Origin of the sequence: Paraburkholderia silviterrae (genome assembly GCF_004353915.1) — a bacterium.
Taxonomy (GTDB): domain Bacteria; phylum Pseudomonadota; class Gammaproteobacteria; order Burkholderiales; family Burkholderiaceae; genus Paraburkholderia; species Paraburkholderia silviterrae.
The window spans coordinates 144,284-326,336 of the sequence record NZ_SMRP01000007.1; the positions used below are offsets into that span (position 1 = coordinate 144,284).

The window sequence follows — 182,053 nt, forward strand, 5'->3', positions numbered from 1 at the left end:
TGCCCCGGAGCCACTTCGATATAAGGTTAGTGGTCCACGGCGTCACACTAGCGGTTTGAGCGGCTTTCTTTTGCCTACTTTTCTTTGCCGCTGCAAAGAAAAGTAGGTGCCGCCCCGCACAGGGGTAACGCTAATAGACCGACATGAAAACAAGGAAACGCGCAAACCGCAATAACCCACCCCAAATCCCAGAACTCAAAACACCAAAATAACCCCTTAGCGCTTAGACGCGCCATAAAGCCTCGAATCAGCAAACCCCTCGGCACCAAGCACGTGCCCTACGAGAATCAGCGCCGTGCGCTCGATATCAGTAGCCCGAACCTTCACCACGATATCCGCGAGCGTACCGGTCACGCGCTCCTCATCCGGCCAGCTCGCGCGATAAATCACGGCCACCGGACAATCATCCCCATAATGCGGCCGCAATTCCTCCACAATACGCGCGATATGACGCACACCCAGGTGCACAGCCATCGTCGCTCGATGGCGCGCCAGGTCACCTAGCGCTTCACCCTCGGGCATCGACGTCTTCGTCGCGTAGCGCGTAAGAATCAGCGTCTGCGAAATACCGGGCAACGTGAGCTCGCTGCCGAGCGCCGCGGCGCACGCGGCTGTCGCCGTCACACCGGGCACGACTTCATAAGGAATCCCAAGCTCACGCAAGCGGCGAATCTGCTCGCCAATCGCGCCATAAAGCGACGGATCACCCGAATGCACGCGTGCGACGTCATAGCCCAACGCATGCGCGTTTTCAAGCAGTGCGACGATCTCATCGAGTGTCAGCGGCGCGGTGTCCACCACCTGGTGCGCGCAATGGCCTTCGAGCACGGCGGGCGGCACAAGCGAGCCCGCATAGAGAATCACGCGACAGCTGCGCACGAGGCGCTGCCCTTTCACGGTGATCAGCTCGGGGTCGCCCGGCCCCGCGCCGATAAAGAAAACGGTCATGCGTTGAAACTCCGCTAAATAGGTCAGGTGTGCTGTACAAGCGTGGCGAGCGCATCGATCGCGTCTTGCGTCGAAACGAACGCCCGATGCGCGTGCGGCAGTGCGGGCCGCCGCATCATCACCACGGGCAAGCCCAGCTCGCGCGCGACGGCGAGCTTCGCCTCGGTGGCGTCGCCGCCGCTGTTCTTGCTCACGACGACGCCGAAGCGCCCTGCTTCGATAAACATGCGCTCGCCCTCGAGCGTAAACGGCCCGCGCGCGTCAATCACGCGCGCCCGCGCGTGGCCCGCGTGCGCGTCCAGGCAGCGCACCGTCCAGTGCTGATGCGCGGGAACCTCGTCGAGATGCGCAAGCGGCTCGCGGCCGAGCGTGAAAAGCACGCGCGAAAACGGCGCGATGGTTTCTATCGCGCCCGCCCAGCCGTCCACCATGCGCCAGTCGTCGCCATGCTGCGGCTGCCACGGCGCGCGGCGCAGCGCCCAGTACGGCACCTGTGCCGCCGCGCATGCGCGCGCCGCGTTCGCGCTGATCCGCGCCGCGTAGGGATGCGTGGCGTCGAGCACCAGCGCGATGCGCTCATCGGCGAGATAGCGCGCGAGGCCCTCGGCGCCGCCGAAGCCGCCCACGCGCACAGCACAGGCCAGATCGGCGGGCACGCGGCCGAGGCCCGCAAGGCTGTAGACATGCTCGGGCCCAAGTGCGCGGGCAATGCGCAATGCGTCGCCGGTGCCGCCGAGCAGCAGAATGCGCGCCGTCATGGCTTCACGGTTTCGTAGAGCGTGACGGGCAGCGCCTGGCGCCACGTATCGAAGCGTCCGAGCGGCTCGGCAACGCCCAAGCCGATGCGCGTGAGCGTGCCTCCATGTTGCGCACGCCATGCCACGAGCGCCGCCTCGCTCTGCACGGTCACGGCGTTCGCCACGAGGCGGCCACCGGATTCAAGACGCGCCCAGCAGGTTTCGAGCACGCCAGGCACGGTCACGCCGCCGCCGATGAACACGGCGTCTGGCGCGGCAAGACCGGCGAGTGCGTCGGGCGCGCGGCCCGCCACGAGTTGCAGCGCCGGCACGCCGAGCGCGTTGCGATTGTGTTCGATGAAGCGCTGACGCTCGCCATTCGATTCGATGGCGATCGCGCGGCATGCCGCATGAGCGCGCATCCACTCGATGCCGATCGAGCCGCTGCCCGCGCCCACGTCCCAGAGCAACGCACCGGGCGTGGGCGCGAGGCGCGCGAGCGTGAGCGCGCGCACGTCGCGCTTGGTCAGTTGGCCATCGTGCAGGTAAGCGTCGTCGGGTAAGCCGGGCGTAAGCGTCCATGCGCGCGCTGGTGCTTCGCCATCGGCTTCGCATTCGAACGCGACGAGGTTGAGCGCGGCAACCTCATCGCCATGCCATGCATCGGCGCGGCCTTCGATGCGCCGCTCGAGTGGGCCGCCCAGGTGCTCGAACACCGTGAGCCGCGTCGCGCCGTAGCCTTGTGCCAAGAGCAGCGCTGCGAGCGCCGCGGGCGTGCGCCCATCGGCGCTCAGCGCGAGCACGCGCGAGCCCGCGTAGAGATGACGCCGGAGCCCGTCGAGCGGCCTGCCGACCAGCGAAACCACGGCCGTCTCCTGGAGCGCCCAGCCGAGGCGCGCCGCCGCGAGCGAGAGCGACGAAGGCGCGGGCAGCACGTCCATCTCGCCCGGCGCCACGTGACGCGCGAGCGTCGCGCCCACGCCGTAAAACATGGGGTCGCCGCTCGCGAGCACGCACACGCGCTCGTGCGCGGCGCGCAGCGCGAGCAGCGGCTCGACGCTGAACGGCTGCGGCCAGGGCTCGCGGCGCGCCTGCACGCGCGCGGGCAGCATTGCCAGATGGCGCGCGCCGCCGGCCACCGCCGCCGCCGCGAAGAGCGCGCGCCGCGCCTCGCGCCCGAGCCCAGCGTATCCATCCTCGCCTATGCCGATCACCGTCAGCCACGCCCGCCTGCCCTGCATCCGCTCTCCGTTTCGCATTGCGCGCGGGCCGCACTGATTCGCGGAAACGCGCTGGAAAACGGGCATAATACCGCTTCCGCCGGCGCCTGAAGGGCGAAAGCCCGAAGGCATGCAAGGGAACACAGCGAAGCTGTGGCCGCCCCCGCGACTGTGAGCAGCGAGACCGCATCCATCCGAGCCACTGGTTTTACCGGGAAGGCCGATGCGGTTGACGACCTGCGAGCCAGGAGACCTGCCGGCCGAACGTTTGTTCGCGCGCGTCCAAAGCCTGGCGGGGTGTACCGGCTGCGATCGCAGCGCGCGGACGTTTTCGCGTTTTTGCGTTTTTTTCGCGCTCCCGCATGGCGCACCGCGTTCGCACTTTCGCAGCGCGCTCGCGGCGGCGTGCCTGAGCGCGCGATGCATGCACGGTGTCCCTTGAATCACGACTCGAAGCCCGCTTTGTCTCCTGCTGCGCTGGCCGCGGCCCGCCGTTCGGCGTGCCCGGGTCTCGTGCGCGTGGTCGCGGCGCGCGATGGCGGACTGTGCCGCATCCGCCTCGCGGGCGGCGCGCTCACGGCCGCGCAGGCGCATGCGATCGCCCAGGCCGCGCTCACCCATGCGAGCGGCACGCTCGAGTTGACCAACCGCGCGAACGTGCAGGTGCGCGGCGTGCGCGCGGGCAGCGAGGCGGCACTCACCGAGGCGCTAGTTGCGGCGGGCCTGGGGCCAAAGACAGCGGTGCATGCGCGCGGCGATCTCTGCACCGCCGACGAATTGCGCAATCTGATGCTGAGCCCGCTGGCCGGACTCGATCCCGATGCGCTCATCGACACCACCACGCTCACCGCGCCCATCGTCGCGATGCTGCACAGCGAGCCGCGATTCGCGGCGCTCTCGCCCAAGTTCGCGCTGCTGCTCGACGGCGGCGAGCGTCTCGCGGCGCTCGATCATCCGCATGACATCTGGCTCGCGGCCGCGCGCGGCGCAAACGGCGTGCGCTTCGTATTCGGCCTCGCCGGCTGCGTTGGCGACGGCGCGCTCGGCGCAGTCGCATCCGCGCACGCGCCCGCGCTCATTCGCGCGCTGCTGCATGCGTTCCTCGACCTCGCGCAGCCCGGGCAGACGCGCATGCGCGAAGCACTCGCATCGCACGATGCCGATACGGTGCTCCAACGCGCACTTCATCACGCGGATTTCCCCATCGCGTGCCACGGCGCGTGCAATGAAACGGCATTGCACACATGGCGACGTCAGCCAGTCGACCTCTCGTTGCGCCTCGGTGCACATGCACTGGATGGACGCAACATCGATCATGCGGACACCAGGGGCTACGCGGGCTGCCAGCCACCGCTCGCACGGCTCGATGCCGCGACGCTGCACGCGCTCGCCACGCTTGCAGAAGCACACGGCGACGCGACGCTGCGCATCACGCCCTGGCAAGGCGCGATCTTGCCGAACGTGGCGCAATGCGCCTGGCCGGAAGTGCTCGGCCGCCTGCGCGCGCTCGGCCTCGTATGCGATAGCGCCGATCCGCTCGCGCGCACGATCGCCTGCACGGGCTCGGCGGGCTGTGCGAAGAGCCGTGCCGATACCAAGACCGACGCGCTGCGTCTCGCCGCGCAGCTGCCGCCCAATGTGCATGTGCACTTGAGCGGCTGCGAGCGCTCCTGCGCGGCGGCGCATCAGGCACCTTTCACGCTGCTTGCCGCGGCACACGGCCACTATGACCTTTACGAGCGCGACACAGCCGCAGCCCCATTCGGGCGCCTGGTCGCGCGCAACCTGACAATCGAAGCCGCCGCGAACGCCCTCGCGCAGCGGCCCCGGAGCACCACCGATGTCTGACTACATTCGCGACGGCCAGGCGATCTATCGCGAGTCGTTCGCGACGATACGCGCCGAAGCCGATCTCACGCACATTCCCACCGACCTCGAAAAGCTTGCCGTGCGCGTGATCCACGCCTGCGGCATGGTCGACGTGGCCGCCGAGCTGGCGTTCTCGCCCGGCGCGGGCCACGCCGGCCGCACGGCGCTGGCGAACGGCGCGCCCATTCTCTGCGACGCGAAGATGGTCGCCTTCGGCATCACGCGCGCACGCCTGCCTGCCAGCAATGCCGTGATCTGCACGCTCGACGACCCCGCCGTGCCCGGCCTCGCGCGCGAACTCGGCAACACGCGCTCGGCCGCCGCGCTCGAGTTGTGGCGCGAACACCTCGAAGGCAGCGTGGTCGCCATCGGCAACGCGCCCACCGCGCTCTTTCACCTGCTCGACATGATCGCCGCCGGCGCGCCGCGCCCCGCGCTGATCCTCGGCATGCCGGTGGGCTTCGTCGGCGCCGCCGAGTCCAAGGCCCTGCTCGCCACCGCCGCGCACGGCGTGCCGTTCGTGGCCGTGCACGGGCGGCGCGGCGGCAGCGCCATGGCCGCCGCCGCCGTCAACGCACTTGCTTCGGAGATCGAATAAATGTCCATCAAAGGCCGTCTGCACGGCATCGGCGTTGGCCCCGGCGACCCCGAGCTGCTCACGCTCAAGGCCCTGCGCCTCCTGAAGGCCGCGCCCGTGGTCGCGTACTTCGTCGCCAAAGGCAAAAAAGGCAATGCGTTCGGGATCGTGGAAGACCATCTGGGCGCGCAACAGGAACGCCTGCCGCTCGTCTATCCCGTGACGACCGAAGCGCTCGAGCCGCCGCTCTCGTACGAGGCGATCATCGCCGACTTCTACAACGGCGCCGCGCAGATCGTCGCCGGCCATCTCGACGCGGGCCGCGACGTGGCCGTGATCTGCGAAGGCGATCCGTTCTTCTACGGCTCGTACATGTACCTGCACGACCGCCTCTCCGAGCGCTACGAAGCCGAAGTGGTGCCGGGCGTGTGCTCGATGCTCGGCGGCGCGGCCGTGCTGGGCGTGCCGCTCGTCTACCGCAACCAGAGCCTCGCGGTGCTCTCGGGCGTGCTGCCCGAGGACGAACTGCGCCGCCGCCTCGCCGATGCGGACGCCGCCGTCATCATGAAACTGGGCCGCAACTTCGAGAAGGTGCGCCGCGTGCTCGCGGAGCTCGGCCTCGCGCAGCGCGCGCTTTATGTCGAGCGCGCGACCATGGCGAACCAGCGCATCGTGCCGCTCGACGAGGTCGATCCGATGGCCTCGCCGTACTTCTCGCTGCTCGTCGTGCCGGGGGAAAAATGGCAGGCCTGATGCCGCCCGCGATCGTCGTGCTCGGCCCCGGCGCGCTCGCAACCGCGCAGCGCGTGAAGGCGCTCTATGCAGGCGCACAGATCCACGCCTTGCAGGAACGCGCACAAGGCGATGTCGCGTTCAGCGCATTGAGCGAGCACTTGCGCGAGCTGTATCGGCGCGGCACGCCCATCGTCGCGCTGTGCGCGGCCGGCATCGTGATTCGCTGCCTCGCGCCGCTGCTCGCCAGCAAGGGCGTGGAGCCGCCCGTGCTCGCGCTCGCCGAGGACGGCAGCGCCGTCGTGCCGCTGCTCGGCGGCCTCACCGGCGTGAACGTCATGGCGCGCGAGATTGGCGCGGCGCTCGAGACCGCGCCCGCCATCACCACGAGCGGCGAGCTGCGCTTCGGCACGTGCCTGCTCAATCCGCCCGAAGGCTACGCGCTTGCGAGCCTCGCGCAGGGCAAGCGCTTCGTCTCCGATCTGCTCGCGGGCGAGGCCACGCGCATCGACGGCGCCGCGCCCTGGCTCGAGACCGTGAACCTGCCGCGCGACCCGGCGGCGCGCCACGCAATCCGCGTGAGCCCGCACGCCTGGGACGGCAATCCCGAGCATCTCGTGATTCATCCGCGCAGCGTGGTCGCGACGGCCAGCGTCGCGCATGCGCTGCTCGCCGAGCACGTGCGAGAGGCACTGAGCGCAAACGGCATCGCGCAAGAGGCGCTCGCGGCGCTCGTCGCGCCGGCCGCGCGAATGGGCGATGCCGGGTTCGAGCAGGCGGCGCGCGCATTGGGCGTGCCGCTGCGATTCGCCGATGCCGGCGATCCGGCCAATGCTGCTGAGATGGCGGGTCCCGCCCAAGCTGCCGACTCGGCCGATGCGCTTCGCGATCAAGCCAGCGATCAAGCTAGCAATCGTGCGAGCGCTAGCGCCGGCGCCCTGCTCGACGCACTCGCGCTGTCTGCATCCGCGCAACGCCTCGCCGCCGGGCACGGCATCGCGCTGAGCGTCGCGCATGAGCCCATCGACGCGCACACGCTCGGCAAGGCACGCGGCAAGCTCACGGTGCTGGGCCTCGGACCGGGTCGCGCCGACTTGCTCACGCCCATGGCGCGCGCCGCGCTCGACGAGGCCACCGATATCGTCGGCTACGCCACTTACGTGGAGATGGCGGGACCGTTGCGCCCGGGGCAGGTGCGCCACGCCACCGACAACCGCGAAGAGCTCCAGCGTGCGCGCCATGCGTTCGAGCTCGCGAGCGCGGGGCGGCGCGTGGCGGTGGTGTCGTCGGGCGACCCCGGCGTGTTCGCGATGGCCGCCGCCGTGCTGGAAGCGCTCGAAGCCTCGGACGAGCCGCGCTGGCACCGTGTGGAGCTCGAGATCGTGCCCGGCGTCTCGGCGGCGCTCGCCACGGCGGCGCGCGTTGGCGCGCCGCTCGGCCACGACTTCTGCATGCTCTCGCTCTCGGACAACCTCAAGCCGTGGAGCGTGATCGAGAAACGCCTGCGCCACGCCGCGCTCGCCGACCTCGCGATGGCCTTCTACAACCCGATTTCGCGCGCGCGGCCCTGGCAACTCGACCGCGCACTGGAAATCGTGCGCGAAGTGCGCGCGCCCGGCACGCGCGTCGTGCTCGGCCGCGACGTGGGCCGCCCGGGAGAAACACTGCGGACGACCACGCTGGGCGAGCTGGAGTCGTCGCAGGTGGACATGCGCACGATGGTCATCGTCGGGTCGTCGGCCACGCGTGGCTTCGCGCGCGGCGACAGCATCGGCGAAAAGGGCGGCGAATGGATCTACACGCCGCGCTGGTATGCGCAGGATGGAGGCGCGAAAGGTTGAGCGCGCATCGAGGGGTGCGAAGCTCGCGTTTCCCCTCACTCAACTTTTTGCGCGGCGTGCCGTATACGCAGTGATCTTGTTAGTTCGCGATCCTGCCTCGCTTCCGCCTCACTTCTGCCCCGCTTCTGCCTCATTACGTGCGCCGATGACCGACACTCCCCTCGAAGCCGCCCACGACGCTGCACCCGGCGACGCCCCCGACACCACGCCCGATGCCGCGCCCGGCGCCGCATCGCTCACGCCCGCTGACCTCCCGCTCGGCCAGCCGCTCGAATGGCCCCTCGCGGACCACGACGGCACGCTGCTGCTCGAGCGCGGCGCAATACTGGTGGGCGAGATCGAGCGCGACTTCCTGTTCCGCCACTTCACCCCGCAACGCGGCGACTGCGAAACGCCCGATGAGGCGCTCGCGCGCGCCAGGCCGCAGGAGCCGGAAACCGCGCCGGGCGTGCGCGACCTGCATCTGACCATTGGCGCATCGATGGGGTTGCGCCCGCTACAAGGCGCAAGTGGCGCGCCGATGCATCCGTGCAAGCTGATTGGCATTGCGCCGAACGAGTCGATCCTCGTGACGCTGCCCTACGCGAAGGGCCGCCCGATCGAGATCACGCCCGGTGAAAACGTGGAAATCGTGGCGATCGCGAGCCAGGCCGTTTATCGCTTCGTCTGCACGATCCACGCGATGTACCAGGCGCCGTTCGGCTATCTCGTGCTATCGAAGCCGGCCAATATACGCATGCTGCGCGAGCGCAAGTCGGTCCGCGTGAACGCGCGCTTTCCGGTGCGCTTCGGCATCGGCGACGAAGGCTATCAGGGCGTCGCGCTCGCGCGCGGCATCAGCGCGCTGGGGCTCTCGCTCACGGCGCCCTGGGCGCTCGGCCAGATCGGCGAGCGGCTGCGCATCGCCTTCAGCCTGCGCTGCGGCGATATCGACACGGCCATCGAAACAAGCGCCGTCATTCGCAACGTGCAGCAGGAAGACGACGCGCAGATGCAATGCACGCTCGGCCTCGAACTCGACAGCCTCACGAGCGCCGAGCAAATGGCGATGAAGGTCTACGTGTTCGATCGTCAGGACGACGTGGTTTATTGGAGCAACGGCCCGCGCTGATGACGGCGCGGCACACGTTTGCCGTGCACGCACACGCTCAGGCGAGCAGCGCTGCGGCGTCGAAGCATTCCCCCTGCCACGCCTGCGCGAGCGCGCGGCAGCGCCCCACGCGCACGGCCGCGCCTTCGCAGTCGACCACGCTGACGTGGTCGGCATGGCGCGGGCGCGCCGGCCATTGCGTGGTGCGGCCGTCGCTGAAGAGCCAGAGATGACGCTCGCGCGCCGGGTCGCGGCGCGCCGCGCTTTCAAGCAGTTGCGCCGCGCGGCTCATCCCGGCTTCAAGCGGCGTAGCGCCCCCGCCGCCAATCGGCTCGAGCCAGCGCTCGTTCCACCAGCGCGGCACGGCCGGCCCGAAACGCAGCTCGGCGCGCACGCCGCCAAAGCAGATCAGCGCCACTTCCACGCGCTCGCTGCGCGCGCGGTCGAACAGCGCGATCAGCAGGCCCTTCGCCAGCGCAAGCTGTCCATGCGCGAGCATCGAGGCCGAGCAATCGAGCACGAAGCAATGGAGCGCACCGGTGCCGGCCTTATGTCGCACAAAACGCAGATGCGCGGCGCTCAGCGCGCCGCCGCGCTTCGCGGCGAGCGTGGGCAGCCAGGCGATGCGCGCGCCCGGCACTGCGTCGCGGACGGTGCGCGTGCGTGCGCGCCCCGGGCCTTCACGCCGCCGTGCACCGCCCTGAACCTGAGCGGCAGCCCTTGCCCGGCGGGTCAGCGTTTTTTTGCGGGCAGTGGAATCACGCCCTTCACTTGCCGTGCCGCAACCGGCTCGGGTGGCAGCTCGCCCCAATCCGGATTTGCTTCGGACTGCAAGCTTTCCGCCGAGGTTTCTTGCGACTTCGACCCCGACCCCGGCCCCGGTTCGTTTGGCGCACCGCCCTCGCCGCGTTCGCTGCTTGATGGCCGCTGATCCGGCATGACGCGGCGCCGATGCGCAAGCACCGCCTCGGCGACCTCGTCGACGTGCTCGGGCGCCACCTGCGCCGCGCCTTCGAACGCAGCCAGCGCGCGCGCCGCGCGCAGCATCACCAGATCGGCGCGCATGCCGTCGACGGCGGCCTGAACGCACAGCCGCGCCGCCCGCTCGTGCACCGCGTCGCTCAGATCGAGTGCGTCGAGCGCGCCTCGCGCGGCGGCAATGCGCTCAGCAAGCGCTCGCTGCGCCGCCTCGTGCGCCGCGCAAAACGCCAGCGGGTCGGCATCGAACGCGAGCCGCGCCTTGACAATGCGCTGACGCTCGTCCACATCGAAGCTGTTGTTCAGTTCGACCGTCAACCCGAAGCGATCCAGTAACTGCGGGCGCAGTTCGCCTTCCTCGGGATTCATCGTCCCCACCAGCACGAAGCGCGCCTCGTGCGTGTGCGAGACGCCGTCGCGCTCGACCGTATTGACGCCGCTCGCGGCCGCGTCGAGCAACGCGTCGACGAGCGCGTCGGGCAGCAGGTTCACTTCGTCCACGTAGAGCACGCCGCCGTGCGCGCGCGCGAGCAGGCCCGGCGAAAAGCGCACCGCGCTCTCGCGCAGCGCCGCTTCGAGGTCGAGCGTGCCGATCAGCTTCTCTTCGCTCGCGCCGAGCGGCAGCGTGACGAACGCGCCGTCGGGCAACAGCGTGGAGAGCGCGCGCGCCGCCGTCGATTTGGCCGTGCCGCGCGGCCCGCTCACGAGCACGCCGCCAATCGCCGGATCGACGGCCGCCAGCAGCAGCGCGCGCTGCAACGGCGCCTGGCCGACCAGCGCCGTAAAGGGAAATGCGGCACGCATGCGCGCTTCGCTCATGTTCAGGATGCCTCCAGATGCTGCCCGGCTTCAATCAGGCGGTGTTCGAGTTGCGCGCGCTGCTCGCCGGGCTGTTGCCACAGGCCGCGCTGCATCGCTTCGACCAGCCGCTCGCAAATCGCGTGCAGGGCGTGCGGGTTGTGGCGCTGCAAGAAGGCGCGCGTGTCGTCGTCGTGCACATAGGCGTTCGCGACCAGCGCATATTGATGGTCGCCCACCACGCGCGCGGTCGCGTCATAGCCGAACAGGTAATCGACGGTGGCCGCCATTTCCGCCGCGCCCTTGTAGCCGTGGCGCTTCACGCCTTCGAGCCACTTCGGGTTCACCACGCGCGAGCGGACCACGCGCGCAATTTCCTCGTGCAGCGGCCGGATGCGCGGCGCGGCGGGATTGCTGTGATCGGCGTGATAGAGGCTCGGCTGCGCCTGCGAGAAGTGCCGCGCCGCCGCGGCCATGCCGCCCTGGAACTGGTAGTAGTCGTTCGAGTCGAGCAGGTCGTGCTCGCGGTTGTCCTGGTTCTGCAACACGACATCGATGGTGGCAAGGCGTGTGCGGAAGGCGTCGCGAGCCTCGTCGCCGGCGCTCTTCTGTGCATACGCATAGCCGCCCCAGGCCTGGTACGCGTGCGCGAGATCGGCATCGGTCTGCCATTGGCGATGATCGATCATCGATTGCAGCCCCGCGCCATACGCACCCGGGCGCGCGCTGAACACGCGCCAGCCCGCGCGGCGGCGCGCCTCGTCCGCGTCCATGCCTTTGGCCACGAGCGCGTCGCGCTCGCGCAGGATACGCGCGCGCAGCGGATTCAGATGCTCGGGCTCGTCGAGCTCGGCCACGGCCTGCACGGCGGCATCGAACAGATGCATCACGTTGGGAAAGGCGTCGCGAAAGAAGCCCGAGACGCGCAAGGTGACGTCGATGCGCGGACGGTCCAGCGCCTCTACCGGCATGATCTCGAAGTCGATCACGCGCTGGCTGCCCGCCGCCCATTTCGGGCGCACACCGATCAGCGCGAGCGCCTGGGCGATGTCGTCGCCGCCGGTGCGCATCGTCGCCGTGCCCCATACGGAAAGGCCCACCGCGCGCGGATAGTCGCCGTGTTCCTGCAGATGGCGCTCGATGAGCTGCTGCGCCGACTTCATGCCGAGCGACCACGCCGCTTGCGTGGGCACCGCTCGCGTGTCGACCGAATAGAAGTTGCGTCCCGTGGGCAGCACGTCGGGGCGGCCGCGCGAGGGCGAGCCGCTCGGGCCGGGCGGCACGAAGCGGCCCTCGAGGCCACGGCGAAACTGGCGCAATTCCTCCGGCCCGCAGGCGTCGAGGCGCGGCAGCACGTCGTCGCGCAGACGCGCGACGACGCGGGCCGCGTGCGGCAAGTCTTGCGTCGCGCTTTCCGGTGCACCCGGCTTGCCCTCGCAAACGCCGGCAAGCCATGACGCCGCCAGCGCTTCGAGCCGCTCGCGCGTGTCGCCCGCATGGCGCCACCGCGCGTCGCTCGCCTGCGCGAGCAGCGCGGGCTTCGGCCCGGTCCACGGCGCGGCCCAGTCGACGCTCGCGGGATCGAGCAGATGATCGATCCCGAGATCGCGCGCGAGCGCGTCGATCAGGCCCGCGTTCGCGCCCTGCCCGTCGCCGCATGGATAGCGGCCCAGCGCAAGCAGCGTGTCGCGCCGCTGCGTGCCTTGCGGCGAAATGCCGAAGGTGTGCAGGCCGTCGCGGATCTGCGCTTCTTTCAGCTCGCAAAGATACGCGTCGGCGCGCGTGAGCAATTCGTCCTCGGCCTGCTGGTCCTGCGGCGCTGCGATGCTCAGCTCCTCGTGCAGGCGATGCTCGATGATCGTCGCGAGTATCGTCTTGCGCAGCAGCCTGGCCCGGCGCGGGTCGACCATGATTGCTTCGTAATACTCATCGACCTGGCGTTCGAGATCCTGCAACGGGCCGTAGTTCTCCGCGCGCGTGAGCGGCGGCATCAAGTGATCGATGATCACGGCCTGTGCGCGGCGCTTCGCTTGGCTGCCCTCGCCCGGGTCGTTGACGATGAACGGGTACAGATGCGGCAGCGGCCCGAGCGCCATGTCGGGCCAGCAGGTCTCGGCGAGCGCCACGCTCTTGCCCGGCAGCCATTCGAGATTGCCATGCTTGCCGACGTGCGCGATCGCGTCGATGCCGAAAGTATCGCGCAGCCAGAAGTAGAACGCGAGATACGCATGGGGCGGCACGAGCTCGGCGTCGTGATAGTTCGCGTAGCTGTCGTCGCCACGCGAGCGCGAGGGCTGGATGCCGACGAACACCAGGCCGCAGCGCCAGCCCGCGATCATGAAGCGGCCGCGGCGCACCGTGGGGTCCTGCTCGGGCGTGCCCCAGCGCGCGATGAGCGCGTTCTGCGCCTCCACGGGCAATTGCGCAAAGCGCTTGCGGTAGTCGTCGAGCGCAAGGCTTTGCCACGCGGGACGCAGCGCGCGCGTATCGGGATCGTTGGTCACGCCCTGCGTGAGCGTGTGCATGAGCGCCTCGCCGTCCTCGGGCAAATCGGAAACGCCATAGCCTTCGTCGCGCAGCATGCGCAAGATGCCCACGACCGATGCTGGCGTATCGAGCCCCACGCCGTTGCCGATGCGCCCTTCGCTCATCGGATAGTTCGCGAGCACGAGCGCGAGCTTCTTCTGCGCGTTCGGCAACTGGCGCAGCCTGCACCAGCGCCGCGCGAGTTCCGCGACGAACGCCACGCGCTCCGCATCGGGCTGATAGCGGACCACGTCCACCTGGGTCACCTTGCAGTGATACGCGAGGCCCTTGAAGCTGATCGCGCGCGTGATCACGCGGCCATCGACTTCGGGCAGCGCGATATGCATGGCGATGTCGCGCGAGTTGAGGCCGTGATTGTCCTTGAGCCAGTCGTCGCGATTGCCGCCGCTCAGGATCACCTGGAGCACGGGGGCGTCGCCCGCGATCGCGAGCGGTTCGGGGTCGTCAAGCGACGAGGCCGCGAACGCCGTGGTATTGAGCACGAGCGAGACATCGTGCTCGAGCGCGAGGCGGTCGAGCACGTCGCGGCTCAGCGCGTCCTTGAGCGACGTAATGGCGAGCGGCAGCGGATTGATGCTGCGTTCGGCGAGCGCGTCGATGAGCGCATCGAATGCGGCCGTGTTGGCAGCCTGCAAATGCGCCTTGTAGAACAGGATCGCCACCACGGGCGCGCCCGGCAGCCAGCGCGCGCGCCAGTCGTCGATGGTCGCGATATCGCGCTGCGGGTGATACAGCGCGGCGGCGGGCAACGCCACGGGCGGCGCGGGCTCCGCGCCCCACTTGAACGCCTGCCACGCGAGCGCGCGCAAAAAGCCTTCGGCGTTGGCCGCGCCGCCTTCGCGCAGATAGCGCCACAACAGCCGGCAAAATTCGGGCTCAGCGCGGCTCTTTGCGATCAGGTTCGGATCTTCCTGCAGGTCGCCGGAGAACATCGCGAGCAATTGCCCGCGCTTTTGCGCGAGCGTGACGACCTGTTCAATGCCGTAAGGCCAGTACGTCTCGCCGCCCAGATGATCGACCACGACCACGCGCGCATGCTGCAGGACATCGTCGACATAGAAGTCCACCGAGGCGGGCTGGCGCAGATACGTGACGTTCGCGAGCCGCACGCTCGGAAAGCCTGCGGGCAGGCGCGGCACGACGCTCGCGAGCAAGGCGAGCGTCGTGTCGGCGGAGCTGAGCACGACGATCTCGGCAGGCTGCTGGTCGATGCGGACGACGCCCTGCGTGTCGTCGACGAAGCCGCCCGGCGTGGTGCGCAGCAAATGCATGGCGTTCTCGTGTGCTTCTGTGAATCAGTGGGTCAGTGGTCGCGCATGTGTATGTGCATACGCACGCTCATTGCGCCGGCGCGGTCTGCGCGCAAGAAGCGAGCGCGGCGTCGAACGCGCGTTGCAGCACGGCCACATCGAGATCCTCGCCAATCAGCACGAAGCGGCTCGCGAGCGGCTGCGCCGCGTTTTCCTGCGCACTCCAGCGGCGGTCGAAGTAGCTGTCGAAGCGGCGGCCCACGCCTTGAATCACGAGGCGCATCGGCGCGCCCGGCAGCGCGGCGAAACCCTTCACGCGATAGATCGTGTGCGCGTCCACGAGCTTTTGCAGCGCCTCGATCGCGGCCTCGCGCGAGCTCGCGCTGCCCTGCACGACGACCGAATCGAACTCGTCGTGATGATGGTCGGCGTCGTCGGCGGAACCGTGGTGGTCGTGGCGCAGATGAATGCTCTCCTCCGAAGCTGCTTCGAGGCCGAGCAGCGTGTGCAGATCGAGCTGGCCATGCTGTGCGCGCACGATCTTCACTTGCGGCGGCAGCTCCGCGCGCAAGTCTTCGATGAGCGCTTCCTGCGCCGCGGCATCGATGAGATCGGTCTTGTTGAGGATGACGAGGTCGGCCGCCGAGAGCTGATCTTCGAACAGCTCGTGCAGCGGCGACTCGTGATCGAGATTCGGATCGGCCTTGCGCTGCGCATCGACGGCCTGCGGGTTCTCCGCGAACTGGCCGCTCGCGGCGGCGGGACCGTCGACCACGGTCACGACCGCATCGACGGTGAACGCATTGCGGATCGACGGCCAGTTGAAGGCCTGCACGAGTGGCTTGGGCAGCGCGAGGCCCGAGGTCTCGATCAGCACGTGGTCGATCTCGCCGCGGCGCTCGAGCAGTTGCTCCATCACCGGGAAGAACTCTTCCTGCACGGTGCAGCACAGGCAGCCATTGGCGAGCTCGTAGAGCGCGCCGGCCTTCTCGTTGCCGTTCTCATCGCAGCCGATGCCGCAGCCGCGCAGGATCTCGCCGTCGATGCCGAGCTCGCCGAACTCGTTGACGATCACGGCGACGCGCAGGCCGCCCGCGTGCTTGAGGATATGGCGCAGCAGCGTGGTCTTGCCGCTGCCGAGAAAGCCCGTGACGATGGTGACGGGGATCTTGCGCATGTGCTGCGTTTGCATGAAGTGCTCCTTCGGCACGCGGCCGCAGGTGGGATGCGCCGCGTGCTGCTCGCGCGCACGTCTTTGCGTGGTGCCGTCACACACCGCGCGGCCTGCACCGCGCGCGCCTGCTGGTCCACGCACAACGCACCGGCAGCATGAGCTGCGCGAGGGCGTTGCGTGGCGCGCCGCGAGGCTGGCACAACGGTGAAACGCAAAGACGCGCCACGGACAAAGCCCGGCTGACGCATGGAAATCATGGACCCGGCGCCGCAACCCCGCAGCGCGCGTCCCTCGTATCTGGCCGGTATCCGGACTGACGAAGCGCCGCTTCACCTTCCCGCGCGGCCGGCCTTGCGGCCCACCTGCGCAGTGGCATCGCGCATGCCATGCATGCTTTGAAGCGGCTTGCATCGACCTTGCGGCCGACGCGCTCGTTGTACCGTTGCGGGTGCAGTTCAGGTTGGCCATGCCCGTGGCGGGATGGCTCCCTGATTCCCGTTTAACTGCGTGCAGAACGTAAGCGCACGCGAGCACCAGAGTGCGTGCGAGTGTAGGCGCGGGCCGCGCGCGCGTCAACCAGCGAGTGCGCTGCATGAGGCGCGCGGCGGCCGCTCGCAAGGCCCGCGCTGGGCTCGCGTTGGGCCCGCGTTGGACCGATTGCGCGCGCTCCGGTTTTACCCTTGGCGCGGCCCAGCCCATGCACGAAGGCCGGAATGCGTGTGCTATCGTATGCGCGCATCCGGAGTGCATCGCATGCACGCCCTGGCGTCCACACCATGCAATGCGTCCCGCTCTGCGCACGCCACGCCCTCGAACTCGCGCATTCACGTGAACCGCTCCCTGCCTGCCGACGCCTTGCCCACCGCCCCCGCATCAGTGCACAATCCAGCGCCGCTCGCGCTGGGTCTCGGCTGCCGCAGTGGCGTGACGCTCGCGCAGGTGGAGGCGACCGTGCATGCGGCGCTCGGCGCCTGGCCGCTCGCACGCGTGAAGACCGTTGCCACGCTCGACGCGAAAGCAGCAGAACCCGCCCTGCTCGCGTTCTGCGCCAGGCATGCGCTGCCGTTGCAGGCCTTCGCACGCGAAAACGTGAACGCCATGGGCATGCAGTCCGGGGCAAGCGTTGCGGCACATGCGCGCTTTGGCGTGCAGGGCGTATGCGAGCCGTGTGCACAGCTCGCCGCACTTGGAGGCCCGCTCGTGCGCGGCAAGCTCGCGCTCGACGGCGTGACTGTCGCGATCGCGGCTTTCGCCGAGGCGTCACAGGCAGACGCGCAAACCGCCGCACAAGCCCCCACATAAATCAAACACGCGGCAGGCGCGCACAGTAACGCACCCCAGCGCGCCGCAATCGAAACAACATTCCCGGCCCTGCCCGCAAGAAGAACCGCGACGAAGGCCGCAACACAGGACACACCCGCAACGATGAAAACCGATCCCGAGTCCCACCAACGCATGACCGAGCGCCGCCGCGAAGGCCACGAAAAGAAGCAGGCCGCCGCGACGCACGAAAAGGGTCTGCTCATCGTCAACACCGGTAACGGCAAGGGCAAGAGCACGGCCGCGTTCGGCATGGCCGTGCGCGTGCTGGGTCACGGCATGAAGCTCGGTGTGGTGCAGTTCATCAAGGGTGCGCTGCATACGTCCGAGCGCGACTTTCTCGGCAGCGTCGCGCACTGCGACTTCATCACGATGGGCGATGGCTACACCTGGAACACACAGGACCGCGACGCCGACATCGCCACGGCGCGCAAGGGCTGGAACGCCGCGAAGCGCATGATCGAGAGCGGCGAATACGGCATGGTGATCCTCGACGAGCTCAACACGGTGCTCAAGTACGAGTATCTGCCGCTCGACGAAGTGCTCGGCGTGCTCACCGCGCGCGGCGCCATGCAGCACGTCGTGGTCACGGGCCGTCACGCCCCCGATGCGCTGATCGAAGCCGCCGACCTCGTCACCGAAATGCGGATCGTGAAGCATCCGTACCGCGAGCAAGGCGTGAAGGCGCAAAAGGGCGTGGAGTTCTGACGCGATGGCAGCGATCGCAGCAACGGCAGCCGCGCTCGCCTGCCCCGCGCTGTTCATCAGCGCGCCGGCATCGGGCCAGGGCAAGACCACGCTGACCGCCGGCCTCGCGCGCCTGCACCGGCGCATGGGGCGGCGCGTGCGCGTGTTCAAGACCGGCCCGGACTTTCTCGATCCGATGATTCTCGAGCGCGCGAGCGGCGCACCCGTGATGTCGCTCGACTTGTGGATGGTGGGCGAAGCGGGCTGCCGCGCATTGCTCGCGCAGGCCGCGGCGCAAGCGGATCTCATCCTGATCGAAGGCGTCATGGGCCTGTTCGACGGCACGCCCAGCAGCGCCGATCTCGCCGCGAAATTCGGCGTGCCGGTGGCGGCCGCGATTGGCGCGAACTCGATGGCGCAGACCTTTGGCGCGATCGCGTTCGGGCTCGCGCGCTATCGCGCCGACGTGCCGTTTCATGGCGTGCTCGCCAACCGCGTGGGCTCGCCGCGCCATGCGCAAATGTTGCAGGAAGGGCTGCCCGCCGATATCCGCTGGCTCGGCCACGTCGCGAGCGACGCGGCGTTTTCGCTGCCGGACCGGCATCTCGGCCTGCATCAGGCCAGCGAGATCGACGATCTCGATGCGCGCATCGAACGCGCCGCCGACGCCCTCGCGCAAACCGCGCTCGCGCAATTGCCGCCAGCGGTCGAGTTTCAGGCGAGCGATGCGGATGCCCTCGCGAGCGTGCCTCGCCTGCTCGACGGCATGCACATCGCAATCGCGCGCGATGCCGCGTTCTCGTTCATCTACCCGGCGAATCTCGCGCTGCTCGAAGCGCTGGGCGCGCGCGTGAGCTTTTTCTCGCCGCTTGCCGACGAACCCGCGCCCACAGCGGCGCACGCCATCTACCTGCCCGGCGGCTATCCCGAGCTACACGCGGCCACGCTCGCGCGCAACACGCGCAGCGCAGGTTCGTTGCGCGCGCACGCAATTGCGGGGCGCTCACTCGTGGCCGAATGCGGCGGCATGCTGTATCTGCTCGATGCGCTCACCGGCGTCGAGGGCACGCGCACGCCGATGCTCGGCCTCTTGCCCGGCGAGGCCGTCATGCAAAAGCGCTTTGCGGCGCTCGGCATGCAGCGGCTCGACGGCACGCACGGCATGCTCACCGGCCACACGTTCCATTATTCGCGCATGAGCACGCCGCTCGCGCCCGCGCTGCGCGCGCGCCATGCGCAAACGGGCGCGGACGGCGAGCCGCTCTATCGGCACGGCTCGATTGTCGCGACCTACATGCACGCCTACTGGCCTTCCAACCCGGCCTTCACGGCCGCACTCTTCCATGGCACAGCCTTTTGACGAAGCCGACCGCGCCGCGGTCTACCGCGCGATCCACGAACGGCGCGACATGCGGCACTTCACGCCCGGCCCTGTCGATGCCGCGGTGATGGCGCGCCTGCTGGACGCCGCCCATCACGCGCCGAGCGTGGGCTACATGCAGCCGTGGCGCATCGTGCGCATCACCGACACGGCGCTGCGCGAGCAGTTGCACGAGACCGTCGAGCGCGAACGCCTTGCCACCGCCGACGCGCTCGGCAAGCGCCGCGACGAGTTCATGAAGCTCAAGGTGGAAGGCATGCGCGAATGCGGCGAGTTGCTCGTCGTCGCGCTGATGGACCGCCGCGAGAAACACCTCTTCGGCCGCCGCACCTTGCCGGAGATGGACCTTGCCTCGGTGGCGTGCGCGATCCAGAACATGTGGCTCGCGGCGCGCGCAGAAGGGCTCGGCATGGGCTGGGTGTCGATCTTCGACGTGGATGACGTGCGCACGCTGCTGCGCATGCCGGCCGGCGCGAAGCCCGTGGCGATCCTCTGCGTGGGCCATGTCGCCGAGTTCTATCCGAAGCCGATGCTCGAGATCGAGCATTGGGCAGAGCGCCGGGCACTCGGCGAATGCGTGTACGAAAATCGTTGGCCGGACCTGCAGGCCGAAGACGCGCCGCAAGGCGGGAACGCGGGCACGGATGGCCAATAGCCCGGCATGCCTGACCAGGCCATGCCGGGCGCGCCTCGAGGTCAGGCGCCGAAAGTGACCGCCTCGATATTGTTGCCGTCGGGGTCGATGAGAAAGGCGCCGTAATAGTCGGGACTGTAATCGAGCCGCAGGCCAGGGGCGCCGTTATCCACACCGCCCGCCTCGATGCCGGCAGCGTAAAAGCGATCGACCTCGGCGCGGCTCGCCGCAGCGAACGCCACGTGCGCGCCGCGCGGCTTGTCGGTGTTGCTGACCGGCACGGTGTGAAGCCAGAATTTCGGTGTGCCAGGCTTGCCGATGCCGACGTCGTCGCCATAACGCACGCAGACGCCATAACCGAGCGGCGCCAGAGCCGCCTCGTAAAACCGTAAGCTGCGTGCAAGATCGTGCACGCGCAGACCCACGTGGTCGTACATGTCTGTCTCCCGTCCCATGCAAAGGGCGTCGCCTGCGGGCAACCGTTGCCGCAGCACGTGGAGATCAGCTTAGTACACGACGCCGGCACCCGGCTTGGGGAAAATTGCCCACACCCGCCCATAGCCAAGCCGGCCAGGGCGTCATTGCGCGAGCGGCGTAACGGAGATCACGTCGGGCATGGCGGGCGCGCCGGCCTGGCCGGCAGCGGGCGCCGCCTCCTTCAGCTTCACGCGCCATTGCGGTGCGCCCGCGTACGGCAGCCGCGCGAGCGCGCCGGCTACGAGGTACGGGAGGGCCTGCTGTGCGTCGGCGTTGCGGTCGCGTTTCTCGGCGCTCACCTTGTAGGCTTCGTGGCCGTCCGGCAGCGCGAAGAAGCGCAACGTGAGCGTATGCACATAGCGCTGGCCGAACCACGGAAACGCCGGCCCTTCGGACGGCACGCAGCCGCCCGCGCAATTGGCCGAATTGCCGGTTGCGACCGTGACGTCGGCGGGCCGCGAGGCCCACGATGCGGAAACGAGGTAGCGCGCCTTCGCGGACGTGTCTTCCTGGAAGCCGCGCTGCGCGAGGCCGGCGCGCAGCAGCCGCTCGTAAGGCAGCGGCTCGGCAGCGTCGGCCTGCGCGGGCGTGCGCGCGAGCTGATACGTCGCGCCTGCCGCGTCCGTTGCGCTCAGCTCGCCGCTGGCCCGCACGTCGGCGCTCGCGCCTGCGCAGCCGGCGAGCGCGCCCAGCATCGACAAGGTGCAGATCGTCATCAGGACTTTCACGGGGAACTCCATCGGAATCATTGCCAGCCACTTCTGGCGCCATTTGACAGGATCAGACAGGATCAAGCGGAGTCCAGCGGGCTCCAGCGACGGCCAGTGCAATCGATGCGCCGCGAAGTGGCGGCGCGCACGCTAACGGTGCCCTCAGGCCGCGGCATCGAGCGCCGGCAACGACATCGTCACCGTCGTGCCCTGGTCCGGCGCGCTCTCCACATGGACTTCGCCGCCGTGACGCGTCACGACCGTCTTCACGAACGCCATGCCGAGCCCCGCGCCGCTCACTTCAGGCCGCTGGCCCGCATGAAAGCGGCGGAACGGCTGGAACAGCTTGTTTTGATCTTCGAGCGGAATACCATAGCCCTCGTCGCGAATCGAGCAGATCACGCGCGGCGTCCGGTCATCCGCGACTGCGATACTACAGACAATTCTCGTTTCCGGTGGACTGTATTTCACGGCGTTGTTCAGAATATTGACCAGCGCGCGCGTCATGAGCGAGCGGTCGGCGTTGATCCACCCCATCTGCTCGCCCTCGAAGGCGGTCTCGATCTGGATGTGCTTGGCGCTCGCCTGCGGCCAGACTTCGTCGCTGGCGTCGATGGCAAGCTCCGTGAGGCTGGTCGGCTCCAGCGCGTACACCTGCGATTCCGCGCGTGCAAGCTGCACGAAGTCGTCGGCGAGCGTGAGCGAACGGCGCGCGTAGCGTTCGATGCGGTCCATCACCTCGCGCACCGGGGCGGCTTCGAGCGTGCCGCGCTCGCGCTCGGTCTCGACGAGCGCCACGATCGAAGCCTGCGGCGAGCGCATGTCGTGCGACAACAGACGCAACGCGTGCTCGCGCTGGCGCTCGGCATCGTGCAGCGCGGTCACGTCGACGAGGCCCGCGATCCAGCCCACCGCCTGCCCTTGCGCGTTCGTGCAACTCGCGTAGCGCAGCAGGTAGTCGCTGCCGTCGCGCGCGCGCACTTCCACGCCCCGCTCCATGAGCTGCGCGTACTCGCCGCGCCCGGGATCGAGCGGCGCGGGCCAATGCGCGGATGCGAAAGCCAGCGTCTCGGGATTGGGGTCGATCGGCTTGACGAGCGCGAGATCGCCGAACACCTCCTGCATCGCGCGGCCCTCGGCGGCGCTCACGTTCAGGTGTGCGAAGTATGCGCGCGCCGCGTGGTTGGCGATCAGCACCACGCCGCGCAGGTCGGCCACGACGAGTGGCTCCGGCACGGAGTCGAGGCTGTCCCACACGAAGCGCCGCATGTCCTGCAGGCGCTGCGCGGCCTGTGCCATCAGCGCCATCTGCTGGGCCAGCACGTCGCCGCCGAACTCGCGCGGCGGCGTGGGCGCTTCGGGCAGCAGGTAGGGCTCGTCGGCGAGCTGGCGCAGCTCCTTGCGCAGATACGCCATCGTCATTTCGAGGCGCCGCCAGCTCCAGAGCGGATAGACGAGCCCGAGCGCGACGATCGCCGGCACCGGCGCGAGCCAGATCCGCGCGTAATAGAGCAGCGCGGCGCTGCCGGCCAGCGAGAGCAGCGCGAGCAGCGGCAGCAGGAGCAGCGTGCGCAACGGCGAGAGCACGAGAAAGCCGGCCAGCAGCAGCGCGAGCGGCACCAGCGAGGCGAGCACCACGGTAAGCGGCGAGGCCGGCTGTATGGCCGTGCCCGCCAGCAGCGTATCGAGCACGAGCGCGTGGATGTAGACGCCGGGCATCGGTCCGAGCGTGCCTGAGAGCGGCGTGGCGAAACGGTCGAACAACCCCGACGCCGTCACGCCCACCAGCGCAACGCGACCCCGCAGCAGATCCGGCGGCACGCGCCCTTCGAGCACTTGTGCGAACGACACCTTGCGCCAGGTCTGCGTATTGGAGCCGAACGGCAGCAGGAAACGCGCTTCGCTATCGGGGCCATCCGCGTGCATGAGTTTCGCGTCGGCGGCAGCGGCCGTGGCGTTGCGCGCGCCAGCGAGATCGGGCAGCGCGACCTTGCCGTCGCGCACCGCGCGCCAGAGCGGCACCATCAACTGAGGCCAGCGTTGCTGCGCATCGCCTTCGAACATCGCCACGCTGCGCACGATGCCGTCACTGTCGACTTCGAGGTTGATGTGGCCGAGACCGGTGGCGGCCTGGGCCAGCGGCGCGACGGGCTCCACGACCTCGCGGCGGCCGTAGTCGGCTTCGTTGGCGGGCGAAAGCAGCACCGGCAAATACGAGGGACGCTCGCGCAGGGCCTCGCCAAAGCGCGTGTCGTCAGGCGAGGGCTCGGTGAAGAGCACGTCGTAGACCACCGCTGCCACACCCGCCTTCGCGAGGCGATCGACGAGCTGCGCGTGCAGGCTGCGCGGCCAGGGCCAGCGCCCCAGCGCGGCAACGCTCGCGTTGTCGATTTCGACGATCACGATGTCGGGCGAGACCGGCCGCTCGCGGGCGGCGAGAAAGCGGTCGTAGACCAGATGATCGGCGCTGAGCGTCCACTGCCACACCACGCTCAACAGGACGAGGGCGACACCCGCGCACGCGACGCCCACCCACTCGAACAGAAAGCGCCGCCCGACCGGGCGGCCGAGGCGGGAGCGGGGTCGCGCGCTCACGCTCATGCGCGGCGGCCTCACCAGTCGAGACGGAACGACTGTACGGGGCTCGCCTTCTGGAAGTAGCGGCCCCCTTCGAACTGCTCGGCAATCACCGTCCAGTAGTAGACGCCCTTGGGCAGATCGCTGACGACGGCCTCGCCGTCCGCGATGTCGGTGCGGTCCACGAGCGGCGCGCGCAGGTCCGACGACGTGGCGAGCACGAAGCGAAAACGCGTGCTGCCGGCACGGCGCTGGTCGACGAACCAGCGGAAGGCATAGTCGCGCGTGCCCTCGACGCGCCCGGCCGAGGCGCCCAGCGAAACGCGCCGGCGCTGGAACGCATAGGTCGACGGCATGCCTTCGAGGCCGTTCTCGTCGATAGCGGAAAAGCGCGCGAAATACGTGCCGTCCTCTAGCGCGCCCAACTCGATATGCGGCCCGTCCGAGCGCGCCTCGCCGATCAGATCGAGCAGGCCCGCGTCGCGGCCGACCTGCACGCGATAGCGGTGCGCACCCGTCACGGGCGCGAGATCGAATGCGACGGCTTCGTCGTCCTGAACCTTCGAAGGATTGCGCAGATCGGGCGCGTCGAGCAGCGCGACCGGGCCGCCCACCGCGCCGCCTGCCAGCGTGAGGCTGCCGTGGCGCGCCGCGACGAGCTGCGTGGAAGCGGCCAGCGGCATGCCCGGCGCGGGTGCGACCGACGCGACGGGGCCGTGCGGCGCCGCGTCCACGCCCACCGCGCCCTCGAGCACTTCGACGGCCGTCGAGCCCTTGTCGCCGTCGTAATTCACGCGAAAGCTCGTGCCGCGCACGCCCGCCACCACCGAAGGCGAGCGGATCTGAAAGCGGTCGTCCTTGCGGGTGGCGTGCGTGACCTCGGTGTTCACCTGGCCGCTGTGCAGATTGACCACGCGGTCGGTCGCGCCGGTGAGCGCGGTCTGGCGCAGCGTGGCGAGATCGAGCGAGGCACCCGGCGGGATGACGAGATGCGAGCCGTCGGCGAGCTCGAGCGTGGCGAAGCCGTTCTGGCCGGTCTGCACGCGATCGCCCTCGACGAGCGTCCCGCCGACGACGAGCGGCAGCAACGGCCCGTTGCCGAAGGCATGGCCCGCGGGGCCCGAAGTAGCGATCACGCGGGCGCTCAGGTGGTCCTGGCGCAGCAACGCGACCGGCACGCGCAGCGAGGTGCCCGGCTGCAGACGGCGCGGCGCGCTCACGCGGTTGACGCGCGCGAGCTGCGCCCAGTCCGCGGGATTGCGCAGATAGCGCGTGGCGATGTCGTAGAGCGAGTCGCCCGGACGCGTGACGTAAATGGCCATTTCGGCCGCCGGGCGATGCGGCTTGCGGGCTTCGGCGCGGCCGGCGGCAGGCAGCAGCCCCAATGCCAGCGCACAGGCAACCGCGCTGGCAAGCGGTGAACGCGCACGCGGCGCGCGCGGCAGGGTTGCCGGGCCGGCGTGACGAGCGGGGCCGGGCCAGGACAGCGCAACGGCAAGCGTCACGCGCCCGGGTGCGCCCGGGCGCGCCTGAGCCGGCCGCACCTGAGCCGGCCGCGCCGAATAAGCACCACTCACGCCGCGTCCCCCTCGATACGTTCGAGGCGATAGCCGTAGCCGTAGATCGGCGTGAGGCGATAGCCGTTCTCCGGGCGCAGGCCGAGCTTCGAGCGCAGCATGGAGACGTGCGTGTCCATGGTGCGCGACGGAATATCGTCGGACTGCTTCCAGATCACGTCGAGGATGTGCGCGCGCGAGAGCGGCCGGCTCAGGTGCTGGAACAGCAGCAGCGCAAGCTCGAACTCCTTTTGCGTGAGCGCCACCTGCTTGCCGCTGACCGACGCCTGACGCGACTTCAGATCGAACTCGTACTCGCCGAAGACTTCCTTTTGCGACGGCGCGTGCAGCTGATAGGCACGGCGCAGCAGCGAGCCCACGCGCGCGAGCAGGACCGGTGCGGAGACCGGCTTGACCACGTAGTCGTCGGCGCCGCTGTTGAGCATCAGCGCGATGTCGACTTCGCGGCTGCGGCTCGTCATGAACAGGACGGGCAAGCGCGTGGACAGGCTTTGGCGGACCCAGTGCAGGACTTCGTCGCCGGCCATGTCGGGCACGTTCCAGTCGAGCACGAGCAAGTCGAACGTCTGCCGCCGGAGCTGCTTGACGAGCTCGCCTCCCTTGGCGAACGCGTGACAGACGTGGCCAGCCGCCATCAGCGTCTGGCAGACGAAATCGGTCTGTGCCGGATCGTCATCGAGTACTGCAATTCTCATAATGTCCTGCACCCAGTGTCGTTATTCATCTTCCCGGGATGAGCCGGCCCTGCAACACCCGGCCTCCATCCCCAATCCCTTGCCGCGCGGCCCCTGCCACGCAACCAGGGCGCCACTCTCGCCGCGTCTTGAAATGAATGGGAGCACGCGGCGCAACGATGCGCCTGAAGAGATCGGGAACCAGTTTTCGCACATGGTAGTCGAAAATGCCCCCGACCGACCGTAGCCCGACCGACCGCAGCCCCACCGACTGCGAGCCCCACCGACCGCGAGCCGACCGAAACCGCCGCCCCCCAGCCGCCGGACCTCATCCGCGGCGGCGGATCTGCAAGTCGCCCCCTACGCCGTTCATGTCAGTCGTGACCACCGCACGTAAGTCCTCTACCGTGCCGTCCGCGTGCATCGCGTCGCCGGGCGCCGCCGGGTTGGCCTCGTGCCGCACGTCATGCGCCGCTGGCTCGACCCCTGGCTCCCCGGCGAGCAGAGCGGCCAGTTGAGCGCGTACGTGCTCCCACGCGGCGTGCGCGTAATCGGGCTGCGCCGCGGCGCGCGCCTGGGCGAGCACGAAGGTACGCAAGACTGTCGACGAGCACTGCGTCAACTTATCCGAACGGCCGAAGCGCGACTGGCGCAACGCCTCGCTCAGCCACGGCAGTTCGGCTTCGCACGAATCCGCGTACGCTTGCATGGCCGCGCGCGCGTGCCGGTCGCGGGCGAGATCGAGTTCGATGCGCTCGAGATCGCGGCTGCGGCCCGAACCGTTCAGCCGTGAGCCTGGCGGAAACCGCATGCTGCCGAAACGAAAAAACATGAAACCCCTCGTATAGCAGACAAGCTCCAGATCCGCCGGACTTGCACCGTGTGCGCCCGGCGGCGCGGCCCTGCTTGCGGCGCGAACGGCGCATGCATGAAGGCGTGGCCCAAGCCTGTTCTCACAACGACAGGCTCTGGTATGAAAAACGAGTGGCGATAGCCGCGGACTGCGCATCGCGTGGTCTCCGGCGTCCCTCCCCCCGGACTCGGACCGCCGGCGCAGGCGCCGCCGTACCGGCGCGTCACGCGCAGGCGGGCATCACCGCCCGACACCCGCCCGCAGACCGCAGCCGATCTCACACTATGGCGTTTCCCGCTGCCATCGCCACTCCTGGTACTTCCAGGCGCTGTTTGCCAGCGTTATCTGGCGGACTCGAGTCCGCTCTGACTTCCTCACTGCCGGCGCGTCGCCGTGTCCCGACTGCGCCGGCCCCCGTAGCCCAATCTCGTTGCCTGGCGTGCATGTGCCGCACGCCAGGTTCGATGCGGTCCATCCATCGACAGGCCGCGCCAACCTATTGTCGCTGCAAGCTCGCAAAGCTACTGTCAGGGATTGTTAAATTCATCGAGTGCGGCAGGCCCTCGCCGGATTTGGCCGCTCGCGGGCCTGCGCCGCGGGTGAGCACCCCGGCCGCGGGCGGCTCGAGGCCACCCGGAAACCGTGCGCTACGCCATCTGGGACGGGCTCTGATATTTGCAATGCACTCCTGATTAACTAGCCGATAAGCAGGAAAATTGGCATTGCGCGCGTGAACAAGGAGTAGCCGCACCCTGCTTCCCCCTGAAAAGGAGGAAGCAGGGGGACGCCCGTTGCAGGCGTCCTCGGCGTCACACGGAGGCGTCGCGCCTCAGTTCTGCTGCCGCTGGTCGCCGCGGCCGCCGCCCTGGCCAGACGAATGGCCGCCTTGTGGCGGCGCCTCGGGGCGGCCGCGCTCGGCAGGCGCCTCCGGCGGACGGCCTCCGCCAGGCGGCGGGCCGGGCGGACGATTGTACGTGGGCGCGGGTTGCTGTGCGGGCGGCCGGCTCATGTTGGGTTGCGGCATGGGCGGGCGCTGCATTTGCGCTGGCGGATGCGGCATCTCGGCCGGGGGGCGCTGGATCTGGGCGGGCGGGCCGCCGTTGTTCATTGGCGGACGGCCGGGTGGCGCTTCGTTGCCAGGCATTCGCCCGGGCTCAGGCGGACGGCCGGGTGGCGCTTCGTTGCCGGGCATGCGCCCGGGCTCAGGCGGACGGCCGGCGCCCGGCGGCGGAGCGCCGTTGATCGGCGGGCGTGGGCCGCCCATCTGGGGCGGCGGAGGCCGTCCCGGCCCTCCCGGCGGCCCGCCCTCATACCGTGGCGGCTCCGGCGGACGGCCGCGGCCCGGCGGCGGAACGTGCGCCCAACGATCGCGGTCGCCGTACCAGGGCCGATCGCGATAGAAGCTGCCCCAGTACGCGCCGACCGCAAACGTGACGATCGGCAGGCCGATGGCCGCGCCATAGCCGGTCAGCGGCACGTAGTCGCCTTGATACGGGTACACGAGATAGCCCGCATAGATCCAGCCACGCAGGCCGGGCAGCGCGACGTCACACCAGGAGTAGTCGCCCACGCAGCCCATCACCTCGACCGGCACGTTGGGTCCGAGCTCGGTCACGACCGGATAGGCGTCGGATGGCCCAGCAAACAGATCGACAGGCTCGCTCGTGTAAGCCTCGGTTTGCGCGTGCACGCCGGACGCCGCAAACGCCATCCCCGCAGCCACGCAGACCGTCGCAATCGGCAGGGCCAGCCCGCGCGGCGGCTTCGTTTGTCGGTTTGTCATGCTCCCCTCGATTCTTCTGTGATCGTGCAGAAGCATCCAGCATATTCCATTCCTGGATGCCGGAGCGTGCTGAAAACGATCGCCGAATCCCTGCGCAGGCGTCACGCGGCGCGCGTCTTGCGGCGCGCGGGCGCGCCGTGCTCCGGCGTTTCGACGGAGCGGATGGCGTTGTCGCGCGACGTGCTCATGCGCGTCTCGACGCATTTGAGCACGCGCGGCAGATCCTGCGCCGCGATCGCGCGGCGCAGCTCACGCCAGCCGCGAATCGACTGCGCAATGGCATCCGGATGCGCGGCGAACGCCATCCGGTTGTAGCGCAGCACGCGTAACGAAATGGATTTCAACATGTCCGAGAGCACCAGGTTGCTGCTCAGGTCGAAGACCGCGAAGTTCAGCAGGAAACCCTCGAGAACGTACGCATCGAGCGATTCGTTCATCGCCTGCTCGAGCGCCTTCACGTGCTCGTCGAACACCTTGCCGAGCTGCGCCGGCGATTCGGCCAGCAACTCCTCGATGAGCGCCGAGTACAGCAGCGTGCGCACCGCGAAGATATCGCGCAGCTCGCGCGCGTCCGGTTGCGTCACGATTGCGCCGCGCCGCGCTTCGACCGCGACCAGCCGGTCGCGCTCGAGAATGCGCAACGCCTCGCGCACCGGCGCACGGCTCACGTGCAGGATCTCGCCGATGTCGCTTTCCAGAAGACGCTTGCCCGCCTCGATGTGATTGAGCGTGATGGCTCCCGCGATGCGGGCGGCGATCTGCGCCGCCACGGGCATGGACGCACTCTCCCACTCCTTCCCCCGCAAGACAGCATCCTCCACCGCCAGCATCAGTTGGCCCCTCGGTTTGAGCAAGATACCGAGATCCGGGAGTTCCTGCGTTCGTTGTCTCGCCATGTCGGTGTTACCTGGTCGGGAAGGTTGCGCTCCAAGCCGTTCACTGCCTCGCGACGCATCGCAGCGGCGAGGCAAGAAGTATACCATTCGCTGCGCACTTCCCTATTTTTGTCGACATTATACGAGCCAAACAAAAGCGGCCCTCGCGAGGGCCGCTTCGTGCTGCGCAGTCTACGACTGCGTATCGCTGTACTCGACGTCATACAGTTGGCGCTTCGGCGCACGGGTGCGCTGCCGCGTCTCCCAGCCTTCGGCAAGCCCCACCTTCGCATTCGACGGGGGCAGCATCGCCTTGCCGCGCACGAGATCGGATGCGCGTTCCGCGAGCATGATGGTCGGCGCATTGAGGTTGCCGTTGGGCTCGGTCGGAAACACCGACGAGTCGATCACGCGCAAGCCCGTCATGCCGCGCACGCGCAATTCGGAATCGACCACGGCCATGTCGTCTTCGCCCATCCGGCACGAGCCGCACGGATGCATGGTGCTCTCCAGATTCGCGCGCACGAATGCGTCGATCTCGTCGTCGGTCTGCACGTCGGGGCCGGGTGCGAGCTCGGCGCCGCGGAAGCGGTCCATCGCCGGCTGCCCGATGATCTCGCGCGTGAGCCGCACGCAGCGCCGGAAACCCTCGCGGTCCTCTTCGCGGTCCAGATAGTTGAAGCGAATCTCGGGATGCACGTAAGGGTCCGCCGCCGTGAGCCGCACGTGGCCCCGGCTCTTGGGTTTGTTCGGCCCGGTCAGCACCATGAAGCCGTGCCCCTTGAACGGCTTGTCGCCGTCGTAGCGCATCGCGGCCGGCAGGAAATGGAACTGAATGTCGGGCCAGCGCAACCCCGCCTCGGAGCGGATGAAACCGCCCGCCTCGAAATGATTGCTCGCGCCGAGACCATCCTTGAACAGCAGCCAGCGCAAGCCGATCAGGAACTTGTGCCACGGATCCATGCGGCCGTTGAGCGTGACCGGCTCCTTGCAGCCGTACTGGATGTAGATCTCGGCGTGATCTTGCAGATTCATGCCGACGCCCGGCAGCGCGTGCTTGACCTCCACGCCCGCCTGACGCAATACCTCGGCAGGCCCGATGCCGGAGCGCTGCAGCAAATGCGGCGAGCCGATCGGCCCCGATGAAATCAGCACTTCGGCGCGGCAGCGCGCCGTGTGCGTGACGCCGCCCCGGTCGTAGACCACGCCGACCGCGCGCTTGCCCTCGACGATCACCTGCCGCGTCATCGCATTCGTGACCACATGCAGGTTGGGCCGGTTCATCGCCGGGCGCAGGTACGCGTTCGCGGTGGACCAGCGCACGCCGTCCTTCACCGTCATGTGCATTGCGCCGAAGCCTTCCTGCATGTGCCCGTTGCAGTCGTCCGTATGAATGTAGCCGGCCTGCACGCCCGCTTCGATCCATGCCCCGTACAACGGGTTCTTCATGTTGTTGCCGTTGTTCGTCGAGAGCGGCCCGTTCGATCCGCGATACTGGTCGCCGCCGAACTTGTAGTTTTCGGCGCGGCGGAAGTACGGCAGGCAGTTGCGGTAGCCCCAGCCGCGCGCACCCAGCTCCTCCCATTCGTCGAAGTCGTAAGCGTGGCCGCGAATGTAGACGAGCCCGTTGATCGACGACGATCCGCCCAGCACCTTGCCGCGCGGGCAGTGGAGCTGGCGTCCGTTCAGATGCGGCTCCGGCGCGGTCTGATACTTCCAGTTGAACTTGCGCGTGTTCATCGGCATCGAGAACGCGCTCGGCATCTGGATGATGATGCTGCGGTCGCTGCCGCCGTACTCGAGCACCAGCACGCTGACCGATGGATCCTCCGTGAGCCGGTTGGCCAGCACGCAGCCCGCCGATCCCGCGCCCACAATGATGTAGTCGTATTGCCCGCTTTCCATGATGAATTCCTGATTCGTTATCCTGACGATATGGCGTTCAGAAGCGCTGGTCGCCCGTGGTGTACTGAGGCATGGTCCTTTCGATCTGCGCGATGAGCGCCTCCTCGCGGCGAAGATCGAGCGAGCGGCTCAGCAGGTAATACGCGATGCCCGAGACGAACAGCCCGACGAGCCATGCGAGGTCCACGCTGCCCATCGCCCGCGCAAACGGGCCGACATAGACTTCGTTGGCGCCGTCGAAGATGCAGAAGAACGGGATCATCGCGGCAAACCCGATCGCGTACGACATCAGGCCGCGCGCGCCCCATGTGCCGTAGATGTTGTTGTGCGGCAGGAAGAAGTGCGGAATCGCATAACGGCCCTTGCGCACGAAGAAGTAGTCCGTGAGATTCACGGCGGTCCAGGGCACGAGGAAGTAGAGCATCACCACGAGATAGATGTTCAGGACCGAGAGCCCCTTGCCGGACGAATAAATGCTCAGTGCGATCCCAAGCTGAAGCAGCACGACGAAGAGGATCGCCAGCACGCGCACGCGGGCGGTGGGCTCGATCTTCCTGAACGAGTCGACGCCCGTGATGGCCGTGAGCTTGGCGCTGTAGATGTTCATCGCAATCACGGGCAGGAAGGCCACGATCGTGACGGCCACCACCACGCTCCCGAGGCGCGGCGACAAATCGCTGCCGACCTGGTTGAGTGCCACGAGCACGTCGGTGGCGTGCAGGTGATCGCCGAGCCAGCCGCCCACGGCGATCATCCAGGCGCCCGAGAGCGACGCCCCGAGGAACACCGCGGCGATCAGCCGGCCGCTCGGCGTATTCTTCGGCAGATAGCGCGAATAGTCCGACACATAGGGCGCGTAAGCGATGTTGTAGCTTGCGGCAGCGGCGAACTGCGTGATGAACCCGGTCCAGCAGAAGCCGAGCGGCGCGGGCGGCGGCGTGCCGGGGGCGGCCGCCGGCAGCGGCAGATCGGGCACCCAGTGCATGAGCACCGCCAGCGTGACGATGCCGTACAGCGGCAGCGACAGATACAACGCCCACTTGAAGCTGCGGTGCATCCAGTCGTGGCCGAGAATGGCGAGCACCGCAGCGGGCACGGTCACAACCAGCGCCACCTTGAGCGGGTCCCAGCCAAACAGCGCCTTGAGGCCCTGCATCATCAGCACGAGATTGACGATATTGAAACCCGCGAACACGAACAGCGTCGCAAGCAGCACGAGCACCACGCCGCGATAGCCGAACTGCGCGCGCGACTGGATCATCTGCGGCAGGCCCAGATGCGGGCCCTGCGAGCCGTGAAACGCCATGAACAAGGTGCCGAACATGATGCCGAGCGTGCCGGCTATCGTCGTCCAGAGCGCGTTCAGCCCTACGCTCGGCCCAACGAAGCCGATGGTCATCGTGAAGAACGTGAAGTTGCCGAGAAACCAGAATGGCCCTTGATGCGAGAGCCGGTCGGTGCGCTCGCTCTCCGGAATGAAGTCGATCGAATGTCCCTCGATCGCGCCGTGCTCGCCTATGGCGGCGCTGGGTGCTGCAATCCGTGCCGCGACTCTTTCGTTTGCTTCCATCGTGTGCCCCATGTCGTAATGGACGATGCTGTGTAAAGACAGGACGCCCGGAGCGCGGCCCGCGAGAGCAGGCCGGTCCGCCGCGTATCGAAGACTTGATGCCGACGCGGTGCTACGCGTCGTTCAGCGTGATCCAGACGGCTTTGGTCTCCATCAGGGAATCGAGTTGCTCCGCGCCGAGGTCCTTGCCGAAGCCCGATGCCTTGAAGCCGCCGAACGGCATGGCCGGATCGATCGTGCTGTGTGCGTTCACGTAGACGCTGCCGGCGCGCAGCTTCGGCACCAGTGCATGCACGCGGTTCAGGTCGCGCGAATAGATCGCGGCGGCGAGGCCATAGGGCGTGTCGTTGGCGAGCGCGACGGCCTCGCCCAGGTCGTCGAATGGCGCGCTCACGAGCACGGGGCCGAAGATCTCCTCCTTCACGATGCGCATGTCCGGGCGGCAATGCGCGAAGATCGTCGGTTGAACGAAGTATCCCGATCCTTCCACGTTGCGGCCGCCATACACCAGCTCCGCGCCTTCGCGGCGGCCCGCCTCGATGTACGACGTGACGCGCGCCTTCTGCTGCGCCGAGACGAGCGGGCTGATGAAGCAGTCGCGATCGAGGCCAGGCGCGATCTTCAGCGTGCGGGTGTAGTCGATCAGCGCGGCGAGGAAGCGCTCGTGCACGCAGCGCTGCACGTAGAGGCGGCTGCCTGCGTCGCACACCTGCCCCGAGTTGAAGAACATGCCGTTCGCGACCGCGCGCGCGGCGGCCTCGATGTCCGCATCATCGAGCACGAGCACCGGCGACTTGCCGCCCAGCTCGAGCGTGACGCGCTTGACGCCGTCGACCGCCGCGCTGCCGACCTCGCGCCCCACTGCCGTGGAGCCCGTGAACGTCACTTTGTCGAGGCCTGGGTGGCGCGCCATGGCTGCGCCGATCACGTTGCCTCGCCCGGTCACGACGTTCACCACGCCGTCGGGAATGCCGGCCTCCTGCACGAGCTGGGCAAAGCGCAGCGTCGACAGCGAAGTCAGCTCCGCGGGCTTGATCACCGTCGTGCAGCCCACCGCGAGCGCGGCGGCCAGCTTCCACGCCATCGTCTGCAGCGGGAAATTCCACGGCACGATGATCCCGACCACGCCCACCGGCTCCTTGCGCGTATAGGCGAGATAGTTGCCGGGTAACGAAGGCTCCACGGTGCGCCCATGCAGCTTGGAAGCCCAGCCCGCGAAATAGCGGAACGTATCGACGGTTCCCTGGATATCCACGTCGCGCGCATTCGCCACCGATTTGCCGACGTCGATCGACTCGATCTCGGCGAGTTCGTCCGCGTGCGTTTCGATCAGATCGGCGAGTCGGTGCAGCAGGCGCTCGCGCTCGAGTGGCTTCAGGCGCCGCCACGCGCCGCCGTCGAACTGCGCGCGCGCCGCCGCGACCGCACGATCGAGGTCGCCGGCCGTGGCGAGCGGAATCTGCGTGATGACGCCCTCCGTGGACGGCTCGACCACGTCGAGCATCTCGCCCTCGCCGCCCGGCACGAACGCGCCAGCGATGAACATGCGTTGCGGCTGATCGAGAAAGCGCCGCGTTGCTTCGCGCACGCCGAACTGCTCCAGATAGTTTCGTACGATGGAATCCAACGTTGTCTCCTGATCGCGCGCGGCGTAGTGCGTCCACACCGCGCGTGTTGATGTTGTGTGCCGTTGTCTGCGGCGATGCCTCAAAGCATCAGCGCATCAATGCATCAGCGCCGATGCTGGCTGCGTGCGTGAAAGATGAAGCCGATCGAGTTCAACAGCAGTTGTGCCGCGAGAATGGGCGTGACTCCCGCCGGATCGTATGCCGGGGCCACCTCCACGAGGTCCATGCCCACGACGTTGCCGTGGCTGCGGCGCGCGAGTCCCTGGATGATTTCGAGCACCTCGTAGTAAGTAAAGCCGCCATGGCTCGGCGTGCCCGTGCCCGGCGCGATGGACGGATCGAAGCCGTCGATGTCGATCGTGATGTAGTAAGCACGGCCTTCGGGAATCCTTGCGAGCACGCCCTCGGCACCGAGCCGGCGCACGTCGCGCACGGAGAGAATGTCGGAGCCCGCCGCGCGCGCGGCGTCGTAGTCGCTGCGGTTCGATGACGAGACGTTGCGGATCCCGAGCTGCGTCATGCCGGTGATGTGCTCCATTTCCGAAGCGCGGCGCAGCGGATTGCCGTGCCCATAGCGCACGCCATGGCGTTCGTCGACGAAATCCAGATGCGCGTCGAAGTGCACGATGTGAATGGGCCCACGACCCTCGAACGCCTGGATCACAGGGGCGTGAATCGAATGATCGCCGCCGAGCGTCACGGGCATCGCGCCATTCGCGAGGATCTTGCGCACCGCGCTTTCGATGTTGGCGTTGCTCGCCGCCATGTCGGTGTGAACGATGTCAGCGTCGCCCACGTCCACCATGCGCACCTGGTCGCGCGTCAGATAGAGCGCGTCGTCTTCGTGATCGTAGGCGCCTGCGTGGCCGAACGAAAACAGCGTGGACGCTTCGCGGATGCTGCGCGGCCCGAAGCGCGCGCCCGAGCGCCATTGCGTGCCCATGTCGTTGGGCGCGCCGAGGATCGCCACATCGGCGTCGATGCGATCCCAGTCGAGGCAGACCGGCGATTTCGCGAACGTGCAATGTCCCACGAACGGCAAATCCAGCCGCCCGCTTTCGTATGTGTTGCCCGGCATGAGTGTCTCCGTGTGTGATCCGCTGGGTCATCCAGTCAGGAATCGGTGAACGACCCGGTTTATGTCGGGCCGCCGCTTTGAGACACTATGTGGGTATTATTTTTGACCAAAAATCCCGGGATTCAGATATTCATATCGGAATTCCCGAAGCAAGCGATCATGGAGAACGCGGGCAATGATGCAACTGCAGGACGTGGATCTCAAGCTACTCAGGGTTTTCATGCATGTCGTGCGATGCGGCGGCTTTTCAGCGGCCCAGGCAACCCTGAACGTGAGCCAGTCGACCATCAGCGAGCAGATGACCACGCTCGAAACACGCCTTGGCCTCAAGCTGTGCGAGCGCGGCCGCGGCGGCTTCCGCCTGACCGAGCACGGCCTCGCGACGTACGAGGCCGCCCAGCGCCTGCAAGTCGCCGTGGAGGCGTTCTGCATGGACACGGACGCGCTGAAGCAACATATCGCCGGCAGACTCTATCTGGGCATCATCGATAACACGGTGACGGACACCGCTTCGCCGCTGCCGCGCGCCTTGCAAAAGTTCGTTTCGCGCGGCGACGACGTGCATGTCGATGTCTACATCGGCACGCCGGCGGAGCTCGAGGAGCGCGTGCTGGACGGCAGGCTCCATGTGGCGATGGGGCACTTCCCGATCCACGTGCCGGGCCTCACCTACACCGAGCTTTATCTCGAGCCCGACGGTCTCTATTGCGGCAAAGGAAACCCCCTGTTCGTGGGGGCACGGGAAGGCGGCGTTCAGACCGAAGCCATCGCCGCGAGCCGCATCGCGGCGCGCGGCTACCTGCAGCAGCACGATCTGAAGATGCTCAGTGCGAGCAAGGCCGCGGCGACGGTCGACAACGTCGAGGCGCAGGCGATCCTGATCCTCTCAGGCGCGTACATCGGATTCCTGCCCAACCACTATGCGGCGCGTTGGGTGGAACGCGACGACATGCGGCGGATCGGCCCCGAGCAGTTCGGCATGCACTCGCCCTTTTGCGCCGTGACGCGTCGGGCCTCCGCTGTGCCGTCGATCCTGCAGGCGTTCATGGTCGACCTGCAGGAGGTCTGGCTCAATGACCGTTCGAGCCAACACGAGGGCGTGACCAAGCCCGTGCGCCGCAAGTAGCCGCGGCGCGCCGCATGCTCAGGCTGTCGCGAGGCGAACGCCCTGAGCACTGCCGGCCATGCCCTCGATCAGCGCGGCGACGTTCTCCGCCGTTGCGGCCGACAAGGTCCAGCCCAGATGCCCGTGCCCCGTGTTGTAGAACACGCCCGGCATGCGCCCCCTGCCGACTTTCGGCAACATGCTCGGCAACATGGGCCGCAGGCCCGCCCACGGAATCACGCGCGACGTGTCGACCTCCGGGAACAGGCGGCGGGTCCATTCGACGAGCGGCGCGACGCGGTCCGCGCGAATGTCGCGGTTGAAGCCGTTGATCTCGGCCGTGCCGGCCACGCGGAACCGGTCGGCACCGAGCCGGCTCGTGACGATCTTGGCGCTCTCGTCGAGCAAGCTGACCCATGGCGCCGCACGCTGGCTCTTTTCGTCGTCGAGACATACGGTGATCGAATAGCCCTTCACCGGATAGACGTTCACGTGGTCGCCGAGCATCGACGCGAATGCGCGGCTGCCTACGCCGGCACAGACGACGATACGATCAAACGTTTCGTCATGCGAAACATCCTGATTCGACGTGGAGAGCGTGAAAGTCCCGCTTGGGTCGCGCCGGATTGCGGCGATCTGCGTGTCGTAGTGGAATTCGACGCCGTGCCGCACGCAGGCTTGCGCGAGGCCGCGCGTGAACTTGTGGATGTCGCCGGTCGAATCGGAGGGCGTGAAAAAGCCGCCGTAAAACGCGCCCTCGAGGGTCGGCTCGATTTCCCGGATCTCGGCCAATGTCACGGCCCGCCGGTCGAGCCCGCCTTCGGTCAAGATGGCATTGACCTTCGAGGCCGTGTCGAAGCTCTTGCGGTCCTTGTAGATGTGCAGGATGCCGCGCCGCTCCAGATCGAACTCGATGCCCTCGTTGCGCGCCGTCTCGAACAGGTGCTCGCGGGCCGCGATCGCGAGGCGCACGGTTTCGAGCGTGTTCGCGCGATAGTTCGGAATCTGCCGCAGGAACTCGGCCATCCACGAATATTTGTGCCAGCCGGGCAGCGGATTCACGAGCAGCGGCGCGTCGCGCGTGAGCATCCAGCGCAGGCCTTTGAGGACGGTGGCGGTGTTGTTCCAGACTTCGGCGTTGCACGCAGAGAGCTGGCCGCCGTTCGCAAACGACGTCTCCATCGCGCTATAGCGATGGCGTTCGAATACGGTAACGCGAAAACCGCGCTTTGCAAGGGCGTAAGCGGTCGTGACGCCGGTGATCCCGGCGCCAATGATGGCGATTCGTGACATGACATGGTCCAGATTAGATTGAGCACTGTCGTTTCCGACATCCGTGCCCCATCTGTCCATGTACCTGAGAGTTTCTTTCCGCGCCGGCGTCGAACGCGCCGGACGGAAATCTCCTTCGGTGGGCGCCTTCGCGCCGCTCTCCAGATGTGTTCTCGCTGCAGGGTCCTTGTGCCTGAGAGTTTCCGGGGCGGTTGCTCCGTCGGCGCCGTCACATGCATTCGCGGTGACAGTCTCTCCCGCTGCAGTTCATCGAACACTGCAAAGATAGCGGGCCGTTAATTTGGCTGCAAGCGATTTTTTCACCGTCGATGCATTCCCGGCGGCGGTGCCAGCGTGTGCAATCCGCGCGCGGCTTAGCGACCGCGCCGCCGGGCAGCCCCCGCACGGGTTGCCCGCGGACGCCGCCAGCAGGCTTTGCCAGCTTACTCGCGCGATTCACTGGCCTGCGGCGCGTACGACACGAAGACCTTGCGGCATGGCTCCACGACTTCCCAGGTGCCCTGAAAGCCCGGCGGGATGACGAACCGGTCGCCCGCGCGCAGCACCTTCTCCCCGCCATTCGCATCGCGCACCACGCAGACGCCGCTCAGCATTTCGCAGTACTCGGCTTCGTCGTATTCGACCGTCCACTGGCCGGGCGTGCTCTCCCAGAAGCCGCAGCTGAATTGCCCGCATGGGCTGAGGTACTGGTGCTTGAGCGTCTGCACGGGATTGCCTGCCAGCAGGAGTCCGCGTGGAACGCGGTATTGGGTGAGTTCCCCCTCATCCTTCATCAGGTCGACGATATGCGCAACGTTGAGCATCTTCATTCTCCAGTCTTGACCACATTCGAAATCTCGCGGCACGAGCACACGCCCTGCCGTTGCCGCACTCATAGTGCGTCCTGCATCGCGTGCCAGGTCATCGCCAGCGCGAGCATGGGCTTGCGCAGCAGCATCCCGCCCGGGAAGTCGCGATGCTGGATCTTGCCGAACAGATCGAAACGCGCCGCCTGCGCGTCGATCGCCTCGGCAATCAGCTTGCCTGCCAGCGCCGTGATGTTCACGCCGTGCCCGGAAAAGCCCTGGGCGAAATACACTTGCGGCTCGACGCGGCCGAAATGCGGTGCACGGTTCATCGTCGCGTCGATGAGCCCTCCCCATGCATAGTCGATCTTCACGTCCGCAAGCTGCGGGAACGTCCTCAGCATGTCGCGCCGCATGGACTCGCCGAGACTCGCCGGCACGCGCGTCGAACTGCTGGCCCTGCCGCCCCACAGCAGCCGCCCGTCGTGGGACAGCCGAAAGTATTCGAGAGCGTGATTGCAGTCGCAAATCGCGGCGTTGGCCGGCATCAACGCGCGCGAGCGCGCCTCCCCGAGCGGCTCGGTCGCAATCACGTAGGTCGCCACCGGCATGATCTTGCGCGCCACGGCGGGCGCGAGACGCCCGAGCCAGGCATTGCAGGCGAGCACGACGTAGCGCGCTTCGACCTGTCCGTTGCCGCATTGCACCTCGTGCCCCGCCGCGGTCTTGCGCATCGACAGCGCGCAGGTGTCCTCATAGATCGCGACGCCCGCCTCGCTCGCCGCGCGCGCGAGGCCCAAGGCGTAGTTCAGCGGATGCAGGTGGCCGCTGTCCTCGTGATAGAGGCCGCCCACGTAGCGTTGCGAATCGACATAGTCGCGCAGCTGCGCGGCCTCGACATACCGGTAGCCGCGATAGCCGAAGCGCGACGCCGCCTCGTCGCGCCAGGCCTGCAGCGCGTCGGCGTGGCGTGGCTTGTTGGCCGCGCTCAGATAGCCGAATGTGAGGTCGCAGTCGATGCGGTGCTTCTCGATCTGCTTGCGGACGATATCGACGGATTCGAGCCCCATGTCCCAGATCCGTCGTACGTCTTCAGGGGGCATGTATTGGGCGAAGGTGTCGATATCGCACGAATAGCCCCCAATCAACTGCCCGCCGTTGCGCCCGCTCGCGCCCCAGCCCAACTTCGACGCTTCGATCAGCGCGACCGAATAGCCACGCGCGGCCAGATTGAGCGCCGTGGAGAGGCCCGTGAACCCGCCGCCGACCACGCAAACATCGGCGCGCACATGGCCGGCAAGCGGCGCGTGATGCCTTACGTCATTGGCGCTGGCCGCGTAATACGAGGGCACGTGTGTTTGATTCGTGAATTTGAGCATAAGCCGTCGATTGCGGCGGACAGCTTCATGCCCCGGAAGCGGGCACGAACCCATCCGCACAGAATTAGAACGAGTAGATGAATTGCGTGGCCAGCAGGTCGTTCGACTTCGCATACGAGCCGTCGTTGCGCAGGAACACCCGGTTGTTCGACCAGTCGTGCCGGTATTCGACCTTGACGGTGATTTTCTGCGTCGGGAAGAACAGCAGGTCCAGCGCGATATCCTGGCGAACCGCGCCCTTGCACTCGAAGCCGAACCCGCCGTTCGCTTTCGAGTTCGCCAGGCAGTCGGCGTCGATGCCGAAGCCGTTATACGGATCCATGCCGTTGCCGTTGAGCGCCAGGCCGCCACCACCGCCGCCGTTCTTGCTGTCCACGAGCAGGTCGTAGCGCGCCGTCACGCCCATGTGGCCGATGAGCGGCACGTTGAACTTGCGGTGCGCGAGCAGCGAGAGTCCGTACCATTGCGCGAGGCCGCCATTGAATGCCGCGTGCTCCTGCTGGCCGTAGTCGAATTCGGCGTTGTACTGCACGTCGGCGAGCGTGTAGGTGGCATCGGCTTCGGTGAAGAAGAACGTGCCGTACGCGCTCGGCGCCTGACCGCCCCACCCGTAGGCCGTCGTGCCCGTTGCGGGATCGAAGCCGCCCGGCAGGGTCTGGCGGCCGATCGTGAACGAGCCGCCTACGTCGAGCGCACTGCCGTGCAGATAATCGACGCGCGCGCTGAACGCCGGCACCTTGTTGCTGGTCGTGATGGGGTCTCCCAGCGCGTTGACGCCGGTCTGCGTGACTGATCCCGCCGTGCGGAACTGCTCGTTGGCGAGCAGGAACTTCCACGCCCACTGGTCGCCCGTGTAGTTGATGCCCGCGCCGATGGAGCTGCCCGGATCGGAGAAGTCGAACAGCATGTTGTGCGTGAGCGTCAGCATCAGATTGGACTGCTGCACTTCATAGCCTGCCAGACCCGGCATCAGGCCAGCCACCACCGCCACCTTGGTGTTCAGGGGGACGGTCGCAAAAGCCGTATTGAGAATATTGAGTCCGCTGTCGCTGTGCTCGTTCATCATGAAGATGCCCGCCCCGCGGTTGGGCATCAGCGACACCTCCGCCGAGGGCGCCGTCGGGCCAACCCCGAAGGTCTTCTTGATGTCGAGGTACAGGTCGCCGATCGTGCTGTTGTAGTACTGGTACGCATCCTCGTGATTGGCGAACAGAAATGAGGACGTGCCCGCCGCCCGGTTAAAGACATAGGCGGGGTCGATATAGCCCGTGATGGACAGACCCGCAATGGGCCCGGTGCTGGCAGCCTCGGTCAGCGAATCGACCTTCAGTTGCTGACTCGCGATCTGCTGCTTCATGGCGTCCACATCGTCGTTGGTCAGCTTCGCGGGTTGCGTGCCATAGTCCGGCGACGAAACATTGACAGCCGGCGCGGCAGCAGGCGCAGGCTGCACCTTTGCCTGCTGCCCCTTTGCTTGCTGCCCCTTCGCTTGCTGCGTCTCTAGCGCCTGCTTGAGCGAGCTGACCTCCTTTTGCAACGCGTCCAGCTGGCTTTGCAACGCTTGCATCCGGTCGCTGGTCGGGCTCGCCATCGCGAGCCCAGGCAATACCCCGGCCACCAGCGCGCATATCAGTTTCTTCCTCATTTTTCACGTCCCCTTATTGTTCGCGAGCTTGCGAACGTTTTTCGTCAAACGATTCGTTGCGCGTCCTGCTGTCGGGCCGCACCCGGTCTCGCGGACGGCACGGCGACGCCCGTTCGCGCACCGCCCGCATCGAGCCGCTCGTCGGGCATCCGCGCCAGCGCCGTATTGCGGCGCTCGCGAGCGAGCATCACCCGGTTCACGACGATCACCCCGGCGGTCACGAGCACGATGAACAGCGTTGCGAGCGCATTCATTTCCGGATTCAGCCCAAGCCGTACGCGTGAGAACACGACGAGCGGCAGCGTGGTGTAACCGGGCCCGGAGAGGAAGGCGGAGAGAATGACGTCGTCCACCGATACCGTGAAGGACAGCAGCCATCCGGAGACAAGCGCCTGCGCGATGAGCGGCAGCGTAATCACACAGAACACCTTGAAAGGCTTCGCGCCCAGATCCTGCGCCGCCTCCTCGAGCGACTTGTCGAGCTCCCTCACACGCGACTGCACGATGACGGCCACGAAAGAAAGACAGAGCATCACGTGACCGATCCAGATCGTGAGCAGCCCGCGCCTGGCCGGCCAGCCGAACATCTGCTGCAAGGCGACAAAGAGCAGCAGCAACGAGATGCCCTGGATGACCTCGGGGATGACGAGCGGCGCGCTGATCATCCCGGCGTAAAGCGTGTAGCCGCGAAAGCGCCCCATGCGCGCGAGCACGAATCCCGCCCATGTGCCGATCACAACCGAGGCGCTCGCGCTCAGAAACGCAATCTTTAGCGAGAGCACTGCGGCGTTGAGCAGTTCGTCATCCTGAAGAAGTGCGCCGTACCACTTCGTCGAGAAGCCGCCCCAGACGGTCACGAGCTTCGACGCGTTGAACGAATACACGACGAGGCTGATGATCGGGATATAGAGAAACAGAAAGCCGATTGTGAGTACGGCCGTGGAAAGGAAACGACTGGATCTGATCATTGGCTGTCCTCCAGCTCCTTGACCTGGTGGTACTGGAGCACGGCCATCGGCACGAGCAGCAGCACCATGGTGACCGTCACGGCCAACGCCATCGGCCAGTCCATATTGCTGAAGAACTCGTCCCACATCACGTGGCCGATCATGAGCGTATTGGCGCCGCCATGACGACGTTTTCGATACGCACGAATGCGTCGTGCGGGGCGCACGCACCATGCCGCTGTTCGCCCTTGATGGGCCATTCGACAATGTTCTCTTGCATGGCTGTCTCTGCCGGATAGAACCGCAATCCACGGTTTTCGGAAAACACGCTCCCCCCGCCGCATGCATGGGCATGCGGGTCTGGTGCGCCGAAGCGCCATATATCGGGGGGAAAGGCGTTCAGGCCGGCGCCACAGCGAATGACGGCTCGCTGGACACCGTAAGCAACAAGCGTCGCGCTAGCCGCCAGACTTCAGTTGCAGCCACAGCCGGTTCTGCAGCCGTGCGATATCCGCGTTGCGGGGCATCGCCAGCGTCATCTTGTTCAAGGCGCTGTCCGGCACGTACACGTCCGGGTCCTGCGCGATGGCGGGCGTCACAAGACCTCGCGCGGGTTGATTGGCCGTCGGATAGAAAATCTCGTTTGTGATGGCCGCGTTGACTTTCGGATCCTCAATGTAGTTGATCCATTTCATGGCGGCTTCCGGATGCGGCGCATCCTTTGGCACCGCCATCACGTCGAACCAGACGAGACCGCCCTCCTTCGGGTTGACGTACTTGATTTCATAGGACTTCTTGGCATCCACGGCGTTGCGCCGCGCAATACCCACGTCGCCCGACCAGCCGAGTGCGACGCAGACGTCGTTATTGGTGAGGTCGTCGGGATAGCCAGCCGAGCTGAATTGCGTCACGTACGGGCGCATTTTCTTGAGCACTTCGTAGGCTGCCTGGTAGTCGCCCGGATTGTTGCTGTTGGGGTTGCGGCCCATGTACTGCAGGACCGCGGCGAACACGGCGTCCGGCGCGTCGAGCAGCGACACGCCGCAGCCTTTGAGCTTCGAGACATTCTCCGGTTCGAACAGCAACGCCCAGCTGTCGACCGGCGCGGTCTCGCCGAGCCGTTTGCGGATCGCCTGCACGTTGTAGGCGATGCCCGTCGTGCCCCACGCCCAGGGCACGCCATACTGATTGCCCGGGTCGACTTTTGCCATCATCTTCATGAGCGCGGGATCGAGATTGACGAGGTTCGGGATCTTCGACTTGTCAAGCTTCTGGTAGACGCCCGCCTGAATCTGCTGGGCGAGGTAGTTCGACGTCGGGACCACGATGTCGTAGGCCGAGCTGCCGGCGAGCAGCTTGGTCTGGAGCGTGTCGTCGCTGTCGTAGCTGTCGTACCGGACATGGATGCCGGTCTGCTTCTGGAAATTCGGGACGGTGTCCTTGGCGATGTACTCCGACCAGTTGTAGACATTGAGCTCGGTGTCGCCCGCACGAGCGGGCTGTGCCGCGGCAATGAGCACGCTCGTTAACACGGCCGGCGCGAAGGCGGCAACGGTACGGCGAGGAAAGCGGACACGCATGAGAAGTCTCCTGTTTGTAGTGATCGACGGCGCCGCGCGCGGCGCCCCTGGCGTTCAATCGAGATCGCCGTATACCGCCTCTGTTTCGAACAACGTCAATTCCATGCCGGCACCCGCCAACTCATGCGCAAGCAAGGCGCGGTTCGCGCAACCTGCGGATTTGCGTGCGGGATCTGCATTCGGGTACATGGAAGCGCCCTCGTCGCCGTTCAGTTCGTCAACCACTTTATCGACGCTGGCGGCATCCGTCTGTCCAGCAAAAGCGGGACAAGCGCGAACACGAGTGCAGGGCTTTTGCGGAGATTTCCGCGTAGGCAAGCAATATTGTTCGTGGTATCTGTACCGCCAACTCATTACAGAAGCGAGCGGATTGTGTTGAACGCGGCGAACCCTGTCCCCGACTTGCAGCTTGGCCAGTTTGCGCTCGTGACCGAGGTGCTCGGCGACGTCGCGCAGGCGGTGGGCTCGTCCCGGTTCATTCAGGTGCTATACGAAAGCGTGGTGCGGTTTGTCGATTGCGACGCCGTGCATCTGGATTACGAACGGGTTGCATCGGGGCAGCGCAGTGTGGGCTGGATCGGCAGCTTCGGCCGGGAGCGCGAGCTGGTCGCGCAGACGATGCGGCTCTATTACCAGAGCTATGCGAACGACGATGCAACGTACGACGGCATCGTCGCCGACGATGAAGTCCGGGTCCTGCAGATTTCCGCCCAGAAGGTCACGACCGAGCTCAGGCATCTCTTCTACGATATCGCGGACATTCACGACGAGTGCGTCGTAGGCGGGCTCGTAAACGGCACGAAATATTCGATGTCGATGGCCCGCGGGCGGCATCTGCCGTCGTTCTCGCTGAAGGAACTCAGCCTGTTCAAGCACCTCGCCCTCGTGATGCTGCCGCTCGCCGCCGCGCACCGCCGGCTCGCAGGTGCGCTGGCGCCCGACGACGCCGCAGCGGACACGACGGACAGAAATCTGCTGGCACAGTGGCTTCCACAGCTTCACGGCAAGCTCACGCCACGCGAAGCCCACGTATGCTCGTCGTTCATCAACGGCATGACGACACAGGCCATCGCGCAGTCGATGGGCGTGAAGGCATCGACGGTCAACACCTACGCGAAGCGCGCGTTCGAAAAGCTGGGCGTCGACACCCGGCGCCAACTGGTTGCGCTCGTGCTCAAGAGCGCGCCGCTCGACGCCGGCGATCCCGGCAGGTGTTGAACCCCACACCGCACGCATGACGCCGCCCGGGCCGGGCCATCAGGTCGTCAGGCAAGCAGGCGGCGAAGCCCGGGCGCGTGTTAGCGCCGCCCGGGCCACCAGCCTGACCACGCTCGCGCGGTCTAGCGCAGGCGCAGAATCGTCGATTTCAGCTCGGTGTATTTGTCAAGCGCGTGCAAGGACTTGTCTCGACCATTGCCGGACTGGCGGTAGCCGCCGAACGGGAAGTTCAGGTCGTCGCTGCCGTCGCTGTAGCAGTTGACCCAGACCGTGCCGGCACGCAAGCGCCTTGCCGCCTCGTGAGCCGTGGTGAGGTCCGCGGTCCAGACGGCAGCCGCGAGACCGTATTCCGTATCGTTGGCAATGCTTATGGCCTCGTCGAGGCTGTCGAACGCAATGACCGACAGCACTGGGCCAAAGATTTCCTCGCGCGCGATCCGCGCGTCCGGTTTCACTTCGAAGATGGTCGGCTCCACGTAAAAGCCACCAGTCTCTTCCCTGACCCGCGCCCCGCCGGCAACGAGCCGCCCTTCGCGGCGGCCCGCGTCGATATAGCCGAGCACGCGTTCGAGCTGAATGCGGTCGACAATCGCGCCCATCGTCACCGCAGGGTCGAGCGGATGGCCGGGCACATAGCGCCGCGCTGCCGCGATCACTTTCTCGACGAATGCGTCCTTGATATCGCGGTGCACGAGCAGGCGCGAGCCCGCCGTGCAGACTTCGCCCATGTTGAAGAAGATGGCATCGGCGGCCGCCTGGGCGGCACGTTCGAGATCGGGACAATCGGGCAGGACGATATTCGGCGATTTGCCGCCCAGTTCGAGCCACACGCGCTTGAGGTTGGACTGCGCGGCGCATTCCATGATCGCCCTGCCCGTTCGCGCCGAGCCCGTGAACGCAATGCAATCGACGTCACGATGGAGCGCGAGCAGCCTGCCCGGCTCGCCGCCGCCCGGCACGACGTTGAACACGCCGCGCGGCAAGCCGGCTTCATGGGCCAGTTGCGCCACGCGGATGGCCGTGAGCGGCGACTTCTCCGAAGGCTTGAGCACGACGCTGTTGCCCGCGGCGAGTGCCGGACCGAATTTCCACGCCGCCATGAGCAGCGGGAAATTCCACGGCACCACCGCTGCCACGACGCCAACCGGTTCGCGCGTCACGAGCCCGACCAGGTGATGATCGACCGGCGCAACCTCACCGCCGGTTTTGTCGATCGCCTCGGCATACCAATCGACACAGTGAGCGGCGGCCGGGATGTCGATCGCGGTCGTGTCGCCGATCGGCTTGCCCGAGTCGAGCGTTTCGAGCAGCGCGAGCTCCTCGAGATGCTCGCGCATGAGCGTGGCCCAGCGCAGCAGGATCGCCTTGCGTTGGCGGGGGCTCATCGCCGCCCAGCTTTGCGCCTCGAAAGCACGGCGCGCGGCGGCGACGGCGGCGTCAACGTCGGCCGCGCCGCAATCGGCCACCCGTGCCAACACGCGGCCGTCGATCGGGCTCTCGCAGGCAAACGTCTTGCCGTCATGGGCGTGGCGTAGCTCGCCATCGATGAAAGCGCGCCCTTCTATGGCGAGCGTAGCGGCTTTGTCTTGCCACCAGGCGAATGTCTTGCTCATCTATTGCTCCTCGGTGATTGCGCAGCATGCCGCTCGTCGCATCAGCCTCGTCGCGGCGGCAAAACGCGTTGCGCTCGGTTAGTTCCGCGAAGCGTACCTGGCGGAACTGGGAGCCGTAAGACGATATTTTTGGGGGGGAGACACCCAAGGGTTGTCTCCCTGTGTGGGCAGGCTCACCAGCGGTAGCCGATACCGGTCAAGATGACATCGGTGTCGCGGTCAAAACGCGTCACGACGCGGTTCCATTCGAGAACTCCTGAGCTTGCACCCGCGACGTGACGGCCAGCACTAGCATGACGCCCAATGTGGCCACGATGGCCCTTGCGGGCGCCCCGGCAGCATCGCGCTTCATCGCTCAAGTGCCCGTGCGCTGCCAGTCGCCGCCCAGTGCGAGCAGCAGGTCGATGCGCTGCGCAAGCTGGTCGCCGCGCACCTCGACGAGATCCATCTCTGCCGAGAGCAACGCTTGCCGGTCCTGCAGCACGCTGCGCTCGTCCGTCGATCCAATCTTCGCCCGCGCTTCTTCTTTATTGAGCAGCGACTGGCTCTCGTCCACGCGTGCCTGCAGTTGCGCGACCCGTTCGGCGTAACGCGTTTCGGCCTGAAGACCCGCCTCGACTTCGCTCAGCGCCTGAAGCGCACTGTCGTCGTATGCGACCATCGCCTCCTTCTGCGCCTCGGTGTAGTAATCCGCCTGGGCCTTGAGCTTGCCTCCCGTGAAAATCGGCGCCAGGAACGAGGCGCTCACGCCCTTGACCGGGCTGCTGGAGTCCATGATCGTCAGCACGTTGCTGCGGATGCCCGTAATGGCCGCGTCGATCGAGACACTGGGCAGGCGCGCGGCCTGCGCCGATTGCCGCTGGTCGAACGCCGCCGCGACGCGTTGCGAGGCGGCGACCATATCGGGCCTGCGCTCGATGAGGTTCGCGGGCAAGCCCGCGGGAGGCGCCTCGGGCAACGCTGGCATGTCCGGCTCGGCCAGCATTTCTCCAGCCGGATAGCGGCCCAACAGCAACTCCAGGGCCTGCGCGGCGCGGTTCCTGGCGAGCGTGGCCTTGACGAGGGCATCCTGATTCACCCTTAGCGTGTTGCGCGCCTGCTGAGCCTCCGTTTGTGGCGCGGCCCCGATCGCTACCCGGCGATCCTCGATCCTGACGATTTCCGCCTGCACGTCGACGATTTGCTGCAGCCTGCTTTCGAGCTGCGTGCATTTGATGAGCGCAAACCAGGCCTTCGCCGTTGCAGCGGCCACCACGCGTTGGGCCCAAGCGTAATCGGCCTCGGAGGCAAGGTGCTGCGACTGCGCCGCACGAGACTGCGCGCGGATGCGCCCCCACAGGTCGAGCTCCCAGCTGACGCCCACCGAAAGTATCTGCGACTCGGCTTCGCCCGCGCGGCCCTTGGCACCCGCGGACGGAAGGAGCCCGCTGCTCGCTTCGGTCACCATGGCTTCGGCCTGCTGGACGCGGATGGCGGCAATCGCCAGGTCGCCGTTATGGGTCATGGCCTCGCGCACGAGCCGGGCCAGCTCGGCATCGTTGAAGCTGGCCAGCCAGCCGTCGGCAGGATCGCCTGGCGTGCCGCCATTGGCCCACTGCCGATGGTCGTCGGGCGCGGGGATGGCATGGCTGGCCAGCTCGGCCGCCGTGGGCGGCTTGTCGAGCGCACAGCCATGCAGGAGTCCAAACGGTATCGCAAGCAGCAAAGGCAGTGTTCTTTTACGAATCGACAACGTCACGATGATTCCTTCAATGCAGCTTGAGAACGAGATAGTTCAATCGGGAACTGACGCGCAGGAACACCATGCGAATGATCTGAATTGCCTCCATATGCTCCGTATAGATGGCGCCCGCCCCGACTGCACCGACCGGCAGCACGCGTCCTTTGGAAACTCCGCACAGCGCCAGCTTGACCGCGAAGCGGTTCGCGCTCACGGCGGCCGCGCCGGTATTGGGCAACATGCCGCTCTGCGCGAATTGGCCTTGCGACTGCGCCCAGACGATCGAGTCGACCTTCGCTTCCAGAATCGCCCCCGGACTGGTCGGCAGATAGACTTCCGCTGAATCGCCCTCGCGCACGTTGTACAGCTCGTTCTGGTCGTAGAACGCCACCAGCTCCTGGTCATCCTCGACAAAACTGAACGCCGGAGTCAGCGGCAACGGAACCAGCATCGTGCCGACGCGAACCTGCAGGTTCACGACCTGGCCATCGGCCGGCGCGCGGTAGACGGTCTGGGACAACTGCCACTTCGCGTTTTCGAGCATGCTTTCGGTTTCCGCGCGATGCGCGCGTGCAGCGGCCACGGCGGCGAACTCGCCCTGGCTTTTCGCCGAAAGCTTTGCCTTCGCCGCGTCTTCCTCTGCTCTCGCGCTCACGAGTTCGCCCTCGAGCTCGCGCTGCCGCGCAATGGCATCGTCGCGGTCGAACTTCGAACCGGCGCCCGCCGCGAACAGGGCGTCTTGTTCCATCAGCCGCTGCCGGGCCAGTGCCAATGAAGCCTGCACGGTGCTGACCTTCCCCGCTTCGCGACGTACCGAGTCCCCGAGCTGACGGGCCGACGCCTCGGCCTCGGCAACGGCTGCATCGTCGGCGCGCAGCCGTCCCTCGAGTTGCTCGACCGATAGCGCATACGGTGTGGGATCGATGCGCAGCAAGACATCGCCCTTCTTGTAGCGTCGGTTGCCGTCCACCGGAATCTCGACGATGCGCCCCTTGACCTGTGGCACCACCTGAAGCACTTTGCCGACGACCCTGACCTCGTGCGTGGAAGGCGCCACGACATTGAGCGTGAGGATGACCGTCGCGAGCGCGACAATGGGAATCGTGAACGAGATCACCATGGAGATGGTGTTCCATGGAACCCATTTGAACTTGAAGAAGACCAGCCATACGCAGAATGCGTAGACACCTAGAATCAGAATTTCCATCTATACGACGTCCTTCTCGTGAGCGAGGCCATTCGCGACGGCATGCGAGCTGCGTGCAAGAATTTGAGGCTCGTCTTGCTCCGGCGGGGCTTTGTCGGTGCCGTACGCCGCGCGGTAAAACACTGGCTTGGTGTGCGCCCACAACCACGCCAGCGGCCACAGGAGCCCGCCGAAAAACAGCGACAACAGGCACAGGGCATGGATGGCCTCCTTCTGCGGATGCTGCTTCTTTCGGGCGACCTTTTCCGGCAGAACGTGCAGCATCCAGAAGACGTAAATGCCTCCGACTGGCACGACGGCCAGCACGACCCAGGAGATCCAGTCCGCCACGTGCTCGAGCGTGCCGCGCGACACGGCGGCGAAGGACGGCGTACTGATTGCCAGAAGCGCGGCGCCGGCCGCGAGATAGCGGCTCGACTTGATCAATGCATCGGCGATGCGTGAAGAATCATTCATGGTTTCCGGTCTGAAAACGGGGGCGGTCCGTTTGCGGACGCGCCACCCGGCACTAAGGCGTCTGCAGGTTCGAGACGGGTTCATAGGTGAAGCGGTTCCGGTCGCAAATGGCATAGCGCGCAACGCAGCGATTCGACAGGGAAGCCGTGAAGACCATCACCGGCACCGCACCGTTCAAGCCGGGCGCCAACGCTGCCAGGCCTTCGCTCCCGTCACGGTCTGCCAACGTGTGGACCTTCGGGTCCCCTTGCGGCCCCGCCGTCGGGCCAGCGACGCCTTTGAACCGCGACGCGGCGCCCTGTCTACCTTGCGACCCGTCCGTATAGAGCAGGTCGTACTTGCTGTGCCCGACACTATCCGGGTTCGCCTTCAATACGGACTCCATATAGAATTCGAATCCGTAACCGGCGTTTGGCGACATGCGCGCCCATCCGTCGTCACGAATCGCTTGTGCCTGGACCTGACCGGCACACGCCATCAGGGCAGTCAACACAAGCCAGCGCGCCACCGTGCGGGGCGCGGCGAACAAGCCAGCGGACCCTCCCGGGGCTACGGCGTGGTGGTTCCCGTTCATGTGTGCAGCTCCCTTCCAATCGAGCGCACACCGCGAATGGCGATGTGCGCGTATCAAACGTTGCGTCAGGTTGGGAAACTTACGCGTGGCGGGCGCGGGTCTGCTATCACAGGAATCAGAAAGTGCGGGCAAGCGCACTTCTGTTGCGCTGCCGGCGCATTTCTAACTTCTACGATAGCTTTCGCGCACTAGCTGCCCTATCTTCGGAACACGATGGAATCCACAACGGGGAGACGGGCATGGTGAGCTGGCTGCGGCGCAACACGAAGCGTGACAATGCTACGGATACCCAATCGATTGGCCCGGATATACCTGTGCCCGCCCGTCACGCTTTACCCGGCCACTGGTGGGTTGCCTACCAGCCGATCGTCTGCGCACGGTCCGGCGCACTTACCGGCGCCGAAGCCTTCGCCCGATGGAAGCCCCAAGCCAATGCCCTGTTGCCTCAGGCAAACGGTGCGCCAATCGCCCCTCATGCGGGCCCGCCGCCCCTTGAATTCGAGGCCGCGTTCGAAGTCGGCTGTGCCGAGCTCGCTCGATGGCAGCGCCGTACCCCCCATTGCGTCGCGCTGTCGATCGACATCGCGCTCGATCAGATGCTCGGGAACGACTTCAGTCCCATGGTCGAGCGCTGCATCCATCGCCATGCGATACGGCCCCAGCGCGTGAAGTTCGAAATGCGCGAGCCAGGCGAGCGCGACATCACCCGAACGCTCATCGAGCGCATGTCCGGCCTGCGCCGCATGGGCATCGCCATCGTGCTCGACGACTTCGGCATGGAACATTCGACGCTGTCGAGCCTTATCGCACTGCCGGTCAGCGGGCTGAAATTTGGCAGCCGATTCACGAGGAATCTTCCACACGACACCACTTCCACCGGGATCATGGCGAGCGTGGTGAGTCTTGCGCGCAACCTCGGTATCAGCGTGGCTGTCGACGGCGTGCAGACCGACAGCCAGCTCGCGTGGCTGCGCCAGTTTGCCGACCTCGACGTTCAAGGCAGCCTGATTTCGGAGCCCGTCTCGGGCGAGACCTTGCTGGCCCGAATGCTCTGCTCGCCCGGCAGCGAAGCCATCACTCGCAACGAAGCGCAGCATTGGGCGCCCTCGCCCAATGCCCGCACGGAAAAGCTATCGGCGTGAACGAAGGCGCATACGTGCCATTGCGCAGAACTGCATTCGACCCTCAAAAAGCAAGGTAAACGAAAGCGCGAGAGGAGGCCCATGTCGGGTAAACTCGCTTCCTCTCGCAAAAATACGCTCGACTGCCATAGCACCCCTGGCCGCTCTCTGCGGATTGCGGGCCCGAGCCTCTATCCGCGTATGAAACCACCCGCCGTGACCCTAATCATTCGAAATATCTTCCACGACGCGCAGCCTCGAGCGCCACGCGTCGCCTGCGCATGGGAAACATGCCGATGACACATGCGCCCCTTTCCCAAGCCTTGACGGTCGCGATTGCAGACGACCATCCGATGATGCGGCTCGCGATCCAGGACGTCCTGAGTCCGCTAAGGTTTCAGGAGATCGTGATGTGCCAGTCGGGCAACGAGCTCCTCGAAGCGCTGGAGCGGCAACGCTTCGACCTCGTGGTCACCGACTTTTCGATGGAGCGCGAGCAAGGCGACGAGGATGGGCTGCGCATGATCCGGCGCATCAGGAGCCGCTTTCCCGATACGCCCATCGTCGTGTTCACGATGCTCACCAATCCCGGGCTGCTCACCTGCATCCAGGCCGAGGGGGTCGCAGGAATCGTCGGGAAAGCTGAGGACCCCGAAATCCTGAGGCGAATCTGCCTCGACGCCGTTTCGGGCCCCGGCACCCAGTCGCTTTCGGAGGCCATCGCCAACCGGATCGCGAGCGCGGGCGGGCGCCCCGGCGCCAGCGCGCGCCTGCTCTCCCCCAAGGAACTGGAGGTCGTGCGCATGTTTGCGAACGGCGAATCGCTCACGAAGATCGCCGCGAGCTTTCATCGATCGCTCGCGACCGTCGCGGCTCAGAAGCGCTCCGCCATGCAGAAGCTCAATATCGCCAACAACGCGGACCTCATCACCTACGCCCGAGACAACGGTCTCGCATGAAGCAGCCGGCCACGCCCCGAGATCAAGACGATTCGCCGTTACGCACTTTCGATTCGGTCGAGAAAAACCTGCAACGCGAGCGGCGCGTGTTCTCCATCGTGGTGGTGCTGCTGGCGCTGGTCACGCTCGCGGGCGCGTGCGCGATCGCCCTCGTGCGGCTGAGCGACTCGCTGCGAGCCCAGGAACAACTCGCGCGCCTCTACGAGCAAGGTGTCGTCGACGCGGTCCTCGAGCGGCGCAGCGCGCTGACTGCCGCCAACCTGATACTCGGGCTGCGCGCCAACGACGCCTACCACGCCGAACACGGCGCCCCGAACGACAGCCTGTGCACGAGCGTGTCCGCTACGGGCCCGCGCAACGCGGTCCTTCAGCAAAGCTGCAACGAGGCCGTCCGCACGCTGCTCGCGGCCGGCCAGAAGCCATCGATCGAGATGATCTCGGTCGCCAACGGCGCCGCATACTGGTACATCGCCCCATTTGCGGCGCCAACGCCCGGCGAGGCGCAGCGTCCGCTGATGCCTGCATCGATGATCGTGGACGCCGTGCTCAACCGCTATCGCGCCGCCCGGCTCGATCTGCTGGATGCCGCGAGAGAGAAGCGCGTGGTCTGGCTGCCAGTGCCCTCCACGCGCAAGGGCGAAAGCCCATACATGGTGGGCGCCTCGCTGGTCGCGAAGGGCAACCAGATCTACGCGATTGCCCTCACGCGCATTGCGCTGAGCGATCTGCTTCAGCCGGCCAAGCAGGACCTCTCGATTCCGGACGCCATCTTCCTCGACAGTTTCGACGTGCCGCTGGCCACGTCGGGCAAATACGTCGAGGCGCAACAGATCGAGCACCAACTGCCGGAGCGTCAGGACGGCGTCTTCCACTGGATTTCCGGTTCTGGCTGGGTACTGGGCCTTGCACCGCTCGCCGCGGATTTAGGCCGGCTCGTGTTCGTGCTCCCGCCCGGACAGCAGTTGCACAGGATGGCCGGCGAATTGCTGCTGGTTGGTGCAATCGCCGCTGCCATCCTCGGTCTGCTATTCGCCATGTACCGGCACTGGAACTACCGGTTCCTCGTGGTGACCTACGAAGAGGCCTCGCGAGCGCTCGAGAGCGAAATGCTCAATCACCTCCTCGTTCACGCGACGCCGGTCGGCCTGTGCATCGTGCGCCGTGCGACGCTGGAGATCGTCGTTTCGAATCAGATCGCGCGCGAGGTCCTCGGTCTCGCGCCGCAGGAGACGAGGCTGCCTCACAGCCTTCGCGCGGCGCTCGACGCGCGCCTTGGCGGGCAGGACGCCCACGCGGGGGAAAGCGGCCTGTTCCAGATTCCGCTTACCCTGAGCCGCGCCGGAAGCAGCCCGGTGTCGCTCGAAATCACCTACGCTCCCGCGAAGGTCAGGCACGAAGAGGTGCTGTTTTGCGCCATCGTGAACGTGACCGAGCACCACCACTCGAACCAGTTGCTGCGCCAGGCCAAGCTCGCGAGCGATGCTGCCGCGAAGGCCAAACTCGCGTTCTTCGCGTCCATGAGCCACGAGATCCGCACGCCGCTTTCCTCGCTCATCGGCAACATCGAGCTCGTGGCCATGGGGCCGCTGGCAGCCGAGCAACGCGAACGCGTGCGCGCAATGCAGGTCTCGGCCGATGGGCTCCTGCAGGTGGTCAACGACGTACTCGATTTTTCGAAGATCGATATCGGCGCGTTGAGCATCGCGCCAGAGCCGGGATCGCTCGTCGAACTGCTGGAACGTCTTGCCCTGTCGCACGCGCGCGAGGCCAGCAAGCGAGGGCTGACCTTGCACGCGGTGCTCGACCGGCGCCTGCCTGCCGAGCTTGACTTCGACCCGGTCCGCGTGTCGCAGATCGTCAATAACCTGCTGAACAACGCCCTGAAATTCACCCATTCCGGCAAGGTGGTGCTGCGCGCGCGTTGGGGTGGCGAGGGTCTGGAACTCGACGTGTCCGACACGGGCATCGGGATACCCGAGGACCAACGGCATCGCCTGTTCCAGCCGTTTTCGCAGGCCTCCACGAACCGCCTGGCCCATGCGCGCGGGACCGGCCTCGGGCTGTCGATCTGCGCGAAGCTGTGCGAGCTCATGGGAGGCCGCATCGCGCTCGACAGCATCGTTGGCATGGGCACTCGCGTCACCGTCCATTTGCCGCTCGAGGCCGGTGGACCCGGTAAAGAGACGCCGGCGCTCAGTGCCTTGCCGCCGAACCGGACCGCCGTGCTATGCCGCGCGTCCGAGCACCATGAAACGTTGATCAATCAGTTCGACTGGAGTGCATCCGCGCCCATCGCGATATCGGACCTGAGCGAGACAGTCGAAAGCGATGCGTTCGACTGTCTGGTGGTCACCGAAGAATTCGATCCCGCGGAGGTGCTCGCGTGGTGGCCCACGCCTGCCTCGATCATCTGGCTGCAGCAACAGGGCCCGCTGCTCGCCGCCACGCGTGCGGACGGCAGCCAGGAGGTCTCGATCTATAGCCGCGCGGGCATTCACTGCGCGTTGCTGGCGGCGATCTCCGGAGCGCCCCGGCTCGCGGGCGACGCCGGACAATCCACGCACAGCCTTGCAGACGCAGTGCCGGCAAGGCCGTTGAAGGGTCTGCGCGTCCTGATCGCCGAAGACAACCGCTTGAACCGCAACCTGCTTCGCGATCAGCTATCCATCCTGGGCGCGAAGGTCGTCGAGGCCGGCAACGGCAACGAGGCGCTCTCGATGCTGACCCAGGCACGTGTCGATGTGGTTCTGACCGATATCGACATGCCCGATATGAACGGCTTCGATCTGCTGCGCGAGATGCGCAGCCGTGGCTTGCCGATGCCGGTCTACGCCGTGAGCGCAAGCACGCGGCCCGAGGACGTTGCCAAGGGGCGGGCAATGGGCTTCGCGGGCTATTTCACGAAGCCGGTCCCGCTCGCCGTGCTCGCTTCGGCGCTGGGCGCAGGCGCTTCCACAAGCGCGGAGACCGCGTATCGGGACGAGGACTTTCCTGTGCCGGATCTGGATTCCGGGTCCGGCGCACATGAAAACCCGGAGATTCCGCACGTGCCCGCTGAATACGCCCGCGCGTTTCTCGATCAGACCGAAGCCGATATTCAGGCGTATGGCAGCGCAATGGCCCAGCGCGATCTCGCTCGCCTCGAACGATTGCTGCACCGTACCGCAGGCACGCTCGCCGTGCTCGAACCCTCCCAACTGCTCGCATTGTGCGAGGACTTGCGCCACTCGCTCACGGAACTCGAGGGCTGGGATAGCGAAATTGGACTGCAGTGCGAATTCATTCTGCAAAAGCTGGCACAGATGTGCCAGCTTGCAAGGGCCGATGCGCAGCGCACCGATTTGCCGCGCCCCTCTATCCCTTGAGGCGCAAGTCTGGCTCATCGCAAGCCTTGATTTGCGAAGCGAATAGCGAGGCGTGGTCCGCCATTTCCAAGTTCTATGATTGCCGGCGATATCCGCAAGCCGCAAACTGGTCCTGACAGCTGCAGCGATCAACTAGCAGATCTGTCCGTTTCTGCATGTGAAACCTCCTTTCGCGCCCGCTTCGTGCGGGCGCCTTTTTCAGGACCATCGCAGGGAGTCCGTTGCACCCGCGCACGATACGCATTCGCTTCGTAGCCGATGCGGCCGCGCCGACTTCCGGAGACGATTAATTAGAAAGGATAACGAATGATCAAACGCCGACGTCTTATGCAAGTCATGCAGGCCGCGTTCGCGCTGGCTACAGTGACTGCGGCCTGTGTGACGCACAATGCCCATGCACAGGTCATCTACTCGAAACCCGTGGTGTATCCCGCACGCGGCCAAACGCCGTATCAGCAATCCACCGACGACGGCGCCTGCTATAGCTGGGCCAGGCAACAGACGGGCTTCGATCCGGCATGGGCGGCAACGGCGCCCGCCCCGGCATGGGCACCGGGCGGCCAGCGCGTGGTGGGCGCGGCCCGAGGTGCTGCAACCGGCGCCGTAGCGGGAGCCATCGCCGGAGACGCAGGCAAAGGCGCCGCGGCGGGAGCCGCGATTGGGACCATGGTCGGCGGTATCGAGCATCGTCAGGCGCGGCGCGCGGCCGGCGCCTATAACGCGCAAGCGCAGATGAATAGCGAGGCGGGGGCATCGTCGTATTCGCGCGCATGGAGCGCCTGCATGGCTGGGCGCGGATATACGGTCAACTAAGCGTCATGCGCGTCCGCCACGCATCAGAAGCGCTGAATGATCCCCACGCGAGCGGCGAACTGATGACTCATGCTCGAAGGCATGACTATCCATGACAGTCGACGGCAACACGGTCGCTGCCCGACGCGGCGCGCGATAGCACGCGCTCATCGGGCAACCCGAGTCCAATCCGGATCTTGAGCGTCAGCTCAGCCCGCGCTACGCGCAGCTACGGTGAGCGGATCGATCGGCGTGAAGACGCCCGCGCGCGCCTCGATCGCTTCGCCCGCCGCGAGGCACAGCGCCTCGCCAAAGCGGCCAGCCACGAGTTGCACGCCCGAGGGCATTCCGTTGCTCACGGGTGCCGGCACGCCAAGCGGCACGCTCAGGCCCGGCAAGCCGAGCACCGCCGTCGCGAGCAGCGGGCCCTGCGCCTGCAGGATGCGGCGCATCGCGTCGTCGCCGTGCTGGTCGGCATCGACAGCGAACGGGTTCTGGCACGACACCGGCATCAGCAGCAGCGGATAGCGCGCGAAGAAGGCCTGCCATTCGCGCAACAGGCCCGTGCGTTGCGACAGGCCATCCATGTAGCCGACCAGGTCGAGCGTCGGCGCAATGCGGCGCTGGCTGCCGAACGCCGTGCGGATGGCGCGGTCGCCGTATTCTTCGATGGTCTTGTCGAGTCCGGTGAGCGCCTCGTTGGTCACGAGCTTCAACCAGAGCTCACAGGCTTCGTCAAAACGCGGCGGTACCGCCTCCTCCACGACGCAGCCGGCCTCCTCGAGCCAGCGCGCGGCCTGCTGGACGGCGTCGATCACCGCCGGGTCGGTAGGAATGCCCGGCAGTTGCGCGCACACCGCCACACGCGTGGGGAACGGCGCCAAGGCGCCCTTCGGCGCATTCGATACATCCCGTTGCGTCGGCGCCACCGGCATCCACCAGGCGTCGCGCGAATCGCCGCCCTCCATCGCCGCGAGCGCCAGCCGCAGGTCGCCCACCGTGCGCGCGAGCGGCCCTTGCACCGAGGCGAGCTGCACCGCAAGCGTGCGGTCGCGGCTTTGCGTCGGGTTCCAGGCCGGCACGCGCCCCGTCGTCGGACGCAGCCCGGCCACGCCGCATGCATATGCAGGATAACGAATCGATCCACCGAGGTCGTTGCCGTGCGCAATTGCGCCGATCCCGGCCGCCACCGCTGCCGACGCGCCGCCACTGGAGCCGCCCGGCGTCAGGCCCGCATCCCAGGGATTCAGCGTTCTGCCGTAAAGATCGTTGTCGGTGAACCACCGGTACGAAAACGCGGGTGCGTTGGTGCGGCCGATGATGACCGCCCCCGCCTTGCGCAGATTCGCCACGACCGGGCTGTCCTCGCGCGCGATCAGGTCCTTGTAGGCCACCACGCCATTGGACGTCGCGTACCCCGCCATATCGACGTTCACCTTGACCGTCACCGGCACACCATGCAGCGGGCCAGGCGCTTCGCGCCGGGCAACGGCGGCATCGGCCGCTGCGGCGGCTTCGAGCGCGCTATCCGCGAGCACATCCACGACCGCGTTCAGATGCGGATTGACTTCTTCGAGCCGCGCGAGACTGCTCTCTACGAGCTCCTTCGACGACACATCGCGCCGAGCGACGAGCGCGGCCATTTCCGTTGCGCTCAGGCGCCACCATGCTTGACTCACTTGTGCTCCTCCTGGATTCCCGGTTTGCTCTCGCTTTCGATGCCTGTTGGACTGGCAGGGCGTCGTCAGGCACTGTGAAGAGGCTAACCGGCACAGCCCGCTCGCAAAAGACGATATATTCTTCACGGTGACCACCACAGGTTGTCGCGCAGCGCCTGGGCGCTGCGGCGAAGCTGAGGCAATGTGGGCAGGTCCTGCGAGCCTGCGCCGGCCTTCTTGGGCCGCATCCCTCGCTAGAATGTAGCGGCCATGCCACTCGCGCGACGCGCGCGCGTTGCTGGACGGCGTGGCAAGCGCGGAATCCACGACGGCCTGCCGAGGCAGCATCGGCCTCAAAACACGATAAATTCACGACGGAGACAACGCGGCGTCGTCATAGGCCTGAGGGTCGCGACGCGGCGGACGAGACATGAAGGACCATCATCTGAAGGCCTGGCTTGCCCTGGTCGAAACCGGCAGCATTCGCGGTGCATCGCGCCATCTGCATCTGAGCCAGGCCGCGGTCACGAAAGCCGTGCGCGAACTGGAGCAGGATCTCGACGCGCCGCTCATCGTGCGCAGCTCGCGCGGCGTACAGCTGACCGAATGCGGCCATCAACTCACCTCGCGCGCGCGCCTCGCCCAGGCTCAACTCGCGCTGGCGCGTCAGGACATTGCGCAGATCCTCGGCGGCAAACGCGGACGTGTCGCCGCAGCGGTGACGCCAATGGTGTTCCTCGGCGTGCTGCCCGCGGTCATCGAGCGCTACAACAAAATCATGCCGTTGGCAGAGCTGACTTTTGAGGAAGGCCTGATGCCTCATGTGCTGCATGCGCTGCGCGAGGGCTCGATCGACTTCGCGCTCGCCGCGCCGGCTGCGGAGGAAATCGGCGGCGAGTTCGACTTCGAGCCGCTCCAGACGCTCGAAACGATCGTGGTCTGCCGACGCGGGCATCCCATGGCAAGCGCCACCGAATGGAGTCAACTGGCCGAGTGCACCTGGGCCATGACCCTCTCGCCCGGCAGTCACCATAGCAACCTGCTCGACTACCTGGGCCGCGCGCAGCTGCCGCTGCCCACGCGCATGATCCGCGTGAACACATTCGGCGTGGGCTGGAATCTGATGGCCCGCAGCGACGCGCTGCTCGCGGTTCCCGTGGGCATGCTCGACGTGGAGCCCTATGCGCAGCAAGCGATGCGCGTGCCGTTGCGCCTCGAACTCCCGCCGCTGCGGCTTGGCATCATGAAGCTGCGCGACGCGCCGCTCTCGCTCGCCGCCGAAAAGCTCGCCGACCTGTTCCGGCAGGAAATCGCTTCCAGCCAACGCCGGCGCGCCGCGTGAGGCCGCCTGCGCCCCGGGCGGCGAAGCGGCCCGAGCGGAGAAACGGCCCGCGCCGCCTTGCCTCGCACAGTCAAGACGCCGGGTCCACGACTGCACGAACAGCGGCGTCCCGGGCCTCGTCCAGACGCGAAGTGGCAAGAGCAAGCAGACGCTGGCCGTCCCGCTTCATGGCGGCTTGCTGCATCGCACGCCAGACTTTCAGGGATGTGCGGATCGTTTGCGGCGCAGCCACCATTCCCAGCCGGACATAGCGCAACGTTCGCAATGAAATCGAGTGCAGGATATCGACCAGAAGCCGGTTATGACACAGACCGATCGTGGCGAAATTCAGGAGGAAGCTCTCCACGGCATAGGCGTCTATCGACTCCTCCGCAGCCTGCTCCAACCTCGGAATATGCGCCGTCAATAACGCTTCGAACTCCGGCAAATTTTCGCGTGTCGCCTGCTCCAGCATCGTGACATAAAGCACACTGCGCACCCGGAAAATGTCCTTGAGCTCGTTCTCGTCGGGTGCCGTCACAATCGCTCCGCGTCGTGCCTGAAATTCCACCAACCGGTCCCGCTCCAGAATGCGCAAGGCTTCGCGGACAGGAGCGCGGCTGACGTGCAGCACTGCGCTGATGTCCGCCTCCAGCAAGCGCTGCCCCGATTTCACGAGGTCCAGCGTAATGACCCCGGCGAGGCGAGCAGCGATCTGCTCGGCGATGGGCACCGAGGCATAGGCCCAGTCCTGCCCGCGCAGCACCGCCCGCTCCACTGCCAGCATCAACGAATTCTTCGGCGTGAGGAGTGCGGAAAGATCGGGAAGATTTTGCGTCTTGTTGCGAGCCATAACGTTTATCAAAAGCGATTTTGAACCGGCACCCCGTCAATACGGCCTGTCACCTTCAATCCCGGCTCTTTCCATCTTGCGCGGCGCCGGCCAATAGTCCATGACCGCATAGTGCTGGGTCGACCGGTTATCCCAGACTGCCACGCTATTGGGCTTCCAGCGAAAGCGGACCTGATACTCGGGAATCGATGCCTGGCTCTGCAGATAATTGAGCAGAAGACTGGCGCCGGGCGTCTTGTCGAGGCCATACCGCACGTTCTCGACGGTGTGGTAATTGACGAAATGGGTCGTAAAGCTACCGACGTACAAGACCTTTTCGCCAGTCTCAGGATGGGTCCGCACGACCGGGTGCTCCACCTCCGGATTTTGCGCGGCCAGTTGCCTGCGCTCTTCGAGCCCCATTGCGGCTCCAAACGAGTGCTCGATGCTGCTTTTCGCCCTCAAGCCCTCGATACGCTTCTTGATGTCGTCCGGCAGTTGCCTGTAAGCCTCGACCATGTTGACCCAGATGGTATCGCCGCCGACCTCCGGGCATTCGATGCAGCGCAGTACCGCCCCCATGGACGGAGCAGCTCGCCACAATCCATCGGTATGGTAGTTGTTTTCATAAGGGTTCTTTTCCTCCGACCGATAGATCTGCACGAGACCTGGGTGGTCCGGGTCGCTGCCCGCAACAGGATGATCTTCCAGTTTCCCGAATCTGCGCGCGAAATCAACATGCTCCTCGCGAGAGATCACCTGATCCCGGAAGAAGAGAACCCGGTGTTTGAGCAGCAGTGCCTTTATTTCTTCAAACAGCGATGCATCCCTTGCAGCGTCTCCCAGGTTCACACCGGACACTTCTGCGCCAATGCAAGCGGTCAGTTTTTCGATTTTGATCATGAGCGGTTACTCCTTGTTTCGCGACTATTTACATCGACATTAAGTGATTGGGTCAGGCTCGTACTTCGGCGTTCAGGGCGTGGCCGCCAGGCGGCTCCATATCCAGCTCGACGGCGCAAACGCGCGCAGCGTCTGCGTCGTAACTGCGCATCGCGATGACGAAAAACACCGCTGCCAATACGCTAAACAGGGGAACGACCGTCAAGGCGCGCTGCAAACCCCATTGGTCCGACACAATGCCCGTCAGCAATGGCCCCACAGCCAGGCCGAAGATATTCTGAAAAAGAGAAAGGACCGCTGCACCCGTGGAGCGCACGCCAGGATGAATAATGTCCATCGCAATCCCGGCGACCACACCCACCGTGCAGTTCATGAAAAAGGCACCCAGGATGATCAGGTCGAACCGTACATTTCCGGCATAGCTGCCGCCAAATGCAGCCACCAGAATGATCGACGTGGCCAGACACAGTACAGAGAGCGCGAGTAGTTTATTGCGCGGCCGGCGCACTGCCACACGCCCTACCACGGCGCCCCAGACCGTACAGCTAACCGCACCGACCAAGACGACCAGCCCTGCCGCCCTGGCAGCGGCTTCTGGAGACATGCCCTGGAAGCGGTTCATATAGCTGGGCAACCATGACCAGATAGCCGACACGGTAATCAGTTGTGCCGCCGCAGCGACACACACCCACAGCAGTGTTCGGGTGCGTGCCATGGTGCCGAAGATGTTTTTCAGCGATTCCCCCAGCGACTGGGCCGTCTTGTTTGAATCGGCCGCCAACGGCAGGGTCCTGTAGTCACGCACGAAAAGATAAAGCAATGCGAGTACGAGCCCAGGCAGGCCGACCACGCCAAAAGCAGCCTTCCACCCCCACCTGGCCGCAATCGCCCCACCCAGCACCACACCGAGGACAGAGCCCAGCGACGGCGCGGCATAAAAAGCACCGAGCACGGCACTGCGCAAACGAGCGGGGAACAATGTCGAGATGAGGGCCACGCCTACGGAGCCGTAACCGGCCTCGCCTATCCCCACCACGGCGCGTGCTGCAAACAGTTGACTGAAGTTGGCCGTGAACATGCATGAGATCGTAGCCAGGCTCCAGCAGACAGCCATCGCGACGATACTCTTCACGCGGCCCATCCGGTCCGCCACCAGCGCGACGGGTATGCCGCATGCGCCCACAACAACGGAAACGACGGACACGAGGGAACCCAGTTCCTTGTCACTCAAGCCCCATTCGCTCCTGATGTGAGGAAACAGCGAGACGATCACCTGTCGATCGATAAAATCGAAAAACATGAGCGCGAACGTCATCCCAAATGCAAACCATGCCCGCCGCTTGCTGATCAGATAGGTATCCTGATTAGCAACTACAGGATCACCGGCCAAAACGTTCATACTTCTCTCCGGAAACTTTAGATGCCGTGCGGTGTTCAGACTCGTCCTGGCATCACGCTTGCGCGCGGGAGCACCATCGACCAAGGAGATACATGATCAAAGGCAGGATTGCCGCAACGGGAAGCCATCGCATGGCGATTTGAAGACCCACCGCGTCGGACACCATTCCGGTGACGAATGGACCGGCTGCGAGGCCCAGGATATTGTTGAACAGCGTCAACGTGGCAAAAGCCGAGCCGTGAATCGTCGGTGACGTGGCTCCCGCAATAATCGCGCCGCACGTACTGAACGAGCTGGCCAGAAAGAACACCGCGGGCGCAAGCAATGCAAGCTGCAGGTTGCCCGGCGGCATGCGGAAAGCGAATTCCAGCAGCACACCGAGCGCAAGGCAATAGCCAATGGCCATGTTCCACCTTCTGAGCGGCGAGTCCCCGCTCACCCAGTCGGTCACCACACCACACAGGAATTGGCCCAGGCCGCTGACCAGCACAAGACCCGCCGCCACAACGGCGGCCTTGGCGACAGGCATCCCCCAGTAGCGATTCAGGTAGCTGGGAAGCCACACAAAAAGCGTGCCTTGAATGAAGAGCTGCAGGGCGCTGCCAAGATAGGCACACAGCACCGAACGGGACGGAAACAGACTGGAGAGAAGCGCTCGCGGAGCCCATGCGAGGCGGCCATGCGCCGGAGCGTCATCGGTCTCGTCCGCTTGCACGCGCGCCATGCGCTTTTCCGTCACGACCAAGGCATAAACGATGACCAGCACCAGGCCGAAAATCGCCATCGTGCCCATTGACCAGCGCCACCCAAGGTGGGTCGCAATGATGCCCGAGAGCGAAACGCCGAGCACCGACCCGAAGGCCGCGGCAGACGTAAAACCGCCGACGATACTGGAACGCATGCGCTTGGGAAAAATGCCGATGAGCATCGCGAGTCCCACGCTTCCATAGGCTGCCTCACCGACACCGACGAACATGCGCGCGACAAACATCTCGTGGTAATTCGCTGCAATCGCGCATCCGAGCGTGGCAATGCTCCACAAGCCCGCCATCAGCGCAATGCTCTTGACGCGCCCCCAACGATCCGCAACGAGAGAGAACGGCAACGTCAACACGCCAACAGCCAACGGTACGATGCTGCTGACCGACCCTAGCTGGGTATCGGAGAGGCCCCACTGGACTTTCAGCATCGGAAACAATGCGTTAAGCGCCTGCCGCGACATGTAGTCTGACAACAGGAGACAAAACATCAATGCAAATACCAACCACGCATAGGCGCGGGTACCGCCGGCAACCTTGGCTGCCTCGGTCGGCACCGCGTTGCTCGTATAAAGATTCAATTCCGTCTCCTCGATGGATTCACGTACACCTCTGCAATTGACGCTACAGGTGCGGCGGCCTTCTACTCGCCAAAGGTTCGCTGAACCGAAAGCCGGTTCGTCACGGACGTCACGCCAGGCACCCCCTTCGCGATCTCCGCCACGATGCCGATTTGGGAAGACTCGGTGACGGTGCCATTGAGCGTGACAGCACCGCTTCTTGCGACGATGCTGATGTCACCGGCGTTGATTTCCTTGTGCTTGGCGAGCGCCGCATACACCTTGCGGCTCAACGCCCGGTTTGCTTTCCTGACTTCCCTTGCCGTCGGCGCAGCAGGGGCCGCCCTGGAGGCAGCCGGCATGGTGTTGTCCTGAGCGTTCGCCTCGACACTCAGACCTGCCAGCAGCGCGGAAATCGACGCGCCGAGCGCGATGCTCACGATCCTGTTTTTTGTCATTGCATGCTCCGGTTGCGTTTCATGTCGTCAGAAAGTGTGGCGGATGCCGATGTTCGCCGCCGTTGTGGACACGCCCGGCGCAACCGGTGCTCCATAGGTGATGGCCTGGTTCATTGTCCCCCGGTTGTTGACATAGCCCACCTGCGCATAGAGCAGCGTACGCTTGGACACGCTGTATTCCGCACCCAGCGCGTATTCGCTCGAATGATTCGCGGAATCGTTGCGATCCTTCATATAGTAGAAACCCGAGGTCAGCTTGAAGAACGGCGTAAATTGGTAGCCGAGCCCAGCCGAGATGAATTCGAGGTTGGCTGAAGCCTTGTTGGACGGATTCTGCCCAAGACCATACCCAAGCGAAACGGACAGGTCGTGGAAGGTGTACTTCCCGCCAACGTAATAAAAGCGGTTGTTGTCGAGGCCAGTGGGAGTGGCTGCGGCCAGGTTGGTGTCGTGCCCGTTGTAGTACGCCGCCGCGAGGTTTAGACCGTAGTTTGAATACCGCAGCACGGCGGATTCGCGCGTGCCGCCCTGAGTCTGCCCCGCCACGCCACCCGGCGCGTACTCCAGCGCAAGCCATGCACCGTAGAACTTCGGCGACTGATAGACGATCGCATTGTCGTCGTACAGCGCGCCGATCGGTACGTTGGTGTTCGTGCCGGTCCAGTGCGCTGCCTGGTTCAGGCCGAGCCACGCCCCGAGAACGCTGCCGAAGTACTGGGCAGCGCGTACGTCGGTATCGGCCATCGCAAAGATCATCGGCGCGTACTGCCGTCCGAGGTCGAGCGAGCCGAACGGCCCAGACACGCCCACGCTCGACTGCATGCCGAAGATCGCGGAGGCTCCCGTCGTATCCGCGAGGCCAAACTTGCCAGTGCCGGAATTGAACACGCCTTGCATCCGGAAATTGACCTTGTAGCCGTTGCCGATGTCCTCGGTCCCCTTGATGCCCCAGAAGCTGGCATAGATGCCTGCGTCCTTCAGGGAATAGAGATGCCCCAGGTTCTTCGCGTTGCCCGCGTATGACGCGGCCGAGGTGCTCTGATAGAGCAGGCCCGTGTCGATGGCGCCATACAGCGTCACAGACGATTGTGCGTGTGCAGCACCGGCCATGACGGCAAGCACGGCCACCGCTCCCCATTTCAGCTTCATTGCGTCTCCTCCGTTTTCTTTGCGTTGTGCGACTAGCCAGACACCCGTGGACTCCCGCTGCTGCCGGCCATGGGCCGATCGTTCGATCGAACGTCGGTTGCGCCATGATGGCTAAATTTTATTAATGTCGACATCAATATTTACACTGATACCCGGTGGCCCAGGGGTCGGCTCCAGCCTGCGGCAACGACGGGGCTCAACCGTTCTCAGCGCCATCGTACTCCGTCTAAAAGATTCTTGTCGACATTATTTAATCAAAAGACTACACTGAAACCAACGCTGGCCTTGCGCTTTTCGCGCGCGGCCGAACCGTAGTCACGGTGGAGAGGAAGAATGCAGCCCCCATTGCCGCCCGCGAACACGCTGGGAACCCGATTGCGCAACGCCTGGCGCGTTGCGGCGCGCTTCGCTGCAACGGTCGCCGCACCGGCGTATTCCACACCCTTGACTGACGCAGTACTTTGTTACGCCTGCATGGCCGGCATCGCAATGCCACCCTCTTGATCATGCGAGCGCACCAAAGATATCGTTCGATATCCTGAGTATCTAAATTTCACGTAGAGATCCATCACCATGAACTTCCTTGACGGCCACCTGTATCCCGAGAACCAGCAGCCCTTGATCATCACCGCCGCTCCCTACGCACCGGGCTGGATTCCCTCTGACTTCCCGGAAGATATCCCTATCACGATGGAAGAGCAGATCCAGAAGGCCGCGGATTGCTACGAAGCCGGTGCCGCCGTGCTGCATCTGCATGTGCGCGAAGCCGATGGCAAGGGCAGCAAGCGCCTGTCCATGTTCAACGAGCTGATCGCCGGCGTGCGCGAGCGCGTGCCGGAAATGATCATCCAGGTGGGCGGCTCCATCAGCTTCGCGCCCGAGAGCGATGGCGCGGCGGCCAAATGGCTCTCCGACGACACGCGGCACATGCTGGCCGAACTCGATCCGAAGCCCGACCAGGTGACGGTCACCGTCAACACCACCCAGATGAACGTGACGGAGCACGCCGGCATCGACGACTTCAAGGGCGTGTCGCGCGGATTCCCGAACCTCTATGGGACCTACAAGGACATGATCGTGCCCTCGAATCCCAGTTGGGCTGAGGAGCACATCCGCCGCCTGTCGGCCGCCGGCATTCAAAGTGAGTTTCAGGTCTACAACATCAACAGCTTTGAAACGATCGAGCGCCTGATTCGCCGCGGTGTGTACAAGGGACCGCTGGTGATGAACTGGGTGGCGATCAGCGGCGGCATGGATCAGGCGAATATCTACAACCTGGCCAACATGCTGCGTGCCGTGCCCGACGGTGCGGTGGTCACGGTGGAAAGCTCGGTGCTCAATGTGCTGCCCATCAATATGATCGGTATGGCCCTGGGCCTGCATGTGCGGTGCGGCATCGAGGATGTGCTGTGGAATCAGACCCGCACGGGCAAGATGAGCTCCGTGGAGCAAATCAGGCAGCTGGTGCGCATCGCGGGCGAATTCGGCCGCCCGATCGCGACAGCGAAACAGGCACGCGAGATCTGCAAGATCGGCGTGTTCTACGACACCGCGGAAGAGACGCTTCAGGCCAACGGCTTCGCGCCCAATCGAAACGGCGGCAACCAGGGGTTCCTGCGCAAGCCGGACTGAAGCTTCTCGAGTGCGGGCGAATCGCCCGGTAATGGCCGCCGCGGGCACACGATACAAAGACGGGACGTGTGGCCCGACAGCCGCGCAATCATCGACTGATCACCAAGGAATACTCAATATGGCACGAGCGATTCGATTCGACCAGATCGGAGGGCCCGAAGTCCTCAAGCTGGAAACCGTTGCGGTGGGCGAGCCCGGCCCGGGCCAGGCTCGGGTGCGGCACACGTATGTCGCCGTCAATTTCATCGACATCTATTTTCGCACCGGCCAGTACCCGCTCGCCCTGCCCAACGGCCTGGGATCCGATGCGGTGGGCGTGGTCGAAGCCGTTGGCGAGGGCGTAGACGACATCGAGGTGGGCGATAGAGTGGGCTACCTGCTGGGGCCGCAGGGCGCCTATTCGGATGTGCGCGTGATGCCCGCCGACGTGCTGATTCCCTTGCCCGACGGCATCAGCGACAAGACCGCATCGACACTGATCATGAAGGGCATGACCGCACAGTACCTGTTCCGGCAGGTTTATCCGCTCAAAGGCGGAGAAACCATCCTGTACCATGCCGCAGCGGGCGGGGTGGGGTCGATCGCCAGCCAGTGGGCGCGGGCAATTGGCGTCACCATGATCGGGACGGTCAGCACCGACGAAAAGGCGGAAATAGCGAAACGCAACGGCTGCACGCACACCATCGTGACCTCGCGCGAGAACATTGCCGAACGCGTGCGCGAACTGACCGATGGCAAGGGCGTGGAGGTCGTATTCGACTCGGTCGGCAAGGATACGCTGGAGGCTTCGCTCGATAGCCTGCAGGTACGCGGCACGTTGGTGAGCAACGGCACGTCCTCCGGTCCCGTGGTGCTCGACACCCGTGTGCTGGCTCGCAAAGGGTCGATCTGGGTGACGCGGCCGGCGATGGTGCACTACGCAACGCCGCGTTCGCACATGCTGTCGATGGCACGCGAGCTGTTCGATCTCGTGCTGGCCGGCAAAATCCACAGCGAACCCGGACAGACGTTCGCCCTCGCCGAGGCCGCCGACGCGCATCGCGCACTGGAGTCGCGCAGGACGGTCGGTTCGACGGTGCTCGTGCCGTAAAAAGCCGATACCGCTTCAAGGGGGCTTCGGACGGCCGTGTATTGCATTGCGTTGCGTTCACGTCGGCAGCCCCCGGGCCAGTTCCTCCACACTATTGCCCGAAAAGAGCGACTGAAGCTCGGCCCGCCCGATTGCGTCGATGCCGGAGGCAGGCGCCCCGCTCACCACTACGCCACCATGAGTCTGTGAGTCACCGACGCAAATGAACGGTCTCGTCATGGCACTCGTCTCCAGCCGTCAACATTGCGGTTGATGCTTGATCTTCGCGACAGCAAGCTCGGCATTTCAGAAAAAGATCCCTGGGCGATGCGGGGCTACCAGTTATACGGCCAGGTAGTTGATCAGTTAGCCTAACCTGCGGCGGACGCGTTTCGGGGGGTGGGATTGCAGGCAACGCGCCTTTTGTGCCGGCCCGCGCGTTGCTCAACGCTTGCGCGGGCGAGCGGGCGCGAGCAGGCCTAACAGAAAATAGACGCCGACCGCAATCATCGGCAAGCCGATCGCGCACAATATCGCGACCGCGCCCCAGCGGTCCCCAAACGTGTCGACAACGGCTCGCTGGGGATTGGCGGGGTCGTAGAGCACACCGGCTGTATCGCTGAAAGCGAGCGTATTGCCAGTCGATGAGGAGCCCTGCACGAAGGTCACTACCTGGCCGCCTGCCGTTTTGAACTGCACGACTGCCGAATGGAGATCGGCCCCCCTCACGCGGCGCTCAGGCTCCGCCATATCGACAACCTGCCCTGTCGTATGCACAAACGTCCTCGTGATATGGCGCTCGTGCATGAACAGCCCGCCCGCAATGGCGAGCATGACTGCGCCCATCGCAATCGGCGCGGCGCAGATCGTGAGATTACGCCGGTGCAACGCACGGCGCTTTTGCGTAACGCTGCCGCGCGTTTTCAGTGCGCTCGCATAGTTGCCGCTGTTTTCTTTTGTGAAAGCGCGCGCGATCGCGCCAGCGCCCGCAAATGCGAAACCCAACACAGCGAGGACCGAAATGGGAAACCATCTCTCGCTGAAGTTATCGATCACGTAGTCTTGCGAAGGTCGGTCAGCACGATAGTAAAGCGTGACTTTCTCGCCCAATTCGTATGCGGGTGGCGTGGAGGCCGTGTGGCCCGCGACCACCACGCGCTCGCCGCCCTGAGTCAGAAACGAGAAAACCGGCCGAAGCAATCGCGGGTCGCCGCTATCGTTCAGAAAGCGGACCACGGTGCCTTGCGTGCCGATCATCCCGCGCGTGGACGAGAACGTCATCCATGCCCAAACGGCCGCACATGCGAGCAGCACGAGGCCGAGCGCCAGCAAAATCGTGGCGGCCTGCCGGAGCGGCACGTGTGGCTGCTCGCCGCCTCGAGCGATCGCGTCGTTTTGCATGCCTATTTTCCGAGCGGCGCAGACTGGTTGATCACACAACGGAATCCGAGATCGGCCGAGCTATCGAAACAGGCGGCAAATGGTTCGCGCGCGTAAACAGATCGTAATCCGCATAAGTCACGCGATTCTTCATGCGTTCGCCGAATCCATCCGTCCACCGCCGGTCAATTCTACGATCTGGCAACATAAGCAGTACTTTGCAGTCAACCGCATCGTGCAGCAGTCGGCCTTGAAATCAGCCTCGGCGTCTCACGATAGTGCCAGGAATCGTCGGTGCGTGATAACCGACGGATCGCTCGCGTCGGAATATCCATCGATATACGACGATATTGCGTGGCGCACGATCGCAAAACGCCAAGCGATAGTTTGCCGAATACCGCCCATCATGATCGGCTCTCCCGGGCAAAGCCCAACCTACTCATTCTCTTCGAAGTAGTGCCCGAACTTGACCTGCTTGGTGCGGATATAGCGCTCGTTTTCCTCGCGCATCGGAATCGCCAGCGCGACGCGCTCGATCACGGGAATACCGTGCTTCGAGAGGGTGTCGAACTTCTTCGGATTGTTGCTCATCAGCCGCACCGACGTGACCTTCAGCAGGCGCAGGATCGCCGCCGCCGAATCGTACTCGCGCGCGTCGTCGGGCAGGCCGAGGTCGAGATTCGCCTCGACGGTGTCGCGGCCCTGCTGTTGCAACTGATAGGCGCGAATCTTGTTCGACAAACCGATACCGCGGCCCTCGTGGCCACGCAGATACAGCAGCACGCCGCGCCCCTCGGCCGCGATGTAGCGCAGCGCGAGGTCGAGCTGCTCGCCGCAGTCGCACCGGTACGAGCCGAACACGTCGCCGGTCAGGCATTCGGAGTGCAGGCGCGCGAGCACGGGCTCGCCGCCCCCCACGTCGCCCATCACGAGCGCGACGTGCTCGGCGCCGCCGTCCTTGACCCGATAGACATAAGACTCGAACGTGCCGTAACGGGTGGGCAGCGTGGCGACTGCGTCAAGTACGACGCATTCCTCGGCGTTATCGCCGTCCGCGCAGGACGGCTCTTGAAGCTTAGGCATGATCTGGAACAAATGGCTGGCAAAAACCGGCCCAATGCCGGATTGATGTTTGGAACCGGAGTGTACCGCCATTTGGCGCTTCCCGCCCCGCTGTCCCCAGGCGCTACGTGCCATCGCGCGCATATCCAGACGCCGCGCGAGCGTCCATCAGCCTATACTGGTATGGCTTTCATGGCTTACTGAACTGGCACGAACGGTGCACACCCCACTCGTGCCACACCACGCAATGTCCGAACGACAAGAAGGACGAACTGGAGTCGCCCTATGACGAGCGTTGCCCAAGTACTCAAATCCAAGGCGGAACAGGCGGTTCATACGATCGCCGCAAGCGATTCGGTGTTCAACGCCGTCCGCCTGATGGCCGACAAGCAGATCGGCGCACTGGTGGTCACCGACGGCGACGCGATCGTCGGCATCGTCACCGAGCGCGACTATGCACGCAAGATCGTGCTGATGGACCGTTCGTCCAAGACGACCGCCGTGCGCGACATCATGAGCCCGCATGTGCGCTTCGTGGAACTCGACCAGACCACCTACGACTGCATGGCGCTCATGACCGAGCGGCGCATGCGCCACCTTCCCGTCATGGCCGACGGCAAGCTCGTGGGCATGGTGTCGATCGGCGACCTCGTGAAGGAGATCATCGCCGAGCAGCAGTTCACGATCTCGCAGCTCGAGCATTACATCACCGGCGGACCGGCCGCCTGACGGCTCGCGGCGGGCGAGGCAGGCATCGAGGTGCGCTGACCCCGCGCTGCCCCCGCACGGGCGCTTTGTGCGCCCAGAAAAAAAGCCCAATCCGGGGCGGGTTGGGCGAAGCCACCTTGCGGCGGCGGAGGTTCCACGCATGAAAATGCTGCGAGGGCTTGCAAACCGGGCGGGCGCAGCCCGTCCGGCCGTTGCGATCGAGGATGGGCACGCGCTCTGCGTGCCTGAGTGCGCTGCCTGAACCTGATCCCGGCGAATCCCGGCTAGCGGGTGCAAGAGACACAGGACGCGATGCGCTGGCCGCATCGCGTCTCGCTTGCGCGCCGCGCCGCAGCGTCGAAATCAGTTACCGAAATAGGTCGACTGCGCAGGTGCCAGGTGCGGCGCCGGCTGGCCCGACTGCATCGTGCCCATGGACGCGCCGCCATAGCCGGTGGTATCGGCGGTCGGCAATTGCGCCTGGGCCATGCCTTCTTGCTGCGTGACGCGCGATTCGGCGGCCTGGATGTCACTCGGATAGGTGGAGTCGTTGGCGGTTGCCGGGTTATAGCCGGCCTGCTCGAGCTGGATCAGTTCCTGGCGCACTTCAGCGCGGGTCTTCGGTGCGTTGCTCTGGTCTTGCGCGAACGACAACGCCGGGGCGGCAACGAGCGCCGCCACGACAGCGGCTTGAATCAGGGTACGGGTCTTCATGATCACTTACCTCCATCGCTTGTTGTGGGCCGGCTTGCAACGGCTTGCCGCGAGCCAACGATTTCAAGTTTATTGAGGTAGGTGATAAGGGCAAATACCTATTTCTCAAAAATACAGTTTCGTTCGTGGCAACAATGCAATATGCACAACAATCGGCCTCAGGCGCTGCCCGCCAGCAGCTTGCGCGGACCGCTGACGAAGCGGCTGCCCGCTTCGTAGAAACGCAGCAGCCGATGTGTTTCGCGCGACAGGCCGATGCGCGTGGTCACTTCCACGGCCCGGGCCGGCACATGCTGAGCCGCCTTTTGCGCCGTTGTGTCGAGACGGCCGATCCATAACCCTCGCCCGCTGCAAAGATCGACGCCGTCGAAAGATGGGCCGATGCCGTACGCCTGCGTGAGCCGCCCGGGTCCGCGCGCGAGATCGCGCAGCGGCGCGCCGCTGCGCCGTTGCGTCATCGCCGCCAGTCCTTCGAGCGGCTCGACGGCGCGAAACAGCACGCCCGCCCCCACCTCCTCGGCCTCACTCGACATGTTGAGCATCCAGGCGCTGCCGTAAGTGAGCCGCACATAGGCGTGGCCGCGCGCGAGGAACATCGACGCATTCCAGGCACGTCGTCCGATGAACGCGTGGCTTGTCGAGTCGCCGAGCGGATAGGCTTCCACCTCGACAAGCCGTCCCACGATGCGCGCGTCATCCGCGCCTTCATCGGCATCGCGGACCAGATACTTGCCGACCATGAAACGCGCGAGCTCGACGGTATCGATGGGCAGTTCCTCGCGGCGCAGCGCGACGACGGAGAGCGCGCCGGCTGCCGTCCCGGCCGCCGCGGCCGGAGCAAGCGGCGCCCTTCCCGCCGCCGTGCGTCTCACTGCGTCCCCTGCGCCTGCTGCACCGGCTCGGTCATCGCCCGCAGCTTCGCGACATCGGCAGCCCCGACCGCGCCCGCCCCGTTGTTCCAGCCTGCGCGCACGAAGCTCAGCACATCGGCGACCTGCTGGTCGCTCAACTGGCCGCGATAGGCCGGCATCGGATACGCCGCCGGAATGCCCTGGATCACGAGGTCGCCGGTGCCGTTCAGCGTCACGTTGATGAGCGACGCGGGCTCTTTCGCAAGCACGTTGGGATTGCCCGCCAGCGGTGCGAAGAAAGGCGCGAAGCCGCGGCCGTCGGCGCCGTGACAATGCAGGCAGTACGCCGTGTAGACGCGCGCGCCCGCGTCGTTGGCGGGTCGCGCAAGCGAGACTTTGGTGGCCTTGGGATCGTAGGCGTACGCCGCAGCACCGTTGCCGCCCGCCGCTGGCAGCGACTTCAGGTAGGCCGCAATCGCGCCGATATCCGCGTCGTTGAGCGCCTGGGTGCTGTTGTTGATGACGCTCGTCATCGCCCCGAACGCCGACGCGTGCTGGTTCGCCCCCGTCTTCAGGAATTGCGCAAGGTCGGCCTGGCTCCAGCGCCCGAGCCCGGTGTTGTGCTCGCCCGTGAGATTCGAGGCAAACCAGCCGTCGAGCAGCGCGCCGGTGAGGAACGCGCTGCCGCTTTCGTCGCTTGCCTGCTCGTTAAAGCCGATGCCGCGCGGCGTATGGCACGAGCCGCAATGGCCCAGGCCCTGCACGAGATACGCGCCGCGGTTCCAGGCGGCGTCCTTGCCCGGCTTGTCTTCGTAGACGCCCGCCTTCAGGAACAAGACGTTCCAGATCTTGAGCGGCCAGCGCATGTTCATCGGCCACTTGATGTCGCTCTCGCGGTTGGCCTGCCTGACCGGCTCGACGCCGTGCATGAAGTACGCATAGAGCGCCGCCACGTCGTCGTCGCGGACCTTGGCGTAGGACGGATAGGGCATTGCCGGATAGAGGTTGTGGCCATCCTTCGCGACGCCTTCGCGCAGCGCACGCGCAAAATCGGCCTCGCTGTAGCCGCCGATGCCCGTGTCCGGGTCGGGCGTGATGTTGGTCGTGTAGATGCGCCCGAGCGGCGTGTTCATCGGCAGGCCGCCCGCGAACGGCTTGCCGTGCGGCACCGTGTGGCAAGCCGCGCAGTCGCCGGCCTGGGCGAGGTAGGCGCCGCGCTGGAGCGTGGCGGCGTCGGCGCTTGCGCCGGCGTTCGACGCGGCCGAGGCGGTGCCAGGCGCGAGCGCGAGTGTCGCGGCAGCCAGCGCCGCAGCAGCGGTGGCGGCAGCCGCCAGCCGCGCACTCATGCCGCGGCCCTTCCTGCAGAGCCAATTTCGGCCGACCTTCGAGCCATCGATTCGATGTCGCGTGCCAGTGCCGCCGCCCTCGCTTGAAGTGGGGTTGCGTCGGAGACCGTTAGTAGCATTTCCTCGCGTGCTCGAGGATACGTTGAATATCTTCATCGACGCCTCCTCAGGCGGTTTGCGCGTTCATGAGCTGACGCCCAACGGGCAGCTGCCGCAGGCGCGTGCCGGTCGCCGCATAGATCGCGTTCGTCACAGCCGGCGCGAGTGCCGCCGTGCCCGGCTCGCCGATTCCGCCCGGCGCCTCGGTGCTCTTCACGATATGCACCTCGATCTGCGGCGCCTCGTCGATGCGCAGCATGCGGTAGTCGGTGAAGTTGGTCTGCGTGACGCGCCCGCGCTCGATCGTGACCTCGCCCCAGAGCACCGCTGAAATCGCGAACACCACGCCGCCCTGGACCTGCGCCTCGATCGTCTCCGGGTTCACGGTCATGCCGCAGTCGACCGCGCACACCACGCGGTTCACGCGCACCTCGCCGTTCGTCACGGTGACGTCGGCGACCATCGCGAAGTAGCTGCCGAACGCGTGCATCACCGAGACGCCGCGCCCCTGGCCCTTGGGCGCGGGCGGCCCCCAATTCGCGGCGCGCGTCGCCACGTCGAGCACGTTGAGCGCGCGCGGCGTCTTGCCGAGCAGATTGCGCCGGTACGTCACCGGATCGGTCTTCGCGGCCACGGCGAGCTCGTCGACGAAGCTCTCCACCACGAAGGTGCCGCGCGTTGCACCCACGCCGCGCCAGAAGGCAGTGGGCACCGTATGCGGCTCGTGGCGCACGTAATCGATGAGCTGGTTCGGCAGGTCGTAGGGCAGATCGGCGGCCACCTCCACGGCGTCCGGATCGACGCCGTTCGTCACTGCGGGCGGCGCGAAGCGCGCAAGGATAGACGAGCCGACGATGCGATGCTGCCACGCCACCGGCTTGCCGTTGGCGTCGAGCCCCGCCGAGATGCGGTCGTAGTAGCACGGCCGGTACATGTCGTGCTGAATGTCCTCCTCGCGGGTGTAGAGGACCTTGACCGGCGCGTTCACGGCTTTGCCGATCTTGAGCGCCTGCGTGATGTGATCCACTTCGAGACGCCGCCCGAAACCGCCGCCCAGCAGATGGTTGTGCACCACGATCTGCTCGGGCTTGAGGCCGGTCACGGCCACGCCAGCATCCACAGTGCGCGTGGGCACCTGGGTGCCCACCCAGATCTCGCAGGCGTCGGCGCGCACGTGCACCGTGCAGTTCATCGGCTCCATGGTGGCGTGCGCGAGGAAGGGCTGCTGATAGACGGCATCGACACGCGTTTTTGCGCCGCCGAATGCCTTCTGCACGTCGCCGTCCTTGCGCGCCACGGCGCCTTGCGCGTTTTGCGCGGCATCGGCCATCTCGCCGACGATCTGCCGCATCGAAAGTTGGGCCGCCGCCCCCTCGTTCCATTCGATGACGAGCGCCGCAGCACCGCGCTTGGCGGCCCACGTATGCGCGCCGATCACGGCCACGGCGTTGTCGATCTTCACGATCTGCGTGACGCCGGGGATCTGCTTCGCGTGCGTGTCGTCGACGCGCGCGAGCGTGCCGCCGAACACCGGGCAGTTGACGATGGCCGCGTAGACCATGCCGGGCAGCCGCACGTCGAGGCCGAAGAGCGCGCTGCCATCCACCTTCTCGGGCGAGTCGAGCCGCTTCGTGGGCTTGCCGACCAGCGTGAAATCCTTGGGCGCCTTGAGCGGCACGTTCTGCGGCAGTGGCACCTTCGCCGCCGCGTCCACGAGCGAGCCGTACGGCGCGCGTCTTCCGCTCGCGTCGTGCAGCACTTCACCGTTCTTCGCGTGGCACGCCGCCGGATCGACCTGCCATTGCTGTGCCGCCGCCATGATCAGCGCGACGCGCGCCGTCGCCCCCGCGCGGCGCATGGGTTCCCACGCATAGCGCACCGAGGTCGAGCCGCCCGTGAGCTGACCGCCGAGCAGCGGGTCGGTGAACAGCTTCGCGTTGGGCGGCGCGTGATCGATCGTCACGCTGCCGAGTGGAACTTCGAGTTCCTCGGCGATCAGCATCGGCAGCGCCGTATAGGTGCCCTGCCCCATCTCCACCTTCGGCATGATCAGCGTGACCTTGCCCGCGCGGTCGATCTGCACGAACGCGTTCGGCTCGAACACGCCTGGCTGCGGCGCCTCGTTGCCGTCGCCGCCGATCACCGACTTGCGCATGCCATTCAAGTCCGTGGCGCCGCCCTGTCCGAGGGCGCCGACGCTGAAGCCGAGCAGCAGGCCGCCGCCCGCCGCCGCGCCGAGCTTGAGGAACGCGCGGCGGGAGACGTTCGCGCTGCCCGCGGCGCGCGCGGCCCCGGCGCCCTTGCCTGCCTCGATGAGACCTTGCGACATATCAGGCCTCCTTCGCGGCTTGCTTGATGGCCGCGCGGATGCGCGTGTAGGTGCCGCAGCGGCAGATGTTGCCCGCCATGGCGGCGTCGATATCGGCGTCGCTCGGGTTCGCGTTCGCGGCGATCAGCGCCGCCGCCGACATCACCTGTCCCGACTGGCAGTAGCCGCACTGCACCACGTCCAGATCGCGCCACGCCTTCTGGACCCGCTGCCCGGCGGGCGTGGCGCCCACGGCTTCGATCGTCGTGATCTTGCGGCCTTCGAGCGCCGCGACGGGCAGCACGCACGAGCGCGCGGCCTCGCCGTCGAGATGCACGGTGCACGCGCCGCATTGCGCAATGCCACAGCCGAACTTCGTGCCGGTGAGGCCGACGAGGTCGCGCAGAACCCAGAGGAGCGGCATGTCGGGCGGCGCATCGATCGTGTGCGTCTCGCCATTGATGATTAACGTCGTCATGAGGCGGCTCTCCGATATGGGGATTGGTCGGTGCAAACGAGCAATCGATGGCCATGCCGATGCGTTGTTCCTGCACGCGACTCAAATGCGCGCACGCTGGCACGAAAACGGCCATTCGAGGACCGGGCGAGTGTAGCGCCGGCTTCCGATGCGTGCAGGCACGCTGCTGCGTGCGCTTGTTGCCTCAGGCACGCCGCATGAGTCGAGCCGTATCAGTCACGCCACATCGGGCGCGCTGCATCGGGCGCGCTGCATCATAGCCACGCGCGCCGCCCTGTTGCGCTACCATCGTCGGCATGGGCGCGCGCCTTGCGGCCGCGCGATGTCGAACGCAATCAAGGAGCCGCCACGATGGACGAAGTCCGCGCAATCCAGTTCCTCTCCGAAGTCCGCAAGCCGCTCCTCACGCTGCACAAGGCGATCCTCGATCACGAGCGCGCCGAGTACGAACGCGAGTTCGGCCCGACGACGCCGGCCGCCTTCCTGCAGGTGTTGATCAACGGCTCGGGGTTCCGCTGGCTCATGCCGCTCTCGACGGTCATCGCGAACGTCGACGAAACGCTCGACGCCAAGGACGCGAAATCCGAAGACCGCGTGGGTGCCGCCGAAGGGGTGGCCGGCCTCTTCGCGGGCGAGGAGTCGGAGGAATTTTTCGAGCGTTATCAGGCGCTCTTGCAAAAGAGCCCCGAAGTGCTGCACCAGCACGGCGTGGTTGCGAAACTGCTGAACGGCATCAAGAACTGAGCGCGCGGTGAAGGCGGCGCGCTGCTGCGCGTCATGCTTCGCGCGCCGGTTTGCGCCGCGCGGGCGCGCCGCCGTCCCCGCTTCCACCATTTCCGCCGCTTGCGTGGTTCGCGCCCGGTTTTGCCTTGGCGGCGTTCAGGCGCCGCCACAGCGTCGTCTTGCTGATGCCGAGCTGCGCGCACACGCGCTCGCGGTCGCCGCCGTGCGCTTCGAGCGCCGCGCGGATCTCGTCCGCTTCCACCGTCAGGCTGCGTTCGCGCAGGGTGAGCGGCTGATCGCGCGGATCGGCCACGTCGGCTGCGTCGTCCTCTAACGCCGCGGCGGCCCACGCAGACGTGGCGCGCGCCGCGCCGCCGCGCGTCTCGAACACCTCAGGTGCGATCGCGCGCAACACCTCGGGCGTGAGCACGTCGACGTCCGAATCCGCGAGCTCCACCACCATCCGCTCGACCACGTTCTGCAATTCGCGCACGTTGCCAGGCCAGCCGTGACGCGCCAGCGCCTCGCCCACGGGCGCGAGCGCGCGCGTGGCATCGTCCTGCGTGCGGATGCGCAGCGCCACGCGCGGCTCGCGGCGCGCCGACTGCAGCAGCAGTTCGGCCGCGAGCGGCACGATATCGGCGCCGCGCTCGCGCAGCGGCGGAATCGCCAGATTCAGGATGTTCAGACGATAGAACAGGTCCGCGCGGAATTCGCCCGACTCGATCTGCTCGGTGAGCCCGCGGTGCGTGGCCGCCACCACGCGCACATCCACGCGAGTGGGCTCGGTCGCGCCCAGACGCACCACTTCGCGCTCCTGCAGCACGCGCAAGAGGCGGCTTTGCAGCGGCAGCGGCATCTCGCCGATCTCATCGAGAAAGAGCGTGCCGCGGTGCGCCGCCTCGATCAGCCCGACCTTGCCGCCGCGCCGCGCGCCCGTGAACGCGCCCTCCTCGTAGCCGAACAGCTCGCTCTCCAGCAGCGTCTCGGGAAACGCCCCGCAGTTGATCGCCACGAACGGGAAATCGCGCCGCGGGCTCTCGCGGTGGATGCCCTGCGCGATCATCTCCTTGCCGGTGCCGCTTTCGCCACGGATCAGCACGGTGGCGTCCGAGCGGGCGTAGCGCTGCGCGAGCTGGCGCACGCGAACGATGCCCGGCGTCGCGCCGCTCAGGTCGCCCAGCCGGTAACGCGCCACGAACTGCTGCGTACGCTGGCGCGAGCGCAAGGTGCGGTCGAGGCGCTCCACCGCGCGCGACTCCTGAAACGTGAGCACGGCGCCCGAGGCCACGCCGTTGTCAACGAGCGGCCCGCGATGCACGATGTAGCTCACGCCGCGCACGGTTTCGAGCGATTCGCCGTCGGCGTCGGGCAGCGTGAAGGCGATGTCGGGCGCGAGGTCCTCGAGCGAGCGGCCCGCAGCCGCCGCCGGATCGATGCCGAGCACGGCAGCGAGGCGCTGGTTGATCGCCTCCACGCGCCCGTTCGCGTCGAGCGCCACCACGCCGTCGCGCAGATGCTGCAGCACGCTGTCCAGACGCTGGCGCCGCTGCGTTTCGCGCCACGTGGCCTGCACGACTTCGAGCGCGTTGTCGAAGGCCGCGCGCACCGAGGAGCGCGAATACACGAAGAACGGCACGAGACCGAGCCGCGCCGCGAGATCGTTCACGTGACCCGGGCCCACGACCGCGCCCACGCCCCGGTCGCGCAGGTCCAGCACGCAGGCCTCGGCGTCCTGCACGGTGCGATACGAGGCGAACACCACGTCCAGCCCCCACGCACTCGCGAAGCGCCGCACTTCTGAGGGCGTCTCGCCATAGGTCACGAGCGCAACGAGGTCCGCCTCGCGGCGCGCGCGGGCGAGCGCCTGCATCACGTCGAAGCCCGTGGGCTGCACGAGCACGACCGGCAAGTCGATGCGCGCCTTCAGGTAGGTGCCGTTCGAGCCCGCCGCCACGACCACGTCGGGCCGCTGGTTCGGCGGCGCGGCGGCGATTTCGGCAGCGGCTTCCTCGAAGCCGCGCGCGACCACGCGCACATCGGCCAGGCCGTCGTATTCGCCGGCGATGTCGCGGAACAGGTCGCGCAGGCGGCTGATGCCCATGGCCCAGACGCGCGGGCGAAATTCGGAGGCGGAGGGAAAGCGGTTCATGAGAGGGCAGCTCGGTATTTCATCGACATTTCATTATCGCGCCTGAATTTCAAATTTGAAATCGTAATTTCAAACTGGAAATCAGGGCGGGAAGCGCGCCAACGTCTATCCAGCGCAAAATCAATGCATTAGCGACGCGCCTCTGCGCTGGCACGGTATCTGCAGTATCAGCGCCGATTCCCTCGGAGACATCCCGCATGAACACGAAATCCCCCGCAAGCGCCGGCGCGAAATTCCGCGCGGCCGTTGCCGCCGAACAACCGCTGCAGGTCGTGGGCGCCATCACCGCCTATGCCGCCAAGCTCGCCGAGCAGACTGGCTTCAAGGCCGTGTACCTCTCGGGCGGCGGCGTGGCCGCGAACTCGCTCGGCGTGCCGGACCTCGGCATCAGCACCATGGACGACGTGCTGATCGACGCGCGCCGCATCACCGACGCCGTGGACATCCCGCTGATGGTCGACATCGACACGGGCTGGGGCGGCGCCTTCAACATCGCGCGCACGATCAAGTCCTTCATCAAGGCCGGCGTCGCGGCCGTGCACCTTGAAGACCAGGTGGGCCAGAAGCGCTGCGGCCATCGTCCGGGCAAGGAAGTCGTTGCCAAAGACGAGATGGTCGACCGCGTGAAGGCCGCGGTGGACGCACGCACCGACGACGGCTTCGTCATCATGGCGCGCACCGACGCGGCCGCCGTGGAAGGCATCGACGCGGCCATCGAGCGCGCCGTCGCCTACGTGGAAGCGGGCGCCGACATGATCTTCCCCGAAGCGATGAAGACGCTCGACGACTACCGCCGCTTCCGGGCCGCGGTGAAGGTGCCGATCCTCGCGAACCTCACGGAATTCGGCTCGACGCCGTTCTTCACGACCGAAGAGCTCAAGAGCGCCAACGTGGACATCGCGCTCTACTGCTGCGGCGCGTACCGCGCGATGAACGCGGCGGCGCTGAACTTCTACGAGACGGTCAAGCGCGACGGCACCCAGAAGGCCGCCGTCTCGACGATGCAAACGCGCGAGGACCTCTACAAGTACCTCGGCTATCACGCGTACGAAGACAAGCTCGACGCGCTCTTCGCCGCGAAGAAGTAACGCTGCGCAATCATCAGACTATCTGCCCAGATTAAGAGAGAGGAAGGACGACACCATGAGCGAAACCGATAACACCACGCAGGCCGCAGGCGGGTTCAAGCCGAAGAAGTCCGTCGCGCTGTCCGGCGTGGCGGCGGGCAACACCGCGCTGTGCACCGTGGGCCGCACCGGCAACGACCTGCACTACCGCGGCTACGACATTCTCGACCTCGCCACCGCGTGCGAATTCGAAGAAGTCGCCTACCTGCTCGTGCACGGCAAGCTGCCGAACACGGCTGAACTCGCGGCGTACAAGACCAAGCTCAAGGCGCTGCGCGGCCTGCCCGCGAACGTGAAGGCGGCGCTCGAATGGGTGCCGGCCTCGGCGCACCCGATGGACGTGATGCGCACGGGCGTGTCGGTGCTCGGCACCGTGCTGCCGGAGAAGGACGACCACAACCTGCCCGGCGCGCGCGATATCGCCGACCGCCTGATGGCCTCGCTCGGCTCGATGCTGCTGTACTGGTATCACTACTCGCACAACGGTAAGCGCATCGAAGTGGAAACCGACGACGACTCGATCGGCGGCCACTTCCTGCACCTGCTGCACGGCCGCGAGCCGTCGAAGTCGTGGGTCGACGCGATGCACGTTTCGCTGAACCTCTACGCGGAGCACGAGTTCAACGCCTCGACCTTCACGGGCCGCGTGATCGCCGGCACGGGCTCGGACATCTACTCGGCCATCACCGGCGCGATCGGCGCACTGCGCGGCCCGAAGCACGGCGGCGCCAACGAAGTCGCGTTCGAGATCCAGTCGCGCTATGAGACGCCGGACGAGGCTGAAGCCGACATCCGCCGCCGCGTGGAAGCGAAGGAAGTCGTGATCGGCTTCGGCCACCCGGTGTACACGATCTCGGACCCGCGCAACAAGGTCATCAAGGAAGTCGCGAAGAAGCTCTCGAAGGAGCAGTCGAACCTGAAGCTGTTCGACATCGCCGAGCGCCTCGAATCGACGATGTGGGACGTCAAGAAGATGTTCCCGAACCTCGACTGGTTCAGCGCCGTCTCGTATCACATGATGGGCGTGCCGACGGCCATGTTCACGCCGCTGTTCGTGATCTCGCGCACCGCCGGCTGGAGCGCGCACATCATCGAGCAGCGCATCGACAACAAGATCATCCGCCCGAGCGCCAACTACACGGGTCCGGAGAATCTGAAGTTCACGCCGATCGGCAAGCGCTGATCTCTTAACGTTAGCCATTCGGCTAACGGCTAACGGGGGCGATGCGTCGTAAAGTGACGACATCGCCTCTGCCGACCAGAGCTGGTGCAAAGCGCCGACTCTGGTCCCATGCAACGCCCCGCTTACAACCTCATTGGTCCCCACAGCCGTGAATACCGCCTACCGCAAGCCCCTTCCCGGCACCCGGCTCGATTACTTCGACGCGCGCGAAGCCGTCGAGGCCATCCAGCCCGGCGCCTGGGACACGTTGCCGTACACCTCGCGCGTGCTCGCCGAAAACCTCGTGCGCCGCTGCGACCCGGCTACGCTCACTGATTCGCTCAAGCAGCTCATCGAGCGCAAGCGCGACCTCGACTTCCCATGGTTCCCCGCACGCGTCGTGTGCCACGACATCCTCGGCCAGACCGCGCTCGTGGACCTCGCCGGCCTGCGCGACGCCATCGCGGATCAAGGCGGCGACCCCGCCAAGGTCAATCCGGTCGTGCCGGTGCAGCTGATCGTCGACCACTCGCTCGCCGTGGAATGCGGCGGCTTCGACCCGCAAGCGTTCGAAAAGAACCGCGCGATCGAAGACCGGCGCAACGTTGACCGCTTCGACTTCATCAACTGGACGAAGAAAGCGTTCAAGAACGTCGACGTCATTCCTCCGGGCAACGGCATCATGCACCAGATCAATCTGGAAAAGATGTCGCCCGTGATCCAGGCGCGCGATGGCGTGGCGTTCCCCGACACCTGCGTGGGCACCGACAGCCACACGCCGCACGTGGACGCGCTCGGCGTGATCGCCATCGGCGTGGGCGGCCTCGAAGCCGAGAACGTCATGCTCGGCCGCGCCTCGTGGATGCGCCTGCCCGACATCGTCGGCGTGGAGCTCAACGGCAAGCGCCAGCCCGGCATCACCGCCACCGACATCGTGCTCGCCCTCACCGAATTCCTGCGCAAGGAAAAGGTCGTGGGCGCGTATCTGGAGTTCCGCGGCGCGGGCGCGTCGAGCCTCACGCTCGGCGACCGCGCGACCATCTCGAACATGGCGCCCGAATACGGCGCCACGGCCGCGATGTTCTTCATCGACAACCAGACGCTCGACTATCTGCGCCTCACGGGCCGCGAGGAAGAGCAGGTCAAGCTTGTCGAGACCTATGCGAAGACCGGCGGCCTGTGGGCCGATACGCTCGCGAACGCGCAGTACGAGCGCACGCTCACGTTCGATCTCTCGAGCGTCGTGCGCAACATGGCCGGCCCGTCGAACCCGCACAAACGCCTGCCCACCTCGGCGCTGGCCGAGCGCGGCATCGCGGGCAAGTGGGAAGAAACGCCGGGACAGATGCCGGACGGCGCGGTCATCATCGCCGCCATCACGAGCTGCACGAACACCAGCAACCCGCGCAACGTGATCGCAGCCGCGCTGCTCGCGCGCAACGCAAACGCGCGCGGCCTCACGCGCAAGCCGTGGGTGAAGAGCTCGCTCGCTCCGGGATCGAAGGCCGTCGAGCTTTACCTCGAAGAGGCGAACCTTCTGCCGGATCTGGAAAAGCTCGGCTTCGGCATCGTGGCGTTCGCGTGCACCACGTGTAACGGCATGTCGGGCGCGCTCGATCCGAAGATCCAGCAGGAGATCGTCGATCGCGATCTGTACGCGACCGCCGTGCTCTCGGGCAACCGCAACTTCGACGGCCGTATCCATCCGTATGCGAAGCAGGCGTTCCTCGCCTCGCCGCCGCTCGTGGTCGCGTATGCGATTGCCGGCACGATCCGCTTCGACATCGAACAGGACTCGCTCGGCACGGACCAGGACGGCAAGCCGGTGTATCTGAAGGACATCTGGCCGACCGACGAGGAAATCGACGCCATCGTCGCGCAGAGCGTAAAGCCCGAGCACTTCCGCAAGGTCTACGAACCGATGTTCGCGGTCACCGCCGCCAGCAGCGAGACCACGGACCCGCTTTACGACTGGCGTGCGCAGAGCACGTATATCCGCCGTCCGCCGTACTGGGAAGGCGCGCTCGCGGGCGAGCGCACGTTGACGGGCCTGCGCCCGCTCGCCGTGCTCGGCGACAACATCACGACCGACCACCTCTCGCCCTCCAACGCCATCATGGCGAACAGCGCGGCGGGCGAGTACCTCGCGAAGATGGGCCTGCCCGAAGAGGACTTCAACTCGTACGCCACGCACCGCGGCGACCACCTCACGGCGCAACGCGCGACCTTCGCGAACCCCACGCTCATCAACGAGATGGCTGTGGTGGACGGCGCCGTGAAGAAGGGATCGCTCGCGCGCATCGAGCCGGAAGGCAAGGTCACGCGCATGTGGGAAGCCATCGAGACGTACATGGAGCGCAAGCAGCCGCTGATCATCGTCGCGGGTGCCGACTACGGCCAGGGCTCGTCACGCGACTGGGCGGCCAAGGGCGTGCGCCTCGCGGGCGTGGAGGCGATCGTGGCGGAAGGCTTCGAGCGCATTCACCGCACGAACCTGATCGGCATGGGCGTGCTGCCGCTGGAGTTCAAGGCTGGCACGAACCGCACGACGCTCGGCATCGACGGCACGGAGACTTATGACGTGATCGGCGAGCGTACGCCGCGCGCCGACCTCACGCTCGTGATTCACCGCAAGAACGGCGAGCGCGTAGAAGTGCCGGTCACCTGCCGCCTGGACACGGCTGAAGAAGTCTCGATCTACGAAGCGGGCGGCGTGCTGCAGCGCTTCGCGCAAGACTTCCTCGAGTCGTCGCAGGCTGCATGACCAAATAAGCCCCTCTCCCCTTGCGGGAGAGGGGTTGGGGAGAGGGGACAGGAGGTGGAGGATGGTAGCGGCACCGCATCAAACCCAGTTCGCCAGGATTCTGCGTAAAAACATGACGGACGCGGAGCAGCTGCTGTGGCGCCACCTCCGTGCGCATCGGCTGTGCGGCCAGAAATTCCGCAGGCAACAGCCCGTCGGCCCCTATATCGTGGACTTCGTGCATTTCGGTGCGCGTCTGGTCATCGAGGCCGATGGCGGGCAGCACAACGGCAACCCCGACGACGCGGCGCGCGATGCCTGGTTGCGGAACCGGGGCTTCACCGTACTGCGCTTCTGGAACGACGAGATATTGCTGAACGTCGAAGTGGTGCTCGAGGTGATCCTTGGAGAACTCGCGAAAGGCGCCGCCTCCTTCCCACTCTTCCCCCTCTCCCCCTGCCCCTCTCCCTCAAGGGAGAGGGGAGATCGCTGACATCATCGACACGGGATTCCCATGAGTCATAAACCCCAGATCAAAATCCCCGCCACCTACCTGCGCGGGGGCACCAGCAAAGGCGTGTTCTTCCGCCTGCAGGATCTGCCCGAAGCCGCGCAACAGCCAGGCGTTGCGCGCGACAAGCTGCTCATGCGCGTGATCGGCAGCCCCGACCCGTACGGCAAGCAGATCGACGGCATGGGCGGCGCCACCTCCAGCACCAGCAAGACCGTGATCGTGGCGAAGAGCAGCCGGCCCGATCATGACGTCGACTATCTGTTCGGCCAGGTCGCCATCGACAAGGCCTTCGTCGACTGGAGCGGCAACTGCGGCAATCTCTCCGCCGCCGTGGGACCGTTCGCGATCAGCGGCGGCCTCATCGACCCGAGCCGCATTCCCGAGAACGGCGTGCTCACCGTGCGCATCTGGCAGGCCAACATCGGCAAGACCATCGTCGCGCACGTGCCCATCACGAACGGCCAGGTGCAGGAAACCGGCGACTTCGAACTGGACGGCGTGACCTTCCCCGCCGCCGAAGTGCAGCTCGAGTTCCTCGACCCCGCCGCCGAAGAAGAAGGTGCGGGCGGCGCGATGTTCCCCACCGGCAATCTCGTCGACGACCTCGAAGTGCCGGGTGTCGGCAAGCTGAAGGCCACGATGATCAACGCGGGCATCCCGACGATCTTCGTGAACGCCGAGGCCATTGGCTACACCGGCACGGAACTGCAAGACGCGATCAACAGCGACGCCGAGGCGCTCAAGAAGTTCGAGACCATCCGGGCATACGGCGCGCTGCGCATGGGTCTCATCAAGAACCTCGACGAGATCGCCACGCGCCAGCACACGCCGAAGATCGCCTTTGTTGCGAAACCTGTGGGCTATACGGCGTCGAGCGGCAAGCGCGTGGAAGCCGGCGACGTCGATCTGCTGGTGCGCGCGATGTCGATGGGCAAGCTCCATCACGCCATGATGGGCACGGCGGCCGTGGCGATCGGCACGGCAGCGGCCATTCCGGGCACGCTCGTGAATCTCGCGGCGGGCGGCGGCGAGCGCAATGCGGTGCGTTTCGGGCATCCGTCGGGCACGCTGCGCGTAGGCGCCGAGGCGCGTCGGGAAGGCGGTGAATGGACGGTCACGAAGGCCATCATGAGCCGTAGCGCGCGCGTGCTGATGGAAGGCGCGGTGCGGGTGCCGGGGGATGCGTTTTAAGGCAAGGTCACCGCAGACGGCATCGGCCAGTACGAGGCCGCCCCGGCGCATTTCAGCGCCAGGGCGGCCTTTTTCTCGACACGGCATTGACAGGCACAAACAACGTCATCATATGATGCTATATTTTGTGCACTAGCTATCGGGAGGCGCTATGCGGACCACAATCTCGCTGGACGATGATCTGATCGCCAAGGCACAGGCCTATACGGGTCTGGAAGAGAAAACGGTGCTTGTGCGCGAAGCGCTCAAGGCGCTGATTCAACGCGAAGCCGCGAAGCGACTCGCAAATCTCGGAGGGAGTCAACCGGGCATTGAGGCGGCACCGCGTCGCCGCCAGGATGTCGAATGATTCTTGTCGACACATCGATCTGGATTGACCATCTCGCCGCATCGGATCTTGTGTTGGTCAATCTGCTCACTGAGGAGCGTGTGGCAACGCACCCCTATGTGATAGGAGAGATTTCGCTAGGTAGCCTGCGCGATCGCAGCGTAGTGCTCAGTGCATTACTCGACCTGCCGAGCGTGCCCGTTGCAACGCCGGAGGAGACGTTTTATTTGATCGAGCGCGAGCGATTATTCAATCGCGGAATTGGCTACGTCGACACGTCGCTGCTCGCGTCAGCGCGCCTGCTTCCCGGCGTCACAATCTGGACGCGCGACAAGCGGTTGAAGCAGGTTGCAGATGAACTCGGCCTGAGCGCGGCGCTCGGGCACTAGAAAAGCACGCTAGAGCATCACACAGCGGAAAAAACGCTGCGCCGGAGAATCCGGGGCAGCGTTATCAATTGCGAGATGCTAGTGCTTTCGTATCGCGTCGAAGCGCCAACGCTCAACCCTGCGGCGACGACGGCAAATACGGCATCGGATCGACCGGCTTGCCGTCGCGGCGCACCTCGAACAGCACGGCCACGCGGTCGTTGTTCTCGCTGCCCATCTCCGCGATCTGCTGGCCCTGGTGGACCACGTCGCCCGTCTTCACAAGCAGGCGCCGGTTGTGCGAGTACGCGGTCAGGAAGTCCTTGTTGTGCTGGACGATGATCAGGCTGCCGTACTCGTTCAGGCCCGTGCCCGCGTACATGACCTTGCCGTCGGCGGCGGCGATCACGGGGTCGCCGGCCTTGCCCGCGATCTCGATGCCGCGCGTCGTGCCCGGCTCGAACGGCTCCACGACCCGGCCCTGCGCCGGCCAGACCAGCGCCACGCTGCGCGCATGGCGCTTGACCTCGGCCGCGACCTGGCGGCCTTCCGCGGTGTTCGTTGCGGGACTCGCCGCGGTGCTCGTCGCCGTATCCGCTGAGACATTCGCGCCGCCGGACTGAACAGGCGCGGCGGCTTGCACCGTGATCGTCTGCTTCGAGACGAGCTTGAGCGACTGGCCGGCCCGCACATGGCTGGTGGGCTTGATGCCGTTCCATGCCGCCAGTTCCTTGACCGAAACCTTGTGGCTCGCCGCAATTCCCAACAGCGAATCGCCGCGGCGCACGCGCACCCAGGTGGTTTTCGTGACGACGCGCGTGACCGGTGCGCTGGCCGCCTGTTGCTGGCTCGCCGCAGCAGCGGTTGCCGTTGCCGATGCGGCGGCACCCGAGGCCGGGCTCACCGCCGCCGACGGGTCGGGCTGCGGCTGCGAAGGCGACGGCTGCTGCTGGCCAACGTTTGCGCAAGCGCCCAGCAACGCGGCCAGGCCGAGGCCTGCGAGGCGCTGCCACAAGCGGCGCGTCAACAGGCCGTTGGCGCGCGGACCTGAACGATCCTCAAACATGATTGTTAATCTCCTGTCGATAGGAGTTAGCGCTTCAGCGCTTACTCCTATCCCATGCTTCGCGGTCGATCGGAGTTGGTGCAGAGCTCTTACTCCGATCCCATGCTTCGCGGTCGACCAGAGTTAGCGCTCCAACGCCTACTCCGATCCCATGCAAATCCGTCCATCGCAGCAGGACGCCGCACGGGCGGCGCGGCCAGGTCTGCAGCGTCAAATCGCGCTCCCGCCCCACTCGCCGGCCCAAACACGCGCGTCAGGCCTACTTCCATCTGCATTCAAAATGCACGCTTTGCCCGACAAAATCGGCCACCGTCGCGCAAAATTCGAGGCGGCAATTCCGCTTCTATCTTGAAAACAGTCTGGCATTGTAAAGCGCATTTCACATATATCAGGCAGGCAACAACACTCTGATACAAATCTTAAAAAGATGACGCTTCTTCCAGCCTGCGCGGCCTGAAACAGAGCCGAAGCAGCACTGGATCCCACCCTCATTTTTTGACATATCGGCGCGCTGAACCAGAACTTAAGTCGCGGCGCCCACTGAAAGCTCTTTGAAATTAATGTAGTATTGCGGCCGTCAAGCGTAAGACCCGGCCCGTGGGAACCTTGGCGCGCCAATGCAGGTCACTCCTGGGCCGCCGCTATCCTCGCCGCTTTTTACCGGGCTTTTGACGCCACTTGCCGCTCCGGCCTTGTGCAGGAAGCGGCGCTATCGCGGCCCCGGCGCTTGCGTCACATGGGCTTGAACCGTTGCTGCGCAACGGCTGCCCGAGTGGCAAGCCGAGGCAGTTGCCGTCGTCGAGCTTTGCGCTCCGGCAACGTGCCGCCGCAGCGACCTTTTTTGCACGCGCCAGTGCGGCCGTGCGCGCCACCCGGCCGTTTCCGGCCCGCTCGGCGCGCCGCGTCCGGTTGACGCCGGAGCCATGTCACAGTCATCCAATCGTCTCGTCGAACTCGACTTCTTTCGTGGCCTTGTCCTGCTGATCATCGTCGTCGACCACATCGGCGGCAGCATCGTTTCGCGCGTCACGTTGCACGCCTATGCGCTGTGCGATGCCGCCGAAGTGTTCGTGTTCCTCGGCGGCTTCGCCACGGCCACCGCCTGGGCCGCGCTCTGCGCGCGCCGCACCGAGGCCGCCGCGCGTCAGCGCTTCATCAAGCGTGCGTTCGAGATCTATCGCGCATTCGTGGTCACCGCGCTGCTCATGCTGCTCGTGACGGCGGTCCTGGTTGCCTGCAACGTCGACGCGCCGAACCTCGCCACCACCGACCTCGACGACCTCACACTCGCCCCCGCCGCGGCGCTGCGCGACATCGTGCTGCTGCGCCGCCAGCCGTATCTCGCAGGCGTGCTGCCGATGTACGCGTGCTTCGCGCTGGCCGCGCCGCTCGCCTTGCCGCTCGCGCGCACGCGGCCGTGGCTGCTGGCCGCGATCAGCCTCGCGCTGTGGGGCATCGCCCCGCCCCTCACGCCGTGGCTGCCGCACGTGGCCGACGTCAACTGGGACTTCAATCCGTTCGCCTGGCAATTGTTGTTCGTGGCCGGCGTGATCGCACAGACGCAGCCGGTATTCCAGCGCGTCACCGCGCAGCGCAAGCTCGGCACCTTCGTGACGGCGCTCGCGCTCGCCGTAATCGCGGGGGCCGCCATCTACCGCCTGCATCTGGGCAGCACCGCACTCGATGGCGAGTTCAAGCGCAATCTCGCCTGGTTCCGCGCGATCAACTTCTTCGGCGTGGCCTGGCTCACCGCGCATGTGATCCGGCTCGGCTGGGCGAAGAAGCTCGCCGCCGCCCTGCCATGGGTGGGGCTCGTGGGCCGCAAGGGGCTGCTCTCGTTCGTGGCCGGCGCGGTCATCTCGCTGACGGTCGACTCGCTGCTCTACTGGTACACCGACGGCTATTTGAACGTGCCGCTCGGCCTCGCCGCCGACGCCTTCGCGCTCACCGCGCTGCTTCTGGTTGCGCGCGCATCCGATCCGCTCAAGCGTCTGTTGCCATCGCGCGCGAAGGTGTCGGCCTGAGCGGATCGGGCCGGCGGCAACGCAAAGGTTCGTCCGCGGCGCAGCCACGCCGGCGCCACGGACGAAACCCCGCGGCCCCGGCGCGCGTATTCTTCCGGACTTGTGCCCGCGCCGCTCGCCGTGCTGCTTCCGGCGCGCACGGGCCACTGCTAGCATGATGACCCCGCGCCGCTGACGCGCCTTACTGACCGGCTCTCCTGCCATGCGCAGACACCCCCGCACCGCGCTGTTCGGCCCGCACTTCGCTTCGCCTCGCGCGGCGCGTGCCGCGGCTCGTCTCACGGCGATCACGGGCTTCAGCAGCCTCTTTCGGCACAACAGGCGCAACAGGCTCAACAGGCTGATGAAAATCGGGCGCACCGCGCTGCTCGCGGCCCTCGCGACATTCACCACGCTCTTCACGTTCGCCGCCCCCGCCGCGGCCAGCACGGTCGCGCTGCACAGCTTCCACGCAACAGCGCTCGGCCGCGACTGGCCATACGCGGTCTATCTGCCCACTGGCTATCGCAGCGACGCGGCGCGCTATCCGGTGCTCTATCTCCTGCACGGCAACAATGGCGATGCGCTGGACTGGGTCACGCAAGGCGACCTGCAGAGCACCGTCGATACGCTGATCGCCCGCCGCGAGATTCCCCCGGTCGTGATCGTGATGCCGCAAGGCGGCACCGCCTGGTACGTCGACCGCAAGGAAAAGATGGAAACGGCCTTCTTCGCCGACCTCATACCGGAGGTCGAATCGCACTTCGCCGTCGAGGACGAGCGCGGCGCGCGCGCTGTCGGCGGCGTCTCCATGGGCGGATTCGGCGCGCTGCGCTACACGCTGGAGCACCCCGAGATGTTCTGCGGCACCTTCCTGCTCTCGCCGGCAATCTACTCGGGCGACCCGCCGCTGGCCTCGTCGGCGCGGCGCGTGGGCGTGTTCGGCGAACACCAGTTCGACCCGCACGTCTGGCGCGCGCTCAACTACCCGGCGCTGTGGAGCGGCTATTTCGGACGGCCCTGGCGCGTGCCCATCTTCATCGCCTCGGGCGACGACGACCTCGTGATCCAGGCCGAATCGTCGCTGCTCTATACGCGCCTGCGCGAGGCGGGCAACCCCGCGGCGCTGCGCATCGTCGACGGCGGCCACGTCTGGCCCGTCTGGCGCGAGCTGCTGCCCGCCGCGCTCAAATACACGCTCGCCTGCGTGCACTAAGAGCTGCGCAGCGTCCGTGAAAGCCGGGCGCTGCCCATGAAAGCCGCACGACGTCCACGAAGCGCGGCGTCCCCGCGGACTCAAGCCCGCAGGCCGAAAGCGCCGGCGTCACTCCGCCCAGTTCACCCACAGCACCATCAGCACGGTCATGAGCGCCGGGCCGATGAAGATGCCGATCAGCCCGAAGGTCGCCGCGCCGCCGAGGATGCCGAACAGCACGAGCAGGAAGGGCAGGCGCGTCGAGTTGCCGATCAGCACGGGCCGCACGAAGTGCTCGGCGACGAACACCACCACGAAGCCGACCACCGCGAGCGCGACGGCCCCGATGACGGAGCCTTGCACGACGAGCCACAGCGCAGCGCCGCAGAACACGACGGGCGCGCAGAACGGCAGCATCGCCGCGATGGCGGTGACGGTGCCGAGCAGCGCCGCATGCGGCACGCCGGTGAGCATGTAGCCGATGCCGAGCAGCACGCCCTCGCCCAGCCCGACGACCACGAGGCCCGTCACCGTCGCGCGCACCGCGGAGGCCATGCGCTGCAGCAGCTGCGCGCCATCCGCGCCGAACGCGCGGCGCGCGCCGCGCATCACGGTGCCGGAGAGCCTCGGTCCCGCCTGCAAGATCACGAACAGCGTGACGAGCATGAAGCCGAAGGTCACCGACGCATGCAAGGCGCGCGCGCCGAAATGCCGCCCGAACGTCACGAGGGCGTCGCTGTGCAGGCCCTTCATGGCGGGCGAGGCCTTGAGCGGCGGCGCGAGATTGGTCTGCCACCAGGCGCTCAGCGTGTGGCTGCCCACCGGCAGCTGCGCGACGAAATCGGGCACCGGCACGCCGTTCTCCTGGGCCGAACGCACCCACAGATAGAGCTCGTGAGCCTCGCCGCCCGCCTGGATCGCGGTGACCGTGATCGGCAGCACGACGAGCAGCGCGATGGCCACCGTGAGCAGCGTGGCGATCCACGTGGTGCGGCACTTGAACCAGCGGTGGCGCTCGATGGCCTGATAGGCCGGCCACAGGACGATGGCGATCACGCACGCCCACGCCACGGCAGGCAGGAACTCGCGCACGACCCACAGCGCGAGCAGAACGAGCGCGGCAAACAGCGCGGCGGAGGCGATGCGCTGGTTTTTTTGCTCGTTTGCGGAGTTGGGAGCAGGCGGGCGATGAATCATGTAACCTCGTGAAAATTCGACAAAACGGCTCGTGCGGCGCAGCAAACCTGGTCCCGCCGCAAGCAGACGCCGGTATCCGGGCCTCCCGGTATCCGAACCTCAGGGCATCCGGACGCGAGGCGTGCCGGCATGGCGCAAAGCCAGCCCTGGACGAGTCGCCAGGCCGCCAGCATACGGGCGGCGCACCGAAAACGCGAATCTCCAGCCGCCACCTCAGGCCGCTTTCCATCTGATTCGCGCCGACTCGCGGCGTTCCAACCCCACCCCTCCAGGCCGATTTTCGTGTCGCGCTTTGCACAACACTGCGTTGCACAAATCCGGCTTGTCGCGCCTTGAGCGCCCGCAAACCCCCATTTCTTCGTTAATCGCACAGTGTCGCAGGGGGATTGTTGTCGTTTGTGGAATGGTGTTTCAACGGCGACACAATGGCACTTGGCGCCGCACAGGAATACAGTCCGGGCAAACCCCACTTACGGAGCCGACAATGAGAAAGAAAGCGTGTGTTGCGCTTGACGGAGCCAACGGTGAACGCATCGAAATCCTCGAACAAACGGATTCAGCGCTCGTGATCCGCTGGGTCGAACCCGGCCGCTGCCACTACGGCGAACAGCGCTGGCGCCGACGCTCGGCGCATACCTCGGGCACCTGCGCCGTCTCGCGCCGCAAGATCCGCCGCGGCGACGCCGTGTTCAAGCCTGCCGAACGGCCGGCGCCGCTCAATGCCTCGGTGATGATCGCAGCGGAAGTGTTCGGCGACCTCGTCGCCAACGTGCCGTTCAGCGAAGCGGCCTGAAGGCAGCCGTCCCGAAGGAAGCAGTCCCGAGGGAAGCTGGCCTGAAGTCAGCCGACCTGACGGCATGCTGCCCACGTGGCTCAGGCGGCTCGGGCGGCCCACCCGAAACACCCGCGGTGGATCGCCTCCAGCCCCGCTGCTGAGACCGGCCACGCTGCCAGGACCGGCCACACTGCCGCCCGCACAGCCGGACTGAGTTCCTCCTCCGCTCGACGCGCTTCTCAGGCGCGCCCGCCGCCGCTGCGGTAAGGTTGCAGAAGATGGCGCCGGCCGCGCACCTCATGCGCGAGCGGCGCTTCGTCCCGCAACCGCCGCCACGCCCCTCGCACCCGTCATCTTTCGTCTAGCGAGCGCGCGGCGCCCCGAGAGGCCCGGCCATGGCTGAAGACACGTCCCCGCTCCCGTTCCCCGCGCAGTCTTTCTCGCTCGACGTGCTGCTCGAAAAGTACGCCAAAGGCGACGAGCAAAGCGCCGACGACATCTATCGCCGCGTCGCCCACGGCGTCGCGCAGGCCGAGCCGCCCGCGCTGCGCGCCGAGGTGGAGGCGCGCTTCGTCGAAAATCTGCGCCACGGCGCACTGGGCGCGGGCCGCATCATGAGCGCGGCGGGCGCCGGCATCGAGGCCACGCTCATCAACTGCTTCGTGCAGCCGGTGGGCGACAGCATCCAGGGCGTGGACGACGAAGGCCGCCCCGGCATCTACGTCGCGCTCTTGCAGGCCGCCGAGACCATGCGGCGCGGCGGCGGTGTCGGCTACAACTTTTCGGCGATCCGTCCGCGCGGCGCGCACGTCAAATCGACGGGATCGAGCGCCTCCGGGCCATGCAGCTACATCGACGTATTCGACGCCTCGTGCCGCACCGTGGAGAGCGCGGGCTCGCGGCGCGGTGCGCAGATGGCCGTGCTCGACTGCGATCACCCCGACCTGCCCGAGTTCATCGAGGCCAAGCATTCGAAGGGACGCTGGAACAACTTCAATGTCTCGGTGGCGGTGACCGACGCGTTCATGCGCGCCGTCGAAAACGATGAAATCTGGCCGCTCGTGCATCGCGCCGAGCCCTCGCCCGCGCTGCGCGCGGCAGGCGACCTCAAGCAGCGCGAAGACGGCCTGTGGGTCTACGCGGAAAAGCGTGCCCGCGCGCTGTGGGACACCATCATGCGCTCGACCTACGACATGGCCGAGCCGGGCGTGGTGTTCATCTCGCGCATGAACGAGGACAACAACCTGCGCGCGCTGGAAAGCATCCGCGCGACCAATCCATGCGGCGAGCAGCCCCTGCCCGCCTACGGCTGCTGCAATCTCGGCCCGCTCGATCTCACGCGCTTCGTGCGCGAGCCGTTCGCGCAGTTGCGCGGCGGCCAGCCCGCGTTCGACTGGGACGAGCTCGCCGCGCGCACCGCCACCCAGGTGCGCTTTCTCGACGACGTGCTCGACGTCACGCTCTGGCCGCTGCCCGAGCAGCAGGCGGAGGCAGCAGCCAAACGGCGCATCGGCGTGGGCTTCACGGGCCTTGGCGACACGCTCGTGATGCTCGGCATCCGCTACAACTCGGAAGCAGGCTGCGAGTTCGGCGCGCGAGTGGGCCGCACGATGCGCGACGCGGCGTACCGCGCGTCGGTGGCGCTCGCGCGCGAGCGCGGCGCATTCCCCCTTTTCGACGCCAGCACGTATCTCGCTGCCGGCACCTTCGCCTCGCGCCTGCCCGAGGACCTGCAGGCCGAAATCCGCGTGCACGGCATCCGCAACAGCCATCTGCTCTCGATCGCGCCCACGGGCACCGTGAGCCTCGCGTTCGCCGACAACGCCTCGAACGGCATCGAGCCCGCGTTCTCGTGGACCTACCAGCGCACGCGCCGCATGGCCGACGGCAGCAACGAGACCTTCACGGTCGAGGACCACGCGTGGCGCGTCTATCGCGAGCTGGGCGGCGACGTCAATGCGCTGCCCGGGTATTTCGTGAGCGCGCTGCAGATGAGCGCGCAGGAGCACGTGGCGATGATGGCGGCCGTGCAGCCGTTCGTGGACACCTCGATCTCGAAGACAGTGAACGTGCCCGCCGACTATCCGTTCGACGCCTTCGAGGACCTCTATCTCGACGCATGGCGGCGCGGGCTCAAGGGTCTCGCGACCTATCGGCCCAACGAGACGCTCGGCGCGGTGCTCAAGACGCTGCCCGCCGCCGGCGACGCGCTCGACGACGCCCAAAGCGACGCCCTGCTCGACCCCTTGCGCGTGGCGATCGACCATCGGCCCAAGGGCGAGTTGCCCGCCGTGATCGAGAAGATCGAATACCTCACGCAGACGGGCAAGGTCTCGCTCTACGTGGCCGTCTCGTTCCTCGAAGTGACGGGCCAGGTGGGCGGCGAATCCATGACGATCGAGCGGCCTATCGAATTCTTCATTCCCATCGGCCAGCGCGACGAGTCGCAGCAATGGATCACGGCGACGATGCGCTCGCTCTCCCTTGCTGCGCGCGGCGGCTTCGTCGCACGCAATCTGCAGGACTTGCGCAAGGTCTCGTGGGACCGCGGCCAGGTGCGCTACGGCGAGACCCAGCGGCTCGACGGCAAGCGCACGCCGCTGTGGCACGACTCCGAGGTGGCGGCCATCGCCTATGCGATCCAGCAGATCCTGCACCGGCGCGGCTTTCTGGATGCCGAGGGGCGCCAGGTGCCGTCGCGGTTGCTCGCACAGCGGCGCGCCGAAGTTGCCGCGCGCGCAGGCACAAGGCCAAGCGGCGACGCCGATGCCGCGACGCGCGCGGGCGACCGGGTGCTGGACGGCCCCAACGCCCTGCCCGCCGACGCGGCGCTCGCGGCGCCCCACGCCATGCTCGGCCGCAAATGCGGCTCGTGCGGCGCAAACGCGGTGATCCGGCGCGACGGCTGCGACTTCTGCACCGCGTGCGGGGAGATCGGGACCTGCGGCTAGCGGGGGGGAGGCCGCCGGCGTCAGACCTCGGGGGTTAGACCGACGGATAAATCTGGGCTAATCTCGTTAAATCATAAGACTTGACTGAGGAGACTCCGTGCTCACGTCCGCCCAGGGCGACAGGGCCTGGACCATCGGCCTTGTGCGGCGCATTTACGTGCTCAGGACCCTCGGCTACGCGATGGGCACGCTCCCCATGCTGTCCTTGCTGCACCTGCAGCAAGCGCCGGCGTGGCTCCTCGCCGGCGTGCCTGCCGTCTGCCTCGTCTGGCCGCATCTCGCCTACTGGCTCGTGAGCCCTGCCATTGACGACGCGCCCCGTAGAGAGCGCTGGAACATGCTCGTCGATTCGGTCTTAGGCGGCTGGCTCATCGTAGCCGTTCATTTCGAGCCCGTGGCGAGCGTCGTGATCCTGCTGATGTTTGCGCTCGACAACATGGCGATCGGCGGATGGCCGCTTTTCGTCGCCGGGCTGGGCGCCAGTGCTGCCGGTCTGGTGGCCGGAACGGCGACTTTTGGCATCGCCTTCTATCCCTTGAATATGCGGGTCGCGCCGGTCTGGCTGCCCATCATCTTTGTCTATCCGCTGCTCTTCGCCAAAACGTCGCATGACGTCTCGGTGAAGCTGCTCGATCGCTCGCGCCGCATGCGCGAGCTGAGCGAATGCGACAGTCTGACCGGGCTCGCGAATCGTGCGGCGGTCAGCACGAGATTGCAGGCCCTGCTCGCGGCCCCCGGCCGCAACGGCGAATCCGTCCATGTCGTTTTCCTCGACCTCGATGCCTTCAAGACCGTCAACGATGCGCTCGGGCACTCCGTCGGCGATCTGTTGCTCGTCGAAGTCGCCGCGCGCCTGCGGGCCTGCACCCGCCCGGGCGACATCGTCGGCCGCTATGGCGGCGACGAGTTCATCATCGTGGCGCCTGGCAGGCGGGGCGACACGGCGCGCTTCGATCTGCCCGACGCCGTGCTCGCGGCGATGGCCAAGCCCGTGCTCATCGACGGGCATGAGCTCGTGGTCAGCGCGAGCGTCGGCGTCAGCGTGTTTCCCATGGATGCCTGCGATGCGCAAACGCTGATTCCGTGCGCGGACATGGCGATGTACGCGGCCAAGAATCGCGGCCGCAATTGCTGGGAGCGCTATCGGCCCGAGATGCGCGCGGACGCCGACGCGAAGCTCATCCTCTCAGCACGTCTGAGAAGAGCGATCGAAGCAGGCATGCTGCGGCTGCATTACCAGCCACAGGTCGACATGCGCAATGGCCAGGTGCTTGGCGTCGAAGCGCTCGTGCGCTGGTACGACGAGATTTACGGCGAGATCGCGCCAGCGGAGTTCGTCCCGCTTGCGGAAAAGTCGGGATTCGTCGCGAAGCTCGGCGAATGGGTGCTGCAGGAGGCTTGCCGTCAGTCGGCCGTCTGGCGGCGCATGGGTATTGCACCCGGGCGCATATCGATCAATGTGTCGCCGCTGCAGTTGCAGCGCCCGAACATAGTGGAGACGTTTCAGGCCATCTTGCGCGAGACGGGCGTCGATCCGACGACACTCGAGCTCGAGGTCACCGAAACCGCGCTGATGCAGCAACCCGACATCGCCGTGCGCCGCCTTGACGAATTTCGCTGCGCCGGCATCAGCGTGTCGGTCGACGATTTCGGCATGGGCTACTCGAGCCTGAGCCAATTGCGGGCGTTGCCGGTCGATCGCATCAAGATCGACCGGGCGTTCGTGCGTTGCGTCGAGGAAAGCGACACCGGTGCGATCGTGAAGGCGATCGTCACGCTGGCGAAGGCGCTGGGCTTGTCCGTCATCGCTGAAGGCGTCGAGACGCTCGCGCAGCAGGAGTTTCTGCTCGCACTCGGCTGTGTGGAAGCCCAGGGCTTCCGTTTCAGCAAGCCGCTCGACGCCGAGAGCATCACGCGCGTGCTCGCCGACGGCGGCCCGCTGCCGCGGCCGTCGCGCACCACGCGCGGCGATCAGGTCAGTGTCTGAGTCGCGCGCGGCACGGGCTGCGTTTCGCAAGGCCTGCTGATGCGCCGGCCCACTACGGGCTAACGCGAGCCTGCAGCGCCAGATACTCCACGAACCCCTGCACGCTGGCGTCCTTCTCGCCCGCGCGCACCAGCTTGAGAACCTGCGATTCATAAGGATTGCTTGCGAGTGGCCTGAACACCGCACGCTCTCCGCTCATGTTGCCGAGCGCGGCGGGAACGAGCGCGATGCCCATGCCGAACTCCACCATCGTCACCACGGTCTGCCAAAGCCTCGCCTCGTGACGGATCTGCGGGCTGAAGCCGGCCTCCACACAGGTCGCGATGATCTGATCGTGATAATGCGGCGAGACCGAGCGCGGAAACAGGATGAATGGCTCGCGCGCGAGCGTGGCGAGCTCGATGCGCCTGCGGCGCGCGAAGCGGTGCCCCGCCGGCAGGCAGCAGAGAAACGGCTCGGAAAATAGCGGCTCGGAGTGCACCTCGGCAGGAAACCGCCCCCAGTGCGCAAAGCCCAGATCGATCTGCAAACGCTGCAGCGCATGCACCTGCTCGATGGTGTTCATCTCGCGCAGCACGACCTCCACGGCGGGGTGCTCGGCCTCGAAGCGCCGCACCGCCTCGGGCAGCCCGCGATAGAGCATCGAGTTCACGAAGCCGATGCGCAGCCGCCCCGCGAGCCCATGCGCCGAGCGCGCCGCGATGCGCCGCACCTCCTCGGCCTGCTCCAGCAGCCGCCGCGCCTCTTCGAGCAGCACGAAGCCCGCGTTCGTGAGCGCGACGGCCTTGTTGGTGCGCTCGAGCAACTGCACGCCCAGTTGCTCTTCGAACTTGCGGATGTCGAAGCTCAGCGCGGGCTGCGAAATGAACAGCCGCCGCGCCGCGCGCCCGAAGTGCAGTTCCTCGGCCACGGCCACGAAATAGCGCAATTGCTTGAGTTCCATCGCAGTGTCTCCATGCGGTTTTGTCGTCTGCCCGATGTCGTTATCGATAGATGCTGCTTATCGTACAGGACATCGTTTGTATTGGACCGTTATCGTCGCCCTGCCTAAGCTTGGCCCTTGAGCTGGGACCCATTGTCGCGCCTGAGCGCGCAGATCCGAACAAACCCTAAGGCTGGAGACACCCCCATGAGCGATCTTTCCACCGTCGCCGCGCAGGCAGACGGCTCGGCCAATATTCCCGACAGCCGCGGCATCAACTTCTTTACGAGTGACCCCGGTCTGGCCCCGCTGCTGCGCAGCTATCTCGGCGATGCCGCCTACGCCGCCATCGCACCCCAACTCGTCACGCTCGGCCAGCGCGCCTCGGACGAGCTCGATGCGCTGGCGCTCGCCGCCGACCACAATCCGCCCACGCTCAAGCAGCGCACGCGCCGCGGCGAGCCGCTCCAGAGCCTCGAAAAGCACCCCGACTACGTCGCGCTCGAGCGCGTCGCCTACGCCGAGCTCGGCCTCGCGGCGATGAGCCATCGCGAGAACGCGCCCGCGCCGCTCGTGAAATACGCGCTCACCTATCTGTTCGTCCAGGCGGAGTTCGGGTTGTGCTGCCCCGTGAGCATGACCGACTCGCTCACGCGCACGTTGCGCCGCTTCGGCTCGCCCGAGCTCGTCGCGCGCTATCTGCCGATGCTCGCGTCGCAAGACTTCGACACGCTCTATCAGGGCGCGATGTTCATGACCGAGCAGGCCGCGGGCTCGGACGTCGCACGCATCGCCACGCGCGCGGTCAGGGAGCGTGGCGCGAACGGCGAAGACGTCTGGCGCCTCTACGGCGACAAATGGTTCTGCTCGAACGCCGACGCCGATCTCGCGATGGTGCTCGCGCGCCCCGACGACGCGCCCCCGGGCATCAAGGGCCTCGCGCTCTTTCTGCTGCCGAAGACGCGGCCCGACGGCACGCGCAACAGCTATCGCATCGTGCGCCTCAAGGACAAGCTCGGCAGCCGCTCGATGGCGAGCGGCGAGATCGTGCTCGAAGGCGCGCAGGCGTATCTGATTGGCGAAGTGGGCCGCGGCTTTCATCAGATGGCGGACATGATCAACATGTCGCGTCTGTCGAACGGCGTGCGCGCGGCGGGCCTCATGCGCCGAGCGCTCACGGAAGCGCTGCACGTGGCGCGCCATCGCGAAGCGTTCGGCCGCAAGCTGATCGAGATGCCGCTGATGCAGCGCCAACTGCTCAAGATGATGCTGCCCGCCGAGCAGGCGCGCACGATGTTCATGCAGATCGCGACACTGCTCGCGCGCGCCGACCGCGGCGACGAACTTGCGGCGAAGTGCGTGCGTATCCTCACGCCGCTCATCAAGTTCCGCGCGTGCCGCGATGCGCGCCGCGTGACCGGCGACGCCATGGAAGTGCGCGGCGGCGTGGGCTATATCGAGGAATGGAGCGACCCGCGCCTCGTGCGCGACGCGCATCTGGGCTCGATCTGGGAAGGCACGAGCAACATCGTCGCGCTCGACGTCGCGCGCGCGGCCAAACGCGAAGGCGCGCTCGATGCGCTCGCGCGCTACGTGCGTGCACAGCTCGCCGAAGCGGGCCTGCCCGAGGCAAGCGCGGCGCTGCTGCGCGCCGCCTTCGAACGCGCGGGCGCGGCGCTCGAAAGCGTGGCCGAATGCGGCCGCGACGAGTCGGTGCGCCAGGCCGCGAGCGCGCTCTATCACGCCACCACGGCCGCCTTCATGGCGTGCGAGGCCGCGCAAGTCTCGCGCGGCGCGCAGGACTACCGGCGCCTCGCGCTCGCGCACCTGATCGTGCGCCACAAGCTGCTGCCGCGCGATCCGCTCGCGCTCGACGAACGCGACGCCGACGCCGCGCAACTGCGCGCACTCGTAGACGAACAACCGCTGCCGCTCGCTGACGCAATGAAGCTGCTGCCCGCACAGTGAGGCCCGCGCAATGAGCATTCATCAGATATCCGAAGCATCGGCATCGAGCAAGGTCAACGGCGCGCTGCATGGCCTGCGCGTGATCGACCTGAGCCGCGTGCTGGGCGGCCCGTACTGCACGCAGGCGCTCGCCGACCACGGCGCCGAGGTCATCAAGCTGGAGCCACCCGTTGGCGACGAAACGCGCGGCTGGGGCCCGCCCTTTCTCGACGAGACCGCCTGGTATTACGTGGGCGTGAACCGCAACAAGCAAGGCATTGCCGTGGACCTGTCGCGCGACGAGGGCCGCGCGATTCTCTGGCAACTGCTCGAAGGCGCCGACGTCCTCGTCGAGAATTTCAAGCCCGGCACGCTCGCGCGCTGGGGCATGGATTACGAACGCGATCTCAAGCCGCGCTTTCCCCGCCTGATCCATTGCGCGATTTCCGGCTTCGGTCCCGATGGCCCGCTCGGCGGCCTGCCCGGCTACGACGCCGTGATCCAGGCGATGGCCGGCCTCATGAGCGTGAACGGCGAAAGCGACGGACCCGCGCTGCGCATCGGCCTGCCGATCGTCGACATGGTCACGGGCCTGAATGCGCTTGCCGGCATCCTGCTCGCGCTCGCGGAGCGCGAAAAGAGCGGCTTGGGCCAGTCGGTCGACATCGCGCTTTACGACTGCGGCGTCTCGCTGCTGCATCCGCATCTGCCGAACTTCTTCGGCAACGGACGCACGCCGCAGCGCAGCGGCAACGCGCATCCGAACATCGCCCCCTACGACAGCTACGCGACCGGCACTGCGCCCATCTTCCTCGCCGTGGGCAACGACCGGCAGTTCGCGAAGCTCTGCGCGCATCTGGGCGTGCCCGAGCTCGCCGACGACGCGCGCTACGCCGACAACCGCAGCCGCTGCGCACATCGGCCCGAGTTGAAGGCGGCGCTCGAAGCACGGCTCGCGCAGCATGAGTGCGAGCCGCTCGCGCGCGATCTGATCGCCGCGGGCGTACCGTGCGGCCCCGTGCAGACGGTCGATGCCGTGGTCGCCCATCCGCACACGCACCATCGCCGCATGCTCGTCGAGATGGACGGCTATCGGGGCACGGGCGCGCCCGTCAAGCTCTCGCGCACCCCGGCCACCTATCGCACGCCGCCGCCCGCGCTCGGCGGCGACACACGCGCGGTGCTCGACGCGCTCGGCATCGATGCCGCCACCCAGCAGAAGCTTTTCGATGCGGGGGTGGTGAAGGGATGAAACGCTGGCCGCAGTCAGGACGCGACATCAATCGATAGAAGACTGGCTCAAGCCGGCTCGACCCAAAGAACTTAGGAGACAAGCATGACGAGCATTTCCACGCGCCAGCCCGCGCGCGCTTCGCTGGCCGCCTTCGTCGGCACCACGATCGAGTGGTACGACTTCTATATCTACGCCACCGCAGCCGCGCTCATCTTCGGCAAATTGTTCTTCCCGTCGAACGAGCCCTTCTACAGCACGCTCGCTTCGTTCGGCACCTTCGCCGTGGGGTTTTTCGCGCGGCCGCTCGGCGGGCTCGTGTTCGGGCATCTGGGCGACCGCATCGGCCGCAAGAAGGCTCTGGTCGCCACGCTTTCGATCATGGGCGTGGGCACCGTGGGCATCGGCTTTCTGCCCACTTACGCCAGCGCGGGCGCACTCGCGCCGGCCCTGCTGGTCGCGCTGCGCATTGCGCAGGGCATCGCCATCGGCGGCGAATGGGGCGGCGCAGTGTTGATGGCGGGCGAGCATGCGCCGAAAGAAAAGCGCACGTTCCTCGCCTCGTTCGCACAACTGGGCAGTCCCGCGGGTCTGATCCTCGCGCTGCTCGCGTTTCGCAGCGTCGCGCATCTGGACCACGCCGCGCTCTTTTCCTGGGGCTGGCGTCTGCCGTTCATCGCGAGCGCGGTGTTGCTCGTAGTGGGCCTGCTGATCCGCTCGGGCGTGAGCGAATCGCCCGAGTTCGAGGCGCTCAAGACCCAGCGCCGCACAGCCGCGCTGCCGATCCTCGAGGTGCTGCGCGACAGCTGGCGCGTCGTGCTGCTGTGTCTGGGCGCCAACGTGATCGGCGTGGCGGGTGCGTGGTTCGTCAACACCTTCATGCTCAACTACACGACGCAGACGCTCGGCCTCGACCGCGCACTGATTCTCGACTGCCTGTTCGTCGTCGCCTTCATCCAGCTCTTCACGCAGCTCGCCTCGGCCTGGTTCGCGCAGCGCGTGGGCGCGGGCCGCTTCCTCACGTTCGCGGCTGGGCTGGCGATGCTCTCGCCCTGGCCGATGTTCGTGCTGGTTTCGACCGGCAAGCCGGCCGCCATCGTGATCGGCATCGCCATCGCCGTGATGTGCATGTCGAGCTCGTATGCGGTGATGGCGGGTTTCATGACGAATGCCTTCCCGGTGCGCGTGCGCTATTCGGCTATTTCGATCTCCTACCAATGCTGCGCGGCACTCGCGGGCGGCCTCACGCCGCTGGTCGGCACGCTGCTCGCACACGATTTCCCCGGGCAATGGTGGCCGCTGGCGCTCTTCTATAGCGCGCTTTCAGCCGTGTCGCTCGTGTGCATCACGGTGCTGCAACGCAGGCAGCCTACGGCAGCGGCAACGGATGTGGCCATCGCGTTGACCGAATAAGGCGCGAGGCAAATGCGAACCAGGCGCACCCCGTGCGCGCCGCGGCCCGCTCAGTGCGTGTGCGACGGCATGGGCTCGGGCGTGCGAGTCTCGTGCGCCGTCGCCGCGATCGCGCTCGTGAGGCGATCGCGCGCGGCGCGCCACGCGTCGCTCTCGCGGCCGCCGTCCAGCAGGGCGCGCAGGAGATCGCGCTGGAGCGCCTCACGCGCCTCGCCTGCCGGCAGCACGTCGCCGAGTCCCACCAGCGCTTCGGCCAGCGGAGTGTTCGCGACAAACGCGGCGGCTTTGAGGAGATCGCGCGCCGCGCCGGGCACCGCCGCGATCATGAGCAAGCGTTCTTCCCACACCACGAAGCGAGCGAGCCGCGCAAGCACGCTCTCTCGCGCGCCTGGCGCCTCGCGCGCTTCGTGCGCTTCGTGCGCCTCGTCGGCGGCAATCCACCCGGGCAGTTGCGCGGCCGGCATGGGCCGCGCGATCACGTAGCCCTGTGCGCCGTCCACGCCGAGTATCGCGAGCGCCGCCAGCAAATCCGCCGAATCGACACCCTCCGCCAGCACCAGCTTGCCCAGCGAATGGCCCAGACGCGTCACCTGATACACCACGCGCAGCGCGTCGAGCGCCGTGTCGCCTTCGAGATGGGCGATCTCGCGGTCAATCTTGATCCAGTCGAACGGCAATTCGCGCAGCCGCGCGAGCCCGCTATGCCCCGAGCCGAGATCGTCCTGCGCGAGCAGCACGCCCAGCGCACGAAACTTTCCAAGGATCGAGCCCTGCCCCTCGTTCATCGAGAATGCTTCGGTCTCCAGAACTTCCAGCGTGAGTTGCGCGCTCGGGCATGCGTACGTCTGCAGCGCCTCGCGGGCCGCCTCGAAATAGCGGATGTCGTTGAGCGCGGCCGGCGGCAGGTTGATCGAGACGGCCAGATCGTGTCCCGCCGCGAGCCATTGGCGGCGGTCGGCAAGCGCCTGATGCAACCCGCGCGCGAAGAGCTCGAGCAGATCGTCGGAGGCCAGCGCGAAGAGAAATTCGTCGGGCATCAGCAGCCGCTCGCCGTCGCGCAGGCGCGCGAGCGCCTCCACCTTGCCGCAGCGGCCCGTTGCCAGATTCAGCAGTGGCTGATAGTGCATCTGCAGCGCACCCGTGCGCACGAGCGCCGCCCAATGCTGGCGCACGCTCACCGGCACCGCGGCGCCGGGCATGCCCTCGTGGGTCTGCAGGCGTGCGACGGCGCAGCCGAGCAGCGTCTGCAATAGTTCGACGAAAGCCACCTGGTCCGGCCCGACGAAACCGCCCGGCCACGCGCTGTAGAGCATCAGGATCGCGATCGGCGGCTGGCCGGTGGCGGCGAGCGGCAGCGCAACGGCGGAGCGCAGGCCCTCGCGCGCGGCGACATCGCGCCAGCGCGCGACGAGCGGATCGGTCTGATAATTCACGACGCGCTCGGCCTTGCCGCTGCGCCAGGCGCGCCCCACGGCGCCCTGCCCGCACAGGTGGTCGGCACGCACGCTGATGACGTGGCCCTCGGCCCCCAGCGCGTCGAGCAACCCGCCACCACTGTCCGCACTGCTGCCGCTGAGGCGCCCCCGGCCGCCCGCGCCCGCCTCGAAGTGGAAGATTCCCGCCGCATCGGGACGGCCGATCGCGCACGCGGTCACTTCGTCGTGGGCCGCGAGCGCGGCGATGACCTGGTCGATGAAATGGGTATAGCTGCCCGCCTCCCAGACGATGCGCGTGATGCGCTGAAGCACCTCCTGCTGCGAATCCTGCACCGCCTGATACGCCTTCAGTTGCCAGGCGGTGTCCGCAATCAGGCGCCGCGCGTAGAGCGAGAGCGCCTGGCGGCTCACGTTGCGCCCGATCTGCTTGTCGACGAGTTCCTGCAGGATGCCGCGGCTGCGCACGAGCTCTTCCTTGTCGAGCCCGACGATGGCATGGATGCGCCCGACGCGCATCGCCATTTCGGCGCGATCCTGCGAGGTCAATGACGGCTGCGCGAGTGCGAGCAGGTTCTGCATCTGCCGCGTCTTGAGATGTGCAAGCTCCTCTCCCGACAGCATTTCGAGGATGCGTCGCGACTTGGGCAAGCGCGCCAGTTCCTCATAGAAGTCGTTCACCACGAGGTCGGCGGTTCGTTGCAACGCCTCGATCAAAGTTTGCATGCGTAACGTCTCATGGTTCCCGGGACCGGGAAGTCGGCCGCCCGTGCGCGGCGCGCAAGGCGGTGAGCGAGACCGCGTCGCTCAACGGAAGATGATACGGCATGCATAAACGCGCGGATGGCCGCCACTATGGAGACTTTCTTCGGGACGTGGTCCAGCGTACATAGCCGGGCGGCGAGCAAGCAGATCCGGGGCACGCGAAAAATTTTCCGGGACTCAGGGCAGCCTAAAGTACCTTGGCACGCCTTAAGGCGCCCTTAAGGCAACCTTAAGGCAACTCCAAGCGGCCGACACTTGCCAGGGGCGGCTCCAGGCGGGTTCAGAGCGGCGTGAGCAGCGGCGCGCCCGCGAAGCATTGCGTGGCGTTCGCGATGAAGTGGCGAATGCTGGCCGCGCGCACGTCGGGCGACGTGCCGGCCACGTGCGGCGTGAGCACGATGTTCTCGAGCGCCACGAGCGCCTGAGGCGGCGCGGGCTCGCCCTCGTAGACGTCGAGGCCCGCGCCGCCCAGCGTGCCCTGCGCGAGCGCAACGGCCAGCGCCGCCGTATCCACCACGCTGCCGCGCGAAACGTTGACGAGAAAACCCTCGGGCCCGAGCGCATCGAGCACCGCGCGATCGATCAGATGCTGCGTTTGCGCGCCGCCCGGCGTCGCCACCACGAGGCAGTCGCTCCACTGCGCGAGCGCGAGCGGCGTATCGAAATAGCGTGCGCTCACGCCCTCGCGCGGCGTGCGATTGTGATAGCCGATCGCCATCTCGAAGCCCGCCGCGCGCCGGGCGATCTTTGCGCCAATCTGCCCATAGCCGACGATGCCGAGGCGCCGGCCCGTGAGCGTGGGCCGCATCGGCAGCGCATCGCGCCAGACACCTGCCCGGCACGCGGCGTCGAACTGCGGCACCGCGCGCACGGCAGCGAGCAGGAGCGCCATCGCGTGATCGGCGACGCAATCGGCGTTCACGCCGGCCCCGTTGCACAGCGCGATGCCGCGCGAGCGCGCATGATCGAGCGCGAGATTCTCATAGCCGGCGCCCAGCGCGCCCGCGAGTTCGAGCGCGGGCATGCGGTCGATCTCGTCGGCCGTGAGCCCGGTCGTGCCATTCGTGAGCACTGCGCGCACGGTGGGGCCATGCTGTTCGATCGCCTGGGCGCGCCGCTGCGGTACGTAGAGCACGTCGAAGTGCCCGGCAAGCTCGGTGCGGTCGGCGTCGGTGAGCGGGATCAGCACGAGCAGGCGCGGCTTCACGGTGTGGCTCATCGCGTCACAACTCCTTCGGCATGCGAATCAATGGATCAAGGATGCCCGCAACAGCGGACTCACACGACCGTCACATAGCGTGCAGGCGCTTCGACGCGTGGCGCGGCAGCCTCCGCAGCGCCGCGCGCGCGGCGCATTTCGTCGGCGGGCGTGCAGCCGAACAGGCGCTTGAACTCGCGGCTGAACTGCGAGGCGCTCTCGTAGCCCACGCGCGTGGCCGCCGCGCTCACGTTCATGCCATCGTGCGTGATCAAAAGGCGCGCGTGATGCAGGCGCGTGGTCTTCACGTACTGCATCGGCGAGGTCGAGGTCACGGCCTTGAAGTGCGCATGGAACACCGCGAGGCTCATGCCGGCCTCGGCGGCCAGCAGGCCCACGTCGAGATCGCCGCGGTAGTCGCTGTGAATGCGGCGCAGCGCCTTCGCGATGCGGCCGAAATGTTGCTGATGCGTGAGCGCCGCGCGAATCGCGTCGCCCTGCTCGCCCGTGAGCACGCGATAGCAGATCTCGCGCACGATCGCCGGACCGAGGATGCGCGCCTCGCACGGCTGCGTGAGCGCTTCGAGCAGGCGCAGCACGGCGTTCGAGAGCGGTGCGTCGAGCGGCGTCGCGTAGATGCCCGCGGGCTCGGACACGGCGCTGCCGCGCGAGTCGTCGAGCGCCATCAGCAGTTCGGCCACCATCGTCAGATCGACGCGCACGGAAATGGCGAGCAGCGGCTTCTCGGGCGTGGCCTCGGTCTCGCACTCGAACGGCAGCGGCACCGAGAGCACGAGATATTGCTGCGCATCGTAGATGAACATCTGGTCGCCGAGAAAGCCGCGCTTGCGGCCCTGGCAGACGATGAAGATGCTCGGCTCGTACATGACCGGCTTGCGCGGATGGCTCTGGCTGCCGCGATAGAGCCGCACGCCTTCGAGCGCCGTGCAATGCACGCCGTCGCGCTGGGTGAGCTGCAGGAGCAGCTCGACCACGCGGCGCTGCATCGCGTCATCGGGTGCCGGGCGCGACGCGTTCGCGGAGCTGGCCGTGGAGACGAGCGGCGCCACCGCGGCGGCTGGCGCGAGCGCGGCAGCACCCTGCGCCGCGCGGACGGTTTGTGAGCTTTTCATGACAGTTGCGCCCCTAAATTCATCGATACCGACAGAGAAACAGGCTTGTCAATCTATCACCGAACGCACGCGTGCGTACTTCGGCAGGAGAAACAGGCAAGTCTTCGATAGATTCAGGTATTCCCTGGGTCGGCCCCGGTCCTTAGGATGGGAACCCTGCCGCAACACCCGATACGCGTAGCGCCCGATGCGCTGCGTCTCGGCGTTTGCGTGCCCCTTGCAACTCAGCTTCAGGAGCCACCGCCCATGTACCCGACTTATGGATACGCCGCCCGCGACGCCGCCTCGCCGCTCGCCCCGTTCGAATTCCAGCGCCGCGATCTGCGCGAGCTCGACGTGCGCATCGACGTGCAGTTCTGCGGCGTGTGTCACTCGGACCTGCATCAAGCCCGCAACGAATGGCGCAACACGCTCTATCCGGTCGTGCCGGGCCACGAGATCGTCGGCCGCGTGACGCAAGTGGGCAAGGGCGTCACGCGCTTCAAGGTGGGCGAGCTCGTGGGCGTCGGCTGTCTCGTCGACTCGTGCCGCACCTGCGCGAGCTGCACGGAAGGCCTCGAACAGTATTGCGAGAACGGCTTCGTGGGCACCTATAACGGTGTCGACCGCGTGAGCGGCGACATCACCTACGGCGGCTATTCGACGCAACTCGTGGTCGACGAAGCCTTCGTGCTGCGCGTGCCCGAGAACCTCGACCCCGCGGGCGCCGCGCCGCTCCTGTGCGCGGGCATCACCACGTATTCGCCGCTGCGCACATGGGGCGCGGGCCCCGGCAAGAAGGTCGGCATCGTGGGCCTCGGCGGCCTCGGCCACATGGGCGTGAAGCTCGCGCATGCAATGGGCGCGCACGTGGTGCTGTTCACCACCTCGCCTTCGAAGATCGAGGACGGCAAGCGCCTCGGCGCCGACGAAGTCGTGATCTCGAAAGACCCGGAGCAGATGAAGGCGCACGCCAACAGCTTCGATTTGATCGTCAACACGGTGGCCGCGCAGCACGACCTGAACCCGTTCATCGAGCTGCTCAAGCGCGACGGCACGATGACACTGGTGGGTGCGCCCGAGCACGATCACCCTTCGCCGCAAGTGTTCAACCTGATCTTCAAGCGCCGCCGTCTTGCGGGCTCGCTGATCGGCGGCATTGCAGAAACGCAGGAAATGCTGGACTTCTGCGGGCAGCATGGCATCACGTCCGATATCGAAATGATCAAGATGCAGGACATCAACCACGCCTATGAGCGCATGCTCAAGAGCGATGTGAAGTACCGCTTCGTGATCGACATCGATTCGCTGCGCCAATAAGCGCGCCACGTACGACGTCCTGCCCTGCCCCGCCGGGCCGTCCATTCCGGACGGCCCAACCAGCCCTTTCGTGCCGAGGCCTGCTTTTTCCCGGCCTCACGTAGTCGAGCCGGCGCTCCCGCATGCAGTCACCGAGCGCCGCCATTGAACCGACATCGCTGTTTAACCGCCGCGCGCCCATTCCGCGAGACGCCGGCGCCGCGAAGCGCCTTTGCCGCTTTGCGGTTCACCCCTTTTCTGCCGTAGCGCGGATTTCGTTCAAGCAGTCCTAATCAGCTACAGGAGCTCGCCCGTGATCGACCGCATCCAGGCGATGCGTACCTTCATTCGCATCGTCGATACCAACAGTTTCACCAAAGCCGCGCAATCGCTCGACATGCCGCGCGCCACCGCAACCACGCTGATGCAGAGCCTCGAAGCGCTGCTCGGCACGCAATTGCTCGTGCGCACGACGCGCCGCCTTTCGCTCACGCCCGAGGGTGCCGCGTACTACGAGCGCGCCGCGCGAATCCTCGCCGACATCGACGATGCCGAAGCGAGCGTGCGCCAGTCGCCCGGCGCGATCGGCGGCCGGCTGCGCGTGGAGATGCCGGGGCTGATCGCCAACGCGATCGTGCTGCCCGCGCTCGACGATTTCCATGCGCGCTATCCGCAAATCGATCTCGTGATCGGCGTGAGCCTGCGCAACGTCGACCTCGTCGGCGAAGGCGTCGATTGCAGCATCCAGCTCGGCGAATTGCCCGACTCGGGGCTCGCCGCGCGCCGCCTTGGCGTGCTCGAGCACGTGACCTGCGCGAGCCCCGCGTATCTCGCGCGCCATGGCGCACCGCAATCGCTCGACGATCTCGCGCGGCACCCCGTGGTGAATTTTATTTCGCCGCTCACGGGCCGCCCCTTTGAGTTCGATTTCGAAGTGGAGGGCAGCGCGACCAAGGTGAAGGTGGACGGCTTCGTGCACGTCTCCGACGAGTTCGCCTATCTCACCTGCGGCCTGCAAGGGTATGGGCTGGTCCAGCCGCCGCTGCTCGCGGCGCAGCCTTATCTGGACGGCGGCGCGCTCGTCGAGGTGCTGCCGCAATGGAAGCCGCTGCCCACGCCGGTCTCGGTCGCGTTCGTGAAGTCGCGCCAGGTCTCGCCGCGCGTGCGCGTGTTCGTCGACTGGCTCGCGGCGCTGTTCGAGGACGCGGGCGCCGTCAATCGCGATCTGTCTCGCGTGCGGCAATTGCTGGAGGGACTGCAGCCGGCTTGATGTAGCCGGGAACACGGCGGGAGGCGCTGCATGCTAGTCGTGCGCCGCTGCACGCTGCTTGCTCGCCGTCCTCGACCACGCGGCGCTCACGCCAGACGCGTCAGCGCCATCCCGCGCCGCGCATGAAAGCGCGCGACCGTTTCATAAGGCAGCCAGGCATCGGCCTGATACGGCGCGACGCCCGACGGATTGTGGAACCACACGCCGCCGTCGCTGCGTCCGTGCAGCAGGATCAGATGGCCACCCCGATGCGCGTTCGCGCGCTCGGGATAGCGGATCTCGGGGCTCACGGAGACGATCGCGAGCGTGCTGGCGTTCAGGCGCGCGGCGCTCGCCTCGATGTCCTCGTCGGTCATCACCTCCACGCGCACGCCGAACGCCGCCTCGGCCCATGCCGCGAACGGCCGGTAGATCAGCCCGTCCACGCCGCCGTCCTCGCGCATGCGATAGACGCCGTGGCGCAGCGCATCTTCGAGCAGCGCGGCGCGCGGCGCGTGGGCGATGCCCCAGTAGTCGAGCGCCGACTCGAAGCAGGTCAGCCCGCACAGACGCTTCGCCCAGAAGCGATAGTCGCCGGGCAGCGCGAAGCCGCTCATGCGCCAGAGCGGATCGTCGCACGGGTCCGCGCCCTCTTCGACGATGCGCGCCACCCAGTCCGGGCTGCCCCATTGGCTGTAGTACGGCACGTCACGATGGCGGACCTCGAGCGGCCCGGCATCGTGGCCGCGATACGTTGCGTCCTCACCCACCGGCTTCTGTGCAGGCTTGCTGGTCATTTCATTCAATCCTTCCTCACGGCATCGCCCCGATGCGAGCCCTGCCCCGCCGGGTGGACAGGCCCGCGGCCCGCGCCGGGGAATTCGCGTAGAACGGCTATTGTCGCAAATACAAGTGCGCTCGCGCGGGCTCATTGGCGCCGCCGCTTGCCCAAGGAACGGTTGTTGCGCCAAGATAGCGGACGTCATCGTATGTTGCCGCCCAAAACTTACGCAATTGTAAAATTATGCGTTTAGAATAATGCGCGCCCACGCTCTGTCAGAATTATTTCTTTCTGCAGCAGCGTCGCGGCACGAGATAATTAGCCCAAACCGACTCTCGATCCTCCCCCATTTGCAGCATGTCGAACGTTGAACACTCAACCGACTCCGTCTCGGTCGCAGAACGCGTACGCGAGCTGATGAGCCGTCATGGCATCGGCAAACGTCAGCAAACGACGGAGCTGTGCCGGATCCTCGAACTGAGCTTTTCGCAGGGCCATCGCAAGCTGCGCGGCAACAGCCCGTGGACGCTCGCACAAATCAAGAAAGTGGCCGAAGCGTTCGGCGAGCCGGCCGGGCAGCTATTCGGCGCGCAGCTGCTCGACCCCGGCATGGTGGGCGCGAGCGCGCAGGAAGCGCTCTTGTGCGTGAGCGCCGTGGAGCTTGCGTGCACAGCCTGGATTGGTGCGCCCGTGGAGCCCGGCAGCCGCCCCGACTTCGTCGCTTACGAGAAGCAGGGTCAATGGCGCGTGGTGCGCCCCGACGGCGCGCTCTATCAGAACGCGCGCGAAGTTCACAAGATCGAGATCTATCCGCGCCGCGCCGAGTCCGACAAGCCGCTCATCGCCGTGGTGGATGACGATCAGTCCTCCGCCGACAACCTGCGCGACTATCTCGAGCACTGCGGCTACACGGCGCACGCACTCTATGGCCTCGCCGCGTTCGATCACGCGCTGGAGCACAACGTGTTCGACGGCGTGGTGATCGACTGGCTGTTCGGCAGCCAGACCTCCGCCGAGGCGATCCGCAAGGTGCGGGCCTCCGAGAACCCCGACGCGCCCATCTTCGTGCTCACGGGCGAGCTGCTGACGGGCAAGGCAAGCGAGTCGGAGATCAGCCAGGTGGTGCGCCACTACAACGTGGCCTGCTACGAAAAACCCGCGCGCATGGCGATTCTCGTCGCCGATCTTTCCAAGCGCCTCAATCGCGGCTGACGCCAGCCGCATTACGCGCATTACCCGCAGTACCCGGATCACCAGGACTGCCAGGCTGGCGCGCCGCCAGGGCGCACCAGCAACGCGTGCTTTGCGCAGTGAGCTTCTCGCTGCTCAGGTCCCAAGCCTCTCGCGCGCTTCGCCGGACGTGTGCTGCGCATCCGCCAGGTTCGGCAGGTGCGGCGCACGCGGCGCGTCGAGCGCGCGCAGCAGCGCCGTGCGCAGCACTTCGTAGTGCACCGGCTTGGGCAGCAAGTCGAAGAACGGATTCTCGCTGTCGGCGGCAGCGGCCGCGAGCGCGGCCACGTCGGCGCTCACGGCGATCACGCGCGGACGCGCGCCGATCCCCGCGCCCTCGCGCGCCTCGAGCCCCGTCACGAACGCGTAGCCGTCGCGGCCCGGCATGTGCAGGTCGAGCAGCACGACGCCGCACTGGGTCTCGTCGAGGCGGGCCAGCGCGCTGTCCGCGTCGGCGGCGGCGAGCGGCGCGTAGCCCATGTGCGCGACCATCTCGCACAGCGACTCGCGCACCAGCGGGTTGTCGTCGACCACCAGCACCTGCTGCTGCACCTCGTCGCGCGAGTGCGGCGCGAGCACGTCGGCGACCGGCGCCACCACCGTCGTGACGGGAATCGTCACCGTGAAGGTCGTGCCCCTGCCCACGCGGCTGTCGGTTTCGATCGTGCCGCCAAACAGGTCGACGAGCCCGCGCACGATCGCGAGCCCCATGCCGGCGCCTTCGTAACGGCGCGAGCGCGAGGTATCGAGCTGGGTGAACTCCTTGAAGATGAGCGGGATCTGCGCGGCGGGCACGCCCGGCCCGGTGTCGCTCACGATGATCGCCAACGTTTGCGCGAGCGGCACGCCGCCATGCACGACCGCGCCGCTGATGAATTCGATGCGCACCGAGCCGCGCTCGGTGTAGCGGATCGCGTTGGTCACGAGGTTGTTGGCGATCTGGCGGATGCGGTGCGGATCGGCCACGAGCCGCCGATGCACGCCGTGGCAGGCGTGCTCGAACGCGAGGCCGCGAGCGCGCGCGGCCTGCTCGTTTTCGTCGACGATCGACTGCAGGAGCTCGCGCGGGTCGAACGCTTCCTGACGCAATTCGAGCTTGCCTGCGCCAAGGCGCGCGTAGTCGGTGAGGTCCTTCATCTGCGCCTCGAGCTGGCGCGCGGCGGTTTCGAGCCGCTGGATCACCTTGCTGTCCGACTCGGAATGCGAGTTGAAGCCGAGCAGCTCGATCGACGACACGATGGCGTGCAGCGGCGTGCGCAGTTCGTGGCTGATCATGCCGAGGAACGCGTCCTTGGCCGTGCTCGCCTCGCGCGCGGCGCGGCTCGCCTGGTGCTCGGCCTCGAGCGCCGCGTGCTGTTGCCGGATGAGACGCGTGCGCCGGTAGCCGTTCATCACGAGCAGCACCGCCGCCGCCGCCGAGAGCATCAGCAGCACGAGGCCCGCGGCAAACATTTCGCGGCGCTTTGCGATGAAGTCGCGCCGGATGCCTTCGCGCTCGGTCACATCGGCAAAGCGCCGGCTCAAGGCGAGATCGGTCACCTGGGCCCACTGCGCGTCGAGCACCATCAGCATGGGCACCGCGCGCTCGGGATTCTCGGCGAGCGTCGCGATTTCGGCGTCGAACGGCACAATGGCGGCATGGATCGCGGCGAGATCGGCCTGCTGACGCTTCATGAGCTCAGGCTTGTTCGCGAGCGTGCGCGTCGTGCTCTTCATCACGTTGAGCTTGGACTGCAGGACTTCGTAGCGCAGCCGCACCTTGTCGATGTCACGGTCGAGGCCGTCCGCGTAGATCAGCAACTGGCTCTCGAAGCGCGCGTAGGCGATCTGCATCTGCGCGGCGTCCCAGTAGAGGCCGTCGTAGTTGCCGGTCAGGCGCTGGACCACGTTGGGGTTCAGCAGGTTCGCGTAGAGCAGATAGCCCACGGCCACCACCGGCGGCACCAGCGCGGCAACCCAGATCAGCACATGCAGCAGGCGCCGCAGCGGACGTCGCATCACCTTCTCACTGCTTGATGGTCATCGAAACGATCTGCCAGGCGAACTTGGCGTCGCCCGCCGCGCCGTCGAGCTCCATCGGGAACTGGTCGCGCGGATAGATCAGGAATAGCGGACCGAAATTGCTCACCTTCAGGCGCTTGCCGTTCATCTCGTAGGCGAGCACCGCGCCGTAGCGCGCGGCGTCGGACACGGGCACGACGCAAGTGTAGTCGTCGATGGTGTGAATTTCGATCTGGCTGCCGTAAGCGCCCACGGTACTGAGCACGTCGGAGAGCAGCGCGCCCGTGAAGGTCGAGCGCGGCGTCCAGGTAGTGGTCGTCACGATCGAATGCGCGGGCAGCTTGAGCAGCGCCGCCTCACTGAAGTGATAATCGGTGTGCGCGGCGTCATTGGTCACGCGCACTTCGCCGTTCACGTCGAGCTGGAGCGAGCCGTCCGAGCCGGCCAATGCGAGCCGCGGCAGCGGCATGGCGGCCACCGCCAGCAGCCCGGCGAGCGCAGCCGTGAAGCGCCGGCGCTCGCGGCATGCGGGCCGGGCTTCGTGCCGGCCGTCTTGCCCGACAACAGGATCCTGCATGGCTCTCGCTCCCCTGGCGCAATATTCATTGTGTGATCATGCCGCAGCCCTGCGCGCAGTCCAGCGTGAAGTCCCGCGATACGACCCTTTGAGTGACCCGCACCGTACCGGTCTGCATGAGCCGGCAAGCATAGGCATAATATCGTCAAACATTAATCCGACAATAGAGGTCTTGTTCGCTGACGCACGCATCGGCAGCACGCGGCCGCGTGGCGCAACAGACCGTCATCGCACTGTCACTCCCGTCCCATGAACAAACCCGTCGTTCCGCTCACCTACGAACAGCTCGACCATTGGGTCGAATCGCTGCAGCCGCTGCTGATCGAGGAGGATTTCGCTGCGGTCGTCGGCATCCTGCGCGGCGGCGCGCCGCTCGCGCTGATGGTCTCGCACGCGACCGGCGCGAACGTCGCCTTCCTGCGCTATTCGCGCGAGACGCGCGAGGTGCGCTGGGACTCCACGCTGCCCATGCCCGAGCCGGGCTCGAAGGTGCTGGTATGCGAGGACATTGCCGGACGGGGCCATACACTCGTCGACTGCATCGCGTTCCTGCGCGAGCACGGCCTCGTGGTGCGCACGCTCACGGGCGCCTATGACGACCTGAGCCGCCTGCGCCCTGACTATTCGATCGACGCGAGCGGCTATTTCGCGCTGTTCCCCTGGGAGCGGCAGGCCTACACCGACCGCTATCGCGCCGACTGGTCGCGCGAGGGCACGCGCGAAGGCACGGGCATGGGCGACGATCACGAATACGCGGTCTACGCGATCGACCTCGACGGCATTCTCTTGCCCGACATTCCGCTCTCGCGCTACGACGAAAATCTCGAAGCGGCGCTTGCCGAACGCGACGCGCTGCTGCCGCTCGAGCGCGTGCCGGACATCGACCTGAAGCACACGCGCGCCATCATCACCGGCCGCCCCGAAATCGACCGCGAGCGCACCCAGGCGTGGCTCGACCGGCACGGCTTCGGGCATCTGGAGCTGATGATGCGCGCGCCGGGCGAGCACGACGACACGCCTTCGGGCGCCGCCACGCACAAGGCCGCCGCCGCAGTGCGCTGCGGCGTGACGCATTTCATCGAGAGCGATCCGGTGCAGGCCATCTACATCGCGCAGCTCGCGCCGCTCTTGCGCGTGATCTGGTGGAACGCCCAGGCGCGCGCGGGCACGCTGATCGGCGCTTCGGCCTGGGGTTGATGCGCGGGCAGTCCGGCCTCACGTGCGAGCGAGCGCCGCCGGATCACGCCCCATCGCCCGCGCGGCGCGCGCCGACGCCACCACGATCAGCTTCATGGTTGCGCGCGTCGCACCCACGAAGAGCTTGCGCGCCGTGCGCTCGTCGAGCGTCTCGAAGTCGACGTCCGTGAGGATCACGCAGGGCGCCGACTGCCCCTTGAAGCGATAGATCGAATCGAGCAGCACGTCGCCATCGCGATACTGCGGATTGCCGAACAGGTCGAATTGCCCCGTGAAGCTGCGCAGCCGATGCGGCCCCAGGTGGTCGAGCGCCGTGAAATGCGAATGCTCACGGCCCCGGAACGACAGCACCACGATGTCCTGCTTGCGAAAGCCCAGTGAGAGCGCCTGCGTGATCGCGCGCTTGGTCGCCACGACTACGGCAGGCTCTTGCGCGCCATCCGCCCCCCGTTCCACCGCCCTGCCAGCCGCGCCCGTTTCGGCGCGCTCGTCCCAGACGGCGAGCGTGACCTCCGAGCCGTCGAACGGGCTGCCCGCCGCATGCTGCGCGAGCGCGGGCACGGCCTCGCCCGCCGCCTCGCGCAGAAACGCGAGGATGTCACGCGGGCTGCGGTAATTGGTGGTCTCGCGCAGCACGGTCCAGCCGGGCAAGGCCACGGGCTCGCGCATATAGAGGTTCTGCAGCGGGTCTTCGAGCCACCACCACGCCGCGCCCGGACGCAACAGGCGCGCGAGCGCATCGACCCACGCCGGCTGGAAATCCTGCCCCTCGTCGACGATCACCACATCGAACTGCCAGCGTGCGTCGATGGGCGTCTGCGCGAAGCGCCGCTCCAGGCCTTCGAAAACATTCGTGCCCTCGAAGTCGGGCACATGGCCGCCGTCGCGCGAGACCCAATCGCACAGCTGATGGTAGTTGGCCACCTTCGCCTCGGGCGGCGCGACCTTGGCAATGTGGTCCGCCAGCGGCCGGTTGAAGCACACATAGAGCGTGCGCGCGCCGCGAGCGAGCGCGTCCTTCATCACTTGCAACGCGAGCTGGGTCTTGCCCGAGCCCGCCGTGCCGATCACGCGCAGGCGAAACGGCTCGAATTCGAGGCGTCGCGCCCAACTGGCGAGCCCGCCCGCAAGACGCGTGACGAGCGTGCCCGCCGCGCCCACCAGCGCGCTGGCGTCGGGGGTGAGCGAGAGCTCGTCGGCGAGAAAATGATGGATCTTCGCGGCGCACGGCAGGCGCGGCTCGTCGGCGGGCAGCGCCTCGCGCACGATGGCCGCGAGCTGCGCCTTGCGCGTGGCGTCGACGATGCGCGAGGCCTGCACGCCCGCGATCGCCGGCTCGCGCACTGCATGGTCGGGGCAGTAGAAGAGCGCCTCGAGACCGTAGTTGCCCACGCCGAACGCGGCCGTGAAGCGCCGGTGCAATGCCTCCACCGTGCCCGCGAGCCCGACCGCAACATTGCGCTCGGTCTGCAGATACGCCTTCACGAGGCCGTTTTTCGTCTCGCGCAGGAAGCCGGTCTTCTGCTCGACGATCAGCGCGCGCCCGGACGGGCTCACGATCACGAAGTCCGCCTCGCCGAACACGGAGAATCCCTCCGTGAGCCGCGTCCAGTGCACACCGTGATAGACGGTGTAGCCGGCGGGCAAGCCGCGCTCGAGGAGCGCGAGCGTCTCGCGCTCGCGCGCGGCGGCGCCGGTCGCTTCCAGGTGCTGCCAGTTGTCGGGGACAATGCGGGCCATGGACGGTCCTCGTCGCGGGGTGCCAGGTTCGGCCGGATTCGGCCAGATTCAGCCAGGTCGTGCAGCGGCTATTCTACGTAGCTACGCGAGGGCCGCAGGATCAGCGACAGAAAATGCGACCAGCTCAATTGGCGTGACAGCGTCACGACAATTGACTCGTCCGGAAAAGTAACGGCGAACTGCACGATGCGGCGCAAGTTCTTGTCCACGAATCTATCGATGAACCTGCTGTGTCCAGCTTGAACGCAGTCCCGCGAAGTGCCGGGCTGGGGCCGTCGCGAAACAAAAAAAAGCCGCCCGGATCGTGTATCGTTGCGGTCCTGGCCCCCATCGAACGGGGCTGCGCCGCGCGCCGCTTGCGCCCGATATCGCGACGCATCGCGCGCCAATTTTTTGCTGCAAAGGAGAGAGCACCGGATGATCAAAATCTGGGGACGCCCCAACTCGGTGAACGTCCAGAAAGTGCTGTGGTGTTGCGACGAACTCGTGCTGCCGTTCGAACGTATCGACGCGGGCGGCCAGTTCGGCCGCCTCGACGAACCGTCCTACCTCGTGATGAACCCGAACGGCAAGATCCCGACCCTCGTGGACGGCAATTTCGTGCTGTGGGAATCGAACGCGATCCTGCGTTATCTGGCCATGGAGTACGGCCCTTCGAGCCTGCTCTACCCGGCCGATCCGAAGGTGCGCGCCTCGATCGAGCGCTGGCTCGACTGGTCGATCGGCACGCTGGCGCCCGCCGAGCGGCCGCTCTTTCTCGCGCTCGTGCGCACGCCGCCCGAGAAGCGCGACCCCGTGAAGATCGAAGCCGACGTGCAAAGCGTCGCCGCGCTGTGGACGCTGCTCGACCACCATCTGCAAGGCCGCTTCTTCCTTGAAAACGAGCGCTTCTCGCTCGCCGACATCGTGCTGGGCGCGTTCGCGCGGCGCTGGTTCGGGCTCGAAGACATCGAGCGGCCCGCATTGCCGAACCTCGAGCGCTGGTATCAGCGCCTCGCGCAGCGTCAGGGCTTTCGCAAGTACATCGACCTGCCGCTGACCTGAGCGGATCCGGCGGCGCGCCGCCCGGCGTGCCCCCTCATGCACGCCAGCGGCGCCCGGGCGCGCCAGCGCAGGCACGGCGTGCCCCGTATAATCGCGGCATGAAGACAGCAAAACCGTCCCTGGACACCGCGGCCCCGCACGGCCACGCACATGATCACGCTCACGAGGCGCACGATCACCGTCATGGCGAGGGCGGTACGAATGGCGCGAGTGGTGCAGATGGCGCGCACGGCGCGTCGCTCGAAAGCGCGCTCGTAATGGCCGAGGCCTATTGCCGCGAGCGCGGCGAAAAGCTCACGCCGATCCGCCGCAAGGTGCTCGAGCTGCTGCTCACCTCGGGCCGCGCGACCAAAGCCTATTCGCTGCTCGACGAAATGCGCCAGATCCATCCGGGATCGGCGCCCCCCACGGTCTATCGCGCACTCGACTTCCTGCTTTCGGCGGGACTCGTCCACCGCATCGAATCGATCAACGCGTTCGCCGTCTGCCACGACCTCACGCAGTGCCAGCACGGCATCCTCGTCGTCTGCCAGCAATGCGGCAACGTCACCGAGCTGCACGAGCCCAAGCTGCGCCAGGCGCTGGTCGCGCAGATCGAGGCCGCGGGCTACCGGCTCTCCGGCGACGGCATCGAGCTCAAGGGTGTCTGCGCGCAATGCCAGGCGGTCGAGCGGACGGGCGCCGAAGGCGCGCAAGCCGCGAAGGCCGCCGCACAGTCCTGAGCGGCGCAGGACCTCGCCTCGCGCCGCAGTGGCGCTCCCTCAAAGCGACTGACGCGCGTCGATTGCGTCGCTCAACAACGCCACCAGCGCCTCGGGCCTCGCCGGCTTGGTCATGAAGTGCTGAAAGCCTTCGCCGATGCTCCGCAGACGCCAGCTTTCGTCGGTGTGGCCCGTGAGCGCCACCGCGACGGCCGGGGCGTGATCGCCACGGATTTCATGGTCGCGCAGGCGCTGGATCAGGTAGAAACCGTCCATCTCGGGCAGGTCCAGATCGCAGACCACTGCGTCGGGCATGAGGCTCATAGCCGCTTCGACGCCTGTTTCGGCGTCCGCCACCGCAACCACGTGGGCGCCCTCCGCCTCTAGCAGGGAAGTCAGGGAGTCCCGGCTTTGCGGGTCGTCTTCGACCAGCACGATGGTCGTCTGGTCGAGCTTGTGTACTGCGTTCATTGTGTTTGCTTGAATGCCGTTCTGTCTGTTTGGCTTGCCGCGCGGCACGAAGGGCGCGCGGTTCGCAGCGGGCAACACACTACGGGCAACACGCCCGATCGCCCAATTAGAGCAATCCCGATGCCATGCGTTCAGCACGGCGCCGCGCACGATAGCCGCACTCGAGGTCACGCCGATGACAGCCGTGTATCTCGCTATACCTATGCGAACTGGGTCATTGCCCCTGCCGTTTGCCCCCTCATTCGCCCTCTTTTTGCGCACGGCCGGCTGGCTTGCCTCGCGTCTTGCCGGTTTTCGCAAAAGCCTCGAGCGCCCGCGCGCGTGCCATTTCATGCACGACCACCGGCAGCGGGTAGTCCACGCCGAGCCGCACGCCCGCCGCTTCCAGGTCTTGCGCGCTTGCCTTCCAGGGTTGATGGATCAGCCGGTCGGGCAATAATGCGAGCTCCGGCACCCATTTCCTGATATAAGCGCCGCGCGGATCGAACTTCTGGCCCTGCAATACGGGGTTGAAGATCCGGAAGTACGGCGCGGCGTCCACGCCCGAGCCGGCGACCCATTGCCAATTGGCCGGATTGCTGGCCGGGTCGGCGTCGACAAGCCTGTCCCAGAACCACTGCTCGCCCGCGCGCCAGTCCAGCAGCAGATGCTTCGTCGCAAACGAGGCGGCCACCATGCGCACGCGGTTGTGCATCCAGCCTGTGCGCCACAGCTCGCGCATGCCGGCGTCGACGAACGGATAGCCCGTCAGGCCGCGCTGCCACGCGCGCAGGCCGCGTGCGTCGCGGCGCCATGGCATGGCGTCGAACGCCGGACGCAAATTGCGCTGTGCCAGATCGGGATAGTGGTAGCGCTGGTAGTAGCAGAACTCCCGCCACCCCAGCTCGCTGGCGAATTTTTCCGCGCTCGTTTCGCGGCTCGCGGGCGAGACCGCTGTCACGTCGTGTTGCGCCGCCTTCAGCGCCGCGTACACCTGACGCGGCGAGAGCGCACCCACGCGCAAATACGGCGAAAGGCGGCTGGTCGCGGCGAGCCCCGGCGCGTCGCGCTCGCCCGCGTAGGCCTCGAAATCGTCGGGAAAATACGCGCGCAGGCGTTCGAGCGCGGCTTCCTCGCCCGCCGGCCACGCCTCGCGCAGGCCACCGGCCCAGTCGGGCTTGCGCGGCTCGAGGCCGAGATCGTCGAGCTTCAATGCGAATTGGGTAAGACGTGCCGGTAGCGATTGAAAATTCCACCATTGCGGCGCGGGCAGCGGCGGCGGCGGATCGCCGGCGCGCCGGCATGCGCGCCACCAGGCGGTGAACACCTGGAACGGCTCGCCGGACTGATTGAGCACCGTCCACGGCTCGTAAAGCAGCGTACCGTTGAAGCTCTCGGCCTCAAGCCCGCGCGCGCGCAGCCGCGCTTTCAATCTGGCATCGGCGTCGCGCTCCTTGCCGCCGTAACGGCGGTTCCAGAACACGCCGCCCGCGCCGCTCGCCGTGACGCACGCTTCGAGCATCTCGCTCTCGGCGCCTTGCATCAGCAGGAGCCGGCCGCCACGCTCGCGCAGCGCCGCATCGAGCGCGCGCAGCGTTTCGTGCAGCCACCAGCGCGCCGCGCCCCCGGGCGGGCGCTCGCCCGCCGCCTGAGGATCGTGAACATAGAGGCAGATCAGCGGCCGCCCCGTGGCGGCCGCGTGGGCGAGCGCAGGCTGATCGGCCAGACGCAGATCGTCGCGGAACCAGACGACGACAGGAGCATGAACGGGCTGTGCGGAAGTCAGAGTGGGCCTCGATCGGATAAATGCCGCGGCGCCGCGAAGCGCGGCACCCTGCGCGAACGCCAATACGGCTAGGCCGGCCGTATGCCCTGGGTCATCAGCGCCACGGCGTGACGCGCGATCTCCTCGGCGCCGACGCGGCGCGGCACGAGGTCGTTGCGCCACACCTGCGCCGTGGCGAGCGGCAGCAGCGTGAGCCCGAGCAGCGACTGGAACAGCAGTGACGGCTCCAGCGCCGCATTGAGCTTGCCTTCGCGCTGCCAGCGCGCGATGGCCTCGTGCGCCGCGCGCTGCTGCAAGTGCCCGAAGCGCTCGTGCATGCGCTGACGCAGCAAGCCGCCCTCGCTGATCACCTCGCGTATCCACAGCGGCGCGAACCATGGATGCGCCTGCCCCACTTCCACGAAGCGCAGCGTGAGCGCCGTGAGCGCGGCCACGGGATCGTCGGGGTGTGCCTCGAAGACGCCGCCCGTGGCCGAGCGCAAGGGCAGGAAGCGCTCGTCGATCAGCACGTCGATCAACTGGTCGCGCGTCTTGAAGTAGTAGTGCACCATCGCGGGCGTGACGCCGGCCTCGCGCGCGATCGCGGAAAGCGTGGTGTCGACGATGCCCTGACGCGCGAACAGCGCGAGCGCAGCCGAAATCAGACGCTCGCGCTGCTCGGCGCCGCCCACGCCGCCGCTCGGCCGGCCAGGCCGGCGCGGCGCGGGCTTTCCGGCAGCGGGGCCTGCCGTCGATGCGGGTGCTTCCGGCGACCTGGCCGATTTCGCCGCAGACTTCGCCGCAGATCGGATGGTGCGCGGGGTCGCCGCCCGCGCGTTGTGCTCTTTCATCTGGTTACGTTTTCAGCCTTTGACGACCGTCAGGAATAGTCTTAATATTAATCTTTGCGTTAATTAATTTCAAGATCGAAGGCGATCTCGAAACGATCGAGAAAAGCTGGAGACCCCTCATGCAATCCCCCACGCAAGACACGGCCCAGGCCACACAAGGCCCCGCGCATGCAACTGGGCATCCCCCAATCCGGCTGCTGTTTCCGGCATTGCTGCTCGTCATGCTGCTCGCCGCGCTCGACCAGACCATCGTCTCGACGGCGCTGCCCACCATCGTCGGCGAACTGGGCGGGCTCGACCGGCTCTCCTGGGTCGTCACTGCGTACCTGCTCACCTCCACCATCGTGGTGCCGCTGTACGGCAAGTTCGGCGACCTGTTCGGCCGCAAGATCGTATTGCAGGCCGCCATCGCCATCTTCCTGCTCGGCTCCGCGCTATGCGGCGTGGCGCAGAACATGGAGCAGTTGATCGTCCTGCGCGCGCTGCAGGGCATCGGCGGCGGCGGCCTCATGGTCGTGACGATGGCCGCCATCGGCGACGTCATTGCGCCCGCGCAGCGCGGCAAGTACCAGGGCATGTTCGGCGGCGTGTTCGGCCTCGCGACCGTGATCGGGCCGCTCATTGGCGGCTTTCTCGTCGAGCATCTCTCGTGGCGCTGGATCTTCTATATCAACCTGCCGCTGGGCGCCGTGGCGCTCGTTGTGATCGGCGCCGTGTTCAAGCCGCGCGTCGCGCACGTGAAGCACGTGATCGACTACATGGGCGCGGGCTGGCTCGCCGCCGCACTCACCTGCCTGATCCTCTTTACGAGCGAAGGCGGCTCGCTGCTGCCGTGGAGCTCGCCGCAGCTGTGGCTCACGCTCGTGCTCGGCATGGTGGCCGTGGCGGGCTTCATCCACGAGGAAAAGCACGCCGTCGAGCCCATCATGCCGCTCGCGCTGTTTCGCGAGCGCACCTTCGTGCTTTCCAGCCTGATCGGCTTCATCGTGGGCGTCTCGCTGTTCGGCTCGGTCACGTTCCTGCCGCTCTATCTGCAGGTCGTGAAGGGCTCGACACCTTCCGAGGCCGGCATGCAGATGTTGCCGATGATGGGCGGCGTGCTGACGATGTCGATCATCTCGGGCAGGCTCATCAGCAAGATAGGCAAGTACCGCATATTTCCGATCGTCGGCACCGCGCTCGTGGCCGCCGCGATGATGCTGCTCGCGCGTCTGCGCATCGAAACGCCGCTCACTCAGATGTATCTCTACATGGGCCTGCTCGGCTGCGGCCTCGGCATGGTGATGCAGGTGCTGATTCTCGCGGTGCAGAACACCGTGGCGTTCAAGCATATGGGCGTGGCCACCTCGGGCGCGACGCTGTTTCGTTCGATTGGCGGCTCGGTGGGCGTGGCCGCATTCGGCGCGGTGTTCTCGCACGGGCTGAATGCGCGCCTCGAAAAAATGCTGAGTAGCGGGGTCGAGCTGCCCCAGCCGCTCACGCCCGATGCGATCCATCATCTGCCGCCCACGGTGCACGCCCAGTATCTCGATGCCTTCGCGGGTGCGTTGCACACGGTCTACTTCTCGGCGGCGTGCGTGGTCGTGTTTGCGTTCGCATTGGCCTGGCTGCTGCGCGACGTACCGCTGCGCAAGCACCCGTGAATTCCACGGCGGCGCGCTGACACCCCAGCGGCCCCTCCACCCCCTCCCCGCGCGCCGCGCTTCGGCCGCCTCTCCTGCCCCTGCCCCTGCCGGCGCTGCTGCGCCCGGGGGGCGCCCCCGTGTTTCGCGTGCGCGCTCCCACCTTACGTTTTCTCGCAAAAATATTACGATTGGCTAAAATCCTGTGACCGCGCGCCTGACACGGCGGTCCGCGCAATCGCACGCGACGCTCACTCAGCCGTCGTGCCCCAAAAAGCGCATCACCCAGCGCACTACAAAGGAAAAGACCAACCCATGGACGTCAAAACCGAGCCGGCCGTGCACGATGCGCACGACACCAGGAGACGCGTGCTCGCCATCGTCGGCGCCTCTTCAGGCAATCTCGTCGAGTGGTTCGACTTCTACATCTACTCGTTCTGCGCGCTGTATTTCGCGCCCGCCTTCTTCCCGAGCGGCAACACCACGACCCAGTTGCTCAACACCGCCGGCGTGTTCGCGGCGGGCTTCCTGATGCGCCCGATCGGCGGCTGGCTGTTCGGCCGCATCGCCGACCGCCACGGCCGCCGCGCCGCGATGATGATCTCCGTGCTGATGATGTGCGGCGGCTCGCTCGTGATCGCGGCCCTGCCGACCTATGCGCAGATCGGCGCGTTCGCGCCGCTGCTGCTGCTGATCGCGCGCCTGTTCCAGGGGCTGTCGGTAGGCGGCGAGTACGGCACGAGCGCGACCTATATGAGCGAGGTCGCGCTCAAGGGCCGGCGTGGCTTCTTTGCCTCGTTCCAGTACGTGACGCTGATCGGCGGCCAGCTCTGCGCGCTGCTCGTGCTCGTGATCCTGCAGCAGACGCTCTCGACCGAGGAGCTCAAGGCGTGGGGCTGGCGCGTTCCGTTCGTGGTCGGCGCGGCCGCTGCGGTGATTTCACTGTATCTGCGCAAGTCGCTCGACGAGACCTCCACGAGCGAGTCGCGCCACAAGAAGGACGCGGGCACGATACGCGGCGTGTGGCCGCACAAGGGCGCATTCCTCACGGTGGTGGGCTTCACCGCGGGCGGTTCGCTGATCTTCTACACGTTCACGACCTACATGCAGAAGTACCTCGTGAACACGGCCGGCATGCATGCGAAAACCGCCAGCAACGTGATGACCGGCGCACTGCTCGTCTACATGCTGCTGCAGCCGGTGTTCGGCGCGCTCTCCGACAAGATCGGCCGGCGCATGTCGATGATCCTGTTCGGCTCGTTCTCGGTGCTCGGCACGGTGCCGCTCATGCATGCGCTCAAGGACGTGTCGAGCCCGGTGGCCGCGTTCGGGCTGATCGTGGTCGCGCTCGCGATCGTGAGCTTCTATACGTCGATCAGCGGCCTCATCAAGGCGGAGATGTTCCCGCCCGAAGTGCGCGCGATGGGCGTGGGCCTCTCGTATGCGGTTGCCAACGCGATCTTCGGCGGATCGGCCGAGTATGTGGCGCTGTGGTTCAAGTCGATCGGCAGCGAATCGACGTTCTACTGGTACGTCACCGCACTGTGTGCGATCTCGCTGATCGTGTCGTGGCGCATGCGCGATCCGAGCAAGGAAGGGTATCTGCGCCACGAGCCTTGATCGGGCAAAGGCGCGCATAAAGGTGCGGTGTGGCGTGCAAAAGCGCCGCGCCGCCGCCATGCCCTCACCGTTCAAGCCGGCTCTAGCAGGTTCAGGCGGGCTCGGCCTTCGCCTCCGTGGCCCGCTCCATCGCGCGCTGCAGCGTTTCGTAGACCTTCGGCCGATTGCACTGCGAAACGTTGAAGCGCAGGAAGCTGCCAGCGTTGCGCGAGACACTGAAGACATTGCCCGGCGCGAGCACCACGCCGTGCGCAAGCGCCTCTCGCGCGACGCGCGCGGCGTCGAGCCCGTCGGGCAATTGCGCCCATAGCAGCATGCCCGCCTGGGGGCGCGTCCACGCCGTGACGCCCGCCGACGCGAGACGGCGCAGCGTGTCGCCCATTGCGTCGGCGAGCTTCGCGCGCAAGCCGTCCAGATAGCGCCGATAGGTGCCGTCCACCAGCAGCCGCTGCACGAGATCCGCGGCCAGCTCCCCATTGCCGAACGACACCGAGAGCTTCAGGTCGACGAGCGGCTCGATCCAGTCCGCGCGCGCCGCGATATAGCCGCAGCGCGCCGCCGCCGTCATCGTCTTCGAAAAGCTGCCGATGGCCACCACGCGCGCGAGCCCGTCGAATGCGGCGAGGCGCGGCGCCGGATCGGTTTCGAAGTCGGCGAAGATGTCGTCCTCGACGATCAGCAGGTTGTGCTCCTCGGCGAGCTTGAGCAGCCGATGCGCAACGGTGGGCGCGAGCGTCGCGCCGGTCGGGTTGTGGATCGCCGAGTTGGTCACGTACAGGCGCGGGCGGTGCTCGGCGAGCACGCGCTCGAACGCCGCGAGATCGGGGCCGGCGGGCGTATATGGCACGCTCACGACCTTCACGCGATGCACGCGCAAAAGCGCCTGGAAATTGAAGTAGCACGGGTCGTCGACCACCACGGTGTCGCCGGGCTCGAGCAGGAAGCGGCACAGGAGGTCGAGCGCCTGGCTGCCGCCGTCGGTGAGCACGATTTGCTCCGGCGCGGCTTCCACGCCGTGCTGCGCGAGCCGCCACGCCAGTTGCTGGCGCAGCGCCGGCAGCCCGAGCGGCGAGGCGTAGTCGGTGAGCTGGGCGTGCGGGTCGCGGGCGATGGCGCGCAACGCGCGCCGCACGGCATCCTGCGGCAGCCACGATGCGGGCAGCCAGCCGCAGCCGGGCCGCAGCGCGCGCGCATCGGTTTCTAGCGACTGGCGTGTAAGCCACAAGGGATCGATCTCGCGATCGAAGCGCGGGCCCGGCAAACCGCGCGCCGCGAATGCCCCGTATGTTCCATTCGCGCCCGGCAGCGCGTGCCCCGCCACGAAGAAGCCGGAGCCGCGCCGCGCGATCAGCGTGCCTTCGGCGACGAGCCGTTCGTACGCCTCCACCACCGTGGACTTCGAGACGCCGAGCTGCTCGCTCATCGTGCGGATGGACGGCACGCGCGCGCCCACCGCCAGCGCGCGCGAGGCGATGCGCTCGCGCAGCGCCTGCATCACCTGCTCGACGCGGGTGAGCGCCAGGTTTCCAGTCTGCCGGGTGTCTTCCATCTGTACTGCTCCGTGTTCAATACAGTTTGTCCATATTGTACTGATCCTTGGCTTACCGGTTTGCCGCCGCACGCGCATCATGGCCCAATCGCCACACGCTCTTCCCGACTCCACCCCCATGCACAAACCCCTTTACTCCACCACCGACGGCTGGCTCTGCGGCCTCGCAGGCGTCCTCATCTTCAGCGGCTCGCTGCCCGCCACGCGTTTGGCCGTGCTCGGCCTCGACCCGCTCTTTCTCACCGGCGCGCGCGCCACGATCGCGGGCGCGCTCGGCGCGCTGCTGCTGCTCGTCTTGCGTGCGCCGCGGCCCGAGCGGCGCGAGGTCTGGCCGCTCGTGATCGTGGCGCTCGGCGTGGTGGTGGGCTTTCCGCTCCTCACCGCGCTCGCGCTGCGCCATGTGAGCTCGGCACATGCAATCGTCTTCGTCGGCCTGTTGCCGCTCGCCACGGCGATCTTCGGCGTGCTGCGCGCCGGCGAGCGCCCGCAGCCGGCGTTCTGGGTCTTTTCGGCCATCGGCAGCGGCGCCGTGGTCGCGTTCGCGCTGCGTCACGGCGTGGATGCGTCGCCCGTGGGCGACGCGCTGATGCTGGCCGCCATCGTCGCCTGCGGACTGGGCTATGCCGAAGGCGCGCGGCTCTCGCGGCACCTGGGCGGCTGGCAGGTGATCTGCTGGGCGCTCGTGATCTCGCTGCCCGTGATGGCGCCGCTCGCCTGGTGGTGCTTGCCCGCCTCGTTCGCGGCGGTGAGCGCGGCCTCGTGGTGGGGGCTCGCCTATGTGTCGCTCTTCAGCATGCTGATCGGCTTCGTGTTCTGGTATCGCGGCCTCGCGCTTGGCGGCATTGCGGGCGTGGGCCAGCTGCAGTTGCTGCAACCGTTCTTCGGCTTCGTGCTCGCCGCGCTGCTGCTGCACGAGGCCGTGCCGCCCGCGATGATCGCCGTGACTGTCGTGGTGATCGGCTGCGTGGCCGGGGCGCGCCGCTTTGGGCGCGGCACTCCGGCATCGAGCCGCGCGCCACAGGCGCAGCGCGGATGACGTTGCCGAAGCGCCGTGCGCAAATGCTGCCGCGGCGCGATCGAAGCGGCACCGGAGCGGTCTCGAACGGCCGCGCCATTTTTGACGCGCTTCATTTCATTGCTCGCCCAAGGCATAGTGAAATGCATTGCCGCGCCACCCATGCCTGATGCCGATATCCCCCGCGCGGCGCCCACTAAAGCGCGCCAGCCCTGCACCAAGCTCATGAATGCACCTCGCATCGCCGCGCCGGTCCTGCGCGACGCCACGCCTACTGACTTCCCCGCCATCGCGGCGATCTACGCCCATCACGTGCTGCATGGCGCGGCCTCGTTCGAAGAGACGCCGCCCGCGCAGGACGAATTGCTGCGCCGCCACGCCGCCGTGTGTGCGCAAGGCTTGCCATGGCTCGTTGCCGAAATCGACGGCCGGGTGGCCGGCTATTGCTACGCCACGCCCTACCGGCCGCGCGCGGCCTACCGCTACACCATCGAAGACTCGATCTACATCGACGAGGCGTTTCGCGGACGCGGCCTCGGCCGCACGCTCCTCGAAGCGCTGATCGCGCGTTGCGAGGCCGGCCCGTGGCGGCAGATGATCGCCGTGGTCGCCGCCCCGAAGGGTGGCTCGCTCGCACTGCACGAGAGCCTGGGCTTCGAACTCGTGGGCACGCTGCGCGCAGTCGGCTTCAAGCACGACGCCTGGCGCGACACGACCCTCATGCAGCGCGCGCTGGGCGAAGGCCAGCGCACCGGACCGCATGCATCGGCGCACACGAGCGCGCGAACCTGAGCGAGAACCTTGGCGCAAACCTGAGCGCGAACCCGGGCGAGAAACCCGGCGCGAAGTGCGCACCGTGCGGCTCCATGCTGCGCGCGCACCCTTACAATACGTCCTCCGGGCAGACCGGCCGCGCGCCGGTCCGGCAGACTTCGAGGACTTCGCGCTTATGGAATCCCTGTTCAATCAAGTTCACCCGTCCAACTGGAACTTCCTGTGGGACGCCCTCACCGGCTTTGCGCTGCGCCTTTGCGCGGCCGCTGCGATCCTCTGGATCGGCTGGTGGATCGCGCGGCGTGTCGGCAACTGGTTCGCGCGCCAGGACAGCATCGACGCCACGCTGCGTCCCATCGTGCGCGACTCGTCGCTGTGGGGCGTGCGCCTCGTCGCGATCGTCGGCGCGCTCTCGCAAGTGGGCGTGCAGACCGCGAGCATCGTGGCCGTGCTCGGCGCCGCGGGTCTCGCCATCGGCCTCGCTCTGCAAGGCACGCTGCAGAACATCGCCGCGGGCATCATGCTGCTGCTGCTGCGGCCCTTCAAGGTGGGCGACTACATCGATGGCGGCAGCGGCATCAGCGTCGCGGGCACCGTCGAGGAGGTGAATCTCTTTACGACACGCCTCACCAAGCCCGATGGCATCTGCGAATACGTGCCCAACAGCGCGCTGTGGAGCAATTCGATCCGCAATTACAGCCGCAATCCCACGCGGCGCCTCGACCTCGAAGTGGAGGTCTCGGTGCGCGACGACGTGAACCGCGCCATCGACGTGCTGCGCGCGCTCGCCGCCGCCGAACCGAACGTGCTGGAGTCGCCCGCGCCGCAGGTCATGGTGAGCCGCTTCGACGACAGCACCGCCGTCCTGAACATCCGCATCTGGTCCAACATCGACACGTTCTGGGACATGCGCTGGAATCTCTCGCGCAAAGTGCGCCAGGCGCTGAACGACGCGCAATGCGCGCTGCCGCTGCGCACGCGCGAATTGCATATCGTGCAGACGCAGCCTGAGCCGGCCGCTCGAACCGCGCAAGCCGCGCAAGCCGCACTGCCGGCGGCAGGCCCGACGGCCCAGCACGGCGCGTAACGCCCCGCCAGCCGAAGCCCGCATGAAAGCCTTCGCGCGCCGCCTGCGCACGCTCGCCACCCAGCTCGTGCCGCATGGGTATCTCGCGCTGCTGCTCGTCGTCGACGGGCTGATGCTCTTGCGCCCCGTGGCCGAAAACGTGCTGCGCCATTCGCGCGGCTCGTGGTTCGAGGACTGGATCTCGCTCATCAACGCCTTCGGCGTGCTCGCGCTGCCGCAGGCCGTGATCGCGGCGGGCCTCACGACGATGGCGATCGGCATCGCGCTGCGCGCCCGCGTGGCGTGGGGGATCTCGCTCCTGCTGCTCGCCGCGGCCGCCAGCATCAGCCTGTGGGGCGACTATCGCAGCAGCGTCGTGTTCGCCTTCACGCTCACGCTGGCCTTCGCGCTCGTCTATTACTGGCGACGCTTCGACCGCTCGAGCTTCGCCGCCAGCACGCTGTTCGCATTCCTGAGCATCAGCTCGCTGCTCATTTACGCGGTGTTCGGCGCGCTTTATCTCGGCGACGGCTTTGCGCCGCCCATCCGCACCCTCGTTACGGCGTTCTACTTCTCGATCGTGTCGATGTCGACGGTGGGCTACGGCGATATCGTGCCGCGCTCGGACACCGCGCGGCTCTTCACGACCTCGATCGTCGTGCTCGGCATCACCGTGTTCGCCACCTCGATCAGCGCCGTGCTCGGGCCGGTGATCGGCGGCAAGCTCAAACGCATCGTGAAGGGAGGCATCTCCAACGTGATCCGCAAGAACCACTATTTGATCGTCGGCGCCTCACCGCTCGCGCACAGCGTGTACGCGGGCCTCAAGAAGCGCGGCTATGCCGTCACGGTGATCGTCGCGCCGGGCACGGCGCACACCTATCCGCCCGAGGCCGATCTCGTGGAAGGCGACGCGAGCGACACGGCCACGCTGCATCACGCGGGCGCGGAGACGGCGCTCGCCGTGCTCGCGCTGCGCATGGACGACGCCGAGAACGCCTTCGTGATCCTCGCGATCAAGGAGCTCGCGCCGAAGGTGCGCACGGTGGCGCTCGTGAACGACAGCCGCAACCTGCAGCGCCTGCGCCTGTTGCAGCCCGACATGGTGTTCTCGCCGCAGTTGCTCGCTGGCGAGCTGCTCGCGCGCACGCTCAATAACGAAACCATCGACAACGATCTCATCGATCAACTGCTGTTCGGCAAGACGGAGGCGGGTCGGGCCGCGCAAGGTGGGGCCGCCTGAGGCGGCTGCCGGATGCCGCTGCGCCGGTTGCGCGTGCCTGCGCCGCGTCAGCGCGTGGGGGGCGGCAGGCGGCGAAACAGCGTGGGATAGTCGATCACGAGGCCGTCCTCGTCGATGCGCAGGTCCGCGGTGAAGTCGCGGAAGATGCCTTCGTAGCGGTACTCGCGATCGGGCTCGATGCAGACGTAGGCCTGCTCGACGCGCTTGGGCACGAGCCCGGGCGCCGCGATATAGGCAACCTCGATCTCCCGGCGCTCGCCGCGCGCAAGGCCCAGACGCCGTATTGGCAGGGTGTTCGTGAAGGGCGTGGCGGCGATGTCGATATCGATGCAGCCTTCGATTGCCTCGAGCGTGTGGCCCTCGCCGTCGCGCCAGTGGCCGTGACCGTCGCCATGCATCGCGAAAGCCTTGCCGCCCATCACGCGAAACGCCGCGTAAGTCGCGCGCCAGAGCGCGTCGCAATGCACCGTGTAGCAGAGCCCATACGCCTGGCCGTAGCGCTGCCCGACCACCACGCTTTCCACGCGGATTGCGCCGCCGCTCGCATCGAAGGCCAGATGCTCGATGCCAACGCCCTCCTCCGAAGCCCAACGTACCTCACGCATGACTTGTCTCCTGTCGGCCGGAGTTAGCGCTTTAGCGCTTACTCGGGTCCCATGCTTCGCGGTCGATCGCAGTTAGCGCTTTAGCTCTTACTGCGCTCCCATGCTTCGCGGCCTCATCCTTCGCTGCCTCATGCCTCGCAGTCGCAGGCAAAGCTACTATTTGGCCGCTGCGGCCATCGTAGCGCAGACGGCGGCGCAGGCACGCGATGCCCGCAATGCCCATGAAGCAAACGGCACCGGAACCATGGGGCAGGCGCAGCGGCGCTAAATCGCCGGCAAATATCGACTATCAACGCCCGCGCATACGCAAAACGCCCCGCTTCGCCTATCCTCGCGAAGCGGGTCGACCGGGCGCGGTTTCCGGCCCGCTAACTTGGGTCGGTGCCGTTTCTGGTCCGCGGTTTTCATCCGCTCCGGCCCTTGCTTGCCCGAATCCGCATTTCACAGGCCGCGCCTTCTTCGCTACCATTCGCCCAACATGTCCACCCCAGCGCCCGCCCAAGCCGATCCGGACGCCGCTTTCGCCAGCCCACGCACCGACGCTTCTGCCAGCGACTCCTCGCCCGGCCTCGCCGGGCCGTTGCGCACGCTCCTGCGCAGCCTCGGTCAGATCGTCCTGCAGCGGCACGCCGGCACCGGTGTCTGCGTGCTCGCGGCGCTCGCCCTGTGCGACCTGCGGCTCGCGTGCGCGGCGCTGATCGGCGCGGCGACGGCCAATGTCTGCGCGCGGCTGACCCGCCAGCCGCGCCAGGCGATCCGCGACGGCCTCGCGGGCTTCAACGGCGCGCTCGCGGGACTGGCGGCGTTCACCTTCGTGGGCGACACGGTCACGGCCGTTGCACTCGCGCTGCTGGCGGCGGCGGCCAGTGCGTGGATAGGCGCGCCGCTCGCGCGCTGGCTGCGCCACGCGGGCCTCTCCGTCTATTCGGCGCCCTGCCTCATCGCGACCTGGGCGTGGCTCGCGCTCGGCGCCGGCGGCACGCATGCTGCCGCGGCCGGCGCGCTTGCGCCGGCACGGCTGGCGCGGCCCTGGCTCGACGCGGCGGCGGGCATATTGAGCGGCGTCGCGCAGACCACGTTCGCCTCGGGCGCGCTCCCAGGCCTCGTGCTGCTCGCGGGCCTTGCCTGGTCGTCGCGCCGTGCGGCGGCCTATGCGCTCGGCGGCGCGGCGCTCGCGAGCGCCATCGAATATGCGTTCGGCGCACCGCCCGCGAGCTTCGCCGCGGGGCTCTGCGGCTTCAATGGCGCGCTCGCGGCGCTCGCCGCCAGCGCACTCGGCGCGCGTGCCGCAATCTGTGCGACGATGCTTGCCGCGGCGCTGCATCTGGCCGCCGTGCGCCTGGGCCTGCCCGCCATGACCGCGCCGTTCGCGCTCGCCGGCTGGACCGTGCACGGCGCATGGCGTCTGATGACGCCGGCGCGGTCGCGGCCGCAACAGGAGCCCGCGGGCGGTGAAGCGCCCGACGCGGTCGCCAGCGCCGAGGGCAGCACGCTGCCCACTGAAACAGCCATGCTTGCCGCGCCGAAAATTGAATCGCCAATCGAGGCCCAAATGGGATCACCGATCGGATCACTAGCCGGTGTGCAAATCGGGGCGCGAACCGAATTGCCAATCGAATTGCCAATCGAATCGCCAATCGAATTGCCAATCGAAGCGCAAATCGATGCACCAATCGGAGCACCACTCCGGCCGCAAACCGAGCCGCAATTTGGGTCATGCGCCCGCCCTACCGCCCGCTGAAGGAGCCGTCCATGTCATTCGCCCATCGTCCGGCCAGCATCGCCCCCGACGCCGCGCCGCCCTCCGCCGCGGAGCAGCAGCTGCGCGTGGACCTTGCCGCCGCCTACCGGCTCATCGCGCTTTATGGCTGGGACGACCTGATCTATACGCACGTCTCCGCCGCGGTGCCCGGCGAGCCCGGCCGCTTCCTGATCAATCCGTTCGGCCTCGCCTTCGACGAGGTGTGCGCCTCGAATCTCGTGAAGATCGACACGGAAGGCCGCATCGTCGGCAAGAGCGAGCATCCGGTCAACGCGACTGGTTTCGCGCTGCATGCGGCCGTGCATCTCGCGCGCCCCGACGCCGTGTGTGTGATGCATCTGCACAATACGGCGGGCATCGCCGTCTCAATCCAGCGCGACGGCCTGCTGCCCGCCTCGCAGCATGCGCTGCGTTTCTACGGCCAGCTCGGCTGGCACGACTACGAGGGCCTCGCCTTCACGCCCGCCGAAGGCACGCGCCTGACCGCGAGCCTGGGCGCCCATCCCGCCATGCTCCTGCGCAATCACGGCACGCTCACCACGGGCCGCACCATCGCGGAGGCGTGGGTGCTCATGGCGACGCTCATCAAGGCCTGCGAAATCCAGTTGCAAGCCCAGGCGGGCGGCGTGCCGCTCGTGATGCCGACGCCCGAGGTCTGCGCGCACACCGCCGAGCAACTGCGCGACGGCGGCGCGATCGAGGGCGAGCTCGAATGGCCCGCGCTGTTGCGCAAGCTCGATCGCATCGACACGTCGTATCGAGACTGAATCCGTTTCATTACCCCCAGCAAACAAGGAGATCCATATGCCGACTTTCCACATTGAGATGTTCGAGGGCCGCAGCGTCGAGAAAAAGCGCGAGCTGGCCGCCGCGCTCACCGAGACCACCTGCAAGGTGCTGGGCGTGGATGCCCAATCCGTCGACATCATCTTCACCGACGTGAAGACCGAAAACTGGGCGACGGCTGGCAAGCTGTGGAGCGATCCGCGCTGAGCCTGGCCGTCCCATTAGATCGTCGTCCTGACGATTGATCGCGAGGCTTTGCCGCGGCCTGGACCCCTTGGTCCTCCAGACGCCGCGCGGCCTCGCACCTGCCCCGCCGACCCGCCACGCCACGCCCCGACCCGACCCGACCCGACCCGATTCGATTCGAACGCCTCGGAGTATTGCACCTGGGCGAATTGACGCAGCGCACGCGCCAGCACCGAGAATCACGCCCGATTTGACGCAAATTGACGCAGCGCGCACCCCTATGCGCCAAATCAATCCGCAGTGAATCCTCAATCTAAGTTGATCACTATCAACGATTTAGCGCACGTATTCGTCGCCTGACGATTGACTGCTGCGACACGCTGGCGCACGTCGCAGCGCAGCAAAGCGCGCCCTGTTCCCCTACGCTTACGTCCATGCGCACGACGCCCCGCGCGCGCGGCGCCCTCACCGGCAGCCGCCGCACCAGGCCTCGCGCGAAAGCGCTTTTCGCTACGCAAGCACACAGCAGGCACGCACATGCAATCGTCTATCCCCGCATTACAGGCATTCTCGTCGCTATCGGCATTCGATCTGGCCCGGCTGCAATTCGCCTTCACCGTCTCCTTTCACATCGTCTTTCCAGCGCTCTCCATCGGCCTCGCAAGCTTCATCGCGGTGCTCGAAGCCTGCTGGCTCAAGACGCGCAAACCGTTCTACAAGGACCTGTGCCTGTTCTGGTCGAAGATCTTCGCCGTGGCCTTCGGCATGGGCGTCGTCTCGGGCGTGGTCATGAGCTACGAGTTCGGCACCAACTGGGCCGGCTTCTCCTCGTTCGCGGGCCCCATCACCGGTCCGCTGCTCATGTACGAGGTGATGACCGCGTTCTTCCTCGAAGCGGGCTTCCTCGGCATCATGCTGTTCGGCTGGAACCGCGTGAGCCCTCGCGCGCACTTCGGCGCGACGCTGATGGTGGCCATCGGCACGCTCATCTCCACCTTCTGGATTCTCGCTTCGAATAGCTGGATGCAGACGCCGCAAGGCTTCAAGGTGGTCGACGGCCACGTCGTGCCCACCGACTGGTTCAAGATCATCTTCAACCCCTCGTTCCCGTACCGCCTCGCGCACATGGCGATCGCCGCGTTCATCGTGGCCGCGCTCGTGGTGGCCGCGACCGGCGCATGGCACTTGCTCAAGGGCCGGCGCGATGCAGCCGTGAAGAAGATGTTCTCGATGGCGCTTGGCCTTCTGCTGGTGCTTGCGCCCGTGCAGGCGCTCGTGGGCGATGCGCACGGCCTGAACACGCGCGAGTATCAACCCGCGAAGATTGCCGCGATCGAAGGCCTGTGGGACACCGAGCAGGGCGGCACCGCGCTCAACCTGTTCGGCATTCCCGACATGCAGGCGGAAACCACGCGCTACGCCGTGAAGATTCCGCATCTCGGCAGCCTGATCCTCACGCATAGCTGGGACGGCGAGATCCAGGGCCTCAAGTCGTTCCCGCCCGAGGAGCGCCCGAACTCGACGCTCCTGTTCTGGACCTTCCGCGTGATGGTTGGCTTAGGCATCCTGATGATTGTGCTGGGGGTGGCCGGCTGGTGGCTGCGCCGGCGCGGCACGCTCTATGAGTCGCGCGCGTTTCAGCGCTTCGCGCTGGCCATGGGCCCCACCGGCTTCATCACGCTGCTCGCGGGCTGGATCACGACCGAAGCGGGCCGCCAGCCGTGGGTGGTCTACGGCGTGATGCGCACCTCGCAGGCCGTCTCGCCGCTCACGGCGCAGCAGGTGGGCATTTCGCTGATGACCTTCGTCGTCGTGTACTTCCTCGTGTTCGGCACGGGCATCTATTACATGCTCAAGCTCATGCGCAAGGGCCCTGCGCTGCCAGGCGCGATGCCGGGCACCAAGCCGCCCGCGGCGCGGCCCCTTGCGCACCTGGATGCACAGCACGGCGTGCCGGGCCTTGGAGCGCAGCTCGCGCCTGCCGCGCTTGCCACGAGCCAACCCGCGCACCGTTCGACGTCTGCCGCTGATCAGTTGATCGACGCCTGATCCAGCGATCCGCACGAACCGCAAAAACCCGCACGAACCGCATTCGAAACGAGGCAACGCAAACATGGACGTCACCGTCATCTGGGCCGCGATCATCGCGCTCGGCCTTTTACTCTACGTCGTGCTGGACGGCTTCGATCTGGGCATCGGCATCGTGTTTCCGCTCTTCCCCGACGAAGAAGAGCGCGACCTCATGATGAACACGGTCGCGCCCGTCTGGGACGGCAACGAGACCTGGCTCGTGCTGGGCGGCGCGGGGCTCTTCGCCGTGTTCCCCATCGTCTATTCGACGGTGCTCTCGGCGCTCTATCTGCCACTCGTGTTCATGCTCGTGTGCCTGATCTTCCGCGGCGTGGCCTTCGAGATCCGCGCGAAGGCCAATCGCACGAAGCATCTGTGGGATCTCGCATTCATCGGCGGGTCGACGGGCGCGGCGTTCTTCCAGGGCATCGCGCTGGGCGCCTACTTGCAGGGCATTCCGATGACCGACGGGCGCTTTGCCGGCGACGCCTTCGGCTGGCTCACGCCGTTCAGCCTGCTCTCGGGCTTCGGGCTCGTGGCGACCTATGCGCTGCTCGGCAGTTGCTGGCTCATCGCCAAGACCGAAGGCGACCTGCAGCGCCGCCTGCACAAGCTCGTGTGGCCGCTCACGGTGATGCTGCTCGGCTTCATTGCGCTCGTGAGCGTGTGGACGCCGCTGCAAGACCCGCTCATTGCGCAACGCTGGTTTGGCTCGGGTCTGTTCTGGCGGCTCGCGCCGGTGCCGCTGCTCGTGCTCGCGTGCGCCGTGTGGATGCGCTGGGCCGTGCAATCGCGCCATCACAAGACGCCGTTCGCCGCCGCGCTCGCGCTCGTGCTGCTCGGGTACGTCGGGCTGCTCGTGAGCCTGTGGCCCTATGCGATCCCGCAGCACCTCACGCTCTGGCAAGCAGCCGCGCCGCGCGAGAGCCAGACCTTCACGCTGGTTGGCGCGTCGTTCATCCTGCCCATCATCGTCGCGTATACGGCGATGAGCTACTGGGTCTTCCGAGGCAAGCTCCGTCATGGCGACACCCATCACTACCACTAAGCCCGGCGCCGCCGGCGAGCCCGCCTCGCGCGCAAAGCGCACTCTGCCCGGCTGGCTCTGGTTCGTGCTGCTCTGGTGCGCCGGCGTGGGTGCAGCGGTCTCACTCGGCTTCGCGTTCAAGATCTTCATGAACCTCACGCTCTTCGCCGTCAAATAAATCGCGCGCCCACACGCTCGTTGCCCGCTCCGCGTTAGACTGTAGGCCGTCTGTAACTCGAGCGATAAAAACCATGCAGCAGATGACCTTCATGGAATGCGTGAAATGCGCGTGGAAAAGCGCGGGGGAAGCGCTCACGCGCATGCCGGCGCTCGTGCTCGGCACCTTCGTGGCCTACGCCGTGCTCGGCTGGCTCGGCCTGGCCGGGCGGCCCGTGCCGGGAGAAGGCGAGATGCCGTCCGCCGGCCTCGTCCTCGCCGCCAACCTGGCCTCGATACTGAACGCACTCGTCTATATCTGGTTCACGCTGAAGATCTACCGCTTCGTACTGCTCGAAGAACGCACGACGCCGCTCATGGCGGCCGGCGCGAAGCCGCTCGCGCGCATCGTGGGGCTGGGCCTCGTCATGATGCTCGCGCTGGTGGGCATCGCGGCCGCGCTCTGGCTGGTGCTGCGCCCGCGCCACGAGGGCGGCGTGGCCTTTCTTTCGCTGATCGTCGGCGTGATCTGGGTGTTCATCGGCGTGCGGCTCAGCCTGCTCTATCCGTCGCTCGCCATCGGCGGGCGCTTCGCGCTCGGCGCCGCGTGGCGGGACAGCCGCGGACACTTCTGGAGCCTGCTGGGCGTCTCGTGCGTCGCGGCGCTGCCGCTGCTCGTCTGCGGCGTGCTCGCGCTGCTCGGCCTGGGCATCGCCGGCGTCACGCCCGAGACCGTGCAAACGCCCGCGTGGTTCACCGCACTCGCCATCGGGCAGAGCGTCGTCAACATCGCCTTCGCGATGCTCACGAGCACGGCGCTCGCCTGGCTTTATCGGCGCTACGCGAACGAGCTGGCAAGCGGCGGCGACGCGCAGACCGCGCGCTCCCTCTGAGCATGACCGACGCTCACGCGCCCGGCGCTCACCAGACGCCGGGCACGAACCGGTACTTCACCCGCTCCATATACGCGCGGTAGCCTTGCAGCTCGGCGGCGAGCACGCGCTCCTCCCGCACGGCGCGCCAACCGATTGCCGCCACCATGAACGGCACGCACGCGAGGCCCCACCATGACCCGAGCATGAGCGGGGTGCCCGCGAGCAGCAGGATCGCGAACGCATACATGGGATGGCGCACATAGGCATACGGGCCACTGTCGCTCACCGCGTGGCCGCGCTCGCTCTGGATCTTCACCACGGGTGCAGCGTAGCGATTGGCCGCGAAGACGGCACGCATGGCATAGATGCAGAGGAAGATCGCCACCGCGCCGCATACGTTCAACCAGAACGGCACGAACGACCAGCGATGGCGCATGGCGTCGATGCCGATCAGGCACAGCCACGCGCACCAGCCCACCGAGACCGCCATCATGAACACGCGGTCCCAGCCCGCCTGCGCACGCTGGGTGATCGGCGCGAGACGTTCGGCGAGCAGGCCCGGATCGGTGCGCGCGAGCCACAGGCCGATCCAGCCACTGGTCACGGCAAATTCGAGCAGCCACAGCCACGCGGCGGTCCACGCCAGCGTGCCCGCGGAGATGAACAGCAGCGCGCCCTGAAATACCAGCCAAATGAACGTCTGCGTGAACAGACGCTTGACTAGCAGCTTGTCCATGGTGTTCTCCGGTCACATGCTTCAGCGATTGACGCCCCGCCCTCGCACCCGCGCAAATAACGCATCCATGTCGAAGCCCGCCGTAGCGACGCCGAAGCGCTCGTTCAGGCAGCGCGCGAGTTCGTCTGCACTCCCGATGATATGCTCCGTCGCGTGCTGGCCCGTGGCGTCGCGCTCCGAATAGCGGTCGTTGAAGAGGATCGCGCGGCTGTCTTCGCGCGCGATGCAGGCGATCAGGCTTTCCGTGAAGAACGATTGCGGCGACGCCGACGTGTACCAGTTCGCCACTTCGTAATCGACCCACTGCGCGGGAGCGTCGTCGAAGCGGTAGACGTCGATCCATGCATTGCCGTCGTACTGCTCGAGCTTCCACTCGCGCTCGCCGAGCGGCGTGAGCCGCGCGGGTTCGAGCAGCGTCGCTTGCGCGCCGCGCTCGGCAAACGCCAGCGGCGCGCACAGCGACGCGCTGCCGAAACCGACATCGGCGAGCCACGCCGCGCCGTCCACGTGCACGCGCAGCAGCATGTGTGTGCGCGGCGTGATCGTGCCGGCCGGGCGGCCGAAGAGCACGCGTGCCGCCAGCGGCTCGATGCGAAAGCCCAGTTGCATGAGCGCGTACGCGAGCACCGTGTTGTGCTCGAAGCAGTAGCCGCCGCGCCGCGACGCCACGAGCTTGTTGAAAACGTCGGGCGGCGCAACCGACACGCGCCGCCCGGCAAACGGATCGAGGTTCTCGAAAGCAATCGTGCGCGGATGCAGGCGATGCAGCGCACGCAGCACGTCGAGCGACGCTTTGCGCTCGCCGTCGTAACCGATGCGCGCGAAATAACGGTCGAGATCAAAACGGAAATCGAGGTCGGACATGGAGGCGACTCGCTGTTCGAAGGATTCGAAGAGACCCGGAAGGCGGCCTGATGCATCGATGATATTCGAGTTCTTTCCTCATACCGAACACCATCTAAGCTGACTGATTGTAATAATCCGCATCGTCACAGACAGGTATTCGTAATATACGCGCTTACGCCCAGTAATTGTTTTGATAATCATTCTCATTTGTATTGACGACCGTATTCACGATGAGTACGATTGCGCCGTCCTGGAGGCAAATAGCTAAAGCCGCTTGCGTATCGCGCACACCGACGCCTACCGGCGCACGCTGATTCGATCCGGCTACAAAGAAAGCAATAAGTAAGGAATGCGATGAAATTTAACCGGTCCGCCCGTTCGTCTGGGCGACGCATCCCCGCCGTGCGTGGACTCGCAATGTGGGCCGCCTGCGCAGCATTCGCATGCAGCAACGCGCACGCGCAGACGAGCGCCAACCCCGATGCCGCGCCCGAAGCCCCCGAAGCCGATCTCGCGATCAAGGCGCAGCAGGGTGACTTCTGGACCGGTATCTGGACCCGCCAGAACCTGCTCGGCGACATGGGCGGCCTGCGCCCCTGGCTCGGCAAATATGGCGTGACCTTTCAGCTGACCGAAACGAGCGAGTATCTCGCGAACCTGCGCGGCGGCCTCAACCGCGGCGGCACCTATGACGGCCTCACGACGGCCACGGTCCAGGTGGACACGAGCAAGGCGCTCGGCATTCCTGGCGGCCTCTTCAATATCAGCGCACTGCAGATTCACGGCTCCAATCTGAGCGCGCGCAATCTGGGCACGCTGAACACGGCGAGCGGCATCGAAGCGCAGGACGCCACGCGCCTGTGGGAGATGTGGTACCAGCAGTCGTTCCTCGACAAGAAAGTCGACGTGAAGATCGGTCAGCAGAGTCTCGACCAGGAATTCATCACGAGCCAGTACGCCGCGCTGTTCGTGAACACGATGTTCGGCTGGCCCGGGCTGCCTTCGTACGACATGCCCTCGGGCGGCCCCGCCTACCCGCTCGCGGGTCTCGGCGTGCGCGTGCGCGGCCAGATCACGCCTTCGCTCACGGGCCTCGTGGGCGTGTTCGACGGCGACCCGCTCGGCAACAATCCGAACAACCTGAGCGGCACGAACTTCAACTTGCATAACGGCACGATGGTGATCGGCGAGTTGCAGTACGCGATCAACCAGCCGTCCGAAGGCGAGCTCGTGAGCGCGGACACGAGCCGCGCGCTGCCCGGCACCTACAAGCTCGGCTTCTGGTACAACAACGAGTCGTTCGCCGACCAGCGCTACGACAACACTGGCCTTTCGCTCAACAATCCGGCCACGACCGGCATCCCGGCGCAGCATCACGGCGACTACAGCATCTACGCCGTGGCCGACCAGATGGTATGGCGCCCCGACCCCGACTCGCCGCGCAGCGTCGGCGTGTTTGCGCGCGTGATGGGCGCGCCTGGCGACCGCAATCTCGTCGACTTCTCCGCCAACGCCGGCATCGTGATGAAGGCGCCGTTCAAGGGCCGCGACAACGACAGCGTCGGTCTCGCGCTCACCTATATCAAGGTTGGCAACCACGTGCACGACCTCGATATGGACTATCGCAACTTCAACACGGGGCCGTACGGCGTGCGCACCCAGGAAACCACGCTGGAGGCGACCTATCAGTACCAGGTCAACCCGTGGTGGCAGCTGCAGGCCGACGCGCAGTACACCTTCAACGCGGGCGCCGGCCAGAACCCGAGCGACCCGACTCAGCCGCTGCGCAACACCTTCGTGGTGGGCGTGCGCACCAACATCACTTTCTGATCCTTAGCATCATGTTCAACCCCAGCTCCTCACGCGCACTGGCGATCGAAGCCGCACCGCTCGCGCGCGGCGCAGGTGAGGCACGGAGAAATACGATGAACCACGCCACGCGCAAGCTCCTGCTGTGCTCGGCCCATGGCGCCCGCGCGGCGCTCGCGCTCGGCGCCGCCGCCCTCCTGGGCGGCGCGCCGCTCGCGGCGCACGCGGACCAGCCGGGCCTGCTCGAAACCGTCCACCATCACACCACGCTCATCAACACGGTGCCCGACAACGGCGACCAGAACCCGTACGCGATCTACGTCGCGCCGGTGAGCGCCGGGACCGTGAAGCAAGGTGACGTGCTGGTCGACAACTTCAACAACGCCGCGAACCTGCAGGGCACCGGCAGCACCATCGTCGACTATCACCCCGATACGAAGCAGATGACGCTGTTCGCGACCATTCCGCGCGATCTCAAGGAATGCCCCGGCGGCGTGGGCCTCTCCACCGCGATGACGATGCTGAAGTCGGGCTGGGTGATCGTCGGCAGCACGCCGAGCAACGACGGCACGACCAACACCAAGGGCGCGGGCTGCCTGATCGTGCTCGACAGCAACGGCAAGATCGCCAAAGCGATCAGCACACCGAACATCAACGACCCGTGGGGCAACATGGCCGTGGTCGACAACGGCGACCACGCCACGCTGTTCGTGAGCAACGCAGGCTTCGGCGTGGGCGGCGCGGACGGCGACCCGCCCGTGTTCAAGCAAGCCACGGTGCTGCGCCTCGACCTCGATATTCCTCAGGGCCAGGCGCCGGCCGTGAAGAGCGAAACGGTGGTGGCGAGCGGCTTCGGCGCGCAAGCCGACAAGGGCGTGTTCCTCGTCGGCCCGACCGGCCTCGCGCTCTCGCCCGACAACAAGCTGCTCTATGTGTCGGATGCCATCGGCAACCGCATCAACGTGATCGAAGACCCGCTCACGCGCGACACGAGCGCGGGCGTGGGCCGCCAGCTCACCGCCGACGGCCTGCTGCACCGCCCGCTCGCGATGATCGCAACGCCCCAGAACCATCTGCTCGTGACCAACGCGCTCAACGGCCAGGTCGTCGAGATCGACCCGGCAACGGGCAAGCAACTCTACGCACGCTGGATCGACACGGACAAGGCGCAGACGCCGCCGGGCAACGGCGACCTCTTCGGCATCGCGCTCACTCCGGCGGGCGACGGCTTTTACTACGTCCAAGACGACGTGAACACTCTCGTGCTGGCGAAATAACATGTCCTCCGATGATTCCCAAAACTGCCCGGCGCGCCCCGCGCGGCGCGGTTTCCTGAAGGCAGGCGGCGCCGCGGTGGCGGCCGGTGCCTCGCTTGGCGCGGGCCTTGCGGCACCGGGCCTCGCGCAGGCTGCCGAAGCCAGGCATCACGCGCTGGCCGCCGACCCGATGAACGCGGTCGAGCCGTTCTACGGCGAGCACCAGGGCGGCATCGTCACGCCGCAACAGGCGCACACATATGTGGCGGCGTTCGACCTCACGACCACCTCGCGCGACGATGTGATCAAGCTGCTGCGCCAGTGGACCGAATCCGCCGCGCGCATGACGCAGGGCCAGAGCGCGGTTGCGCTCGACGGCGTGAGCGACGACCATCCCGCGCCCGATTCGGGCGACGTGCTCGGACTCGGGCCGGCCGGCCTCACCGTGACGTTCGGCTTCGGCCCCGGCCTCTTCACGTCCGAAGGCAAGGACCGCTACGGCCTCGCGCATCTGCGCCCTGCCGCGCTCGTCGATCTGCCGCGCTTCAACGGCGACCAGCTGATCGCCGAGAAGACCGGCGGCGACCTCTACGTGCAGGCCTGCGCGCACGACGCGCAAGTGGCCTTCCACGCGGTGCGCCAGCTCGCGCGCCAGGGCTACGGCATGCTGCGCATGCGCTGGGGCCAGGCCGGCTTCCTCTCGGGCCCGCGCGGGCAGACGCCGCGCAACCTGATGGGCTTCAAGGACGGCACCAACAATCCGCCCACCAAAGACGCCGCGGCGATGAACCAGTTCGTCTGGGCCACCGCTGCCGACGCGCCCTGGATGCAGGGCGGCACCTATACGGTGGTGCGCCGCATCCGCATCACGCTCGAGCACTGGGACCAGATGGAACTGGGCTTTCAGGAGCAGGTGTTCGGCCGCCGCAAGTACAGCGGCGCACCCATCGGCAAAGACAAGGAATTCGATGCGGTCGACCTGAACGCGCAGGACAAGGACGGCAACCCGCTGATCCCCGATAACTCGCACGTGCGCCTCTCGAACCGCGCCTCGAACAACGGCGCGCAGATCCTGCGCCGGTCGTACTCGTACAACGACAGCACGAACTTCTATATCGAGCGCTGGCCGCCGTGGCGCCAGGAAACCGAATATGATGCGGGTCTCATCTTCGTTGCGCACCAGGGCGACCCGCGCACGGGCTTCATTCCAATCAACGAGAAGCTCGCGAAGTTCGACATGATGAACCAGTTCACCACCCACGTGGGCAGCGCGGTCTTCGCGTGCCCGCCGGGTGCGAAGCCGGGCTCGTTCATCGGCGCCGAACTGTTCGAGGCCTGAAAAAAGCCTCCTTTCAGAATCGAACCAGATTAAATCCGGATTCAATCGACAAGAACGGACAACGACAGATCATGAACAAGACGTTTTTCCGCGCACGCGCCATTGCCGCTGCCATCGCGCTCGCAGGCGCCCTGCCGCTCGCCGCGCACGCCGCTTCGATCACGCTCTATAGCGCCCAGCACGAGCAGGTGGTGAACCAGCTCGCGAAGGACTTCGAGAAGCAGACCGGCATCGACGTGAAGATCCGCAACGGCGAAGGTCCCGCGCTCGCCGCGCAGCTCGTGGCCGAAGGCTCGAAGACGCCCGCCGACGTCTACTTCACCGAAAACTCGCCCGAGCTGATGCTGCTCGAAGAGAAGGGCCTGCTCGCACCGGTGCAGAACTCGACGCTCACGCAAGTGCCCGCGCGCTACAATTCGCCGGCCGGCCAGTGGGTCGCCGTGACCGCGCGCCAGGACGTGCTCGCCTATAACACGGCGAAGGTGCAGCCCTCGCAACTGCCGCAATCGATCTTCGATCTCGCCAAGCCCGAGTGGAAAGGCAAGGTCGGCATCGCGCCGAGCGACGCCGACTTCCTGCCGCTCGTGGACGCCGTGCTCGCCGTGAAGGGCGAAGCCGCGACGCTCGCGTGGCTCAAGGGCCTGAAGAACAACGCGCAGATCTTCGACGACGACGAAGGCGTGGTAGCTGCAGTGAACCGCGGCGCCGTGGCGACGGGTATCATCAACAACTACTATTGGGACCGCCTGCACGCGGAACTCGGCGACAAGGGCACGCGCAGCGCAGTCGCGCAATTCGCCGATGGCGACGTGGGTGCGCTCGTGAACGTGTCCGGCGCGGCGGTGACGAAGGCCGCGCACAACCCGGACGGCGCGCAGAAGTTCCTCGCCTACCTCGTGAGCGAACGCGCACAGAAGCTGATGGCGCAAGGGCATATCAGCTTCGAGTATCCGCTGCGCCCAGGCGTGGCGGGTGAGCCGATCAACAAGCCGTTCGATCAACTGAAGCCGCCCGCGCTGACGATCCAGCAGCTCGGCGACGACAGCCAGGCAGGCCGTCTGCTGCGCCAGGCGGGCTTGTTGTAATTTGCAGAGGATGTCTGAGTAAATTGTGAGTGAAGCCGTAACCTCGGCGCAAGCCATGCCGCAAAGCCCCGACGACGCAGCGAGCAAGCACGCGCGCCGCCGGGCGCCGCGCGCGCTATTTCTCGCCGCGGCACTCGGCCCCGTGCTCGTGCTGTTGCCGCTTGCGCTGACGTTCTGGCGCGCGCTCTCGTTCGGCTTCGCCGATGCGGCCGAGCTCCTGTTCAGGCCGCTCGTTGGCGAGTTGCTCGTCAACACGCTGAGCATCACCGTGAGCGCGACGCTTGCCTCGGCGGTGCTCGGCACCGCGCTCGCCTGGTTCGTCGAGCGCACCGACGTGCCGGGGCGCCGCGTGTGGGCCTTGCTCGCCGCCGCGCCGCTGGCGATGCCGGCGTTCATCACGAGCTATGCGTGGGTCTCGCTGAGCCTCGATCTGCAGGACTTTCTCGGCGCGCTGATCGTCATCACGACGGCCTATTTTCCGCTCGTGTATCTGCCCGTGGCCGCCGCGCTGCGCGGGCTCGATCCCGCGCTCGAAGAGACCGCGCGCGCACTCGGCTGCAACCGCTGGACCACCTTCGTGCGCGTGGTGCTGCCGCAATTGCGCCCCGCCCTGCTCGGCTCGATGCTGCTGGTCGCGCTCGGCGTGCTCTCCGAATTCGGCGCGTTCACGCTGCTGCGCTTTCGCACTTTCACCACCGAAATCTACGCGGAATACCGCACGAGCTTCGATGGCGGCGGCGCATCGCTGCTCGCCTGCGTGCTGATCGTGCTGTGTCTCGTGTGCCTCGTGTTCGAGTTCCGCGTGCGCGGGCGCGCGCGTTACGAGCGCGTCGATCGCGGCACGCGGCGCGCGGGCGTGCGCCACGCGCTCGGCCGCTGGCGCTGGCCCGTGGCGGCGGGCTTCGTCGCGCTCAACGTGGGCACGCTCGGCGTGCCGCTCGGGATGATTGGCTATTGGCTCACGCAGCCCGGCGCCGCCGCGATCACGCCCGCCGAGGTCTCTCCCGAACTGCTGTTCTCGACCACGTTTGCGTCGTTGCGGCTCGGGCTCATTGCCGCCGTCTTCACCGCGCTGCTCGCGCTGCCGCTCGCGTATCTGCTTGCGCGCTTCCCGAGCCGCGCGGCCACCTTTCTCGAGCGCACCGCCTTTATCGCGCAGGGCGTGCCCGGCCTCGTCATCGCGCTCGCCATCGTCTCGCTCGCCGTGCGCGCGCTCGAGCCGCTCTACCAGGGCACCACGCTCCTGATCGTCGCCTACGCGATCCTGTTCCTGCCACTCGCGCTCGTGAGCGTGCGTGCGGCCTTGCTGCAGGCGCAGCAGCGGCTCGAAGAAACTGCGCGCTCGCTCGGCCTCGGCTGGTTCGCCACGCTGCGCCGCGTCGTGCTGCCGCTCGCGGGGCCGGGCCTCGGCGCGGCCGCCTCGATGGTGTTCATCTCGGTCGTGACCGAGTTGAATGCGACGCTGCTGCTCGCGCCCATCGGCACGCAAACGCTCGCCACCCAGGTCTGGTCCGATACCTCGACGCTCGCGTTCGCCGCCGCCGCGCCCTATGCGGCGCTGCTCACGGCGCTCTCGCTCGCGGCATCGGGCCTGCTGTTCGCGTTCGCGGGCAAGTCGGCGCTCGCCGCGCACGCTTCCGGGCCGTTGCCTGCGTCCGCGGATCAAGCGCCGCCCGCCGACGCCCCCTGATTGTTTCGCCCCCCGTTCAGCCCGTTACGTCCATGAGCACACTTCGCATTTCCGGCCTCTCCAAGTCCTTCGACGGCCATCCGGTGCTGCACGACGTCCACCTCACGGTGAACTCGGGCACGCTGGTCGCCCTGCTCGGCCCCTCGGGCAGCGGCAAGACCACGCTGCTGCGCCTGTTATGCGGCTTCGAGCGCGCGGATAGCGGCACGATCGAGATCGGCGGCAAACGCGTGGCCGGCGAGTCGCTGCATCTGCCCGCTGAGCAGCGGCAGATCGGCTACGTGCCGCAGGAGGGTGCGCTGTTTCCGCACCTGAGCGTCGCCGAGAACATCGTGTTCGGACTCCCGCGCGCGCAGCGGCGCGCACAGCATCGCGTGGCCGAGCTGCTGGAGCTTGTGGGTCTGCCGCAGTCCTATGCGAATCGCGCGCCGCAGCAGCTCTCAGGTGGACAGCAGCAGCGCGTGGCGCTCGCGCGTGCACTCGCGCCGTCGCCGGGTCTCGTGATGCTCGACGAGCCGTTCTCGTCGCTCGACGCTGCGCTGCGCGTGGAGACGCGCGAGGCCGTGGCGCGCGCGCTCGCGGCCGCCGGCGCGACCGCCGTGCTGGTCACGCACGACCAGGCCGAAGCGCTCTCGCTCGGCCACGAAGTGGCCGTGCTGTGGCGCGGACATCTCGTGCAAACGGCACCGCCGCAAACGCTCTACCGCCGCCCTGTGACACGCGAGCTCGCGGCGTTCGTGGGCGAAGCGGTGCTGTTGCCGGGGCGCGTCGCGGGCGGCGAAGCGCATTGCGTGCTCGGCAGGCTGCCTTTGGCCGAAGGCATGCGCCCCCAAGACGGCGAAGTCGACATCATGTTGCGCCCCGAGCAAATCGACGTGCTTCCCCAAAGCACGACACACGACGGCGCCCTCAATGCGCTCGTGCGCGAGGTCACCTTCCAGGGGCAGGACGCAGCGCTCACGCTGGAGCTCACCGGCACGCCCACGACGCTGCGCGCCCGCGTGCCGGGCTATCGCACACCGCGCCCCGGCGAGAGCGTGCGCATTGCCGTGGGCGGCGAAGTCAGCGTTTATCCTCGATAAAAAGCGCGCAACGAAAGCGCGCGCCGGCTACGGTCGCTGACGCCGCACCGAGAGATCCTGCACCATCTGTTGTACGAAGTAATCGCAGGTGGGCCGGTTCGACTTCACACTGCGCGCAACAATGATCTCGAGCGGCTCGATTTTCGGCAGCCCCTGCGCCTCGCCGAGAATCTCGAAGCGCGGCGGCACGCTGCAACGCGTGAGCGCCACCACCGCGATGCCCGCCTCCACCGTCGCCATCAGCCCCATCAGGCTCGCGCTGCTATAGGCTGCGCGATAGCGTATGCGCGCCGCGTCGAGCGCCGCCACCGTATGCGCGCGTGCCACGCTGCCATGTTCGTAGAGACCCACCGGCAACGGCGACATCGAGAGCGGCGCCGGATCGTCGGGCGAGCCCACCCACACCATGTCTTCGCTGCGCACGTATTCGCCGCGCAACTTCTTGTCGCGCGTGACGAAGGCGATGTCGATCTTGTTGTCCGCCAGCATCGGCCCGAGCGCCACGCTCTGCGCGCACACGATCTCGATCTCCACATGCGGATAGAGCGTCGAAAAGCGCCTGAGCACCGGCGACAGCAGCGCGGCCATGTAGTCGTCGGGCGCGCCCAGCACCACGCGCCCCGTCACCTCGGGCCGCACCAGCGCCGACCAGGCCTCCTCCTGCAGGTCGAGCGCTCGCCGCGCATATTCCAGCAGCGTACTGCCGGGCCGCGTGAGCGCGAGATTGCGCGTGTCGCGCGTGAACAGCGTGGTGCCGAGCATCTGCTCGAGCCGCTTGATCTGCATGCTCACCGCCGCCTGCGAACGATGCACGGTCACGGCCGCCTTCGTGAAGCTGCCCGCGTCCGCGACGGCCGCGAAGGTGCGCAACAGGTCGAGGTCGAACTCGGGATTCATGATTCATAAGCCCCGTTGATGGAATTCTTCAATTTAATTCGTTTGCCGCTACCCCGCAACTGACGAATACTGAACCGGTTTTCAACACGCTTTCTATCTACGGATTCAGCCATGCAATCCGAACTCCACACCGGCCGCCGCGAGGGCGTCGTCATGCTCGCGGGCGGCGGGCTCCTGATGGGCACGATCGGCATCTTCGTCGAGGAGGCGCGCTTAGGCGCGCTCACGCTCGTGTTCTTTCGCTGCTTCTTCGGCATGCTCGCGCTCGCCGCGTATTGCACGTGGAAGGGCTGGCTCACCCCAAGTCAGATCACGCGCCAGTTTACGCGCCGCACCTTCGCGCTCGCGTTCGTCTCGGGCGTGCTGATGGTCACACAGTGGGTGGGCTTCTTCGATTCGATTCATCGCACGAGCATCGCGGTCGCGACGGTCGTGTTTCATGTGCAGCCGTTCTGGGTCGTGCTGATGGGCGCGGCGCTCTTTCATGAACGGCTGGGTGCGGACCGGCTCGGCTGGATCGCGATTGCCTTCGTGGGCCTCGTGCTCGCCTCGGGCGTGCTTGCCGAAAGCCATGTCGCGGACCATCCGCGCTATCTGATCGGTCTGGCCGAAGCGCTGGGCGGCTCCGTGCTCTATGCGAGCGTCACGCTGATCGCGAAGAGCCTGCGCGACTTCCGCCCGCATCTGCTCACGCTAACGCAATGCGCGGTGGGGTCGATCTGCCTGCCGCTCATCGCGCCTTTCGTCGCGCCGCTCGAACTCGCGCATATCGCGCCCGCGCAATGGGGCTGGCTCGTCGGCATGGGCGTGTTGCACACAGGGCTTTCCTATGTGCTGATCTACGGCGCACTACCCAAGCTCACCACGCCCGTGATCGCCGTGCTGCTGTTCATCTATCCGCTCACGGCCATCGCCGTCGATGCCATCGTCTACGGCCGCGCCCTGAGCCTGCTGCAACTTTCGGGCATGGTGCTGATCGTGACGGCGAGCCTCGGCGTGAATCTCGGCTGGCGCCTCTTGCCGATGGGGCTCGCGCTCAGGCGGCGCTAACGCGCACCGCCCAAGACGGTGAAGGGGCGATTCGAAACGCCCCTCAAGTGGGCAGCGTCTCGCCTCTCGTCTCCGGTGCGAACGGAATGATGAGCAGCCCGAGCACGAACGCGAGCGCCGTGAGCGCGACCGGCACGCCCAGGGTGTGCATATGCAGCACGGCCGCGCCCAGCAGGAAGTTCACACCCGCGCCCACGAAACGCCCGAACGAGGTGCAGAACGCGAACGCCGTGGCCCGCACGCGCGTCTCGAACTGCTCGGGCAACCAGAGGCTGAAGAGCGCGAAGTTGCCGCCGAAAAAGCCCAGCACGAACAGGATCGCGATGAACGGCACGAGCCCGTTCTCGAGGTAGTAGGCCCAGCCGAAGCTCGCGGCGATCGTGACGGCCATGCCGGCGAAGTAGACGGCGAGCGTCCATTTACGCCCGATGCGCTCGGCCATCGGCGGCAGCGCGAGGCAGCCGAGAATCGTGCCGATGGAGAGAATGCCGGTCGCAATCGATGCGGTGCGGATCGCCTCGGCCTTGTTCGCGCCCGCGCGGGTCGCGAGTTGGATCACGGCGGATGGCTCGTACACCGCGCCCGCCCACAAGCCGATGATCGCGATCGTCAGGAGCGCGCACGCCACCACGGTGCGACGGCGATAAGCACTGCCGAAGATCTCGCGCAGCGGATGGCCGCGGTGCACGTGGCTGGCCTCGGAGCGCTGCCATTTGGTGGGCTCCTCCACGCGCGTGAGCACGAGAATGGCGACCACCACGGGAATCGCGCCCGTGAGGAACATCGCGCGCCAGCCGAAGTGCACGCCCACCGTGTAGTTGAGCGCCGCTGCGATGAAGAAGCCCGCGTAATAGCCGGTCTGCAAATAGCCGGCGCCCATTTTGCGGCGATCCTCGGGCCAGGACTCGGCCACGTAGGTGCCCGCGAGCGCCCATTCGCCGCCGATGCCTACGCCCGCGAGAAAGCGGTAGAAGCCGAGTGCCCAGACACTCTGCGCGGTGGCCGAGAGACCCGTGAAGATCGCGAACATGAAGATCGTGCCCGCGAGCACGCGCGTGCGGCCGTAGCGGTCCGCCATCGGCCCCCAGATGAACGACAGGCCCCAGCCCACCAGAAAGAGCGCGAACAGGATCGAGCCCGCGAGGCCGATGTTCGCGGGCGTCGCCGCGTAGCCCGAGCGTGGCAGCAGTTCGTTGAGCGCCGGCGTGAGCACGAGCGCGTAGATGAACGAGTCCATGCCGTCGAGCGTCCAGCCCGCCCACGCGCCCCAGAAACCTGCGATCTGCGAGCGGTTGAGCGGTGTCTTCTGGGCACGCCGCGCGGCCCCGGTGATCGAATTCATATGCTCCTCTCTCCTGGTCCCACGCAAAGCTGTGTTCCCGCGTGCGCCGAAGCGGCGCCGCGCGGCACGCAACGCGAACCGGACTTGCGCCGGCTGTCTCAAGCTCCCTTCCGATCCCTTGAAACACCCGCGGGAATACCATGGGGTACGCGCGAGCCCCGTTTCCTGCCACTTGCCTCCGGTTGTTGCGCGGCGCAGTTTTCGGGTTTCCGAGGCTTTCAAAGTCATCGTTTTATATATAATATGTGATCTCATGAGCCACGCAACGGATGGTTTTCCCCTGGAAGGCAGCGCCATGGACGTCTCACAACCCGCAGCGCATGGATTGCCGGGCCTGCCGGCCACCGCAGCGCCGCGCACCAGTACCTCGCGCATGATCGCGGACGCCTTGCGCACCGCAATCGTCGAGGGCACGCTCGCGCCCGACGCTCCGCTGCGTCAGGACGCGATCGCGCGCCACTTCTCGGTGAGCGCGATTCCCGTGCGCGAGGCGCTGCGCCAGCTTGCGAGCGAAGGCTGGGCGCGCATCGAGGTCAACAAGGGCGCGAGCGTCGCCTCGCTCTCGCGCGACGAAGCGCGCGAGATCTACGAGATCCGCTCGGCGCTGGAGAGCCTCGCATTAGGCCTCGCGATTCCGAATCACACGGCCGCCACGCTGCGCGAAGTGAACGCGCTGGCCGCCGCCGCGTCGCGCGAGCGCGACCCGTCGCTCTATGTGGCGCGCAACGAGGCTTTCCATATGAGCCTCTATGCCCCCGCCGGCCGCCCGCAACTGATGGAGATGCTCGCCACCCTGCATCGCCGCGGCGAACGCTATCTGCGCCTGAAATTCGGCTTTCCCGCCTACAAGGGCGAATCGGATGCCGAGCACGCCGAGATCCTCAACGCCGTGAAGCGGCGCGACATCCCCGCCGCGCAGGCGCTCGTGGCCGCGCACCTGCTGGGCACGGGCGAACTGATCTATCGTTTCCTGACCGAGCGCGCAGCGGCGCAACCCGCCGCCAAAAAACGGCGCGCCGGCGCTTCTTCCACCGCTGCTTCCGCCTCTCCCGCAACACCCCGCTCACGGAGCCGAACTCCCGATGAAGCCTCAAGCTGAAACGCCTACTTCGCCCGATCTCGCCAACCCGGCGCCGCGCTCGTGGACCACGCGCCGCGACGAAAAGGCCCGGCGCCTCGCCGCCATTGCCGGCTGGCTCGAAGACGGTGTCCTGCCCGCCGCGCGCATGACTGAAGCGCTGGAGTTACTGATCCGCCCCGGCGACCGCGTCGCGCTCGAAGGCGACAACCAGAAGCAGGCCGACTTTCTCTCGCGCTCGCTCGCCAAGGCCGATCCTGCGAAGCTCAACAACGTTCATCTGCTGATTTCGAGCATCAGCCGCCCGGAACACCTCACGCTGTTCGAGCGCGGCATCGCGCATCGCGTGGACTTCTCGTTCGCCGGTCCGCAGAGCCTGCGCGTCGCGCAACTGCTCGAAGACGGCCGGCTCGAAGTGGGCGCGATCCACACCTACGTGGAGTTGTACGCGCGCATGTTCGTCGACCTGATTCCGCAGGTCGCGCTGCTGTGTGCGGAAAAAGCCGACCGTCACGGCAATCTCTACACGGGCCCGAACACCGAGGACACACCGACGATTGCCGAAGCCGCGGCCTTCAGCCAGGGCATCGTGATCGTTCAGGTGAACGAAATCGTCGACGAGCTGCCGCGCGTGGACATTCCGGGCTCGTGGGTGGACGTGGTCGTGCAGGCCGACCGGCCCTTCGCGGTCGAGCCGCTTTTCACGCGCGATCCGCGCCATATCGGCGACCTGCAGGTGCTCACCGCGATGATGACCATCAAGGGCATCTATGCGCCGTACAACGTTACTTCGCTCAATCACGGCATTGGCTTCGACACCGCGGCGATCGAGCTGCTGCTGCCCACCTACGGCGCATCGCTCGGCCTCAAGGGCAAGATCTGCCGCAACTGGACGCTCAATCCGCATCCCACGCTGATCCCCGCCATCGAATCGGGCTGGGTCGAGAGCGTGCACTGCTTCGGCAGCGAAGTGGGCATGGAGGCGTATGTCGCCGCGCGCCCCGACGTGTTCTTCACCGGCAGCGACGGCAGCCTGCGCTCGAACCGCGTGCTGTGCCAGCTCGCGGGGCAGTACGGCGTCGATCTCTTCATCGGCTCGACGCTGCAGATCGACGCCGATGCGAACTCCTCCACCGTCACGCGCGGGCGGCTTGCGGGCTTCGGCGGCGCGCCGAACATGGGCCACGATCCGCGCGGGCGCCGCCATGCGAGCGACGCCTGGCTCAAGCTGCTCAAGGCCAGCGGCCCTCAATCGCAGATTGGGCGCGGCCACAAGCTCGTCGTGCAACTCGTGGAAACGTGGAAGAAAGGCGGCGAGCCGACCTTCGTTGACGAGCTCGACGCCATCGCCGTGGGCGAGAAGAGCGGCATGCCCATCGCGCCCGTGATGATCTATGGCGACGACGTGAGCCACGTCGTGACCGAGGAAGGCATCGCGCACCTGCATCGCGCGGAGGGCATCGACGAAAGGCGCGCCACGCTTGCGGCCGTCGCGGGCGTGACGCCCATCGGGCTGCGCGCCAAGCCCGAGAAGACCGACGAACTGCGCCGCCGCGGCATCGTTCAGTTTCCCGAAGATCTCGGCATCCGTCGCGGCGACGCAAAACGCTCGCTGCTCGCGGCGCGCAGCATCGACGATCTCGTGACGTGGTCGGGCGAGCTCTATACGCCGCCGGCGCGCTTTCGCAGCTGGTAAGCGCGATGCGCATGCTCTCACTGGACACGCTGGCAGAAGGCGCGGCGGCCTCCTGTACGACGGCGGCGACGCAGCCGGCGTCGTTTGACGTACACGCGGCCCGCGATGCCGCGCTGGACCCCGACGCGCAACTCGCGCGCTTCGCCCGCAATGCGCTGATCGAGGAAGCACGCCTCACGCCCAAGCCCGCGCTCGTGGACGCACGCGGCAGCGGCGCGCACGTCGATCTCGATCTCGCGACGATGCTGCGCTCCGCGCACGCGCTCGAACCCACGTTCGCGGCGCTCGCGCGCGCCTCGCACGGCGCGACGCCGGGCAGCGCGCTGCGCACCGACCTCGCACGCATTGGCCGCGCCGGCGAAGCCGCGATGATGCGCGCGACCGGCGGCAGCAACGCGCATCGCGGCGCGATCTGGATCGTTGGGCTTCTGGTTGCAGGCGCAACGATTGTGCACACGCCACCGGGTGACGCGGGGATGTTTGCGACGGGCGGCCATTCGTGGGACGGCCATCCGCATGCCACGGAGATAGCCGAAACGGCGGCGCAGATAGCGCGCTTCGACGACCGGCTGGCACCCAGTGCTCAGCCCACGCAAAGCAACGGCGAACGCGTGCGTCAGCGTTACAACGTGGGCGGCGCACGCCGCGAAGCGCAAGATGGCTTTCCGCATGTGATCCGGGTGGGCTTGCCCGCGCTTCATGCGGCGCGCGCACAGGGGCACAACGAAGCGGCAGCGCGCGTGGATGCACTGCTCGCCATCATGGCCTCGCTCGACGACACCTGCGTGCTGCACCGCGCGGGCCTCGCGGGCCGCAAGGCCGCGCAAGCGGGAGCGCAGCGCGTGCGCGACGCGGGTGGCATCGCCACGCGTGCAGGCCGCGCCGCGTTCGACGCACTCGACCGCGCGCTGCTCGCGCTCAACGCATCGCCGGGCGGCGCGGCCGATCTGCTCGCCGCGACGCTCTTCATCGACAGACTGGTTGACCACCGCATCGGCGGGAGGACGGTTTCATGGAACAACTGACATTCGACTATCCGGCGCAGCGCGCCGTGACGACGCGCGCCCACGTGGGCGTGGTGGGCTCGGGCGATCTCGAAGTGCTGCTGCAGCCCGCCGGCGACATGCAGGCGCGCGTGGTCGTGCACACGAGCGTGGACGGCTACGGCCATATCTGGAAGAGCGTGCTCGACCGCTTCTTCATGCGCTACGACGGCGCGGCGCTCATCGAGATCAACGACTTCGGTGCGACGCCCGGCGTCGTGGCGCTGCGCCTTGCCGAAGCCGTGGAAGCCGCGCAGGACGGTGCGCAAGGAGGCGAGGCATGAGCGCAAGTCCGAACCCGTCCGCGCTGCTGCGTGAGAGCTTCATCGAGCTGAGCGCGCGCGAGCGCGCCGCCGCCGTGCTCGACAAGGGCAGCTTCCGCGAGTTGCTTGGCCCGTTCGACCGCCTCGAGTCGCCGTGGTTGCCGCTGCAGGGCATCGTCTGCCAGGCCGACGACGGCGCCGTGATCGCACGCGGCACGCTCGACGGCGAACCCGCTGTCGTATGCGCGATCGAGTCGGCGTTCCAGGGCGGCAGCATCGGCGAAGTATCGGGCAGCAAGATCGCGGCCGCGCTCGAGCTCGCGCTCGCCGACTGCGAGCGCGGCAAGATCGTGCGCCCCGTCGTGCTGTTCGAGACCGGCGGCGTGCGCCTGCAGGAAGCCAACCTCGGCCTCGCCGTAATCGCCGAGATCCAGTCGGCCATCGTCGCGCTGCGCCGCCACGTGCCCGTGGTCGGCGTAATCGCAGGCATGGTGGGCTGCTTCGGCGGCATGTCGCTCGCGGCGGGCCTGTGCTCGTATCTCGTGATGACGAAGCAAGGACGCCTCGGCATGAACGGCCCCGAAGTCATCGAGCAGGAAGCCGGCATCGAAGAGCTCGATTCGAGCGACCGCCGCCACGTGTGGCAGCTGATCGGCGGCGAGCAGCGCGAGCGCACCGGTTACGCCGACGCGCTCGTGGAAGACGCCGTCGACGACGTGCGCGCCGCCGTGCGTGCCGCGTTCGCACGCGGCGTGCCGCAGGCGCATCGCACCGAGCAGGTCGACGCCACGCTCGCGAAGCTCGCGCAGATCGATCCGGCCAGCGTCGCGCCCGAAACGATGGGCGCGATGTTCGGCGCCTCTTTGACTTCTTCCAGCACGCACGGAGAGCCGGCATGAGCGATACGAATCTGAGCCGGGGCGCACTGTGGCTGCGCGCACTCGCAGGCGCGCCGCACGACGCATGCGCGCCCTGCGTGCCTTATGCCGATGCGCCGCTCGACGGCGAGACCGCGCGCTTCATCACGGTCGCGCCCGATCCCGATAACCGCTTCCCCCGCGCGCGTGAGAACGTGGTGGGCCTCGAGCAGGGCTGGCGTCTCGCGCAGGCCCTGCGCGAAGCGATCGCCGAAGACGCCGCCAGCGGCATGCGCCGCCCGATCGTCGCCATCGTCGACGTGAAGAGCCAGGCGTACGGCTATCGCGAGGAGATGCTCGGCATCCACCTCGCCTGCGCAGCCGCCGTCGACGCCTATGCGAGCGCGCGCCTCGCGGGGCATCCCGTCGTGGCGCTGATCGTCGGCCCCGCCATGTCGGGCGCGTTTCTCGCGCACGGCTATCAGGCGAACCGCATCGTCGCGCTCGATGCACCCGGCACGATGGTGCACGCGATGGGCAAGGAAGCGGCAGCGCGCGTGACGCGCCGCAGCGTCGAAGACCTCGACGAGCTCGGCGAGAAGATCGTGCCGATGTCATATTCGATGGCCTCGTTCGCGAAGCTCGGGCTGCTCGACGAATTGATTGCAGATGTCAATGCCGATGCGCCAGACGACGCGCAAGTCGCGCGCGTGCGCGAAGTGCTTGCGCGCAGGGTACGCGAGGCGCGCGACGACCCGAGCGGCCTCGCGCATCGTCTGCAAGGCGAAGCGGCACAACGCACGCGCGCGGCGTCAATCGAGGTCCGCAAGCGGCTCGCACAACAGTGGGACGCGAGCTGATGCGAGTGTGCGCCGCGCCGCCGTTCGCGCCCGACGCGCCGCGCGCGGACGACGCGCGCTGGCGCGCGCACGATCTGCTCCGGCTCGCGAGACTCACGCCCGTTGCGGGCGAGCCGGACTGGGTGCGCTCGGCATTCGCCCGCGCGCCGTTCGCGGTCGTGCGCCGCGCCCAGGCCGCCCCGGGCTTCGTGGCGGCGGGCGTACGCGGCGCCACGCGCGCCGAGCGATTCGGCACATGGATCGATGTTGAGGATATCGAATCGTCCATACCGCCCGAAGCGCTGCTCGTGGCAGCGCCCTCATCCAGTCGCGCCACACTCGCGGCATTCGTGGCCCTCGCGGCACTGCGCGAAACCCCAAGCCCCCTGCACGATTTCGTCTGGGGGCCAACCGGCAGCGCGGGCTTCGAGCTGGCCACACTGTCTCCCACGCTCACCGAATCCAGCGATCTCGACGTGCTGATCCGCTTGCCCGAACGCCGCGACGCGGCCACGATCCACGCGCTCGCCACCGCGCTCGCGCACGCCGCGCAGCGCGCCGGCACACGCGTGGACGCACAGGTGGAAACGCCAGCGGGCGGCGTCGCGCTCGCCGAACTCGCACAACTCGCGCCGGGCAAGGCGCGCGTGCTCGCACGCGCGAGCGACGGCGCGCGCCTCGTCGCCGATCCTTGGCAATCGTCATGAGCCTCGCCTGCCTCTTTCCCGGCCAGGGCGCGCAAAGCGCCGGCTTCCTGCACCGGCTGCCCGAACACGAGATCGTGCGCAAGACGCTCGACGAAGCGTCGGCCACGCTCGGTATCGACGTGCTTGCGCTCGATAGCGCCGAGGCGCTGCAATCGACCGTCGCGGTGCAAATCGGCCTCGTCGTGGCCGGCGTGGCGCACGCTCGCGCGCTCGCTCAGGCCGGGCTGACGCCGCAATTCAGCGCCGGGCTCTCCGTGGGCGCTTATCCGGCTGCGGTGTGCTGCGGGGCGCTCGATTTCGCCGACGCCTTGCGCATGGTGAAAAAGCGCGCCGAGCTGATGGAGTCCGCGTGGCCGTCGGGATACGGCCTTACGGCGGTCTCGGGACTCAGCGAGACGCAGGTCGAGATGCTCGCCAATGCGCCGGACAGCAGCGAGCGCGTCTATGTAGCCAACGTCAACGCGCCGCGCCAGATCGTCGTGGCGGGTGCCGACGCGGCGCTCGAAGCCTTCGCTGCGCGCGCGCTCGCGGCGGGGGCGCGCAAGGCGCAGCGTCTCGCGGTTTCCGTTCCTTCGCATTGCGAACTATTGGCCGACGCAACGGAGCAGCTCGTGGCGTGGTCGCGCGACATCCCGTTTCGCTCGCCCGAAGGCGTCTATGTCGACAATCGCGGCGGCCGTCCGCTCCATGACGCCGATGCGATTCGCGCCGACCTTGCCACCAACATGCGCTACACGGTGCGCTGGTTCGACGCGCTCACAGTCATGATCGAGTCGGGCGCGACCGTGCTGGTCGAAGCGCCACCCGGCCAGGTGCTCACCGACATCGCGCGCGAGCATTACCCCGAAGTCGCGGCATTGAGTGCAGCCACGCTACCGCTCGACCGGCTCGTGGCCACGGTGCGGCGGCGTCTGGGCGTCGACTGACAGGTGCCCGATGTCGATGTGAATTCGCGTATTAAATATTTATGCGCATAAAGTTGGATTGGATTTCTAGCGAGATATCGTCTGACAGCATTTAATCCAGGCGGAATTTCGCCAAATCATCAGACAAAATCCGCCAATTCGCCTACTTCTTGCGCAATTCAGGCATCACCACACGAAACGTGAGATTCACGCGCTCGCCGCTCACCGCGGGCTCCTTCGGCACCCGGTGGCGCCACTGCGCCTGGGTCTTGCCGCGCATCACGAGCAGGCTGCCGCTCGATAGCGGGAATGAGCGCGACACGCCGGTCGCGTTGTGGCGCAAGTCGAAGCGCCGCGTCGCGCCAAGGCTCAGCGAGGCGATCACGGGCTGCGGCCCGAGCTCGGGTTCGTGATCGGCGTGCCAGCCCATGCTGTCCGTGCCGCTGCGGTACCGGTTGAGCAGGACGCTGTTGAAGCGCACGCCGCAGAGTGCGGCAATGGCGTCGCGCAACTCGGCCACGGCCGGCGTCCACGGCTGCGGCACGTTGCGGATTCCCGAATAGATGTAGACGGCGCCGGGGTCGCCCTGCCATGCGGTGAGGCGCGGCTGGTCGACCCAGCCACCGGGCGTGCGGATGCGCTCCTGCCGCCAGTCCGTTTCGGCGACGATGCGCGCGAGCCACGCGGCGGCCGCCGCAGGCGCAAGCCACGCGGGATGCCAGTCGATGTCGGGTTGCGGGCTATCGTCGAAAAGATCGAACATCGGACCGGAAAAAGGCGCCGCCTCAGGTCAGCAGCGCGATATAGAACACGACCGCGCCGATGAGCGCGCCCACGAAGCAGAAGCCTTCGGGCGGTTCGTCGGTCGTGCGCGAGCGCAGCCACGCCCCCATCACGCCGAAGAACCCCGCTATGCCGAGCGCGACGAACACCATCACGACGTCGAATAGCGCGCTGCGGCCGATCTCGAGGATGTCGACGTGCCTGACCGAGAAATACAGCACCACGGCCATGATCGACAGCACGACCATCGGTAGCATGACGTGACTACCCTCGTGACCCACATGACGACCATGAAGCCCTTGCACATCCGGCTTGGTGATTTTCATGACCCGTCTCCCCCAGAGCGCCCGAAACCGCACGGGCCTCGATTCGAGCATAGTCCATCGGTCAGGCCGATTCAATGAACGTTTAATAGCGTACATGGGCCCGTAAGAAAATAGTGCGACGACAGCCCGAGGTTGGCAATCCAGGGTTATGCCGCAGTGCCGCACTCGCTCCGTCGTGCTGCCGTTCGCCGGTTCTCGCGAGGTTCCGGCACGGGCGCCGCAAGCCCGCTGCAAGCTGCGAAGCGCGCCTGCTCCGAGCCCTCGCATGCGGTGCTGCAGTGCGCCGAGCTCGCACCCGCCCCGCTCCGGCACGAACGCTGCGCTGCCGGTAAAATGCCTCTCATGCATGAGCCATGCATCGGCACGAATCCCGTCGAGCGCCATGCAACGCGCGCCGCCGGCCTCGCGCAATCGGCCGCGCGTTGCGGTCCACCCAACGTACGTGCCTGCGCTTCCCACCCCGTTGCTTCAGTTGCATGTGCTAACTGAGCTCACCATCGGCCCGACATGCCCCGACTCTCATTTCTGGTCCGCTTCATTTCCATAGGTGTGCTATTGCACATCTATGTCGGCTTCCGGCTGATTCCCGACTTGCCCGTGCCCGCCGCAGGCAAGTGGCTCGCCGTGCTGTGGCTCGTGCTTTCCGTGCTGGTGATTCCGCCCGGCATGCTCGCGCGCCGCTTCAAGCGCCAGCCGCTCGGCGACCGTCTCGCATGGACCGGTATGCTCGCGATGGGTTTTTTCTCGTCGCTGCTCATGCTGACGATCGCGCGCGATATCGTGCTCGCCTCGCTCATGACCGTCGCCGCGATCTGGCCCGGCAACGTCGATCTCGCAAGCTGGCGCACGGGCAGTGCCGCCGCCGTCGCCGCGCTCGCCTTCTGTTCGAGCGCGTTCGGCTTTTTCAACGCCAGGCGGCGCGCGCGCGTGCGCAGCGTCGACGTGCCGATCCGCGGGCTGCCCGCCGCGCTCGACGGCTTCACGATCGTGCAGCTGAGCGACATTCACGTCGGCCCCACCATCAAGCACGATTACGTGGATGCGATCGTGCAGGCCGTGAACCAGCTCGACGCCGACGTGGTGGCGATCACGGGCGATGTCGTGGACGGCAGCGTGCAGAATCTTTCGAATCACACGGCGCCGCTTGGAAGGCTCGCGTCGCATCACGGCGTCTACCTCGTCACCGGCAATCATGAGTACTACTCGGGCGCCGACGCGTGGGTCGCCGAATTCCGGCGCATCGGCCTCACGGTGCTGATGAACCAGCACGTGGTGATCGAGCACGGCGGAGCGCGGCTCGTGCTCGCAGGCGTGACCGATTACACCGGCGGCCACTTCGATCCCACGCATCGCAGCGATCCGCAGGGCGCCCTGCGCGGCGCGCCCGCCGACGTGAACACGCGCGTCCTGCTCGCCCATCAGCCGCGCACCGCGCACGCCGCCGCCGACGCGGGCTACACGCTGCAGCTATCGGGCCACACGCACGGCGGCCAGATCTTCCCGTGGAATTTCCTCGTGCGTCTGCAGCAGCCGTTCACGGCGGGCCTCGAAAAGCTCGGCAGCCTGTGGGTCTACACGAGCCGCGGCACGGGCTACTGGGGGCCGCCGAAACGGCTTGGCGCGCCTTCGGAAATCACGCGCGTGAGGCTCGTCGGCGCTCGTTGAGCCCATCGCCACATACCGTTGCGTGCGCATCCAATGCGCAACTGGAGCGCACCCGAACGCGCCTTGCGCAAGCCTTGCGCCAGCGGCCGAAGGGATGCCCACAGCAGCGCGGCGCCCGCGGCGCACAGGCTGCCGCCAGCGGCCCGCGCAAGGCCGTATCATGCTCGACAACGCCACCCGCTCGCACGGGTTTGCGCTTGCCCGGAACCCACAGGAATCCACCGCTCATGGACGGCAACAAGCAACTCCACCAGACCGCGTTTTATCTGCTGCTCTTCGTCGTCTCCGTCGCGCTATGCTTCGTGCTCGCGCCGTTCTTCAGCACCGTGCTATGGGGCGCGATACTCGCGCTGATCTTCCAGCCCGTGCAGCGCCGCATCGTCGCGCGCCTCGGCCGGCGGCGCACGCTCGCCGCGTTCATCACGCTCGCGATCTGTCTCGTCATCGTGATCTTCCCGCTCACACTCGTGGCGGGCACGCTGATCCAGCAGGTGGGCCACGCGTACTCGCAGGTGCGCTCGGGCAGCCTCGACTTCGGGGCCTACTTCAGCCAGATCGTCCATGCCCTGCCTCAGTCGCTGCAAAACTTGCTTGCGCGCTACGACCTGATGGATCTGCCCGGCCTTCAACAGCGCCTTTCCGCAGGCGCCGCGCAAATCAGCCAGTTCATCGCCACGCGTGCGCTGAGCGTCGGGCAGATCACGGTGCAGGTCATGGTGAGCTTCTGCGTGATGCTCTACATGTTCTTCTTCCTCGTGCGCGACGGCCGCGAGATTTCCCGGCTCATACGTGATGCGATCCCGCTCGACGAATCGCACAAACAGCATCTCATCCGCAAGTTCACGACCGTGATCCGCGCGACCGTGAAGGGCAACGTGGCGGTGGCGTTCGTGCAGGGCACGCTGGGCGGCATTGCCCTCTGGGTGCTGGGGATTCAGGGCGCGCTGCTGTGGGGCTTCGTGATGATGCTGCTCTCGCTGCTGCCCGCGGTGGGCGCGGCGCTCGTGTGGGTGCCCATCGCCATCTACTTCATCTCGGCAGGCGCGCTCGCCAAAGGCATCGGCCTCGCGCTCTTCGGCACGCTCGTGATCGGCACCGTCGACAACGTGCTGCGCCCCTTGCTGGTGGGCAAGGACACGCGCCTGCCCGACTGGGTCGTTCTGATCTCGACGCTAGGCGGCATCTCGCTCATGGGCATCAACGGCTTCGTGATCGGGCCGCTGATTGCGGCGCTCTTCATCAGTTGCTGGGATCTGCTGCGCCGCGACCAGCAGCACCATAACGAAGAAGACGCGAGCCAGCACGCAGACGACGAGCTCGTCTAGGGATTGTTTACGCCCAATTAATTGCAGGCCCTTGGGCACAAGCGGCGCGAAGGCGCCGCAGGCTCAGGACGAGACGTGCAGAGGCAGCCCCGCGCGGCCCTGGCGCGTGACGTCGGGCGTCACGGGCGCGCTACCCGTTGTGTCGCCGCCCCGCACGGCCACCGAAAAGCCGAACGTATTGACACCATTCGCACTGCGCACGAATACCGTGCCGCCGTGCATCTCCGCCACCGCCTTGACGATGGAAAGCCCGAGGCCGTGGTTCTCGTGACTGTTCGAGCGCGCTTCCTGGATGCGGTAGAAGCGGTCGAAAATGTGCTCGCGCACCACCGGATCGAGCGGCTCGCCGGGATTCGACACGGCAATCTCGACAAAGCCGTCCTGCGGCGCAATGGTCGCCTTCAGCACGGTTGCGGGCGGCGAATGCTGGATCGCGTTCACGAACAGATTGCTCATGGCCCGGCCGATCAGCGAGGTATTCACCCACGCGCGCGCATCGCCGTGCACCTGCACGTTCAGTTGCGCCTCTTCGAGCGGCATCTCCAGAAACTCCAGCATGCGCTCGACTTCGCCGCGCAGCGAGACTTCCGTGAGCTCGGTCGCGCGCTCGCCACGGTCACTGCGCGAGAGGAACAGCATGTCGTTGACTATCACGCGTAATCGTTCGAATTCCTCAAGATTCGATTGCAGCGTCTGTTGCAGCTGTGCGACCGAGCGGTCGCGCGTGAGCGCCACCTGGGTCTGGCCGATCAGGATGCTCACGGGCGTGCGCAACTCGTGCGCGACATCGGCATTGAACGATTCGAGGCGCTCGTAGGCCGTGTCGAGCCGCTCGAGCGCGCCGTTGAACGAGGTGGCGAGTTCGTGCAGCTCTTCGGGCAGTTCGCCGTCGCACAGGCGCTGGCGGCGGTTCGAGGGGCTCAGCTGCGCCGCCTCGCGCGAGAGCCGCGTGAGCGGGGCAAGACCGAAGCGCGTGACCGCGCGGCTCAGGAGCGCCACCGCGATGGTCGAGAGCGCGATCAGCACGCCCAGCGCAATGCCGAAGCGCCGCAGCATGCTTTCCGTGCGTATGCAGTCGCTCGCCACCACGAGCTTCACCTCGGGCCGGTCGCCGCTGGCGGGCACCATCATGCTCGTGACGATCATGTCGTAATCGCAGCCTGCGGGCCGCACGAGTTGATGATTCGGGCCGACATCGCCGGTGATCTTGCCCACGATGGGCGCGCCGAAGCGAAAGCGCGGGTCCGGGCCTTCGACGTAGTAATGCATGCGGCTGTCCGAGGGCGAGAGATCGCGCAGCTTCTCCTGCACGAAGGCCCACTTCTTCACGTCGGGCGCATGCGAGACGATCAGGCCCGCGATGCGCGCGCGCGTGTCGAGCGTCTCGCGCAGCTCGTTGAAGAGCTGATGCTGCATCAACAGAAAGAGCCCTGCACCGGTGAGCGTGAACACGACCAGCGACACCGCTGCGAACATCGCCGAAAGCCGCAGCGAGATCGAGCGCTTCATGATGCCTGGCCTCCGTCCTCGCGCACTTCCAGCACATAGCCCATGCCGCGTATCGTGTGCAGCAGCTTGGCCGCGTGCGGGCCGTCGAGCTTTGCGCGCAGCCGCTTGATGGCCGTTTCCACCACATTGGCGTTGCTCTCGAAGTTCACGTCCCACACGAGCTCGGTGATGAGCGTCTTCGAGAGGATCTCGCCGCGCCGCCGCGCGAGCACAGAAAGCAGTTGAAACTCCTTGGCCGTGAGATCGAGCCGCACGCCGTCGCGCGTGGCGCGCCGGCTGATGAGGTCCACCTGCAGATCGCCCACGGAGATGAGTGTGGACTCCTGGGCGCGCGCGCGGCGCGTGAGCGCGCGCAGGCGCTCGACCAGTTCGAGGAACGAGAACGGCTTGGTCAGATAATCGTCGGCGCCGTCGCGCAGGCCATGCACGCGGTCGTCCACGCGGTCGCGCGCGGTCAGCATGATGACCGGGGTGTCCTTCTTCGCGCGCACCGCGCGCAGCACACCGAAGCCGTCGAGCTTGGGCAGCATCACGTCGAGCACGATCACGTCGAAGTCGTACTCCGTCGCCATCCATGCGCCCTCTTCGCCGTCCATCGCAACATCGACGACCCAGCCCTGCTCGCTCAACCCGCTGCGCAGGTAATCCACCACCTTGCGCTCGTCTTCGATCACCAATACTTTCATTGTCATCCTCCTCCTGGCGCAGCGCTCGCCTGTGGTCCCGGCACCTCGCGGCAAGTGCCCGCGCTACAGGCGAGCGCGCGTTCGTCCGCGCTCCAGCCGCCGCCCAGCGCCTTCGCCAGATAGACCACCGTGGCCGCCTGCTGTCCGTGAATCTGCACCTCCTGGCGCTCGCTGGCAAGCAATTGCTGCTCAGCATTGAGCACGTCGATGAACGCAACGAGCCCGCCCTGATAGCGGTCGTTCGCGAGATCGAAGGACTTGCGTGCGTCGTCCACGGCGGCCTGGCCGTTCGCCGCCGCGAGATCGAGCACCGAAAGCCCCGTCACCGCATTTTGCACCTCCAGAAAGGCGGTGAGCACCGTTTGCCGATACGACGCCTGCGCCGACTCGTAGCCCGCCTGCGCATAGTCCACGCCCGCCGCGCGCTTGCCGCCATCGAACAGCACCTCGCCCGCCGCCGCGCCGAGCGACCACATCAGGCTTGGCGCCGTGAAGATGTTGCCAAAGCGCGTGGACTCCCAGCCCAGCGTGGGCGAGAGCGTGATGTCCGGGAAGTACGCCGAGCGCGCCACGCCGATCTGCGCGTTGGCCGCGGCCATGGCGCGCTCCGCCGAGGCCACGTCGGGGCGCCGCTGCAGCAGCTCGCTCGGCAGGCCCGTGGGCAGCGCGGGCACGGGCAGCGCCACGACCTGTGGCGCGAGCGCGAACTCGGGCGCGGGCTTGCCGATCAATACGGCGATGGCGTGCTCGTCCTGCTGGCGCTGATTCTCGAGCAACTGGAGCTGGGTTTGCGTGGCGTCGAGCTGCGCCTTCTGTTGCAGAAGTTCGAGGCCCGAGACCGCGCCCAGATCGTGCTGCGCATTCACAAAATCGAGCGCCTTTTGCTGCAGCGCCGCCGAGCGATGCACCACGTCGATTTCGTCGTCGAGTTCGCGCAGCGCGAAGTAATCGGTCGCCAGTTCCGCCGTGAGCACGAGGCGCGCATTGGCGAGATCGTCGCCGGCCTGCTGCGCCGACGCCTGCGCCGACTCCACCATGCGTCGGATGCGCCCGAACAGGTCGAGCTCGTAGCTGATGGTCGCGCCAACGGCGACTTCGTTTTGCACGGTCGACATGTTTGGCGTCGAATAGCTCAGTTGCGGACGGTTCGCGGAGACGCGCGCTCGTGCGAGGTTGGCATCGAGCGAGACCTGCGGCGCCTGTTGCGAGGACACCGAAGCAAGCGTCGCGCGCGCCTGCTCATAGTGCGCGACCGCCATGCGCAGCGTCTGGTTTTCCGCGAGCGCTTGCGTTTCCAGACCGTCTAGCTCCGCGTTGCCGAACACCTTCCACCACTGCGGATCGAGCGGCGCGTGCGAGGGCTGCGCCGCATGCCAGTAGGCGTCGGCGGGATCGACGCGCCAGGCGGCGGGACTCGCCGTCTGCGGCGCGCGATAGTCCGGGCCGACCGTGCAGGCAGCCAGTCCCGCCACGCCGAGCGCAGCGAGAGCCATGGCCGTCGGACGCGCGCGATGCAGCATGCGGCGCTTGATGAGCCTTGTGGCGCTCACGTCGCGCCTCTTCTGGCGGCATTGCCCGCACCCGCGGCGGCGCCCTTGCCGGGCGCGACCACCACCACGCTGTCGCCATCGGCGATCGAGTCGCTCGGGTTCAGCACGACGCGATCGCCCGGTTCGAGCCCGCGACTGATGGCGAGCGTCTGACCGAGATCCTGCGCGATCTCAACGGGCTTGAGCTTGACCTTGCCTTGCGCGTCCACGACCGCGAGGCGCGGCCCTTCCGCGCGGAACAGCAGTGTGTTGCCGGGAACCGTCAGGAGTCCCTTCGAATCGGTCTGCAATGCCGCCTGCACATAGGCGCCGGGCAACAACCTGCCATCGTGATTGGGCAGTGTGATCTCGACCTGCAGCGTACGCGTGGCCACGTCGATGGCCTGCGCGGTGCGCGTGACCGTGCCGTCGAACGTCACGCCAGGCAACTCCTGCTCGGTCACGCTCACGTGCTGGCCCACAGCCACTTGCTGGGCGTAGGTCTGCGGCACGTCGAGATACAGACGCAGCGGATCGGATTGCGCGATTGTAAAGAGCGCTTTCCCCGCGCCACCGTTGCCGGCGTTTACGAGGTCGCCGATATCGACATTGCGCTGCGTGATCACACCCGTGATAGGCGCGACGATGCGCTGGAACGACTTCGTCTGCTGCAGGCGGCGCACGTTGGCGTCCGCCGCCGCGAGATTGGCGACGTCCTGGTTGTACGCGCCCTGGCGGTCATCGAGCTCTTGCTGCGAGACCGCATCGCGCTGGCGCAACTGCTGCGCGCGGTCGAACGAGGTCTTCGCGAGCGCGAGCGTCGAGGCGGACTGGTCGCGCTGCGCCTGTGCCTGCGCGAGCTCCTGGTCGATCTCGGGTGTATCGATTTCCGCGAGCAGCTGGCCTTGCTGGACGTGCGCGCCAATATCGGCATACCACTTGAGCACATAGCCGTTCGCGCGCGAATAGATCGGCGCCTCCACGTAGCCGCGCAGGGTGCCCGGCAGGACGATGCGCCCGTCCGCGCCGGCCGCCACGGGCTGCACGACGCTCACGTACTGCTTCGCGTTCTGCTTCGTGACGTCGGCGAGATGGTGCGCGTTCATCACGTTCGAGACGATCGTGCGTGCCGCGCCGGCTGCGAGCAGCAGCGCGACGATGATCACCGCGACGCGCGCGCGTTTGCCTGCCTGCGCACGCCCGGGCAATTCCATGCCTTGCTCGCCGCCCACGGCGATGTCGAGGGATGAGTGGTGCTGGGGTTCGTTCATGTCTTCGACCAGGAATAGCGTATCCGGTTAGCGCTCATGTGCGCTCAGTTGCGCTCATTTACGTATTGAGCGGCGGCGTTGCGCCTCACGTTCGCGCTTGCCTTGCGCACGGCGCGCGAGTCGCGAATGAACCGCAGCAAACATCAGTGGTACGAACAAAAGCGTGGAGACGGTCGCGAACATCAGGCCGCCGATCACCGCGCGCCCGAGCGGTGCGTTCTGCTCCGCGCCTTCGCCCAGACCGAGCGCCATCGGCACCATGCCGATCATCATCGCGAACGCGGTCATCAGCACCGGGCGGATACGCGTCGCCCCCGCCTCCAGCGCGGCCGCGAGCGGCGTCGCGCCGGCAGCCAGGCGCTGGCGCGCGAACGCCACCACGAGAATGCTGTTGGCGGTCGCCACGCCCACGGTCATGATCGCGCCCGTGAGCGCGGGCACGCTCAGATGCGTGCCGGTGATGAACAGCATCCACGCGATGCCGGCGAGCGCCGCCGGCAACGCGCTCACGATGATGAGGGGATCGGCCCACGACTGGAAGTTCACCACGATCAGCAGATAGACGAGCACGATCGCCATCGCGATCCCCACGCCCAGCCCCACGAACGAGCTGCGCATGGTGCCGATTTGCCCGCGCATCGTGATGGTGGTGCCGCGCGGCGCATGCGCCTGCGCGCTCTTGATCAACGAGTCGATATGCGCGCCCACCGAGCCGAGATCGGTGCCCTCCACGCTCACGAGCAGGTCGATCACCGGACGGATGTTGTAATGCGTGACGATGGCGGGCCCGTCGTGCGGCTTGAGCTGCACGAGGTTGCTCACGAGCTGCAACGGCGGCGCCGCGCCCCCCGTCGCTGCGTGCGCGGACACGGGCGTTTCCATCACCTCGTTGAGCGACGCCTCGCGGTACTGCGGCGTCTGCACGGTAAGCGGATATTCCACGCCGGTCTGCGGGCTCACCCAGAAGGCGGGCGCGGTCTGCGAGCTGCCCGAAAGCGCGACCAGCACATCCTGCGCAACGTTCTGCGGGCTCAGGTTCAGCTGCTGCATGCGCGAGCGGTCCATCGCGAGCATCAACGCGGGCTCGTCGTTGCGCTGCTCGATGTGAGCGTCGACGGCGCCGGGCAACTGGCGCACCGCTTTGAGCAGCGTGCTGGCGAGCGCCATGTTCTGGCCAAGGTTCGCGCCCACCACCTGCACGTCGATGGCCGCGGGCTGCCCGAAGTTGAGGATCTGCGTGATGATGTCCGCGGGCTGGAAGAAGAACTCCACGCCCGGAAAGCGCTGCGGCAACAGCGTGCGCAGCTTGTCGACGTAGACGTGTGAGGGCGCATGCCCGTCCTTGAGCGCGATCTGTATTTCGCCGTCGAGCGTGCCCATCGTGCCCGAGTTGCTATACGAGAGATTGATGCCGCTATACGGCAGGCCGAGATTGTCCACGATGGTGGCCAACTGGTCGGGCGGCACGACCGAGCGGATCGTCTGCTCGACTTCGTCGGCGAGGCGTGCCGTCTCCTCGATGCGGTAGCCCGTGGGCGCGCGCATGTGCAAGCGGATGTTGCCCGCATCGACCGAGGGGAAGAAGTCGCGGCCAAGGAAGAACACGAGCCCGAGCGAGAGCAGGCAGAACGCGAGGAACGTGCTGCCGAAGACGCGACGCCGCGCGAGCAGGACACTCAGGAGCGCGATGTAATTCGCGCGCACGCGCTCGAACGCGTGATTGAAGCGCCAATGCACACGCGCGAACCCCGAAAGGCGCGCGCCTTGCTGCGGGTGAGCGCCTGGGTCGTGGCCCGCGAAGAGCAGCATCGCGAGCGTGGGCACAAGCGTGCGCGAGAGGATGTACGAGGCGATCATCGCGAACACCACGGCCTCGGCGAGCGGCACGAACAGAAAGCGCGCCACGCCCGTGAGGAAGAACATCGGCACGAACACGATGCATATGCACAGTGTGGAGACGAGCGCCGGCACTGCGATCTCGCCCGCGCCTTCGAGTATGCCTTCGTGGAGGCCCGCGCCCAGATGCAGATGGCGCTCGATGTTCTCGATGGTCACGGTGGCGTCGTCCACAAGGATGCCCACCGCGAGCGCAAGGCCGCCGAGCGTCATGATGTTGATCGTCTCGCCGAGCGCGTAGAGCGTAATGATCGAGGCGAGAATCGAAAGCGGAATCGACACCGCAATGATGACCGTGCTGCGCCAATTGCCGAGGAAAAGCAGGATCATCGCGGCCGTGAGCGCGGCGGCAATGAGCGCTTCGCGCACCACGCCCTGCACCGCCGCCGCAACGAAGATCGACTGGTCGAAAAGCGGCTTGATGACGAGGTCCGCGGGCAGCGTGTCGCGCACTTTCGGCAGCAGGTCTTTCAGGGCGCTGACCACTTGCAGCGTGGAAGCATCGCCGCTCTTGAGGATCGACATGAGCACGCCGCGCTGGCCGTCCTGGCGCACCACGTTGGTCTGCGGCGTGAAGCCGTCGCGCACGTGCGCGACGTCGCCGAGATAGGTGGTCGCGCCGTTGACGGTCTGCACCGGAATGCGGTTCAGGCCCGCGAGGGTGTCGGGCGACGCGTTGGTGTCCACGCGGTATTCGGTCTGGCCGAGCTTGGCCGTGCCGGTCGGCAGGATGAGGTTCTGCGCGTTGACCGCGTTGACGATATCGGAAGGCGTGAGGCCCTTCGAGATGAGCGCGTGCGTGTCGATATCGACGGAGATCACACGCGTCTTGCCGCCATACGGATACGGCACCTGGGCGCCTGGAATCGTAATGAGCTGCGGCCGCAGGAAGTTCATGGCGATATCGGCGAGCGCCTGCTCGCTCATCGACTTGCTGGAGAGCCCAAGCTGGATCACCGGAATGCTCGACGCTGAATAGCTGATCACGAGCGGCGGCGTGGCGCCCGGCGGCATCTGCTTGAGCGTTGCCTGCTCGAAGGCGACCGCCTGTGCAATGGCCGTCTGCTGATTCGCACCCGGCTGCAGGAACAGCTTGATGACGGCGACGCCCGGCAGCGACTGCGATTCGATGTGCTCGATGTTGCTGACGGTCGTGGTCAGGCCGCGCTCATTGACCGAGGTGATGCGCTGGGCCATGTCCTGCGCCGAGAAGCCCGTGTACGACCAGATGATGCTGATGACGGGGATGTTGATGTTCGGCAGCACGTCGGTGGCCATCGACATGAGCACGAAGGGCGTGGCCAGCACGATCAGGATGGCCATCACGATGAACGTATAGGGCCGCTTCAGCGCAAGGTTGACGATCCACATGAGGCGGTTTCGGGCAATTCAGGCAAGGGATGAATACGCGCGACGCATCGCTCGGAAGGTCTCGCATCATAGGCAATCGAGGTGGCCGCGCACTGGCGCGAAAATGGCAAAATCGACAGGCACGCGCATTTGGGCTCCCGCCCGCTTCACGCCCGGCACCACGCTCGTTCGCGTCGTGCTGCGCGCAAGCCATCGCACAAAACGCTGCGGCTCAGTTCACGAGCCGCAACCACTCGACTTCATGCGGTTCATGAGACTGGCGCGCTTCGTGCAGGCGCGCGCGTGTCGTGGCGCGCTGGCGTCGCGAGACATCGCAGGCCGCAAGCGCGGCTTCCTGCTCGGCAAGCACGGCCGGCACCTTCTCGCGCAGGAACTCCACGAACGTGCGGATCTTCGCGTCCAGATAGCGGCGCGAGGCATAGAGGGCGTAGATGTTGAGCTTTTGCAGGCGATGCGTGGGCAGCACACGCACGAGCGAGCCGTCGGCGAGCCCCGGCAGCGCCACCGGCACCGGCAGCGGGCCGATGCCCATGCCCTCGCGGATGGCAAGCGCGAGCGCCTCAGGATTGTTCACCTGAAAGGGCGTCACGGCCGTATGGCGAAACGTTTCGCCGTGCGGCCCCTCCGAGACCCACTGGCCCGCAGGCAGGCTCGCATCGGTGAGGTGCAGGCAGGTGTGCATCGCGAGGTCGTCGAACGAGCGCGGCTCGCCGCGCGAATGCAAATAGGCGGGCGACGCGCACAGAATGGCAGCGGTGCTGCCCAGATGCTGCGAGATCAGCGCGGAATCCTCGAGCTCGGTGGCCACCACGACGGCCACGTCGAAGCCTTCCTCGATGATATCGGGCATCTGTTGCGCGATGGTCAGATCGACGGCCACATCGGGCAGATGCTGCTGGTAGCGCGCGATCAGCGGCATCACGTAGTGCTGGCCGAAGCTCGTGCCGCCATAGACGCGCAACCTGCCCGCCGGGTTCGCCTGCGCGGCGGCAGCCTCGGACTCCGCCTGCTCGATATCGGCGAGAATGCGCCTGCAGCTTTGCAAATAGCGCTCGCCGGCCTCGGTCAGCGACATGCGCCGCGTGGTCCGGTTCAAGAGCCGCGCGCGCAGGCGCGACTCCAGATCGGTGACGGAGCGCGAAACCTGAGCTGTCGTCATCGTTTCGCTCGCCGCGGCGCGCGTGAAGCTACCCGATTCCACCACCCTCACGAAGATCCGCATGTTTCGCAGCGTATCCATCAGCAGCTCCCGTACATTCGCTGGCCCACTCCATCATCAGTGGTATCAGTCTCGCTTACAGGGCGTGGCCCCATGCTGACCCGTACATGGCAGCCGCGCCAGCTTGGCGAGCCGCCCTTGGCGGGCCCCCTTGTCCCGCGTATGATCCACGGCGCCCCCTTGCATTGCGGATCGCATCGCGAGCGACGCGAGGCATCCCGCGTGCAGCCTTCATGACAAAACGATGACTTACGATTTCGCCCTGCGCCTTCTCGCGGCGTTCGCCTGCGGCGTCGCCATCGGAGTGGAACGCCAGATGCGCCAGCGCACCGCTGGCCTGCGCACCATCACGCTCGTCGCCAGCGGCGCGTGCCTGTTCGTCACGCTCGGCGTGCTCACGGGCAACGGCGTCGCGGGCGTCACGCAGATCGCCGCCTATGTGGTCTCGGGCGTGGGCTTTCTGGGCGGCGGCGTGATCATGCGCGACAAGGGCTCCATTCAGGGCATCAACACGGCGGCGACACTATGGTGCTCGGCCGCCGTGGGCGTGCTGTGCGGCTCGGGCCATTTCCTGCCGGCGTTCGCGGGCACGGGCGTCGTGCTGATCACCAACACCTTGCTGCGCGAGGTGAGCCGCATCATCAATCAGGCGCCGGTGTCCAACGCCGACCTCGTGAGCCTCTACGTGCTCACGGTGGTGTGCCGCGAAGAAGATGAGATCCACATTCGCACCGTGCTCTCGAACTCGATGTATTCCACGCCGCTTTCATTTCAGAGCCTCACGAGCGAAGACGTGATCGGCGACCCGCAGCGCCTGCGCGTCACGGCAACCCTGCGCCTGCATCCGAAATACCAGCCCAAGCTCGAGCTGATGGCGAGCCGCCTGAGCATGGAAAAAGGCGTCTCGAGCGTGAGCTGGACCGCCGCGGAAACCGAGGTCGCCCCCGAGTAAGTGGGCGATGGCTACAATCAGCACGCATTCCTTACGATTTCATTTCGGCGCTGTTGCAATTTTTGCAATGCCCGGCACCAGGCTACAAGAACTGTCAATTCTGGCCGCGTTTCATGGACTCGACCCCAACCTTGGACTAAGCTCCAGTTCAACGTGATTTGTTCACATCAACAAGGGGATCCTCCATATGCAACACGGCATCATCGCGTGGCTCATCATCGGCGCAATCGCCGGCTGGCTCGCCGGAGTGCTCGTCAAGGGCGGTGGCTTCGGCTTGATCGTCGATATCATCGTCGGGATTGTCGGGGCGTTCATCGGCGGCTGGCTCGCGGGCCTGCTCGGGATCCACATCGGTAGCGGCATGATCAGCTCGATCATCACCGCGATCGTAGGCGCGGTCATCCTGCTCTTCATCATCAGGCTGTTCCGAAGAGCGTAGCGATTCGAAGCCATCAATGAAAAGCGGGAGCACCGGTGACGGTGCTCCCGCTTTTTTATCGGCTTGCTGCTTTCGTTGCTCTAGTTGCTTTTGCCGCTTGAGCGTCTCTTCGATCAGCCGTTCACGACGAGTTCGCCCGCTTCCGCCTCTGCCGCAACCGGCAGCATCGAGCCGGTCTCATTGAAGCGCAGATGCATTTCGTACGCCTTGGCAAGATTGTGCGGCGTCTGGCCACCGATCTTCAGCGCGTCGCGATAGTAGTCACGCAGCAGGTCGCGATAGAGCGGATGCGCGCAGCGCTCGATGATCAGCGTGGCGCGCTCACGCGGCGCGAGGCCGCGCAGGTCCGCAAGACCTTGCTCGGTGACGATCACGTCCACGTCATGCTCGTTGTGATCGACGTGCGGCACCATCGGCACGATGCTGGAGATGCGGCCGTCCTTCGCGATGGCCTTGGTCGCGAAGATCGCGCACGAGGCATTGCGCGCGAAATCGCCCGACCCGCCGATACCGTTCATCATGTGCGTGCCGCCCACGTGCGTGGAATTCACGTTGCCGTAGATGTCGCATTCGAGCGCCGTGTTCAGCGCGATGAGGCCGAGGCGGCGAATCACTTCCGGATGGTTGCTCACTTCCTGCGGGCGCAGCACGAGCTTGTCGCGATAGCGGTCGAGCTCGGCGAGCACCTGCGCCTGACGCGGCGCGGAGAGCGTCATGGAGGCGCCCGAGGCGAACACCATCTTGCCCGCATCGATCAGGTCGAAGGTGGAGTCCTGAAGTACTTCGGAGTACATCGTAAGTGCTTCGAACGGCGAGTTCACGAAGCCCGCGAGCACCGCATTCGCGATCGTGCCGATGCCGGCCTGCAGCGGGGGCAGTTGCGCGCTCATGCGTCCATGCTTCACTTCGTGCTGCAGGAAGTCGATGAGGTGGCCCGCAATGCGCGCGGTCTCTTCGTCGGCGGGCAGCACGGTCGAAGGGCTGTCCGACTCGTTCGTGATGACGATGGCGGCGATCTTCTCGGCCGGGATGTCGATGAAGGACGTGCCCACGCGGTCTTGCGGGTTCACGATGGGCAGCGGGTCGCGATGCGGGCGGCGGCCCGGAATCCACACGTCGTGCAGGCCTTCGAGCGCGAGCGGCTGCGCGAGGTTGAGCTCGACGATCACCTTCTCCGCGAGGATCGCGAAGCTCGCCGAATTGCCGACCGAGGTCGTGGGGACGATGCCGCCCGTCTCGGTGATCGCGGCGGCCTCGATGATCGCAAGGTCGAGCTTGCCGAGCAGGTTCGCGCGCAGCATCTCCACCGTCTCAGAGAGATGCTGGTCGACGAACATGACGTCGCCGCGATTGATGGCCTTGCGCAACGTGGTGTCGACCTGGAACGGCAAGCGGCGCTCGAGCACGCCGGCTTCGGTCAGCATGCGGTCCACGTCGTGGCCGAGCGAGGCGCCCGTCATCAACGTGATGCGCAACGGCTCCTTCTCTTCGCGCGCACGGCGCGCCAGTTCGAGGGGCACGGCCTTCGTGTCGCCCGCGCGCGTGAAGCCGCTCGCGCCGACACGCATGCCGTTGCGCACGAGTTTCGCGGCCTCGGCAGCCGAAGTGATTTTCCCGCGCAATGCGGCACAACGAATACGGTCTTCGTACATCAAAGTCTCCACAAACACACTGATCGCCAAGTGCCCTTTTCAGGTCTCGCTTCGGCGGCTTTGCATTACGGCAATTGCAATACAGTTTTGCAGCCACAATGCGCAAAGCCGCGAGGCCTCTTCCGAAGGCGCCGCGGCAAGGAACTCAAGCTTGCGCCGCGCTCATGGATGGCGGGCGGTTACTCGATCTCAGCTACCGAAATAAAGGTTGCAGAAGCTGACCGGTCCGACGCATTCGTCTTTCTTCGCCGGCTTTGCGAACTGATTGGCGGGCGCCTGCGCAGCCGGCTGGGCTGCGCTTTGCGCGACCTGCTGAGGGACGCTCGCTGCCGGTGCTTCGTTCTGTGCATAAGCAGCGGCGGCGGCAAACAGTGAACAGGCAACAACAGCGATCTTCAGGGACTTCATTTTACTCTCCAGTGCTAACGGGTACTGCGAAGCAGTGATGTCACTATATGACCGAGGCCAGGAATGATTAAGAAGGCGGGGTGGAAGGCATATTTCCAGACTGCGGCAAGATCGCGCATGCGCCCCCTTGCGTGACGGCGCTAATTCAAGGTGTTCCCAAACGCAACGGATGGCGGCTGCGCGCCTGGCGCGCAAGCGCGCCGAGCGGCGCATCGCGGTCGATAAGCGCGCTGCGGATGAAGTGCAAATGGCTCAGGAGCCGCTGCACGTCGTGCCTGCGCTCCCGGTCGTGGTGAACGCCGGGAAGCGCTTCCTGAGCGATCCAGGTGGCCGCCCGCACCGACGACAATGCCCGCTCCAGCTGTGCCGCGTCGGGGTTCTCGAATAGGCGCGCGATGTCGTCCAGCACCTGATCGAGACTCGTGGACCATCTGCGCTCGGCAGTTCCAAGCCACGTGGCCGCCTGTGCTTCGTGACGCAAATCGACGACGGCGTGCCCCACTTCGAGCGTGATCAGCATCCAGCGCAGCGCACGCCGATGAGCCTGCTTGCGGCCGTTGAGCAGCAGCCGCAACTGATGCATCAGGTCGTGCGTGCCTGACTGGAACTGCTGGCTGAGCCCTTTTAGCTCGCCGCGGCAAGCAAGTTCGACCTGAGCGCGCAGCGCCACGCGCATGCGCTCGACGAGCCAGTTCATGTGCGGTGGAAAGACCACCGCAAACGCGAGCGCGGCTACGACCATCGCCGCGACTACCGCGATGCCGTTGTTGATCAGCAGATCGGGCGTGTAGACGATCACGTTGTCGGGCCCCGCGAGCAGACAGAAAAACACCGAGAATCCGACCCCGAAACCGGCGATGCGTGGCCGCGTCGCGAAGAACGCGCCCAGTGCGAGCACCGGTGCGAGCGCGGCGCAGAGCAGCGGGAAGCCGTCGACGTTTGGATACACGTAGCACGTGAGCAGATAGCCGACGACGGCTGCGCAGCCCGCACCCGCGGCCATCTGAAAAGCCATGCGCGTGGCGCGAGGCGCCGACGAGGTGAGCGCGCAGGTCAGCGCGGCGGCGATCAACGCGAGGCCGCCGCTCGGCCAGTCGGTCTCCACCCAGAACCAGCCGATCGCCGCCACCACCACGGCCGTGCGCAGGAACGTGAACGCCACGACGTACCAGCTCGTGCGCGGCACATAGCGCGTCATGCGCGGCTCGGGTGGCAGACCGGCCTGCGTGAGCGACGCCCACGTGCTGCTGTAGCGGGCAATCTCGGTCGTGAAGCGGTAGATCAGCTCGGCGGACGTATCGAAGTCCTGCAGCGCGTCGGGCCCTGCCGCCTCGAGCGGCCGGCGCGTCTCTCGCACGTGGCGCGGCAATGTGCGCTTGAATGAATCCAGGTCTTGCGCGATCCGCAGTGCATACGCACGGTCAGCCTCGCCCTGACGCGGACGTTGCGCGAGCAGCGCCGCAAGCTCGCTGAAATACGGCGCAAGCGGCGCGATGGCTTCGTCGCTCCAGCGCAGACGCTTCTTCAATTGGCGCAGTGCATGCAGGCGCGCGCATACGTCCATGAACTCGCTGTTCAGGCGCGCGAGCAACTGGCTGCGCGAACGCATGGTCGGATCTTCGAAAATTGAGAAGGCACGCGTGGCCTCGAAGCCGACGATCTCATCGACGAGTTTCGCGAATCGCCCTTCAAATGCGCCTCGTTCGAGGCCGCCGGACAACACGAGCGCCGCGAACGCAGTAAAATCGAGATATCGGGTCCGCAAGGTGCGTTCGAGCACCGAGCCCGACTGCCGGGGCACGATAACGGCGCTGACCACCCCGGAGCACAGAATCCCCACGGCCACTTCGGCCCCGCGCCCGAGCGCGGCCAGAAAGAGTCCGTTGGGCTGCATCACGAGCGGAATGCCGATCAGCGCAGCGGTATAGCCTGCCAGGACGAAAGCGTACCAACGAAAATGGCGATTGCGCATGGCAGCTGCGGTACACGCGGCCACCCATCCCGTCATCCCGAGTATGTAGAGTTCGGGCTGCTGGATGAACACGGCCCCCAGCACCACCGCCGCGACCATGCCCACCGCGGTGCCCACGATGCGATAGACGCTCTTCGCGAACACCATGCCGGAGAGCGGCTGCATCAGCACGAACACGGTCGTCATCGCAATGCGCGGCTGAGGCAGATCGAGCAGCATCGAAATGCCCATCGCGAGCAATCCCGCAGCCACTGTTTTCAGCAGATGCAGCCAGATCGTGCCACTGCTGCCCTGCCAGTCTCTCAGGCCGCGCCGCGCGGCTCGCCATATGACTTCGGCGCGACGACGCGGGTCGATCGCTCGATGTATCGCTGGCTGGCGGTTCATTTAAACGCACTACGCTCGGATTGTTACGAGGAAAGCCGCTGCAGGCGCAGTGGCTGAGCAACGAAGTTGCATGGGACCAGGCGAGCGTCAAAGCGCCAACTCTGGTCGACCAGCGCCGATTGTAGGAGCGTCAGTTAAGCGAATTAACGGGACGGACGGGGAACCTCCATTCCAGATCGCTCAACAATGTCAGGGTCCGCAAGGCGGACAATATTGTTTTCGTGCTGAACAAGAAGCTCTTAAAGAAGGTCTGATGGATACGCTACAAAATATGCGGGTGTTTGTCCGCGTTGTCGAAGCCGGCAGTTTCACCGCCGCGGCCCAGTCGCTCGATTCGACCACGGGTGCGATGTCGCGCGCGGTCTCGGAACTGGAGGCGCATCTGCGTACACGCCTCCTGAACCGATCGACGCGCCGACTCGCGCTCACGCCCGCTGGCGAACGTTATCTGAAACGCTGCTCGCAAATTCTCGCGGACGTCGACAACGCCGAAGAAGAAGCCAGTTGCGCCCACGAGCGTCCCGCGGGTGCGTTGCGTATGCACAGTTTCGCGAGCATCGGGCAACAGTACGTGCTGCCCGCGATTTCGCGCTATCGTGCTTTGCACCCCGAAGTAACGGTCGAGCTTACGCTCTCACAGCGCATGCCCGATCTGTTCGAGGGCAGCAGCGACGTATCGGTGGTGACTGCGGCTTCGCTGCCGAACTCCGATCTCGTTTCGCACCAGTTGGGTTCGTCGTGCAGCATCCTGTGCGCGTCGCCGGCGTATGTGCATACGCACGGCGCGCCTCGCACGCCAGCGGACCTTTCGCATCACGACTGCTTGATCCTCAAGACACCGACGGCGCCCGCGCATGAATGGGTGCTCGAAGGACCCGAGGGGAGCGTCGAGATGCACGTCGACGGTCCGGTTCAGGTGAACATTGCAGAGTCGCTGGCGGTAGCGATTCGTGAAGGAATGGGCATTGGCATGCTGCCGGTGTATGCGGCAATAGAAGGTCTGCGCAACGGCACGCTCGTGCGCGTGCTGCCCCAGCACATCCTGCAGAAGAACCACGTTTATGCGCTGTATCCGTCACGCAAATTCGTGGATGCGAAAACGAAAACCTGGGTGGAATTTCTGCGCGCACATCTCCCGCAGGTAATCGCTCGCGATATGGCGCTGCTCGAAGAACTGACGCAGGTACAACTCGCAGACGCCGCCGCGATTTCTGCCCCCGATGCACTTGCCGCAACGCAGAAGGCTAAAGCTGCGCATTGAACCGCAGTCGTTCAAATGCCGAATGCAAAACAGCCGTCCATGTGACGGCTGTTTTTTATGCGCGTGGTTAGGTGTCGTGCGGTGCTTGTGGCTCTGGCGGCGGGCATGTTGTCGATGGTCCGCTTTGGCACCTGGTATTTCCACGCGCCCAAACGCCAGAACCCCGGTGCTCTTTCGGAGCCACCGGGGTTCTGGACGTACTGC

At 66.6% G+C, this 182,053-nt stretch carries 152 protein-coding genes, 2 pseudogenes and 3 riboswitches; of the genes and pseudogenes, 75 read left to right on the top strand and 79 right to left on the bottom strand.

The window, feature by feature from the left end; translation table 11 throughout:
- Positions 1 to 216: 216 nt before the first annotated feature.
- Genes cobM through cbiE form a run of 3 tightly spaced genes read right to left on the bottom strand, consistent with a single transcriptional unit; the run spans position 217 to position 2,926 of the window.
- Positions 217 to 948, bottom strand: coding sequence for a precorrin-4 C(11)-methyltransferase (gene cobM / locus EYW47_RS16600; RefSeq protein WP_133195928.1), 732 nt, complete (start codon positions 946 to 948; stop codon positions 217 to 219).
- 23 nt (positions 949 to 971) lie between these two features.
- Positions 972 to 1,706, bottom strand: a complete 735-nt coding sequence (locus EYW47_RS16605) for a cobalt-precorrin-6A reductase (protein WP_165976593.1) — start codon at positions 1,704 to 1,706, stop codon at positions 972 to 974.
- On the bottom strand, positions 1,703 to 2,926 hold the full coding sequence (gene cbiE, locus EYW47_RS16610; RefSeq protein WP_205710088.1) for a precorrin-6y C5,15-methyltransferase (decarboxylating) subunit CbiE: 1,224 nt from the start codon (positions 2,924 to 2,926) through the stop codon (positions 1,703 to 1,705). Before cbiE ends, EYW47_RS16605 begins: the two co-directional genes overlap by 4 nt.
- A gap of 63 nt (positions 2,927 to 2,989) precedes the next feature.
- Positions 2,990 to 3,180, top strand: a riboswitch (cobalamin riboswitch).
- Positions 3,181 to 3,325: 145 nt separating this feature from the next.
- Here cbiE and cobG point away from each other — a divergent pair.
- The 5 genes from cobG (at position 3,326) to EYW47_RS16635 (ending at position 9,035) form a co-directional block, all read left to right on the top strand.
- Positions 3,326 to 4,753, top strand: a complete 1,428-nt coding sequence (gene cobG, locus EYW47_RS16615) for a precorrin-3B synthase (RefSeq protein WP_133195930.1) — start codon at positions 3,326 to 3,328, stop codon at positions 4,751 to 4,753.
- Positions 4,746 to 5,372: a precorrin-8X methylmutase gene (locus EYW47_RS16620; RefSeq protein WP_133195931.1), complete on the top strand. Its 627-nt coding sequence runs from the start codon at positions 4,746 to 4,748 to the stop codon at positions 5,370 to 5,372. The genes cobG and EYW47_RS16620 overlap by 8 nt, the downstream gene beginning before the upstream one ends.
- Entirely contained in the window at positions 5,373 to 6,104 is a 732-nt protein-coding gene (locus tag EYW47_RS16625; protein ID WP_133195932.1) for a precorrin-2 C(20)-methyltransferase, read from the top strand.
- Entirely contained in the window at positions 6,092 to 7,924 is a 1,833-nt protein-coding gene (gene cobJ, locus EYW47_RS16630) for a precorrin-3B C(17)-methyltransferase (RefSeq protein WP_205710089.1), read from the top strand. The genes EYW47_RS16625 and cobJ overlap by 13 nt, the downstream gene beginning before the upstream one ends.
- A gap of 145 nt (positions 7,925 to 8,069) precedes the next feature.
- Positions 8,070 to 9,035: a flagellar brake protein gene (locus tag EYW47_RS16635; RefSeq protein ID WP_133195933.1), complete on the top strand. Its 966-nt coding sequence runs from the start codon at positions 8,070 to 8,072 to the stop codon at positions 9,033 to 9,035.
- A 37-nt stretch (positions 9,036 to 9,072) separates the two neighbouring features.
- On the opposite strand, the gene EYW47_RS16640 is transcribed toward EYW47_RS16635, so the two are convergent.
- The 4 genes from EYW47_RS16640 to cobW form a co-directional block, all read right to left on the bottom strand.
- Complete coding sequence (locus EYW47_RS16640) at positions 9,073 to 9,654, bottom strand: vWA domain-containing protein (RefSeq protein ID WP_133195934.1); 582 nt, start codon at positions 9,652 to 9,654, stop codon at positions 9,073 to 9,075.
- Positions 9,655 to 9,746: 92 nt separating this feature from the next.
- Positions 9,747 to 10,811 carry a magnesium chelatase ATPase subunit I gene (locus EYW47_RS16645; RefSeq protein WP_133195935.1) on the bottom strand — a complete coding sequence of 355 codons (1,065 nt, stop codon included), beginning with the start codon at positions 10,809 to 10,811 and terminating at the stop codon, positions 9,747 to 9,749.
- 2 nt (positions 10,812 to 10,813) lie between these two features.
- A complete protein-coding gene (cobN, locus tag EYW47_RS16650; RefSeq protein ID WP_133195936.1) occupies positions 10,814 to 14,608 on the bottom strand; it encodes a cobaltochelatase subunit CobN in 3,795 nt (1,264 codons plus the stop codon).
- A gap of 67 nt (positions 14,609 to 14,675) precedes the next feature.
- Positions 14,676 to 15,779: a cobalamin biosynthesis protein CobW gene (cobW, locus tag EYW47_RS16655; RefSeq protein ID WP_133195937.1), complete on the bottom strand. Its 1,104-nt coding sequence runs from the start codon at positions 15,777 to 15,779 to the stop codon at positions 14,676 to 14,678.
- A gap of 264 nt (positions 15,780 to 16,043) precedes the next feature.
- Positions 16,044 to 16,314: riboswitch (cobalamin riboswitch) on the bottom strand.
- 323 nt (positions 16,315 to 16,637) lie between these two features.
- Between cobW and EYW47_RS16660 the strand changes: the two genes are divergently transcribed.
- The 4 genes from EYW47_RS16660 (at position 16,638) to bluB (ending at position 19,804) form a co-directional block, all read left to right on the top strand.
- Positions 16,638 to 17,063, top strand: coding sequence for a cobalamin biosynthesis protein (locus tag EYW47_RS16660; RefSeq protein ID WP_240763757.1), 426 nt, complete (start codon positions 16,638 to 16,640; stop codon positions 17,061 to 17,063).
- A gap of 123 nt (positions 17,064 to 17,186) precedes the next feature.
- Positions 17,187 to 17,789, top strand: a complete 603-nt coding sequence (cobO, locus tag EYW47_RS16665; RefSeq protein ID WP_133195939.1) for a cob(I)yrinic acid a,c-diamide adenosyltransferase — start codon at positions 17,187 to 17,189, stop codon at positions 17,787 to 17,789.
- A 4-nt stretch (positions 17,790 to 17,793) separates the two neighbouring features.
- Positions 17,794 to 19,128: a cobyrinic acid a,c-diamide synthase CobB gene (locus EYW47_RS16670; protein WP_133195940.1), complete on the top strand. Its 1,335-nt coding sequence runs from the start codon at positions 17,794 to 17,796 to the stop codon at positions 19,126 to 19,128.
- Positions 19,112 to 19,804, top strand: a complete 693-nt coding sequence (gene bluB, locus EYW47_RS16675; protein WP_133195941.1) for a 5,6-dimethylbenzimidazole synthase — start codon at positions 19,112 to 19,114, stop codon at positions 19,802 to 19,804. The genes EYW47_RS16670 and bluB overlap by 17 nt, the downstream gene beginning before the upstream one ends.
- Positions 19,805 to 19,845: 41 nt before the next feature.
- Here the strand turns inward: bluB and EYW47_RS16680 are convergent, their stop codons facing one another.
- The 12 genes from EYW47_RS16680 to speB all read right to left on the bottom strand — a co-directional run bounded on the left by EYW47_RS16680 (position 19,846) and on the right by speB (position 35,490).
- Positions 19,846 to 20,220 carry a VOC family protein gene (locus EYW47_RS16680; protein WP_133195942.1) on the bottom strand — a complete coding sequence of 125 codons (375 nt, stop codon included), beginning with the start codon at positions 20,218 to 20,220 and terminating at the stop codon, positions 19,846 to 19,848.
- Between the two features lie 141 nt (positions 20,221 to 20,361).
- Positions 20,362 to 20,988 carry a DUF4136 domain-containing protein gene (locus EYW47_RS16685; protein WP_165976595.1) on the bottom strand — a complete coding sequence of 209 codons (627 nt, stop codon included), beginning with the start codon at positions 20,986 to 20,988 and terminating at the stop codon, positions 20,362 to 20,364.
- Between the two features lie 144 nt (positions 20,989 to 21,132).
- The gene (locus EYW47_RS16690) at positions 21,133 to 23,571 is read right to left on the bottom strand and encodes a CHASE2 domain-containing protein (protein ID WP_133195944.1); all 2,439 of its coding nucleotides are present in this window, start codon (positions 23,569 to 23,571) and stop codon (positions 21,133 to 21,135) included.
- An 11-nt stretch (positions 23,572 to 23,582) separates the two neighbouring features.
- On the bottom strand, positions 23,583 to 24,992 hold the full coding sequence (locus tag EYW47_RS16695; RefSeq protein WP_377785089.1) for a FecR family protein: 1,410 nt from the start codon (positions 24,990 to 24,992) through the stop codon (positions 23,583 to 23,585).
- A gap of 128 nt (positions 24,993 to 25,120) precedes the next feature.
- Positions 25,121 to 25,819: a response regulator transcription factor gene (locus EYW47_RS16700; protein WP_028217992.1), complete on the bottom strand. Its 699-nt coding sequence runs from the start codon at positions 25,817 to 25,819 to the stop codon at positions 25,121 to 25,123.
- A 307-nt stretch (positions 25,820 to 26,126) separates the two neighbouring features.
- On the bottom strand, positions 26,127 to 26,630 hold the full coding sequence (locus tag EYW47_RS16705; RefSeq protein WP_133195945.1) for a hypothetical protein: 504 nt from the start codon (positions 26,628 to 26,630) through the stop codon (positions 26,127 to 26,129).
- Between the two features lie 850 nt (positions 26,631 to 27,480).
- Complete coding sequence (locus tag EYW47_RS42450) at positions 27,481 to 28,434, bottom strand: SH3 domain-containing protein (protein ID WP_165976596.1); 954 nt, start codon at positions 28,432 to 28,434, stop codon at positions 27,481 to 27,483.
- A 101-nt stretch (positions 28,435 to 28,535) separates the two neighbouring features.
- The gene (locus EYW47_RS16715) at positions 28,536 to 29,330 is read right to left on the bottom strand and encodes a GntR family transcriptional regulator (RefSeq protein ID WP_165976597.1); all 795 of its coding nucleotides are present in this window, start codon (positions 29,328 to 29,330) and stop codon (positions 28,536 to 28,538) included.
- A 171-nt stretch (positions 29,331 to 29,501) separates the two neighbouring features.
- Positions 29,502 to 31,214: a choline dehydrogenase gene (gene betA, locus EYW47_RS16720; RefSeq protein ID WP_133195947.1), complete on the bottom strand. Its 1,713-nt coding sequence runs from the start codon at positions 31,212 to 31,214 to the stop codon at positions 29,502 to 29,504.
- A 37-nt stretch (positions 31,215 to 31,251) separates the two neighbouring features.
- The gene (locus tag EYW47_RS16725) at positions 31,252 to 32,784 is read right to left on the bottom strand and encodes a purine-cytosine permease family protein (protein WP_133195948.1); all 1,533 of its coding nucleotides are present in this window, start codon (positions 32,782 to 32,784) and stop codon (positions 31,252 to 31,254) included.
- A gap of 112 nt (positions 32,785 to 32,896) precedes the next feature.
- The gene (locus EYW47_RS16730) at positions 32,897 to 34,411 is read right to left on the bottom strand and encodes an aldehyde dehydrogenase family protein (RefSeq protein WP_133195949.1); all 1,515 of its coding nucleotides are present in this window, start codon (positions 34,409 to 34,411) and stop codon (positions 32,897 to 32,899) included.
- 104 nt (positions 34,412 to 34,515) lie between these two features.
- Positions 34,516 to 35,490: an agmatinase gene (speB, locus tag EYW47_RS16735; protein ID WP_133195950.1), complete on the bottom strand. Its 975-nt coding sequence runs from the start codon at positions 35,488 to 35,490 to the stop codon at positions 34,516 to 34,518.
- A 175-nt stretch (positions 35,491 to 35,665) separates the two neighbouring features.
- Here speB and EYW47_RS16740 point away from each other — a divergent pair, with 175 nt between their 5' ends.
- A complete protein-coding gene (locus EYW47_RS16740) occupies positions 35,666 to 36,616 on the top strand; it encodes a LysR family transcriptional regulator (RefSeq protein ID WP_133195951.1) in 951 nt (316 codons plus the stop codon).
- 18 nt (positions 36,617 to 36,634) lie between these two features.
- Here the strand turns inward: EYW47_RS16740 and EYW47_RS16745 are convergent, their stop codons facing one another.
- From EYW47_RS16745 to EYW47_RS40915, 8 genes and pseudogenes are all read right to left on the bottom strand, one after another.
- Complete coding sequence (locus EYW47_RS16745; protein ID WP_133195952.1) at positions 36,635 to 37,888, bottom strand: D-amino acid dehydrogenase; 1,254 nt, start codon at positions 37,886 to 37,888, stop codon at positions 36,635 to 36,637.
- A 42-nt stretch (positions 37,889 to 37,930) separates the two neighbouring features.
- Positions 37,931 to 38,042, bottom strand: a riboswitch (glycine riboswitch).
- Positions 38,043 to 38,310: 268 nt separating this feature from the next.
- The gene (locus EYW47_RS16750) at positions 38,311 to 38,697 is read right to left on the bottom strand and encodes a cupin domain-containing protein (RefSeq protein ID WP_240763749.1); all 387 of its coding nucleotides are present in this window, start codon (positions 38,695 to 38,697) and stop codon (positions 38,311 to 38,313) included.
- A 62-nt stretch (positions 38,698 to 38,759) separates the two neighbouring features.
- Positions 38,760 to 40,052, bottom strand: a complete 1,293-nt coding sequence (locus EYW47_RS16755; RefSeq protein WP_133195953.1) for an NAD(P)/FAD-dependent oxidoreductase — start codon at positions 40,050 to 40,052, stop codon at positions 38,760 to 38,762.
- 64 nt (positions 40,053 to 40,116) lie between these two features.
- Complete coding sequence (locus EYW47_RS16760) at positions 40,117 to 41,697, bottom strand: DUF3138 family protein (protein ID WP_133195954.1); 1,581 nt, start codon at positions 41,695 to 41,697, stop codon at positions 40,117 to 40,119.
- Between the two features lie 44 nt (positions 41,698 to 41,741).
- A complete protein-coding gene (locus EYW47_RS16765) occupies positions 41,742 to 42,665 on the bottom strand; it encodes an ABC transporter permease subunit (protein ID WP_133195955.1) in 924 nt (307 codons plus the stop codon).
- Positions 42,662 to 42,826, bottom strand: a pseudogene (locus EYW47_RS16770) (putrescine ABC transporter permease PotH); the annotation flags it as partial. The gene EYW47_RS16765 and the pseudogene EYW47_RS16770, both read right to left, overlap by 4 nt.
- 276 nt (positions 42,827 to 43,102) lie before the next feature.
- Complete coding sequence (locus EYW47_RS16775; protein WP_133195956.1) at positions 43,103 to 44,224, bottom strand: polyamine ABC transporter substrate-binding protein; 1,122 nt, start codon at positions 44,222 to 44,224, stop codon at positions 43,103 to 43,105.
- Between the two features lie 54 nt (positions 44,225 to 44,278).
- Positions 44,279 to 44,449: a hypothetical protein gene (locus EYW47_RS40915; RefSeq protein WP_165976598.1), complete on the bottom strand. Its 171-nt coding sequence runs from the start codon at positions 44,447 to 44,449 to the stop codon at positions 44,279 to 44,281.
- A 150-nt stretch (positions 44,450 to 44,599) separates the two neighbouring features.
- Here EYW47_RS40915 and EYW47_RS16780 point away from each other — a divergent pair, with 150 nt between their 5' ends.
- On the top strand, positions 44,600 to 45,442 hold the full coding sequence (locus tag EYW47_RS16780; protein ID WP_133195957.1) for a helix-turn-helix transcriptional regulator: 843 nt from the start codon (positions 44,600 to 44,602) through the stop codon (positions 45,440 to 45,442).
- A 122-nt stretch (positions 45,443 to 45,564) separates the two neighbouring features.
- Here EYW47_RS16780 and EYW47_RS16785 read toward each other — a convergent pair whose 3' ends face one another.
- The 5 genes from EYW47_RS16785 to EYW47_RS16810 form a co-directional block, all read right to left on the bottom strand.
- Complete coding sequence (locus EYW47_RS16785; protein WP_133195958.1) at positions 45,565 to 47,055, bottom strand: aldehyde dehydrogenase; 1,491 nt, start codon at positions 47,053 to 47,055, stop codon at positions 45,565 to 45,567.
- 355 nt (positions 47,056 to 47,410) lie between these two features.
- The gene (locus EYW47_RS16795; RefSeq protein ID WP_133195960.1) at positions 47,411 to 48,793 is read right to left on the bottom strand and encodes a TolC family protein; all 1,383 of its coding nucleotides are present in this window, start codon (positions 48,791 to 48,793) and stop codon (positions 47,411 to 47,413) included.
- A gap of 10 nt (positions 48,794 to 48,803) precedes the next feature.
- Positions 48,804 to 49,982 (bottom strand): HlyD family secretion protein, encoded by a 1,179-nt coding sequence (locus EYW47_RS16800; RefSeq protein ID WP_133195961.1) that lies wholly within the window; start codon positions 49,980 to 49,982, stop codon positions 48,804 to 48,806.
- Positions 49,983 to 50,408, bottom strand: coding sequence for a DUF3302 domain-containing protein (locus EYW47_RS16805; RefSeq protein ID WP_240763750.1), 426 nt, complete (start codon positions 50,406 to 50,408; stop codon positions 49,983 to 49,985).
- A gap of 82 nt (positions 50,409 to 50,490) precedes the next feature.
- The gene (locus EYW47_RS16810; protein WP_133195962.1) at positions 50,491 to 51,012 is read right to left on the bottom strand and encodes a hypothetical protein; all 522 of its coding nucleotides are present in this window, start codon (positions 51,010 to 51,012) and stop codon (positions 50,491 to 50,493) included.
- 122 nt (positions 51,013 to 51,134) lie between these two features.
- Between EYW47_RS16810 and EYW47_RS16815 the strand changes: the two genes are divergently transcribed.
- From EYW47_RS16815 to EYW47_RS16830, 4 genes are all read left to right on the top strand, one after another.
- Positions 51,135 to 52,154 (top strand): EAL domain-containing protein, encoded by a 1,020-nt coding sequence (locus EYW47_RS16815; RefSeq protein WP_165976599.1) that lies wholly within the window; start codon positions 51,135 to 51,137, stop codon positions 52,152 to 52,154.
- 275 nt (positions 52,155 to 52,429) lie between these two features.
- Positions 52,430 to 53,092 (top strand): response regulator, encoded by a 663-nt coding sequence (locus EYW47_RS16820; protein WP_133195964.1) that lies wholly within the window; start codon positions 52,430 to 52,432, stop codon positions 53,090 to 53,092.
- Positions 53,089 to 56,457 carry a hybrid sensor histidine kinase/response regulator gene (locus EYW47_RS16825; protein ID WP_240763751.1) on the top strand — a complete coding sequence of 1,123 codons (3,369 nt, stop codon included), beginning with the start codon at positions 53,089 to 53,091 and terminating at the stop codon, positions 56,455 to 56,457. The genes EYW47_RS16820 and EYW47_RS16825 overlap by 4 nt, the downstream gene beginning before the upstream one ends.
- Positions 56,458 to 56,763: 306 nt before the next feature.
- Positions 56,764 to 57,270 (top strand): glycine zipper family protein, encoded by a 507-nt coding sequence (locus EYW47_RS16830; RefSeq protein WP_377785074.1) that lies wholly within the window; start codon positions 56,764 to 56,766, stop codon positions 57,268 to 57,270.
- 188 nt (positions 57,271 to 57,458) lie between these two features.
- Here EYW47_RS16830 and EYW47_RS16835 read toward each other — a convergent pair whose 3' ends face one another.
- Complete coding sequence (locus EYW47_RS16835) at positions 57,459 to 58,928, bottom strand: amidase family protein (protein WP_133195965.1); 1,470 nt, start codon at positions 58,926 to 58,928, stop codon at positions 57,459 to 57,461.
- 409 nt (positions 58,929 to 59,337) lie between these two features.
- Between EYW47_RS16835 and EYW47_RS16840 the strand changes: the two genes are divergently transcribed.
- A complete protein-coding gene (locus EYW47_RS16840; protein WP_133195966.1) occupies positions 59,338 to 60,249 on the top strand; it encodes a LysR substrate-binding domain-containing protein in 912 nt (303 codons plus the stop codon).
- A gap of 70 nt (positions 60,250 to 60,319) precedes the next feature.
- On the opposite strand, the gene EYW47_RS16845 is transcribed toward EYW47_RS16840, so the two are convergent.
- The 6 genes from EYW47_RS16845 to EYW47_RS16870 form a co-directional block, all read right to left on the bottom strand.
- Complete coding sequence (locus tag EYW47_RS16845) at positions 60,320 to 61,081, bottom strand: GntR family transcriptional regulator (protein ID WP_133195967.1); 762 nt, start codon at positions 61,079 to 61,081, stop codon at positions 60,320 to 60,322.
- A gap of 36 nt (positions 61,082 to 61,117) precedes the next feature.
- Positions 61,118 to 61,960, bottom strand: coding sequence for a TauD/TfdA dioxygenase family protein (locus EYW47_RS16850; RefSeq protein WP_133196074.1), 843 nt, complete (start codon positions 61,958 to 61,960; stop codon positions 61,118 to 61,120).
- A 55-nt stretch (positions 61,961 to 62,015) separates the two neighbouring features.
- Entirely contained in the window at positions 62,016 to 63,362 is a 1,347-nt protein-coding gene (locus EYW47_RS16855; RefSeq protein ID WP_133195968.1) for an MFS transporter, read from the bottom strand.
- A gap of 52 nt (positions 63,363 to 63,414) precedes the next feature.
- Entirely contained in the window at positions 63,415 to 64,701 is a 1,287-nt protein-coding gene (locus tag EYW47_RS16860; protein ID WP_240763752.1) for an MFS transporter, read from the bottom strand.
- A gap of 62 nt (positions 64,702 to 64,763) precedes the next feature.
- Positions 64,764 to 65,138, bottom strand: a complete 375-nt coding sequence (locus tag EYW47_RS16865) for a BON domain-containing protein (RefSeq protein ID WP_133195969.1) — start codon at positions 65,136 to 65,138, stop codon at positions 64,764 to 64,766.
- 27 nt (positions 65,139 to 65,165) lie between these two features.
- Positions 65,166 to 66,287: a porin gene (locus EYW47_RS16870; RefSeq protein WP_133195970.1), complete on the bottom strand. Its 1,122-nt coding sequence runs from the start codon at positions 66,285 to 66,287 to the stop codon at positions 65,166 to 65,168.
- A gap of 573 nt (positions 66,288 to 66,860) precedes the next feature.
- On the opposite strand from EYW47_RS16870, the gene EYW47_RS16875 reads away from it, so the two are divergent.
- Both EYW47_RS16875 and EYW47_RS16880 read left to right on the top strand, forming a co-directional pair.
- Positions 66,861 to 67,919 (top strand): beta-keto acid cleavage family enzyme, encoded by a 1,059-nt coding sequence (locus EYW47_RS16875; protein ID WP_133195971.1) that lies wholly within the window; start codon positions 66,861 to 66,863, stop codon positions 67,917 to 67,919.
- Positions 67,920 to 68,037: 118 nt separating this feature from the next.
- A complete protein-coding gene (locus tag EYW47_RS16880; protein WP_133195972.1) occupies positions 68,038 to 69,009 on the top strand; it encodes a quinone oxidoreductase family protein in 972 nt (323 codons plus the stop codon).
- 57 nt (positions 69,010 to 69,066) lie between these two features.
- Here EYW47_RS16880 and EYW47_RS40920 read toward each other — a convergent pair whose 3' ends face one another.
- Positions 69,067 to 69,228, bottom strand: coding sequence for a PAAR domain-containing protein (locus EYW47_RS40920; RefSeq protein ID WP_165976601.1), 162 nt, complete (start codon positions 69,226 to 69,228; stop codon positions 69,067 to 69,069).
- Between the two features lie 42 nt (positions 69,229 to 69,270).
- Here EYW47_RS40920 and EYW47_RS16885 point away from each other — a divergent pair.
- Positions 69,271 to 69,377 (top strand): annotated as a pseudogene (locus tag EYW47_RS16885) (M15 family metallopeptidase); the annotation flags it as partial.
- A gap of 55 nt (positions 69,378 to 69,432) precedes the next feature.
- On the opposite strand, the gene EYW47_RS16890 reads toward EYW47_RS16885, so the two are convergent.
- Together EYW47_RS16890 and ribA are read right to left on the bottom strand one after the other, a co-directional pair.
- On the bottom strand, positions 69,433 to 70,389 hold the full coding sequence (locus EYW47_RS16890; protein ID WP_133195973.1) for a DUF3592 domain-containing protein: 957 nt from the start codon (positions 70,387 to 70,389) through the stop codon (positions 69,433 to 69,435).
- A 414-nt stretch (positions 70,390 to 70,803) separates the two neighbouring features.
- Positions 70,804 to 71,451: a GTP cyclohydrolase II gene (ribA, locus tag EYW47_RS16895; protein WP_133195974.1), complete on the bottom strand. Its 648-nt coding sequence runs from the start codon at positions 71,449 to 71,451 to the stop codon at positions 70,804 to 70,806.
- A 264-nt stretch (positions 71,452 to 71,715) separates the two neighbouring features.
- Between ribA and EYW47_RS16900 the strand changes: the two genes are divergently transcribed.
- Positions 71,716 to 72,159, top strand: coding sequence for a CBS domain-containing protein (locus EYW47_RS16900; RefSeq protein ID WP_133195975.1), 444 nt, complete (start codon positions 71,716 to 71,718; stop codon positions 72,157 to 72,159).
- A gap of 342 nt (positions 72,160 to 72,501) precedes the next feature.
- On the opposite strand, the gene EYW47_RS16905 is transcribed toward EYW47_RS16900, so the two are convergent.
- From EYW47_RS16905 to EYW47_RS16925, 5 genes are all read right to left on the bottom strand, one after another.
- Positions 72,502 to 72,852: a DUF4148 domain-containing protein gene (locus tag EYW47_RS16905; protein ID WP_133195976.1), complete on the bottom strand. Its 351-nt coding sequence runs from the start codon at positions 72,850 to 72,852 to the stop codon at positions 72,502 to 72,504.
- 158 nt (positions 72,853 to 73,010) lie between these two features.
- Complete coding sequence (locus EYW47_RS16910) at positions 73,011 to 73,640, bottom strand: DNA-3-methyladenine glycosylase (protein ID WP_240763760.1); 630 nt, start codon at positions 73,638 to 73,640, stop codon at positions 73,011 to 73,013.
- Positions 73,641 to 73,720: 80 nt separating this feature from the next.
- Positions 73,721 to 75,049: a c-type cytochrome gene (locus tag EYW47_RS16915; protein ID WP_133195977.1), complete on the bottom strand. Its 1,329-nt coding sequence runs from the start codon at positions 75,047 to 75,049 to the stop codon at positions 73,721 to 73,723.
- Positions 75,050 to 75,215: 166 nt separating this feature from the next.
- Positions 75,216 to 77,477: a xanthine dehydrogenase family protein molybdopterin-binding subunit gene (locus tag EYW47_RS16920; protein ID WP_133195978.1), complete on the bottom strand. Its 2,262-nt coding sequence runs from the start codon at positions 77,475 to 77,477 to the stop codon at positions 75,216 to 75,218.
- Position 77,478: 1 nt separating this feature from the next.
- Positions 77,479 to 77,934: a (2Fe-2S)-binding protein gene (locus EYW47_RS16925; RefSeq protein WP_133195979.1), complete on the bottom strand. Its 456-nt coding sequence runs from the start codon at positions 77,932 to 77,934 to the stop codon at positions 77,479 to 77,481.
- A 351-nt stretch (positions 77,935 to 78,285) separates the two neighbouring features.
- Between EYW47_RS16925 and EYW47_RS16930 the strand changes: the two genes are divergently transcribed.
- The gene (locus EYW47_RS16930; RefSeq protein WP_133195980.1) at positions 78,286 to 78,678 is read left to right on the top strand and encodes a thioredoxin domain-containing protein; all 393 of its coding nucleotides are present in this window, start codon (positions 78,286 to 78,288) and stop codon (positions 78,676 to 78,678) included.
- 31 nt (positions 78,679 to 78,709) lie between these two features.
- On the opposite strand, the gene prpR is transcribed toward EYW47_RS16930, so the two are convergent.
- Entirely contained in the window at positions 78,710 to 80,809 is a 2,100-nt protein-coding gene (gene prpR / locus EYW47_RS16935; protein ID WP_133195981.1) for a propionate catabolism operon regulatory protein PrpR, read from the bottom strand.
- A gap of 197 nt (positions 80,810 to 81,006) precedes the next feature.
- On the opposite strand from prpR, the gene prpB reads away from it, so the two are divergent.
- From prpB to EYW47_RS16970, 7 genes are all read left to right on the top strand, one after another.
- Positions 81,007 to 81,897 (top strand): methylisocitrate lyase, encoded by an 891-nt coding sequence (gene prpB / locus EYW47_RS16940; protein ID WP_133195982.1) that lies wholly within the window; start codon positions 81,007 to 81,009, stop codon positions 81,895 to 81,897.
- Positions 81,898 to 81,952: 55 nt separating this feature from the next.
- Positions 81,953 to 83,119 (top strand): bifunctional 2-methylcitrate synthase/citrate synthase, encoded by a 1,167-nt coding sequence (gene prpC / locus EYW47_RS16945; protein ID WP_133195983.1) that lies wholly within the window; start codon positions 81,953 to 81,955, stop codon positions 83,117 to 83,119.
- A 148-nt stretch (positions 83,120 to 83,267) separates the two neighbouring features.
- Positions 83,268 to 85,862 carry a Fe/S-dependent 2-methylisocitrate dehydratase AcnD gene (gene acnD, locus EYW47_RS16950; RefSeq protein ID WP_133195984.1) on the top strand — a complete coding sequence of 865 codons (2,595 nt, stop codon included), beginning with the start codon at positions 83,268 to 83,270 and terminating at the stop codon, positions 85,860 to 85,862.
- A 61-nt stretch (positions 85,863 to 85,923) separates the two neighbouring features.
- A complete protein-coding gene (locus tag EYW47_RS16955) occupies positions 85,924 to 86,334 on the top strand; it encodes an endonuclease domain-containing protein (RefSeq protein ID WP_133195985.1) in 411 nt (136 codons plus the stop codon).
- 21 nt (positions 86,335 to 86,355) lie between these two features.
- On the top strand, positions 86,356 to 87,546 hold the full coding sequence (gene prpF / locus EYW47_RS16960) for a 2-methylaconitate cis-trans isomerase PrpF (RefSeq protein WP_133195986.1): 1,191 nt from the start codon (positions 86,356 to 86,358) through the stop codon (positions 87,544 to 87,546).
- A gap of 151 nt (positions 87,547 to 87,697) precedes the next feature.
- Positions 87,698 to 87,895, top strand: a complete 198-nt coding sequence (locus EYW47_RS16965) for a type II toxin-antitoxin system VapB family antitoxin (RefSeq protein ID WP_133195987.1) — start codon at positions 87,698 to 87,700, stop codon at positions 87,893 to 87,895.
- Positions 87,892 to 88,263, top strand: coding sequence for a type II toxin-antitoxin system VapC family toxin (locus EYW47_RS16970; RefSeq protein WP_133195988.1), 372 nt, complete (start codon positions 87,892 to 87,894; stop codon positions 88,261 to 88,263). The genes EYW47_RS16965 and EYW47_RS16970 overlap by 4 nt, the downstream gene beginning before the upstream one ends.
- A 112-nt stretch (positions 88,264 to 88,375) precedes the next feature.
- Here the strand turns inward: EYW47_RS16970 and EYW47_RS16975 are convergent, their stop codons facing one another.
- The gene (locus EYW47_RS16975) at positions 88,376 to 89,308 is read right to left on the bottom strand and encodes a peptidoglycan DD-metalloendopeptidase family protein (protein WP_133195989.1); all 933 of its coding nucleotides are present in this window, start codon (positions 89,306 to 89,308) and stop codon (positions 88,376 to 88,378) included.
- Positions 89,309 to 90,231: 923 nt separating this feature from the next.
- On the opposite strand from EYW47_RS16975, the gene EYW47_RS16980 reads away from it, so the two are divergent.
- Together EYW47_RS16980 and EYW47_RS16985 are read left to right on the top strand one after the other, a co-directional pair.
- On the top strand, positions 90,232 to 91,332 hold the full coding sequence (locus tag EYW47_RS16980) for an OpgC domain-containing protein (protein ID WP_133195990.1): 1,101 nt from the start codon (positions 90,232 to 90,234) through the stop codon (positions 91,330 to 91,332).
- 343 nt (positions 91,333 to 91,675) lie between these two features.
- Positions 91,676 to 92,527, top strand: coding sequence for an alpha/beta hydrolase (locus tag EYW47_RS16985; protein ID WP_133196077.1), 852 nt, complete (start codon positions 91,676 to 91,678; stop codon positions 92,525 to 92,527).
- Positions 92,528 to 92,635: 108 nt separating this feature from the next.
- Here the strand turns inward: EYW47_RS16985 and EYW47_RS16990 are convergent, their stop codons facing one another.
- Positions 92,636 to 93,703 (bottom strand): AI-2E family transporter, encoded by a 1,068-nt coding sequence (locus EYW47_RS16990; RefSeq protein WP_133195991.1) that lies wholly within the window; start codon positions 93,701 to 93,703, stop codon positions 92,636 to 92,638.
- A gap of 484 nt (positions 93,704 to 94,187) precedes the next feature.
- Between EYW47_RS16990 and EYW47_RS16995 the strand changes: the two genes are divergently transcribed.
- From EYW47_RS16995 to EYW47_RS17005, 3 genes are all read left to right on the top strand, one after another.
- Entirely contained in the window at positions 94,188 to 94,496 is a 309-nt protein-coding gene (locus EYW47_RS16995; protein ID WP_133195992.1) for a DUF3331 domain-containing protein, read from the top strand.
- Positions 94,497 to 94,873: 377 nt separating this feature from the next.
- The gene (locus EYW47_RS17000; RefSeq protein ID WP_133195993.1) at positions 94,874 to 97,429 is read left to right on the top strand and encodes an adenosylcobalamin-dependent ribonucleoside-diphosphate reductase; all 2,556 of its coding nucleotides are present in this window, start codon (positions 94,874 to 94,876) and stop codon (positions 97,427 to 97,429) included.
- A gap of 97 nt (positions 97,430 to 97,526) precedes the next feature.
- A complete protein-coding gene (locus EYW47_RS17005; protein WP_133195994.1) occupies positions 97,527 to 99,416 on the top strand; it encodes a putative bifunctional diguanylate cyclase/phosphodiesterase in 1,890 nt (629 codons plus the stop codon).
- 52 nt (positions 99,417 to 99,468) lie between these two features.
- Here the strand turns inward: EYW47_RS17005 and EYW47_RS17010 are convergent, their stop codons facing one another.
- Positions 99,469 to 100,359: a LysR family transcriptional regulator gene (locus EYW47_RS17010; RefSeq protein ID WP_133195995.1), complete on the bottom strand. Its 891-nt coding sequence runs from the start codon at positions 100,357 to 100,359 to the stop codon at positions 99,469 to 99,471.
- Positions 100,360 to 100,545: 186 nt separating this feature from the next.
- Here EYW47_RS17010 and EYW47_RS17015 point away from each other — a divergent pair, with 186 nt between their 5' ends.
- The 3 genes from EYW47_RS17015 to EYW47_RS17025 all read left to right on the top strand — a co-directional run bounded on the left by EYW47_RS17015 (position 100,546) and on the right by EYW47_RS17025 (position 104,929).
- Positions 100,546 to 102,306, top strand: coding sequence for an acyl-CoA dehydrogenase family protein (locus EYW47_RS17015; RefSeq protein WP_133195996.1), 1,761 nt, complete (start codon positions 100,546 to 100,548; stop codon positions 102,304 to 102,306).
- Positions 102,307 to 102,316: 10 nt separating this feature from the next.
- Positions 102,317 to 103,537: a CaiB/BaiF CoA transferase family protein gene (locus tag EYW47_RS17020; RefSeq protein WP_133195997.1), complete on the top strand. Its 1,221-nt coding sequence runs from the start codon at positions 102,317 to 102,319 to the stop codon at positions 103,535 to 103,537.
- A gap of 84 nt (positions 103,538 to 103,621) precedes the next feature.
- A complete protein-coding gene (locus tag EYW47_RS17025) occupies positions 103,622 to 104,929 on the top strand; it encodes an MFS transporter (protein ID WP_133195998.1) in 1,308 nt (435 codons plus the stop codon).
- 50 nt (positions 104,930 to 104,979) lie between these two features.
- Here EYW47_RS17025 and EYW47_RS17030 read toward each other — a convergent pair whose 3' ends face one another.
- The 3 genes from EYW47_RS17030 to EYW47_RS17040 all read right to left on the bottom strand — a co-directional run bounded on the left by EYW47_RS17030 (position 104,980) and on the right by EYW47_RS17040 (position 109,332).
- The gene (locus tag EYW47_RS17030; RefSeq protein WP_133195999.1) at positions 104,980 to 107,088 is read right to left on the bottom strand and encodes an EAL domain-containing protein; all 2,109 of its coding nucleotides are present in this window, start codon (positions 107,086 to 107,088) and stop codon (positions 104,980 to 104,982) included.
- A 319-nt stretch (positions 107,089 to 107,407) separates the two neighbouring features.
- Complete coding sequence (locus EYW47_RS17035) at positions 107,408 to 108,334, bottom strand: 2-hydroxyacid dehydrogenase (protein ID WP_133196078.1); 927 nt, start codon at positions 108,332 to 108,334, stop codon at positions 107,408 to 107,410.
- 71 nt (positions 108,335 to 108,405) lie between these two features.
- Positions 108,406 to 109,332, bottom strand: a complete 927-nt coding sequence (locus EYW47_RS17040; RefSeq protein WP_240763762.1) for an AraC family transcriptional regulator — start codon at positions 109,330 to 109,332, stop codon at positions 108,406 to 108,408.
- Positions 109,333 to 109,704: 372 nt separating this feature from the next.
- Here EYW47_RS17040 and EYW47_RS17045 point away from each other — a divergent pair, with 372 nt between their 5' ends.
- Together EYW47_RS17045 and EYW47_RS17050 are read left to right on the top strand one after the other, a co-directional pair.
- A complete protein-coding gene (locus tag EYW47_RS17045) occupies positions 109,705 to 110,757 on the top strand; it encodes an NAD(P)-dependent alcohol dehydrogenase (protein WP_133196001.1) in 1,053 nt (350 codons plus the stop codon).
- A 292-nt stretch (positions 110,758 to 111,049) separates the two neighbouring features.
- Entirely contained in the window at positions 111,050 to 112,006 is a 957-nt protein-coding gene (locus EYW47_RS17050; RefSeq protein ID WP_133196002.1) for a LysR family transcriptional regulator, read from the top strand.
- Positions 112,007 to 112,092: 86 nt separating this feature from the next.
- Here EYW47_RS17050 and EYW47_RS17055 read toward each other — a convergent pair whose 3' ends face one another.
- On the bottom strand, positions 112,093 to 112,782 hold the full coding sequence (locus tag EYW47_RS17055; protein ID WP_133196003.1) for a C39 family peptidase: 690 nt from the start codon (positions 112,780 to 112,782) through the stop codon (positions 112,093 to 112,095).
- 341 nt (positions 112,783 to 113,123) lie between these two features.
- Here EYW47_RS17055 and EYW47_RS17060 point away from each other — a divergent pair, with 341 nt between their 5' ends.
- Entirely contained in the window at positions 113,124 to 113,978 is an 855-nt protein-coding gene (locus EYW47_RS17060) for a helix-turn-helix domain-containing protein (protein WP_133196004.1), read from the top strand.
- Positions 113,979 to 114,092: 114 nt separating this feature from the next.
- Here the strand turns inward: EYW47_RS17060 and EYW47_RS17065 are convergent, their stop codons facing one another.
- The gene (locus tag EYW47_RS17065) at positions 114,093 to 115,994 is read right to left on the bottom strand and encodes an ATP-binding response regulator (RefSeq protein WP_205710090.1); all 1,902 of its coding nucleotides are present in this window, start codon (positions 115,992 to 115,994) and stop codon (positions 114,093 to 114,095) included.
- A gap of 7 nt (positions 115,995 to 116,001) precedes the next feature.
- A complete protein-coding gene (locus tag EYW47_RS17070) occupies positions 116,002 to 116,466 on the bottom strand; it encodes a putative pterin-binding protein (protein WP_133196080.1) in 465 nt (154 codons plus the stop codon).
- A 357-nt stretch (positions 116,467 to 116,823) separates the two neighbouring features.
- Between EYW47_RS17070 and EYW47_RS17075 the strand changes: the two genes are divergently transcribed.
- Positions 116,824 to 117,771, top strand: a complete 948-nt coding sequence (locus EYW47_RS17075; RefSeq protein WP_133196005.1) for a phosphoribosyltransferase — start codon at positions 116,824 to 116,826, stop codon at positions 117,769 to 117,771.
- An 18-nt stretch (positions 117,772 to 117,789) separates the two neighbouring features.
- On the opposite strand, the gene EYW47_RS17080 is transcribed toward EYW47_RS17075, so the two are convergent.
- Together EYW47_RS17080 and EYW47_RS17085 are read right to left on the bottom strand one after the other, a co-directional pair.
- The gene (locus EYW47_RS17080) at positions 117,790 to 119,511 is read right to left on the bottom strand and encodes an ATP-binding domain-containing protein (RefSeq protein ID WP_133196006.1); all 1,722 of its coding nucleotides are present in this window, start codon (positions 119,509 to 119,511) and stop codon (positions 117,790 to 117,792) included.
- A gap of 68 nt (positions 119,512 to 119,579) precedes the next feature.
- Positions 119,580 to 119,720: a DUF1016 N-terminal domain-containing protein gene (locus EYW47_RS17085; RefSeq protein WP_465263521.1), complete on the bottom strand. Its 141-nt coding sequence runs from the start codon at positions 119,718 to 119,720 to the stop codon at positions 119,580 to 119,582.
- A gap of 208 nt (positions 119,721 to 119,928) precedes the next feature.
- Here EYW47_RS17085 and EYW47_RS17090 point away from each other — a divergent pair, with 208 nt between their 5' ends.
- Positions 119,929 to 120,555 carry a glutathione S-transferase family protein gene (locus EYW47_RS17090; protein WP_133196007.1) on the top strand — a complete coding sequence of 209 codons (627 nt, stop codon included), beginning with the start codon at positions 119,929 to 119,931 and terminating at the stop codon, positions 120,553 to 120,555.
- A 98-nt stretch (positions 120,556 to 120,653) separates the two neighbouring features.
- The gene (locus EYW47_RS17095) at positions 120,654 to 121,277 is read left to right on the top strand and encodes a Fur family transcriptional regulator (protein WP_133196008.1); all 624 of its coding nucleotides are present in this window, start codon (positions 120,654 to 120,656) and stop codon (positions 121,275 to 121,277) included.
- Between the two features lie 39 nt (positions 121,278 to 121,316).
- On the opposite strand, the gene EYW47_RS17100 is transcribed toward EYW47_RS17095, so the two are convergent.
- The 3 genes from EYW47_RS17100 to EYW47_RS17110 all read right to left on the bottom strand — a co-directional run bounded on the left by EYW47_RS17100 (position 121,317) and on the right by EYW47_RS17110 (position 124,322).
- A complete protein-coding gene (locus tag EYW47_RS17100; protein WP_133196009.1) occupies positions 121,317 to 121,727 on the bottom strand; it encodes a response regulator in 411 nt (136 codons plus the stop codon).
- A gap of 238 nt (positions 121,728 to 121,965) precedes the next feature.
- Entirely contained in the window at positions 121,966 to 123,510 is a 1,545-nt protein-coding gene (locus tag EYW47_RS17105; protein ID WP_377785092.1) for a cryptochrome/photolyase family protein, read from the bottom strand.
- A gap of 50 nt (positions 123,511 to 123,560) precedes the next feature.
- On the bottom strand, positions 123,561 to 124,322 hold the full coding sequence (locus EYW47_RS17110) for a TetR/AcrR family transcriptional regulator (RefSeq protein WP_133196010.1): 762 nt from the start codon (positions 124,320 to 124,322) through the stop codon (positions 123,561 to 123,563).
- A gap of 119 nt (positions 124,323 to 124,441) precedes the next feature.
- On the opposite strand from EYW47_RS17110, the gene EYW47_RS17115 reads away from it, so the two are divergent.
- Together EYW47_RS17115 and EYW47_RS17120 are read left to right on the top strand one after the other, a co-directional pair.
- Entirely contained in the window at positions 124,442 to 125,965 is a 1,524-nt protein-coding gene (locus tag EYW47_RS17115; RefSeq protein WP_133196011.1) for an MDR family MFS transporter, read from the top strand.
- A 294-nt stretch (positions 125,966 to 126,259) separates the two neighbouring features.
- The gene (locus tag EYW47_RS17120; protein WP_133196012.1) at positions 126,260 to 127,564 is read left to right on the top strand and encodes an MFS family transporter; all 1,305 of its coding nucleotides are present in this window, start codon (positions 126,260 to 126,262) and stop codon (positions 127,562 to 127,564) included.
- A gap of 91 nt (positions 127,565 to 127,655) precedes the next feature.
- Here EYW47_RS17120 and EYW47_RS17125 read toward each other — a convergent pair whose 3' ends face one another.
- Positions 127,656 to 129,113, bottom strand: coding sequence for an aminotransferase-like domain-containing protein (locus EYW47_RS17125; protein ID WP_133196013.1), 1,458 nt, complete (start codon positions 129,111 to 129,113; stop codon positions 127,656 to 127,658).
- Positions 129,114 to 129,231: 118 nt separating this feature from the next.
- On the opposite strand from EYW47_RS17125, the gene EYW47_RS17130 reads away from it, so the two are divergent.
- The 4 genes from EYW47_RS17130 to kch all read left to right on the top strand — a co-directional run bounded on the left by EYW47_RS17130 (position 129,232) and on the right by kch (position 133,211).
- A complete protein-coding gene (locus EYW47_RS17130; protein WP_133196014.1) occupies positions 129,232 to 130,149 on the top strand; it encodes a DMT family transporter in 918 nt (305 codons plus the stop codon).
- A gap of 204 nt (positions 130,150 to 130,353) precedes the next feature.
- On the top strand, positions 130,354 to 130,920 hold the full coding sequence (locus tag EYW47_RS17135) for a GNAT family N-acetyltransferase (RefSeq protein WP_133196015.1): 567 nt from the start codon (positions 130,354 to 130,356) through the stop codon (positions 130,918 to 130,920).
- 157 nt (positions 130,921 to 131,077) lie between these two features.
- The gene (locus EYW47_RS17140; RefSeq protein ID WP_133196016.1) at positions 131,078 to 131,989 is read left to right on the top strand and encodes a mechanosensitive ion channel family protein; all 912 of its coding nucleotides are present in this window, start codon (positions 131,078 to 131,080) and stop codon (positions 131,987 to 131,989) included.
- Positions 131,990 to 132,011: 22 nt separating this feature from the next.
- On the top strand, positions 132,012 to 133,211 hold the full coding sequence (gene kch, locus EYW47_RS17145; RefSeq protein ID WP_133196017.1) for a voltage-gated potassium channel protein: 1,200 nt from the start codon (positions 132,012 to 132,014) through the stop codon (positions 133,209 to 133,211).
- A gap of 47 nt (positions 133,212 to 133,258) precedes the next feature.
- Here kch and EYW47_RS17150 read toward each other — a convergent pair whose 3' ends face one another.
- Positions 133,259 to 133,816, bottom strand: a complete 558-nt coding sequence (locus EYW47_RS17150) for a putative glycolipid-binding domain-containing protein (protein ID WP_133196018.1) — start codon at positions 133,814 to 133,816, stop codon at positions 133,259 to 133,261.
- A 478-nt stretch (positions 133,817 to 134,294) separates the two neighbouring features.
- Here EYW47_RS17150 and EYW47_RS17155 point away from each other — a divergent pair, with 478 nt between their 5' ends.
- The 7 genes from EYW47_RS17155 to EYW47_RS17185 all read left to right on the top strand — a co-directional run bounded on the left by EYW47_RS17155 (position 134,295) and on the right by EYW47_RS17185 (position 140,696).
- The gene (locus tag EYW47_RS17155) at positions 134,295 to 135,557 is read left to right on the top strand and encodes an urea transporter (protein WP_133196019.1); all 1,263 of its coding nucleotides are present in this window, start codon (positions 134,295 to 134,297) and stop codon (positions 135,555 to 135,557) included.
- A gap of 11 nt (positions 135,558 to 135,568) precedes the next feature.
- Positions 135,569 to 136,345, top strand: a complete 777-nt coding sequence (locus EYW47_RS17160) for a class II aldolase/adducin family protein (protein WP_133196020.1) — start codon at positions 135,569 to 135,571, stop codon at positions 136,343 to 136,345.
- A 37-nt stretch (positions 136,346 to 136,382) separates the two neighbouring features.
- Positions 136,383 to 136,571: a 4-oxalocrotonate tautomerase gene (locus EYW47_RS17165; protein WP_028221520.1), complete on the top strand. Its 189-nt coding sequence runs from the start codon at positions 136,383 to 136,385 to the stop codon at positions 136,569 to 136,571.
- Between the two features lie 516 nt (positions 136,572 to 137,087).
- Positions 137,088 to 138,599, top strand: coding sequence for a cytochrome ubiquinol oxidase subunit I (locus EYW47_RS17170; RefSeq protein WP_133196021.1), 1,512 nt, complete (start codon positions 137,088 to 137,090; stop codon positions 138,597 to 138,599).
- Positions 138,600 to 138,663: 64 nt separating this feature from the next.
- Positions 138,664 to 139,668, top strand: a complete 1,005-nt coding sequence (cydB, locus tag EYW47_RS17175) for a cytochrome d ubiquinol oxidase subunit II (RefSeq protein ID WP_133196022.1) — start codon at positions 138,664 to 138,666, stop codon at positions 139,666 to 139,668.
- Positions 139,643 to 139,825, top strand: a complete 183-nt coding sequence (locus EYW47_RS17180; RefSeq protein WP_133196023.1) for a hypothetical protein — start codon at positions 139,643 to 139,645, stop codon at positions 139,823 to 139,825. The genes cydB and EYW47_RS17180 overlap by 26 nt, the downstream gene beginning before the upstream one ends.
- A gap of 73 nt (positions 139,826 to 139,898) precedes the next feature.
- Complete coding sequence (locus EYW47_RS17185) at positions 139,899 to 140,696, top strand: hypothetical protein (RefSeq protein ID WP_133196024.1); 798 nt, start codon at positions 139,899 to 139,901, stop codon at positions 140,694 to 140,696.
- A gap of 28 nt (positions 140,697 to 140,724) precedes the next feature.
- Here EYW47_RS17185 and EYW47_RS17190 read toward each other — a convergent pair whose 3' ends face one another.
- Positions 140,725 to 141,414, bottom strand: coding sequence for a methyltransferase family protein (locus tag EYW47_RS17190; protein WP_133196025.1), 690 nt, complete (start codon positions 141,412 to 141,414; stop codon positions 140,725 to 140,727).
- A 21-nt stretch (positions 141,415 to 141,435) separates the two neighbouring features.
- Entirely contained in the window at positions 141,436 to 142,278 is an 843-nt protein-coding gene (locus EYW47_RS17195; RefSeq protein WP_133196026.1) for an arylamine N-acetyltransferase family protein, read from the bottom strand.
- A 399-nt stretch (positions 142,279 to 142,677) separates the two neighbouring features.
- Here EYW47_RS17195 and EYW47_RS17200 point away from each other — a divergent pair, with 399 nt between their 5' ends.
- From EYW47_RS17200 to EYW47_RS17225, 6 genes are all read left to right on the top strand, one after another.
- On the top strand, positions 142,678 to 144,090 hold the full coding sequence (locus EYW47_RS17200; RefSeq protein WP_240763763.1) for a carbohydrate porin: 1,413 nt from the start codon (positions 142,678 to 142,680) through the stop codon (positions 144,088 to 144,090).
- Positions 144,091 to 144,185: 95 nt separating this feature from the next.
- Entirely contained in the window at positions 144,186 to 145,346 is a 1,161-nt protein-coding gene (locus tag EYW47_RS17205) for a hypothetical protein (protein WP_240763754.1), read from the top strand.
- A 1-nt stretch (position 145,347) separates the two neighbouring features.
- Positions 145,348 to 146,664 (top strand): iron uptake transporter deferrochelatase/peroxidase subunit, encoded by a 1,317-nt coding sequence (gene efeB, locus EYW47_RS17210; protein ID WP_133196028.1) that lies wholly within the window; start codon positions 145,348 to 145,350, stop codon positions 146,662 to 146,664.
- 71 nt (positions 146,665 to 146,735) lie between these two features.
- Complete coding sequence (locus EYW47_RS17215; RefSeq protein WP_133196029.1) at positions 146,736 to 147,749, top strand: iron ABC transporter substrate-binding protein; 1,014 nt, start codon at positions 146,736 to 146,738, stop codon at positions 147,747 to 147,749.
- Between the two features lie 25 nt (positions 147,750 to 147,774).
- On the top strand, positions 147,775 to 149,439 hold the full coding sequence (locus EYW47_RS17220) for an ABC transporter permease (protein WP_377785081.1): 1,665 nt from the start codon (positions 147,775 to 147,777) through the stop codon (positions 149,437 to 149,439).
- A 32-nt stretch (positions 149,440 to 149,471) separates the two neighbouring features.
- The gene (locus tag EYW47_RS17225) at positions 149,472 to 150,521 is read left to right on the top strand and encodes an ABC transporter ATP-binding protein (RefSeq protein WP_133196030.1); all 1,050 of its coding nucleotides are present in this window, start codon (positions 149,472 to 149,474) and stop codon (positions 150,519 to 150,521) included.
- A gap of 27 nt (positions 150,522 to 150,548) precedes the next feature.
- Here the strand turns inward: EYW47_RS17225 and EYW47_RS17230 are convergent, their stop codons facing one another.
- A complete protein-coding gene (locus EYW47_RS17230) occupies positions 150,549 to 151,418 on the bottom strand; it encodes a LysR substrate-binding domain-containing protein (protein WP_133196031.1) in 870 nt (289 codons plus the stop codon).
- A 111-nt stretch (positions 151,419 to 151,529) separates the two neighbouring features.
- Between EYW47_RS17230 and EYW47_RS17235 the strand changes: the two genes are divergently transcribed.
- Positions 151,530 to 152,468 carry a DMT family transporter gene (locus EYW47_RS17235; protein ID WP_133196032.1) on the top strand — a complete coding sequence of 313 codons (939 nt, stop codon included), beginning with the start codon at positions 151,530 to 151,532 and terminating at the stop codon, positions 152,466 to 152,468.
- A 43-nt stretch (positions 152,469 to 152,511) separates the two neighbouring features.
- Here the strand turns inward: EYW47_RS17235 and EYW47_RS17240 are convergent, their stop codons facing one another.
- Entirely contained in the window at positions 152,512 to 153,810 is a 1,299-nt protein-coding gene (locus tag EYW47_RS17240) for an MFS transporter (protein ID WP_133196033.1), read from the bottom strand.
- Between the two features lie 253 nt (positions 153,811 to 154,063).
- On the opposite strand from EYW47_RS17240, the gene EYW47_RS17245 reads away from it, so the two are divergent.
- The 8 genes from EYW47_RS17245 to mdcH are packed head-to-tail and all read left to right on the top strand — an operon-like array spanning position 154,064 to position 161,219.
- Positions 154,064 to 154,909, top strand: coding sequence for a GntR family transcriptional regulator (locus tag EYW47_RS17245; protein WP_133196034.1), 846 nt, complete (start codon positions 154,064 to 154,066; stop codon positions 154,907 to 154,909).
- Complete coding sequence (gene mdcA, locus EYW47_RS17250; protein ID WP_133196035.1) at positions 154,893 to 156,584, top strand: malonate decarboxylase subunit alpha; 1,692 nt, start codon at positions 154,893 to 154,895, stop codon at positions 156,582 to 156,584. Before EYW47_RS17245 ends, mdcA begins: the two co-directional genes overlap by 17 nt.
- Before the next feature lie 11 nt (positions 156,585 to 156,595).
- Positions 156,596 to 157,609, top strand: a complete 1,014-nt coding sequence (locus EYW47_RS17255; RefSeq protein ID WP_133196036.1) for a triphosphoribosyl-dephospho-CoA synthase — start codon at positions 156,596 to 156,598, stop codon at positions 157,607 to 157,609.
- Positions 157,597 to 157,911, top strand: coding sequence for a malonate decarboxylase subunit delta (locus tag EYW47_RS17260; RefSeq protein ID WP_133196037.1), 315 nt, complete (start codon positions 157,597 to 157,599; stop codon positions 157,909 to 157,911). Before EYW47_RS17255 ends, EYW47_RS17260 begins: the two co-directional genes overlap by 13 nt.
- Positions 157,908 to 158,789: a biotin-independent malonate decarboxylase subunit beta gene (locus EYW47_RS17265; protein WP_133196038.1), complete on the top strand. Its 882-nt coding sequence runs from the start codon at positions 157,908 to 157,910 to the stop codon at positions 158,787 to 158,789. The genes EYW47_RS17260 and EYW47_RS17265 overlap by 4 nt, the downstream gene beginning before the upstream one ends.
- Complete coding sequence (gene mdcE / locus EYW47_RS17270; RefSeq protein WP_133196039.1) at positions 158,786 to 159,607, top strand: biotin-independent malonate decarboxylase subunit gamma; 822 nt, start codon at positions 158,786 to 158,788, stop codon at positions 159,605 to 159,607. The genes EYW47_RS17265 and mdcE overlap by 4 nt, the downstream gene beginning before the upstream one ends.
- A complete protein-coding gene (locus EYW47_RS17275; protein WP_133196040.1) occupies positions 159,607 to 160,293 on the top strand; it encodes a malonate decarboxylase holo-ACP synthase in 687 nt (228 codons plus the stop codon). The genes mdcE and EYW47_RS17275 overlap by 1 nt, the downstream gene beginning before the upstream one ends.
- Entirely contained in the window at positions 160,290 to 161,219 is a 930-nt protein-coding gene (mdcH, locus tag EYW47_RS17280; protein WP_133196041.1) for a malonate decarboxylase subunit epsilon, read from the top strand. The genes EYW47_RS17275 and mdcH overlap by 4 nt, the downstream gene beginning before the upstream one ends.
- Before the next feature lie 142 nt (positions 161,220 to 161,361).
- On the opposite strand, the gene EYW47_RS17285 is transcribed toward mdcH, so the two are convergent.
- Positions 161,362 to 161,961: an alpha-ketoglutarate-dependent dioxygenase AlkB family protein gene (locus EYW47_RS17285; RefSeq protein ID WP_133196042.1), complete on the bottom strand. Its 600-nt coding sequence runs from the start codon at positions 161,959 to 161,961 to the stop codon at positions 161,362 to 161,364.
- Positions 161,962 to 161,983: 22 nt separating this feature from the next.
- Positions 161,984 to 162,307 carry a hypothetical protein gene (locus EYW47_RS17290; protein WP_133196043.1) on the bottom strand — a complete coding sequence of 108 codons (324 nt, stop codon included), beginning with the start codon at positions 162,305 to 162,307 and terminating at the stop codon, positions 161,984 to 161,986.
- A gap of 507 nt (positions 162,308 to 162,814) precedes the next feature.
- On the opposite strand from EYW47_RS17290, the gene EYW47_RS17295 reads away from it, so the two are divergent.
- The gene (locus EYW47_RS17295; protein WP_133196044.1) at positions 162,815 to 163,972 is read left to right on the top strand and encodes a metallophosphoesterase; all 1,158 of its coding nucleotides are present in this window, start codon (positions 162,815 to 162,817) and stop codon (positions 163,970 to 163,972) included.
- Between the two features lie 227 nt (positions 163,973 to 164,199).
- Positions 164,200 to 165,297 carry an AI-2E family transporter gene (locus EYW47_RS17300; RefSeq protein ID WP_133196045.1) on the top strand — a complete coding sequence of 366 codons (1,098 nt, stop codon included), beginning with the start codon at positions 164,200 to 164,202 and terminating at the stop codon, positions 165,295 to 165,297.
- A gap of 63 nt (positions 165,298 to 165,360) precedes the next feature.
- On the opposite strand, the gene EYW47_RS17305 is transcribed toward EYW47_RS17300, so the two are convergent.
- The 6 genes from EYW47_RS17305 to EYW47_RS17330 all read right to left on the bottom strand — a co-directional run bounded on the left by EYW47_RS17305 (position 165,361) and on the right by EYW47_RS17330 (position 174,799).
- Positions 165,361 to 166,806 carry a heavy metal sensor histidine kinase gene (locus EYW47_RS17305; RefSeq protein WP_133196046.1) on the bottom strand — a complete coding sequence of 482 codons (1,446 nt, stop codon included), beginning with the start codon at positions 166,804 to 166,806 and terminating at the stop codon, positions 165,361 to 165,363.
- Positions 166,803 to 167,492, bottom strand: coding sequence for a heavy metal response regulator transcription factor (locus tag EYW47_RS17310; RefSeq protein ID WP_133196047.1), 690 nt, complete (start codon positions 167,490 to 167,492; stop codon positions 166,803 to 166,805). Before EYW47_RS17310 ends, EYW47_RS17305 begins: the two co-directional genes overlap by 4 nt.
- Before the next feature lie 2 nt (positions 167,493 to 167,494).
- A complete protein-coding gene (locus EYW47_RS17315; RefSeq protein WP_133196084.1) occupies positions 167,495 to 169,012 on the bottom strand; it encodes an efflux transporter outer membrane subunit in 1,518 nt (505 codons plus the stop codon).
- 26 nt (positions 169,013 to 169,038) lie between these two features.
- Positions 169,039 to 170,292: an efflux RND transporter periplasmic adaptor subunit gene (locus EYW47_RS17320; protein ID WP_133196048.1), complete on the bottom strand. Its 1,254-nt coding sequence runs from the start codon at positions 170,290 to 170,292 to the stop codon at positions 169,039 to 169,041.
- A gap of 54 nt (positions 170,293 to 170,346) precedes the next feature.
- Positions 170,347 to 173,559 (bottom strand): efflux RND transporter permease subunit, encoded by a 3,213-nt coding sequence (locus EYW47_RS17325; protein ID WP_133196049.1) that lies wholly within the window; start codon positions 173,557 to 173,559, stop codon positions 170,347 to 170,349.
- 211 nt (positions 173,560 to 173,770) lie between these two features.
- The gene (locus EYW47_RS17330; protein ID WP_133196050.1) at positions 173,771 to 174,799 is read right to left on the bottom strand and encodes a LysR family transcriptional regulator; all 1,029 of its coding nucleotides are present in this window, start codon (positions 174,797 to 174,799) and stop codon (positions 173,771 to 173,773) included.
- Positions 174,800 to 175,022: 223 nt separating this feature from the next.
- Here EYW47_RS17330 and EYW47_RS17335 point away from each other — a divergent pair, with 223 nt between their 5' ends.
- Positions 175,023 to 175,730, top strand: coding sequence for an MgtC/SapB family protein (locus tag EYW47_RS17335; RefSeq protein WP_133196051.1), 708 nt, complete (start codon positions 175,023 to 175,025; stop codon positions 175,728 to 175,730).
- Between the two features lie 187 nt (positions 175,731 to 175,917).
- On the top strand, positions 175,918 to 176,169 hold the full coding sequence (locus EYW47_RS17340) for a GlsB/YeaQ/YmgE family stress response membrane protein (RefSeq protein ID WP_133196052.1): 252 nt from the start codon (positions 175,918 to 175,920) through the stop codon (positions 176,167 to 176,169).
- Positions 176,170 to 176,282: 113 nt separating this feature from the next.
- Here the strand turns inward: EYW47_RS17340 and EYW47_RS17345 are convergent, their stop codons facing one another.
- From EYW47_RS17345 to EYW47_RS17355, 3 genes are all read right to left on the bottom strand, one after another.
- A complete protein-coding gene (locus EYW47_RS17345) occupies positions 176,283 to 177,821 on the bottom strand; it encodes an acetyl-CoA hydrolase/transferase family protein (protein WP_133196053.1) in 1,539 nt (512 codons plus the stop codon).
- 189 nt (positions 177,822 to 178,010) lie between these two features.
- Positions 178,011 to 178,229, bottom strand: coding sequence for a hypothetical protein (locus EYW47_RS17350; RefSeq protein WP_133196054.1), 219 nt, complete (start codon positions 178,227 to 178,229; stop codon positions 178,011 to 178,013).
- 145 nt (positions 178,230 to 178,374) lie between these two features.
- Positions 178,375 to 180,588: an FUSC family protein gene (locus EYW47_RS17355; protein ID WP_133196055.1), complete on the bottom strand. Its 2,214-nt coding sequence runs from the start codon at positions 180,586 to 180,588 to the stop codon at positions 178,375 to 178,377.
- A 253-nt stretch (positions 180,589 to 180,841) separates the two neighbouring features.
- Between EYW47_RS17355 and EYW47_RS17360 the strand changes: the two genes are divergently transcribed.
- Positions 180,842 to 181,849, top strand: a complete 1,008-nt coding sequence (locus tag EYW47_RS17360; RefSeq protein ID WP_133196085.1) for a LysR family transcriptional regulator — start codon at positions 180,842 to 180,844, stop codon at positions 181,847 to 181,849.
- The last annotated feature ends 204 nt before the right edge of the window (positions 181,850 to 182,053 follow it).

Bases quoted from the DNA above. Each gene is read 5' to 3' on its own strand.
- EYW47_RS17070 (WP_133196080.1), bottom strand. From the start codon at position 116,466: ATGCCGCTGCCGCGGCTCGCATTGGCCGGCTCGGACGGCTCGCTCCAG.
- EYW47_RS17300 (WP_133196045.1), top strand. From the start codon at position 164,200: ATGGACGGCAACAAGCAACTCCACCAGACCGCGTTTTATCTGCTGCTC.
- EYW47_RS17325 (WP_133196049.1), bottom strand. From the start codon at position 173,559: ATGTGGATCGTCAACCTTGCGCTGAAGCGGCCCTATACGTTCATCGTG.
- cbiE (WP_205710088.1), bottom strand. From the start codon at position 2,926: ATGCAGGGCAGGCGGGCGTGGCTGACGGTGATCGGCATAGGCGAGGAT.
- EYW47_RS17045 (WP_133196001.1), top strand. From the start codon at position 109,705: ATGTACCCGACTTATGGATACGCCGCCCGCGACGCCGCCTCGCCGCTC.
- EYW47_RS17060 (WP_133196004.1), top strand. From the start codon at position 113,124: ATGTCGAACGTTGAACACTCAACCGACTCCGTCTCGGTCGCAGAACGC.
- EYW47_RS16700 (WP_028217992.1), bottom strand. From the start codon at position 25,819: ATGAGAATTGCAGTACTCGATGACGATCCGGCACAGACCGATTTCGTC.
- EYW47_RS42450 (WP_165976596.1), bottom strand. From the start codon at position 28,434: ATGACAAACCGACAAACGAAGCCGCCGCGCGGGCTGGCCCTGCCGATT.
- EYW47_RS16890 (WP_133195973.1), bottom strand. From the start codon at position 70,389: ATGCAAAACGACGCGATCGCTCGAGGCGGCGAGCAGCCACACGTGCCG.
- EYW47_RS17065 (WP_205710090.1), bottom strand. From the start codon at position 115,994: ATGCGACGTCCGCTGCGGCGCCTGCTGCATGTGCTGATCTGGGTTGCC.
- EYW47_RS17010 (WP_133195995.1), bottom strand. From the start codon at position 100,359: ATGGAACTCAAGCAATTGCGCTATTTCGTGGCCGTGGCCGAGGAACTG.
- EYW47_RS17040 (WP_240763762.1), bottom strand. From the start codon at position 109,332: ATGCAGCGCCGCGTGGTCGAGCTGCTCCTGCAGCTCACCCAGCGCGAC.
- EYW47_RS16705 (WP_133195945.1), bottom strand. From the start codon at position 26,630: ATGTTTTTTCGTTTCGGCAGCATGCGGTTTCCGCCAGGCTCACGGCTG.
- EYW47_RS17315 (WP_133196084.1), bottom strand. From the start codon at position 169,012: ATGCTGCATCGCGCGCGTCCGACGGCCATGGCTCTCGCTGCGCTCGGC.
- EYW47_RS17235 (WP_133196032.1), top strand. From the start codon at position 151,530: ATGCAATCCGAACTCCACACCGGCCGCCGCGAGGGCGTCGTCATGCTC.
- EYW47_RS16970 (WP_133195988.1), top strand. From the start codon at position 87,892: ATGATTCTTGTCGACACATCGATCTGGATTGACCATCTCGCCGCATCG.
- EYW47_RS17100 (WP_133196009.1), bottom strand. From the start codon at position 121,727: ATGAACGCAGTACACAAGCTCGACCAGACGACCATCGTGCTGGTCGAA.
- EYW47_RS16985 (WP_133196077.1), top strand. From the start codon at position 91,676: ATGAAAATCGGGCGCACCGCGCTGCTCGCGGCCCTCGCGACATTCACC.
- EYW47_RS17155 (WP_133196019.1), top strand. From the start codon at position 134,295: ATGTCCACCCCAGCGCCCGCCCAAGCCGATCCGGACGCCGCTTTCGCC.
- EYW47_RS16740 (WP_133195951.1), top strand. From the start codon at position 35,666: ATGATGCAACTGCAGGACGTGGATCTCAAGCTACTCAGGGTTTTCATG.
- EYW47_RS16810 (WP_133195962.1), bottom strand. From the start codon at position 51,012: ATGAACGGGAACCACCACGCCGTAGCCCCGGGAGGGTCCGCTGGCTTG.
- EYW47_RS17080 (WP_133196006.1), bottom strand. From the start codon at position 119,511: ATGGCCCGCATTGTCCCCGACAACTGGCAGCACCTGGAAGCGACCGGC.
- EYW47_RS17150 (WP_133196018.1), bottom strand. From the start codon at position 133,816: ATGCGTGAGGTACGTTGGGCTTCGGAGGAGGGCGTTGGCATCGAGCAT.
- cydB (WP_133196022.1), top strand. From the start codon at position 138,664: ATGGACGTCACCGTCATCTGGGCCGCGATCATCGCGCTCGGCCTTTTA.
- cobW (WP_133195937.1), bottom strand. From the start codon at position 15,779: ATGCAAACGCAGCACATGCGCAAGATCCCCGTCACCATCGTCACGGGC.
- EYW47_RS16845 (WP_133195967.1), bottom strand. From the start codon at position 61,081: ATGGCTCGCAACAAGACGCAAAATCTTCCCGATCTTTCCGCACTCCTC.
- EYW47_RS16865 (WP_133195969.1), bottom strand. From the start codon at position 65,138: ATGACAAAAAACAGGATCGTGAGCATCGCGCTCGGCGCGTCGATTTCC.
- EYW47_RS17360 (WP_133196085.1), top strand. From the start codon at position 180,842: ATGGATACGCTACAAAATATGCGGGTGTTTGTCCGCGTTGTCGAAGCC.
- EYW47_RS16760 (WP_133195954.1), bottom strand. From the start codon at position 41,697: ATGAGGAAGAAACTGATATGCGCGCTGGTGGCCGGGGTATTGCCTGGG.
- EYW47_RS16930 (WP_133195980.1), top strand. From the start codon at position 78,286: ATGGACGAAGTCCGCGCAATCCAGTTCCTCTCCGAAGTCCGCAAGCCG.
- EYW47_RS17055 (WP_133196003.1), bottom strand. From the start codon at position 112,782: ATGACCAGCAAGCCTGCACAGAAGCCGGTGGGTGAGGACGCAACGTAT.
- EYW47_RS16915 (WP_133195977.1), bottom strand. From the start codon at position 75,049: ATGAGTGCGCGGCTGGCGGCTGCCGCCACCGCTGCTGCGGCGCTGGCT.
- EYW47_RS17335 (WP_133196051.1), top strand. From the start codon at position 175,023: ATGACTTACGATTTCGCCCTGCGCCTTCTCGCGGCGTTCGCCTGCGGC.
- EYW47_RS16620 (WP_133195931.1), top strand. From the start codon at position 4,746: ATGTCTGACTACATTCGCGACGGCCAGGCGATCTATCGCGAGTCGTTC.
- EYW47_RS16635 (WP_133195933.1), top strand. From the start codon at position 8,070: ATGACCGACACTCCCCTCGAAGCCGCCCACGACGCTGCACCCGGCGAC.
- EYW47_RS17285 (WP_133196042.1), bottom strand. From the start codon at position 161,961: ATGTTCGATCTTTTCGACGATAGCCCGCAACCCGACATCGACTGGCAT.
- cobM (WP_133195928.1), bottom strand. From the start codon at position 948: ATGACCGTTTTCTTTATCGGCGCGGGGCCGGGCGACCCCGAGCTGATC.
- EYW47_RS16900 (WP_133195975.1), top strand. From the start codon at position 71,716: ATGACGAGCGTTGCCCAAGTACTCAAATCCAAGGCGGAACAGGCGGTT.
- EYW47_RS17305 (WP_133196046.1), bottom strand. From the start codon at position 166,806: ATGAAGCGCTCGATCTCGCTGCGGCTTTCGGCGATGTTCGCAGCGGTG.
- EYW47_RS17330 (WP_133196050.1), bottom strand. From the start codon at position 174,799: ATGGATACGCTGCGAAACATGCGGATCTTCGTGAGGGTGGTGGAATCG.
- EYW47_RS16715 (WP_165976597.1), bottom strand. From the start codon at position 29,330: ATGGCGAGACAACGAACGCAGGAACTCCCGGATCTCGGTATCTTGCTC.
- EYW47_RS16820 (WP_133195964.1), top strand. From the start codon at position 52,430: ATGACACATGCGCCCCTTTCCCAAGCCTTGACGGTCGCGATTGCAGAC.
- EYW47_RS16745 (WP_133195952.1), bottom strand. From the start codon at position 37,888: ATGTCACGAATCGCCATCATTGGCGCCGGGATCACCGGCGTCACGACC.
- prpC (WP_133195983.1), top strand. From the start codon at position 81,953: ATGAGCGAAACCGATAACACCACGCAGGCCGCAGGCGGGTTCAAGCCG.
- ribA (WP_133195974.1), bottom strand. From the start codon at position 71,451: ATGCCTAAGCTTCAAGAGCCGTCCTGCGCGGACGGCGATAACGCCGAG.
- EYW47_RS17260 (WP_133196037.1), top strand. From the start codon at position 157,597: ATGGAACAACTGACATTCGACTATCCGGCGCAGCGCGCCGTGACGACG.
- EYW47_RS16825 (WP_240763751.1), top strand. From the start codon at position 53,089: ATGAAGCAGCCGGCCACGCCCCGAGATCAAGACGATTCGCCGTTACGC.
- EYW47_RS17140 (WP_133196016.1), top strand. From the start codon at position 131,078: ATGGAATCCCTGTTCAATCAAGTTCACCCGTCCAACTGGAACTTCCTG.
- EYW47_RS17205 (WP_240763754.1), top strand. From the start codon at position 144,186: ATGAACCACGCCACGCGCAAGCTCCTGCTGTGCTCGGCCCATGGCGCC.
- speB (WP_133195950.1), bottom strand. From the start codon at position 35,490: ATGCCGGGCAACACATACGAAAGCGGGCGGCTGGATTTGCCGTTCGTG.
- EYW47_RS16855 (WP_133195968.1), bottom strand. From the start codon at position 63,362: ATGAACGTTTTGGCCGGTGATCCTGTAGTTGCTAATCAGGATACCTAT.
- EYW47_RS17230 (WP_133196031.1), bottom strand. From the start codon at position 151,418: ATGAATCCCGAGTTCGACCTCGACCTGTTGCGCACCTTCGCGGCCGTC.
- EYW47_RS17320 (WP_133196048.1), bottom strand. From the start codon at position 170,292: ATGAACGAACCCCAGCACCACTCATCCCTCGACATCGCCGTGGGCGGC.
- betA (WP_133195947.1), bottom strand. From the start codon at position 31,214: ATGGAAAGCGGGCAATACGACTACATCATTGTGGGCGCGGGATCGGCG.
- EYW47_RS16645 (WP_133195935.1), bottom strand. From the start codon at position 10,811: ATGAGCGAAGCGCGCATGCGTGCCGCATTTCCCTTTACGGCGCTGGTC.
- cobG (WP_133195930.1), top strand. From the start codon at position 3,326: ATGCATGCACGGTGTCCCTTGAATCACGACTCGAAGCCCGCTTTGTCT.
- EYW47_RS17015 (WP_133195996.1), top strand. From the start codon at position 100,546: ATGAGCGATCTTTCCACCGTCGCCGCGCAGGCAGACGGCTCGGCCAAT.
- EYW47_RS16975 (WP_133195989.1), bottom strand. From the start codon at position 89,308: ATGTTTGAGGATCGTTCAGGTCCGCGCGCCAACGGCCTGTTGACGCGC.
- EYW47_RS17245 (WP_133196034.1), top strand. From the start codon at position 154,064: ATGAGCCACGCAACGGATGGTTTTCCCCTGGAAGGCAGCGCCATGGAC.
- EYW47_RS17295 (WP_133196044.1), top strand. From the start codon at position 162,815: ATGCCCCGACTCTCATTTCTGGTCCGCTTCATTTCCATAGGTGTGCTA.
- EYW47_RS16625 (WP_133195932.1), top strand. From the start codon at position 5,373: ATGTCCATCAAAGGCCGTCTGCACGGCATCGGCGTTGGCCCCGGCGAC.
- mdcH (WP_133196041.1), top strand. From the start codon at position 160,290: ATGAGCCTCGCCTGCCTCTTTCCCGGCCAGGGCGCGCAAAGCGCCGGC.
- EYW47_RS16670 (WP_133195940.1), top strand. From the start codon at position 17,794: ATGGCAGCGATCGCAGCAACGGCAGCCGCGCTCGCCTGCCCCGCGCTG.
- EYW47_RS17350 (WP_133196054.1), bottom strand. From the start codon at position 178,229: ATGAAGTCCCTGAAGATCGCTGTTGTTGCCTGTTCACTGTTTGCCGCC.
- EYW47_RS16955 (WP_133195985.1), top strand. From the start codon at position 85,924: ATGGTAGCGGCACCGCATCAAACCCAGTTCGCCAGGATTCTGCGTAAA.
- EYW47_RS17135 (WP_133196015.1), top strand. From the start codon at position 130,354: ATGAATGCACCTCGCATCGCCGCGCCGGTCCTGCGCGACGCCACGCCT.
- EYW47_RS17000 (WP_133195993.1), top strand. From the start codon at position 94,874: ATGGCTGAAGACACGTCCCCGCTCCCGTTCCCCGCGCAGTCTTTCTCG.
- cobN (WP_133195936.1), bottom strand. From the start codon at position 14,608: ATGCATTTGCTGCGCACCACGCCGGGCGGCTTCGTCGACGACACGCAG.
- EYW47_RS17170 (WP_133196021.1), top strand. From the start codon at position 137,088: ATGCAATCGTCTATCCCCGCATTACAGGCATTCTCGTCGCTATCGGCA.
- EYW47_RS16680 (WP_133195942.1), bottom strand. From the start codon at position 20,220: ATGTACGACCACGTGGGTCTGCGCGTGCACGATCTTGCACGCAGCTTA.
- EYW47_RS16990 (WP_133195991.1), bottom strand. From the start codon at position 93,703: ATGATTCATCGCCCGCCTGCTCCCAACTCCGCAAACGAGCAAAAAAAC.
- kch (WP_133196017.1), top strand. From the start codon at position 132,012: ATGAAAGCCTTCGCGCGCCGCCTGCGCACGCTCGCCACCCAGCTCGTG.
- EYW47_RS16800 (WP_133195961.1), bottom strand. From the start codon at position 49,982: ATGGAAATTCTGATTCTAGGTGTCTACGCATTCTGCGTATGGCTGGTC.
- EYW47_RS16765 (WP_133195955.1), bottom strand. From the start codon at position 42,665: ATGATCAGATCCAGTCGTTTCCTTTCCACGGCCGTACTCACAATCGGC.
- EYW47_RS16785 (WP_133195958.1), bottom strand. From the start codon at position 47,055: ATGAGCAAGACATTCGCCTGGTGGCAAGACAAAGCCGCTACGCTCGCC.
- EYW47_RS16775 (WP_133195956.1), bottom strand. From the start codon at position 44,224: ATGCGTGTCCGCTTTCCTCGCCGTACCGTTGCCGCCTTCGCGCCGGCC.
- EYW47_RS16870 (WP_133195970.1), bottom strand. From the start codon at position 66,287: ATGAAGCTGAAATGGGGAGCGGTGGCCGTGCTTGCCGTCATGGCCGGT.
- EYW47_RS17030 (WP_133195999.1), bottom strand. From the start codon at position 107,088: ATGCAAACTTTGATCGAGGCGTTGCAACGAACCGCCGACCTCGTGGTG.
- bluB (WP_133195941.1), top strand. From the start codon at position 19,112: ATGGCACAGCCTTTTGACGAAGCCGACCGCGCCGCGGTCTACCGCGCG.
- EYW47_RS16920 (WP_133195978.1), bottom strand. From the start codon at position 77,477: ATGTCGCAAGGTCTCATCGAGGCAGGCAAGGGCGCCGGGGCCGCGCGC.
- EYW47_RS17240 (WP_133196033.1), bottom strand. From the start codon at position 153,810: ATGAATTCGATCACCGGGGCCGCGCGGCGTGCCCAGAAGACACCGCTC.
- EYW47_RS17180 (WP_133196023.1), top strand. From the start codon at position 139,643: ATGGCGACACCCATCACTACCACTAAGCCCGGCGCCGCCGGCGAGCCC.
- mdcA (WP_133196035.1), top strand. From the start codon at position 154,893: ATGAAGCCTCAAGCTGAAACGCCTACTTCGCCCGATCTCGCCAACCCG.
- EYW47_RS17355 (WP_133196055.1), bottom strand. From the start codon at position 180,588: ATGAACCGCCAGCCAGCGATACATCGAGCGATCGACCCGCGTCGTCGC.
- EYW47_RS17125 (WP_133196013.1), bottom strand. From the start codon at position 129,113: ATGGAAGACACCCGGCAGACTGGAAACCTGGCGCTCACCCGCGTCGAG.
- EYW47_RS17225 (WP_133196030.1), top strand. From the start codon at position 149,472: ATGAGCACACTTCGCATTTCCGGCCTCTCCAAGTCCTTCGACGGCCAT.
- EYW47_RS16830 (WP_377785074.1), top strand. From the start codon at position 56,764: ATGATCAAACGCCGACGTCTTATGCAAGTCATGCAGGCCGCGTTCGCG.
- EYW47_RS16995 (WP_133195992.1), top strand. From the start codon at position 94,188: ATGAGAAAGAAAGCGTGTGTTGCGCTTGACGGAGCCAACGGTGAACGC.
- EYW47_RS17160 (WP_133196020.1), top strand. From the start codon at position 135,569: ATGTCATTCGCCCATCGTCCGGCCAGCATCGCCCCCGACGCCGCGCCG.
- EYW47_RS16690 (WP_133195944.1), bottom strand. From the start codon at position 23,571: ATGAGCGTGAGCGCGCGACCCCGCTCCCGCCTCGGCCGCCCGGTCGGG.
- EYW47_RS17310 (WP_133196047.1), bottom strand. From the start codon at position 167,492: ATGAAAGTATTGGTGATCGAAGACGAGCGCAAGGTGGTGGATTACCTG.
- EYW47_RS17345 (WP_133196053.1), bottom strand. From the start codon at position 177,821: ATGTACGAAGACCGTATTCGTTGTGCCGCATTGCGCGGGAAAATCACT.
- EYW47_RS16755 (WP_133195953.1), bottom strand. From the start codon at position 40,052: ATGCTCAAATTCACGAATCAAACACACGTGCCCTCGTATTACGCGGCC.
- EYW47_RS16905 (WP_133195976.1), bottom strand. From the start codon at position 72,852: ATGAAGACCCGTACCCTGATTCAAGCCGCTGTCGTGGCGGCGCTCGTT.
- EYW47_RS16980 (WP_133195990.1), top strand. From the start codon at position 90,232: ATGTCACAGTCATCCAATCGTCTCGTCGAACTCGACTTCTTTCGTGGC.
- EYW47_RS17265 (WP_133196038.1), top strand. From the start codon at position 157,908: ATGAGCGCAAGTCCGAACCCGTCCGCGCTGCTGCGTGAGAGCTTCATC.
- EYW47_RS17165 (WP_028221520.1), top strand. From the start codon at position 136,383: ATGCCGACTTTCCACATTGAGATGTTCGAGGGCCGCAGCGTCGAGAAA.
- EYW47_RS17290 (WP_133196043.1), bottom strand. From the start codon at position 162,307: ATGAAAATCACCAAGCCGGATGTGCAAGGGCTTCATGGTCGTCATGTG.
- EYW47_RS17340 (WP_133196052.1), top strand. From the start codon at position 175,918: ATGCAACACGGCATCATCGCGTGGCTCATCATCGGCGCAATCGCCGGC.
- EYW47_RS40920 (WP_165976601.1), bottom strand. From the start codon at position 69,228: ATGACGAGACCGTTCATTTGCGTCGGTGACTCACAGACTCATGGTGGC.
- EYW47_RS17090 (WP_133196007.1), top strand. From the start codon at position 119,929: ATGATCAAAATCTGGGGACGCCCCAACTCGGTGAACGTCCAGAAAGTG.
- efeB (WP_133196028.1), top strand. From the start codon at position 145,348: ATGTCCTCCGATGATTCCCAAAACTGCCCGGCGCGCCCCGCGCGGCGC.
- EYW47_RS16605 (WP_165976593.1), bottom strand. From the start codon at position 1,706: ATGACGGCGCGCATTCTGCTGCTCGGCGGCACCGGCGACGCATTGCGC.
- EYW47_RS16875 (WP_133195971.1), top strand. From the start codon at position 66,861: ATGAACTTCCTTGACGGCCACCTGTATCCCGAGAACCAGCAGCCCTTG.
- EYW47_RS17115 (WP_133196011.1), top strand. From the start codon at position 124,442: ATGCAATCCCCCACGCAAGACACGGCCCAGGCCACACAAGGCCCCGCG.
- EYW47_RS16880 (WP_133195972.1), top strand. From the start codon at position 68,038: ATGGCACGAGCGATTCGATTCGACCAGATCGGAGGGCCCGAAGTCCTC.
- EYW47_RS17255 (WP_133196036.1), top strand. From the start codon at position 156,596: ATGCTCTCACTGGACACGCTGGCAGAAGGCGCGGCGGCCTCCTGTACG.
- EYW47_RS17185 (WP_133196024.1), top strand. From the start codon at position 139,899: ATGCAGCAGATGACCTTCATGGAATGCGTGAAATGCGCGTGGAAAAGC.
- EYW47_RS17075 (WP_133196005.1), top strand. From the start codon at position 116,824: ATGAACAAACCCGTCGTTCCGCTCACCTACGAACAGCTCGACCATTGG.
- EYW47_RS17195 (WP_133196026.1), bottom strand. From the start codon at position 142,278: ATGTCCGACCTCGATTTCCGTTTTGATCTCGACCGTTATTTCGCGCGC.
- EYW47_RS17025 (WP_133195998.1), top strand. From the start codon at position 103,622: ATGACGAGCATTTCCACGCGCCAGCCCGCGCGCGCTTCGCTGGCCGCC.
- EYW47_RS17120 (WP_133196012.1), top strand. From the start codon at position 126,260: ATGGACGTCAAAACCGAGCCGGCCGTGCACGATGCGCACGACACCAGG.
- EYW47_RS17215 (WP_133196029.1), top strand. From the start codon at position 146,736: ATGAACAAGACGTTTTTCCGCGCACGCGCCATTGCCGCTGCCATCGCG.
- EYW47_RS17200 (WP_240763763.1), top strand. From the start codon at position 142,678: ATGTGGGCCGCCTGCGCAGCATTCGCATGCAGCAACGCGCACGCGCAG.
- EYW47_RS17020 (WP_133195997.1), top strand. From the start codon at position 102,317: ATGAGCATTCATCAGATATCCGAAGCATCGGCATCGAGCAAGGTCAAC.
- EYW47_RS16840 (WP_133195966.1), top strand. From the start codon at position 59,338: ATGAAGGACCATCATCTGAAGGCCTGGCTTGCCCTGGTCGAAACCGGC.
- EYW47_RS17275 (WP_133196040.1), top strand. From the start codon at position 159,607: ATGCGAGTGTGCGCCGCGCCGCCGTTCGCGCCCGACGCGCCGCGCGCG.
- EYW47_RS17110 (WP_133196010.1), bottom strand. From the start codon at position 124,322: ATGAAAGAGCACAACGCGCGGGCGGCGACCCCGCGCACCATCCGATCT.
- EYW47_RS17095 (WP_133196008.1), top strand. From the start codon at position 120,654: ATGAAGACAGCAAAACCGTCCCTGGACACCGCGGCCCCGCACGGCCAC.
- EYW47_RS16725 (WP_133195948.1), bottom strand. From the start codon at position 32,784: ATGGAAGCAAACGAAAGAGTCGCGGCACGGATTGCAGCACCCAGCGCC.
- prpB (WP_133195982.1), top strand. From the start codon at position 81,007: ATGAACACGAAATCCCCCGCAAGCGCCGGCGCGAAATTCCGCGCGGCC.
- EYW47_RS16750 (WP_240763749.1), bottom strand. From the start codon at position 38,697: ATGAAGATGCTCAACGTTGCGCATATCGTCGACCTGATGAAGGATGAG.
- EYW47_RS17190 (WP_133196025.1), bottom strand. From the start codon at position 141,414: ATGGACAAGCTGCTAGTCAAGCGTCTGTTCACGCAGACGTTCATTTGG.
- EYW47_RS17130 (WP_133196014.1), top strand. From the start codon at position 129,232: ATGCACAAACCCCTTTACTCCACCACCGACGGCTGGCTCTGCGGCCTC.
- prpF (WP_133195986.1), top strand. From the start codon at position 86,356: ATGAGTCATAAACCCCAGATCAAAATCCCCGCCACCTACCTGCGCGGG.
- EYW47_RS16925 (WP_133195979.1), bottom strand. From the start codon at position 77,934: ATGACGACGTTAATCATCAATGGCGAGACGCACACGATCGATGCGCCG.
- cobO (WP_133195939.1), top strand. From the start codon at position 17,187: ATGAAAACCGATCCCGAGTCCCACCAACGCATGACCGAGCGCCGCCGC.
- EYW47_RS16965 (WP_133195987.1), top strand. From the start codon at position 87,698: ATGCGGACCACAATCTCGCTGGACGATGATCTGATCGCCAAGGCACAG.
- cobJ (WP_205710089.1), top strand. From the start codon at position 6,092: ATGGCAGGCCTGATGCCGCCCGCGATCGTCGTGCTCGGCCCCGGCGCG.
- mdcE (WP_133196039.1), top strand. From the start codon at position 158,786: ATGAGCGATACGAATCTGAGCCGGGGCGCACTGTGGCTGCGCGCACTC.
- prpR (WP_133195981.1), bottom strand. From the start codon at position 80,809: ATGAACCGCTTTCCCTCCGCCTCCGAATTTCGCCCGCGCGTCTGGGCC.